The following is a 216,612-nucleotide window of genomic DNA, read 5'->3' as shown; positions in this document are numbered from 1 at the left end:
GGGGTGCCGGCCAGCACCTGGTTTACTGCATCACGTTTGAAGGATTCGGGGTAAGTACGTCTGGTCTTGGTCATGAACACAACTCCTGGGTGGGCATTATCCACCTTAAGTCAGTGTCCATCGAGGCCGGGCCAGACCATGGAGCCGGGTTCGACCCGTAGCTCTGCTGAGCGCATCTGATTTGCCTGCAATTTTCGTATTTGGCCCAAGGCGGACTTGGGCTAAATATGCGGGGACCGGCTATTCTTTACCAGGTTCGGGGCTCGGATGATTGATGTCGTTGTCGTCATTGCGGACCGAATCCATTGCGGCGCCGTGAATTGCGCTACTGCGTTGCAGTTTCCCGTTGTATGGAATGCCAAGACATTCTGGGCCGAGGAATACGAAATGACTGACGAGCAACTGATCCGGCATTTGTATGACCGTTTTAACCATCGTGATATCGACGCGGTGCTGTCTTCGCTGGCCGAGGATGTCATCTGGGCCAACGGGATGGAAGGCACTTATGTCCATGGCAGACAGGCCGTCAGGGAATACTGGACTTATCAGTGGTCGGTGATTGATCCATCCGTCTCGCCGATGAAGATATCTGCCACCGAGGACGGTGCGCTGGAAGTCGAAGTCCACCAGACGGTGCGGGATCTGCAGGGAGTAACGCTTCTAGATGAATTCATACGGCACGTTTTTCGGGTCGAAAACGAACGCGTCACGCGCTTTGATATCAAGGGCTCATCGCACCTGGCTGACATTGCGCACGGCTGAAGTCCCGCCTGCTTTATCCAGTCCGCCCTTCGCAATGTCGTGCTTGATCAATTCACCCACGCACTTCAGGAGCACTCATGTTTGATCACGTGGTATTTGGTGTCAGTGACTACGCAGCCAGCAAAGCATTCTTCCTGCAGTCGCTTGCGCCGCTCGGCATAGTTATTGTCCAGGAAGGGCCGCACGGTATCGAGCTTAGTTCGGACGACAAGACTTCGTTGTGCCTGTTCCAGACCGAAGAGAAACCAGCGCATCTACACCTGGCGTTCGTGGCTGAAAATCGCCAGCAAGTCGATGCTTTCCATAGCGCGGCGCTGGAAGCAGGCGGCAAAGACAATGGCGCGCCTGGCCTGCGCCCGCGCTACCACGCGAACTACTATGCGGCCTTCGTCATCGGCCCGGACGGACACAATGTTGAAGTGGTTTGCCATCAACCTGCGGCGTGACCTATTCCCCAAATGACGATCTTGTAGATATTCCGCTAACTGAATTGCGGCGTTATGTGGTGCTCGATTGTCTGTTGAAAACAACCGCACCGGTCCAGAATCTGCGCACTCTTGAGCATCCCGGCAACGGCTCGTGATCGGTCCGCTTGTCATGCCCTCCGTTCTCGGTGGTGGCAATCAGCGGCATACTGATGACCACTAGCAAGGACGATTTCCCCTCTCTCAATTCAGGAGAACCAGGATGGTCAGCAAGAATACGATTTGTCTTTGGTACAACGGAACGGCGCTGGAAGCCGCCGAGTTTTACGCCCGCACCTTTCCGGATAGCGCAGTTAGCGCGGTCCATCGGGCGCCGGGTGATTATCCCTCAGGTAAGGAGGGTGACGTCTTGACGGTGGAATTCACCGTGGCGGGTATTCCGTGCCTGGGCCTGAATGGCGGCGCGACGTTCAAGCACAGTGAGGCGTTCTCGTTTCAGATTGCCACCGATGATCAGGCTGAAACGGATCGCTTGTGGGACGCGATTATCGGCAATGGCGGCCAGGAAAGCGCATGTGGCTGGTGCAAGGACAAATGGGGTCTGTCGTGGCAGATTACGCCACGTGCTTTGGTCGCGGCGATTACCGATCCTGATCCCGCCGCAGCCAAACGCGCTTTCGAAGCCGTGATGACGATGGGCAAGATCGACATCGCGGCAATCGAAGCGGCCCGGCGCGGCTGAAGCGCACGGCGCGCCTTATTTGCAATTTTCGATCGCCACGTCCGCGACATCGCTATAGCGGCCATTGCTGGTTCTGATTTGCGCGCACTGGCCGGTCGACTGGTTGTACCAGTAATTGGTCAGCCCGGACGAGCGCGAGAGGGCGAAGCCGTTATTGGTGAGAAACTGTTCTCCGCCAGAGGCCCGTGAACCGGTCAGGGTGCTCAATTGAACCCGGCTGCCCGAGGTGTCGCTTGTCTGGTCGCTGTGCTGATCTTTTTTGTGCTGATTCAGCGCATACAAGCCAACGCCCAATGCCGCAGCCAGGGCCACACCCATGGCGACATTCTTGTTGCGCTCCGCTACCCGATGTTGTGAGCCATTGTCGTGATGGTCATCGTTCTTGTGAGTCACGTGATGTGAGTCCAGCCGACCATTGCGAAAATCCATGGCCACTTCTTCTTTGGCATCGTCGTTATAAAAAACTTCATGGAAAGTGTTGCCGGAATTGTATTCGCTGGTTTGATGGAAACCGTTGTTAAACATGGTGCGTTCAACGCGGCTCAGGCGTTGACCATCCAGACTGTCATAGTCAACCACATCCGCAATGGATTGCGATGCAATGAGGCATAAACCGGTAAAAAGCACGACTTGGCGCATCATTTCTCATTTCCTGAGGTGCCGTAATTTAAAGTTACGGATTAATTTTTGTCGAATATAAATGCGAGGTTTATTTATTTGAAACTGGCGCAAGTGATTGGTGGATTTGTTATTGGCTGGGCGCTATCAAATCCACTGCAGATATGTTTATTCGTTACCGGCAACTGTTCTGTGGAACCAACTCAACATCGGCATAGCGCCCGTTATTTGTTTTTACCTTCGCGCACTGGTGCGTTGCATTGTTGCGCCAGTAAGTAACCAGGCCAGATTGCCGTGCCAATACAAAACCATTGTTGGTGAGATATTGTTCGCCACCTGCCGCGCGGGCACCGGCCAACGTTGAAATATCAACCGCACGCGACATATCCGCAGCGACCGGCTGATCTCCATCGCTTTGACTCCAGTCGCTAATGTGATGATGCTTGCTCTGTTTGGGTAGTGCCGGTGTTATGTCGTGCGAGCGCAGCACGCCGTCATGGAAATTCATTGTTACTTCTTCACCGAATTGATCGTTCAGAAACGATTCGTAATAGTCCACCCCGGAACGATATTCCCGATTCTGATGAAAGCCATTTGAGAACATCACCCTTTCAACATAGCGGACGTGCTCGCCATTTAATGCATCGTAATTCATCAATTCGGCGCTGGCCTGAGTTGCTGTCAATCCCACTGCCAGGGTGGCCAAAGCAAATCTCATCATTCTCTCTTCTCATATTCTCGTAATTTTGAATGCTGATTATGAGGCCATTGCCGAAGTCAAATAAGTTCCTTATTTCACACGGTTCCCGTAATCATTTACGTCATTTATTTGATATAAAACAAAATTGCCCCAAATTGCCTAATGCTTGCCGATACAAGCAATTGCCGCGCAAATGGCCATGATCTGAGCGGGGATTGGCTTTGATGGATTAATTGCTGATACAAGCAATGTTGTTTTGGCGACATAAGCGTTAATAAATAATTAATTTCTAATGTGGTGAGCAAATAAAGAAATTCTGCCCGCTGTATTTGTACGAGCACCGCCTTGGCATCGCAGCGGACAAGAGCAAGTCGCTTTGGCCCGGATGAGCGAGCGTTAAAATCGTTTGTTGATGGCGAGTTGCTGGCCTTTGCGCTAAGTTGCTTATGCCTGTTGGCACAAACAAGTCGGCACCGCGTGCTGGGGGAGAGCCAATTGCCGGCAACTGGCGCTGATTCTTTGCACATGGCAAGACTTGCCAGCAGCACGCTTTATGCCGGTGCGACAGGTAGCACCCCGTATAACCACGGCGGCCCAGGTCGCATAAAACCTTGGCGTTTCAATTGATGAACGCAATGGCAGAAGGATGGCAAACGTGAATACATTCAAAACCAGCCGGGAATTGGCCGCGGACCCCGCAGCCGTTTTCGCGGTCATCAAAGACCCGGCCCGGCTTGCCAGGTGGTGGGGTCCAAACGGTTTTTCCAATCGCTTCGAGACATTCGAGTTTGTACCCGGCGGCCAATGGGTTTTCAGCATGATCGGGCCAGACGGAACCACGTACGCCAATGCGTCTACCTTTACCCGCATTGATGAGGATCGGCGAGTGGTGATCGAGCACATCTCGCCACCGCAATTTGTGCTTACCATCGCGCTCGAACCTTCTGCTGGCGGCACAATGGTGACTTGGGAACAGGTGTTTGCAGATGCGGCGGTAGCAAATGCCGTTCGCCCCATTGTCGAGCCGGCCAACGAGCAAAACCTGGATCGGCTGAACGTTGAAATCGGTCAGAAGTGATCGCCGTGTATCACCAGGGCGGCATTGATCTAGAACTACCAGGATGAACAGATGAGTAAAACCGATAGCGGTAACGGCCAGCCAGCCTCCGAACTTATCTCGCAGCGCATTGCGGACCTTGGCGACTGGCGGGGGGAAACCCTCAGCAAAATGCGCAAGTTGATCCACCAGGCCGTGCCGGATGTGCTGGAAGAATGGAAGTGGATGGGCACGCCGGTGTGGTCGCACAACGGCATTATCTGCACCGGCGAATCGTACAAAGACAAGGTGAAGCTCACCTTTGCCAAAGGTGCTTCTTTGCCTGATCCGCACAAGCTCTTCAATTCGAGCCTGGACGGCAACACCCGCCGCGCGATTGATATCTTTGAGGGTAAGCCAGTCGACGAATCTGCCTTCAAGACACTGGTTCAAGAGGCGATTACGCTCAATGCGGCCAGCAAATCGAAATCCGCGAAGAAAGCCAAAGCCTGAGATGGCGCTTTCGGGCCTGGCCGCTGCAACGGCCTGGGCTCGACTCGGTAGCAGTTTCGACTAAACCGGGAAATGCCAGGAGTATCCTGCAGCCGCATCCCCTGCCATCAAATGGCGGGGAACGCGGCTATCTATCAGACAAGTCCAGTCACTTGCACTCGCTCTGCATGCGCCAGTCTCGCGCCAGGGTGCGCACTGCGCCCGCCACGGTGACCACACCCCGCAACTGGATGTCGGCACTCGATGCGCCGATGCGGATATCGAAATCGCCGGGCTCGACAATGCGCGCGCCTGCGCTGCCGGTGAAATTGAGCATATCAACCGGAATACGCACAGATACCTGGCGGCGCTCGCCGGGCGCTAACGTAAAGCGGCCAAAGGCTTTCAGCTCTTGCACCGGGCGGACCAGGCTGGCTAATTGGTCACGGATATACACTTGCGGCACCGCCACGCCTGGCCGGGTGCCGGTGTTGGTGATGCTGAACGTGCAGGCCACATCACCGGTCTGGATATCCACGCTGCCCGGCGCGATGACCAGATCAGCGTATTCAAACGTGGTGTAGCTCTGGCCATAGCCAAACGGGTAAGCGCTGCCGAAGTGAAAGGCAATAGGCGTACCGGCGCTTTTGAGTTTGTGGTTGTAATAATACGGGACTGCACCCGCGCTCTTGGGAATAGACACGGTCATGCGGCCCGATGGTTCAACCAGCCCGGCCAGCACTTCGGCCAGCGCTACGCCGCCCTGTTCCCCACCGGTAAACGCCATCACATACGTCGCCACGTGTGATTCCAGCCCCTGCAGACTGTAGGGACGACCCCCCATCACGACGACAATCACCGGTTTGCCGGTATCAACCACTGCTTGCAGCAATTGCTGCTGCACGCCCGGCAGATTGAGCGAGTCCGTATCCGAGCCTTCGCCCACTGTGCCGGTCTGGAACAGGCCAGCCAGATCACCGACGCAGACGATGGCGATATCTGCCTCTTTTGCGGCAGTCACGGCGTCGGCAATCAGGTCAGTCTTGGTGGATACCGGCGACTGTCGTTGCAGATCGGTAGTGCTTTCCACATCTCCGGGAAACACCGGGCTACCGTATTCGCGCTGTTCCAGAATCTTGCAGCCAGGCGCGTAGCTGATGCGCGATTCACCAAATACCGTGCGCAACCCGGCCAGCGGGGTGATCACATGCTCGGCACCGCTACTGCTTTCGCTCAGAATCAAATGCACCGGAAAGCTGTAACCGCCCAGCAAAGCCAGCGGGTCATCTGCGGTGGGGCCGATGACGGCGATGTTTTGGGTACCATTCGCCGCCAGCGGCAGGATGCCGTTATTCTCCAGAATGACCACAGATTGCTGCGCCACGCTGCGCGCCAGTGCGAGCGCCTTGGGGCTGCGCAGATTGATGCCGCTTTCATCCACGTAGGGGCGTTCAAACAGACCCAGGCGGAATTTTTCGGTCAGTACGCGCCGCACAATTTCATCAATCTTGCCCTGGGAGATCAAGCCGCATTCCAGGGCCTCTTGCAGATGCGTGGCGCAATCGTCGCCGGGTAGTTCGACATCCAGCCCGGCATTAAACGATTGCGCGGCGGCTTCGGCCCGGTCTTGCGCGACACCGTGATGCTGGTACAACAGGCTGATACCGACATAATCCGCCACCACCAGACCATCAAACCCCCATTGCTCGCGCAGCACTTCAGTCAGCAGATGGTGCGAGGCGTGCACGGGCTCGTTATCGATATCGTGATACGCCGGCATCACCGAGCCCGCGTTGGCTTGTTTAACGGCCATTTCAAACGGCAGCATGAAAATGTCGTTCAGTTCTTTCCAGCCCAGATGCACCGGCGCATGGTTGCGTGCGCCTTCGCTGAACGAGTGCCCGACATAATGTTTGAGTGTGGCTAGCAGATCACGCTTGGGCCCTTGCAAGCCTTGCACGTAACGGGTTGCCAGCACGCCGATCAGGTACGGATCTTCGCCAAAGGTTTCTTCGGTACGCCCCCAACGTACGTCGCGGGAAACATCCAGTACTGGTGCCAGCCCCTGGTGGCAGCCGACGCTGCGCGCTTCTTCGCCGATGGCTTGCGCGGTTTGTTCGATCAGATCCGGGTTCCAGGTGGCGCTCATGGCCAGTGCTGATGGGTAAAGCGTGGCGCCCACAGCCATCAGCCCCAACAAACATTCTTCATGCGAAAGCGCAGGGACGCCCAGTCGCGTGGATTCCACCAGATGCCGTTGCAGGGCGTTCAGTGCCCGCACACCTTCGAGTGGATCAACCGGATGCGTGCCCAGCGGGCGGGTGATTTGGCCCAAACCATGCTGCAGCTGACGTTGCAAGGTTTCAACGTCACTGGCACCGGTGAAGGCATCGTTGCGTGGCCGGTGGTTGCCAGCGGCGTCCAGTACCAGCCAGAACGCATGCATCTGGGCGATTTTTTCGGCCAGGGTCATTTGCGCCAGCAGGTCTTCAACCCGCGCGGCAACAGGTTTGGATGGGTCTTTGTACAGAGTGGTCATTATTTTTATCCTGGAAAATCCTGGAAGCGCTCTGGCATAGGAGGAGTTTGACAGCGGTATGGCGAACAGTGGAACCCGGCGGTCATCATACCTTCAGCGATTTTTTGGCTAAAGGGATAGACCCCAACCAGCTTTATTGGATGCAGTCAGCCCACGCGGGAGATGGGGGCCGCGAGGGTGACTGGTTACTCAATAATCACCCGCATCCGCGGGCGTAGGTCCCGGTACCAAGGTTGTGGCCCCGGTTTCCAGGTTGCCTTGCAGCGTTGTGGTTTCATCTTTCAGCAACACGCCAGATAACTGCCGGGCTTGGGCCTCGCGCAGCAAATAGCACAAACGCCGTGCGGCTTCGTCGTAGCTCAGCCCTTCGAGCCGCACGTTGGAAATACAGTTGCGCGCGGCGTCGGTCAGTCCCCGTCGGGGAGCCCAGGTCAGATATAAACCCATGCTGTCGGGCGAACTCAGGCCGGGCCGCTCGCCGATCATGACCACCACAATGCGCGCGCCCAGCGCCTCGCCGATCTCGTCACCGATGGCAACGCGGCCTTGTTCGACTACGCAAACCGGCGCAATGCGGGATGACGCGGGCAGGGCCTGCCGCATCTTGTCCAGCAGCGGTGCCGCATGGCGCTCAATCGCCAATGACGAAAGACCATCTGCCACCACAAACGCGATGTCATAGCGGGCGGGATCAGGCGCGCTGTAGTTGGTGGCCAGCAAAGCGGCTGAAGCATCGTCCAGACGTCGCCCCAGATCAGGTCGTTGCAGGTAGACGTGCCGGTCGGCGGCAGCGCTGTGCAAGGCCAGCGTGTCAAAACCGAGCGCGGCGATGGCGGCGCGGACAGCTTCAACCGGTAACGGCGCATGCACCGCATCGCGGGCGCGGGCGTGGTCTAACTGAAACGCCAACTGCACGGCGGTGGGTTGGCTGATCCCCGCGCGGCCCAAGGCGATGCGAGCGGGCGTTAGCTGGCGTAGCGCTTGCCAAGGGTTGAGCGTCACCGCTTCTTCGGTGTCGGTGGCGAGTGGGTCTTTGGCCGTCATCGGGAATCGCCCGCCAAGGCCTGGGCAAATATCGGCGGGGTGGTGTTGGTCAGCAAAGCCGGTCCGCCCGGAGCAAAAATCTGCATGCGTTCCAGCCACGCTTCAAACTCCGGCGCGGGGCGCAGGCCCAATACCCGGCGCATGTAGAGGGCGTCGTGGAAGGAGGTGCTCTGATAATTGAGCATTACATCATCGGCACCGGGAACCCCCATGATGAAGTTGCAACCGGCCACACCCAACAGGGTTAACAGGGAATCCATATCGTCCTGATCGGCCTCGGCATGATTGGTGTAGCAGACGTCGCAGCCCATCGGCACGCCCAGCAACTTGCCGCAAAAGTGGTCTTCCAGCCCGGCGCGGATAATCTGTTTGCCGTTGTAGAGGTATTCCGGGCCGATAAAGCCGACCACGGTATTGACCAGAAACGGCTTGAACTCACGCGCCAAGGCATAAGCGCGAGCTTCGATGGTTTGCTGGTCACAGCCATGATGTGCGTTGGCCGAGAGCGCGCTGCCCTGGCCAGTTTCGAAATACATGATGTTGTCGCCGCGTACACCGTCAAAATCGGTTCCCCGGCGTAACGACAGCGCGGCATCGCGGGCTTCGGCTAACAGAGTAAAGTCCACGCCAAAGCTGCGATTGGTGGCTTCAGTCCCTCCAATGGACTGGAACACCAGGTCCACCGGTGCGCCGCGGTCCATGGCGTGCAGCGTATTGGTCACATGGGTGAGCACACATGACTGCGTGGGAATCTCGTAGCGGGTGATCACGGCATCGAGCATTTCGAGCAAATGCGCGACTTGCGCCACGTTGTCGGTCGCCGGGTTGATGCCGATCATGGCATCGCCGTTGCCGTACAACAGGCCGTCCAGAATACTGGCGGCGATACCGCCCGCATCATCGGTCGGGTGATTGGGTTGCAGCCGCGTCGACATACGCCCGGCCAGGCCCAACGTGCCACGCATGCGCGTTACTACGCGGCATTTGCGCGCCACCAGAATCAAGTCCTGATTGCGCATGATTTTGCAGACCGCTGCCACCATCTCTGGCGTCAAACCTGGCGCAAGCGCCGTCAAACTGAGTTCAGTCGCCAGATCAGAGAGCAACCAATCGCGCAATCCTCCGACCGTGAGATGGCTGACCGGCGCGAAGGCTTGGGCGTTGTGGCGATCAATGATCAGCCGGGTGATGGCGTCGTCTTCATAGGGAACCAGCGCCTCGTTCAGGAATACCTGCAAGGGCAAATCAGCCAGGCACATCTGCGCAGCGGCGCGTTCCTCCTCACTGCGCGCCGCTACCCCTGCCAACTCATCGCCCGAACGTTGCGGCGTAGCGCGGGCCATCAATGCGCGCAGGTCGTCGAAGGTATACGTATGCAGACCGAGATTGATCGTGTAACGCGCCATGCCGTGGGCTTCTCCGTTCGAGCGCGTTATCAAAACGTGCGTGAACCCACTTTATGCGTTTGCCATGAAAATCGCCAATTGTGGCAAGCACTCCGCCGACTGGCGAATCAGCCCCGCTATCAAGTTTGCTGGACGGCCAAGGTGGGTATCACCGGCTTTTCAAAATTGCCTGGCAAGTGCCGGTCACGCCAGCGCATTGCGGGTTGCTCAATCCAGTGATGAAGCAGCCATGTCGCCAGCAAACACGCCAGCGTCAACACAACCAGCAAGAGCGAGCCGGGCACACCCATTGGTTTAAGCAGTTGCTGCACGATATGCGCCACGGGTTTGTGGATCAAATAAAACGAGTACGACCAGATGGCCAAGGTATACGCACCCGGAATACGCACGCGGGCAAGCCAGCTAGACGGGCTCAGCGCCGCTATAACCAGCAAGCCAAAGGCCATTGCACCCAGCGAATAGCCAAAGGTGGTCATCCAGAAGCCGTAGCCATGATTCGCCACGTAGTACGACTGGTGCATGCCCCACATGACCAGGGTGATTGCGACTACGCCGGCAAACAAGTTGCGCTGGCCACGCTGGATCAGCTTTTGCCAGAACGCGGGATGCAGATGCTTGATCAGCGCGACTGCCACGCCGGGCAGGAATTCATCGGCGCGGCATAAGGTGGCGTAATAGATATTGGCGTAATAGAAATAGTCCGTGTGGTTCGCGCTACCTTGGCTATACGCCTGCCAGAGCAGAGTTCGGCTAACGATGCCGCTGATGATTAATCCCGCCAATACCAGCCACGCCTGGGTGCGGCTTGTGCCATACCTGGCGCCGGCCAGCAAAATCAGCGGCAACACCAGATAAAACTGTTCTTCAATACACAAAGACCAGGCATGCGAAAACGCCGTGCCAGGTTGCAATTGCCAATTCTGGGTAAAGCTGACAAAGCGCCAGAGCGCGGGCGGCGTATTGCCACCCATGATTGACGGAAAGGCAAAGTACAGCGCCAATACCACCCAGAAGACCGGGAGCGTACGCAAAGCACGGCGCACATAAAATGCTTTAAGTGATAATTTGCGCCGAGCGACCAAACCAGCCAATAGCTGATTGGCAATCAGATAACCGCTGAGCACAAAGAATAAATCCACCCCCATCCAGCCCAATTCGCTGCCCAGACCAAAGGTGTATTCACCACTCACGAACGCGGCGTAGTGATACATAAACACCAGCGTAATGGCTAAGGCACGTAACGTATCCAGGCCGTTATGGCGCCCAGGCTGGATTGAGGGATTGGCAGTCATGCAAAATTCCGGGCGCGGGGTGGGCGTCTTCAGTTTTTGTGCTCTTGATTCTCGCCTGGCTTTATCCGGGCTAGGGTTTGAGCTATTACTCCCGCAACCAATCCCGCAAATGCGATTGCACCAGCGTTAACGCATGCCCGGCGACGATTTCGATATCCTGCGCCATTGCCCGGTTGGCTTCGCGCAGCGTGGGCAGAGACAAGCTGGCGATCATGGCGTCGGCGTGCAAGCCGCCGAGGGTGGATACGCTATCGAGCTTGAACAACGTTGGCAGGCCGATGCCTTTGTCGGTCATACCGGCGTTGATGGTTTTGGCTTCGATCAGATACAGATGGTTATTGCTGAGGATCGCCACATCAAACTCGTTGGAAACATCATTAGGCAAACGCACCCGTACGCTGGCTGCGGCGTCCTGGATCGGCATGCCCGGGGTGAGGCTTTCTACCTGGTGCAGCAACCACCATTCAAACCAGCCGCCGCCCAGAAACTGGCGCGAATCAAACTGGGCCAGATTGAGTCGTAAATCCGGCAGGATGCGGCACAGGCCAGTGGCGCGCAGGGCCGACAACAACGCCGGATGGTTGGGGATGGGGTTGCGTGTTTCATGTTCGGCGGTCAGCAACGAGCACACGCCGTTGAGCTTGTTGATCAGTTCCGGGTGCTGCACGGCCAGGTGGGCGAGCACGTCGGCGGCGGCATCCATTTGCGGTTTGGGCCGATGCAAACGGCGGCTGCACGAGACAATCTCGATACCATATACCGCAAAGAAACTTTCCAGCGTCAGCCGGTCTTGCACGTTGCCATCATCGCTGGGCAAATCACCCGGCGCGTGGGCCAGCCAGTGGATCTGGTCGCTGGATGGGTTCACCACAAACGCCGGTACTTGATGGCCCAGTGCAACCTCGTGGGCAATGGCGCTGTGAATCGGGTTCGCGCCAGACAGATTGAACAAATACGGTAACTCGCCGCGCGCGATGATCTCTTTCAGCCGCACGCGGATGGGTTCCGGGTGCCAGCCATGCGGGATGGGCATCACCGAGGTATTGAGATTGGCATCGCGGCACACGCTGGCAATGTAGTTGGCGCGGCTGACATTGCCCGCATCGGCCAATAGCGTGACATTGCGCACCTTGAAGCGGGCATCCAGCGCGGGGGTGATCAAATCCGGCTCGGAGGCGTCGGCAAAGGCAATCAGGTGGCGATCCATCAGGTGTGTGTCCGTATAGCGTAAGAGGCGAGGGCAGGGCGTAGCATATATCGCAAATATCGCGCTTGTCCTGCCAGGCTTGCGCGTGTCGCCAAACGCTGCCAGAATCCGCCCCGTTGTCATTGGGGAGTAGCTATCTTCCGCGCGATTCGCGTTGAGAAGAGGTCACGTCAACAAACTTGAAGCGCACTGCTTCATGGCGTGATCAGCATCCGGTTCTGTACCGGACGCCCGGCGAGACCTTTGGCCACGATGTGCTTACCCGCGCCGGGCAAGCCGCATCGTTGCGCCATTGGTTATCTCTAGCTTGCCCGGCCTTGCGTGCTCCCATGATCCTGACGATCTTCCTGTTTTTTATTTCTGCGCTGGCCATTTACCTGGCCTGTGAATACTTCGTGAACGGCATCGAGTGGTGTGGTCGCCATATGAAGCTGGGCGCCACTGCCGTCGGCACTGTGCTGGCGGCGTTTGGCACCGCCTTGCCCGAAAGCGCCGTGACCTTCACCGCCGTGGTTTTCGGTAAAACCGACCAGGCGCGGGATATTGGCGTGGGCGCGGCCATGGGTGGCCCGCTGGTGCTGGCGACGGTGGCTTATGCCGTAGTCGGCGGCGCGCTGTGGCTCAATCGTCGCCGTCTGCAACGGGCGGATCGGCTGGTGCAAGTCGATCACAAACGGCTGGCGCACGACCAACTGGCGTTTCTCTCCATCTTTGTATTCAAGGTGGCGTTGGGGCTGGTGGCGTTTGCCATCAAACCGTGGCTGGGGGTGTTGTTCCTGGCGGCGTACGCGATCTACGTCTGGCGTGAAATTACCTCGGCGGAAACTGCGCCAGAAGAGGAAGAACTCGAACCACTAAAGTTGCGGCCCCAAAACGCCTCGATGGGCTGGGCAGCGTTGCAATCGTTGCTGGCGCTGGGCGTGATCGCCGTGGCCTCGCATACCTTTGTCGCGCAGCTGGAAAGTATCGGTGCCGCGCTGGGGATCGCTCCGCATATCGTGGCGCTGTTGCTGAGCCCGGTCGCCACTGAGTTGCCGGAAATCATGAACACGCTGATCTGGGTGCGCCAGGGCAAAGAGCGGCTGGCGCTGGCCAATATCTCTGGCGCCATGATGATTCAGGCCACCATCCCGAGCGCACTTGGCTTGTTCTTCACGCCGTGGCGCTTTGATGGCCCGTTGCTGGTATCGGGCATCATCACCGCCTGTGCCATCGTGGTGCTATGGAATCTGTTCCGCCGTGGCCAGGTAGACAGTCGCAAGCTAGTGGCGGTTGGTCTGTTGTATGCGGTGTTCGCGGTTTACGTGGGCGTGCATTTTTACGGGTAATTAGCCAGGACACACAGGGTGGATTTTCAGTCAGGCAATCCACCCTGCGCCGTAGTGCTATTTACGGTGCGACTTCCACCCAGCGCCCGTCGGCGGCGTGGCTTTTCAGCACGGCGTCAATGAACTGCATGCCAGCCACGCCGTCATCCACCGTCGTCAATAAACGGCTGGCGGGCGGGATAGCCAGGCCTTCATCCAGCGCCAGAATCTGCAAGGCGGCATCCCGATATAGCTGGGCGAACGCTTCCAGATAACCTTCCGGATGCCCTGGTGGTACGCGGGTCGCGTGAATGGCCTCTGCGCTTTGCACGCGGCCTCGGGTGAGCCGCTGGGTTTCGCCGCCCAAAGGCGTAAACAGCAATTCGTTAGGATTTTGCTGGTCGAAGGCGATCCCGGCTTTGGTGCCGTAGATGCGCAAATACAGCGCGTTTTCTTCGCCTGCGGCAACCTGGCTAGCCCACAACATGCCGCGCGCGCCATTGGCATAGCGCAACATGGCTTGCACGTGATCATCCAGCTGGCGACCTGGCACAAAGGTATGCAACTCGGCGGCAATGGAGTTCGGGTATTGCCCGCTGACATATCCGGCCAGGTGATACGCGTGGGTGCCGATATCGCCCAGGCATCCGGCGGGCCCGGCGCGTTTGGGGTCGGCTCGCCAACCGGCCTGTTTGTTGTCGGTCAGTTCCAGTGGCTCGGACAGCCAGTCTTGCGCGTATTCCACTTGCACCACGCGGATGTCACCCAGCGCGCCGTCACCGATCAATTGTTTGGCGTGGCGTACCAGCGGGTAACCGGAATAGGTGTGAGTCAGCGCAAACAGCTTGTTCTTGCTGCGCGCCAGTTGTTGTAACGCCAAGCCTTCTGCCAGCGAAATCGCCAACGGTTTATCGCAGATCACGTGGATGCCTGCTTCCAGAAAAGCCGTCGCGACCGGAGCATGCAAGTGGTTGGGCGTGACAATCGCGACCACATCAATGCCATCTTCGCGCGCGGCTTCGGCGCGAGCCATTTCGCGGTAATCGGTGTAACTGCGGGCGGGGTCGATACGAGTGTCTGCTGCGCTGGCAGCGGCACGTTGTGGGTCCGACGACAAGGCTCCCGCGACCAGTTCGTAACAGTCGTCAATCCGCGCAGCCAGCCGATGCACCGCGCCAATAAACGCGCCTTGCCCGCCGCCGACCATACCAAGACGTAAACGTCGATTCATTGTATGTCCTCGTTGCGTTACCAGGATGGCATCGCCCATCCAACCTGCGATCACAAGCCCATCAACTGCTTTAATTGCGCTTGATCCACACCGCTACCGGCAAAGTCATCAAACGCCCGCTCGGCGACGCGAATAATGTGTTCACGAATAAACGCAGCGCCTTCGCGTGCGCCGTCTTCTGGATGCTTGAGCGCGCATTCCCACTCCAGCACGGCCCAGCCGGGAAAGTCGTATTGCGCCATTTTCGAGAAGATGGCCTTGAAGTCGATCTGACCATCGCCCAATGATCTGAACCGCCCGGCACGGTTCACCCAGCCGTTGTAACCGCCATAAACACCTTGGCGGCCATCGGGGCGGAACTCGGCGTCTTTCACGTGAAACGCCTTGATGCGGGCGTGATAGATGTCGATAAACGCCAGGTAATCCATTTGTTGCAACACCATGTGACTGGGGTCGAACAGGATATTGGCGCGCGGATGTTGGCCGACCTCATCCAGAAAGCGCTCGAAAGTCACGCCATCGTGCAGGTCTTCGCCGGGATGCAGCTCGTAGCAGACGTCCACACCCGCCTCGTCAAACACCTGCAAAATGGGCAGCCAGCGTTTACCCACCTCAGCAAATGCCGCTTCCACCAGCCCAGCCGGGCGCTGCGGCCACGGGTAAAAATAAGGCCATGCCAGTGCGCCGCTGAATGTGACATGCGCGCTTAAACCCAAGCGTTGCGATGCTTGCGCAGCGAGCTTGAGTTGCTCAATCGCCCACGCGGTCCGCGCCGGTGGATTGCCACGCACGGCTGGCGCAGCAAAGCCATCAAACAGGCTGTCATAGGCCGGATGCACCGCAACCAGTTGCCCTTGCAGATGCGTAGATAACTCGGATATCTGAATGCCATATCCGGCCAACATGCCGCGCAGGTCATCGCAATAAGTCTGACTGGTGGCCGCCAGTTGCAAATCAAGCAAACGCGGGTCGGCCGGAATCTGGATCGCCTCATAACCCAGCCCAGCCGCCCATTGCGCCAGTCGCGGTAGCGTATCAAATGGCGCTGCGTCGCCCATGAACTGGGCAAGGAAAATAGCCGGGCCCTTGATGGTTTTCATGATGAAAATCCTCGTTCCGCTGTTCAAAGCACGTAGCCCGGAGCAATTGCGGCGCAATCCGGGCTACGCTTCTTCACGCCTCAGAACGGCGAATCCGGGAAGTAAAACTCCTTGGCGTTGTCCTTGGTGATCAGCACCGACGGAATGATGGTGGTGGCTGGCAGCTTGTCGCCTTTCAGCCGCGCTTCGGCCGTGAGTTTGACCGCGTCGTAGATAAACTTGGGCGAGTACGAGACGTCGGCCTTGATCAGCTTGTTGCTGCCATCAAGAATGGTTTTCACCATGCCTTTGGAGCCCGCGCCGCCAAACACGATCTTGATATCGGTGCGTTTGGCTTGGTCGATGGCTTTGAGCACGCCCACGGCCATGTCGTCATCCGCCGCCCAGACCGCGTCGATACTCTTGAAGCGGGTCAGGAAATCCTGGGTGACTTTGAAGGCATCGTCGCGATTCCAGTTGGCATATTTGGCATCCAGAATCTTCATATCTGGCGAGTTTTTGATCACGCCAGAAAACGCGTCATAGCGCTCGTTATCCAATGTGGTCGGAATGCCGCGCAGTGCCACAATGTTGCCTTTGCCGCCCAACTGTTTGACCAGATACTCCGCTGGCAATTTGCCGAAAGCGGTGTTGTCACCGGCCACATAGGCATCTTGTGCGCTGGTATCCGTCAGGCCGCGATCAACCACGGTTACATACACGCCCTTTTTCTTCACCTGCCCCACCGGTTGCGTGAGCGAGGCGGATTCATACGGGAAGATCACCAGCGCGTTGATCTTGTTGACCGTCACCAGATCCTGCAACTGGTTGGCTTGTTCCGGCGCGTTGGCGGCGGTTTTGACGATGACTTTCAGATCGGGATATTTCTTCTCCAGATCTTTTTTTGCCTCGTTCGCCCACCACACAATCCCGCCCGTAAAGCCGTGGTCAGCGGTGGGAATCGACACGCCCAACGTGACTTTTTCTGCTGCAAAAGCCGGGCTGATTGCCGTGGCTGCCAGCGCCAATACACCGGCGCTCAATACTTGAGTAAAGCCTTTCATGGTGTTCTCTCTCCTGTTTTCCCGGCTCGCCGCATAGGCAAAAACCGGATTGGGCTGGCGCGGTTGGCGCCCGGGTACTGCACAGAGTCGTTGTTATTGCGTATTACCCATCTACTGCCACTTCATTGCTCCTTAAACGGAGTCCTTCAGAAAACTGTTTCGATACGGCCTGGGCGGATAACACAGCCAGGGCAGTTTTCTGGAGGACCCCAGACTAGCGGCGCCCGCGCTGCAAAAACGCCACCACAATAATCACCGCGCCCTGAACGGCTGCGTTCAGGTACACGCTGATAATGCTGGTGAGATTAAGAATATTGCTGATCACCGATAGCAGAATCGCGCCGATTACCGTGCCCAGCATCCGGCCTTCGCCACCTTTAAGTGCAGTGCCGCCAACCACGACCGAAGCAATGGCTTCCAGCTCCCACAACAAGCCGGTAGTGGGCGTGGCCGAACCCAGCCGCGGCACGTACAGCACGGTGGCGACACCCACGCACAAACCGAGAAGTGCGTAGGTAATGATCTTGACCCGATCAACGCGGATGGCCGCGTAGCGCGCCACTTGTTCGTTGGAGCCAATGGCCTGTACGTGCCGCCCGAATGCCGTGCGGTTCAGGATGATCACGCCGCCTGCCGCCATCAGCAAAAACACCCAGATGGGCACCGGTACGCCCAGAAAACTGGCGTAATACACCGGGCCATACAGATCATTGAGCGTGTTATCCAGCGTCAGCGCGCCGCCGTCGGCCAGCCAGGTCAGCACGGCGCGAAAGATGCCCAGCGTACCCAGCGTGACAATGAACGGCTCGATCCGCCCCTTGGTAATCAGCAGCCCGTGCATCACGCCAAATAGCGCACCCAAGATCAGCGCCAGGGCAATGCCCAGCAACACAATGGTGATGCCCGCCAGCCCGCTGCTGGCCAGCTTGTTCATCAGCACAATCATGCTGCCGGCGATCAGCGCCGCCATCGAGCCGACGGACAAATCAATGCCGCCAGAAATGATCACAAAGGTCATGCCCACGGCGATGATGCCGATGAAAGCCGTGCGCGTGAGCACGTTCATCAGGTTATCCAGCGTGGCGAAATCGCGATTCAGCAAGGTGCCGCCAATGCACACGACGATGAGCCCCAGCAACGGGCCAACCGCATGCAGTTTTGACAGCCAGTGCGTAGAAGGACGCGCGGTTTCAGTGGGTGCCGGTTGCATGTGCGATCAAGGCCTCTTCGGTCAGTTGCTCGATGCCGAGCGTGGCTTGCAGGCGGCCCGCGCGCATCACGGCAACGCGATGACACAGGCCAATCAATTCAATCAATTCGCTGGAAATCACAATTACCGCGCGGCCACTGGCGGCCAGCGCGTGAATCTGGAAGTAAATATCGCGCTTTGCGCCCACGTCCACGCCGCGCGTGGGTTCATCCAGCACGATCACATTCGGGTCGGGATGCAGAAACTTGGCCAGCGCCAGCTTTTGCTGGTTGCCCCCCGAGAGCATGCGGGCCTTGCTGTCCAGATCGCCGGTGCGAATGCCGAACTCGCGCACCGCTCCGGCCAGCGCGGCAGTTTCCGCACCGACATTCAGGAAGGGCGCGGCATAACGCTCCAGCGTCATTAGCGTCAGGTTCTCGCGCAGGCCCATATTCACGTGCAGGCCTTTGCCTTTGCGGTCTTCACTCAGATAGGTGAGCCCTTGCTGCATGGCCTGACGCGGGTTGCGCATCGCCACGGCGCGGCCACCCAATTCAATCTGCCCCGCCGTGCGTTTGCGCAGCCCGACGATGGCCTCGAATGATTCCGTCCGGCCCGCGCCAACCAGCCCGGCGAATCCCAGAATCTCCCCGGCGCGCACTTCAAAGCTCAGGTCTTGCGCCCAACCGGGCACGCACAGATCAGTCACCCGCAACGCACGTGGCGCGTCGGCAGCGGGCGGGGTTTTGGTGGGGAACATATCTGACAACTCGCGCCCGACCATCAAATTGGCCATTTGCTGGCGGCTGACGTTGACGGTTTGTTCGCGCGCCACAAAGCGGCCATCCCGCATGACGATGATCTCGTCGGTAATGCGTTCAACTTCATCCAGCTTGTGCGAGATATACAAAATGGTGACGCCATCGGCCTTGAGCTTGTTGATCAGTCCGAACAAGCGCTCCGTCTCACTCGGGGTGAGCGTGGCGGTGGGTTCATCCATGATCAGCAAACGGGCGTGGCGCGAGAGCGCTTTGGCAATCTCCACCATCTGTTTTTCCGCCACGATCAGATTGCGCAGTGGCGTATCCGGCGCGGCATCCAGCCCGACTTGCTGCAGATGCTGGCGAGTGATGCTGGCCATGCTGGTTTCATCCAGCAACCAGCCGCGTTTAAGCTCGTGTCCGAGGAAAATATTCTGCGCAATTGTCAGGTGCTCGGCCAGATTCAGTTCCTGGTGGATCAGCACAATGCCGCTGGCTTCGGCCTGACGTGAACTGGCAAAGCTGAGCGGTTCGTCGTTGACGAATATCTCGCCGCCGCTGGCTGTCTCATAGCCCGCGAGGATTTTCATCAGCGTGGATTTGCCTGCGCCGTTTTCCCCCAACAAGCCGTAAACCTTGCCCGGTGCAATTTCAAAGCTCACCTCATGCAGCACTTCGACCGGACCGAAGCGTTTGCTGATGGCATCAAATCGCACTGAGAGGCTCATATCAGCTACTCGCTCTCACGATCAGTTGGTGGTTTAACAGCACGCCGGGCAATTGCGCTGTCGGGTTTGCCAGCCGTTCCAGCAACAAACGCGCGGCGGTTTCGCCCAGTTCACGCATGGGCTGGGCGATGGTGGTGAGCGGCGGGTCGCTTTGCGTGGCCAGCGCGATATCGTCAAAACCCACCACGGCCACGTCTTCCGGCACCCGTTTTCCTATGCTGCGCAAACCGGCCAGCACGCCAATCGCCAAGGTATCCGACACCGCAAACACGGCGGTCGGCGGCTTTGCTTGCGCCATAAGTTCACGAATCGCCGCGTTACCCGCCGCGTAATCCAGGCTTTGCACGTTCACGCTCAGGGCCGGATCAGCGGTGATTCCGGCTGCACTCAGCGCATCCAGCCAGCCTTGTTTGCGCTGCCGGGCATAGAGGTACGTTTCATCCGAGTTGATCAGCGCAATGCGCCGGTGCCCGCGTGCCAGCAAATGCTGCACGGCCTCGAATGCGGCGGCGCGGTTATCAATGCCGACGTACGGCACGGCCATATCCGGATCAAACTCGCAGCACGCTACCCACGGCAGCGTGGCCGCTTCTTGCGCCAGCGCGTGCTGCACGGTGTCCGGGTCAAGGCAGATGGCTCCGTCGGCGCGGCGGCGGCGGAGCAGATCAAAATAACTGCGTTCGCGCCCGACATCCGCGCCGGTATCGCACAGCAAAACAAAGTAACCCTGCTGCCGCGCCACGCTATCAATGCCGCGCACGATCTCGGCGTAAAACGGATTGCCGACATCCGGCACCATGGTCAGCAACAAGCGGCTTTCGGCGGTGCGCAGATTGCGCGCCAGTTCGTTGATGCGATAGCCCAGTGTTTCCACCGACGCCATCACCTTGTCGCGGGTATCGGCTTTGACCACTTCTTGCCCGTTCAGCACGCGCGACACCGTCGCCACCGAAACCCCGGCGTGACGGGCGACAGCGGCAATGGATACTGGACTGGCAGAGGTGGCTTGGCTGATTCGCGGCATCAAAATGTAGTCAAATGTAATCGATTACATTTTTAGGAGCATTCATTGCCAAGTGCAATAAATTTCGATGGTGCGGTGCGGGGTAAGGGAGGGTAGAAAGAGGCGGGAAGCCGCAGGGTGGATTGGCTGCGCCGAATCCACCCTATACGTGATTTTACTTTGGCGTCGCCACAGCCAGCGGTGCCTCTGCTGATTTGGCCATTTTTCGCTGGGCGTACTTTTGCGCCAGTACCGCGCAGGTCATCAACTGAATCTGGTGGAACAACATTAGCGGCAACACGATGGCACCTACCGCGTGACCAGCAAACAAGACATTGGCAATCGGCACGCCACTGGCCAGGCTCTTTTTGGAGCCGCAGAACACAATGGTGATCTCGTCTTCTTTGTTAAAGCCCAGCGCCCGGCTGCCATAAGTGGTTAGCGTCAGCACCAGGGCCAGCACGGCGATGTTAACCACCACAATGGCGCACAGTGCACTCACCGGCGTGTTGTGCCACAAACCTTGCACCACGGCCTCACTGAACGCGGCATATACCACCAGCAAGATAGAACCCTGATCCACATATTTGAGCACGCCCTTGTTGCGATCAACCCAGCCTCCTATCCATTTGCGGGCGATCTGGCCGGCAATGAACGGCAGTAGCAGTTGCTCGACAATGCTCAGGATCGAATCAAACGAGAATCCGCCTTTACCAGTGCCGCTGATCATCAGGCCGACAATCACCGGCGTCAGAAAAATGCCAAACAAATTGGATGCCGACGCGCTGCAAATGGCCGCAGGCACATTGCCACGCGCCATTGAGGTAAACGCAATCGACGATTGTACGGTGGAGGGCAGCGCACACAGGAATAGCACGCCCATGTACAGATCGGGCGTGACCAGCGGCGACAACAGTGGTTTGAGCATTACCCCGATCAACGGGAACATCACAAAGGTGGAAAGCATGACTACCGCGTGCAGCCGCCAGTGCGTGGCGCCCGCAATCACCGCCTCGCGTGACAACTTGGCGCCATGCAAAAAGAACAGCAGCCCGATCGCAAAGTTGGTTACCCAGCCGAAGGCCACGGCAGTGTGCCCTTGCACCGGCAAGAAGCTGGCGGTGATCACGGTGGCGATCAGCGCCAGGGTGAAGTTATCAGGCAGAAAGCGCGGGCGTTTCATGGTGAATCCAGTTCGGTGGCCGGGAGGTTATGCAATTTGCAACTCATTGAATCAAAACGAGGTATAAAATACAAATTCATTTATCTGATCTATTCATGATTTAAACGTATGAATGTCTCCCTGCGGCAATTGCGCGTTTTTCTGGCGGTGGCCGAACACCGCAGCTTTAGCCGGGCGGGCGATGTCATCGGCCTGACCCAACCGGCGGTGAGCCGTTGCATTCGTGAGCTGGAAAACGAAATCGGCATCAAGTTGCTGGATCGCACCACGCGTGAAGTGTTGCTCACTGCCGAAGGAACCGGGTTGGTGGGCGAAGTAGGGCGCTTGCTCGATGAGCTGGAAACCACATTGCAAGCCGCCCGCAATGTGGGCGAGCAACGCCGGGGCCGAGTGCGCGTGGCCAGCAGCCCGACTATTTCGGCCAATCTGATGCCCGCTTGTGTGGCGCGCTCGCTCAAGCACTATCCACAAATTTCGCTGGTGTTGCATGACCAGGTGCAGCGGCTGACCATCCAGAGCGTGCTGACCGGCGAGGTGGATTTTGGGGTAATTGTTGACCCGCAATCGGCCGATGAACTACACACCGAAACCATCATGGAAGACCCGTTCTGCCTGATCCTGCCGCAGACTCACCCGCTGGCGCGCAAAGTGAGCGTGCATTGGGCAGAACTGGATCGGCAAAAGCTGGTGCTGCTGGATTACGCCTCCGGCAGTCGCCCGCTCATTGACCAGGAACTGGCGCGCCATGGCGTGAGTTATACGGTGGTGCAGGAACTGGGTCACCCGACCACCGTGTTTCGCATGCTGCAAACCGGCATCGGCATTTCGGTGATGCCAAGACTGGCGCTGCCGTTGCCAGAGTCTTCAGGGTTGACCATGCGGCCGCTGGCGCCAGAGGTGAACCGGCAGATCATGCTGGCGCGTCGGCGCAACCGTTCGCTCTCGCCAGCGGCCGAGGTGGTGTGGGCGCTGGTGCGGCAAATGGCCAAAGAACTGTATCCCGGATAGCGCGGCGCAACGCAGCGGGATTGCTCGCCAAGTGGCGCTGCCGCTATACTCGTTTGACTTTGGGAGATGGCATGCCTCCCTGAACCGCCCGGCACTTCTTGCAGGGCTGATGATGCCTACGGTTTCCCGGACGGGAGCCGCAGGCGCGCCACTCGTCCGGGATGTTTGAGTACCCAAACCAGAACACCCGGATCGCCCCATGAAATATCCCTTTCTGACTGAATTACGAGGCCTGCTGGCCTACGTGGCTTGCTGGACGCCGCTGGCGCTGGTCGTCGGCGCGCTGTCGGGCTCCGCTTCGGCGCTGTTTTTATTTGCGCTGGATTGGGCGACCGGCACGCGGCTCACTCACCCTTGGTTGCTGGCTCTGCTGCCACTGGCCGGGTTTGTCGTGGCGTGGGTGTATCTCAAGTTCGGTACGCAGGTCGAGGCCGGCAACAACCTGCTGATCGACGAAATCCACGACCCCAAAAAAATGGTGCCCTTACGCATGGCACCACTGGTGTTGATCGGCACCGTGATCTCGCATCTGTTTGGCGCTTCGGTGGGCCGTGAAGGCACAGCAGTGCAGATGGGCGGGGCTCTCGCCGACCAACTCACCCGCATTTTCAAGCTCACCCCGGAAAACCGCCGCATTCTGCTTATGAGTGGGCTGAGCGCCGGGTTTGCTTCAATTTTTGGGGTGCCGCTGGCCGGGTCTTTGTTTGGGCTGGAAGTGCTGGCAATTGGTCGGCTGCGTTATGACGCGCTATTTCCGTGCCTGATTGCGGCCGTCGCGGCGGATCAAGTGTGTCTGCTTTGGGGCGCTCACCATACCCATTATGTGGTAGGCGCGATTCCGGCGGTTTCCGCTTGGGGCATGACTGCCACTTTGCTGGCGGGCGCCCTGTTTGGCATCACCGGCATGGTGTTTGCGCAAGGCACGCATCGGCTCACTGCCTTGCTGAAACGACTGCTGCCATATTCGCCGCTGCGCGCGCTGGTCGGCGGCGCGGTGTTCGCGTTGGTAGCCTGGCTGTGCCACGCCGAACGTTATCTTGGCTTGGGTGTGCCGGTGATTGTAGAGGCATTTCAGCACCCGGTTTTGCCGTGGGATTTTGCTGCCAAACTGGTCGCCACGGTAGCTTCGCTGGCCAGCGGCTTTAAAGGCGGTGAAGTGACGCCGCTGTTCTTTATCGGCGCAACCTTGGGCAACGTGCTGGCTCCGCTGCTGCATATGCCGATCGGTTTATTCGCTGGTTTGGGGCTGGTCGCAGTGTTTGCCGGTGCCGCGAATACACCGATTGCCTCAGCCGTCATGGCGGTTGAACTGTTTGGCGGCGAGATTGGCGTGTATGCCGCTGCAGCATGTGTGATGAGCTGGTTGTTCTCCGGCCATACCGGTATCTACAAGTCCCAGCGCGTGGGCGGTGGCAAGTGGCGGCGGTTTACCGAAGATGTGCGCGTCGGCGATTTGACCGAACGTAAATAAAACCATGAACGGATTCAATGGTTTGGCTGCCTGATGGGGCTCACGCCTGTCATATTGGATAACAGGCGCGTACAACGGGTCGTGTCTCCAGAAGGAATCTCATGAATATCAGCGTTCTCGCTACCCATACCGGCGCCGTCGCCTGCCTGCTGTTTGCCGCTCCAACCTTTGCCAGCTCCGCGCCAGCCGACTGCAATGCCAAACGCCAATCGATTGAGCAGCAGTTGAAATACGCCGAAGCCCATCACAACAGCCACCAGGCTGCTGGTTTGCGTAGCGCGCTGGCCAACGTTAACCAGTATTGCACCCCCGAACGCATGCAAGCCGAGCGCGACGCACATGAACGCAAGCTGGTGGCGGAAGTGGATGACGATCAGCGTGACGTGAACGAAGAACGCGAAAAACTCAGCCGTCATCAGGAAAACCTGCGCCAGGCACGCGATGATGGCGACCATCAGTTGATCGACAAACTGAACAAGAAAATCAGCAAAGCGCAGAAAGAACTGGACGACGACGAGCGCGATCTGGCCAGGTCACAACGGGAACTGGATGAGTTTCGGCGGGCGAAGCCATGAGGTTTTTCGTGAGGGGTTTGTAGGGCGGATGTAACCCGCCGCAACTTCGGACTCAACTTCAAAAGCTTGTTTTGTTAGTGCCCGCAGCACGGGTTTTAAAGGTATTTGATACCCGGTGGTGACCAGGAGCACGACCCCTTTCTTTGCGTCGCCAAAGAAAGGCGACCCCGCTGCCGCAAGGGGGCCAAGGTCAAAAGCCGTGCCCCTCGGGGGTACCCCCACAACGATGCGGAATGCTTTGTGTGCAGGTTGCAGGGGGAAGCAAAGCGTCTGTATGGCAGGATTGTTTGCGCGCCTCCGGCGTTCCCTCGGTCGGCCGGAGCCTAAGGTCTTCGGCTCTCTGTCGGCGTGTTCAGTCGCTTTGTTTGCTAGCCGCCCGTAGCCCGGATGAAGCGTCAGCGAGAATCCGGGAGCAATGCGCCAATATCCACTGACATTTGAAATTACCCACATCGCTCCCGGATTCCCGCTGCGCTCCATCCAGGCTACAAAAACTGGCCAACGGATGATGTGCTTTTCTCCCTTGAGCGCTGGATTGGGTACGACTTCTTCTGCGGCAGTTCTTTCCCGGCGAGGCAAGTTGCACGATAAGGCATTACAGCCCCGTAGCCCGGATGAAGCGTCAGCGAGAATCCGGGGGCAATGCGCCAGTACCCGCTGGCATTTGAAGTTGCCCACGTCACTCCCCGGATTCCCGCTCTGTTTCCGCCTCTCCTCCCCCATTCCCGCACTTTCCATATAACTGCTCAATTCTTTATCTCGTTTAAGAATAAAAAGAATATTCAAAAGTCTTTGTGGAAATAAAGGCATCGCTTTAAATTCCGTTTTCGACACATCAATCCTGACTGATAGTCCCAAAAGGAATTTAAATGCCCGTCGTCGTGACAATCTCTGGCAGTCCCAGTGTTCGCTCCCGCTCGCAAGGTTTGCTCAATCGTGCGGCGCAAGTGCTGGCGCAGCAGGGTATTGAGATCAAAACCTTTACGCTGGCCGATTTTCCGGCTGAGGCGCTGCTGCATGCGCAGTTCGATCACCCATCCATCAAATACCTGCAAGAGACAGTCGCTCATGCTGATGGCCTGATCGTCAGCACGCCGGTCTACAAAGCGGCGTATAGCGGCGCACTCAAGGTCATTCTGGATTTGTTGCCAGAGCGGGCGCTGGCGCATCACGCGGTATTGCCGCTGGCCACTGGCGGTAGCCCGGCCCACATGCTGGCGGTGGATTACTCGCTGCAGCCGGTGCTCACGGCACTTAAAGCGCGGCATGTGCTTGGCGGTATCTACGCCACCGACAAAGAGTTGACCTGGGGCGAGGGCGATGTGCTGCATTTGTCGCCAGAAATTGATGATCGCCTGCATGTAGCGCTGTCGCGGTTTATCACTCACCTGCCCAACCCGGGCCATGTTCAGCTGGACCCGAACACCCTGCACGCGCAATTGCGGCTTGGTCGCGTCAGTCTCTGATTGCACCTGCAGAACCACCAACAACAACTCAACATCACAAAAACAACACGCTGGAGAAACGCTCATGCTGCGCAAATTGCTTGCCCCCATCGCCACGTTGGCGCTCGGTTTGGCCTTAACTGCTCCGGCCCATGCCGCCGACCAGACCGTACGGATTGGCTATCAAAAATACGGTGTATTCACCCTGCTCAAAGCACGCGGCACGCTGGAGAAAAAACTCGAGGGCCAAGGCTGGAAAGTGAGCTGGACCGAGTTTCCCGGAGGTCCGCAATTGCTGGAAGCGCTGAACGTCGGCGCGGTGGATTTCGGCCTGACCGGCGAAGCCCCGCCCGTATTTGCCCAAGCCGCTGGCGCGCAACTGGTCTACGTGGCCAACGAGCCGCCAGCGCCGCAAGCCGAAGCGATCCTGGTGCCCAAAGATTCGCCGATCAAATCGGTGAAAGACCTCAAGGGCAAGAAAGTGGCGCTGAACAAGGGCTCCAACGTGCATTACCTGTTGGTCAAAGCGCTGGAAGAAGCGGGGTTGAAACTGAGCGATATCCAGCCGGTTTACCTGCCGCCCGCCGATGCTCGTGCCGCGTTTGCCAAAGGCGCGGTAGATGCGTGGGTGATCTGGGATCCATACCTGGCCGCAGCCGAAGCGCAACTGAGCGTACGTACGCTGCGTGACGGTAAAGGGCTGGTAAACAACTATCAGTTCATTCTGGCCAGCCGCAAATTTGCTACCAGCCAGACAGGCATTGTCAAAACAGTGCTGAACGAACTGCAAGTCACCGACCAATGGGCCAATGCCAATACCGCTGAAGCGGCCAAAGAGTTGTCGCAACAGATCGGTTTGCCGGTGGAGGTGGTTGCCAGCACCTTGCCGCGCAATACCTTGGGTCTGCAGTCAGTCAGCCCGCAAGTGGCAGCTCAACAGCAAAAGATCGCCGATACCTTCCACGATCTGGGTTTGATTCCGGTGGCCGTCAAAGTGCAAGACGCGCTGCTCAAATAAGGCGGGGAGAAAACGATGTTGCTGCGACAACTGACAGGACTGATGGCGGGGCTGGTCGTGGCAGTAGCCGCAGCACTTCCGGCTCATGCTGATGAACTACGCATTGGCTTCCAGAAAAGCTCGTTCAATCTGATTGTGCTGAAAAGCCGGGGCGTGCTGGAACAACGTCTGGGCGCGGGGACCTCCGTGAAGTGGGTGGAGTTTCCGGCTGGTCCACAAATGCTTGAAGCACTCAATGCCGGCTCGGTGGACTTTGGCATGACCGGCGACACGCCACCACTGTTTGCCCAGGCGGCTGGGACCAAGCTGGTTTATGTGGGTTATGAACCGGCCAAACCACAGGCAGCGGCAATCCTGGTGGCCAAAGACGCCAGCATCAAAAAACTGGCGGACCTGAAAGGCAAACGCATTGCTTTGCAAAAGGGTTCGAGTTCGCACGCTTTGCTGCTGCGCGCGCTGGATAAAGCCGGGCTGAAATGGGAAGACATCCAGCCCGCATATCTGGCTCCGGCCGATGCGCGTGCTGCTTTCGAGCGTGGCGCCGTGGATGCCTGGGTGATCTGGGACCCGTATTACGCTTCGGCTGAAAAAGCGCTCAACCCGCGCGTGCTGGCGACCGCCGAAGGTTTGACCAGTAACCAGACCTTCTACCTCGCCAGCCGCGAATACGCCCAGCGCAACAAAGCACTGCTGAACACGGTGTTTGAAGAACTGACCCGCAATAGCGAGTTTATGGAACAGCACCCAAGCGACACCGCGAAATTGCTGTCGGCTTATGTCGGGCTCGACCAGGCCACTTTTGAACAAGTACTGGCGCGCCATCCGAACTATCGCGTGGGCTGGCTGGATGACAAAACCGTGCTTGAGCAACAAAAGCTGGCCGATCGTTTTGCCACGCAAGGCTTGATTCCGCATCCGGTGAACGTGGCCGACATCGTGGTGCGTCATTGAACACGGTTCCGTCGATTCGCCCCATTCCATTTTGAGTTTTTGATTGATACGCCTGGCGTCAGGCCAGGCCACAAGGAATACATCATGAGTCTGAATATTTTCTGGTTTTTGCCGACCCACGGCGACGGCCGTTATCTGGGTACCGGCCACGGCGCGCGCAGCGTTAGTCATGCTTATCTGAAGCAGATCGCCCAGGCCGCCGATGAACTGGGTTACTACGGCGTACTGATCCCCACCGGCCGCTCGTGCGAAGACGCGTGGGTGGTGGCCAGTTCGCTGGCACCGCTGACCGAACGCCTGCGCTACCTGGTGGCGATTCGCCCCGGCATCATTTCGCCGACCGTCTCCGCTCGCATGGCCGCCACGCTGGATCGCATCTCTAACGGTCGCGTGCTGATCAACGTGGTCACTGGTGGTGATCCGGATGAACAGGCCGGTGACGGCATCTGGCTGGATCACAACGAACGTTATGAAGTGACGGATGAATTCCTCAAGGTCTGGCGCGGCGTGCTGGAAGGCGAGTCGGTGGATTTTGAAGGCAAGCACATCAGGGTCAAGGGCGCCAAAACGCTCTACCCGCCAGTGCAATCGCCGTATCCGCCGCTGTATTTTGGCGGCTCATCACCCGCTGCGGTCGATCTGGCCGCCGAACAAGTGGATGTCTATCTGACTTGGGGCGAGCCGCCTGCCGCTGTGGCCGAGAAAATCGCCGCCGTGCGCGAGAAAGCAGCCAAGCTGGGCCGAACCGTGAAATTTGGCATTCGCCTGCATGTGATCGTGCGTGAAACCAGTGAGGCCGCCTGGGCCGCCGCCGACGAGCTGATCAGCCACGTCACCGACGACACCATCGCCGCGGCGCAAAAAGCGTTCTCGCGCTTTGATTCGGTGGGCCAGCAACGCATGGCCGCCTTGCACGGTGGCCGTCGCGACAAACTCGAAGTCTCGCCTAACCTGTGGGCCGGCGTCGGTCTGGTGCGCGGCGGTGCGGGTACCGCGCTGGTCGGCAGCCCGGAAGAAGTCGCCGCCCGGATCAAGGAATACGCGGACATTGGTATTGAGAGCTTTATTTTCAGCGGTTATCCGCATCTCGAAGAAGCTTACCGTTTTGCCGAACTGGTGTTCCCGCTGCTGCCGTTATCTGAACAATCGCAAAGACCCGCCAAAGCAAATCTGACCGGACCATTTGGCGAGATCGTTGCCAATGATTTGCCACCTGCGGTGCTGAAGGTTGCGCAAAGCTGATCGCATGGCTTCCGTAGCCCGGATGGAGCGAAGCGGGAATCCGGGCTACGAAACCGATTCGTCATTCCCGCGCAGGCGGGAATCCAGCTGCGGCGCTGCTAAGAATGAGCGCGCGCGTGGGCAGCTTAGGTTTGCGCTGGGGGGCGGAGGTGAGAATGTGAGCGGAGGGCTGTCATGCAGGCACTGCCACTGGATTCCCACCAAGGGGACCGCCGAGGTTGGGGATGCCTCGCCAATCCGGCTGACATCGCAAGAGATGATTTGAAGACCAGCAGCTCTACGTTCTGGAGAAATTTTAAATGGCAAATAAATGGACATCCCACCTGGCCCGGCAAGCCACGCCGTGGCTGGTGCCGCTGCTGCTGATCGTGGCGTGGCAAGCGGCATCCAGTGCGGGTGAGATTGATAGCCGCGTCATGCCCGCGCCGCTGGGTGTGCTTAAGGCTGGTGAGCAACTCGCGGCTTCTGGCCAATTGTGGCTGCATCTGAAAATCAGTTTTGTCCGCGCCATGGCCGGTTTTGCCATTGGCGGCAGCATTGGTTTGCTGCTGGGACTGATCACTGGTTTATCGCGCCGGGGTGAGCTGGTGCTCGATAGCACGGTGCAGATGATCCGCACCATTCCGCCGCTGGCGCTGATTCCGCTGGTCATTTTGTGGTTTGGCATTGATGAGAGCGCCAAGCTGTTTCTGGTGGCGTTTGGCACGCTGTTTCCGGTGTATATCAACACGTATCACGGCATCAAATCGGTAGATAGCGGTCTGGTAGAAATGGCGCGCAATTACGGCCTTAAAGGCTGGCCGCTGTTTCGCGACGTGATTCTGCCCGGCGCGCTGCCGTCGATTCTGGTTGGGGTGCGCTTTGCGCTGGGCTTTGCGTGGATTTTGCTTATCGTGGCCGAAACCATCTCGGCCAGTTCCGGCATCGGTTACCTCGCCACCAACGCCCGCGAGTTTCTGCAGACAGATGTGGTGGTGTTGTCGATTCTGCTTTACGCCTTGCTGGGCAAATTCTCGGATGTGTTCGCCCGCTGGCTGGAACGGCGCTGGCTACGCTGGCATCCGGCATATCAAAAGGGATGAGATCTGCCATGAACGCACCTTTGCAAGACCATGTATTGGGCCAGACCGGCGCGGCGTTGCAACTAACCGGCGTGAGCAAACGCTTTGATGACAAAGCGGTGCTGCACCAACTGGATCTGCAACTGAATGCGGGCGAGTTTGTCGCGCTGGTCGGGCGCTCCGGTTGCGGCAAATCCACCTTGTTGCGCTTGATAGCCGGGCTGGACAAATTGTCGTCAGGGCAGATTCTGGCCAATGGCAAACCGCACGCTGCCTTCAAACAAGACACCCGTTTGATGTTTCAGGACGCGCGCTTGCTGCCCTGGAAAAGCGTGGTACAGAACGTGGGCCTGGGGCTGAAAGGCGATTGGCATGACGAAGCCATCTCCGCATTGGCGGAAGTGGGCCTGGCTGAACACGCCAACAAATGGCCCAGCCAGCTTTCTGGCGGGCAACGCCAACGTGTGGCACTGGCGCGGGCGCTCATCCATCAACCACGCTTGTTGTTGCTGGACGAACCACTAGGCGCGCTCGATGCGCTCACCCGTATAGAGATGCACCAATTAATAGAGCGCCTGTGGCAAAAACATGGCTTTACCGTGTTGCTGGTAACGCACGATGTGCAAGAAGCCGTGGCCCTGGCAGACCGGGTGATTTTGATTGAAGAAGGCCGTATCGGGCTGGATCAACCCATCAATCTACCCCGCAGCCGTTCACGCGGTACGGCGGCGTTTGCCGCGCTGGAAGAACGTATCCTGGCGCGCGTGCTGTCTTTGCCGGAACCCGCTGGCCAGCCGCATGAGCTAGTAGCGATAGAACCGATTGTGCCGTCGGCATTACGGTGGGCTCTTTAATTTCTAATGGTTATATAAAACAAAAATCAAATTACTTTGATGTATAAAAAGGGGCTGTTACGCTGGGTTTGTCACCACCCGCTTTGAACGCCGCCAGCAAAATGCTTCAGGCACCAAGCCGTCGGGCGGCGCAAAAAACATCACATCTATCTACTGGAGCAACACACCATGGCAATCCAATCCATCAACGTTCGCAATCAGTTCCGCGGCACCATCAAAGAAATCATTGAAGGCCCGGTTTTGTCAGAAGTGGACGTCACCACGCCTTCGGGCATTGTGACTTCGGTGATCACCACTCGCTCGGTAAAAGAGCTGGATTTGAAGCCTGGCACAGAGGTCATTGCGTTCGTGAAATCGACTGAGGTTTCGATCGCAACGTTGTGATTGGGCCTCTGACAGAGGCAATCGGATGAAGCTTCGGGTTCACCCGCAAGACCCAAACAGGGACGCAGACCGCGTCCTTGTGCGTTTTTGGGGGGCAAGCAATTGTAGGGTTTGCTCGCTGGCGAGCGAACGCGTTCAAGGGCTATCACCATGATCTTTCGGTGCGCATGAATGCACACCCTACAGCTAATCGGCGCGATCTGTTGGTTGATTCCCAGTCCTTCCGTCCCCTCCTTGAGGGGAAACCGACGAATCCGAAGGTTCAACCGCAAGACCCAAACAGGGACGCAGACCGCGTCCCTGTTCGCTTTTTAGTGGTTGGATATATACAAGTAGCGAATCAGCCTTTGTAGGAATATAAGAATCGGCGAGAATCGCTGCCAACCGCACATAAATGGAGTTTCCATGTCCCGCATCACCACCAAGCTGATCGCCGCTGTTCTGGCTGGCGCCATCGCTGTCCCTGCTTTCGCCGATGTCACCTTGCTGAACGTGTCCTACGACGTGATGCGCGACTTCTACAAGGATTACAACCCGGCCTTCGCCAAGTACTACCAGGACAAGTTCAAAGACAAAGTGACGATCCAGATGTCGCATGGCGCATCCAGCAAGCAGGCGCGGTCGGTGATTGATGGTCTGGAAGCCGACGTGGTGACCATGAACCAGCACAACGACATCGACGCCATTTCGGATAAAGCCAAGCTGCTGCCTACCGACTGGGCCAAGCGTCTGCCGGATAACTCGGCACCGTTTACCTCCATGCAAGTGCTGATCGTCAAAAAGGGTAATCCCAAGGGCATCAAGGACTGGAACGATCTGGCCAAGCCCGGTGTGCAGGTGATCTTCCCGAACCCGAAAACCTCCGGCAATGGCCGTTACACCTTCCTCGCCGCGTGGGGTTATGCGCTGCGCCAGCCGGGTGGCAACGAGCAAAAAGCCGCTGATTTTGAAGCCGCCATTCTGAAAAACGTGCCGGTGCTGGAAGCGGGTGGCCGTGGCGCCACCACCACCTTCATGCAGCGTGGCATTGGCGATGTGCTGGTGACATTTGAAAACGAAGCCGAAATGATCGCCCGCGAGTTTGGTCGCGGTAACTTTGATGTGGTGTACCCAAGCGTGTCGATTGAAGCCGAGCCGCCGGTAGCGCTGGTCGACAAAGTGGTCGACAAGAAAGGCACTCGCAAAGCTGCGCAGGAATATCTGAACTGGCTGTGGAGCCCGCAAGCGCAAGAGATCGCCGCTGAAAACTATCTGCGCCCGCGTGACAAAACCGTGTTTGCCAAGCACGCCAGCCAGTTCCCGAATGTGAAGCTGTTTGGTATTAACGACTTCGGTGGCTGGCAGGCAGCGCAGGCGAAGTATTTTGCGGATGGTGGGGTGTACGACAAGATTGCGGCGTCGGTGGCGAAGCGGTAAGGCCGTCGGATGTAGCCCGGATTCGCGCAGCATTCCGGGGCGCGATACTGGCAATGTTAGTGCCTTCGGCACGGGTGTTTAAAGGCATTTGATACCCCGGGGTGCCGGGGAGCACGTTTCTTTTCTTTGCGTCGCCAAAGAAAAGAAACCAAAAGTCCCGCAGAGCGGGGTAGCAAAAGGCGACCCGACAGCGCAAGCGCAAACGGGGCCCAAGGTCAAAAGCCGAAACGAACAGACTGTTTACCAGTGTTCTCTGCGCGCATCCTGCGTTCCCTCGGTCGGCCGGAGCCTGAGGGTCTCCGGCTCTCGGTCGGCGTGGTTTGCTGGGTGGCGTGCCAGGGGGAGTTGTAACAACAGCAACGGCATTGCGTAATTCTTTACTTCGACATTCCCGACCTGGGCGGTCCCCTTGGCGGGAATCCAATGGAACAGTGGTTGCTAGTAGCGACAACAAAAAAATAACGACAGCAGGCTAACAACCGCTGTGCCTTTTTGACCAACTGGCGTCACAGCCAGGTATGAAAACCAGTGCCGAAGGCGCCGCCAAACCCCGCAAGAACGTACTTCAAAACATAAGCAATAAAAACAAGGAACACTCTTTTGGCCTTCAAACAACACAGCGTGCTGCCAGGCTTTAACCTGGCGCTGGGCTACACGCTGCTTTATTTATCGGTGATCGTGCTGATCCCGCTGGCGGCGCTGATTTTAAAGAGTACCAGCCTGCCGTGGGCGCAGTTCTGGCATACCGTGTCCGACCCGCGCGTGGTCGCGTCGTATCAACTGACCTTTGGTGCCTCGCTGCTCGCGGCGGTGATCAATCTGTTTGGTGGGTTGCTGCTGGCCTGGGTACTGGTGCGTTACCAGTTCTTTGGCAAACGCTTTGTCGATGCGATGGTTGATCTGCCATTTGCGCTGCCCACTGCCGTAGCCGGTATCGCACTGGCGACCATCTACGCGCCCAACGGCTGGGTTGGTCAGTTGTTTGCACCGTGGGATATCAAGATTGCGTTTACCCGCATTGGCGTGGTGATTGCGCTGACGTTTGTGACGCTGCCGTTTGTGGTGCGCACGGTGCAGCCGGTGCTGGAAGACCTGGAAAAAGAACTGGAAGAAGCCGCCGCCAGCCTGGGTGCCAGTCGCTTGCAGATTTTCTGGAAAGTTATCCTGCCGACCTTGTTGCCCGCCTTGCTGACCGGTTTTGCGCTGGCGTTTGCGCGGGCGATTGGCGAGTACGGGTCGGTGATTTTTATTGCTGGCAACATGCCGTTTCTGTCGGAAATCACCCCGCTGATGATCATCTCCAAGCTTGAACAATATGATTACGTCGGTGCAACGTCGATTGCCGTGGTGATGCTGGCGGTGTCGTTCGTGTTGCTGCTGGTGATTAACGGCCTGCAGTGGTGGTCGGCCAAACGTCTGGGGAGGAGGAAATAATCATGGCCCAGACTCCTCGTTCAATTGTGACCACTGAATCGCGTCCGGTTCGATATCTGCTGATTACGCTGGCGCTGCTGTTCATTGCCGTGTTCCTGGTGCTGCCGCTGGTGTCGGTGTTTACCGAAGCGCTGCGTAAAGGCTTCGACCTGTATTTCGAGGCACTCAAAGAGCCCGACGCCTGGTCCGCCATCAAGCTCACCTTGATTGCCGCCGCCATTGCTGTGCCGCTGAATCTGTCGTTTGGTGTGGCTGCAGCGTGGGCGATCGCCAAGTTCGATTTCAAAGGCAAGAGCGTACTGATCACGCTGATCGACCTGCCGTTCTCGGTGTCGCCAGTGGTGGCGGGTTTGATCTACATGCTGTTGTTCGGAGCCCAAGGCTGGCTGGGGCCGTGGCTGTCTGATCACAACATCAAGATCGTGTTCGCCGTACCGGGCATTGTGCTGGCCACCGTGTTTGTCACCTTCCCGTTTGTAGCGCGTGAGCTGATTCCGCTGATGGAAGCGCAAGGCTCGGAAGAAGAACAGGCGGCGTTAAGCCTGGGCGCTTCGGGCTGGCAAACCTTCTGGCGCGTCACGCTGCCCAATATCAAATGGGGCTTGCTGTACGGCGTGATTCTGGCCAATGCGCGGGCGATGGGCGAGTTTGGCGCGGTGTCGGTGGTGTCGGGCCACATTCGTGGCATGACCAACACCATTCCGTTGCACGTCGAGATTTTGTACAACGAATACAACTTTGTCGGCGCGTTTGCCTGCGCCTCCATTCTGGCTTTGCTGGCGCTGGTGACACTGGGCGTGAAGAGCTGGGTGGAATGGCGGACTGAACAACAGGCCGCGCGGGATCGGGCCAACGCACTATGATGACACCGGAAAAACGCCACATGCCGCATTACGCTCACTTGATGTACGAGTGACGTAGGGTGCGCATTTATGCGCACCTGCATTGAACGCGTTCGCACGCGAGGCGTGCAAACCCTACGGTGTGGAAAGGCATTGAGATGACCTTGAACCTCTTGCCTTTCCGCTAAACCTCACAGGAACACCTATGAGTATCGAAATTCGCAATATCGCCAAACGCTTTGGCAACTTCACGGCGCTGGACAACATCAATCTGGAAGTGAAAACCGGTGAACTGCTGGCACTGCTGGGGCCGTCTGGCTGCGGTAAAACCACGCTGCTGCGCATCATCGCCGGCCTGGAGGTGCCGGACGAAGGGCAGATTCTGTTTCATGGCGAAGACACCACCGAAAAACACGTGCGTGAACGCAATGTCGGTTTTGTGTTCCAGCATTACGCGCTGTTCCGTCACATGACCGTGTTTGAAAACGTCGCTTTTGGCCTGCGCGTGCGCAAAAAAGACACGCGCCCATCCGACGCTGAAATCAAACGCAAAGTGCATGACTTGCTGCAACTGGTGCAGCTTGACTGGCTGGCGGATCGTTATCCGGCGCAGTTATCGGGCGGTCAACGCCAACGGATTGCCCTGGCGCGCGCGCTGGCGGTAGAGCCCAAAGTGTTACTGCTGGATGAGCCGTTTGGCGCGCTCGATACCAAAGTGCGCAAAGAATTGCGCCGCTGGTTGCGCCGCCTGCATGACGAAATGCATATCACCAGCGTGTTTGTGACCCACGACCAGGAAGAAGCGCTGGAAGTGGCCGACCGCGTGGTGGTGATGAATAAAGGCAAGATCGAACAACTCGGTTCGCCATCACAAGTCTATGACACACCCGCCTCGCCGTTCGTGTACCAGTTCCTCGGTGATGTGAACCTGTTCCACTCCCGCGTGCATGACGGCTGGACGCAAGTCGGTGAGGCCCGCTTTGCCGCACCGGATGCGCAAGGCGACAAAGCCGTGGTCTATGTGCGCCCGCACGAGATCGATCTCTCCCGCACCGGTGGCGAAGGCGCCATGCAAGGCGTGGTCCATCATATTCGCCTGCTGGGCGCGACGGTGCGGCTGGAAGTGGATGTGGCCAACCAGGAGTCGGTAGAAGTCGAACTGACCCGCGAGCGCCATCTGGCGGGCAACTGGCAAGTGGGCGAATCGGTCTACCTGCTGCCACGTGAAGCACGAGTGTACGTGCCAGAAAACAGCCGCACACCGGAACGTAATGGCGAGTGGAGCGCGGGCGGCGGTATTTGATCCGCAACTGACGTGGGGTGGATTCGCGCAGCAATCCACTCTACGCCCGCTCCACCAGCCCCGCAAAACAGCCATATTTCGCGTAGTGGGCATGTAGATAGCGTACCTGAGGGTCCTCAAAGAACCGCGCTATCAAAGCCGCCAGGTCACGACCTTCGACCACATCTGCCGTGGCAATCATATCGTTGCCGTCAAACGCCCTTAATGAGATCAACCGCTTGGCGAGTGACTGCGGGACTGTATCGACCACCGATGCGGCAGTTTCAGCCCCTTCGCTAATGAATATCGCGTGGCTGGAACGGTAGGGTGTGTTGGCGGGTTGATGCGTGTGATTGACCAGCAGCAGTGACTCACCCACATACGCATCGCGCAATTGCGTGCGTTCGGGAAAGCCCGATGGCGCGTTGGCGATGCGTCGCACGGCGCCGTGAATGGGGAGTTCGGCGTCAGACAATCCATAAAGATGGGTAAACGGGGTTGGGTCGACGCCTGTAATGCGAAATGACATGATGCAGTCCTCAACGAATTGATGACCGTATTCAAGCGCGACTGGCCGGGGAGAAATATCCGGTTCTTGCGATCCAATCAGGTAATAAACTACCAGCCACGGCTCGTGTTTGCAGCGCGCCCAGATGAGATGCGTCTTGGCTGGATACTACCCCCCCGAAATTTTTTCCCGCCATTTGTGGATTTTCCAGCGCCCGCCCACCAAATCTTTCTGTGTATTGACCCACATGTCTGAGCGCTTGATGTCCACCTCTTGTATCACTATCTGGATCAGTGTCAATGTCGCTTGCTTCGTCTTGGCGACACGATATGTATCTACCTGATGGTAACAACATCCGCTTTTGCCAAATACCGCGAATTGCCCTCGGCGCGCATCAAAACTGAATGTACCTTGCTCTGACATTAACTCACTCATCCGCGCCTGCGGCCAATAGCGATGGGCGCTTTTATCCATTATCCAGGCGTCGAAGGTGGGGCCACCATAGCCCGCGCAGTTACTGCAGGAGTTGATCAGCAAGTCTGGTGTGCCGTCAAAATTCAAATCAACAAAACTCAAACCGTAATCTGCCGGCTTGGCTGAGTGGACTAGATTGGTTCGACCGTAATCGAGTTTGTCGGGAATTGGCACACTCCCCAAAGTGGTTTCCCAATGCTGCACCGGATGACCTGGTGGCTGATATTCGATATGAGTGGCGTGGATTGAGGTTGTATCTGTATCTGTCTCACAGCCCGCCAATTTGAGTTCACAAAGTTGAATCGTTAATTTCAAGTGCTGGTGTGGCAAATTTACACGAAGCCAGGTGGGCTGATAGCGGACATAGCTACCGCTGTAGGTGGCGTCAGTCTCCGAGCCCAGCACGGCCAATACTCCCGTTTCATCCAGGCGTAGTTGGTAATGGCGAGATACATTCGCTGCCGGGGCCGAGCATTTCACTAGTAGCCCGCTTTCATCAAATTTTGCCGGACAATCAGTAAAGACAGGTTGTTTGGTTTGGGTGCCGTCGGCAGCAGTCGTGTAGATATAACTGCTGAATACCTCGCCGGTTGTGCCATGTTTGATCGAAAAGCCGCTGCGTGGATAACTGGTAGAAGGGGGAGTATTTGTGGACTGGAACGCCATTACACCATTGGGCATTGAGGGAAGCGTCTCCCATACCCCTTCAAATAACTGTGAATGGGAGATTTCAGGCGTACCGGCTTGAATGCTGATCGCAGCCAGGGCATAGATTGCGCCAAGCAAAGAGCGCAAAAATATCTGGGTCATATGCACAATACAAAATGAAAAATGCAAGCATATCCATCATTGTCGTTGCTTACCCCTGCATTTCCATCCCAATTGCTTTGTCGCAATGAGTGACTTGGTAATGCAAAATGGATAAAAGAAGGCCACCGCAGCGGGTGGCCTTTGTATTACGGCAAGCAACGACAACTATCAAGCGTAGCTATCCATGCTCGGGCAGCTGCAAACCAGGTTGCGGTCGCCAAACACATCGTCGATGCGCTTCACGGTTGGCCAGAACTTGTTGGTCGCCACGTACGGCAGCGGGAACACCGCAACCTCACGACTGTATGGGTGAGACCATTCGCCAACTACGTCCGCCTGGGTGTGCGGCGCGTTGTGCAGCGGATTGTCCTCGGCGGGCCATTCGCCGCTTTGCACTTTGGCGGCTTCAGCACGGATGCTGATCATGGCGTCGATGAAGCGATCGAGTTCGGCTTTGGATTCGGATTCGGTTGGCTCAATCATCAATGTGCCTGCAACCGGGAAGCTCATGGTCGGGGCGTGGAAGCCGTAATCCATCAGGCGCTTGGCGATATCGACTTCAGTCACGCCGGATGCTGCCTTGAGCGGGCGCAGATCAATAATGCACTCGTGCGCGACGCGGCCTTTGCTGCCGGTGTACAGCACCGGGTAATGCTCGGCCAGGCGGGTGGCGATGTAGTTGGCGTTCAGCAGCGCGGCTTCGGTGGCAAGGCGCAGACCTTCCGCGCCCATCATCGTCACGTACATCCAGCTGATCGGCAGAATACTGGCGCTACCAAAGGGCGCGGCGGATACCGCCGTCATGCCGCTCTGCGCGCCCGGTACCGGCGTGACCACATGGCTGGCCATGAACGGCGCCAGATGCGCTTTCAGGCCAATCGGGCCCATGCCCGGACCGCCGCCGCCGTGCGGAATGCAGAACGTTTTGTGCAGATTCATGTGCGATACGTCGGCACCGATATCAGCCGGGCGACACAGCCCGACCTGCGCGTTCAGGTTGGCGCCATCCATGTAAACCTGACCGCCGTGACTGTGCACCAGATCGCAAATCTCTTTCACGGCTTCTTCAAACACGCCATGGGTGGACGGATAAGTGAGCATCAGCGCGGCCAGATCAGCTGCGTGCTCTTCGGTCTTGGCTTTCAGATCGGGGATATCGATATTGCCGTTGTCATCACACGCCACCACCACCACGCGCATGCTCATCATCTGGGCGGTGGCGGGATTGGTGCCGTGGGCGGAACGTGGGATGAGGCACACATCACGCTTCTGGTCGCCACGGCTGTCGTGATAGCGGCGAATCGCCAGCAGACCGGCGTATTCGCCCTGCGCGCCGGAATTCGGCTGCATGGAGATCGCATCAAAACCGGTGATGGCTTTGAGTTGTTCGGCCAAGCCGTCGATCATTTCCAGATAACCCGTGGTTTGATCGACCGGCGCAAACGGATGCAGCTCGGCAAATTCCGGCCAGGTGACCGGGATCATTTCACTAGTGGCGTTCAGCTTCATGGTGCAAGAGCCGAGCGAAATCATCGAGTGATTCAGCGCCAGGTCTTTGTTTTCCAGCTTCTTCAAATAGCGCAGCATTTCGTGCTCGCTATGGTGGGTGTTGAAGACCGGATGCGTGAGGATGGCCGATTCACGTTTCAGCCCAGCCGGAATGAAGTCGGCACTGACGGCCTTATCCAGATCAGCCAGATCAAACACTTTGCCGGTGAACAGGCCAAGCAGCGTTTCCAGATCGCGCTCGGTGGCTTTTTCGTGGAACGCCACACCCAGCACGCCGTTGCCAGCGCGCCGCAGATTGATACCCGCGCCCAACGCCGCGTGGTAAACGGAATCGGCCTTGCTGCCCAGATCGACCTGCACGGTGTCATAGAATTTGTTGAACACCAACTTGCCGCCACTTTTCTGTACGCCAGTGGCAAACAGCGCGGCCAGGTGATGGATGCGCGCGGCGATGCGCTTGATACCCGCTGGGCCGTGGTACACCGCATACATGCCGGCGATATTGGCCAGCAGCACTTGCGAGGTACAGATATTGGAATTGGCTTTCTCGCGGCGGATATGTTGCTCGCGGGTTTGCAGCGCCATGCGCAGTGCCGGTTTGCCAGCGGCATCGACCGACACGCCAATGATGCGGCCTGGTGCCGAGCGTTTCATTTCATCTTTGAACGCAAAATACGCAGCGTGCGGGCCACCAAAGCCCATCGGTACGCCAAAGCGTTGCGTGTTGCCGATGGCGACATCCGCGCCCATTTCGCCCGGGGATTTGAGCAGTACCATCGCCATCATGTCGGCTGCAACAATCGCCACGGCCCCCTTGGCCTTGGCGGCGGCAATGTAACCAGTCAGATCAACCAGTTCACCGTTTTCGCCCGGGTACTGGAATAGCGCGCCAAAGTATTCGTTGGTACCGGCCGCTTCGGCATGACCCACCACCAGTTCAAAGCCGAAGTGATCGGCACGGGTTTTCAATACGTCCAGGGTTTGTGGCAGCACACGCTCATCCACAAAAAACTGGTTGGCTTTGGTCTTGGACACACGGCGTGCCATGGCCATGGCTTCAGCAGCAGCGGTGGCTTCATCCAGCAACGAAGCATTGGCCAATTCCAGGCCAGTCAGGTCGATGACCATTTGCTGGTAGTTCAGCAATGCTTCCAGTCGGCCCTGCGCGATTTCGGCCTGATACGGTGTATAGGCGGTGTACCAGCCGGGGTTTTCCAGTACGTTGCGCAAAATGACGTTAGGCAGGCGTGTGGGGTGATAACCCAGCCCGATATACGATTTGTTGACGCGGTTCTTGCCAGCAATTTCTTTCAGGCGGATCAGCGCCTCAGTTTCGGAAATTGCATCCTGCAAGGCCAGCTTCTGGTTGAAGCGGATACCGGCTGGCACGGTCTGGTCGACCAGTTCTGCGCTGGATTTCAGACCCAGCGTGGCGAGCATGGCGGTAGCGTCGGCCTCATCAATACCAATATGGCGGTTGATGAAATCGTCGTGATTAAACAATTCTGAGAGCGTCGTCATTTAGGGCAAATCCAGGCAAGCTGCGGCAAGTGGGCAAGGGCAAATCGGTGAAACATGTAGGGCGGGTGGCGGTGGGTTACACCCGCCCTACAGGTATTACGCGCCCAGTTCGCGGGCGTAGTCTTCGGCGGACAACATGCCGTCCAGATCGGCGGCATCGGCCGGCTTGAGACGGAAGAACCAGCCGCCGGTGTACGGCTCGGTATTGGCGATTTCCGGGCCGGCTTCCAGTTCGGTATTGATGGCGACCACTTCACCGGCAATTGGTGCGTACACGTCAGACGCGGCTTTTACGGATTCAACCACACCGGCTTGTTCTTCTTTAGCCAGCGTCGTGCCTACTTTTGGCAACTCCACAAACACCAGATCGCCCAGCAATTCTTGCGCGTGGTGGGTAATGCCCACAGTGACGGTCCCATCGGCTTCCAGGCGCATCCACTCGTGGCTGGCGGCGTATTTCAGTTCTGCAGGGATATCCAGCATGATGGTTCTCTCTCGATTCAAATGGGTTTAAATGCTTGTTACTGCTTCAGAAAAATTCAGAACCAGTAAATCCGGATTACAAGCGGGCGAGCCGTTGCCCACGGCTCGCCACGCAGATTGATTTAGTCAAAGACCTTCTTGCCCAGGCGCACAAATGGCAGCTTGACCACGCGCACAGGCGTCAGTGTGCCACGCAGATCCACCTCTGCGGTGCTGCCGGTTGCGGCAGGTACGCGGGCAATGGCAATTGAGTGTTTGAGCGTGGGCGAGAAGGTGCCGCTGGTGATGACGCCTTCGCCAGCGCCTGCAACCACCACTCGCATGCCTTCACGCAGCACGCCGCGGCCTTCCAGCACCAGGCCGACTTGTTTCATGGCAACCCCAGCGGCTTTTTCAGCCTCCAGCGCGGCGCGGCCGATAAAGTCGCGGCTGGCGGGTTCCCAGGCGATAGTCCAGCCCATACCGGCTTGCAGCGGGCTGATGGTTTCATCCATGTCGTGGCCGTACAGATTCATGCCTGCTTCCAGCCGCAGCGTGTCGCGTGCACCCAGACCACACGGCGCGACACCGGCAGCGATCAGTTGCGAGAAAAACGCAGGGGCCTCAGCCGCCGGAATCATGATTTCCAGGCCGTCTTCACCGGTATAGCCGGTACGGGCCACAAACCATTCGCCCATCGCTACACCCTGGAATACCTTGAGCGCGCGGATCGCATCTGCCCATTGCGGCTTGACGCTACAGACTTTGTCGATGGCGTTGGGGCCTTGCACCGCCAGCATTGCCAGATCATCACGCACGGTCAGGATGACCTCGCGACCTTCGCTGGTTTTACGCAACCATGCCAAGTCCTTTTCTCGCGTACCGGCATTGACTACCATGCGATAACCGTCTTCGGCCAGATAGACGATCAGATCGTCGATCACCGTGCCTTCAGGCGTCAGCAAGCCCGAATACAACGCCTTGCCCATGTAACCGAGCTTGGCCACATCGTTAGCCAGAATGCCTTGCAACCAGGACTTGGCATCGCCACCGGTGATATCGAGCACCACCATGTGCGAAACATCGAACATGCCTGCATCGGCGCGCACGATTTCGTGTTCTTTGAGTTGGGAGCCGTAATGAATCGGCATGGACCAGCCCGCGAAGTCGACAATCTTCGCGCCAGCGTCGAGGTGGGATTGGTACAGCGGTGTACCCCTCGGGGGTACCCCCACAGTGGCGCTGGATGTGCTTGAGTCGGGTTGCAGCGGGGTGCGTGGAGCGGTCATCGGGATTTCCTGGGCGTGTGGATTGCAAATACGTACACCGTATCTGCGGCTTACCACACCCCTCTGTCCCGGCACCTGAGATTTTCAGGCGATGGCGTATGCACGCACTGTCGCCCTTAGCCCCTTCGGTGTGCGCGCAACAACCGCGCCGCTCTCCAGAGTTTTTCCAGCCCGCCACTGAATAAAAAGGTGATGGCTGCGTTGCCCGGCCTTGCCGTACAGCAAAGTACTGTCTGCGGCCTGGCGTCTTGCCCTAACCCTTTTCTTCAGCGGCCTTTGCGGCCGATGTCATACAGTCCTTTTGCCTGAGCGATTGCGGGTGCGCTTGCGCCTTCGGCGGCTTCATCCATTGCGGACAAAACACTCTCCTGCATGACGGGCGGATTATGCGCAGCCCACGCCCGCTTGGCAACTGCCGTTCATGCGGGTCAAGGGGAATATGTCATGGAGGTGGCGGGTTGCACCCGCCCTACTAAGGCGCTGCGAATATGAAGTAGGGCGGGTGTAACCCGCCGGTTGATGAATGGCAATGGTTTTTTGCAATACACCAATCCGCAGAATAGACGCCTTGCTGCATATACTCTGTGAAACGAAGACCACGGCCAGTCTAAGATGCGGGTGATCAATCCATGCTTCATCGGGTTCCAGTGCAGGTAATCCAGATAGCTCTTGAATTCTTGTTCATTGGCGATCGCGTGTTCCCAGAAGCGATGCTGCCAAAGTGTGCTGTGGCCCTTTGTCCTTCGGCGTGGATTGAGTAAATCGGGTTGCAGATAGCTTTCTGCACACGCTACGCTAACATCACGTTTTATCTTCTTCCAGCGAGTGGAAAAGTCGGCATCCCCATCAGGTAACGTCCAGATGCAGTGCAGGTGATCTGGCAAAAGTACCCAGCCATCGATACGAAATGGCCGTGTTCTGCGTGTTTCAACAATGGCAACGTGCAATGCCTTGCGAACATCCGCGTTGGTCAAAATGGGCCGCCGCTGTTCTGTGACTACAGTAAAGAAGTAGGTGCCTCCGGGGATTTGAGTTCGCAGGTAGTTGGACATATCTGAACGGTCGGCCTATGTGAAGTGTCGAGCCTATGCGTGGATTTCTAATCTGGATTTGATGTAGTTCATGGAGCTAGCGTGGCAATCGGGGCGGGTTGCACCCGCCCTACGGTGATGTAGCCAGCTTGCGATTCCCGTTCAGCATGCTGTCGCATGCGCAACGAGTGACTTTTGCTATAATCCGCCCACTTCCGGGGAGCGCTGCGAGATGTGTTCTCATCCCAGGCCCGGAGTTTCAACGGCGCTCACCTGATGAACAACCGTGCCGGACACGGGCTCAAACTTGCCATGCAGGTTTTCAGGTGATGTTTCACCCCGCCCCGAACCGGCCACAACGTAAAGGACGTTCACATGAACGCTGTGGCTGATACCAAATTTACCGATTTCCACGTTGCCGATCTCTCGCTGGCGAGCTGGGGCCGCAAGGAAATCCGCATTGCCGAAACTGAAATGCCAGGCCTGATGGCCGTACGTGAACAAGGTGCCAGCACGCTGCCACTGAAGGGCGCGCGCATTGCCGGTTCGCTGCACATGACCATCCAGACCGCCGTGTTGATCGAAACCTTGCAAGCGCTGGGTGCTGAAGTGCGTTGGGCGTCGTGCAATATTTTCTCGACGCAAGACCACGCCGCTGCCGGTATCGCCGCCAATGGCCACAACGGCAAGGGCACGCCAGTGTTCGCGTTCAAGGGCGAATCGCTGGAAGAATACTGGCAGTTCACCCATCAAATTTTTGAATGGCCCAATGGCGAATTCGCCAACCTGATTCTGGATGATGGCGGCGATGCAACCCTGCTGCTGCATCTGGGCGCACGTGCTGAAACTGATTTGTCGGTCGTGGCTAACCCGACCAACGAAGAAGAAGAAGTGCTGTACGCCGCGATCAAGGCGCAAGTAGCTAAAGATCCGAAGTGGTATTCGACTCGCCTGAAGCACATTACCGGCGTGACCGAAGAAACCACCACCGGCGTGCATCGTTTGTATCAGATGCACGAACAAGGCAAGCTGGCTTTCCCGGCCATCAACGTCAATGACTCGGTCACCAAGTCCAAGTTCGACAATCTGTACGGCTGCCGCGAATCGCTGGTGGATGGCATCAAGCGCGCTACCGACGTGATGATCGCCGGTAAAGTGGCTGTGGTGCTGGGTTATGGCGATGTGGGCAAGGGTTGCGCGCAATCGTTGCGTGGCCTGGGCGCCACCGTTTGGGTTACCGAGATTGACCCGATCTGCGCACTGCAAGCGGCCATGGAAGGCTACCGCGTCGTGACCATGGATGATGTCGCATCGCAAGGCGATATCTTCGTGACCACCACCGGCAACGTGTCGGTGATTACGCATGAACACATGAAGGCCATGCGTAACAACGCGATCGTTTGCAATATCGGTCACTTTGACAGCGAAATCGAAGTTGCCAGCCTGCGTCAATACGAGTGGGAAAACATCAAGCCGCAAGTCGACCACATCATCTTCCCGGACGGCAAACGCATCATCTTGCTGGCTGAAGGTCGTCTGGTGAACCTGGGTTGCGCCACTGGCCACCCATCGTTTGTGATGTCCAATTCGTTTGCCAACCAGGTGCTGGCGCAAATCGAACTGTTCACCAAGCTGGATCAATACCCGGTGGGCGTGTACGTGTTGCCAAAACACCTGGACGAAATGGTCGCACGCCTGCATCTGCAGAAGATCGGCGTGAAGTTGACCACGCTGACCGACCAGCAAGCTGCGTACATCAGCGTGCCCAAGGATGGTCCGTACAAGGCTGCGCACTACCGGTATTGATTTGCCTTGAAGGCGTTTCGCCAAAGCGCACACCAACCGGCCTCCATCAGGGGGCCGGTTTTTTTGTCTGCCAAACAGGCGGCTAACTGGTGTGGCAGCGACAAAAACATGGGTAAAGGAGCAAGGTGCGGTAACGCTCTATCTGCAAGTGTTTGCGTTCAACGAAACCGCCATCCGCTTTTACAACAAGCACGGGTTTTCGACCCAATCGGTTTACATGAACACACCACTCTGATCGCGCTGACAGCAAATAGCTGGCTGGCGGCGCCAAAACAAGAAGCCCCATCAATTGGATGGGGCTTTTTACTGAACGCCGTGTTGATCAAGCGTTGTGGTGAGCTTCGTGGTGCTTGTGATGATGATGCTTGGCTTGGGCTTTTTGTGCAGCCGATGCCTTGGTGCTCTTGTGTGCTGCAGAAGAAGCGCCGCTGGCCTTGTGGTGTTTAGCCTGAGCATTTTGCGCTACGGAAGCCGCTGGTGCCTTGGCCTTGTGGGCGCTGGATGCGCTGCTGGCCTTGTGGTGTTTGGCTTGAGCCTTTTGGGCTACCGACGAAGCAGCAGAAGCTGTGGTCTTCTTGGTGCTGTGCTTTTTAGTCGAAGCTTTGTGATGGTGAGCGGTAGTGGAAGCCGCTGCCGGTGCAGTCTTGGCGGCAGGTGCGCTGGCATCCGCTGCGAAGACCGGGGTAGCAAACAGGAAACCAGCAGCAGTTGCGATAGCGATCAGGGCTTTCATGGTGTTTCTCCAAAGTAATCTTGTGTGGGGTTACTGGGCGGGTTGTTGTCTGGCCCGTCCACAACTGCAGGATTACATGCGCGGCACCGCTTGTATGTGAGTGTGTGTGTCGCAGGAGAAACAAATGGTACTAACGTCAACCGGATTGCAAACTGCCCGTTTGCTTAATTTTGAGAAGTAGTTTCGAGAACAACTTCCAGTAATACATCAAGCATGGCGGGCGGGTTTTGAGCGTGGGTGCAAAGCCGGTTTATCCGGCCAGCGCGCCACGGGCATTGGCGAGGATTTCCTGCACCAGCAGGGCCGATGTCTCGACGATGGCGTATTCATCCTGCCCTGGCGCACCCATCTTCACGTGCTCATTGCGATAACGCATGCCGCTGGGGAAGGGCGCCCGGCCTGAAGTGTGAAACTCGCTGCAGCCGGTAGCGCGCACCAGATCGGCAATATTGTTCACGCGCACACCCGCACCGGGCATGATCACCAGCTTGTTACCGGCGACTTCGCGCAATTGCCGGAGCATTTCAGCGCCTTCTGGCGCGCTGGGGGCCTGGCCGGAGGTGAGCAAGCGGTTGCAACCAGTGCTGATGATGTCCTGCAATGCCTTGAGCGGATCTTTGGCCACATCAAAAGCGCGGTGGAAGGTCACTTGCATCGGCATGGCCAATTCGACCAACTGCTTGGTGCGGGCCACATCGATATCTCCATCGGCGGTCAAAAGGCCAATCACCACGCCATCCACGCCCAGTTTTTTGCAGGCGAGAATATCGCGGCGCATCACTTCAAATTCGATATCCGAATACAGAAAGTCGCCACCACGCGGGCGAATGATCACGTTGAGCGTGATCCACAGGCGGTCTCGTGCGGCAGCAATGGCGCCATGCGAAGGCGTGGTGCCGCCCTCCAGCAGGTTGTCGCAAAACTCCACCCGGCTGGCGCCGCCTTCCTGGGCGGCCAGGCAAGAGGTCACAGAGCCGGCGCAGATTTCCAGCAGAATGTCTTGATTGGCCATGGTGATCACTCCTGTATTGGGTCGGGCAAGCGTAAACGAAACTGACACGCAGCGGGAGGGGAAAAAGCAAAAACGCCCACAAGGATGACCCTGCGGGCGTTGTTAGTCTAACTGCAAAATCCTGCAATATTGCTACGGCAGATTGGCAGCGGCTCAGGCTGCCAGGCGCACAAACTCGCTGTTCAACGCAGCCAGAATCTGGCGATGGCGTTGATCCAGGTCGCTCATCTGGTTGGTGAGCTGGCGATCCATATCTTCCAGTTCTTCAATGCGGCCTTCCAGCGTATCGGTGGCTTTATGGATGCGCTTGATGCTTTCCAGCCGGCGGCGCAATTGCAGTTGATGCTCGCGCACTTGCGTTTCCATCGGCGCCATCACCGCCTTGAGCCAGTTTTCGACATCACGGTTAGCCACTTCAAATACGTACACCACACGGCTGGCGACGGTTTCGAAGAACTTGCGGGTGATGCGGCCCTGACTGGTCGTCAGCAGCTTGCCCACAGTATTGAAATGCTCGCGGAACGATTTCTCCAGCCGGGCGATTTCCTTGTGGTACTTGAGCGTGGAGAACGGTGGTGGGGTGACTTGGCCCAAGCCGTGTTCTTCGCTGAATTTCTTGTACATGGCGGCCATCATCGCCTGGATTTCGGCAACCTGCTCGGCCGAACTGGCGATATTGGCGTTGGTGTCTTTGAAGAAGCGTTCCATCGTCGAACGCAAGCCACCTTCGCCAAACGAGAACCAGCTGCGTTCCATTTCATCGCGAATACGCGCGATCTCGGCCTTGAGTGCATCCATGCCCAGCAGCGACAGCAGCTGGTTGGTTTGCTGGCTGAAAATGCTGCGCAGCGCCTGGAAGCGCACCAGGCCTTGTTCGAAATGGCGCTTGTCGGTCTGCACTTTGTCCATCATCTGCATGACCACGTCCTGGTTCTTGCCGCGCAAACGGCCCAGTTCGTCCAGTTGCTCCAGCAAGCTGGTGCGACGGGTAGACAACAAACTGCGTGTCGCCAGCACGATGTCATCGACTTCGGTGATGGTGCTGTCGCGTACGATGTCTTGCTTGGCCGGCAACAGCTCGCCTGACAGCGCCGCTTCCAGTGCCATTAGTTGCGAGCGATCCAGCAGCGCTTCGTCATGCTGGACTTTACCGACCAAGGCTTTCTGCGCGGAAACCGGGAACACGTGATTGGCGTTTACGCCCAGCAAAGTGGCGGTGCCGGTGACCTGGCGGGCGATTTCGGCATCAATCTGCGCCTGGGTTTTCAGTTCGTCCCATAGGCCATCAATCTTGTTCAGCACCACCAGACGGCCACGCGAACCAGCTTGGCTCTTGCCGATATGGTTGCGCCAGACATCAATGTCACTCTTGGTCACGCCGGTGTCGGCAGACAAGATAAACAGAATGGCATGCGCGTTGGGCAGCAGGTTCAGCGTCAGTTCCGGCTCGGTACCAATCGCGTTCAGACCTGGCGTATCCAGAATCACCAGACCTTGTTCCAGCAGCGGATGCGGGAAGTTGATCACCGCATGACGCCAGGCCGGAATTTCTACCGTGCCGTCAGCGCCAACTGCGATCACTTGATCGAGATCATCTTCATCAAACAAGCCAAAGCTCTTGGCGACTTCAGTCGACACGCGCTTGGTCTGGCCGACCTGGCCAAATGCCGCCAGCATGGAGTCGGCATTGTTGATATCCAGCTCGGTGGTGGCCCATTCGTCGCTGTAACGGCGGTATTCGCTGGTGGTGACGTTCTGCGCGCGGGTTTCGATCGGCAACAGCTGGATCGAAGGCGGACGCGAAGCATCGTAAAGAATTTCGGTCGGGCACATGGTAGTGCGGCCCGCTGATGAAGGCAGCACCCGTTTGCCGTAATGGGCAAAGAAGATGGCGTTGATCAGCTCCGATTTGCCGCGTGAGAACTCGGCAACAAACGCAATATTCAGTTTGTCGTCTTTGAGTTTTTCCAGCAGCGACTGAATACGGATCTGCGTCTGGGCGTCTTCCAGGTCTTGCTCGGACAACCAGCGCGACAATTGCGCTACGCGTTGCGACAACTGGCCACGCCATGCGCTGTAGGCCTGGAAATCTCCGGCCAGACGGTCTGTGCTATCTACATCGTTCACGGCTATCTCATCGCGGTGGAGGTAGTCGGTGCTCATCTCAATCCTCATGCCCGGTGCGGGCTGGCTGTGCGGCGGTTTTGCGCGCGCAATACTATCGTTTTTTGATAACGTGATTAATACACTAAAGCGTGGCGAATGATAATGGAATCAGTCATTTCTGGCAGTTCGGGCAGAAGAATGTTGCGCGCTGGCCCTGGCGGATTTCCATAATTGGCGAATTGCAGACCCGGCAAGGCTCGCCAGCGCGGCCATAGGCGTAGGTTTGCAATTGAAAATAACCGGTATTGCCACTGCTATCGACATAATCGCGCAGGGTAGTGCCACCCGCCGCGATGGCATCTGCCAGTGTGGCTTTGACGGCGTCAACCAGCGCGGTAATTTCGCGTTTCTTCAGTGTGGCTGCCGGTTTTTGCGGGTCGATACGTGCGCGGAACAAAGCTTCGGAAGCGTAGATATTGCCCACGCCAACGACGACATGTTGATCCATGATGACCAGCTTGATTGCGGCTTGCCGACGGGCGAGCTGCAGCTTGAGATAGTCGGCATTGAAAGTGTCGGATAAAGGTTCCGGCCCCAGACTGGCCAGCAATGGATGCGTCGCCGTTGCTTGCTCGTGCCACAGGATGCAGCCAAAGCGGCGAGGATCCCGATATCGCAAGATGCGACCGTCTTCCAGGGCCAGATCCACATGATCATGCTTTTCCACTGCGCGGGCCGCGGTCACAACACGCAGGGTGCCGCTCATGCCCAGGTGCACGATCAACGTGCCGTGCTCAAAGCCAATCAACAGATATTTGGCGCGCCGCTCCACCGAGCGCACACGTTGGCCCTGCAATGTTTGTTGCAGGTGATCCGGCACCGGCCAGCGCAGGCGCGGGTCGCGCACGGTGACGGTTTCAATGGCTTGGCCAGTCAGAATGTCGGCAATGCCGCGGCGGGTTGTTTCTACTTCCGGCAGTTCAGGCATGAAGGCGGACCAGTGAACAGAAAATTGATAGTTAGATGGTTATTCAACAGGCATATCACAATGGGCAGCGAAAATCCTCAGTGCGCGTCACCTTGCAACTTGGACTTCCCGCCAGAATTTACCTTAATATGAAGTAGTCAAAGCAATCTGTCGCCTGCGCGCTCATCTTTGCAGACGACGCCCATTCCATTACCCGCCGGACTGTGCCATGCCCCTGCCGTTTTCACGGAAGCTGATCCTTACCCCCATTTGTCTGAGCCTGTTAGTGCTGTCCGGCTGCGCATCAATGGGGCGGCCGCCGGCAGAAACCGCCGCCGTTGCAAGTGCCCCCGCTGCGGCGGCTGCACCCGATGCCAATGCCGATGGTCCTTTGCCCAATATGGAGCTCAGCGACGAGCTGGTGATGCGCTTCCTGGTGGGTGACATCGCCCTGCAACGTGGCCAGCCTGGCCTGGCAGCGCAAACCTGGAACGATCTGGCCAGGCGCACTCATGATCCACGCGTGGCCAAACGTGCGACCGAAGTCGCCATTGGCGCGGGTCAGCTCAATCTGGCCATGGATTCCGCACGCCAGTGGATCGATGCCTCGCCCAACGCCGTCGGCCCGCAACAAGTCATGCTGAGTTTGCTGCTACGTGCCAACCGCTTGGACGAAGCCAAGCCGCATCTGGAGGCGCTGCTCAAAGCCAAGCCGCAAGATGTGCCGTCGTTCTTTATGCAGATGCACATGCTGTGGGACAAAAACACAGACCGCAAAGCTGCCGCCAAGCTCACCGAAGAAGTCACCACGCCTTATCTGAATTTGCCGGAAGCGCATTTTGCTCGCGCCGTGGCGTACGCCAATATCGAGCGTGTGCCGGATGCGATCAAGGAAGTCGACGCGGCTCAGGCCATCCGCCCGGGCTGGGAGCCAGCGGTGCTCTACCGGGTGCAGTTGATGTCAGATCAGCCTGCGCAAGTACGTGTTGATTATTTGCGCAGTGCGCTGCAAAAGAATCCGGATTCGCTGCCCATCCGCAATGCGCTGGCGCGCGAACTGGTGCTGAACCGGCAAATGAAAGAAGCGCTGCAGATGTATAACAGCGTCTTGCAGGTTCAGCCCGATAACCTGGAAGCGCTGGTTGGTTCTGGCCTGGTTTCGCTAGAGCAACATGACCTGCAGACTGCAGAAATCCGGCTGAATGCGGCAGTGAAGAAAAGCCCGCGTACAACCAATAACCTGCGTATCTATCTGGGCCAGATTGCCGAAGAACGTAATAGTTACGACGATGCCATTGCCTGGTATCAAAGCGTTGAAGGCGATATGCGCGATGCCGCCAACCAGCGCTTGATCCGTTTGTATGCGCGCACTGGCAAAACCGACGCCGCTTTGGCGCTGGTCCACGAAAACGTGGCGCTGACTACCGAGCAGCAAACCCAGCAGGCATTGCTTGAGTCGCAAATCTACCGCGAAGCCAAGAATTACGACAAAGCCTATGCCGTGCTGACGGCGGCCATTGCCAAGCAGCCCAAGAATGCTGATCTGCTGTACGAGCGCTCGCTGATTGCCGATCTGCAGCACAATGTACCGGGCGCCGAGGCCGACTTGCATAAATATCTGGAGCTGCAACCAGGTAGCGCACAAGGTCTGAACGCGTTGGGCTATACGCTGGCCAACCGCACGGATCGCTACGACGAAGCCAATGGTTATCTGGAAAAAGCCGTCGCGCTGGACCCGGAAAACCCGGTGATCCTCGATAGCCTGGGTTGGCTGCGCTACAAGCAGAATCGTTTGGCCGAGGCTCGCGATTTGCTGACCAAAGCCTACAAGGCCATGCCTGATCCGGAAGTGGGCGCGCATCTGGCGGCAACGCTCTTCAAACTGGGCAACAAGAGCGACGCCCACAAGGTGCTGGCTGAAGCGCAAAAGCTGGACCCGGATAACGAATCGGTTATCGCCATCGGCCAGGAAATCGGCAAACCGTGATGCGGCGGTTTTCCACAGGGCTGTTGATTGGTGCCGTGCTGCTGCTGGCGGGCTGTGCCACGCCGCCGGCAGCGCCCAAAGCGGGTGAATTGGTCGCGACCGGCCGGGTGGCGGTAAAAGTGCCCAACGATTCGCAAATGGCCAATTTCACCTGGCGTGATGATGGCCAGCAAGCCGCGCTCGACCTGGGTACACCGCTGGGTCAGACTGTCGCCCGGCTGACCTTCACCGCTGATAGCGCAAAGCTGCAAGATTCCAGCGGCAAAGAAACGGTCGCTCAAAGTGCCGAGGACCTGCTGCAACAGCGCACCGGCTGGAATCTGCCGGTGCAGGGTATGCGCTGGTGGTTGCGTGGCAAGCCGGACCCTGCGGTGCCCGCGCAGGTCACGGTTATTCCCGACGGTGGCGTGCATATTGTGCAAAGTGGCTGGCAGATTGACGCCACTGACCTGCGTGATGCGGGTGTGCAAGGCAAGCTGCCTTATCGAGTTCATGCAAGCCGTGACGGGCTTGATCTGCGTATTGTGGTATCTGATTGGCAATGGCAACCGTAACTTCTGTGTCTTCCTCCAATTCTTCTCATTCGATGCTCTTGTCGGCTTTTCCGGTATCGGCAGAGGGCTGGCGAGCCTTTCCTGCGCCGGCCAAGCTCAATCTGTTTTTGCACGTCATTGGACGGCGCGCAGATGGCTACCATCTGCTGCAATCGGTATTCCAGCTGATTGATCTGGCCGACACCATTCATTTGCGATTACGCGATGACGCGCAGGTGATTCATCACAATCCGCTGTCCGGTGTTCCGGCCGAAACCGATCTGACGGTGCGCGCGGCCCGTTTGCTGCAACAGGAAACGGGCTATACCAAAGGCGTGGATATCCGCGTCGACAAGCGCATTCCCATGGGCGGTGGTCTGGGCGGCGGCAGTTCAGATGCGGCGACGGTGTTGTTGGCGCTGAACCGGTTGTGGGGCGTGAATCTGTCACGGGCGCAGTTGATGCGGCTTGGCTTGGCGCTGGGTGCCGACGTGCCATTTTTCATCTTCGGACGCAACGCGTTTGTTGAAGGTATCGGCGAAATCATGCAGGAAATCACCACGCCTGAAGCTTGGTATGTCGTGCTGCATCCGCCTGTGCACGTGTCGACACCAGCAATTTTTAAAGATGAACGCTTGACAAGAAACACTCCCTCCCTCAAACTGCGCGACCTCAACACCACTGCAAGCAGGAACGATCTGCAGGCGGTGGCAGTGAGTCAGCATCCGCAGATTGCTGAATTTCTGGATTGGCTAAGCCAGTTTGGGGATGCGCGGATGACTGGATCAGGAAGCTGCGTTTTCACGAAATGCGCTTCACAAAGCGCCGCGGATCGTGTAATATCCCGGCTTCCTGACGAGATGACCGGTTTTACAGCGAGGTCACTCAAGCGGCACGAGTTAAGCGAATTTGCTGATGAGTAGGTAGATCAGCAGTTTCGATAGGGGAGTCGCCAAGTTGGTTAAGGCATCGGATTTTGATTCCGACATGCGAAGGTTCGAATCCTTCTTCCCCTGCCAGTTCGAAGATAGAAAAGCGTGTACACCAGTTACACGCTTTTCGTTTTTTCAAGGCACAAAAATGGCTTACGACAGCCTCATGGTATTTACCGGCAACGCTAATCCCAAGCTTGCCGAAAGCGTCGTCAATCACCTGGATATTTCGTTGGGGCGAGCCACTGTTGGCCGCTTCTCCGATGGTGAAGTGACAGTCGAGTTGCTGGAGAACGTTCGCGGTCGCGACGTTTTCGTCCTGCAGTCAACTTGCGTGCCTACCAACGACAATATTATGGAAGTGATGCTGATGGTCGATGCGCTCAAACGCGCTTCAGCCGGTCGCATCACTGCGGCGATACCGTATTTTGGTTACGCCCGGCAGGATCGCCGCCCTCGCTCCGCACGTGTCCCGATTTCTGCCAAAGTCATCGCCAACATGTTGCAAGTAGCTGGCGTTGATCGTGTGCTGACGGTAGATGTCCACGCCGACCAGATTCAAGGCTTCTTTGATATCCCGGTCGACAACATCTACTCCACACCGGTGCTGTTGGCCGATATCCGTGCCAAGAATCACGACCAGTTGATGGTTGTCAGTCCGGACGTCGGCGGCGTGCTGCGCGCGCGTGCCATGGCCAAGCAACTGACCACCGACATGGCCATTATCGACAAGCGTCGTCCGAAGGCTGGTGTGGCCGAGGTGATGCACATCATTGGTGATGTCACCGGTCGTACCTGCGTGATCATCGATGACATGATCGATACCGCCAACACGCTGGTGAAAGCCGCGCAAGCGTTGAAAGCCCATGGCGCCGCTCGCGTCATCGCTTATGCCACGCATGCGGTGTTCTCTGGTGCAGCGGTTGAGCGCATTGTGCAGTCCGAACTGGATGAAGTGGTGGTAACAGATACCATCCCGTTGTCTGAAGCGGCCAGCCAGTGTGAACGGATTCGTGTGGTGTCGATTGCCGGGTTACTGGCAGAGACCATGCGCCGGATCAACAACGAAGAGTCCGTTTCTTCGCTGTTTGTAGATTGATCCGGTAGTACAGATTTTTACAGCGGTGAGCGGGCTGGTGCCTACTCGCCGCTTCGTCATTTGAGGGGCTTTCCCTCAAGTCCTTTGCCAGTCTGGTCGCGGGTGGCAAAGTGTTAACATGAAATGGAGCAACAACCATGTCTTACGAAATTCAAGCCCAGGCCCGCGTGGCGCAGGGTACCGGTGCGAGCCGCCGCCTGCGTAACACCGGCAAGCTGCCTGGGATTGTTTACGGTGGCAGCAAAACCCCGGTTGCGATCGAACTCGATCACAACAGCATGTGGTACACCCTGAAAGAAGAAGCTTTCCACACCGCGCTGATCAAGCTGGTTGTGGACGGCGCTACCGAACAGGTTCTGGTTCGCTCGGTGCAATACCACCCGTTCAAGCAACTGATTCTGCACGTTGACTTCCAGCGTGTTGACGAATCCACCAGCGTTGAAATGAAGGTGCCTCTGCACTTTGCAAACGCTGAAATCGCTCCTGGCGTTAAGCTGGACGGTGGTTCGATCGGTTACATCCTGAACGAAGTGCTGGTTCGCTGCTCGGCAACCAAGCTGCCGGAATTCATTGAAGTCGACCTGGGCAACATGGGCGCTGGCAATGGTTCCATCCACTTGTCCGATCTGAAGCTGCCAGAAGGCGTCGAACTGATGTCCCTGGTTCGCGGCGAAGATCTGGCAGTGGCCAACTACAATGCACCGAAGGGCAGCGATTAATTCGCAGCTGTTCTGTACGTTGTTAAAAACCGGCTGGGTTATTCCAGCCGGTTTTTTTATGCCCATACTGCCCGGTTGATCGAGCGTGCCTACCTAGACCTGACACCGTCCTGCTATTGTTTGAAAACAACATCAACAAACAATACCGAGGATGACGATGTATCAGAGCGAACAGGAAAACGATAGCCGGACCGATATCTACCAGCGATATCGCAGCAGCCCGCTGGAATGGCTGGCCTCCATGCCGGTGCTGTCACCGCGACAACGCCCACTAGTTCGTGGTGCGATGGCGCTGCTTGCGTTGGTGTTGTTTACGTATTGGCTTGGCCCGCGCTGGGGACATTCGCCGTTTTATTCCCGCAACGTGGATTTCGACAGCAACTTCAGCTTGTTGCAAGAAGTGGCATTGCCAGACGTAGCCATTGAAACCGCCCCATTGAGCACCGTCACACTGAATCTGCTCGGCAGCTGGCCTGGCTGGCGAGTGGCGCAATATGCTGATGGTCGTCATTACCTGGTGACCTTGTCCGATCATCTGGGGCAAATGCAGTGGGCGCAGCGGGTAGATCAAAAGCCGACCTGGACGGGTGACTGGCGCCTGGTGCAGCAAGACAGTGGCTGGGCGTGGTTTGGCGGCTGGCGCGTGGCGATTGCGTCACCGCAGATTGCCCAAAACAGCGCGTTGTTTCTAAGCCCGGGCGGCGATGCGCGTGTGGTGCGTCATCTGACGCTAACCCCACCCAAGTGATCTGGCCATTGCGGGTTGGCGCGCAGTGCATTGAACCCTTATCATGGCTGCTTGCCTCAAATACCTGAGCACGCGGCATCGGGCCAAAGCCTGACGTCGCGCCTGCCCGCATTACGGTCAAATCAAATACTCCATGTCTTCAATCAAATTAATCGTCGGTCTGGGTAACCCCGGGGCCGAATATGCTGCCACCCGTCACAACGCCGGATTCTGGTGGGTGGATGAACTGGCGCGCGAAGGCGGTGTCAGTTTGCGTCATGACAGCAAATTTCACGGTCTGGCTGGCAAAGCCAGGCTGCATGGCGAGGAAGTCTGGCTGCTGCAGCCGCAAACTTTCATGAATCGCAGTGGTCTGTCGGTAGTGGCGCTCGCGCAGTTCTACAAAATCCTGCCCGATGAAATCCTCGTGGTGCACGATGAACTGGATATTCCGCCCGGTCAGGCCAAGCTTAAGCAAGGTGGCGGCAATGGCGGCCACAATGGTTTGAAGGATATTCAGGCACATTTATCGACGCCCAATTTCTGGCGTTTGCGTCTGGGCATCGGTCATCCGGGTGATCGCAATGAGGTGGTCAGCTTTGTGCTCAAACCGCCGCGGCGTGAAGAGCAGGAATTGATCGACGACGCCATGGTCCGCGCCCAGAATCTGCTGCCCCGCATGCTCAAGGGCGAGATGAATATCGCCATGCAGCAACTACATACCGATGAAGGTAAACAAAGGCCACATAAGCCCGCACCATGACCTGTCTATCCATATTGATCGCCAACCCCAAAGGCGGCAGCGGCAAATCCACGCTGTCTACCAACCTGGCCGGCTATTTTGCCTGGCAAAGTGAACGGGTCGTATTGGGCGATCTGGACCGACAGCACACGGCGCGTTACTGGCTGGGCCAACGCCCGCCACAGTATCCGTTGATTGGCGATTGGGATGTGGAGGCGGATGAGTTGCTGCGCCCATCCAAAGGCGTCACGGTGGCTATTCTGGACAGTCCCGCCGGTTTGCATGGCAAAAAGCTTGAATCGGCACTCAAGCTGGTCGACCGGGTGCTGGTGCCAGTGGTGCCGTCAGCTTTCGATATGTGGGCGCTGGAAGGTTTCTTCGCCCAGTTGGCCGAAGAAAAAGCGGTACGCAAAAAACAGGTCGAGATCGGCATCGTCGGCATGCGTGTTGATCCGCGCACTCACGCCGCGCGCCAGCTGGAAACCTTCCTCGCTGGTTACGGCTTTCCGGTACTCACTTATCTGCGCAACACCCAACTGTATGTGCAGCTTCAACCCAAGGGGCTCACGTTGTTCGATCTGCCAGCAAAGCGGTTCGAGCGTGACCTTGAACAATGGCAGGCAATTCCCAAGTGGCTTCGCAACCCCGCATCCCCGTCAATCTGATCACCGGTTTTCTTGGCGTCGGTAAAACGACGGCTATTTCCCGTTTGCTGGCCGACAAGCCCGCCAACGAATTCTGGGCCGTGGTGGTCAACGAATTCGGCGAGGTGGGTATTGATGGCGCCACTTTGTCTTCTGCGGGCGAAGGTTTGCAGGTTGCCGAAGTGCCGGGTGGTTGTATCTGCTGCACCACCAGCCCGATGTTGCGGGTCAACCTCAACAAGCTGGTGCAAGGCAAGCGCCCGGATCGCATCCTGATCGAGCCGTCGGGGCTCGGCCACCCGGCGGGCATTATCGATTTGCTGCGTGACCCGTTCATGAGCGCCACGTTTGAAGTGCGCGCCGTGTTGACGCTGATGGATGCCCGGCATCCGGAAGATGCCCGCTACGCCCGCAATGAAACCTGGCGTGACCAGATCGAATTGGCCGATGTGCTGGTGATCAACAAAACGGACCTGGCTGACGCGCCGCAACTGGAACGCGCCCGGGCGATGGCCAATGCGGCCTTTCCGCCCAAAATTGCCGTGGTCGAAACGAGCCAGGGACTGATTGATCCGGACTTGCTGGATGCGCCGTTACTGGCCGAGCGCTGGCAAGAGCCGCAAGCGCACGCCAGTAGTCACAACCCGCTGGCGCCGCGGCGCAGGGCTGAAGCGCCTGTTGCGGCTGAAGTGCCGCAGGGTAATGAACCGGTGCGTAAAACCCAATCCAGCCTGGGTTCACATGCCTGTGGCTGGATTTTTACCCCGGAAACCCTGTTTGATAGCGGTGCGCTGGCAGATTTGTTTCAGGCGCTTAACCAGGCCGATGCACTCGCGTTGCAGGGCTTGTCACGCGCCAAAGGCGTGTTTCATACCGAGCGTGACTGGTATCGCTTTGACTGGGTCGACCAGTACCCGTCGGCCAACGTCTCGGCATACCGCCGTGACAGTCGCTTTGAGGTGATCGTTGAGGCCGCCGCAGCACCAGACTGGTCGCAACTGGAAGCGCGCCTGCTGGCCGCACGGATACGGCCAGGCAGTGCTGAGGGTGAGAGTGGCGCTGGCGTGCCGGTTTAACGCAAAACGGTACGAATCTGCGCCAGGTAGGTTTGCGCGGCGCTTTCCATGCCGCGCTGCTTCATGACGGTCATGTAACGGCTGACGCGTTCTTCGATCTCGGCCACGGACGTGATGTTTTCCATGTTCTGGATCATGTCATCGAGTTCGCCCGACAGATGATTCTGGTTGGTCATGTGCAGAATCGAGCGGATGCGCGCTACCTGGCCCGCACTGATGCGTACTGCGGTGGTGCCCAGCGAGACAGTCACGGCCCCGGCAACCGGCGCAGACGCGGTAACCGCGGCCACGGGCGCAGCAGCGGTGGCGGCGGACTTGGAGGGCAAAGAGCCGGCGCGCTCGATCAGGCCATCCCATTCCAGTTCCAGCAATTTATGGACGAGATCTTTTTCCGGCATGGTCATCGGCAGACCATGCGCCGGGGTCTTGCCGTCGATCATGATCAACAGTTGCCGCTGCTTGAGCGAGAGGCCACTGGCGCGGGTTTGAATCTCCGCTTGTCCTAATTCGGTCTTGCGATAAATCACGTCCAGCATTGCACTCCCCCTGGTTCTTTCCATGCGATGGAATCCGGCGCTTCTTGGGCGAGGCCGTAATTCATAAAAAGCTGATGCTTGGCAAACAGGGTTTTTACTGCAATCGGGCGGTAACGGAAAGGTGATATGGGGATTTGTGATTTGAATGAGACAGACGACCGCCAATCGGCGGAGAGCGGCATCACAGTAGCGGATGTTTGCTGCGCGCAATAAAAAAGGCGGATTCGAAATCCGCCTTTTTTATTGATACTGAAACGACATGCAAACGGCCTACAGTCCGCCGTACGAATGCAGGCCAGACAAGAACATGTTCACACCGAGGAAAGCGAAGGTCGTGACGACCAGACCAATCACCGACCACCAGGCCAGCACGTTGCCGCGCCAGCCCTTGACCAGACGCACGTGCAACCACGCTGCGTAGTTCAGCCAGACGATCAACGCCCAGGTCTCTTTAGGGTCCCAGCTCCAGTAGCCGCCCCAAGCATCAGCCGCCCACGCCGCACCGAGGATGGTGGCAATGGTAAAGAACAGGAAGCCGACCGACACCGCCTTGTACATCACTTCGCCCAGCGTTTCGTAGCTCGGCAAACGGCTGGCCAGTACGCCTTTGGATACCAGCAGTTGCGCCACACCCAGCATCGCCGACAGGGCAAAAGCGCCGTAGCCGATAAAATTGGCGGGCACGTGTATCTTCATCCACCATGATTGCAGCGCCGGAATCAGCGGCTGGATTTCATGCGCGCCGCGATCCAGCGAATACCACAGGATGAAGCCGACGGCGGCGGTGATGACCAGCAACACAAAGGCACCCATCGCACGCGCTTTGAAGCGAGCTTCGTAATACAGGTACATCAGCGTGGTAATCAAACAGAACAGGATGAACACTTCGTATAGATTGGAAACCGGAATGTGCCCGACATCCGAACCAATCAGATAGCTTTCGTACCAGCGCACCAGCATGGCGGTCAGCGCGGCCAGCGCCGCGGTCCAGGTCAGGCCCGAGGCAATGGACAATGCCGTGCCGGAACGCGACAGCATCCCTACCCAGTACAGCACGGTGGCGATCACATAGAGCACGCACATCCACATCACGGCCGACTGGCTGGCGAGGAAATACTTCAGCAGGAACGAATGCTGCGCCGTCGCCAGATCACCGTGGTAACTGGCAGTGCCGATCAGCGCCAGCACCGCGGCGGCGGGCAAGAAATAACGCATGGCGGGCCAGAACCAGCCGAACCAGACAATGCCAATGGTCGCGCCGAGCAAAATGCCGTGCTCGTAGTAATCCATGTACTGGCCATAGCGGGCGTAGGCAATGCCGCCCGCTGCGATCATCAGGATCGCAAACACGAAATCCAGCGGCGAGCGCCGGGAAAGGGGGAGCGTCATCATGTCGCGGACTCTTCATTTTTGGGTGCAGGAAGCAACGCGGTGCGGTGCTGTTCAAACGTTTTGCTCAGGTCGCCCGAGCGACGGTTGCCAGTCAGTGCGAGCAAGGTGCTGTCTTTTGCGGCACGCAACCACACGCGTTCTTCGCGCAGATAGAACATGCAGAATATGCCAATGACAAGCAGGATGGAACCGAAGAACACAATCTGTTTGCCGGGCGAGCGGGTAAGCTGGAAACCGCTGGATTTCACCTCGGTAAAGCCAGTCATCTGGATATACACGGGCGAGCCATATTCAAAGAAACCGCTGGTGGCCACCAGGCTGTCCATCAAGAACCGGTACTGATTCTGGTCAACTGCCAGAGGCGGCAGACTGGCGCGTTCCTGGGCGATATCCATGGCATCGACCGTCGCACCTTGCAGAATCTTCAGATAGGTTTGTGCCACTGGCTGACGCTTGTCTTCCGGTACTTTCTGGCGAATGAACTGGTCAATGCGCGCGAAGCCACCCTGGGCAAACTGGTTCAGGATGGTTTGCGTTACCGCCTGGAATTCATCGCGCTTGGTGGCCGAGAAACCGCCATTCTGAAAAGCCTTGTCGGTGGTGCGCTTGGCGATCTCGGGCCACGCTTGCGGGTCCATCATTACATTGCGCAAGCGCATGTAGGTGTCGACCTTGGCATCGTTATCCAGCGGAATGCGCACGTACTGGAACGAGGCGCCAATTTCCTTGCGTACGCCGGTCAGCAGATACAGCGCGCCGTCATCCAGAAACGGCGCCATGTAATTCTGGAATTCCACAGCCTGGCCAGACGAATCGCGCAGCTTGAACTGGATGGTGGGGCCGAGATTGCGCACATTGTGGCTGGATTTCACCGATTGCGACGACGCCAGCGCTTGTTCCAGCTTGCTGACGGCCACTGCGGATGTATCCGCCCCGGCATCCTTGCCCATGTTCTCCACGTTGTTCACGCGCAGATCGCCGAACTCCAGCGTGTATTGCTTGTTGTCATCCAGCGTGATGTTCTGGGTGCTCTTGGAGCGGGCCTCAAATTTTTGCGACGCCGCCCGGTTCAGATGCCAGCCAGTCAGTTGCAGCGGCGAGCCACCATCGCCAAAGCTGGCCTGGTAAATGGCAATGCCGTCGTAAACCAGCGGTTTGTTGACCTCAACGGTGCCGCTTTTCACCACTTTGCCCGATTGCCGATCAAGTACATCGATATCCGACGCAAAGCGCTTGGGCATGCCGGTGCTGTAGTAATCAACCTGGAATTGCTTGAGGCGAATGGCAAACGGCAGGTCTTGAACAAAGTAACCTTCGCCCGAGTTCAGAAACACCACGTCGCCCACTGAGCCTTCCGGCAACGTGACATTGCCGCGGAAAGACAGGTTTCCCGCATCCAGCCGGCTTTGTGCGGGCACCTGGCTTTGCGGGATATCGCGCAGTTCGGCGGTTTTGTTGCCGACAATCTCGCGCAGTTTGAGCGGCAGATTGCCGTCGATCAAACCACCAATACAGATCACCACGATGGCGGCGTGCGCAAAGAAATAACCCAGGCGCTGGCCCACGCCTTTTTTGGCGGCCAGCATCCAGGTACCTTCGGTTTCCAGTATCCGCCAGCGATAACCAGCTTGTTTCAGATAACTCTGCGCGGCTTCGCGATCAACCGCGCCGGTGCTCTCGGCGTGGTGAGCCATCAAGCGCAAGGAATTGCGGGTGGCATGTTCACGATAGCTGCGAATGTCGCGCAGCATGCCTGGTGTATGGCGCCAGATGCACAGCGAGGTAGAAATGACCAGGAACGCCAGAATCAGCAAGAACCAGCCCGCATGGTAGACATCGAACAAACCCAGTGGCTTGAAGATGCCAAACCAGAACTCGCCGAACTCGATGCGGTAATCGATGTACTGCTCACCTTGCTTGAGCACGGTACCGATAATCGATGCGATCGCCAGTACCGTCAGCAGGCTGACGGCAAAACGCATGGATGAAAAGAGTTCGAACAGGGCGCGGCTGAACGAAACGTGGCGAGGATTGCGGGTGGCTGTCTGAGTCATAAAGCAAAAGAGGGGCGGTTGTCCGCCCCTCTAGAGTAGTGTGCCTGGGTTAAGATTGCATGGCACCGGGTAAATCAGTGCAGTGACTGGATGTATTCGGCCACGGATTTGATTTCCTGGTCGGACAGGCGTGCCGAAATATCGTTCATGGCCGGGCCATTGGTGCGATCCCCCGAGCGGAACAGGTTCAGCTCGGTAATGATATATGCCGAATGCTGACCAGCCATGCGCGGATATTGCACTGGCATGCCAGCGCCGCTTGGGCCGTGACAGGCCATACAGGCTGGCACATTCTTGGCTGCAATGCCGCCGCGATAGATTTTTTCGCCAGCTGCGATCAGTACTTTGTCCGATGCGCCACCGTCTTTCGGTTTTTGCGTGCTGAAGTAAGCAGCCACATTGTGCATGTCGTCATCCGACAATTGCGAGGCCATACCCAGCATGACCGGGTTCTTGCGCTTCTGCGTTTTGAATTCGGTCAGTTGCTTGTAGATGTATTCGGGATGCTGGCCAGCCAGTCTTGGATTGGCCGGGACGACACTGTTGCCATCCGCGCCGTGACAGGCGGCACATACCTTGTCGACGATTTCCTTGCCTTTTGCAGGATCGCCTTTGGCTGTTGTGGCGGCGAAAACGCCGGTGCTCATCATCGTCAGTGCAGCAAACAGGGCTGCGACGGGCGCAACGCGCATAACTAGCTCCCTTATGAATTTTGGTATGCCCGTCGGCGTTTAAGGCCGGGCGACGGATCAAATCCTGATATTCTATATCAAGACCAAATACCAGACTACACACCATGTCGCTGTTTCGCGGACTCCGCTTCCTGACCACTGTTAATGAACTTCGTATGTTGCCGGTTGATGGCATCGAAGTTGCCTTCGCCGGGCGCTCCAACGCCGGTAAATCCAGCGCGATCAATACGCTCGCCAATCACACCCGTCTTGCCTACGTATCCAAAACGCCGGGCCGGACACAGCATATCAACTATTTCGAGTTTGGGGATGGGCAACGCAGGCTGGTTGACTTGCCCGGCTACGGCTATGCCGCCGTGCCTGCCGCGGTGCGCAATCACTGGGAAGGGCTGCTTGGGCGTTATCTGAAAGAGCGCGAAAACCTGATCGGTCTGGTACTGATCATGGATTGCCGCCGCCCGCTCACCGAACTGGATCGACGCATGCTGGACTGGTTCTTGCCCTCGGGCAAACCGGTGCACTGTCTGTTGACCAAATCCGACAAGCTTTCCACCCAGGAAAAAACCAACGCCTTGCGTGGCGTGCTCAAGGAATTTGAAGGAAATCCGCAAGTTACCGCGCAGCTTTTCTCCAGCTCCAAGAAGCAAGGTGTCGAAAATGTCGAAAAAATCGTCGGTGCCTGGTTCGATGCTTTCACCATCCAAGTGACGGACGGTGAATAGCATTCCTTGAACTTTGCGCGAAGCTTTCTATTCTGATAGCTGGGTGCGCCCCTGCACCTCCCGCTTTTCCTCCCTGAGCGGGTGCCTTGGCTAAATGCCAAGGCGTATTACACCCCGGTCATTCTCCCCTTGGGCCGGGGTTTCTTTTTTTCTATGCCAACGTCATTAAGTTTGTGTGAAACGCGCCAGACGGCCTTGCATAAACGGGTGGCGACCTGGCGTCTTGGACCTGCAGATTGATTCATCCGGCTACTGATTCTGCATAATGGATCAGTCGGGTCGCTTGCCGGAGGGTGCTGTGTCCACTTTGCGTGCCATTCAGGCAGATATCACCACACTTGCTCTGGATTGCATCGTCAATGCCGCGAATGAATCACTACTTGGCGGTGGCGGCGTAGACGGCGCAATTCACAGTGCGGCTGGCCCGCAATTGCTGGCGCAGTGTCGTACGCTCCGTGGTTGCGCTACGGGAGAGGCGAAAATCACTGGTGGTTTTAGGCTGCCTGCACGCTATGTGATCCACACCGTTGGCCCGGTCTGGCACGGAGGCAATGCGGGCGAAGCAGAATTGCTGGCCGCCTGTTATCGCAATAGTCTGGCGCTGGCCGCGACGCACCATATACAGAGCATCGCCTTTCCCGCCATCAGCACCGGGGTTTATGGCTATCCGCTGGCCGCAGCCACTGATATCGCCGTGCGCAGTGTGCGCCAAGTGATGGGCCAGCCAGATATGCCACAAGAGATCGTGTTCTGCTGTTTTTCAGAGCGGGACTTGGCGGTTTACCAGGCGGCCTTGCTGCGCCAGGACTGAGTTGCCGGCGTTATCCTGCAGCGGCCTCAATCAGTGTCGGGAACGCCATAAGCGGTCAAAATGTAGTCGTATTGATCCGGTGCCAGCTGTTGCGCCACATAGGGCTGCAACAAGGCCACGCGCGCAGCGTCCAGCATGTACGACAACTTCATGTCCGGATCGGGTTTGTCTTGCTCATGAGCGAACAAACCGTAGAGAAAAGTTGTGGAGATCGACGCAGCAACGGGCACGTGGCCAATAAAGGCGCCTTCCATCCCTTTGCCCCAAACCTCAATAGTGCGAACAATCTTCATGGATTTGCGCCAGCGCGCTGCAGGTGAACTGGCACAAGCCAGCCGCAAATTATAAACCGACCGCCTTGCCGCCCGCGATCAATTGCAGTTCGGGCCGATTGCGTCGGGTGCGGTTGGCTACCAGATCGGCATCGGCGGCCAATAACAAGTCTTCCGCAGTGTCGGCCTCGCTGCGCAACTGCGCCAGGCCCCATTCCAGTTCGAAATCCACCACGCGGCCATCCGGCATTTTCACCACGTGTGCCGGTTTGCGTGCCAGCAACCGTTTCGCCACCACGTGCCCGCCGGAAAGCTCGCTATCCATCAGTACCAGTGCGACTTCGTTATCCGAGAAACGCCCGACCAGATCGAAATCGCGCACATTGGAGCGGCAGAGTGTGGCCAGTTGCTTGAGCGCCAGATCGCGCGCCAGCGGGCCATAGTTTTGTTCCAGCAATTCCATACGCTCAATGGCAATCAGCAGAATGCAGATCGCTGCATGGGTGCGATGAGCGCGGTTGATGGTGGCGGTGGTTTCGGTCAGAAAGCGGTCACGGGCACTCAGGCCGGTTTGCACATCCAGCCCCGCGCGGCTGGCCTGCTTGCTGATGAAACTGCGGTGCTCTATACGCACCAGATTCCAGCCGATCACGGCAGCAATGGCAATGGCCCAGCCGGCGGCGGCCAGAAACCAGACAAAAGAGACAGGAACACTTGGCATGGGTACAAACTCACTTTATCCAGACGGAATATCTGGATGGCATATCAAGTTAACAGTGTAGCGTGCCCGGAGCGATCCGCCAGTGCCGTTGGCCTGCTAGAATGCCGCCCATGCCGAATATTCTGATCGTTCGCCTTTCTTCTATGGGTGATGTCATCAACGCCATGCCTGCCGTGACTGACATGGCGCGGGCTCTGCCTGGCTTGCAACTGGACTGGGTAGTGGAAGAAAGTTTCCAGAGCCTGCCGCGTTTGCATCCAGCGGTAGCGCAGGTGATTCCGGTCGCGCTGCGGCGCTGGCGCAAAGCGCCATTCAGCGCGCAAACCTGGCGTGAGTTCAGTGCCGCCCGAGCGGCTTTGCAGGCCAAACCGTACGATTTGATTCTGGATGTCCAGGGCCTGCTCAAGAGCGTGTTCTTTGCCCGCATGGCCAATGGCCCGATCGCCGGCCCGGACCGCAGCAGCGCGCGTGAAGCGCTGGCCAGCTTTGCCTATCAATACAGCTATCCGGTGGTATGGCAGCAACATGCCATCCAGCGGGTACGCAAGCTCTCGGCGGCGGCGCTGGCTTATCCGCTGCCCGATAAAATCGATTACGGTTTGCCGCGCCCAAAAGTGGAGTTGCCGTGGCTTAAACCGCAGCCGTATGTGGTGCTACTCACCGCCACCAGCCGCCCCGAAAAAGAGTGGCCAGAACCGCACTGGATTGCTTTGGGCACGCGCTTTGCCGAGCGTGGTCTGGCCTGCGTGCTGCCTTGGGGCAGTGCGCCGGAGCGCGAGCGGGCAGAACGTCTTGCCGCTGTTATTCCCGGAGCGCAGGCCGCACCGAAGATGGCGCTTGATGCTGCTGCCGCCTTGTTGGCCGATGCGCGAGTGGTGGTGGGAGTCGATACCGGGTTGGCTCATCTGGCTGCGGCCATGGCCACGCCGGTAGTCGCGGTGTTCCTGGCATCAGACCCCGAACAGAACGGCGTGCTGGCATCTACCTACGCGGTGAATGTTGGCCACGATGGTGCTTCGCCTGATGTCGAGGCCGTCTGGCAAGCAGCCACGTCGGGCATGCGCTCATGATCCGCGCGTTGTATTCGCTGCTGCTGTGGCTGGTCACACCCATTGTCATGCTCTATTTATGGCGCCGGTCATTCAAACAACCGGCCTATCGCCAACATTGGCGAGAGCGCTGGGGTTTGTTTGGCGCGTGCAGTGCGAATACGCAGCCCGTGATCTGGTTGCATGCGGTATCGGTAGGTGAGGTCCGTGCCGCAGCGCCTCTTATCAAAGATGTGATGCAGGCGTGGCCGGATCATCGCGTTTTGCTCACCTGCATGACGCCGACCGGTCGCGAAACCGCACACGAACTATTGGGCGAAAGCGTGCAGATCGCCTATCTGCCTTATGACTACGCTGGCGCCACGCGTCGCTTTATCCGCCATTTCAAGCCGGTTTTTGGCTTGCTGATGGAAACCGAAATCTGGCCCAACCTGGTTCATGTATGCCGTGCGCGTGGCGTGCCGTTATTTTTGGTCAATGCCCGCCTTTCTGAAAAATCCGCTACCGGTTACCAACGTTGGCGCTGGCTGGCGGCACCCGCTTTTGCCGAGCTAACCGGGACCTTTGCCCAAAGCGCCGCCGATGCTGAGCGCTTGCGCGCACTGGGTGCACGCAATGTGGCCGTGACCGGCAACGTGAAATTCGACTTTGAACCGGCGCCAGCCAAGGTAGAGCACGGTCAAGCCTGGCGCGCAGCGCTGGGTCCGCGTTCGGTATTGCTGTTTGCTTCTAGCCGCGAAGGCGAAGAAACGCTGCTGCTGGATGCGCTGGAGCTGGCGCAATTGCCAGCCAATACCCTGTTGGTGATCGTGCCGCGCCATCCGCAACGCTTTGATGAAGTGGCCGCCATGCTGGCCATGCGTGGCGTGGCGTGTCTGCGCCGCAGTGAGTGGAATGAACACGATATTGGTGACGCCCAAGTGTTGCTCGGCGATAGCATGGGCGAGCTGACGGCCTGGTACGCCTTGGCTGATGTCGCCATTATTGGCGGCTCGATTTTGCCATTTGGTAGCCAGAATCTGATTGAAGCGTGCGCCGTGGGCACGCCCGTGGTGATTGGGCCGTCCACTTTCAATTTTGCTGAAACAGCGCGTATTGCTGTCGATGCCGGGGCGGCTCGCCAAGGCAAAGACGCTGTGGAAGTGGCCCGGCTGGCCGTCCAACTGCTGCAAGATGATGCGGCTCGCAGCGCCACCAGCCAGGCAGGGCTGGCGTTTGCCGCAGCGCATCGCGGTGCCACCGGGCGTGTGCTCAAACAACTGGCCGAACAACTGGCGGTGCCGACAGCCACTGGCAAGCCGTAATCCGACCATTAATTGCGCAGGCGGTCGGGCATACCATCACGTTTTACGCGCCGCCAGGATGCTTGCCATGCTTAACCGGTTCTCTGACCGTCACGCCGGATTCGATGATCCAGTTTCTCTGCTGCTGGCCTGCCATGAACGGGTACGCCATTATCTGGGCTTGCTGCAAAAGCTGTCCGCCCTTTTACCGGTAAATGGTTCGGATGCCCAGGCGCAAGACGCTGCCAAAGCCATCCTGCGTTACTTTGATGTTGCCGCGCCGCTGCATCACCAAGACGAAGACGACGATCTGTTCCCCCTGTTGCAGCAGCGCGGCGATCCGCAACTGCAAACAACCATCCTGACCTTGCAGAATGAGCATCCGCATTTGCACGCACAGTGGGCGGCGACGCGGAGCCTGCTGCTTGCCATTGCGGCTGGCGAGGCTGTGTTGCTTGATCAGGCCAGGGTGGATGCGTTTGCGCAGCAATATGTGACTCATGCCGGGCGCGAAGAAAATGAAGTCTATCCACAAGCCGCACACTTGCTGAGTGAAGCAGAGCGCGAAGCAATGGGTCGCAATATGGCTGCCCGGCGCTCAGTGGCACCCGTGGTGATTCGCTGATCTTTGTGATCTTGGGGTTGCGGTCACCCGAGCGGGCAATGGCCGGTTAGCCTTGGCCAGTCGGGCTGAACTGCCATGGGTGCAATGTCAGAAATTCCGCCGCCAGGCCGCTGGCGCCATCCCAGAAAATTTGCGCACCCAGACACAGCAAAATAAACGCCGACAGCCGCAGAAACACGACGGTGCCGGTTGAGCCAATCAGCTTGAGCAAGCGATCACCATAGCGGTAGCAGACATAGATGATGGCGGAAAGGACCGCTACACCGATGGCGCTGGCCAGTTGTATATCCCACTGATGGCGGTCCTGGCCGCGTATCCCCACCCCAAGAGTAATCGCGACGGTGATGGAGCCGGGGCCGACCGTAAACGGAAATGTCAGCGGATAAAACGCACGCTTCTGCAGCTCAGCGGAGCGGCGGGCATGATCACTGGCATTGCCAATGGGCTCACTTGCGCCGCCCGAGTCTTCCGGACTATTGAGCAGCTTCCAGCCCGCAGAAGCGACCAGCAAACCACCACATACCCGCACAATGGGGATTGAGACCCCGAAAAAATCCAGCACATACGAGCCGATAAACATGCTGAACAACAACAAGCAAAAACAGAAGAACGCAATCCGTCGCGCCAGAATCGCCCGCTCTTCTGAGGTATAGCGCTCGGTCAGTGACAAAAAGATCGGCATTGCCCCAAGCGGATTCAAAATGGGAATCAAGCCCACAATCACCAGGATGATCTTGCCAAGGAACATTGCGAAGAATTGCTGCATGGACTAACCCAACGTCATGAAGTGTGGATGACAATGCCCGGATTGTAGTTGTGTGGCGTCCGCTTTGTAGCGGACAAACTGCGGAACGCCCCAAAAAACCGGAGTATCCGGGGCGAATGCCAAAAAATACCCGCTGGCTGGCTGTTTTCGAATGACGACGAACGGCATGGATTGAGCATTTCCGCTGCATATTTTGCGTCGGGCAGATACAATTTAGCGCTGAAGCCACCTGAATGCAGGTGGCTCGATTTTTATGGAACCCCGGGAGCAATAGATGGCCATCACCGTCAACGGCGTCGAAATTACCGACGCCATGATTGAAGCGGAACTGCCGCACCACGAGGACGCACCGCGTCCGGTCGATGGCGCAGTGCAAGAACTGATTTTGCGCGAATTGCTGCTGCAGGCAGCCAAAGCCAAGGGTCTGGATGTCGCTGTGCCGGAAGAAGCCATCGGCACGCTGCTGCAAGGCGAAGTCAAATCTGAAGACGCCACCGACGCAGAATGCGAAGCCTTCTACGCCGAAAACCCGCAAGCGTTTGTGCGCGGCGAACAAGCCGAAGCCAGCCATATCCTGTTCACGCCAGAGAACGGCGTTGAGCCGTCGCTGTTGCGTGCCAAAGCCGAACGCATTCTGGCTGAAGTCAAAGCCCAGCCGTTTGCATTTGAAGCGCTGGCCAAAGAGCACTCGGCTTGCCCGTCGGGCAAACAAGGTGGTGCCTTGGGTCAATTTGGTCGTGGCCAGATGGTGCCGGAATTTGACGCTGCCGTATTCGGCCTGGGCGAAAACCAGCTGTACGACGGTCTGGTAGAAACCCAGTTCGGTCTGCACATCATTCGCACCGGCAAGAAAACCACTGGCGAGACAGTCTCCTACGACGAAGTGAAAGATCGTCTGGGCGAGTTCCTCACCGAAAGCAAATCCCGCCGCGCCATGCATGAATACCTGCAAACGCTGGTACAAGCTGCTGACATTCAAGGTTACGAACTCAAGCCGATGTCGGCCTGATTTTTCGCCTGACGGCAGCCAGACGCCGCACCCTGAGCAAGGGGCGGCGTTTTTTATTGCCGACTGGTGAGAAGTCATTCGTTCGAGCTATCAATCCCCGGTGGCTTTATCGGCCGACGCGGGTCAGTTCTAACAACAGCGCGACCCACAAATCTGGCTGCGCTGGCAATACCTCCAATGGCTGCCTTCTGCCCACTCGCGCTGACGCGTATCATCAACGGTATTCAAACGACATGACTGAGCTGCATGCAAACCGTCGATCAAGCGCTCTCGCAATTGCTGGCCACAGCCCGCCCTCTGACTGAGACCGAAACAGTCGCGCTCGCCGCCGCGCATGGCCGCGTACTGGCCGCAGAAGTGGTCTCACCCATTGCGGTGCCGGGGTTTGATAACAGCGCCATGGATGGTTACGCGCTGCACGTACCGGATTTTGCCGTGCCACCTGCCGTGTTCCAGCTCACCCAGCGTATCGCCGCTGGTGAAACCGGCAGCGCCCTGGGTGCGGGTGAGGCGGCGCGGATTTTTACCGGCGCACCCATTCCGGCCGGGACCAATGCGGTCGCCATGCAGGAAGATTGCACCGTGGTGGATGGCAAGGTGCAACTCAGCCAGCCGCCACAACAGAACCAAAACATTCGCCGCGCCGGTGATGACGTTCGCCAGAGCGGCATCGTGCTGGCCCGGGGCGCCTGTCTTGGCGCTGCCCAACTGGGTTTGCTGGCCTCTATCGGCGTGGCGCAAGTAACGGTTGTTCGCCCTTTACGGGTGGCACTGCTGAGCACCGGCAGTGAACTGGTCGAGCCAGGGCAGCCCTTAGGCGCGGGACAAATCTATAACAGCAATCGTTACCTGCTTGCAGCCATGTTGCGTGAAGCAGGGTGTGAGGTTACCGACTTTGGGATCGTCGCCGACACACTGATTGCAACGCAAAACACACTGCAACAGGCCGCAGCTGGGCACGATATCGTAATGACCAGTGGTGGGGTTTCGGTGGGAGAGGAAGATCACGTCAAGGCCGCCGTCGAAAGCCTGGGTCAACTTGACTTGTGGAAAATCGCCATCAAGCCGGGTAAACCGTTCGCGCAAGGACGCATTCGCGGTGCTGACGGTAGCGAGGCCGATTTTATCGGCTTGCCAGGCAATCCGGTCTCCAGCTTTGTCACTTTCTTCGTCCTGGTACGGCCTTTCCTGGCCAAGCGACAAGGGCGGATTGGTGCAAGTGAACCCGCTCAACTACAAGTGCCTGCCGGGTTTAGTCGGCCTGCTGGCGCGCGTCGTGAATACCTGCGAGTACGCATTGAAGCCGGAAAACTGGTGCCTTTCGGCAATCAAGGCTCGGGCGTGCTGACATCAGTTGCCGCATCAGATGGCCTGGCCGTAGTGCCAGAAAACATCCCCGTTGCGGCAGGGGACCTCCTGACCTTTTTGCACTACGACTTGCGCTTGTAAACATCATCGGAAGACATCGCCATGAAACACCTGGAACTACGCTACTTCGCCCGCCTGCGTGATGCGCTGGGCACGGAGGCAGAAACCGTAAGCGTGCCGCTGGATGTCGCCAGCGTGCGCGATCTGGTTGCCTGGTTACGCCTGCGTGGCGGTGCGTGGGATGAACAATTCAGCGGTGCCAGGCCGTTTCGTGCGGCGATTAACCAGGACATGGTGCAGCTGGATGAGCTGATCCCCGATCACGCCGAGGTCGCGTTGTTTCCACCGGTTACCGGAGGCTAAACGTGAACACCACGCCGCAGGTGTACATCCAGGTGGGCGAGGCCGATTTTGATCTGGCCAGCGAATATCAGGCCGCCCAAGCCATTCCGGGTTCCGGCGCCATTGTGGCTTTTGCCGGGCTGGTGCGGGACTGGCACGGCGGCCGCGCTTTACGGCTGGAGCATTATCCCGGCATGACGCAAAAGGCGCTGGCGCACATTGTCGACCAAGCCGCCACCCGCTGGCCGCTTAACGCCGTGCGCGTTATCCACCGCGTCGGCACCTTGCAGCCAGGTGAGCAGATTGTGTTGGTTATCACCGCCAGCGCGCATCGGGTTGCAGCGTACGAAGCAAATGCCTTTATCATGGATTACCTCAAAACCGAGGCCCCGTTCTGGAAGCAAGAGATTGGGGACGCCGGAGCCAATTGGGTAGAAGCACGGGCCAGCGATGACGCGGCGCGGCAACGATGGGAGCAAAACAGTGACGATTGATGCAGTGATTCTGGCCGGAGGCGAAGGCCGTCGCATGGGTGGGCAAGACAAAGGGCTTGCTATGCTCAACGGCCAGCCGCTGGTGGCATGGGCGGCTCACGCCTTGTCGCAGCAGACCCATCCCATCGGCCAGGTGCTGGTCAGTGCCAATCGCAACCTGGCGGATTACTCACGCTTTGGCTTTCCAGTACTGCATGACGTTTACACCGGCTTCTGCGGCCCGCTGGCAGGCATTCATGCCGCGATGCTCGCCTCGCCCGCGCCATGCCTGTTGGTGGTGCCATGTGATGTGCCGCAACTGCCGCATGATCTGTTGCAACAACTGGCCAGCGCGCTGAATGCGCATCCGCAAGCACAAGCCGCAGCCGTCAAAACCGCCGAGCGGACCCATCCGGCGCTGTGCCTGGTCAAGCGCAGCACCTTGCCCGGGCTGGTAGAGCGTTTGTCGCAGAATCAATTGAAACTGGGCGACTGGCTGGAAACACTCTCTCCGGTGTGGGTCGAGTTTCCCGATTCTGCCTTCCCCAACCTCAATTCGCTGGATGCGCTCAACGTCGCCGCCACCCAGTTGGCTTACGAACCCCCGCCAGTTGCCAACGGTGGTCTGACACACTTTGATGCCAGCGGCCAGGCGCACATGGTCGGCGTCGGCGCCAAACCCGAAACCACGCGTCTTGCCCGCGCCACCGGCGAAATCACCATGCAACCCGCCACGCTGGCGCTGATTGCAGGCGGTAACCACAAAAAGGGTGACGTGCTGGGCATCGCCCGCATCGCCGGCATTATGGCCGCCAAAAAAACACCGGAACTGATTCCGCTTTGTCATGCCATCGCGCTGACTAAAGTCACGGTCGACTTCCAGATCGACACCCCTCGCAATACCGTGATCTGTGAAACCACCGCCGAAACCGTCGGACGCACCGGCGTAGAAATCGAAGCCCTCACCGCCGCGCAAATTGCGCTGCTAACTATCTACGATATGTGCAAAGCGGTGGACCGGGGGATGGTCATTAACGGCGTGCGGCTGCTGGAGAAACAAGGCGGGAAATCGGGGCATTGGGTGGGGGAATGACTGGCGGCGTTTAGGCGTCCCTGGCTGGCACCATTGACGCCATAAATATGCACGAATTGCCGCAAATCTGCCCAACACCCTCAGACTTAAACCCGGCATTCCCGTTTGAGAAACGGGTTGGCTTGCTCGAATAGATTCTTTAGCGCCAGATTGAATGAATTGTTAATGGCCGACTCGCTGTTGGTCCAGTTCACGCTCACATCGACGCCTCGTAAAGTGGTGCTCGCCAAGAGGCCATCCTGTGCATCGACTACATCCAGTTTCATGACAATATTGCTGACGTGCGAAACCGACTGCGCATCAATATAGAATTTTTTCAAATGCAATTTTATGCTGGATTGCGCCCCGGCAGTATTTGAAACCTGATAGTAGGTTTTGGGCAATTTCAGAAAGCCATTGTGTATAAGCTGCGGGACGTTCTCTGCCACGATTTCTGTCCCATATGGCATCCCCAACGTTTCATCAGCTTTTCGTTCGTCTGCGATTCCGGCAAAGGTGATAGGGCAAACTCGCTGAACGGTTGTTTCTCGCGCGGAAGTAATATCGTTTGCCTGGTAATCAGAATTGAGGGTGGCTTTAGGCGGTGCAGCACAGCCAGCAAGGCTCGCGATCAAACATGGAATAAGCAGTTTTTTCATAGTATGAACCGGGCAGGTAGCATCAACATCCAGGCGCACCAAGGGCGCCTGCATGGTTTCGCCCAGCAATATTATTTAACGACGACCACCACCAGCGAGCCCAGCTTGTCGCGGGTGGCAGACATTTTCTGACCATCGATATCCGTCAAAAATGCGTCCGGCTGTTGGGAAATCGCACCCGCTACTACTGGCGTATTGGCAGCGATAAAATCGCGTGCCAGCAAACTGGCAACGACATCTACGCCATGATCAAGCGCCTTGCGTGCCAATTCGCCCCCGTTGGCTGACCACAGGGCAATGGCCGCCGATCGATCTTTGATATCGCCGGGCAATGTTTCATGAAAGACAACGCGATCACGATAAATGGAATTAACCATCAGCGTTTTCATGGCGCTGGGGTCATTTACTTTACTGGTTCCCTGGTACAAGCTCAATTGCAAGGCTTTCAGTTCATCGGTGTTGGGGAATGCATTGGCATGACCAATAACGGTTATGGTCTTCATGTCTGGCGACAATTCGTAGGCAAAAGCGATGGTGGTGAACACATCCTTTTTGGATTCGGCAATGGCTTTTTCTACATTTTGATTGGTGACCTTGGTCAGCAACATGACGTTCTTTTCGGCAATCCACGAGATGTTGCCGGTTTCACGTTTTACTGCTTCCATGGCTTGATCATTAAAACTGTAATCAAGTAATGCATTGCGCAAAGGCACAATCAAATGCTGCGCGTCATCTTCACGGCTGTTATTGACTGCTGTATCGATCAAGGCAAACAACAACCCACCACCGGCTGCAGCGGTCAGATTTGAATTGTTAATAGAGGCATTCAATTCTTTTTGCGAAATAAGTACTTCAATGTCTGAGTTTTTTACTTTCTGCACGGCGGCAGCAGGCATCGGTTTAAATGCCGGTTGCACGGCGCAACCGGACAACAACGCCACCGCTGTTGCGAAAGGAACGAGGAAAAACCGCATTTTTGGCTCCGGCACAATTGTTTATAATTGATTTCTAATCTAGTCAGATTTTAGATGACAAAACCCTTACATGCTGCGGATTTGCGCTGCCGTGTTGTTTGAAAGGCACAGATGACAATTCATCTGCCAAAATCGCAGTCATGGGCCGGCAAACTCCGCCCGTGGCCGGATCAACTGGCCGCTTTCACGCTGTTCCAGTACATGGGCAATCCAGCCCACGCAACGGCCCATGGCAAACAGTTTTAGCGCGCTGCCAGCGGGCAGTTTGCCGTAACGCTCCAGAGCCACCAGTGCCAGATCAAGTGTGGGATATCCGCCTTCGCTGCTTTGCGCGGACTGGATCAAATGGCTCAGTCTGGAGTCATGCGGCATCTTGTTAAGCAAATCGCGGGCGCGGGGGTCGCCATCGGGATATAGCGGGTGTCCAAACAATTCGGCCATGCGGCTAGCCTGGTCGATTTTGACTTCATCATCATCCGTTGAGTCGGCGCTATCGAGCAACGTTGCCAGTACTCGTGAAACCTTCTCTGTCATACCGCCGTGACGTGGGCCGCTGAGTGCGGCTAGCCCGGCTTGCAGGCAGGCAGCCAGGCTGGCGCCCGTGGACGCGGTGACGCGCACGGCAAAGGTTGAGGCATTCAGTTCATGATCGGCGCACAACACGAGCGCGCGCCGGATCAGCTCCGCCAGATGAGTTCGCCCCCAGCCTTGCGCTAACGCTTGGTGTACCGGCAAGCCGGGCGCGCCGCCCAAGGCCAGGCAAACCGTTCGCATCAGGGCGATACCTTCCATGGCTTGAGCCGCGACCGGAGCATCGATCGGCAGCGCCTTGTTGGCGGCGTGCAGGGCCAGTGCAACAGTCGCTCGTTGCAGTGCGGGCAACCGGCCAGGCAGGCGGGGTAAAGGCGCGTCTTCGGGCACCCAGTCCAGCGAAGGTTGTTCCCACAGAATGGCTGCGGCTTCTTCCAGCGACGCAAATTGCGCCAGGGCAATCGCGTCATGACCGCGATATTGCAGCTGCTGGTTCTCAATGCGCGTGATGCGCGTACGCAGCACTGGCAAGCCCCAGTCCAGCGCGGTTCTTGCTGCCTCTTTGGGGCGGCGCTGACGTTGTTTGCGGGCCAGATAGGCACTGATGTCACTCTCTACATACCAGCGCTGGCGCGGGTCAGCAGCTGGCCCGGCGGTGCGGATCAAACCCCGGCTGACATAGGCGTAGAGCGTATTCAGGCTAATGCCAAGGCGGGCGGTAGCAGTGCGAGCGTCGATCAAGCCACGCGGTGGTGAGGTATCCATAAGCTAAATATATTGATTTATGTATTCAATATTTTTATTAAATCAATGTATGGATAAGCTGTCCACGTCTGCATGTATTTGAAGGAGATGAATAATGGCAGCGGGACTGGATGGGATCATCGCCGCGCAAACGCGCTTGAGTCACGTTGACGGTGAGGCGGGACGTTTGATTTTGCGCGGCCACGAACTGGAAACGTTGGCCGGGCAGTGGCGTTTTGAGCAAGTCACTGCATTGCTGTGGCGCGAGTTGGTGCCGCATGCCGCGGATTTATCCGCCGATCTGGGTCGTGGTCGGATGCGGGCGTGGCAGCATTTTTCTCCGCTGCTGCCCACGCTGAATGGCATGTCGGCCATTGAAGGCATGCGTTTCTTGCTGGCGTTACTGCCGGATGAGCCCGCTGATGCCAGTCTGTTGCTGGCGGCAGCGGGTGTTGCCATGGCGACAAGCATCCGCAGCGCGCAAAACCTGCCCGCACTGGCTCCCGATGCCGCGCTCAGCCACGCTGCTGATTTGCTGCGCATGTTGCGGGGCAAAGCGGGAGATGCGGCCGAAGTTAAGGCATTTGAAACCTATCTGGTCGCGGCGGCGGATCACGGTTTGAACGCGTCGACTTTTACCGCGCGGGTAGTTGCATCAACTGGCGCTGGTTTGGTCTCGGCCGTGGTGGCCGCAATGGGCGCATTAAAAGGGCCATTGCACGGCGGCGCACCAGGGCCAGTGCTGGATATGCTCGATGCCGTCGGCCAGGCGGACAAAGCTCCGGCGTGGATTGATGCGGCTATTGCACGGGGTGAGCGGCTGATGGGATTCGGGCATCGCATCTATCGGGTGCGCGATCCGCGAGCCGATGTGTTGAAAACAGCCGTGAACGCGCTGCGTGGTCGCAATAACCGCATCGCCTTGGCTGAAGCGGTGGAACAAGCGGGTCTGGCGGCCTTGGCCAGACACAAACCCGGGCGGCGGCTGGATGTGAATACCGAGTTTTACACCGCGTTGTTGCTGGAAGCGCTGGATATCCCGCGAGCCGGATTCACGCCCGTATTTGCCGCTGCCCGTACTGCGGGCTGGATCGCGCATGCTTGTGAACAGCAACTGGATGGACGCTTGTTACGACCCGCTTCGGAATATATCGGGCCCATGCCGCAGGCCGTGGCAGCGAGTGAATGGTCAGAAGCTGGATAGATTCGGCATAGCCCGGCAGGGCAGTAACCATCTGTCATTGTGGCTCCAACATCTGCGAACTCAGGTGTGGCATTGGCCGTGGCATGGTGGATTGTCCCGGTTTCCTGGGCCGAATCCACCCTACGTCTCGGCATGTAATCGCGGGTGATGTCGCAGACCAAGGGACGCTCTTGGGCAGGTTCCACTCACCCTACGCAGCCGGAAGAGTGGAGGAAGACGGTGTTCAGACCATGTCGCAAGAATACCCTGATGCCTCATCATTCCCGCGCAGGCGGGAATCCAGAGGCTTCGCTAACCATCGTCGCTGGACCCCTGCCTGTGCGGGGATGACGAATTGGGATGCGTAGCCCTGCCCGGGGTTGCTCAAGTCCTAAGTACTGAGACAAGTCCCTGAAAACAACAAAGCCCCTTGCGGGGCTTTGTTGTTGGTTCAGCTGCACAAATCAGATCAATCAGATCAGGCCGGAATAAAGCTGCGGATATGCGCCATCAGCTCGTCTTCCTGATACGGCTTGCCCATGAACACGTTCACACCCAACTCGGCCGCGTAGTTGCGGTGTTTGTCGGCAGTACGTGAGGTGATCATGATGACCGGAATGTGGCGGGTGTCATCGTTGGCGCGCACGTTACGGGTCAGCTCAAAGCCATCCATCCGTGGCATTTCGATATCCACCAGCATCACCGCCGGTTTGATGTCCTGCAACTGCTGAAGGGCGTCTACGCCATCTTTGGCGGTCAGCACCTGGAAGCCTTCGCGGGTCAGCAAGCGGCTGGCGATCTTGCGCACGGTCAGCGAATCGTCCACCACCATGACCACCGGTGTGGTTTGCAGTTGTTCCGGCGCAATCGAGATCGCACCGGCTTGCTGAGTCGCCACTTCACCGCGTGCCAGCAGGGCCAGCGGATTCAGGATCAGCACGATATCGCCGTTACCCAGCACCGTGGAACCGGCCACGCCTGGAATCCGCGCCAGTTGCGGGCCGATGGATTTCACCACCACTTCCTGGTTCTTCACCAGTTCGTCCACGTGTAACGCCATGCGGTTGGCACCGGAGCGCAGCAACAGCACGGTAGAGAAGCGCTTGGTTTCCGGCATGCTCGCGCCATCACCCAGCAAACGCGGGAAGTACGAGAACGGATAGCGACCACCGAGCCAGTCTTGCGAACGGGTTTCGTACAAGCGAGCCAAGGCTTCTTGCTTCAGTTCCTGTACCTGTTCGATCATCACCGACGGAATCGCGTATTGATGATCACCAGATTTGATCAGCAGCACTTGCGTTACGGCCAGGGTCAGCGGCAGGTGAATGGTAAAGCTGGTGCCTTCGCCGGTGACGCTATCGACGTCGATACGGCCACCGAGGTTACCGATTTCGTTCTTCACCACGTCCATGCCGATGCCGCGACCGGAAATCTGCGTCACGGTAGAAGCGGTGGAGAAACCTGGCTCAAAGATCACCTGCATCAGATCGCGGTCAGCCACGGTGACACCGGCTTCGATCAGCCCGCGTTCCAGCGCCTTGGCGCGAATCCGCTCAATATTCAGGCCTTTGCCGTCATCCTTGAGCATCACTACCAGTTCGTTGCCTTCCTGGCGCACTTCAACCTGGACTTCACCAAACTCGCTCTTGCCAGCGGCAGCGCGTTCTTCCGGTGTTTCCAGACCATGGTCAATGGCGTTACGCAGCATGTGCTCGAATGGCGAAACCATTTTTTCCAGCACGCCACGGTCAATTTCCACGCGACCACCGCGCAATTCCAGGTTGACCTTCTTGCCCACCTCTTTACCGGTCTGGCGGGTCAGGCGATACAAACGGTCAGAGATGCTGGAGAACGGCACCATGCGCACGCGCATCAGGCTTTGTTGCAGTTCTTTGGTCATCCGGGCCTGCGCGGTCAGCGCGGCGGCGGATTCATCCACGTTTTTCAGCAAGTTATGCTGAATGGTTGCCACGTCGTTCACGCTTTCGGCGATGAAACGGGTGACTTCCTGCAGACGGGTAAAGCGGTCGAATTCCAGCGGGTCGAACGACTGGTTCGATTCCTGGAATTCACGCGTGCGCGCCTGCATTTGCGATTCGGCCTGGATTTCCAGTTCACGCATTTGCGTGCGCAGACGCGTCACGTTTTCGGTCAGATCCAGCAAGGAGCTCTTGAGCGCCAGCATTTCCGATTCGATGCGCGAACGGGCAATCGACACTTCACCGGCCTGGTTAACCAGATTGTCGACCAGTTCAGAGCGCACGCGAATGGTGGTCTTGCCTTCGGCATCCGGCGCGGCAGCCAGCAATGGTTGCTGCGCAGTGCGGTTTTGCGTAGCGGCAACCGCCTGCGCGCTTTGCCCAACCACATCAGACGGCTTGGGCGTACGGCCAGCCAGTTCGTCGAACAACAGGTTGATCAGGTCATAGTCGGCTTCGAGCTCATCGACCAGCGGGCCAGATACCGCCGCGCCGCTCGCCAGCAGGCGTGATTCCATGCGGTGAGTCGCCTCACCCATGCGCATCGCGCCCGACATCCGTGCGCTACCTTTGAGGGTATGCAGAATGCGTTTGAGCTTGTCGGCGTCTTCAGCCTCGCCTTCGCGCAGGCCGCGCAGAGCGCCGCCGATTTGCGGCAGCAGCTCATCGCCTTCTTCCACAAACACCGGCAGCAACTGATCGTCAATTTCATCGGTCAGTGTTTGATCCAGCTCGGCTTTGCGTTCGGTCAGCGAGTGACCCATGCCCAGCAGCACTTCGGGCAGCGAGTCATGCGCAATGGCCAGCGGGGTCAGCAGTTGTTCCAGTTCGGGCGAAGTGTGATCTTCGACGACCAGATCGCTTGCTGCAGGCTCTGCCAGCAATTCGCTGATCGCAGGTGTCACCTCATCAACCGTTACCGGTTCGATTTCGGCGGCAGGTTCTTCGACGACTTCTGGCTCGGCATCGGCGACCACGGCTTCCAGCGGCGCTTCTTCAGCAACCGCTTCTTCTTCCGCAGCCACCTCGGCAATTGCCGGCTCGACGTGTTCAGCAGTAACGGTGTCGGTAGCGTTCGTCGCGACCAGCTCAACGACGGTTGTGCCGTGAGTCGCCGGTGCGTCAGCTTCTGCCAACGTCTCTTCATGCAAAGCAACGTGATCAAGCTCGGCGGCGTGCTCTTCCAGTGCTTGCGGGAACGAAGTCAGCAACAGCTCGTCGGCAAACTCCGGTGTTTCAGTGGCATCGACAATTTCGTGTTCAGCCGCTTCAGCCGCTGAGTGATCTGCAAGCTCGGTGAACTCCGTGGCTTCAGGAACCACCAGCGCGTCTGCCGTAGCCACAGGCTCAACCGATTCAGGCGCGCTGAGTTCGTCCAGTTCGCCCAGATCATCCAGGTTCAGTTCGTCCAGCGACAGCTCGCCGATATCCAGTTCCAGCGATTCATCAGTGGCGGGCGCCGCGAAGTGCAGGGCGTGATCCAGTTCCACCGGAGCGCCGTCAGCATCCAGCTCAGCGCCATCCAGCAGCGCCAGAGCGGCCAGTTCGTCATGGTCAGGTTCGGTTAGCTCGAACTCATCCAGATTGATCTCGCCGAGCGACAAGGCATCGGCGCTGGCTACGCTGTGGCTGGCCTCGGCCTGCGCTGGCTCGACTTCATCCAGCGTGAGTTCGTCCAGATTCAGCTCGGCACCATCTTGCGGCAAAGCGCCGAAAGAAATTTCTTCATCCAGCGAAATCGACAGCGGTTCGTCGCTGGCGGCCAACGCGGCGATTTCTGCGGTGCCGGTGCCTGGGTCACGCTGCGCAAAAATCTCCTGCAGCATGGTTTCCAGGCGGTTCACGGCAGCAATTTGCGGTTCGGTAGCGTCTGGGTTGGATTTTTGCAGCGATTGTTCCAGCGCATATGCCAGATCGCCCAGACCGCTAAAACCGGCAGTGGCTCCAATGCCACCCAAGGTATGTGCGGCCAGCAAGAACGCGGGCGGCTGTGCGTCGCCTTGTTCCAGCGCGGTGCGACCTTGCGTGAGTGTCTGCAGATGGCGCGCCGCTTCGTCGCAGAAAATACCGAACAAGGTGCGGGACACCGCGACATCGCCAATCTGGATATCGTCGGCTTCGACTTCGACAACCGGCTCACCCGCCATATCGACGGTCAGTGTGTCTTCTTCTACGGACTCAACGACGGGTTCAGCTGCAATCTGCGGCTCAGTGGCGACAGGTTCAATTACCGGTGCATGGACCACAGGCGCAACGGACGGCGCAGCCAGCGCAGTACCGTGATCCAGTTGTTGCTTGAGCGCTTCGGCGCGGGCCGTCAGTACGCTTGGGTCTACTTGCGCGCCGCCGGTTTCGGACAACTGCGCCACCCAGCCACGGAAGGCATCGTGGGCGTCGCCGACCAGAGCCAGAACTTCCGGTGTGGCTGGCGTTTCGGCTTGCAGCCATTTGTTCATGACCTGTTCAATGGCCCAGGCTACTTCGCCCAGGTTGAACAGACCGACCATGCGACCGCTACCTTTGAGGGTGTGGAAACCACGGCGAATCACCGTGAGCGATTCGCGATCGTGCGGCGCGTGACGGCTGATATCGAGCTGGCTGGAAATGGTGGCCAGCACTTCGGCCGCTTCTTCCAGATAGACTTCCAGCAACTCGGCATCGACCGCTTCTTCGGATGCGGGCAGTGGCCGGCTTTCTACCGGTTCGCTGATCTCGATGTGTTCCGGCTCGGCGCTCGCGGCTTCGCCCATGGGCGGCTCGGCTTCCAGCGCAGCAGCCAGTTCAGCATGCTCAACGGGTGCCGGCGCAATGCCAGTCAGGCGGGTCAGCATCGGGCGCAACAGCGTGGCGCCATCGTCGCGGCCTTGTTCCAGCCCATCCACATAGAAGCCAATGGTGGAGAACGCTTCGGCCAGTTCTTCCAGCTCGGCGGCTTGCGGATCTTCGGTGGCGGCGGCCAACGCGTGAACGCGTTCGTGGCAGGCCAGCAGTAGCGAGACTGCATCCTGGCAATCGAGCATCATCAGGGCGCCTTGCACCTGATTGATGGTGCCATCCAGACCGGTCAGCGCGGCACGCTGGCTTGGGTCGCGGAAGAAGGCGTCCAGAGTGTCTTCAATATTGCGCAGGTTGCTGCGCATTTCTTGCGCCAATTGCGCGACCAGCAGTTTTTCTTGCGCTTCGCGGCTGACGGCATCCAGTTGCGGCAGATCGATTTCTGCGGCCATGGCCGGGTTAGCCAGGCGCTGCAACATGGCATCGACTTGCGGCGGGAAGTCTGACGATTGCTGCGGGTAAATGGCCAGGGCGCTGTCGGCCAGCAACAGAGCAGTGGCCAGTTCCAGCGCTTCGGGCTCGCTGATGCCGCGACCGGCACAACGTTCAAACACGCCCGATACGCCTTGCCACAGGTTTTGCAGGCCAGGGATATCCAGCTCTTCGCAATGCGCGGCCAGACGATTGATGTCGTTGGCCAGTTGCGGCAGGCGATCTTGCTGACCAGCGGCTACGCGGCTCCACAGGTCTTTGGCGTTGCTCAGTTCTTCACGCAGGGCACGGGCCGTTTGCGCGCGGGCCTGGGCTTGCGGCGACAAGGTGCTGGCACCAGCATCGGCCAGCATGCCTTCCAGTTCGAAAGCCTGTTTCAGGCGCAGTGCCAGATGGCTCTGGCTGCGGTCATGCGCCAAGAGATACAGCAAGTCGCGGAACAAGCGCTCGGCAACGCGGCTGGAACCGTCGGCCAGTCGTCGCAGTTGCAGATTCAGGCGCATCAGCAGCAGGCGCGGGTCCAGATCCGGCGTGTTGTCGTTGCTTGGCAATGCGTCGACCACCGCAGCAGCACTCCACCAGAAGGCGCGCGGCAGCATATTGTTTTGGGCGCTGGCCAGTTCGGTCAGGCTTTTGGCCATGGCGGTGGCACCCGCTGCATCGCGGGCACGCAGCCAGCGCAGCAGGCCGGATTCATAGCGGGTACGTTGCTGTTTCACCCAGGCCGGAACATCGGCTTCGGCTACGGTATGGTGCGGAAAGTCAGCCGGTACCACCAGTTGGCCCAACTGCGGAAAGAACAGTTCGGCGCCACTGATGGTGTGGCCACGCATGGCCGCTACTTTGGACAGTTGTTCGCGCAATACCAGCGGTACGTTCGGCGCACCGGCAGAAATCCGTTCCAGATAACTGATCGTATCGGCGGTAACGGCGATGGCGGTTTCCAGCGCGTGGTTGCCGGTTTCTTCACGGGCCACGCTGGCAACCAGCAGTTCGGCTTCTTCGCAATAACGCGCCAAGCCTTGTAGTTCGACCATTTGCAAGGCGCCTACCGCCTGGTGCAGATGGGTTTGCGCATGCTTGAGCAGAGCGGCGTCCTGGACGCTGCCAAACTGCTTGAGCGCCTCGGCCGCACGGCTCAAGGTTTGTTCAAGCTCTCCCTTGACCCAGATCAGGGAGCCTTGATCGAATTCGGTATGCACGCTCATGAGGATGACCCGGTTCGTTCAAGGGGCCGACATTCTCGCGCTGACCGTCGCGCGCTGACTGAACCTGCCAAAGTACAGCGCAGGGCAGGGCGAAATGGTCATTGCGGTTTGTCAGCCCCTCAAAATTAATGCTGTGGAGCCAGGCACCGCGCAACCCGACGCTGCATGGCAGCACCAAGGGGTTACGCGGGTGCAATACGCCCGATGTTTAGTTGAGTTTGAAGCCGGACACCGAGCTCTTCAGCCCTTCTGCCAGTCCGTTCAATTGACCGACCACGACCGCAGACTGTTTCACACCGGCGGAGGTTTGTTCGGTCACCGACAAAATGTCGCGCATGGAGGCATTCACGCGGGCGGCCAGTGCGGCTTGCCCTTCGGTTTCCTGCGCAATCGACTGAATCTGCACCGCCAGATCGCGGGTAACGCGTTCGATCTCGGTCAGTGCGCGACCGGCCGCATCAGACAGCTTGGCCCCTTCGACCACGCCCTGTGTGGACACTTCCATCGCCGCTACCGCGTCATGGGTATCGGTCTGAATGGTCTTCACAATCGCGCCGATCTGCTTGGTCGCTTCGCCGGAACGTTCCGCCAGACGCTGAACTTCTTCCGCAACCACCGAGAAGCCGCGACCGGCATCACCCGCCGCCGCCGCCTGAATCGCCGCGTTCAACGCCAACACGTTGGTCTGTTCGGTAATGTCGGAAATCAGTTCAACGATTTCACCAATTTCCTGTGACGATTCACCCAGACGTTTAATCCGTTTCGCGGTTTCCTGAATCTGTTCGCGAATTTCGTTCATGCCCTTGATCTGGTTGTTTACCGCAGAGGCGCCCTGTTCAGCAGCAGCCAGTGAGGACTGCGCAACCTCAGCCGACTGGTTGGCGGTGGCAGAAACGTCCTGGATCGAGCGCACCATCTGTTCAACGGTCTGGTTGGTGCTGACAATTTCGCGCGACTGGCGATCCGCCGCCGCGATCAGTTCGGTCGACACGCCTTGCGCTTCGCCGGTGGCCTGACCCACCTGATCGGTTGCCCGGTTAATACCGGTAATCAGCGAGCGCAGCTCTTCAATGGTGTAGTTGATCGAGTCGGCAATCGCGCCGGTCAAGTCTTCAGTCACCGAAGCGCGCACGGTCAAGTCACCGTCGGCCAGGTCGGACATTTCGTTCAGCAAGCGCAAAATCGCTTCCTGGTTCTTTTTGTTTTCGCCTTCGATCTGCAAGCGGCGACGTACCGAATCCTGGTTGTACACGCGTTGCAGGAAGTACAGCGCAGCCAGCGCAGTGCCGATGAACAAGAATTCGAGCACCGTCACCAGCACGCTACCGGCGGTGTTTTCGTACACGCTGGCCAGTTCGATGGAGTTCTTCAGCAGCGGTTCGGAATCACGCACGATGGTCTGGTTGGCCAGACGCGTGTTCACCATTGGCTGCATGTTGTGCGAGAAGGACGTCACCACCGTCTGGAAGCGGGTGAAGTAAGTGCGGATTTCCTGCAGCTTGCTCACCATGGCCGAGGTGTTGGCCGGGCGAATCTGCAACTCGTCGCTGCCATCAATAAAGCCGGTGATGATGTCGCCGAAGGTCGAGGTATCTTTACCCAACAAGAACACGGTTTCCGGGTTGATCAACTCACTGGCCAGCAGGGCGTTGGCGTTCTTGGCCATACGCTGCGACAACATGGCCAGCTGGTTGGCGTAGTCCAGTTCGTGCACTGTGCCACCGCCTTCCGACAACATGGCGGCAAATTGCTGAGTCAGTTCCAGCAAGCGCGCATCGTTCTCGTTAATACCGGCAACGCTCTTGCCCACGGTAATCAGCGGCTGCTTTTGCTTGATGATGGTGTCAACGGTCGGGCGGCTGGGGTTGGGGCGGAAAGACAGGGTCCAGACCTGATCCACCGCATCCAGCGTGCCGGACGGGTTACGCACAAACACGCCAAACAGACTGTGACCGGACAGGCTCATCAAATCCTTGTCGAAACGACCATAGGCGTCTTCCAGAATCTTGAAGGCCTCCGGGTCACCCCGTACTGCCAGCGTGGATGCCCGCGCGATCCGCTGCGACAACATCTGCATTTCCGTAGCGGTTGAACGACGTTCCGCGTTCACACCAGAAGCCTGGAAAGCGAAGAAGGCAATCAGCGCGGCGCCGACACCGGCTACACCCACGGTACCGAGCAACCACGCCACTTGCTGGCGCGCCGGCAAGTGGCCAATCAGTGGAACCGGACGCAGAACGGAATCTTCGTTGCCTTCTGGCAAACGCAGTTTTTCCAGAATCCACGTGGTTTTTGCTGAGTCCAGCTTGGCGCCAGACCCGTCAACCGACTTGTTCTTGCGGCCAAACAAACCCTTCAGGCCATCCGCTTTCAATGCCATTTGGTGCTTCTCCCTGATACTGCCCCTGTCCGCCTACGCGCTCTGTGGTGCGCGTTTCACGTCAGTCGCTTGCGCGAATTATGCAATTAGTGATGCGTGATAATCCGTTGTTCTTGCAGCGTTTGTCCACGCCACCCGGTGTGCCGGGCAGGCAGTGGGCGCTGTCAGTTCACACCGGCCTGTAGAAAATGTGGGTCGACCGCCAGACGGGCTACATCCAGGGTTTGCCATTGTCCGCCTGCAGCATCGCGGAACTGCGCTTGCGCCCACGGATGCAGGCTTTGCGTCGCCTCGCCCTGCATATCGGCCAAATGCTTCAGACCGAGCATGCGATCAACCAGCACTGCCGAGTGCAAAATGTGGCGCGGGTGCAACAAAATCAGGCGCGCCGCAGCACTGGTAGTGAGTGTCGGCCCGCCAAAAAATGCAGAAATGTCGGATACGCTGACCAGATTGCCCCGCACATTGGATACGCCGCGAAACCAGGGCTGCGCCAGCGGCACGCCAGATACCTGAGGCACCGGCATGACCTCGGCCACGTCGGCCAGATCCACCAGCCAGTTGGCATCGCCAATGCGCACGCCCAGATGGGCGTCGACATGCTCGGCGGATGCCGCCGTTTTCAGGCGCGCAACCACCCCTTCCTGGTACTCGCGCAAGCTGATGCGCTTGGCCATGTTCATTCCCCCCGGAATCTTGCTCTTAGCCTGCTTGTTTTAGTCTGGCCAAGTGAGTCGCCAATCTGCTTACAGTGCGGCGATCTTGTTGAACAGCTCTTGCGGATCGACCGGTTTGACGATGTATTCCACCGCGCCTTGTCGCTTGCCCCACACCATGTCGGTCTCCTGGTTCTTGGAGGTACACATGATGATCGGAATATGTTTCGTTACTTCATCACGCGAAATCTGGCGTGTTGCCTGGAAGCCATTCATGCCTGGCATCACGACGTCCATCAAGATCAGGTCGGGCATGATTTCTTTAACCTTGCCTACTGCTTCTTCGCCTGATTCGGCGGTCAACACCTGGTATCCGGCTTTGCTGAGCAGCTCGCCGAGGAAGTGACGCTCGGTTGGAGAATCATCAACAATCAGCACTTTTTTGATAGACATGAGACTGGGTTCCGTTTTTGAGGTGTTCCGGGTATTACATGCCAGCCGGGGTTTTGGGGCCGGCCAGGCAACAACTAAACAACGATTAACCTGGCTGCCGCGCCTTGGCGTGCTGGTCGACGGCAGTCAGCAAACTGTCTTTGGTAAATGGCTTGGTCAGATATTCATCCGAACCCACCATGCGCCCGCGGGCACGATCAAACAGGCCATCCTTGGATGACAGCATGATCACCGGCGTGGCTTTGAATCTCGGGTTTTTCTTGATCAGCGAACAGGTTTGATAGCCATCCAGCCGCGGCATCATCACATCCACAAAAATCACGTCGGGGTTGTGGTCGCTCACTTTGGACAGAGCGTCAAAACCGTCTTCTGCCAGGATGACTTCGCAACCGGCCTGCCCGAGAAAAATTTCTGCACTACGACGGATGGTGTTGCTGTCGTCAATCACCATCACTTTGACCCCGGTAAGACTGGGCATGGTGTTTCTCTCCTGATACTGCAACAACTTGGGTGCGGTCGTTCCGACGCTTTTGGGCCTTGCTTACAACGCGACTCAGCGCACTCTGAACATGCGATGGGCATGATGTGTCGAGGATCATACCGGCGCATTCTCGAATTAGACAAGGCTAATGCGCGCACGGTGTTGCGAGCGGCGCAGCCAGCGTGACATCCGGTATCCCGAACCCGAAAAGCCTGTGATTTTCAAGAGTTTCTGCGTTTTTTGCCTGACTGGGTGACACGCGGCAGTAACAAAGCGACGTCTGGCGGAAAAGCGCGCGGGGCGGGTTGAATTCTGATTATTGCTTTCCTTATATGATCGTATGAAAGCATTTGATCTGAATCAGTCTGGCGCCTGTTTTCGCGGTGATATTGCCCAAGTCGGGTAAAACCACTGCCCATCTGCCTTCTCCCCAATTCATACCTTTCGGGATTCAAAGGTTGTTCTTTCGCCCGTGCTGCCTGGCTCGAGAATCGGTAAAGGCCGGGTCAAGCGGCAACCATCACAATATTTCCAACGTAACGCAAGGAGTCATCATGTCTTTGATCGATCAAATTGGCAGCATGCTGGGCGGTTCAAGTGGCGATGAGGCCAATGCGGGCGCATTGAAAACGCTGCTGGATCAGAGCGGTGGTATCAGTGGCCTGATCAGCAAGTTCCAGCAAGGCGGCTTGGGTGAAGTGGCGCAGTCGTGGATCAGCTCCGGCCAGAATCTGCCTATTTCGGCAGATCAGCTGCACCAGGTACTGGGCAGCGATACCGTTGCCGCCGTGGCGCAAAAACTGGGCGTGGACCCGCAAGAAGCGGCCAGCCATCTTTCGCAATTGTTGCCTAAAGCGGTGGATACGCTCACACCGAATGGCGAATTGCCTAGCTCGGACAGCCTGTTGTCATCCGGACTGGATATCCTGAAGGGCAAGTTGTTCGGTTGATTGCGCAAAGACATCGGGCGCCGCGCAGGCACCCGATGTCTTTATGCCAGCAAACGGGCCGCCACTGCGCGGCCCGTTTTGCGTCCTTCGCGAATGGCGTAATTGGTGCCGCGATCTTCCGGGTAAATCTGCGCCATTGACGCCAGCGTCATGCCCGGCACCGGGCCTTGTTCGGGCGGAATCAACTGGCTGTAGTGTTTTTCAACTACTGGCTGCGACCAGCGCGCCTTCCATACGTGATGGCGCAGGATCCAGTCGCGGGTAAATTCCGGGAACATCTTTTGCAGATAAGGGATCGAGAAGTCCAGTACTTCGTCAGCGGTCATGCTGTAAAGCGCGTCGGTATGCGGCAGGTATTTGGAGAGATAAACAATGTGCCGACCGCCGTAAGTCTCGGCTTTCTCGAAGTTGGTGTGTTCGATCACGCCCACAAACGGGAAGGTCGGGTCATTCACGTTCAGCCAGTAGGTTTTGGACAAACTGCGGTCCAGTTCCAGCACCAGACATACGTTGGCCAGATAGTGAATGCGGTTCAGCTTGGCCAGGTAATCCGGTGCGGCCCAATGCTGGATCATCCCGGCAATCAGCGGCAACGCCGGCGTAGCGATAATCTCGTCGGCAATCAGCAAACCGGCCGGGGTTTCGATATGAAATTTGCCGTCGATGCGCTCAAAACGTTGCACTGGCGTATTGGTCAGCACGCGCCCGCCCAGACGCTTGAGTTGAATGGACAGTGATTCAGCCAGCGCCACAAAGCCGCCTTTGAAATACGCCAGCCGTTCTTCGCCACCTTTGCCCCGGCTACCGCCGCGCAACTTGAGCTTGTTCCAGAACCACACGGCGGAGATATCGTCGGCCACCGGACCGAATTTGCCCTTGAGCAACGGCTCCCACACCACCTTGTAAACCTGCTCGCCGCCCAGCTCCTTGAGCCACTCGGCGGCAGTTTTACCTTCCAGCTCCATCCAGTTTTTGACCTTGCGTGCCCGCAGGGCCAACAGGCCTAGCCGGATGCGGTCGGTAAAGCACAGTGGCGTAAAGCGCAGCAGATCGCCCGGCGTGGAGAGTTTGAAGAAGTGATTGGCGAACCACACGCCGGTATTGGTGGGGTTGATCGCTACGTGTTCGTTCAGATGCAGCTCATCAATCAGCTGCATCACTTCGCGGTCATTGGTAAACCAGTGGTGATAAAAGCGGTCGAGCTTTTCACCGGCCACATCAAACGCTCCGGCCAGACCGCCGATTTCGCTGTCCGCTTCCAGCACAGTGACGTCGATGCCCGCTTTGGCCAGTTCATAAGCGGCAGCAAGACCGGTAAAACCGCCGCCGATCACGGCAACGCGAGTGGTAGTGGGTAGCGCGGTCATTGTTCTTCTTCTCTTTCTTGTTCTTTTGCGGCGCGAATATCGCGGGCCAGCGGGTTAACGACGAGATAAAGGCCACCCAAAATGGTGGGCGGCAGCCACAACAACAGATGGACGACCAGGGCAAACGCAGTAGCGGCGACGGTGGAGTTAGCCAGTGCCGTCATCGCGTGCACGGTGAAGTAATCAAAGGTGCCCACATAACCGGGCGTGGAGGGGATCAGCGTGGCCAGCGTGCCCACCGGCAAGGCCAGCCAGCCTGCTTGCGGGGCGATCAGATCCGGCAGTGCCAGCCCGGCAAAATAGAACACAAAACCTTCAGCCAGCCATGCCGTCAGCGACCAGCCTACCAGCCGCAACATGCTGCCGCCTTTGGCCAGATGCGCCAGTGTGGCCAGACCTTTGTTGACCTCGGCGCGCAGCTTTTCGCCAATGCCTGGCGCGAAGTGGGCGATGAGCGCAGTGACGCCACGCGCCACTGGCGAGAACGCTTGCGGAAACACCAGTACGCCAAAAATCGCCAGCGCCAAAGCAAACAGAAAACCCGCGCCCACACCGGCAAAGCTGGCGGCGTTCAGACTGAAAGCAGTTAGCGCGGCACCCAGCAACACCAGCACCATCAACAGGTCCAGCAAGCGCTCGACAAATAACGTCGCCAGCACCGTGCCGGAGGTAGTCCCCAGACGGCTGTTAAAGGCGAACGCGCGCAACACATCCCCTGCCCGAAACGGCAATACGTTGTTGGCGGCAAAACTGGCCAGCAACGGACCGGCGCAAGTGAACCAGCTAATGCCGGGAACATCTTTGGCCAGCATGGAACGCCAGCGCGCAATGCGACACGAATACCCGACGCAGAACGCACCCAGTGCGGCCAGTACCCAGGCGTATTGCGTGGCGGCGAGGGCTGCGACCAAACCATGCCAGTCGATCTGGCGGACGATCAGCCACGTGAACAGCACTGCCAACAGCGCGCCCAGCAACAGCCGTACTAGCGATTTCGAATTCATTGACGGCTCATTATTTGCGATCCACTACCGGGCTGCGGCTGCTCTGCGGGCCATCGGTGCCGGCATAGCCGATATATTCGTCCACCACGTACAAAGGGCGGCGTTTGACTTCGCTGTAAATGCGGCCGACGTACTCGCCCAGAATGCCGACGCACACCAGTTGTACGCCACCAATAAACAGCACGGCGATCATCAAGGCGGTCCAGCCTTCGACCCAGATATCGGTAAACAGCCGTAAACCGATGGCATAGAGAATGCCCAGCAGCGCCAACGCGGCAGCGGTCATGCCTACGCCAATCGACAACTGCAAGGGTTTGCTGGAGAACGACAAAATGCCGTCGCTGGCAAAGCGGATCATCTTGCGCAGCGGGTATTTGCTTTCACCGGCAAAACGTTCGGCGCGAGCGTAGGGCAGCGAGACCTGTTTGAAGCCCGCCCAACTGACCATGCCGCGCACAAAGCGGTCGCGCTCCGGCATGGCGCGCAGCACGTCGACTACCTTGCGGCTCATCAGCCGGAAGTCTCCGGTATCCAGCGGGATAGGCACATCTGACAGCTTGTTCAGCAGGCGATAGAAAGTGCGGGCGGTGGAGAGCTTGAAAGCCGATTCGCCCGGTCGTTCGGTGCGGGTGCCATAAACCACGTCGTAGCCTTGACGCCAGCTGGCGATCATCTGGTGGATCAGCTCGGGCGGGTCTTGCAGATCGGCGTCGATCAACACCACGGCATCGCCGCGTGCGGCATCCAGCCCGGCCGAAACCGCAATCTGGTGGCCGAAATTGCGGGCGAAGGCCAGCAGGCGCACGTTTGGATTGGTGGCGGCGATCTCTTTGAGCAACACGCGAGTTTGATCGCGACTGCCGTCGTCGATGAACACCAGTTCGTAATCCAGATCAGTCAGCTCGCTGCAAAAGGAATTCAGACGGCGGATGGTTTCGCCGATGACTTCTTCCTCGTTGTAGCAAGGCACCACGATTGAAATGAGCGAGCGCGTCATGATTGAGGTCCGGTCACTTTTTGATCACTTTTTGATCCACAGGCCAACTTGCGAGCCGCCATCGGCATAGAACGGATGCCAGCTGTACTGGCTGCCAATGGCAGTATTGATGTTCTGCCACGCTGGTAAACCCATGCCCGCTTCGGCCCGCGTCCAGGCGATATAGCGCACGTGATTCAGTGCCAGCCAATCGAGCGCTTCCGGGAAAGTGCCATGGTAAAACGCCTTGGTTTTGTCCGACTGCATCCAGACATCACGCGGCGCGCCATGCCACAGACTGACGTGATTAGGCCAGCCTTGCATGGAAATCTGGTTGGAGAACAGCGCCACCAGTGTCTGGTTGGTATACGCGTCGCCATACCAGTTCTCCAGCAACACACCGCGTGGCGCGTTCTTGAGGTAGCCGACCATATCGCGCATCGGTGGGTCGTTCAGGAACGAGCGTGAGCCTTCCAGATGACCCGCGTCGGCTTTGCCGGTGCTCATCAGGTAATTAGCGGTGTCCCAGGCGTAAGTGCAGGTCAGTGCAAGCGATGCATAGGCAATCCAGCGCGTTACCTTGCGTTGACTGGCTAACGCCATGGTGCCCAGCGTGAGCAGCGCACCGCTGTACATCCAGCCCCACCATTTCATGGTGGTATTGGTGCGGATGAACTTGCCGCCGGAAGGGTCCTGCACGTAGATGAATTCGGAGATCACCAGCATGGCGCCAAAGGCAATAACCAGCATCAAAGCCAGCGGACGGGCGCGCTTTTCCAGCAGGGCCAGCACTAGCAACACCAGCATGGGCCACAGAAAAGCGATAAACCGCAACACCGGGGTGTGATCCATCCAGCGTACAGGGTAGATCGGCGTGTTGATGGCCTGATTGGCCAGCCCGCTCAGATACGGATAAACCAGCAATGCGCTCAGCAAGCCGCCACCGATGATTGCCGTCCAGTCTGGCGGATTTTTCTGCTGATAACGCCAGCCGATCCAGCTCAATAGCAATACGGCAGAGAACGGAAAAATCCACGTATTGGTGATCAGCATGACCGGCACTGTGCCAGCCAGCAAAGCTTGCCCCAGCCGCGGTGACAGGGCGACTGCGCCGGCAATGGCCGGTGCCTCCAGCCACGCGATCAGTGCCAGAGCCAGGAACAGCAAGAAGTAGCTACCCAGCGGCGGATGGAAATCGCCCAGATAGAACTGATAGCCAAAGTTCTCCATCGGGATTTCACGCGTTTCGAAATCCGGCGTGGGTTTGTTGGCCTCAGTCAGCGGCGGGAACAAAGCGCGACCCAGCGTGGTGCCTTGGTCCTTGATGCGCAATTCGTAGTTACCGATAAAGCGCGCGCTGCCCCACATGAAATCGTTGGCAACCCAATCCGGCGGCGTGGCCGGGTTGGGGTCGGCCACCAGATGCATGATCGGCGTGATGCCGGTGCCGCCCAGCGCCAAAGCCGCAATCAGCAGCAAGCGCGGGGCTTTGCGGGAGATGAAGCGGCTGGCGAAATCCCAGGCCAGCGACAGCGACAATGCCATGACCAGCACAAAGGCGATGTTGTAGGCAAAACCCGGCTGCCAATTGAACAAGCGGCCCATCAACGCCGCGCCATAGTGCTGGAAGGCGTAGTAAAAATCGAAATGATGCGGCGGATACCAGATATCCAGCGGCGGCAAGGTATCGCCTGGATAATAGTTCTGCATGAAGTACAGATCGGTCACGCGCTCGGAGGTCGGGTAAATGGAAGGCAGTACAAACTTCCAGGCCAGACCGTAGATAAACGCTGCTGCAAACACCCGCTCGGATGCCTTGAAGGCGGCGCTGCGGCATTCGATCTTTTGCAGCCACAGCGCGCCCAGTGCCAGCGCGCTGGTCAGTGGCCACGCCCAGCCAATCTGGCCCAGACCCACAAAGTGTTCCAGCGCGCACAACACCAATGTAACGCCCAGCACGCCCGCCGCGCGGGCGATGGGATACGGCAACCAGTGGCCCAGCGTGACCGTCAGCCCGGCCAGGTGCAGCCACAGTAAAATCAGGCTGCCCAACAAGAAAATCATCGTCATGGTGTTATTGGCCCCGCAATTCCCACAGCCCGAATTCAATGCCGTTGTTGTTGGATAAACCACGCCAGATATAGCGGCTGGCGAGCAAGCTTTGCATACGGGCAAAGGCGCCTGGGTCGCGCGTCTGGTCGTAGCTGCTCCAGACCACGTAGCGCACTTTGCGACTGGCCAGCCACTGTGCCGCATCGGGCAAACCGCCGTGGTACAACGCGCGGATATAGTCGGCGTCGCGGTTGATAAACCACGGATGATCGCGCCACAGGCCTTCATGATCTGGCCAGCCCAACGCCGACGGCTGGCCGCTGTGCAGCGCAAAGGCGCCATGCACCGTGTATGAACCGCCATCCAGCCCTTCCATCACCAGGCCCTTTGGCGCGCTGCGTAGATAACTGAGAATGGCGCGTTGGCCCGGATCGTCCGCCAGCCAGGCATCGCCCGCCAGTCGTCCCGCGTGATTCTTCGGGTGATTGATCCAGTACTGCGCTTGTGGAATAACATACAGGCAGGTCGCCAGCAGTGGCAGCCATGCCACGATGCGTATCCATTTGCGGCTGGATGCCAAGGTAAGAGTGCCCAGCAAGGCAATGCCCGCCGGGAACAACCACGACCACCATTTGAGCGTGGTATTGAAGCGGTTGTACTTGCCGCCCAAGGGGTCGTCGATAAAGAAAATCTCGGTGATGATCAGCAGGATCAAAACGCCCCAGGCTGCCCACCAGCTGCGCCGATCATCCCGACCGCTGGCCAAGCCCAGACCTGCCAGCACCAGCACCGGCCACCACACTGCAATGAACTGGCGGATCGGGGTGTGATCCAGACTGGTAACCAGGGCAAAGGCCGTCGGTACCGCGTTGGGGGCGAAATGCGCGAGGAATGGGTAAATCAGCACGCCTGCGGTAACCGCGCCACCCAGCAAGGCCCGCCAAAACACCGGCAAGCCGCCACGCCAGCGATAAGCGCACCAGCCCAGAATCAACAGCGCCTGCAATGGCAGCGTCCACGGGTTGAGCGCCAATAGCAGCGGCAGGCTCAGTCCCAGCAGAAACACGCCGGTTTCATCACGCCATCCGTAGGCGTCCGCTTGGGCCATTTCGCTGGTGTCGTCGGCGGGGCGAGGCTCAAGTGCGCCAATCAACGCCAGCACAAACAACAATAATGCAAAGCCACCGACTGGCGGGTGCAGGTCGCCCAAGTAGGTGTAATAAGAGATGGTTTCCAGCGGCAAATCCCGCGCTTCAAAGTCCGATGTGGGCTTTTGCTCGGGAGTCAGCGCCGGAAATAGCGCACGGCCCAGTTCGGTATTGACTTGCTGATCATACAAACCGGTAAAGCGGGTGTTGGACCACAGCAGCGTTACCGCGTTGCCATCAGCTTGCTGGGCGTTGGTGGAGGGCAGATCGTAGATCAGCGGCAGCAGCGGCGCGACGCCGGTACCGCCCACCGTCAGCGCGGCGACCACCAGCAAGCGTCCGGCGCGACGTTGCAAGAAGCGCCCGGTGAGGCTCCAGGCCAAGCTGGCGGTAAAGGCGAAGGTGGTGCAAAAGCCCAGGTTCATCGCCCGGCCTGCATCCAGATTCAGAAACCGTCCCTGCAACGCGGTGGCGTAATGCAGAAAGCCGTAATAGATATCGAAGCGATAACCCGGCAGCCATTGATCCGGCGGCGGCAAAGTAGAGCCGGGCAGATAGTTGGCTACAAAGTACAGGTCAGTCAGATGCTCGGATTGGGCATCCAGATCGGGAAAGACAAACCGCCAGGCCAGCGCAAACAGAAATGCGCAGGCAAAGGGCAGTTGTCCGCGCCACCAGGCGGCGTCCGCCAGCCGCTTGTTGAGCGTCAACACTGACAACGCGGTGCAGATGGGCCACAGCCAGGCCAGATGCCCCAGCCCGGCAAAGTGTTCAACAAAGAACAGCGCCAGGCACAGCAGCAGCACGCCGGTGGCGCGCGCCAGATCGATATCGCCCAGGCGACGTTCAAAACACTGCGCCAGTCCTGCCAGATTAATGAACAGAATCAATAGCGTCAGTGCGAGGGCAATCAGGCCCATGGTCTCCCTCCTCCGGGTACCGGATCGCTGTTGGGATCAACAACTGGAAGACCGGCTGGCGTTGGTATCCACGCAACACCCAGGCAGAGGCGGGTTAATCGAGGCGGGAGATGGCGGCAGCGGAATTCCGGTTGCGCCCGTGATTTTTGGGTGCGTCCGGCGTTTTATCATGCTTTGCGCGGTAGCGGAACATGCAACCGGCAAGCTTGTTTTAAGTTGCGCAGCTTACTATGCCAGAACTTGCCAATTGCAGGGCAAGTCACCGTAAAAGGACGGATGGCGCTTGCCACAAGGCTGAACGGCGGTTCCAATGCGGGCCATGACTTTATCTTGCCGTCCCGGCTGCGGTGCCTGTTGCATTGCGCCTTCAATCACCAGCCCCTTACCCGGCATGCCAAACGGCAAGCCCGCTGGAGTTCCGTGTGTAAATCTGCTGCCCGATTATCGCTGCGCGGTATTCGGCAAACCCGAACGCCCGGCCTTTTGCGGCGGGCTGCAGCCAGAAGCCCAGATGTGTGGCGACTCGCGTGATGGGGCGTTGATATGGCTGGCGCAGCTGGAAACCGCCACTGCGCCGTAACGCGGCGCTAACGAGCCGTGTCGTAGCTGAGTTTCGGATACCAATCCTTCCCGCGACCGGCAGGCGTCAGATCGAGGATGGTCCACAGCGGCATCAGGTCCGGCGCACCGCGTGGGTCCTGGCCGGGATCGGCGGTTTCAAAGCCCATTTCATCGCCATAAAAATGGCGAACCTGATCTCCCGAGCGGGTGAATACGTTCAAGCCGGGCACGTCGTCGCCAGCCGGGTCTTCGCCGATGTAATCGCGGTTAAAGCTGTTGCCGCCGGATGAATACAACCGTAGCTGTCGCCAGCCACGCTCTTGTTTGAATGCCTCCATGCGTTCAATCGGCGCGCGGGCGAAGACGGCAAAGCCGACGCGTTGCAAGATGTCGGGCATCTCGCCATCCCAAGCGCTGAGCAAACAGGTGCACATCGGGCAGGGACGTTCGCGCCGGGGGCCGAACATCCAGTTGTAGACGATCAGGGTGTCATGCTCGCCAAAAATCTGGCTGAGGGTGACTGGGCCATCGATACTTTCAAAGCGGTAATTTTCTGGTACCAAACCACCTGCTGGCAAAGCGCGGCGTTGCTCGGCGACGCGTTCGATCTGCCGTCGCAGTTCGATTTCTTCAGCCAGCAGGGCATTACGCGCCTGGCGGTATTCCGGGGTCTCGCCGGGAAAACGGCGGGGGGATTGTGCCAGTTCGGTGGCGGGGACGAGCTGAGGTTGATTCATGGAGGTCTCCATGAGGTGATCGCAGCTGTGATCCTGGCCTGGCCTTTGGGGGTTGTGGCTGGTAACGCCTGATTGCGCCCGCTGCACGGTCAGCGGGGTAGGCATGCGCTGGCAAATGACGTGTTTGCGGCCAACAAAAAGGCCGGATGGTGATCCGGCCTTTTTGGCGAGTCTGCTGCAAGAGAGCGGCTTACTGCGCGCCAGGCTCCGTAACAAAGCCCAGCTTCTCAATGCCTGATTGCTGAATTGCCGCCATGGTTTTGGCGACGTATTCATATTGAACTTTGCGATCACCACGCAGGCGGATTGTCGGTTGCGGGTCTTTGGCTGCTGCGGCGGCCAGATGTTCTTTGAACTCGGCTTCGCTCAATTTGGTTTCGTCCCAGAAAACCGAGCCATCTTCCGTCACCGAGATATTCACCGACGCCGGTTTGACCACCTCCGGCTGGTTGGCGGCGCGCGGCAGGTTCACTTTCACCGCGTGCGTCAGTACCGGTACGGTGAGCATGAAGATAATGAGCAGCACCAACATCACGTCCACCAGCGGAGTCATGTTGATCTCGCTCATGACTTCGCTGTTGTCGCCACCGATTGATTTGCTGAATGCCATCTGACCTTACTCCGCGTGTTTAGGCTGACCGTTCACCACCGCCAGTTGCGGGCGGGATTGATCGCGGGCCACGGGGGCGCCGGTCACAAAGTAGGCATGCAGGTCCTGGGCAAAACGGTTGAGCTTGCCGGTAATGGAACGATTGCCGCGTACCAGCGCGTTGTAGGCCAGCACAGCCGGGATCGCCACGGCCAGACCAAACGCGGTCATCACCAGCGCTTCGCCCACCGGGCCAGCAATTTTGTCGATGCTGGCCGCGCCGGCAGCAGAGATGCCGATCAGCGCGTGATAGATGCCCCAAACAGTGCCGAACAAGCCCACAAACGGCGCCGTGCTACCGACCGATGCCAGGATCGACAAGCCACGTTGCATGCGCTCGGTGCCTTCTTCAATCGCGCCGTTCAGGCTGCTGATCAACCAGTCAGACAGTGCCAGCTGACCGTGCAGATCAGCCTGGTTGTCACGGTGATGCGCCACGGCCGCCTGGCTTTCCAGTGCCAGCAGGCGGAACGGGTTGTCCTGGGTTTTGCCGGTCAGTTGCGCCAGACCTTCGTCAAAGCGGTGGGCATGCCAGAAGTCGTGCGCGGCGGCCGCGCGGCGGCGATTGGCTACAAGGCGGAAAGCATGCGTGACGATCACATACCAGCTGGCAATCGACATGATCAGCAAGATGGTGGCAATGGCATGAGTGACGAAATCGCCCTGAGCCCACAGGTGGGCAAGGCTGAACTGTTGCGGTTGCATGGATGAGGCTCCTGTCTATTTGAGTGTTTGATCTCGCTGTGGCGTGAGTCGGGTGCCACAGCGTGTTTTGTCTTTGGGGGGAAGTTTGTGGATCACGGCGCGTTAAGCGAGAACGTCACCGGCTGCACGTACCACATGGCAATCGGCTGGCCGCCTTGTCTGGCTGGCGTGAATTTCCATTTACGAACGGTTTCCAGCGCGGAGCTGTCCAGCCGGCCAAAACCGCTGCTTTGCTTGAGCTTGATATCGCCCACCGTGCCGTCGGCCTGGATATAGACCTCTAGCAACACGCGGCCTTCCTCGCCCAATTTGCGGGAAATGGTCGGATAGGGCGGCTTCATGTTGCCGGTGGCGGCGGCATCGACTCGCGGTTGCGAGATCGCCGCCGGTGCAGGCGCTGCTGGCGCTGGTTTGGGCTCGGCCGGTGGTGGCGCCTCGGGTGCTGGTTTGATTTCATGCACTGGCGGTTCAGTCGCAACCTGGTTCGGTTTGGCGACCGGAATCGGCGGCAGCGGCTTGGGCACTGGAGGCTGTTTCACCACAGGCTGCGGCTTGGGCTGAACTTGTTGTTTGGGCGTGGGTGGGGCGACCACAGGCAACGGTGCCGGGGTTTCCAGAGTCACCGTAATTTCTTTGGGAGGCTGCGGCGGTTGCGTTTGCACCGTATGCAGCAGCGCACCAATCAATAGCACGTGTGCTCCGGTTACCAGCCCCAGTCGTGTTGCCTGGTTGCGATTCATATCTAAATGAGAATTACTTGCATTTATTCGAAGAGGCATATGATAATGATAACCCTTCGCATTTGCAAAGAAATTGCAAGCGAAACGAAATTAAATCCGCTTGCCAGCTTCGGTGCTGGTCTTGATCTGCCTTAAAGCTGCAAAGACAGCGGGTGATCAGTCACTCGTTCAGATCGCAGTCTGGTTTGTTCAGGACTTCCGGGGTGACATGGCGGGCGGAAATAAAACAGGCGGTAAACGCCACAAAACAGCCAGATCATTCCCTCGGAGACACCCCTCATGCCTTTGGCCAAAAAGCCACTCGCTGCCTTGCTCGCGGCGGCATTCACTGCGTCTTTTGCCTATGCAGATGACATCACCTCGACCACCAAACCTGCTGCATCGGAACAAGCATTGCCATCGGTCAACGTTAACGCCACGGCGGACCGTGACGAGGCCCGCACCGATTACAACCCCGGCGTCAGCACTGTGGGCGGCAAGGTGCCAACTGCAATTCGCGATATTCCGCAAACGGTAACGGTGGTGAATCGCGCGGTAATGGACGCCCAGGGTGCTGCGTCGCTGACTGATGCGCTGCGCAATGTGCCCGGTATTACCATTGGCGGCGCGGAAGGCGGCCAGATTGGTAACAACATCAATCTGCGTGGTTTTTCGGCGCGTACGGATATTTATCTGGATGGCGTACGTGATCGCGGTCAGTACTATCGCGATACGTTCTATCTGGATTCGGTTGAGGTGCTCAAAGGCCCGTCGTCCATGCTGTTCGGCCGTGGTTCGACTGGCGGCGTGATCAACCAGGTCAGCAAGAAGCCGCAACTGGCACAGGTGGGCGAAGTCAACGTCACCGTGGGCACAGATGACCGCTATCGCACCACTTTTGATGTCGGCCACGCCATCAACGATACCGCGGCCTGGCGGATCGAAGGCATGGCGCAAGATCAGCATTCCAGCCGAGATGTCATCAACAACCAGGATATCGGCATTGCGCCGTCGGTGACGTTTGGCATTGGCGAGCCGACCACCATTACCCTGTCGGCGTTGCTGCAACATAACAACGATATGCCGGATTACGGTGTACCCACCGTCAACAAGCGCCCGGCCAATGTTGACCAAAGCAACTTCTACGGCCTGACCGATGACCGTACCGTGCAAGACGTGGCCACCGTCAGCGCCAACATCGAGCACAAGTTCAACGACAGTCTGACCCTGCGCAACAACACGCAGTACAGCCACTACACCACCGATGCGCGCGAAACCGCATTGAGCACCGTGGTGACACCTGCAGGCGTCGCGCTGGATCGCACCAAGGGCAACCCAACCACCTTGCCGCAAGATTTGCTGCGCGTGCAACTGGCCAGCCATGACCGCGACATTACGGACGAATCGATTTACAACCAGACCGATCTGATCTGGAAAACCAATACCGGCAGCATCAAACACACCGTATTGGCTGGCGCAGAAATCGGCTACGACAAATACGAGAACCAGACCTACTCGCGCAACAACCTGCCGATTGTCTCGTTGATGGACCCGGCGCATTTGTCGAGCCCGGCCAATTCGGTCAGCACCAAGGGCAACTTCGCTGAGTCGACCGCTAACACGCTGGCGTTTTATGCCAACGACACGGTTGAGATCACCAAAGAGTGGAAAGCCGTGGCTGGCCTGCGTTGGGATCGCTTTGATGGCGAGATCAAGAACAGCATCAGCTTGCCGCTGTCGGCCAGTAACGACACGACCTTCACCAGCGTGCGTGCCGGCTTGATTTACCAGCCGACCGACAACCAGTCGTACTACATCAGCTACGGCACCTCGTTTAATCCCTCGCTAGAGGCTTTGACGGTCACGAACGGCACCCAAAACCTGGACCCGGAAAAAAACCGCTCTTATGAAGTGGGCGGCAAGTGGGACTTCCTGGCTGGCGATTTGTCGGTGAACTCAGCCTTATTCCGCGTACAGAAAACCAATGCCCGCACCCAAGACGCTACCACCGGTTTGTACCAGCTGGATGGCGACGTGCAGGTGCAAGGTTTTGAAGTCGGCATTGCCGGCCGGATCACCAAACAGTGGCAAGTGTTCGCGGGCTACACCTACCTGGATGGCACGGTAGAAAGCGCGCTCGACGGCACCACCGGCAATACGCTGGCCAATACGCCGAAGAACACCGCCACGCTGTGGTCGACCTACAACATCACTCACGACTGGGAAGTGGGCGGCGGCTTTGTAACGATGTCCTCGCGTTATGCGGCCAATAACAACATCGTCTCGGTGCCTGGTTACACCCGCTGGGATGCCACCGCGGCGTATCACCAGAAGAACTACGACGTGCGCATAAACCTGCTGAATCTGACCGACAAGTACTACTACGACTCGGTGATTGCCTCAGACGGTGGCCGCGCTACACCGGGGATCTCCCGTACTGTGCTGGTGACGCTGGGTTATCACATCTAAAGGCCTGAAGATTGTTGCGCCGCCTTGATGCCTGGCCATCAGGGCGGCGCAATGCATCCAGAGACTGAACAAGGAACAACATGCTGGTCCGAATTCCTCAAGTGCTGAACGCTGAACAACTACGGCTGGCCCGAGCTGCACTGGAAAACGCTGGTGCCGCGTGGGTGGATGGCCGGGTGACGGCGGGTTATCAGGGCGCACCGGTTAAACAGAATCAGCAGATTGACGAGATGTCGCCGGTTGCACGCGAACTGGGTGATCTGATTTTGTCTGCGCTTGAGCGTAATCCACGCTTTATCAGCGCCTGTCTGCCCGACGTGATCTACCCACCCATGTTCAATCGTTACGGCGAAGGCATGACGTTTGGCAGTCACGTCGATGGCTCTATCCGCATTATCCCGGGTAGCGGTGGCCGCAAACTGCGTACGGATATCTCCGCCACGCTGTTTCTGGCGGAGCCGCATGAATACGACGGTGGCGAATTGCAGATTGAAGACAACTACGGTTCGCACTCCGTCAAGCTGGCTGCGGGCGACATGATTATCTACCCGGCAACCAGCCTGCATCGGGTCACACCGGTAACGCGCGGCACCCGGCTGGCCAGCTTTTTCTGGATACAAAGCATGGTTCGCGATGACGCCCAGCGCACCTTGCTGTTTGACCTGGACAATGCCATCCAGACGCTCAATCAAACCAACGCCGATCAAAGCGCCCGCACGACGCTAATTGGCAACTATCACAACCTGCTCAGAATGTGGGGAAACACATGATTAACAGTTTACTGGCCGAAAACCATAAAGGATTTCTGCCCGACCGCCTGCGTACCGGCAATTTTCTGAAATGGCTCAAGCGGGTGCATGCCTGGCTGGGCTTGTGGGGCGCCGCGCTGGGGCTGATGTTTGGTGTGTCGGGCTTTGTGCTTAACCACCGTGCGCAACTGAAGATCAACGCCGTCACCCCGGTGGAAAGCACAGTGCAGATCGCCATCCCCGATGACGCGCACGATGATCCCAAAGACTTTGCCAAGTGGTTCAGCGAATACACCGGCATCAAAGGGCATCCGCGCACCAAAGTCATACCAGCAAAAGAAGTGATCTGGAACGAGAAACCAGTGCAAAAACCGGCGGAGTGGTCGGTGACGCTGGCCAAGCCGAATTTCTCGGTGAGCGCTACCTATACCGAAGGCAACAAGCTGGTAGAGGTAAAACGCAGCGAGACCAATTTCTGGGGCGTGATTACCAATCTGCATAAAGGCGTTGGCGCGGGCGTGGGCTGGATTCTGCTGGTCGATACCCTGGCCGGTGCCTTGATCACCCTGTGCATCACCGGCTTTCTGTTGTGGAGCCGTTTGCACGGCCCGCGCCTGGCTGCGCTCGGATTGATTGGCGGTGCCGTTGCCTGGGGCTGCTGGTCGGTGCTGGCGTAAGGCTGGCACGAATGGCAATAACACCAGCAATTGACATGGGCGACATCGCCGACTGTTGATGCAATCGGAGTCAGGACCAAAGGGCGGCATTGCAAAATGGCCGCCCTTTGCGCATTCGCAAGCCATTTACTGACTTCCCAAGGATTGCACCATGTCTGCCACTCACGGCAACGACCATACCGCCAACCCCGCACCTCTTGGGTTGTTGGGTTTCGGCATGACCACCGTATTGCTCAACCTGCACAACGCGGGTTTGTTTGAATTCAACGCCATGATCCTGGCCATGGGCCTGTGCTATGGCGGCGTGGCGCAGATCATCGCCGGCATCATGGAGTGGAAGAAGGGCAATACCTTCGCCTGTACCGCATTCACCTCGTACGGTCTGTTCTGGTTATCGCTGGTGGCGTTGTTGCTGTTGCCGAAAATGGGTATGGGGACACCCGCTGCCACGGGCGCTATGGTTTCGTACTTTGTGATGTGGGGCTTGTTCACTGGCGTGATGTTCATTGGCACGCTGGCACTCAACCGTGCCCTGCAAGTGGTGTTCGGCTCGCTCACCATTCTGTTCGCGTTGCTGGCGCTGGGTGATGGCCTGGGTTCCGCAACCATCGGCCAGATCGCGGGTTGGGAAGGCATCTTCTGTGGCTTCTCCGCCATCTACGCCGCGCTGGCGCAGGTGCTGAACGAAACCCACGGGCGTGTGATGTTGCCGCTGGGCGAAAAGGCAGCCTGATTCGCCGAACGGCCAGGTTATTCCGTAGCCCGGATGAAGCCCGCAGGGCGGGAATCCGGGGGCAATGTTGGCAAGATCGAACGCAGGTTGTGGGTTGATGCATTCCTATCCCGGATTCCCGCTGCGCTCATCCGGGCTACGGAGCTGGGCAAGGCCCTTTGAGCGCGGGTTGCCCAATCAGTATGCCCTCAAGAGTGGTGACGGCCAGGTAACACATCTTTCCATCCTGATAGCTGCGGGTTTCGTAATCTTTGTTTGCTTCTGGCACGAAGGTCCAGTCTGTATTGCAAACAAAAGTATCAACGGCAGCGGTGGCTTGCTTGCCTGCGCCTTGCTGGGACATGAAACTCACGTCTATAGGTTGCCCAGCCGGAATATAAACTTCTGATACCGCTTGATATTTGGCGGTTGCATCACCGGACATGCCCAGTTTTTGGCCATTAAGATGACTATCAGACAAGCCGGTGAAAGCGTTGTTGGCCACGATACCTCCTCCAGCATATTCGTCATGGCATGCGCGGTTTGGTATAAGTCGCACGACGCCACCGGTTACCGTGCGTAAACGGGCGCGATCACCACTCTCAGGTTCTTTGTATGCGCTCACCAGAAAGCGGGGATTGGATATCTGGGCGCAGGCTCCCAGGGTCAACAAGGTGAGCAGCAAGAGAGGGGTAAGCGGTTTCATACGTCTTGAGTTCATGGGGTTTGGGAAAGTCCTATTTTATGCAGAACAGCGTTGGCAGAAATTGATGCTAACGGCAGTTGTTCTATGTAAGCTGCGCTCGCTTTTAATCAAGATGCAGAAAGTCTGAAAATAAAAAGACCCGCATAAAGCGGGTCTTTTTATTCAAGCTATTAAACAGTCTTAGTTCTTGGACTGATCAACCAGCTTGTTCTTGGCGATCCACGGCATCATGCCACGCAGTTGGGCACCAACCTTTTCGATTGGGTGTTCTGCGTTCAGACGACGGCGAGCGGTCATGCCTGGGTAGTTGGTCTTGCCTTCCAGGATGAACTGCTTGGCGTATTCGCCGGACTGGATGCGATACAGCGCTTTCTTCATCGCTTCTTTGGTAGCAGCGGTGATGACTTCCGGGCCGGTCAGGTATTCGCCGTATTCGGCGTTGTTGCTGATCGAGTAGTTCATGTTGGCGATGCCGCCTTCGTACATCAGATCAACGATCAGCTTCAGTTCGTGCAGGCATTCAAAGTAAGCCATTTCCGGAGCGTAGCCCGCTTCGGTCAGGGTTTCGAAGCCAGCCTTCACCAGTTCCACCGCGCCGCCACACAGCACCGCTTGTTCGCCGAACAAGTCGGTTTCAGTTTCTTCGCGGAAGTTGGTTTCGATCACGCCGCCCTTGGTGCCGCCGTTGGCTGCAGAGTACGACAGAGCGACATCACGGGCCTTGCCGGACTTGTCCTGGTACACAGCGATCAGGCTAGGTACGCCACCGCCCTTCAGGTACTCGGAACGCACGGTGTGGCCTGGGCCTTTCGGGGCGATCATGATGACGTCCAGGTCAGCGCGCGGCACGATCTGGTTGTAATGGATGTTGAAACCGTGAGCGAAAGCCAGCGCAGCGCCTTGCTTGATGTTCGGAGCGATATCTTTGTTGTACACGTCTGGCTGGTTTTCATCCGGCAGCAGAATCATGACAACATCCGCGCCCTTGACGGCTTCGGCAACTTCTTTAACCGGGAAGCCGGTGCTTTCTGCCTTGGACCACGAAGCGCCGCCTTTACGCAGGCCGATGGTCACGTTCACGCCGCTGTCTTTCAGGTTCAGCGCGTGGGCGTGGCCCTGCGAGCCGTAGCCAACGATGGTGACTTGTTTACCCTTGATCAGGGAGAGGTCAGCGTCTTTATCGTAATAAACTTTCATTTGGTATCACTCCTGTGAGGTGTAAGGAGTGAGGGGTAAGGGGCGGACATAATGCCGCACACCTCAAGCCTCACAAATCATCAGATTTTAAGAATACGTTCACCGCGACCGATGCCAGAAGCGCCGGTACGCACGGTTTCCAGAATCACGGCCGAATCCAGAGCCTTGATAAAAGCATCCAGCTTTTCACCAGGGCCGGTCAATTCAATCGTGTAGGTCTTTTCGGTCACATCGATGATACGGCCACGGAAAATATCCGCCATCCGTTTCATTTCTTCGCGATCTTTGCCGGTGGCACGGACCTTGATGAGCATCAGCTCGCGCTCAATGTGCTCGGACTCATTCAAGTCGATCACCTTGACCACTTCAATCAGCTTGTTCAGCTGCTTGGTGATCTGCTCGATCACTTCGTCCGAGCCATGCGTGACAATCGTCATGCGGCTCAGTGTCGGGTCTTCAGTGGTCTGAACGGTAAGCGAGTCGATGTTATAACCGCGGGCCGAAAACAAGCCCGTCACCCGGCTCAAAGCCCCGGCTTCGTTCTCGATGAGGGTGGACAGAATATGGCGCATGTTCACGTTCACTCCCTTAGCACAAGTTGCCGTAGTCACGGTTGTTTTCAAACGGCACTTGCTGCATGCCGGCCATGTGCGGGGGCAGATCCATCTGGTTCAGCCCGCGCCCGTTTTGCACCATCGGGAACACGTTTTCGGTTTGATCGGTACGGAAGTCGATAAACACCAGACGATCTTTCAGCTTGGCGCTGAACGCTTCCTTGAGTACCGGCTCAACATCGGCCGGGTTTTCAACCAGGAAGCCAACGTGACCGTAGGCCTCGGCGACCTTCACGAAGTCTGGCAGTGCATCCATGTACGACTCGGAATAACGCGTGCCGTAGAAGAACTCTTGCCACTGACGGACCATGCCCAGATAACGGTTGTTCAGGCTCAGTACCTTGACCGGCGTGTGGTACTGCTTGCAGGTCGAGAGTTCCTGAATGTTCATCTGGATCGAGCCTTCGCCGGTCACGCAAGCAACTTGCATGTCCGGATTGGCCAGTTGCGCGCCCATGGCGGCAGGCAAGCCAAAGCCCATCGTGCCCAGGCCGCCGGAGTTGATCCACTGCTTGGGGCGACGGAATTTGTAATACTGCGCCGCCCACATCTGATGCTGGCCGACGTCGGACGTCACAATCGCGTTGCCCTGGGTCACATCCCACAGGGTCTGGATGACGTGCTGTGGCTTGATGACCTCGGTCGACGGTGTGTACAGCAAGCTGTTGGGCTTGCGCCATTCATTGATCTGCTTCCACCAGTCTGCCAGCGGCTCGGCGGCCGGGCGGATGCCGGTTTCGCGCAGCAAGGCCAGCATGTCGGTGAGAACATGTTTGACATCACCAACGATAGGAATATCCACCTTCACGCGCTTGGCGATGGAGGAAGGGTCCACATCGATATGAATGATTTTCTTGGCGTTGGACAAGAACTGGTTCGGCACCGAGATGACGCGGTCATCAAAGCGCGCGCCAACGGCGATCAGCACGTCACAGTACTGCATGGCCAGATTGGCTTCATACGTACCGTGCATGCCCAGCATGCCAACAAAGTTGGGGTGAGTGCCGTCAATGGCGCCTAGACCCATCAGTGTGTTGGTCGTCGGCAGATTCAGCAGCGTGGCCAGTTCGGTGACTTCTTTGGCGGCACGGCCCTGAATGGCGCCACCGCCCACGTACAGGAACGGCCGCTTGGCTTCAGCAATCAACTGTGCCGCTTTCTTGATCTGACCCGGGTGACCCTTGGTCGGCGGGTTGTAGCTGCGGATCGTGACCGATTCCGGGTATTTGAACTCCGTCTTGAGCATCGACACATCTTTTGGGATGTCGATGACGACCGGGCCCGGTCGACCGGTTGCCGCAATGTGGAAGGCTTTTTTGATGGTTTCGGCCAGATCGCGCACATCCTTCACGAGGAAGTTGTGTTTCACGATAGGACGCGAACAACCCACCATGTCCACTTCCTGGAAGGCATCCAGGCCGATGGCATTGGTACCCACCTGGCCAGAAATGACCACCAGCGGGATCGAGTCCATATAAGCAGTGGCGATGCCGGTCAGCGCATTGGTTGCGCCTGGGCCGCTGGTAACCAGCGCTACGCCAACCTTGTCGCTGGAACGCGAGTAGGCATCAGCGGCGTGGACAGCAGCTTGCTCGTGCCGGACCAGCACATGCTTGAATGCGTCCTGGCGGAAGATGGCATCGTAAATTTCCAGAACAGCGCCGCCAGGATAGCCGAAGACGAATTCAACGCCTTCTTCCTGCAGACAGCGCACCATTATTTCAGCGCCCGAAATCTCCATGGGTCAACCTTTGTGCTAACGAGTTAACGGAATCGGGAACGCAATGAGTCGACTACTTGGGCATGGCAGCGGGATGCAGCAAGGCGCATGTTCAAAAACATGCACATGAGAGCGCGAATCGTCCGCCGGGCTTGAGGCCCATGCCATGTTCCAGGGAACACGCATTGCGATCCTGATTGATCTGTACCGGGCTTGCCGCCGTCAAAGAGCTTGCATAAACGGTAAAACCGGGTCGTATCGAAGAAGCTTTGCTCAAGCACACGAAAACGATTGCTATGGTGTGCAAACGTCTGTGCGTGCGGCGTGGCTCTCCTTCTCGACCAGGGGGGTGACCCGTTTGTGCAACCCTACATGCAAAGGCTTGTGGCCCGCAAAGTGACGACCAGATGATAAATGCGCTGGCGGTTGCCGTTCGGCGCGGGCAGGCTGAGTAGGCCTGAACGCTATTACTTGACTGGTGTAGAACGCAAAACCCTACCGGAATCCAAAACGCTTGGCAAGTTTTTCGGGTAGTAATTCCTGGCTGGTAATGCAATACGCGAAGCTTTTTACAGAATGTAAATCGCTAAAATAATCAGGGACATCCTTACTGCGCTTTGCTACCATTCGCGGCTACCTGACAAACCCCTCGATGGCTTTCCAAGAGCCCTGTACGGAGAAACTGACCTGGACGCAACGGAAAAGCTGGCGGCATTTCTTGCCGAAGTAGAGCGCCGCGCGTTCAAGCAGGCGCAATACGCCGTGCAAGACGAAGACACCGCCCTGGATATTGTGCAAGACGCCATGATGCGTCTGGCCGACCGCTATAATGCGCGCCCGCCGGAAGAGTGGCCGATGCTGTTTCAGCGCATACTGCAAAATGCCATCCGTGATCATTTCCGCCGCCAGAAGGTGCGTGGCTTCTGGGTTACGCTGTTTTCTGCCTTCGAAAGCAAAGACGACGATGGCGACGCCGGCGACCCGATGGAATGGCTCGGCGCTGACATGCAGGCACCCAGCCCGGAAGAAGAGCACGATCAGGCGCGCACCATGGCTCTGATCGAAGAAGGGGTGGCACAATTGCCTGCACGTCAACGTGAGGCCTTCATGCTGCGTTACTGGGAAGAGCTGGACGTTGCTGAAACCGCCGCCGCCATGGGATGTTCGGAGGGCAGTGTCAAAACGCACTGCTCACGCGCCACGCATGCACTGGCAATCTGGCTGCAGCGGCGAGGCATCGATTGGTATGGTACACGGGGAGGGACATAAGATGGATCGTCCGTCTATGCAAGAACGCGAATTCGGTTTGAAAGTAAAATCGGTGCTGGATCAGGCGCCGGTGAGTGCTAATGCCCAGGCTCGGCTGAACACGGCCCGACGCCAGGCGATTGCGCGCGCGGCCGAATTGCAGCGCCGCCCCTTGCTGGTTTCCCGCCTGGCTGGCATGTCGCACTGGTTATCCGAAAAATGGCATGAGCATCCAGCAGCGTGGGGGACCGGCGCCGCTTTTGTTTTGGCGATTGCCGTGGGTGGCTGGTGGCAGCTGCAAAACCAGGCGCTCGGTGATGCTGACCATGCGGTAGACGTACAACTGCTGGCAGACGAAGTACCGCTGGACACTTTTATTGACACCCGGTTTGAGCAATGGACCAATACGCCATCTACCGCCCGCGATTGATCATTGCCCATGTTTTGCTGCTAGTCGCTTTGTTGCTGCCTGGATTGGCGTTGGCTGACCCGGCTGAATGGCAAGGGCTGGACGCGGCTCAACGTCAGGTTCTGGCGCCCGTCGCCGGGCAGTGGGACCAGTTGCCGGAAGATTCCAAAACCATGCTGTTGCATGTGGCCAAGCGCTACGACACGCTTTCGCCAGAACAGCAGGATCGCGTGCGTGACCGCATTGGCCGTTGGGCGACCATGAGTCACGAAGAGCGCGAACGCGCTCGCGAAAACTACAAAAAATTCAAAGCCATGACACCGGAACAACGCCAGCAGATCATCCAGCAAACCTCTGTCGTTAAACAGCAGCAACCAGCCCCGGCCGCTGGCAAGAAGCGTTAATGACTGAGCTTGCACATCGCGCCGGCTGGTGGCGCCGCTTTTTCGCCTGGTGGTATGAACTGCTGTTGCTGATCCCGGTCTTGCTGCTCGCAGGGGCCTTGTTCCAGGGTGTATTCCAGTTGCTGACCCAAGTGCCGGTTGACCAGATATCCCAATTGCCGTGGGCTCGTAATCTTTCTTTCGCGTGGCTGCTGGTGGTGATGTTTGGTTATTTTGCCTGGTGCTGGAAGCGCGGCGGCCAGACGCTGGCCATGAAGACTTGGCGCCTCAAGCTGGTAGCGCTCGAAGATGGCGGGCCGCTCAGCTGGCGCGCGGTGTCGATCCGTTTTCTGGTGTGTTTGATCTGTTTTGCGCCGGTCGTGCCATTGTGGGTTGAAGTCCGGGTCGATCATTCATGGCTGCCATGGGCGCAAATGTCGCTGGCGTGGTGCGTAATCCCGTTTGCCTGGGCGTGGTTCGATGGCGACAAGCAGTTTCTGCATGATCGCCTCGCAGGTACGCGTTTAGTGTTTGCGCCGAAGAAACCGCGCCAGAACCAGCAAGAGCCCGCCCAAGCCTAAGGCCAGCCAGTCACTGAAGCGCGCATAGGGTGTCATCCCCACATAATTGCGCGCGCTGCCTTCCAGAATTCCGCGTTTTCCTTCTGCCAGTACCGACACCAGCTTGCCGTGGTTATCAATGATCGCTGTCATGCCGGTGTTGGTCGCACGCAGCATCATCCGGCCGGTTTCCAGAGCTCGCGCCTGCGACATCTGGGTTTGCTGCCACGCCGCCCAGGAGCCATCAAACCAGGCCAGGTTTGATACGTTCACCAGCAGTGTAGCTTCGGGCAGTGCATGGATGATTTCGCGGCCATACACGTCTTCGTAGCAGATGTTGGCAGCAAGGCGGGTGGTCGGGCCAATGGCAAACGCCGCTTGTTTGGTGCCGCCAGGCGTAAACCCCGACAACGGCATGTTCAGGTAGTGATACATCCAGCCAAACAGCCACGGCAGCGGCACAAACTCGCCAAACGGCACCAGATGGTGCTTGCTGTAGGTCGGCATTTTCGGGTCGGTCAGGAACATCACCGAATTGTAGTATTCCTCAACATGTTGCCCGGTGAGTGGCACGCCGGTGACCAGCGCCCGTGGAGCAACCGCAGCACGCAGGTAATACAGATACCAGTCGGGCGTGTCCGACAAGAACGACGGAATTGCCGTTTCCGGCAGAATGACAATCTCGCCCTTGGCCTGGCGCGTTAGCCGCAAATAGATGCGCAGGTTATCCAGATAATGCTCTTGCGCCCATTTCTCATCCTGCGGGATGGCGCCCTGCACCAGACTCACTGTCACTGGCTTGCCGATGGGTTGGGTCCATTCCACGTGCGTCAAACCCCAGCCAGCCAGCCAGGTGAATGCCACTGCACCCCACGCTTTGGGATTGCGCGGGAGTGCTGCGATCACGCCAAGCGACAAGGCCAGAATCAAGCTGATGCCATACACGCCCAGAATCGGCGCATAACCCGCCATCGGCGTCATCGGCAACTGTGACGTGCCGACGGTGGCCCAAGGAAAACCGGTAAACAACCAGCCACGCAGCCATTCGGTCAAAACAAATGCCGTGGGTAAGGTCAGTCCGACCCGAATGCAGCGAGTATTGCCCAGCTTGTGGCCTAGCCAGGCGCCCAAGGCCGGGAAGATGGCCAGATAAACTGCCAGCAAAAACACGCAACCAGCCGCCATCCACGCTGGCATGCCACCAAATGTATGCAGGCTGATGAAGATCCAGTAGATATTGGCGCAGAAATAGCCGAGCCCCCACACATAACCCAGCAGTGCCGCCTGCTTTGGATTTTCAGCTTTCCCGGCAACCAGGAACAGCGCTGCCAATGCCAGCCACATCAAGGCAAAAGCGTTAACCGGGGCATAGGCAAAGACGCTGATTGCGCCGCAAGCGGTCAGCAGGAGTGGTGAAGCGTAGCGGGCCGGGGTAAAGCGCATGTCGTTCTTTTAAATGAAGCGACGCGCTCAGGCGCGCGTCGTGGTGCTGTTTGATATGGCCAACTGCCAATGAGGCAGATTGCCGGTATTACTTGATCAGTCGTCGCCGGTAACGGGGATCAGTTCAGGCAGTTTCTCGATCAGCACGCTATGCACGCGACGGCTGTCGGCGCGCACGATCTGAAAGCGAAAGCCCTCAAAAGCAATGGTTTCGCCGCGCTTGGGTACGTGACCGAACTTGTTGGTCACCAGGCCCGCCACCGTATCGAACTCTTCATCCGAGAAATCCGCGCCCAGCGCTTCGTTCAGGTCTTCGATCTCGGTCAGACCTTTAACGCGCCAATGCCCTTTGCGGTCCAGTACGATATTGTCTTCAGATTCGTCGTAGTCGTATTCGTCTTCGATATCGCCAACGATCTGTTCCATGACGTCTTCAATGGTCACCAAGCCCGCCACGCCGCCGTATTCATCCACCACAATCGCCATGTGATTACGGTTATTGCGAAAGTCTTTCAGCAGCACGTTCAGGCGCTTGGATTCGGGGATAAACACCGCCGGACGCAACATGTCGCGCAGATCGAACTCTTCATCCAGCGCGTAATAACGCAGCAGATCTTTGGCCAGCAATACGCCCAGCACATTGTCTTTACCGCCATCAATGACCGGAAAGCGCGAGTGCGCGGTTTCGATCACAAACGGAACGAATTCATCCAGCGGGGTAGAGATGTCGATCACGTCCATCTGGCTGCGCGGCACCATGACGTCGCGCACTTGCATGTCGCCGACATTAAGCACGCCTTCAATCATGGCCAGCGCATCGGCATCAAGCAGATGACGCTCAAAAGCGGAATGGAGGATTTCTACGAGTTCGCCGCGGTCTTCAGGTTCACGCAGCAGGAAGTGGGTCAGTCGCTCAAGCCAGGACGACTTGTGCGACGAAGTAGGCTGTGAGGCCTCGTCCATAAGGTTTACTGCTCCATGTCCATGCGATACGGGTCATCATAACCCAAAGAAATGACAATCTGGGTCTCCAGAGCTTCCATCTCTTCGGCCTCTTCGTCTTCCAGGTGATCAAAACCCTGTAGATGAAGCAAGCCGTGTACCAGCAGGTGGCAGTAATGGGATTCGAGCGATTTGCCTTGTTCGGTGGCCTCGCGTTCAACCACCGGCGCGCACAAAACCAGGTCGCCCATCAGCGGCAGGCCGGGAATATCGGGCATGTCGCCGTCTTCATCGAAGGTAAAGGTGAGCACGTTGGTGGCGTAATCCTTGCCGCGATATTCGCGATTCAAGGTCTGGCCTTCTTCTGCATCGACCACGCGCACGGTGACTTCAGCTTGTTTGACATTGGGTCGCAGCGCGGCTTCGGCCCAAGTCTTCAAGAGTGATTTGGCCGGGATATTGGCCGCTTGCGATTCAATCTGCAGCGCCAGTTTCAGTTTCTTGCTCATTCGATTTCTTTGTGGGCGTGCTCGGCGCGTTTTTGCGCTTCACGTTCAGCTTTGCGTTGAGCCGCTTCAGCATCACGCAATTTGCCGGCGCGGTCATAGGCATCGACGATTTTCTGCACCAGCGGGTGGCGCACCACATCGGCCGAGGTGAAATAGTGCAGGGCAATGCCGCGCACGCTGGCCAGCACTTCCTGGGCGTCGGCCAGGCCAGACTTTTGATTCTTGGGCAAGTCGATCTGGGTTGGATCACCGGTGATGACCGCTTTGGAGCCAAACCCGATTCGCGTCAGGAACATCTTCATCTGTTCGGGCGAACTGTTTTGCGCTTCGTCCAGAATCACAAAGCTGTGATTGAGGGTGCGGCCGCGCATGAACGCCAGTGGGGCGATCTCGATGATGCCTTTCTCGAACAGCTTGGTGACTTTGTCAAAGCCCATCAGGTCATACAGCGCGTCATACAGCGGGCGCAAATAAGGGTCGACCTTTTGCACTAGATCGCCGGGCAGAAAGCCCAGCTTTTCGCCTGCCTCCACCGCTGGACGGACCAGCACCAGACGTTTGACGAGGTCACGCTCCAGCGCATCTACTGCACAAGCGACGGCCAGGTAGGTTTTGCCAGTCCCAGCCGGTCCGATACCAAAGGTGATGTCATGCTCTTGCACGGCGCGGATGTATTGCGTCTGGCGCGGAGTGCGGCCACGCAGATCGGCGCGGCGCGTACGCAATTGCGACACGCCTTCACTGGCTTCATCGTAAACCGATGGGTTGGTCAGCTCGATCAAACCTAGCTGGATGTCATCCAGCTCCAGCACATCGTCTGCTTCGTTGTAGAAGTGTTCCAGCGCGGTGATCGCCAGTTCTAGCTGCTTGGCGTGGCCGGAAACCTTGAAGTTTTCCTGGCGACGGGCAATGGTGACATCCAGCGCGGTTTCGATCTGCTTGAGATTTTCGTCCAGCGCACCACACAGATTGGCCAGGCGGCGATTGTCGACCGGCGTGAAGGAGACGGTTTGTGTATTCAAAATGAGGTATTCATCCTTGGGCAGTCATTTCCGGTTGCGACCTTGCGCAAGGTCGCCAAAACGATCAAACACGTTCTGACCATATGCTGGCCGTACCGCAAAAAACAAGAACAAGCAGCGACCCGATACGAGTCTGCTGCTTGTTCAGAACTGCAAATCGTACGCGCTTAGTGGTGTGTCGGGCGCTTGCCGCCGCGCGGCGTGATCGGTGCCGCCGCAGCTTCAGCGCGTTCCAGCCAGTATTCGCGAATGGTCGGGATCACTTCGGGCAGGGCAGCGGCCAGATCATGTTCGAACTGAGCCAGGTCTTCGCCATCGGCTTCCGCTTCGGCGCGGGCATCTTCGTCCGAGCAATCCAGAATCGGCGCGATCAGTTGCATGGCTTCTTCATCATCCATGAACGGTTTCCAGCCGCGCGGATTCAGCGACGTGCCCAGCATGAAGCCGTAACACCATTGCTGCGCGATATCCAGATTGCGTTCCTGATCCAGATACACCAGCGGCGTGAATGACGGCGGCTCAGCATTCAGTTCATCGGTCAGATGGTTGTACAGACGCAGGATCAGGCCTTCAATGCGTTCTTGCTGGGCGCGGCTTTCCCACTGCGGCTTTTCATTGTGCTCACCCCACACCAGACTAAACCAGGTGTCAGGCGGGAGTTCTTCCGGGCCGACCAATTGTGCGGTCAGAAAACCGTGCAGCATGGAAATATCCATGGCCTGGATCGGCGCGGCGTCAGATTCCAGAAACGTAGCCAGTTCTTCGACTTCCGCCTCGGTGAGCGTGGCAAGCAATTCGCTGTCTTTGGGCGAGGGCATGGATGTTTTTCCTTGATTACTCACAGCCCGAACAGGCTGCGATGAATTTTGACGACGACTTTGCGCACGGCTTCCGGTGCTTCTCCCGCCTGGCAGCAAGGCCGGTGGATATCGCTAGGGAAGAACACGGCAAACATGCCGGGCGCGAGGTCAAAAAAGGCTTCAGTCTGTGGCGGTGCAAAAAAGGCGATGTCGTGACGTTCCCAGCGGTCTTCCAGTACGTGTTCGCCGGTCTGACCGCGCTTGGCCACGCCGTAACGCTCGTTTCCCGACAACACCAGCTGGATGTCCACATGCTGCTGGTGCGCTTCCGGGCGCAAGGTATCTGCGGGCGCGGTAGTCGGCGTCTGGATCATGAAAAACGATCCTTCCGTTGGCAGCGGGTATTTCCCCGGCGTCATGGTGGAGAGATCGAGTCCAGCCAGCGCTTCCAGCGCAGTATTGACTGCTGGCGGGAAAGCGCCTTTTTCGGATTGCCAGTTTTGCAGATTGCTCAGAATCATGGTGTGTCTATCCGGTTCCGCTTTGGCGGGCCGGTCTTCAGGCGCTGACGCGTTCCACCGTCACAATCTCGCCTTTGAGACTGTGCGGCAGGGCGGCCGTGACGCGTACATTGACAAAGGTATTGAGCAAACGCGCGTTACCGTCGAAATTGACGATACGGTTGTTGTCGGTGCGTCCGGCCAGCTGGTTGGCATCCTTGCGGGAAATGCCTTCCACCAGCACGCGTTGCACCGTGCCCACCATATTGCGGTTCACTTCATCGGCCAGATCCTGGATGCGCGTCTGCAAGCGTTGCAGGCGTTTGGACTTCACATCATCTGGCACATCATCTTGCAGATCGGCGGCAGGCGTACCCGGGCGACGGCTGTAAATAAAGCTGAAGCTGGCATCAAAGCCGACATCGTCGATCAGCTTCATGGTCTTTTCAAAGTCTTCCTCGGTTTCACCCGGAAAGCCGACAATGAAGTCGGAACTCAGGCAAATGTCCGGACGCGCTTCTTTCAGTTTGCGTACCAGCGACTTGTATTCAAGCGTGGTGTACCCGCGCTTCATGTTCACCAGCACGCGATCTGAACCGGCTTGTACCGGCAGGTGCAAATGGCTGACCAGCTTGGGCAGCTTGCGATAGCAATCGACAATGCGCGCAGTCATTTCACGCGGATGGCTGGTGGTGTAACGAATGCGTTCTATGCCTGGCACTTCATGCACGTATTCCAGCAGCATGGCGAAATCGGCGATGTCATCTTCTTCGCCGTTCACACCACTATCGACCATGCGGCCGCGATATGCATTGACGTTCTGACCCAGCAGCGTCACTTCCTTCACGCCTTGCTGGGCCAGACCGGCGACTTCGGCCAGCACGTCTTCAAACGGACGGCTCACTTCCTGGCCGCGCGTGTACGGCACGATGCAGAACGAGCAGAACTTGGAACAGCCTTCCATGATCGACACAAACGCGGTGGCGCCTTCAACCCGCGCTGGTGGCAGGTGGTCGAATTTTTCGATTTCCGGGAAGGAGATATCCACCTGGCTTTTGCCGGAGCTGCGGCGCTCGGCAATCATGCCTGGCAAGCGATGTAGCGTTTGCGGCCCGAACACGACGTCAACATACGGGGCGCGTTTGATGATCTGCGCGCCTTCCTGGCTGGCCACGCAGCCACCCACGCCAATCACCAAATCAGGGTTGAGCGTTTTCAGATGCCGGACACGACCGAGATCGCTGAAGACTTTTTCCTGCGCTTTTTCGCGCACCGAACAGGTGTTGAAGAGGATCACATCCGCTTCTTCCACATTATCGGTTTTGGTCATGCCTTCGGTGGCACCCAGCAAATCTGCCATTTTGTCCGAGTCATACTCGTTCATCTGGCAACCGAAGGTCTTGATAAATACTTTTTTGGTCATTGCTGTAACTTCTTTTGTTCCTTGAGCCAGGCCTTTTGCTGCTTGAACTCGTCTTCGGTCAGTACCCAGATTTTCCAGACGTTACCGTTGGCTTCGGTGGTGTACCAGATGTCCACATCGGTGGGTACTTGCTGCGGTGGCAGCAGTAAATTATTGGTGCCGTATACGCGAATTGCCGCAGCCGGCATGCGATTTTCGTCGTCAATCGTGACAGATCCAATCTGATAGCTGTTCAGCGTACCCAACTGCCCATTCGGTGGCAGTACGCGATCGGCTAATGCCAGTGTCGAAACAAACAGTGCGACAACGGCCAGTACAACGGCAAAGGACTTACGCATAGGGTGTCTTATCCCGTTGAAAAACAGACAATTTTAGCAATTTGGCGCCAGCTTTGAAAGCCGCGTCGGCGGATGGGGTAATTTGCCGGACTGCAATCGCATGGCCCGGTTCCCGAAAAGTGACTTTAGCCGGTGTCCGGCCAGTTTTTGCGGCAAATCCGGTTTATCCAGACTGAAGGCCAATGCGGGCGGATCAGTGCCGGGATGAGGACTCAAGTCGTTGCACTTAAAGCAGAAATGACCGGAAAACCGATGATCTCGGCCTTTGCCAGCAGTAGTGCGCAAACGCAGCGAACGAATCCGTCAGCGCAGGATGCCCAGCCATTTCAGGATGGCAATCAGGATGACCGAACCGAGCACACCAAAGACAATCCCCGACAATGAAAATGCCCCGGCACGCCAGGCGGCACCAATGTGCAGCACTTCGCCAAACAGCCAGCGACCGACCGCTGAACCGATGATGCCGATCAGGATGTTGAGTATCCAGCCTTGTTGTTGTCCGGTTTCCATGACTTTTCCGGCAATCCAGCCGATAAATGCCCCGATGAGCAGCGTGATAATCCAGCCCACAATGGCTCCTTGCCAGTTATTGGTCTTTTTTATGCGAGAGGTATCAAGTATGGGCGCAGTGGCGATTAAACCAGAGCGCGCCCGGTCAGTCGTTCCAGCGTCGCCAGCGGCGCCTTGTCTGGGTCGACCATTTTCGCTGCGGGCAAGAAATAGGTCTGCTCCATCATGAACTGGCCTGACATCACCGCATGCGAGGTCTGGTCCGAAAAGCAGATCCACGCGCAACCAGGCGGAAACGGCATGGTTTCTTGCGGGCAGTCTTTTTGGTAGGCCAAGTCCGCTTTCATCGCATCGTGCAGATTGAGCATGATGTGGTCATAAGCACTGCGCGGGCGTTTGGTGATCTTGAGCGCGGCCAGCACTGCGGCCGAGCCCGGCCATTGGCGCGGTACCCGTGGCAACATGCGCTTTGCCATGTCGCCAAACGGTTCACCCACACGCCAAACGCGGGGCTGGCCTTGCGGGTTTACATTGGTGAACACACGCAAAATGCGCTCCCCGTAATTGGGGCGGGATGGAAAAGCGTCCACATGCAGGCGGCTATCATCTTTGCGCCAGGAGGTTTCTCGCGTTTCCACGCGATGCAGCCGCAAACTGGTGGGCGCGGTACGCAGTTTGCCGGTGTATTCCGGAAACAGCCGCGCAACCAGGTCATTGGCTTGCGTGTAGTAGCGCTCAATCAGTGCTCGCACGGCGGCTTCGTTTTCCGGGCCGCCGATCACACCATTGAGTTTGCCAGTCAGCGGATCAAGGCTGATGTTCTTGCGCTTGGGATCGGCAATGGCCGGGTCCAGCAAGCGCTTTTCGGCATCGGCAACCTGGAAATCAATCGTCGGAAAGAACAGAACTTGCCCGCCTTCAACCGCTGCCAGCAATTGCTCGCGTGGCGGAGAAAACGTGGGGCTGGACTGGCTGACGGTGATGATCTGACTGGTCATGGCTGCGAGGTATCCGGGATAGGCAGACCGACATGTTACAACAATGCCCGGCGCAGCTTTTCATCAGAACGCGCGACAGAATTGACGCTGCGCTTTTCCGGCCACTTTCTGCATGCTGTTGAATCATTGGATTTGCCGCTTTTTTGTGCAGCAAATCCGTAATCAACCGGGATTTCAATGACAGAAAGTGTTACTCTGCAAAGTTACGCCAGCTTGCGCAGGTGTACGCTAGCGCGTTGTTTTGCCGTGCGAACTGCGTGATGCACGATGCCAATGGGCTCGCCCGGGGCACGCAGCCAATCCGTTACCGGAACACGTTGTGTGCCTTCGCACCGTACGATCTGGTACCAGCCAGCAAGGCCGGCGCCAATGGAAACGGGGCGTACTTCAATATTTACGTCGTAAGAGTTTGTGTTTGCCACGATGGGCTCCTTCAATAGGTCTAATTGTTTTGGGCCACGAAAAAATGGCCAATTGGACTGAGTGACAGGAGCTGTAGAGGAGTGGAAGTCAGAACTTGCGGCTAGCGTTGAAGCTGGGAGGAAGTACAAACAGGGGACACTTTGGAACTGCACCTGAACTGAGTCAGACCGGCAACAATAATGAGAAATATGTGATCCGTCAAGTATTTATCTGTTGTGCCGGATGTTGAACCGTTTCGGGTGTCTCTCAAAATGACGAGTTTGTCTTACTTATAAGGGGTTATGCCATGAATGCAGAAGATATCCTTGAGAAAGAAGTTGCTCAATTGATGGGTGCCAAGGCTCAACCTAAACGGCGCGGACCAAGCGAAGAAGCGATTGCCAATGCCAATCGCACCAAGACCCAGCGCCGCCGCCAGCTTGAGGACATTATCGAAACCCGCCGTTCGACCGATACCAGCGATTTCTGAACTCGCATTGTTGGCGCGTCAACACTGACTTTTTGAGATATTCCGGCCAGGCCGGACCGAAAACCTCGCATTGCCGCGAGTCCATCCGTAAAACCGATGGCCATACGGTTTGCGGGGTTTTTTTATTGGCTGCGCATTGGTGACGGTGTGGCCGCCAGCTGTCGCCTTGGTATTTAGAAAGGCCAGAACGGCACTAGTGTGGCGAAGTGGCGCGCGGACGGTTGCGACGCCACGCTCTCCTGGATCAGCCGCCCAGTCGTTGATGTGTCAACCGGCGTTGGTCCAATGGCTGGCACTGCCACCATCGGTTTGTCGGCCGCATCGGTTTGCGACACGACCAGCGCGGTCTGGCCGTCTTCCAGTTTCACAAAGCTGCCGCTCGGGTAAATGCCAAACACTTTCACCAATTGCGCCGCATATTGCGGATCGAGTGGTTCTTTGGGGGCCGCATAGACTTGTGCCAGCGCTTGGCGGGCCGGCAAGCGGCTGCGATAACTACGTGGCATGAGCTTGGCGATGACGATGTCCAGCACATGCAGCAGATGTGCGAGTGGATCAATCTCATCTTCCCGCAGATGAAACGGGTAGCCGCGCCCGTCGCGTCGCTCGTGATGGGTTAAAACCAGCGTATGCAAGCGCTCATCTTCCAGCCCGGCTGCGCGCAGCAGCGCTGAGCTGATCAACGGGTGGGCGTTGATCAATTGGCGCTGACCGGTACTTAACGGGGCATTCTGGCTGGCCAGTTCATTCTGCAAAGCCACCGCTCCCAGATTCATGCCCAGGGCAGCCAAGACCAGCGCAGTTTGTTCTGGCTCCGGCAAGCCCAGCGCAATCGCCATGCGGCAGGCCAGCAGGGCGGTGTTGATGGCATGATGGGCGACATAATCCTGCCACGGGCACAACAAAATGGCGGCTATCGCGCCGTCCGGGCAACGGGTGGCCAAATCAATGACCCGCCCGGCGAGCAACTGCAGTGGCTCGGCGCTCAGCTGCCCCGGTGCCAGTTGGGTGTAGGGGGCGAAGTACTGCACTAGCGAAATCGCTTCAACCAGCGCGTGCGGGGCGACCGGCGGGATCACCGGCAATGGGGACTGCGGCGCAGTTGCGGCCAGTGACTCCTGAAAACGCGGGTCGAGCCGAAAATCCAGGTCGCCGTACTGCACCACGCGATTACGGATAAAAATAAAGTCGGGTAGTTCCAGTTTCACTGTTTAAGCCTTGCTGCAGGATGAGTTGAGGCAAGTAAGCAATGTACGATATTTCTGACAGTCTTATTTATCCTCGCACCAATTTTCACACCGGTAGAAAGTCCGGAATAACCAGGCGTACGGTCATTTGGGCGAGGTTTTGCTACAAATCCGATGCGCCGCTGCTGGCTTGAATGGGCGCGATTTGGCAGATGGTGGGCAGGGCGGGGCTGTTTCGCTACCAGTCGGCATATTTTTAAAAAGGTTGCCGGGTTTTGCGTAATGAAAAACCAGTCATTACGCTATGCTGGGGCCAGATCAAGTTCAACGTCGCGTGGGGGGAACCATGCAGCCACCCGTCAAACCCGAAGACGAAGGTGTTCGGGTGAACACGCTCAGAGCGCTGGATATTCTGGATACGCCGCCAGAGGAGCGCTTTGACCGGCTAACACGGCTGGCGCGCCGTGTTTTCAATGTGCCAATTGCCCTGGTCAGTCTGGTCGATACCGAGCGGCTGTGGGTCAAATCCCGCATGGGCGAGGCGATGACTGAAACCGCGCGCGAAATCTCGTTCTGCGGTCACGCCATTCTGGGGAACGAGCTTTTTCTGATCCCCGACACGCTCACTGATGTGCGTTTCTTCGATAACCCCTTGGTGCAAGACAATCCGCATATCAGGTTCTACGCGGGATATCCGCTGGCGGTACCCAACGGCAGCAAACTGGGCACACTTTGCCTGTTTGACATGCAACCGCGTGAGCTGGATGTGGAAGAGCGCGCGTTATTGCGGGACCTGGCGCAGATTGCCGAGCAGGAACTCGCGGCGGTGCAATTGGCTACGCTGGACGAAATGACCCGCTTGTCTAACCGGCGCGGTTTTGAAGCGCTGGCGGGACACGCCCTCAATATGGCGAGGCGGCAGCACAGGCCTGCCTCTTTGCTGTTTTTTGATCTGAATGACTTCAAGAAGATCAACGATACCTTCGGGCATGCTGAAGGTGATCGGGCGCTGATTGCCTTTGCCGAACTGTTGCGCACCGCCTTGCGTGAAAGCGATGTGATTGGCCGCCTGGGTGGCGACGAGTTTGTTGCTTTGCTTTCCGATGCCGACGCCACTCATACCGCAGAAATCATCGGCCGCATGCAAGACGCCTTGAACGAGCTTAATCGCGAACAGGCACGCGGTTACGACATCCGTTTCAGCGTGGGCATAACCGAATACGACGCGGCCAGGCATGCCAGCTTCGAGGCGTTGCTGGCTGAGGCAGACGTTGCAATGTATGCCAACAAAGAGCAAATCAAAGCCAGACCTGCGCAACGTTAGGCGCCACGTTTTCTGTGTGAACAAGCAAACGTACATCCGGACTAGAGACAAGGAGTTCCCAATGGCCCGATTACTTGCGTTCTTCCAGGTCAGTCTTGACGGTTATTTTGCGGATGCGGCTGGCGGACTTGACTGGGCGCGCCCGGACCCACACGACGCCGAGTGGAACGATTACGTCAGCGCCAATGCCACGGGCGGCGGCATGCTGTTGTTCGGGCGCGTTACTTATGAACTGATGGCCAGTTACTGGCCAACCGCGTATGCGTTAGAGAATGATCCAGTCATTGCGGGGCAAATGAACCGCCTGCCCAAATTGGTGTTTTCGCGCTCGTTAGAAAGTGTGGCGTGGGCAAACACCCGCCTGGCGCAAGGCGACCTGCTGAGCATCGTGCGCCAGCTCAAGGCCAACGCCGGTGAAGACATGGCGATTCTGGGTAGCGGCAGCATCGTGCTGCAACTGGCACAGGCCGGGTTAATCGACGAATTCCAGTTGGTGGTGAACCCTGTGCTGCTGGGGCAAGGGCGCGCCATTTTTGCGAGCCTGGCGCAACCGCTCAGATTGCGGCTGATCAGCACTCGCGCTTTTGGCAATGGCAATGTTGTGCTCAGTTATGCCCCTGCCACGTAAAAGCCCGATTGGGATGCCTGGGGCTAGAGATGGCTGGTTTCAGCGGGCGTCGCACCCCAGTCGTCGTGCCGGCCATTTACGTATCTCACCGGCGCCGCGGCTAATTCTTGTGCCGGCACATCGTCAAGACAGGCGATATTGATCGCGTAAATATCGCTGCCCAATTCGGGTTTATAGCGCGTGCCGAATGGTTTGATGCCGCACCGCAGACAGAAGCGATGGTGAATCTGCTGTGCGCCAAACTGGTAATCGGCCAGCAACTCATGGCCTGCCAGTAACTCAAATTGGGCCGCTGGCACAAATCCCAGCCAGAAGCGGCCCTTGCTGCAGACCGAACAATTGCAGCGCGTTGTACCTGCCGCCAGATCAAGCTCACACCTGAACTGCACCGCGCCACAATGGCAACTGCCGTGATAAGACTTTTGCATGGCACTTCTCCCGCAAATGAATTCAGACGGTTTGAGTGGCCAGATAGGTGGCTAGCCGGTCGACACATTGCGTCCAGCCTTGAATATGGCCATCGCGTTCAGCTACAGAAGGCAGCCCAATCTGCGTGAATGTCATTTGGGTCTGGCTGGGGCCGTGCGCAGCAAAGATCACAGTCACAAGCGTTTCCCAACCCATATCCGGCAGGTTGTCCCACGCAAAAGTGAAAACCAGCCGCTCGGGTGCAATGATCTCCAGATAGCGCCCGCGCTGCCATAATTCGCGGCCAGCCGGGGAGCGGATGCATATGCGGTAGCTGCCCCCGACCTGGAAGTCCATTTCGCACACCGGCGTGGTGAAATCCTCTCCTCGCTCACGTGGCCCCCACCAGCGAGCCACATGCGCCGGATCGCTCCACACCTGGAACGCCAGCGCCGGTGGTGCGTCCAGCAAGCGGGTAATGACCAATTCATGCTCGCCCGTAACGGCGGGCCACTCATTCTTGAGAATCATCATGTTGCTCCTCAGTCTGTAGTGCGTGGAGATACTGGTTCATCTGATCAAAATTCTGTTCCCAAAACTGGCGGTACTGTTCCGCCCACCCCGCCACTTCCTGCAATGGCGCGGCCTGCAAGCGTCGAGGCCGCCATTGCGCTTCCCGTCCTTGCACAATCAACCCGGCTTTTTCCAGTACCCGCAAATGTTTGGAAATACTGGGCAGCTTCATATCAAACGGCTGCGCCAGTTCTCCTACCGTGGCTTCGCCCAGCGCCAACCGTGCCAGAATCGCCCGGCGAGTCGGGTCAGCCAGGGCGGCAAAGGTGGCACTAAGGGAATCGGTGGACATGTTATTTAGCCAATTGGTTATGTAGCTAAAAGGCTAAATAAATGAGCCGATGATGTCAACGCTAGATGCCAATGGCGCCGACCAATGGATTGATTGAGGTTTGTTATCATGGCTGCGCAATGAAGTCAGCGCTCGAACGCGTGGCCGCTGCGAACCAGAAAAGTGGCGTGTTCTCAAGCGCAACCGCAAAACAAGAAACCCCCGCAAGCTAGGCTTTACGGGGGTTTCTTGTACTTCTTCGGTTGCCCTTGGAAGGTATCCTGGTGGCTATGGCGGGACTCGAACCTGCGACCCCAGCATTATGAGTGCTGTGCTCTAACCGACTGAGCTACATAGCCATGAGAGCCCGAGATTCTGACGGGCGAAGGGTGGGCTGTCAAGCAGCTTGTCGCAATTTATAGCTTGTACGAGTCGTCGCCGTGTTCAAATCCGGCCAGCATCGTTGATAACTCAAGGTTTTTCGAGAATGCAATGACTTTGAAGAGTTCACCCATTTCGGCGGGGCTGGTCAGTTTTTGTACGGCGGCGGCGACTGGGGCGTACTGCTTGATGTTATCCGGGCCTACTGCGGCAAGGCGGGCGGTGAGGCCAGCGTTGAGCAAATACTGCGCTTGCGAGACATAACCTTCCAGTTGCAGGCCATGATCAGCGCCTTGCTGGTACACCCCCGTGAAGTCGACATGGCAAGTCAGGTCTGCCAGTCCCGGCAGGTAGAACGGGTCGGTCATGCCGTGATGGCGGTAATGCGCCATCAGCGTGCCTTGCTTGCGTTGCGGGTGGTAATACTCGATGGCAGGAAAGCCGTAGTCGATGAACAACGCGGCACCCCGTTGTAGCAGGTGGGCGGTGCTGGCGATAAAACCGGGCAGTTCGGGCTGGATTTCGGTGAGATAGTCGCCGGGCAGTTCGAGTGCTTGAGCGGCGTCGCGCAACGGGCTATCGGCGAGTGGTCGATCGTCAAAAGCCAGCGCGTTGTCGCGCCAGACCACGCCACGTTCCAGCAATTCGCCATCTTCGGAGTTGTAAATCAGGGCGCAGGGGATAGCATCGAGCACTTCGTTGCCGACTACAAAACCGGTGAACTGTTGTGGTAAAGAATCCAGCCAGACCACCTTGTCGGCCAGATGCGGTACTAAAGCGTGCAAGGTGGCGCGCTGGCGTTCTTTTAACTCGGCGGACAGATCAACGATATAGTAGTGGCGCGGCAGGGTATCGAGCCGTTCCAGTTCGGTGAGGATCTGCGCGGCAAGCTTGCCGGTGCCCGCGCCAAATTCCAGTACGTCGCCAGTGCCGAGTGTTTGCAGCACTTGGGCCACGCTAGTGGCAATGCAGGCGCCAAACAATGGCGAGAGTTCTGGCGCGGTGACAAAGTCGCCGGCCTCGCCAAATTTGGTGGCGCCGCCGGAATAATAGCCAAGTCCCGGTTCGTACAGCGCCATGCGCATGTAGTCGCTGAAAGGCAGCCAGCCCTTGCGGGCCGCAATGGCGTTACGGATGCGCTCGACCAGTTCGTGACTGGCGGCAAGGGCTTCGGGCGTGGCGGCGGGCAGTTGCGAGGAGGTCATGTCGGCAGCAGAATCGCGCTATGGCTTTGAAATCATCAAGCCGACAATTCTAAATGATCTTGCCTGGGTCGGCTCATGCATGGGCACCCGGGTACAAGCGGAGAGACAAATATGGAAAAGGTGGCGCTGATCACCGGTGGCGCCCGCCGTGTTGGCGCGGGAATCGCCCGTTATTTGCACGCACGGGGCTGGCGCATTGCGCTGCATTACCGCAGTTCGGCCAAAGATGCCGAGCAACTGGCGAGTGAACTGAACACGATTCGCGCGAATTCGGTGCTGACGGTGCAGGCGGACTTGCTGGATATCAGCGCCTTGCCGGTGCTGGTCAACGCCGCAACACGCCATTTCGGGCGGCTGGATGCCGTGGTGAACAACGCGTCATCATTCTTTCCGACGCCGGTGGGCGAATTCACCGAAGCGGCCTGGCATGATTTGCTCGGTTCCAACCTCAAAGCGCCGATCTTTCTGGCGCAGGCCGCTGCCGAAGCATTGCGAGAAACGCGTGGCGTGATTGTGAGCATTGCCGATATCCATGCTGATCGGCCTTATCCGCAGCACACGCTGTACACGGTGGCCAAGGCCGGGCTGGTGGCAATGACGCGCTCGCTGGCGCGCGATCTGGCGCCGCACGTGCGGGTCAACGCGGTGGCGCCGGGCTCCAATCTCTGGCCCGATGGCGACAGCGTGTTTGACGCCGCGGAACGCGCCCGTATCGAAGCCAGCATTCCATTGGGTCGCACTGGCACCCCGGAAGACCTGGCGCAGGCAATCCACTTTTTGCTTGAAGCACCTTATGTAACGGGCGTGATTCTGCCGGTGGATGGCGGGCGCAGTATCGTCCTGTAATGCCTGCATCATGGTCTGAATGCAAACTGCATGGAACGTGCGGCGCATAACGGTCTCAAACCCGCTTCGATGCCCGATCCGCTTTCTTCAGTCTGGAGGTTCGCATGAAAAACGTGATGGTTGCCGCATTGTTGGCTGCAGGTCTGGCTGGTTTCGCCGGCGCCGCGACGCTGGATGTCCCGGTAAGAGCAGCTACAGCTGAAGGAACAGGCCCGGCTCTGGGGACGATCAACATCGCCGAAACGCCATATGGCTTGGTGTTTACCCCGCATCTACAGGGCTTGCCGCCAGGTGTGCATGGTTTTCACGTGCATGAAAATGGCAGCTGCGAGCCGGGAATGAAAGATGGTAAAGCCGTTGCTGCGCTGGCTGCCGGTGGGCATTTTGATCCGCAAAAAACCGGCAAGCATCTGGGGCCTTATGGCGATGGGCACCTGGGCGATTTGCCCGCGCTATACGTCACCGCTGACGGCATGGCTGATTACCCGGTACTGGCGCCTCGGCTGAAGAAAATCAGTGAAATCCAGGGCCACGCTTTGATGGTGCACGCCGGTGGTGATAATCACTCGGACATGCCGCAGCCGCTGGGCGGCGGCGGTGCACGCTTTGCTTGTGGCGTGATTGGCGGCTAAGCCAGCGTTTTATCGGTCTGTCGCAACCAGCAAAAAACGTAAAAACTTCGAATTGCCCGGCGCAGCGCGTGGTTGCTGAGTGCGCATTGCCGGGCGCGTGCGCCTGAGTGTCAATATTTCAGGTAAAATCGCCGTCAATTCAACCATCTATCAACGGGGCGCCTGGCGCCCCGTGAGCTTTTCATCATGAATGCAGCGACCGAAACTGCCGCTTTGTCCGAAGCGGAACAAAAGCAGAAATACAATCTGAACAAGCTGGCCAAACAGCTGCGCCACGCCGTGGGCGACGCCATCAACGATTTCAACATGATCGAGCAGGGCGATAAGGTCATGGTGTGTCTGTCCGGCGGCAAAGACAGTTACACCATGCTCGATATCCTGCTGAGCCTGCAAAAATCGGCACCGATTGATTTCTCGATCGTGGCGGTCAATCTGGACCAGAAACAGCCCGGCTTTCCCGAGCAAGTGCTGCCGGAATACCTGAAAGCGCTGGGCGTGGATTACCGCATTATTGAAGAAGACACGTATTCCATCGTGACTCGCGTGGTGCCGGAAGGCAAAACCACCTGTGGTCTGTGCTCGCGCCTGCGTCGTGGCATTCTGTATCGCGTGGCCGATGAACTGGGCGCAACCAAGATCGCGCTGGGCCATCATCGTGAAGACATCCTGGAAACGCTGTTCCTGAACATGTTCTACGGCGGCAAGATGAAATCCATGCCGCCCAAACTGGTCAGCGACGATGGCAAGCACGTGGTGATCCGTCCGCTGGCGTATTGCCGCGAGAAAGATATCGTGCGCTTCGCCCAGGCCAAGCAATATCCCATCATTCCGTGCAATTTGTGCGGCAGTCAGCCCAATCTGCAACGCGAAGTGGTGGGCGACATGCTCAAGGACTGGGACAAACGCTTCCCCGGCCGCATCGAGAGCATGTTCCGCGCCATGCGCAATGTGGTGCCGTCGCACATGGCCGACACCAAGCTATACGACTTTGCCAATGCCCGCGCCGATGGCGTAGCGCGGGAAGATGGCGACAAAGCGTTTGATCGCGAAAGTTTTAGTGATCCGGCGCGCATCTCGATTTTGGCCAGCCGCCCGGACGATGCGCCGTCAGCCTCGGCCTGCGGGGATTTCTGATGCTGTTTCGCTCCAAACGCATCAGCCCGGCGGCGCATGAAGAAATCCAGATTGATATCTCTGATTCTCTAGGCATTCGTAAACTGCATTTCGGCGGTGATGACACGCAAAGCGCCATGCGGGTGAATGACCCGATTGAACTGGTGCTGGCGTATACCCGCTGTTTGTTTGGTTTTTTGTTGTTCGCCGAGCCGCCAAAACAAGCGTTGTTGATCGGCTTGGGCGGAGGGTCCATTGCCAAGTGGATCCACGAAAAAATGCCGGAGACACATCTGACGGCGGTCGAACTGCATCCGCAAGTGGTCGCCGTTGCCCGCAGCATGTTCCAGACGCCTGCGGACGACGACCAGTTTCAGGTCATCGTGGGCGATGGCGCGGCGCATGTCTACGGCATGGCGGATGACAGCGCCGACCTGATTGTCATGGACGCCTACGGCCCCTCAGGCATTGCCGAACCATTGGCGACCTCCGATTTCTTCAGTGCCTGTCGCGATCGGCTGACTGCGGACGGGATTCTGGCCGTGAATCTGTGGGGTTCCGACCGACGGTTTGAGACCTATCGCGAACGCCTTTCGCAGGTTTTTGATGGCCGGGTGCTGCTGTTGCCCGCGCGCCAGAAGGGTAATGTCATGGCGTTTTGCTTTGCCCGTGGGTTAAACAACCCCACCTGGCAGGCGCTGGCAGCCAGGGCAGAAGTGCTCAAACCCCGCTACGGGCTCGAATTTGATGAATTTGTGAGCGACCTGGCGCGGTTGAATGCGCACAACGATCGCAAGCTATTCATTTGAAGTGATCTTTCGCTGAAGCGGCTTGCCAGCTATGACATTGGCAATATTTACCGCTTCGCCTGGCCCGGGAATGGCTTCTGATTTTGGTCAAGAATCATTTGCAGGTTTCCAAGCCTGGCCGGATGTGAAAAAATCAGGGTTAACCAAAGCTTAACAAGGTATTACCCCATGCTCGACCGAGACGGTTATCGTCCGAACGTCGGCATCATCATCATCAACCACAGGAATCAGGTCTTCTGGGGCAAACGCGTACGCGAGCATTCCTGGCAATTCCCGCAAGGCGGGATCAAACAGGGTGAAACACCGGAACAAGCCATGTTCCGCGAGCTGATGGAAGAAGTCGGCCTGTCACACCAACAGGTCGAGATCATCGGGCGCACGCGTGAGTGGTTGAAATATGATGTGCCGACTAACTGGGTTCGCCGCGAATGGCGCGGCACTTATAAAGGACAAAAGCAGATCTGGTTTTTACTGCGGCTCAAAGGGCATGACTCCGATGTCTGCCTGCGCCGTACCAACCACCCGGAATTCGACGCCTGGCGCTGGAATGACTGGTGGGCACCGCTGGAAGCCGTGATTGAATTCAAGCGCGGCGTCTATGAAGCGGCGTTGTCTGAACTGGCGCGCTTTCTTGAGCGTACGCCAGATCGACGGGCGCATCTTTAAGCACCTGCGCCGGTTCAACCTGGCCTGGTTTTATCCGGCAGTGTGTTTTTTTTGAAGCTGTAAAAAGTCGTAAAGCATTTCAGGATCGCCCCGGCAGAGCCCGTTTTCTGCCGGGGCGCCTGTTTATTTGTCGGGTTGGTTTACAAACCCGGACGGCCCGTTCCGGGCTGCGCAACAAGGCTCACCAGAAGGCCCGCGCCATGCCAGAAGCATCTGACCGCTCTCCCTCGGAAATGCACTGGCGCTCGCTCGCCGGGCTTAATCTGTTTCGTTTGCTGTGCGTGGTCGGCCTGATCATCAGCATCGTGTTGTTCTCCCGCCGACTGGTGCTTGATCCGGAGCTGCGCCAACCCTTTGTGTGGCTGATCAGTGGCGATCTGATCCTGATTGCGCTATTTGCCATCACCATCCGCAAACGCATTCCCAATTTTGAAATCCAGCTGAGTGCGCAAGTCGTCACGGACGTGATCTTTCTGGTCAGTCTGATGGATTTGTTTGGCGGGGTGAAAAGCGGCCTGGGCATTCTGTTATTGCCATATCTGGCCGCTGCCGGCTTGATCTCGCGTGGCCGCATGACGCTGTTTCACGCTGCAGTGGCCAGTATTGCGCTGCTGATTGAACAAGGCTGGCGGGTGCTCAATTACCAGTCCAGTTTTGACGAGAATTTCACCCCGGCTTTGTTGTGTATCGCTTGTTTCGCGGTGGCGTGGCTGGGACATCGCCTGTCGCGTCTGGCCGAAGCCAGCGAAAAACTGGCCGAGCAGCGCGGCGTGGATTTGCAGAATCTGGCACAGGTGAACCAACGCATTTTGCAAGATGTCTCGGATGGCGTGGTGGTGGTGGATGGTGCCGGGCATATCCGTCAGTTCAACGAGCGGGCGGAGCTATTGACCGGGCAACGTTTACAGATCGGCGAGCGGCTGGCCGCGTCCTTGCCGTTGCTGGGTAAGGCGGTAACCGGTTGGCAGGCGGACCGGCAACGCCCGCTGGAACTGGTGGCTGGCGTGTCACCACAAAACACCTTGCGCTTGCGCATGGTTGGCTTGTCTGCCGCCGAGCCGGGTGATGTGATGGTTTATCTGGAAGATATGGACCGGCTACGGCAGGAGTCGCAGCAACTCAAGCTGGCAGCGCTGGGACGGCTGACCGCCAATCTGGCCCATGAGATCCGCAATCCGCTGTCGGCAATTTCTCATGCAGCTCAATTGCTGGGCGAAGAAACACATTCCGATCCACTCTATACCCGGTTGACGCGCATTATTGACGACAACGCCAACCGGCTCGAACGCATGGTGCGGGATGTGCTCGAGTTGAATCGGCGTGACCGCCTGCAGATGACCGAAATCGACCTGGCTAACTGGTTGCAAGGCTTTTTGCTGGAGTTTCGTCAGGTAGAAAACATCGTTCCGCAGTTAACGCTGTCTTGTCCGGCCAATGCGGTGATACGGTTCGACCCCGGTCATTTGCATCAGGTGTTGTGGAATCTGGCGCGTAATGGCTGGCGTTATTGCAGCCAGGGCGAAAACAGCCTGACTTTTACCGTCGAGTTGCTTGACGGCCGCTGGCAACTGGACGTGTTTAATGACGGACCGCCCGTGCCGGCTGATGCGCAAGTGCAACTGTTCGAGCCTTTCTTTACTACCGAATCCAAAGGCACCGGGCTTGGCTTGTATATTGCACGGGAAATCTGCGCCGCGAACGCAGCGCAACTTGAATACGCGCCCCCGCCAGATGGTGGAGCGCGCTTTCGCATTACCTTCGGAATGAATGATGGCCAGAAAAACACGAACGGATAAGCGCGTATTGGTGGTCGACGATGAAGTTGATCTGGCCGAACTGCTGGAGCTGACGTTGCTCAAAATGGGCCTGTCGGTCGATACCGCCAACAGTGTGGCCGAGGCTCGGCATTGCCTGGATCGCCAGCGTTACGATTTCTGCCTGACCGACATGCGCATGACCGATGGTGACGGGCTGGAAGTCATTCAGTACATCCAGAGTAAAAAGCTCGATTTGCCGGTGGCCGTGATTACCGCTTATGGCAGCACCCAGAATGCCGTGGCCGCACTCAAGGCCGGCGCGTTTGATTATCTGGCCAAGCCGGTGTCGCTGGAGCAACTGCGCACGCTGATCAAATCCGCCCTCAGTCTGGATGACGAAACAGACGAAGCAACCACCTCCGGTCAACCGCCGCGCATGCTGTTGGGCGAATCGCCGGCCATGAAACAAGTGCTGGAATTGATCGACAAACTCGCCCGCAGTCAGGCGCCGGTCTATGTCAGTGGCGAATCGGGTTCGGGCAAGGAGCGTGCGGCGCGGCTGATTCACGCCCAGTCAGCGCGCGTCGAAAAGCCGTTTGTGGCCGTTAACTGCGGTGCTATCCCGGAAAACCTGATGGAAAGCGAGTTTTTCGGTTACCGCAAAGGGGCGTTTACCGGCGCCGATGCCGATCGCGACGGTTTTTTCCAGGCCGCACATGGCGGCACATTGTTTCTGGATGAAGTGGCCGATCTGCCGTTGCCCATGCAGGTCAAACTGCTGCGGGCCATTCAGGAACGCAAAGTACGCAAGGTTGGCGCCACGCAAGAAGAAGCCGTGGACGTGCGCATTATCTGCGCCACGCATCAAAACCTGGCACGCTGCGTCGAAAGCGGCCGGTTTCGCCAGGACTTGTACTACCGGCTTAATGTGATTGAACTGCACATGCCGCCATTGCGTGAAATGGGCGCAGATGTCGAGCTGATTGCCCGCAATCTGCTTGTCCGACTGGCACAGCAAAGCGGGCAAACTGTTCCGACTTTTGCGCCAGAAGCGCTCACCGCGCTACGCCACTACGCTTTTCCCGGCAACGTACGTGAGCTGGAAAACATGCTGGAACGGGCGCTGGCGCTGTGTGACGGCGCGTTGATTGTGGCCGATGATTTGCAGATCAACCCCGCCGCCGAATCAACGCGTGAAGGCGGAGCGCTGGATGTAACTGACTCGCTGCAGGACTATCTGGACCGGGTTGAGCGTGCGGCAATTCTGGATGCGCTGGAGAAAACCAGCGGCAACCGCACTCAGGCCGCCAAGGTGCTGGGGGTGACTTTCCGGTCGTTCCGCTACCGGATGGAGCGTTTGGGGATTTGATTTTTGCTGGGAGCGGCGGATTGGGTGTGCAGGGCGGCTGTAACTCGCTTGGCGTCGTTGGTTTCGTGTTGCGCCGATTTCAAAACTTGCTGCGTTAGTGCCTTCAGCACAGGTTTGCAAGGCGTTTGATACCCGGGGGTACCCGGGAGCACGCTTCTTTTCTTTGCGTCGCCAAAGAAAGGTGTCCCAAAGTCCCGCAGGGCAGGATAGCAAAAGGCGACCCCGCTGCCGCACGGGGGCCCGAAGTCAAAAGACGAAGCAAATTCGTTTGTTTACCAGGTTTTTGTAGCCCGGATGAAGCGTGGCGGGAATCCAGGGTAGCGATGCCGATCAATGCTGATGCAGCGACCTTTGTTGCCTGCCATGCACTCGTTGCCATGCTTTATTTACGCTGGCTCGCGCGCTGCGATTCAAATCCCGTCCACTTCCAGTTCGCCACCACCCAATTGCCACACGCGCCCGCCCACGGCGACCCGGCGCTGGGCATCGACATCCAGATACAGCACGGAAAGCGGCGAGATGCGGCGGTGAATGGTGTGGCCTTGTTCGATGCGGAAAGAGAATGGCGGCGTATTGCCATTGGCGATAAACCAGTGGCCGATGGCCGCCGCCGCGCTGCCCGCACCAAAATCTTCCTGCAGATGGAACGGGTCGGCGGTAAAGGCACGCAACGTCAGCACTTCGCCATCATTACTCCACAAAGCAATCTGCAATAAATGATGCGGATTGCCCAAGCTCTGCATCAACAGATCCAGTCGGGGCGCCACTTGCAGCACGTGCTGACGCGCACGCAGCGGGATGACCAACTGGGTGAAGTCGCTATCCACCCATAAAAGCGGGCCGGACAAATCGGCAGGGTTGAGTCCCAAGGCAGCTGCCAGCGCCAGGTTATCCACTTGGGCAGCGCGAGCGTGGGCTTGCGGCGTTTGCACCCACCACAAGTCGTTCTTTTTGTAGCCGATGGTGGGGGCGCCGATGGCAATTTGCGCGGCAATGCTCGAAGCACCGAGCGCCACCATCGTGGAATAAGGCAGCGCCAACTGCGGCGTGTAGGCCGACCAGGACTGGCTGCGCGTTTCCAGAAAACCGGTTTCCGGAGCACAAAACTGATAGGCCAGGCGCTGCGCAACCGCTGCATCCGGGCGTTTTGCGGTCTCACAAATGACCAGCGGACAGCCGCCCATGCGACGTTCGCCAAACACATTCAAAAGGTGAAACGGGATTTTTACCATTTTTGATAACCATTCATGCCGCATAGCGCCGAGGAGGGGGTGTTATTTGTTACAATGCTCGGGTTTGTCCCAACTGTCCGATCAACGTCTTTCTGATAGCGAATCCCATGTCTTCTGCACTTGAACTGATTGCCGAAAAAGACCTGCCACTGGCGCGTGACCTTGAAATCCTGGCCGATGTGCTCGAAAGCACCATTCGCGAACAAACCGGTAATGCCGCCGCGGACCAGATCGGTGCCATTCGGGATCTCGCAATTCGTTATGTGGAAGGCCGCGATCCGGAAGCCAGTGTGGCGCTTGCCCGCACATTGTCGACACTTGATCTGTCCAACGCGATGGCGCTGGTGCGAGCATTCAGTTATTTCTCGCATCTGTCCAATATAGCGGAGGACTTGCATCATAACCGTCGTCGCCGTATCCACAAAATGCATGGCTCGGAAGCGCAACGTGGCAGCATCGAAGCGGCTATCAATGCGCTGATCGCCCGCGATATCAAGCCATCTGAAATTCTGGCGATGCTGGGCGAAACGCTCATCGCGCCGGTGCTCACTGCCCACCCGACTGAAGTCAAACGTAAAACCATTCTGGAATGCCACGCTGCGATTTCCGAATTGCTGGTAGCGCGTGACCGCAATGCAATGACGCGCGAAGAAGAGCGCGCCAATCGCGAAGCACTGGAACGCGTGGTGCTGACGCTGTGGCAAACCCGCGAAATCCGTACCTTCAAGCTCAAGGTGCAGGACGAAGTCGAAAACGGTGCCACGTTCTTCCGCAGCACTTTCCTGCATGAAGTGCCACGTTTGTATATCGATCTGGAAGACAAACTGGCCGCGTTGTCCGGCGCCGATGTCGAGCTGCCCAATTTTGTGCACATCGGTTCGTGGATTGGGGGCGACCGCGACGGTAATCCGTTTGTGAATGGCGATGTGATGCGCTACGCCGTGTCGCGCCAATCGGGTATCGCGCTGGATTACTACTATCAACAGTGTTCCAAATTGGGCGCTGAACTTTCCATGTCGACGCGCCTGGTGCAAGTCGACCAGGCGCTGCAACGCCTGGCAGAACAAGCCGCAGAAGACGAACGCAAGACAGAAGAGCCGTATCGTCTGGCCGTGGGTCATATCACCGCGCGTATTTTTGCCACCGCCATCAAGATCGGCACTTTCCATCATCAACTGCATGATGTGGCGCGTGCGCCGGAATACGAAAGCGCCGCCGAGCTGGAACGCGATCTGCAAATTGTGTCGGATTCGCTCAAGTCGCATGGCGCCGCCAAACTGGCCAATGGCCGTCTGCGTCGCTTGCTGCGCGCCGTGTCGGTATTTGGTTTCTACCTGGCACCGGTGGACATGCGCCAGCATGCTGGCATGCATGAGAAGGTGATTTCGGAACTGTTCCAGAAAGCTGGTCTTGAGGATTATCCCAAGCTGGATGAAGCCTCACGCCGCGTGGTACTGCTGCGTGAACTGGCCAGCCCGCGCCCGCTGATCTGCCCGCATGTGGATTACACCGAAGATACCCAGAAAGAAGTGGATATCTATGCTGCCGCCGCTGAGTTGCAGGCGCGTTATGGCTCCGAAGTACTGCCCAATTACATCATTTCCAACTGCGAGTCGGTCTCCGACCTGCTGGAAGTGGCGGTATTGATGAATGAAGTCGGTCTGATTCAACTCACTCCGATCCCAAAAGCAAAGATCAACGTTATCCCGCTGTTTGAAACCACCGCCGACCTGCGTAACAGCGGCCAGATCATGGCTGAACTGTTTGCCTTGCCGCAGTGGCGCACCATCGTGGCCGGACGCGGTCAGGTGCAGGAAGTCATGCTGGGCTATTCGGATTCCAACAAGGACGGCGGTTACCTCACATCCAACTGGGAGCTGTACAAAGCCGAATTGAACCTGGTCAAGGTGTTTGAGGGCGTCGGGATCAAAATGCGCCTGTTCCATGGTCGCGGCGGTACGGTGGGTCGTGGCGGTGGTCCCGCATTTGATGCCATCGTGGCGCAGCCAGTGGGTTCGGTGAACGGCCAGATTCGTATTACCGAGCAGGGCGAAGTGATTGCCTCCAAGTTTGCTGACCGCGAAGTCGGTCGCCGCAATCTGGAAATCATGATCTCCGCCACGCTGGAAGCCAGCTTCCCGACGGATGAACAAGCCCGCGTTGATACGCCAGAGCGTCACAAGCTGGCCGAGCGCCTGTCGCTGCGTGCGTACCAGGCCTACCGTGATCTGGTTTACGCCACACCGGAATTCATCACTTATTTCCGTGAAGCAACGCCGATCAACGAGATCCCGAACCTGAACATCGGTTCGCGTCCAAGTGCGCGCAAGAACACCAATTCGATCGCCGATCTGCGGGCGATTCCTTGGGTGTTCTCGTGGTCGCAATGCCGTTTGATGCTGCCGGGCTGGTTTGGCTTTGGCACGGCGATTGCCGAATACCTGGCCGAGACCGACGAAGCGGGTCTGGCCGTCTTGCAAGAACTGTATCGCGAATGGCCGTTCTTCCAGGTCACCGTATCCAATATGGAAATGGTGCTGGCCAAGTCGGATATCGCCATTGCCGCGCGTTACTCCGAACTGGTGCAGGATCAGGACCTGGCTCGCCGTATCTTCGGTCGTATCCGTGATGAATGGCAACGCGCTGTAGACGCCGTGCTGGCCATCACTGGTCACAAAGAGCTGCTGGGTGATAACCCGATGCTGGCGCGCAGCCTGGATAATCGTCTGCCGTATCTGGACCCGCTCAACCACTTGCAAGTTGAATTGCTCAAGCGCCTGCGTGCGGGTGATGAAAGCGAAGACCTGCAACACGCGGTGCATTTGACGATTAACGGGATTGCGGCCGGTTTGCGTAACAGTGGTTAATACCGCTCAGCAATAAACGCCCGATCCGGCATATACTCGCCGCCATGATCCGTCGCTTTGTTTCTTTCGAGGCTACCGGGTTGATGGCGGCGATTTCTTTTGCCTGTGCCACTCACCTGGTCAACGCTGCTGGACTGCCTAGCCACTTTGGCGAGCAGATGGAGGCCGCGCTGTCTTGCCATTCCGAGTGGTCTACCAGCTGGTGGCGGGCGTATTTTCGCAATTACCTGGGAAAGCCGCTGCGCACCTGGGGCGATGCGGAGTGGTTCGACGCCAAAAATGCCCAGCTGGCGGGCAACACAGCCAGCGAAGTATTCGTCAATTTGCCAGAAAGTGGTGCCTTGATGGTCGGCGTACTGATTCCTTCCCCGGTGGATACGGTGCGCAAACAACTGGAAGCCACCCTCAACACCCAGTTCGTTCCTCTGGCCGGGCCTTACCCGCGCTATCTCTCCAAATTCGGCAGTGTGCTGGTGGGTTTGTCCAACAAACAAACCAAGTGGTATTGCGCGCGCTGGAGTCTGGGCAACCGTCCCTGAATTACCCGCTACCGCGATTTTGAGTTGTTCATGCAGACCTCTGTGATGCTTTTGGCATAACAGGTTGTTCATGTTTATAGATACCACTTTGTCATAATTCCACACCTCTGCCTTTTGCTTGCCACGTCAGCGTTGACCGATTTTTCTCGGACACAAGTTGTTGACAGTCCCTTAAAGAAAAAAGACTGGGTGGTGAAAATATTCATCACCAGGCCGATGCACAGGCACAACAAACACCCTGCATTTCGTCGGCGACAAACGTCATATGTATCCGCCCGGCGGGCGCTTCGGTTTGCGCAATTCTGGATAATTCTTTTCTTATGTTGCAACGCAATAGTAATAAATAGTCCTTTCCACACAGCAATTTGAGCAAATAATTTATTTATTGCTGCAGTGCAGCATCTGCGGTGAGTCCGCTGAAGCTTGCTGCCGGCAATAGACGGTACCGAACGTCTGTCCAGGGTAAAACCCGTACGTCGGTCGCAGGCTTGACGTCAGATTCCGGTTTGGCGGCTAATGGGCGCCGTGGAACCCGAAGGCTGCATAAGGGTGTCGGTTACCGTCAGCACAAAGCACTGCGAGCAAGGTGCAATAGAAAACATCATCTGACGACCAGACCACTGGATGCGCATGAATAGCGCCAATACAAGAAGGATGGAGACTTGCCTATTATGAAAATGAGACGTTTAAACCTTGCAGCGATTCCGGCCGCCCTCGTGGCGGCCCATTCTTTTGCTGCGTATCCGGCCTGGGTAGACGGCGGTACTTATACTGCTGGCACCATCGTTGTTTACAACGGCCATGATTATCAAGCGCTGGTCACTCAGACTGATTATGTGGGTGCCAACTGGAACCCGGCTGCGACGCCAAGTCTGTGGAAGGACTTGGGGGCGGATGCTGGCGGTTCGCCAACGCCTACTCCGACACCTGCGCCAACTCCGGCGCCGACGCCAGTCCCGACACCGGCTCCAACGCCAGCGCCGACTCCGGCACCAACGCCTGCTCCTACTCCCGCACCAACACCAGCGCCAACACCAAGTGGTAGCTGTGCGGCGGTCTGGAATGCAACCACTGCCTACAACACCGGCAACACCGTTAGCCTGAATGGCGTTAACTATGTGGCCAACTGGTGGACGCAAGGCCAGAGCCCGGCCACCAATTCGGGTGCCAGCGGTAGCGGCCAGCCATGGACGATCGTAGCGAACTGTTCGGGTGGCACGCCGACTCCGACACCTACTCCAACACCGGCGCCGACACCTACTCCGACGCCAACTCCTGCTCCGACGCCTACCCCAACGCCGGCTCCAACCCCGACACCGACACCGACGCCAACTCCCGCGCCGACACCTACCCCGACTCCAGCTCCAACTCCGTCGGGCAAGTATCAAGTGGGTTCGTACTTCGCTCAGTGGGGTATTTATTCGCTTGGCTATAACGTGAAGAACATCGACACCAGTGGTTCCGCTGCCAAGATGACCTTCCTGAACTACGCCTTCAACAACATCTACAAGCAAGCCGACGGTACCTATCAATGCCAGGGTCAAGTGACCGTGACTGAGCAAGGTGCTACCAATCCGAATGCTGCAGGTGCTGGTACCGGCGGCGATGCCTGGGCTGACATCCAGAAGGGCTTTGATGCTTCCACTTCGGTGAGCGGCGTTGCAGACACCTGGGATCAAACGGTGAAGGGCAACTTCAACCAGCTGAAAGAACTGAAGGCCAAGTATCCAAACCTGAAAGTGATCATGTCACTGGGCGGCTGGACGTGGTCCAAGTACTTCTCGGCAGCAGCAGCTACCGACGCAGGCCGCAAGGCGCTGGTTTCCAGCTGCGTCAACATGTACATCAAGGGTAACTATCCGGTTGATTCCGGTTCGGGTACCGGCGGTACTGGTGTGCTGGCAGGTATCTTCGACGGTATCGATATCGACTGGGAATACCCGGGTATCCAGGGCGTTGGCTACAACACGGTTGATCCGGTCAATGACAAGCACAACTACTCGCTGCTGATGCAGGAATTCCGTAGCGAACTGGATGCTTATGGCGCCACCACCGGCAAGCATTATCTGCTGACGGCGACCACCGGCGCGGGTTCAGACAAGATCGCTCAGGAAGAACCGGCCGCATTGGCTTCCTCGGTAGATTGGCTGAACCTGATGGCGTACGACTACCACGGTGGCTTTGAAACCACCGGTCCGACGGACTTCCAGGCCAATCTGTATGGCGACCCGGCAAGCCCGAATATCTCGAATGGCGGCACGGTAGCAACGTACTTTACCGATGATGCAGTCAAAGAGTTGGTCGCGGCAGGCTTCCCGATCGCCAAACTCAATCTGGGCATTCCGTTCTACGGACGTGGCTGGACTGGCGTGAAGAACGTGAACAACGGCATGTACCAGACTGCAACCGGCCCGGCAGCGGGTGCTTCTGAGGCAGGCATCAACAACTACAACGTGTTGAAATCTGCCGCAGGTAACATCTTCTACAACAATACCGTGGTTGGTCTGTACAAGTTCGATGGTACCAACTGGTGGAGCTACGATGATCCGTCGATCATCGCCACCAAGCTGAACTACACCAAGACCAAGGGTATGGGCGGTGTGTTCTCCTGGTCGCTGGATGGGGATGACACCTCCGCTACCCTGATGAACGCGATGGGCGCCATCAACCAGTAAGCTTCCAAAGTGTCGACCCGACGACGTATCAAGCAATACTGATACGCTTAGCCCTCCCGGATGTTCGGGAGGGCTTTTTTATGGGCGGAGTGGGTGTGTTCGAAGAGAGGAGGAGGGCGTGATCCGACTTGCGGCGTGGCGTTGATCGCTCGCTTGCCCATACCCGCAGCGGGGTACTAAAGCATGCGACCGCTCAAAAGCAGGAGCCTATCGCCTGCGGGTAAGTATTCCCTGCGCTGCTATGCCATTCTCTGGTCGGTTGGCTGGATAAGCGCGGTCGGGTCATTTAGTTGCTTTGAGAAACCCGGAGCCGAGAGCCACGTTGCCCGGATGAAATCAGGTAGCCCGGATGAAGCGTTAGCGAGAATCCGGGGCTGCTGTATTTACACATGCGGTGCGGTTTGTCGCTCAGAGGCGCGGCGTGAGCAGATCTCTCGCAACCCCTCAATACACGCCCGGCTTATGCTGCTTCGCCTGCCACGCTTCTATCTTGGGCAGCATTCTCAGGTAAAGCCCCGAACCCACAGCGCACAATGCGCAGGCCAGCACCGTATTTTCCACACGCGCCAAGGCGAAATGCATGGGCGAGGCAATCACCCGCTGCAGGCCGAAATCCAGCAAGACCATCACCAACGCGGTAATCGGGACCACCGCCACCCAGTAGTTACGCGCCTGCGCTGCCGGGGTCATTGCGGCCATAAGCGTGACCAGCAAGGCCAGCACCCATTCGTTGTTCACGTAATAGATCACTGCGGCGCCAGCGATTACGCCGATCATTGAGCCGACCAGCCGCTGAATCAGCCGATGCACGCTGTGGTGCGCGTCGTAAACGGTGACGATGGCAATGGTCAGCGGCACCCAGTAAAAACGCAGCAAGCCCAGCCATTGGCCCAATAAATAACCCGACAACACCAGCACAGCAAAGTACAGCGCAAAGGCGCCGTTATTGTGACGCCGCCGCATTAAATGCCGGGCCGCTTCGCGCAGCATGGGCGCCGTCTGGTATTCCGGTTCTTTGAACAGTTTCAGCGATAACAAGATCGACAAAATGCCGGAAATCCCGCCAAGAATCAGATAGGTGCCACATAACGGCGGCAGATCCGGCGCGCTATCGCCAAACAAAAAGGCCACCAGCCAGTACTTGCCAATGAACTCGACCGAGCCGCCAGCACCTTGCAGCCAGCCCGCAAACAAGGCAAAGCCCACCAGCAAAGCCAGCCCGGCGCCCGGCACATAATGGCCCGCAACACCGGCAATGCCCGCCAGCAACATCCCTAAGGTCATATAGATAATGGCGGCAATGCGCTCACTGGTTTCGCCGCCATAATCGACAAAAAGCGTATAAAAACCGGCAACGCCGCCGTAAACCGCCGGTAAAAACTCTCCCCGCGTCAGTGCAATCAGTAGCGGTAACCCCACGGCAACCGCGCCGCGAAACATTTTGCGGGTGTTGATCGGGGTAGTGGCCAGAATCAGTGAAGGATGCAGCGCCATAGGGACAAGGCAAGCCTGTAAGAGACGAGGGTCGAAATGTAGTCAGACTACATGAACTTGCCCAGGTAAATAAGCCCGCCAACGCGTATAAGCCGCATCTGGCAACAGAGCGGGATTTAGCCTTTGCCACAAGCGGGGCATGCGGGATAATCGCGTTTTCAGGAATCCACCATGCCTTTGCTGCAAAACACCGACCTGTCTGGCCTCAATACCTTGGGGCTGCCATCCCGCGCCCAATTCTTGTGTGAGCTGACCGATATCGGTGAGTTGGCGACATTACGTGCCGATATTGCTTTGGCGGGCTTGCCGTGGCATGTACTTGGCGGTGGTAGCAATCTGGTATTGCCAGATGTGGTGCCGGGCCTGGTGATCAAAGTCGCTATCGCTGGGCGTTCGTTGGCGGGCGAGGACGACACTGCCTGGTACGTCTCCGGCGGTGGCGGCGAAAACTGGCATGAGTTTGTACAGTGGACCCTGGCGCAGGGCTGGGGCGGGTTGGAAAATCTGTCGCTGATTCCCGGTACCGTCGGCGCTGCACCAATCCAGAATATTGGCGCTTATGGCGTAGAGGTAAAGGACGTGTTGTATGGCGTGCATGCCACGCATTTGCAGACCGGTGAACAACGCGTATTCAGCAAATGCGAGTGCCGCTTTGCCTATCGCGACAGTATCTTCAAACAAGAAGAAGCCGGGCGCTGGTTGATCAGCGAGGTCATCTTTCGCCTGCCCAAACAACCGGCGTTGCATACCGCTTATGGCGAGATCGAACGCGAATTGCAGCAGCTTGGCGTACCTACCTCGCCCCAAGCTGTAGCGCAGGCGGTCATCAATGTGCGTCAGCGCAAACTGCCTGATCCGGCTGTGATCGGCAACGCGGGCAGCTTCTTCAAGAACCCGATTGTGGATGTGGCGACGCGTGACCAGATTGCTGCAGAGTGGCCCGAGCTGGTGAGTTATCCGGTGACTGCGGGTTGGGTCAAACTGGCCGCAGGCTGGTTGATAGATAAGGCGGGCTGGAAAGGCAAAACGCTGGGGTCGGCAGGCATGTACGACAAACAGGCGCTGGTGCTGGTCAACCATGGCGGCGCAGGGCGTGCGGATGTCGAGCAGCTGTGCCGTGCAGTACAAGCGTCGGTCAAAGGCAAATTTGGCGTGCAGCTCGAGCCTGAGCCGGTGTTCTGGTAATACGAGTTTTCATCCGGGCGACAAGAATGCCGATTTGCCGCCCGGATGAAGTGGCCAGTTAACGCTGCAAAGCCGCCAACAGTTTGCCGTGAATGCCGCCAAAGCCGCCGTTACTCATGACCAGAATGTGATCGCCCGGTTGTGCTGCGCTGGCGACATCGGCAACCAGCGCTGTCAGGTCATCATGCGCATGCGCTTTCTCGCCCAGTCCGGTCAACGCTTCTGCCGGGTCCCAGCCCAGATTGGCGCCGTAGCAATACACGCGATCTGCATCGACCAGACTGGCTGGCAATTGCGCCTTCATGGTGCCCAGCTTCATGGTGTTGGAACGGGGCTCCAGCACTGCCAGAATGCGTGCTTTGCCTACTTTGCGGCGCAAGCCCGCTAGCGTGGTGGCAATGGCGGTGGGGTGATGGGCAAAGTCGTCGTACACGGTGATGCCGTTGACCACGCCCTTAATCTCCATCCGGCGTTTGACGTTGCGGAACTCGCCCAGCGCCTCAATGGCTTGCTCCACCGGCACACCCACATGCCGGGCCGCAGCGATGGCAGCAACCGCGTTCAAGCGATTGTGTTCGCCCAGCAAATCCCAAGTCACCCGGCCTTGCATCTGGCCATTGAGCAGCACATCAAAATGCTGGCCATCGTCGTTGGCCATCGCCCAACCCTGGTCGACCCCAAAGCGCTCGGTTTCGCTCCAGTTGCCGCGTTCCAGCACGCGATCCAGGCTCGTTTCCCGACCGTTGACGATCAGGCGACCATTGCCCGGCACCGTGCGCACCAAGTGGTGAAACTGGGTTTCGATGGCATGCAGATCGGCAAAAATATCGGCGTGGTCGAACTCCAGATTATTCAGGATTGCCGTGCGTGGCCGGTAATGAACAAATTTGGAACGTTTGTCGAAAAACGCGGTGTCATATTCATCGGCTTCGATTACAAAGAAGGGAGATTGACCGCCTTTTTCCTGGCGTGGTTCGCCGGGCAGGCGGGCGGAGATGCCAAAGTTCTCCGGGATGCCACCCACCAGAAAGCCAGGTGCCAATCCGGCGTATTCCAGAATCCAGGCCAGCATGGAGGTCGTCGTGGTTTTGCCATGCGTGCCGGCGACGGAGAGAACCCAGCGACCTTGCAGGATATGATCGCGCAGCCACTCCGGGCCTGAGGTATACGGCAGGCCACGATTGAGGATTTCTTCCATTAACGGATTGCCGCGGCTGACCACGTTGCCGATCACGTACAGATCCGCGTTCAGCTGCAACTGGTCAGGAGACCAGCCTTCGATCAGCTCGATACCCAGTGCTTCCAGCTGGTCGGACATGGGCGGGTAAACCCCGGCATCGCAGCCGGTCACCGTGTGGCCCGCCGCGCGTGCCAGGGCGGCGATGCCACCCATGAAAGTGCCGCAAATACCGAGAATGTGAATATGCATAATGGATTATTGAAATGTTATTAAAATTTAGAAAATTTAATGGCTTGGCGCGTCAAGTTTGGATTGCGTACAATCCGGTATTCCTTTTACGTTCCCATCTAGATCATGCCTAAAGTGCCGCCGGTAAATCCGGTGGAAATCGCCCGAATTGCCTTAAAACGGTTGGTCGAAAGCCGCTTGCCGCCGACCCCCGAAAACTATACGCAATTCTACAACGCGATTGCCACCATCAAGGCGCCGGAAGAAAAAACCACCGACGAGCTCCAGCAAGCGTGGAAGATTCTGTGCCGGCTGGACGATGCCGTTGGCGATGCTACCGATACCACCGAACAACTGATTGCCTCGCTGGCTGTGAATGGCGAGAGCATGGCCAGCAGTCTGGACCAGTTGCAAACCGCCCGTGAGCAGCATCTAGCCAAGGTTGTGCCGCCTGAAGAGACGCATGGTCGCCTTGAAGCTCTGCTGGATCAGATCATCGATTCCACCAGTACCATTCATTCCTCGGTGCAGACCACCCACGTTGATCTGGCCGCAATCCGCGAGTCCGTGCGCCACATTGAAGAAGACCTGGCGCACAACCGGATGATCCTTGGGCTGGACCCGCTGACCGGCGCACATAACCGTCAGGGCTTTGATCACCTGCTGGCCGCCGAAGTAAAGCGCGCTCGCCGCCACAGTGGCAAGCTGAGCGTGGTGATTCTTGATCTGGATGATTTCAAGCTGGTCAACGATCGGTTTGGCCATCTGGTTGGTGATCAGGTGTTGGTGCACATGGCCGATCTGGCCAAAGCGGTGTTGCGTGAAACTGACGCTTTGGTCCGCTACGGCGGTGAAGAGTTCCTGCTGATTTTGCCGGAAACCGACCAGAACGGCGCGCAATATGTGGTCGACCGTTTGCGGGTTGTGGCTGCGCGGACGCCGTTTATGCACAAGTCCGAACGTATTGATGTCACGTTCTCCTCCGGCGTGGCCATGCTCAAGGACGATGAAAACGGTCGTGCACTGGTATTGCGTGCTGATGAGGCGCTGTATCGGGCCAAACACAGTGGTCGCGGGCGGATCGAGCTGGCGCTGTAGTCTGGCGGCTTTCCTGGCAACCAAACAAAAACCCCATGTCATCTGGCATGGGGTTTTTGTTTGGTGCGCCGCACGCATGCGCCTGGATTAGTGGCGCCAGAACGCTGGCGTGAACAGGATCAGCACAGAGAAGATTTCCAGCCGTCCCAACAGCATGGCGAAGGTGCACACCCAGATTTGCAACGGCGCGAAGACTGAAAAATTAGCTGCCGGGCCAACCACGCCCAGACCTGGCCCGGTATTGTTCAGGCAGGCCACGATCGCAGTGAAGCTGCTGAGGAAATCCAGATCAGTCAGCAGCATGACAAACGTCAGCACCACCATGCTGGTTACATACAACGAGATAAACCCGAGCACCGCAAAAATCACACTCGGCGGTACGCTGCGGCCATTGACCTGCACCGGTTGCACGGCGTTCGGATGCAACAGGGTGGTGAACTGGCGGCCGGCTTCCTTGAGCAGCACCAGTGCCCGGAACATCTTGATGCCGCCACCGGTAGAGCCCGCGCAAGCGCTAAAGCAAGACAGGAACAACATCAGCAGCGGTACAAACAGTGGCCAAGTGCCGAAGTCCGCCGTGGCGTAACCCCCATCGGTGGCGATCGACACCAGGTTGAACGCTACATTGCGCAGTGATGTTTCATAGTCGGGATAGACATTCTGCCAATCCAGGTAGGCCGCCAACCCGATGCCGGCCAGCAAGATCACCGCCAACATCGACTTGAACTCGGTATCGCGCCAGTAGGCTAATAGCGAACGGCGGCTGAAGGCGACGTAATGCGTGGCGAAATTGGTGGCACCAGCAATCATGAACACAATCAGGATGGCTTCGATGGCGGGCGAATTGAAGTACGCCACACTGTCGGTATGGGTGGAAATGCCGCCCAGTGAAATGGCCGTCAGCGCGTGGCATACAGCGTCAAACCAGGTCATCCCGGCCAGCTTGAGCAACAGCAGGCAGAGGATGGTGAGCCCGATATAAACCAGCCATAAATTGCGCGCCGTCTCCCGGATTCGCGGTTTGAGCTTGGCGTCTTTGATTGGCCCTGGCATTTCGGCCTTGAACACCTGCATGCCGCCTACGCCCAGCATCGGCAAAATCGCCACCGCCAGCACGATCACCCCCAAGCCGCCCAGCCAGCTCAACATATGGCGCCAGAGGTTGAGCGACGCTGGCAGTGCATCAAGATCGGCGATTGTGGTGGAACCGGTGGTGGTCAGCCCGGCCATGCCCTCGAAATAGCCGTTGGTAAACGAGACGCTGGGGTCATAAAGCCAGAACGGCGCGGCCGCTGCCAGTGGCAGCAACAGCCAGATGCCGACTACCAGCAAGAAGCCGTCACGCACTTGCAATTCACGGCGAAAGGCATGCGTTGCCGCGACGATTACCAGCGCGCTGACAAACACAATTCCCAAGGCCTGTGCAAACGGCTGCAGGCCAGCATCTTGTCCGAACCAGGCCAGCCCCAGCGGAACCAGCAAGGTGAGTGAAAACAGCAGGGCTATCCGGGCGAGGATATTGAAGGTGGGCAACAAGCGCATCAGAAGAACCCCAGCTTCACGGCGAACAGATGCTCAACTTCGCGGGTACGCATTTTGTCGTGTACGAACAGGATGCAGCGGTCATCGGCTTCGATCACCGTGTCATGGTGCACCATGATGACCTTGCCAGCGCGCACGATGGCGGCCAGAAAAGCGTGCGATGGCATGCGAATTTCATCGACCCGGCGGCCAATTACCCGCGACACCGACTTGTTGCCATGAACGATCAGCTCAACCGCCTCGGCCGCGCCACGGCGCAGTGGTTTGACTGCGGCGATATCGCCTTGCCGGGCGAAGGCGAGCAGGGTGCCGATGGTGAGCTGGGCGGGGGAGAGCGCCACGTCAATGCGGCTGTCTTGCAGCAGGTCGACATAGCGCGAGCGGTTGATGATCGAGATCACCTTGCGTGCGCCCATCTGTTTGGCCAGCAAGGACGACATGATGTTGTCTTCGTCATCCGAAGTCAGCGCCAGATATAGATCGGTACGGTCAATCTGTTCCGATTCAAACATCGTCTCGCTGGTGGCATCACCGAGCAGTACCAGCGAGTCGGGCAACTGGTTGGCAATCCATTCGGCGCGAACTGGATCGCTTTCCACCAGCTTGACGCTGTAATCCTTCTGCAGGGCCTTGGCGAGGCGAAAGCCAACGTTGCCCCCGCCCGCCAGCAGCACGCGCTTGATGGGGCTTTCCACCACGTGCAACGCGGCGATGACTTTGCGCATTTGCCGTGCTTCGGCCAGCACAAATACTTCGTCTCCGGCCTGCAGCTCGGTGTCGCCATCCGGGCGGATGTAATGGTTATTGCGATAGACGCCGACGACGCGCCGGTCGATATTGGGCAGGATCTCGTTGAACTGGGTCAACGCCTTGCCTGCCATGGGCGCGCCTTCGGTAATCCGCGCCACCACTAGTTGCACCAGCCCGTTGGCAAAATCGAGCACCTGCAATGCTTCGGGCATTTTCACCAGCCGCACCAGGTAGTCGGTGACGACCTGGGCCGGTGTAATGGTGTGACTGATGGCAAAACCGTCTTCTTCCGAAAACAGCGCCTCGTGAGCCAATAGATCGGAATTGCGGATGCGGGCAATGCGCGTGGGCACGCGGAACATCTGGTAGGCAATCTTGCAGGCCACCATGTTCAGTTCATCCGTCGGGGTGACCGCCAACAGCAGTTCGGCGTCTTCAGCGCCAGCTTCGCGCAGCGTTTGCGGGCTGGAGGCAGAACCGGTAATGACGCGCAGATCCAGTCGGCTCATCAGGGGAGCTAGATTGGCCGGGTTGTCATCGACGATGGTGACGTTGTGTTGCTCGTAGACCAATTGCTCGGCCACGGTGGCGCCGACCCGGCCGGCACCAAGAATCAGAATATTGGACACGGTTGGCTGTGATCTCTGTTTTATCTGGAGCCAGGCGCACCCGGGGCGGGCAGCCAGGACTCCGTTTGGTTTTGGCTTGATTGCGATGCCATGGGGGCGATCCGTACAACAACCGGACCAAAGGGCAGGCCAGTGGCCCCCAAAACGCAAAAACGGGAAGCAACCTTGTCAGGTTTGCTTCCCGTTCAGACTAGCACAGCGCTACAGATATGCCGTGCGGGTTATGTCAGTCTTCTTCAACTGGCTTGTTTTTTTTGGGCATGTTGACACCCAACTGTTTGAGCTTGCGGTAAAGGTGCGTGCGTTCCAGCCCGATCCGTTCCGCCACCCGGCTCATATTGCCGCCAGACAACTCGATCTGCCGTTCCAGATAGAACTTCTCGAACTGGTCGCGTGCTTCGCGTAGCGGCAAGTTCATGTCCACTGCCGACAAAGCCGGAGCCGGTGCCGAAATTTGCGCTGCAGTAGCTTCAACGCTGGGCGAGAACTGCGACAAAATGCGCGAAACCGGATTGATGTCGATCTCGCCATCACGGCAGGACAGCGCCAGACTCTTCACCACATTGGTCAGCTCATCCAGATTGCCCGGCCAGTCTTGCTGGGCCAGCAACTGCAAAGCATTGTGGCTGAAGCGACGCGCGCCCAGCTTATGCTGCGCGACTGTATCGGTGAGGATGGTCTCCGCCATGCGCGGGATGTCTTCCTTGTGCTCACGCAGGGCGGGCACCGGCACAATCCATTGCGACAGCTGACGGAACAACTCGGGGTCGAGATCGCCACTGAGCTGGTCCAGCGGACGGCTGGAGGCCGACACCAGTCGCACCTTCATTTTGTCCAGCTTGCCCAGCACCGACTTCAGCCCGGCTTGCGCCCGCGCATCCAGATAAGCCAGATCACGCAGGAACAACGTGCCGCCGGTAGCCTTGTTCAGCAACTCTTGCGGCGCCAGCGCGAATTCTTCATTGGAGTGCGGCGCCACAAACGGCTTGCCGTCCGGGTTGACGTAGCGCGCGCAATATTCAAAACCGACACCAGGCGGGCCGATCAGCAGCACCGGCGCGGTTTGCGCTTGTGCGGCTTGCAGCATGCGGGTCAGTTCGCGAATGTGCTCGCTCTCTCCCAGACGATTGAGGGTGACGACCGGACGCGGTGCTTCTTGTTGCAAGGTCACGGCGCGTTTGACGGCGGCCAGCAACTTTTGCAAACCAATCGGCTTTTCCAGGAAGTCCATCGCACCGATCCGCGTTGCTTCCACAGCGGTATCGATGGTGGCATGACCTGACATCATGATCACCGGCATGGTGAGCTGGCCGTTACGTGCCCACTCCTTGAGCAACGTTACGCCATCGGTGTCCGGCATCCAGATATCCAGCAATACCAGGCGTGGTTGCGCCTGATTACGTAGCCGGCGCGCCGCTTCGGCGTTTTCTGCCACCGCTACGCTATAGCCTTCGTCTTGCAGAATTTCGGACAACAACTCGCGAATGCCGATCTCGTCATCTACTACCAGAATATCCTGACTATGCAACTTCATTCCTCCGCCAGCGGCAGATCAATACGAACCCAGGCTCCGCCAGTTTCGCGGTTTCCGGCCTGAATGCGGCCGTGATGTTCGTCGATAATTTTTTTAACTATCGCCAATCCCAAGCCCGTACCTTTTTGTTTTGTTGTGATGTACGGTTCAAACACCCGAGGGAGTATATCGGGTTGAAAGCCGTTTCCGCTGTCTTCTACGACGAGTCTGGCAAATTTATCGGTTTTTTCGGTCCGGACGCAAATTTGTGGTTTATTGAATACGCCATCAACCGCCTGTCCGCTTTCCTGGGAATGGATAGCATCTTGTGCATTCTGCAGCAAATTGTGGATCACCTGGCGTAAATGCGTGGCATCTCCGTCCACAATCAGCGCGCCGCCGGTCAGATCTTCGTATTTCACCGGGGCAGCTTCATACAGTACCAAGACTTCACTGAGCAACTGGCGCAGATCAAGCGGACGCTTCTTGCCCGTGGGTTTGCGGGCGTAATCGCGGAACGCATCTACCATTTGCTTGAGCGCCGCCACCTGTTTGACGATGGTTTGCGAATTGCGGGTCAGCAGGTCCTTACCGCTCTGGTCGAGTTTGTCGGCCAGTTTCAGTTCCATGCGCTCAGCGGCCAACTGGATCGGCGTGAGCGGGTTTTTGATTTCATGGGCCAGGCGACGAGCCACTTCACCCCAGGCCGCATCGCGCTGGGCGGAAATCAAATCGGTAATGTCGTCAAACACCACCAGATAGCCGCTACGACTTTCGCCCACCGCCAGCCTTGTGCCGCGAATTTGCAAAATGCGTTTTTCGTCGGCGACTTCGGCTTCTTTTTCCCAGTGTTCTTCTTTGCCGGCAAAGCCCATCAACACTTGGTCACACAAGGTGGTGAGCGCTGGATAAAGCTCACTCCAGCGCATAAGCGGGGTATCGCCTAGCCGGTTGGGATCAATGCCCAGAATGCGTAGCGCGCTCTGATTGGCAGAGGCCAGCGTCCAGCTATCGTCAAACGACATCACACCCGCGGTGAGCGAGCCGAGCATCGCCTCGAGATAGGCATTGGCGGCCTCTTGTTCGGCCTGATGCTGTTCCAGCGCGGTGCGCGCATCGCCCAACTGGCGGGTCATGCGGTTGAACGAATGCGTGAGAATGCCCAGCTCATCGCGGCTGATCACCGGCTGACGCTGTGAATAGTCGCCCGAAGCCACCGCGCGGGTGCCTTCGGCCAGCACTGAGAGCGGCGCGGCCAGTTTGTCCGACAGATAGATTGCCAGCGCCACTGCGCCCAGCAGGGCCATCAGCAACGCCAGCGTCAGAGTCAGGCTGTAGATGAGTTTGAGGCCCTGGCGCGATTGCGAGAGCTGTTTGTAATCGGCGCGGACTTGTTCGACCAGTTCGGCATCGGCGGCCAGTGAAGGGTCAATTGGCTGGCGTAGCTGCAAGATGCGCGTGCGCTCAGATAAACCGGTGTCATGCACTGGCATCATCACGCGCATGGTCAGACCCTTGTCGGTGTCTGTTTCCAGTTGTTTGACCGGTCCTTGCATGGCCATGCGTAGCTGATTGCGGTCGGGGATACTCGGGAATAACCCGGCGCTTTCGTTACCGATATGCGCAATGGTCTGCCCGGTTTCATCAAAAACGCTGATTTCCTGTACCCCAATCTGATCGCGCAAACGAGTCAGACGGGAAAGAAGCGAGGTGCCGTTTTCATCGTGGATATCCAGGGCGATGACCCGCGCTTTGCGCAATAGGTCGTTCTGCTGGAAATCAATGGCGTTGTGGCCTAGATTCAGGCCGCGATCCAGGGCGCCTTCCACCCGTACGTCAAACCAGGTTTCGATGGAACGGTTCAGAAACTGCACCGACAAGGTGTACACCAGCGCACCTGGCAACACCGCCACCAGCGAGAACATCAGCACCATGCGCAAAGTGAGCCGCGAGCCAAAGACCTTGGCTTTGACCTTTTGCACCAGCTGCATCAGGCGCACGCCCACCAGCACGATCATGCCCAGCAACATCAGACCGTTGATGGTCAGCAGCACGGTGTAATACTTGGCGAAGGCCGAGGTATTGCCGGAAGCGGTGGCCAGCAGGAACAACAGAATCGTGCCCAGCGAAGCCAGAATGATGAGCGCCCGCTTCATTTACTTGCCGTCCTCGTCACTGCGCAAGCCGACCTCCGACCAGGCCGATTCGAGTTGCCAGTCACTGTGACCAATAGCAGTCAATTGCCAGGTTTTGGGCAATTGCGAGACATCCAGCTTGAGCCGCATGCGGCCAGAGAAATCACTTTTGTCATGGGCGATCGAGGTGTCTTGCAGTACGCCCCAGCCACGCAGCACACCAAGTGCCGACAACGCTTCATCCAGAGTATTGAAGCTGCGGTAAAAACTGCCCAGATGCAGGCGATACTGGCGCGACAAAGCGTGGTAGCTCAAGCGATAGGTAAGCGTAGCGGTCGGGGAGAACCAGTCGGCCACCTGGCGATACCAGGAATACATGCGCGGGCGGGTGAGCTGGAATTCGTAGACAAATGGCAAGCTCAGGCCATTGGTCAAAGAGTCTTCCAGCGCCGGGGAAAGGGTGATCTTGTAACTGGCCGAGATTTCGACCTGGTTGTCACCCCAGCTGGACGCAGCCTGTTGGGCCTTGATGCCGCCACCATCTGCCCAGGCCACGGAAACGGCCAGCCACAAGGCAAGCAGGCCGCACCAACGGCGCCAGCTAGCCAGTGTGTTTCGCAAAAAGGGCGTAGTAAAAACCATCGTGCTCCGGGTTCGGCAATAGCTGCCCATCGGTGGCGGATTCCAGTGTCACCGGCAGGCGTAGCGCATCCGGCGTACGAGCCGCAAAGGCTGCTGCCTGGACTGCGTTTTCTGCCGGGAATACGGAGCACGTAGCATAGAGGAGTTTGCCGCCCGGAGCTACCAAAGCCCACAGCGCATCCAGCATTGCGGCCTGTTGTTGCGCAAACTGGACAATATCTGCCGATCGGCGCAGCCATTTGATATCTGGATGGCGGCGTGCAACACCGGTGGCAGAACAAGGCACGTCGGCCAGAATCCGGTCGAACAGTTTGCCATCCCACCAGTCGGCTGGCTTGCCTGCATCGCCGGTCAACAAAGTGGCATTGAGTCCCAGTCGTTTGAGATTGTCAGCAACGCGCGACAGGCGTTGTGCATCCGCATCGACCGCAGTGAGTTCCAGATCGGCCAGTTCCAGCAAATGGCCGGTTTTGCCGCCAGGCGCAGAACAGGCATCCAGTACGCGCATGCCCGGGGCGACATCGAGTAAGCGAGCGGCTTGCTGCGCACCCCAGTCTTGCACCGAAACCAGACCTTCAAAAAAACCGGGAATGCGATCTACGCCCACCGGATGGCGCAACTGGATGGCGGTGTCGTCCAGGGCGCGCGCTTCCAGTCCGGCCTCTTGCAAGGCGGCCATGCTTTGCGCAACGCTGCCGCGCCGCTGGTTGACGCGCAGCGTGAGCGGCGGGTGCGTGTTGTTGGCGGTGAGGATGTTTTCCCACTGTTGTGGCCACGCTTCGCGCATGGCATCAATCCACCATTGCTGGTGCGACCATTTGCCATAGGGCGTGGTGCGCGCCTGGTTCAGCAGATCATCACGCTGGCGCAAAAAGTTACGCAGGATGGCGTTGACCAGACCCTTGCCCATGCCGGTACCCGTGTGGGAGGCCACTTTCACCGCGTGATCGACCACGCTATAAGGCGCGGCGCGAGTGAACTGCAGTTGATACAGGCACACCAGCAACAGCGCTTTGAGCGCGGATTCGTGCAGCGGCTTGTTGAGCAGCTGTTTCAGCGTGCTGTCGAGCAGGCCGAAATGGCGCAGCGTGCCGTAGCACAAGTCCTGAATGGCGCCGCGCTGTTGTGGACGCAAGTCGGGCTCTGCGCGCCATATCCGGGTAAGGGCGTCAGTGAGGGTGTGGCCGCCAAGTACGGCCTCCAGCGCTTGTGACGCCAATTTTTGGGTTGCGAACAATTATCTGAAATCCGTCTGGTTATGACCGCGAGCAATGGCTTGCAAGCGGGCCACGCGCTCTTCAGTGCGTGGGTGAGTGCGGAACAAATCAGCCATGCCGCCGCCATGCAGCGGGTTCATGATCATCATTTGTGCAGTTTCGGGGTGAGCCTGCGCGGTGTGCATCGGAATGCCTTTCGCATAAGCTTCAATTTTTCTCAGCGCGTCAGCCAATGCCAGCGGGTCGCCGGAAATCTGTGCGCCACCGGCATCCGCGCCAAATTCACGCGAACGCGAAATGGCCATCTGGATCAGCGAAGCAGCAACGGGCGCCAGAATGGCAACGGCGATGCCGACCAGCGGATTAACCGCGCGGCCGTTTTCATCGCGTCCGCCAAAAAACATGGCGAAGTTGGCTAGCGCGGAAATGGCACCTGCCATGGTCGCGGAAATAGTCGAAATCAGGATGTCGCGATGCTGCACGTGAGCCAGCTCATGCGCCATTACGCCTCGCAGCTCGCGGTGGCTGAGCACGCGCATGATACCGGTAGTGCAGGCGACCGCGGCGTTTTCCGGATTGCGGCCAGTGGCAAAAGCGTTGGGCTGGTCTTCTTCAATGACATACACCTTGGGCATGGGCAAGCCAGCGCGGCCTGCCAGTTCACGCACCATGGCAACCAGTTCTGGTGCGGTCGTGTCGTCGACCAGATGGGCGTTGTACATCTTCAACACCATCTTGTCGGAGTTCCAGTAGGCGAACAAATTCATGCCGCCAGCAAATACCAGTGCCAGCAACATGCCTTTTTGCCCGCCTATCATGCCGCCAATGATGCCAAACAAGGCAACGATGGCAGCCATCAGCAAGGTGGTTTTAATCCAGTTGTTCATAGTTGTCCTCATAAAAGCGCTGGTTATCGAGCGCCGTGCCAAGCCTTCCAGGAATAGATTGTCACAGGCAGGGATAATTCAACGCACCAGCCATCTGCCTGAAGCTGATCCGGCCTGGCGCCGACCACCTACGGGTCATCAAGCGAATAACTGAATGACTGGTCTAGCCGAGGATGGTTCCGGGACTTGGTTGCACTCCGGCGAGGAAAGCCGCGGCATCCAGCCGCTTGCCGCCGGCTTTTTGCAGCTCGGTCAGGCGCAGCGCACCTTGGCCCGTCGCAACAAGCAATGCGTTGCGGTCTGCCTGCAGGATTTCACCAGGCCGACCTTGCCCTTCGGCTAGCTGGGCTCGCCAGATTTTCAGTGCTTCGCCCGCCAGCGTAGTCTGGGCCGAGGGGAAGGGGTTGAAGGCCCGGATCATCCGGTCCAGCTGAATGGCCGAGCGCGACCAGTCAATCAGCGACTCTTCTTTTTTCAGCTTTTCCGCATAAGTGACACCTTCACTCGGCTGCACCTGGCGGGCGGCTTGCAGCGCAGGTAACTGTTCCAGCGCTGCGACAATGGCTTGCGCGCCTGCTACGGCCAGTTTGTCGTGCAAGCTGGTGGCGTTGTCGTCAGCGGTGATGGCGACGGGATGAATGCTCAGCATGTCACCGGTATCAAGGCCCGCATCCATTTGCATGATGGTGATGCCGGTTTCGCTATCGCCCGCCAGAATGGCGCGCTGGATAGGCGCCGCGCCGCGCCAGCGTGGCAAGAGCGAGGCGTGGATATTCAGGCAACCCAAACGCGGCAAATCCAGCACGGCTTGCGGCAGAATCAAGCCGTAAGCCGCCACGATCATCAAATCTGCGCCGATCTCTTGCAGCGGCGCCTGTTGCTCTGCCGTACGCAAACGCTCTGGCTGGTACACCGGCAAGCCGTGTTGCAATGCCAGTTGTTTGACGGGCGAGGCGGTCAGCTTCATGCCGCGACCAGAAGGCCGGTCTGGCTGGGTAAGGACGAGGGTAATCTCGTGTCCGGCATCCAGCAGCGCTTGCAAAGCGGCGGCGGCAAAATCGGGAGTTCCGGCAAAAATCAGTTTCATGGCAGGGCACCAAAAAGCAAAACCGCCGGCGGGCGGCGGCTGGGAAAGCGGGATGCAGGTTGCCGGATATGCCATGCAGCGAGGCTCTGGCAATCCGGCGACGCAGGCAGATTACATGATCTTGCGTTCGTTCTTTTTCAGTTTCTGGATAATCCGCGTCAGCTTCAGTCTGGAAAGCTTTTCGACAAATATTTTGCCTTCCAGGTGATCCATTTCGTGCTGAATGCAAACGGCCAATAATCCGCTTGCATCAATGCTGATTTCTTTCCCGTTTCGGTCCTGGGCGGAAACCTTGATATGCTCGGCCCGATCCACTTCTTCGTAAATGCCAGGCACGGAAAGGCAGCCTTCCTCGGATTTGGTCTTGCCGTCCATCTCCAGAATCCGGGGGTTAATCAGCACGATTAAATCGTCTTTGCTTTCAGAAATATCAATGACGATAAGACGTTCGTGCTCATTCACCTGTGTTGCGGCCAGCCCGATGCCGGGTGCGGCATACATCGTTTCCGCCATATCATTGATAAGCTGTTGCAGCTTTGCATCAAAAACGGTGACTGGTTTTGCAATTGTGTGCAAACGTTCATCGGGATAATGCAGGATATTCAGAATTGCCATGTTTGCTTGCAGCTCAAAAAGTTTATATGCAGAATCTACGCGGCTTTAGCGCCAGGGTAGATATCGACGAAGAAACAGCAAAAGCAGCCGGTAGTTTGCTGGCTGTTTCCTGGTTTAAACAAATAGTTCAAGTTGGCGAGTCCCGGAAATTTTTATCCGGCCCCATCCGGATCGACCGGAGTAGATGAGTGTGACCACCACCATGCGTAAAACAATTATATCGCTACTTTTCGCCCTCAGTGGCACCACCGGACTGGCTTATGCCGACACGCTGGCTTTGCAGGACAGTGCGCCAGACCGCTACGTCGTGGTCAAGGGGGATACCCTGTGGGGTATTTCGGGTCACTTTCTCAAGCAGCCGTGGCGCTGGCCCGAGATCTGGAACATGAACCGGGAGCAGATCAAGAACCCGCACTGGATTTATCCAGGCGACGTCGTGGTACTGGATCGCTCCGGCGGTACGCCACGTCTGAAACTGCTCAAGAACGAACGCGTGGGCAGCAACGGCGAAGCCAAGCTGTCGCCGCATGTACGCAGCAGCGACATGGATAACGGCGCGGTACCAAGCATTCCGCTGACCTCGATCCGTCCGTTCCTCGACAAACCGCTGGTCGTTGAAGAAAACGAATTGCTGACGGCGCCGCGTGTTGCCGCAGGCCCGGATGACCGTGTTGTGTTCTCGGCCGGTGAGAAGGTTTACGCCGTAGATATGCCTGATGGCCAGATTGGCCAAGTCTGGCAAGCCTATCGCCCTAGCCAGCCGTTGTTCGACCCGGATGATCCTGAGCACAAGCGCGTGATCGGTCATGAGGTCACTTATCTGGGCGACCTGGTCGTGGAAAAAACCGGTGACGTCACCACCATGCGCGTGCAGACGGCCAAGGAAGAAATTGGCGTTGGCGCTCGTCTGGTCAAGGCCACCGAGAGCGAATTCCTGAACTATGCGCCGCACGCGCCGCAGGGTGATATCCACGGCAAAGTGGTGTCGACCTACGGTGGCGTGGCTGAAGCAGGCCCGTTGACCACGCTGGTGATTAACCGCGGTGCGCAGGATGGCATCGATGTTGGATCAGTACTGGTAACCTGGAAAGCCGGGCGTCCGATCAAGAAAGAGTCGAAAAGCGAGCCGGATCGGTTCACACCGGCCGAGCGTAGTGGCAATCTGTTCGTCTATCGCGTATTCCCCAAGTTTGCCTACGGTTTGCTGCTCGACAGCACAGAACCGGTCAACATCGCCGACGAGGTTACATCGCCTTGATGCAAGACGACGCGGACGCAGCCATCTGGCTGCGTTTCGCGCTAGTGCCCGGAATCGGGCCACGCCGCCAGCTAGGTCTGCTGCAAGCGTTCAAAACGCCGCAGACTGCGCTGGCGGCGTCGTTTTATGACATCAGCAATGTGTTGGGTAATGAAAAGCTGGCACGTAGCTGGTGCGATGCCGCTCAAGCTGCGGTCCATGACCGCGTCACTCAGGCACTAGCCTGGGCGAAGGAGCCTGGTTGCCGCATCCTCACCATGTCCGATGCGGATTACCCGCCCGCGCTGCTTGAATTGCCTGACGCGCCCTGCGTGCTGTTTTGTCTGGGTGACACGGACTTGCTGGCTCGCGATGCGCTGGCGATTGTCGGTAGCCGTAATGCCACGCCGCAAGGTCTGGAGAACGCCGAACGATTTGCAGAAACCTTGAGCCAGTCCGGCATGGGCATCGTGAGTGGCCTGGCGGCGGGGATTGATGCCGCCGCGCATCGCGGTGGGCTGACGGGATCGGGCGGCACTGTGGCTTTTGTCGGCACCGGGCTGGATCGCGTATATCCGGCGTCGAACCGGGCGCTAGCGCATCAGATTGCCGAACAAGGGCTGATTGTTTCCGAGTTTGCCTTGGGCACTGCGCCCAAGCCGGAGAACTTTCCCCGCCGCAACCGTTTAATTGCAGCACTGGCTAAAGGCTGCCTGGTAGTCGAAGCCACGATTGGCAGTGGCTCACTGATTACCGCTCGTCAGGCCAATGATCTGGGGCGAGAGGTATTTGCCATCCCCGGATCGATTCATTCTCCGCAGGCTAAAGGCTGCCATCAACTGATCAAACAAGGGGCAAAGCTGGTCGAGTGTGCTGAAGATATTCAGAGCGAATTGTGTTGGGATAGCAGCAGTCCGCAGCGTTCGCCCAGCCTGGCTGCGGCAACCTCACTATGGCAGGACGAACTGCAAGGCGAGGAGTGTCTGGTGGTCCCGCATATGGGGTTTGACGCGGTGACCATTGACGAACTTGTTGTAAGGTCCAGCTTGACGGCGGACCGTCTGTGCGCAATCCTGCTCGGTTTGGAATTGAAAGGCGCGGTATTTGCGCTGCCGGGAAACCGGTATCAACGGCGTGTTTGAGCGGTAATGAGACCGCTTTGCTTGAATTGCCGTTGCGCCGCCATCAGATTCCAGATACAGATTTAAAAAGACACGCACCGAGGTTGACCTAATTTTTATGCTGGAAGTTCTTGCTTATCTTTTTGAACAGTTCTACCACGCCGAGGGTGAGCCGGATGTATCTCTGCTCGCCACGCGACTGGCGAGCGCCGGTTTTGATCAGGACGATATCGCCCAGGCCGTTGGCTGGCTGGCAGAACTGAACCGTATCGACACCACGCGTTACGCAGCGCTGGGAGATATGGCTGGCCGGCATTTCCATCCGGATGAGCTGGCGCGGTTCGATGAAGAAGCACTGGACTACTGGCTGTATCTACAAAGTGCCCATGTACTGGGCGGCCCTGAGCGCGAAATGGCGCTTGATCTGGTCATGCATGCAGCGCCCGGCGAGATTTCGCAGGAACGTCTACAGTTGATCGTGCTGATGGTGGTTTGGCGAAAGCGCGATGAACTGTCTAATCTGCTGATCGAAGAGATCCTGTTCGGTCGTGAAGGTCTGACCCAGCATTGATGCGCACTGCGCGCAATCAACTCCCTACACCTTTGGATCATTACGGCAAACCATGCCCGCAAATCTGCTGATTGTTGAATCGCCGTCCAAGGCGAAAACGCTTAAGAAATACCTGGGGCCGGATTTTGAAATCCTGGCCTCCTACGGTCACGTCCGCGGCTTGGTGCGCAAAGATGGCTCGGTGGATACCGAGCACGACTTCAAAATGAAGTATCAGATCATCGACAAGAACAAAAAGCATGTCGATGCCATCTGTGCCGCCGTAAAAGACGCCCAACACGTGTTTCTGGCAACTGACCCGGACCGCGAAGGTGAAGCGATTTCCTGGCATATCATGGAAATTCTGAAAGATAAAAAGCTGACCGGCAAAGACCGCACCTTCAAACGCGTGGTGTTCCACGAGATTACCGAAGCTGCCGTGACCAACGCCGTGGCCAATCCGCGTGATATCGACAACGACATGGTCGATGCGCAGCAAGCCCGTAGCGCGCTGGATTACCTGGTGGGTTTCAACCTGTCGCCGTTGCTGTGGCGCAAGGTGCGTTCCGGCTTGTCCGCTGGCCGCGTGCAGAGCCCGGCATTGCGTTTGATTTGCGAACGCGAACTGGAAATCCGCGCCTTCACCGCCCAGGAATACTGGACGATCCATCTGGACAGCCACAAGGCCAAGACCAAGTTCGGCGCCCGACTGTCGCAATGGCAAGGTAAAAAGCTCGATCAGTTTGATATTCCCAACGAAGCGACCCAGGCCGACATCCTGAAAAGCCTGCAAGGCAAGGATGCCAAGGTCGCCAGCGTTGAGAAGAAAAAGAAATCACGCAGCCCGGCCGCGCCGTTCACCACGTCCACGCTGCAACAGGAAGCCGTGCGCAAGTTGGGCATGACGACCGACCGCGCCATGCGTACCGCGCAGCAATTGTATGAAGGTGTCGACGTCGGTCAGGGTACGGTCGGTTTGATCACCTATATGCGTACTGACTCGGTGAATCTGGCGAACGAAGCGCTGGACGAGATCCGTGCTTATATCGAATCCACCTTCGATAAAGACTATCTGCCCAACGCGCCGGTGACGTACAAGAACAAAGCCAAGAACGCGCAAGAGGCCCACGAAGCGGTGCGCCCGACCTCCATCCTGCGCACGCCGGATGCGGTCAAGCCGTACCTGTCGGCTGACCAGTTCAAGCTGTATCAGATGATCTGGAAGCGCACGCTGGCTTGTCAGATGACCCCGGCGCGTTTTGACACCGTGGGTATCGACATTCAGGTCGGCCCGGATGCCGTATTCCGCGCTTCTGGTCAGACGCTGGTATTCCCCGGCTTTATCGCCGTGTACCAGGAAGATCAGGACGACGTTGAAGACGACGCGGAAGACGAAGCCCGTCTGCCCGCGCTGGAAGAAGGCGAAGAACTGCCAGTCGACAAACTGGCTGGCGAGCAACACTTTACCCAACCGCCACCGCGCTATTCGGAAGCCAGTCTGGTCAAGTCGCTGGAAGAGTTCGGCATTGGTCGTCCGTCTACCTATGCCTCGATCATCAAGACGCTGAAAGACCGCGAATACGTTGATCTGGATAAAAAGCGTTTTATTCCGACTGACACTGGCGAAGTGGTGAACAAGTTCCTCACTGATCACTTCACCCAATATGTGGATTACAACTTCACCGCCAAGCTGGAAGACCAGCTGGATGAAATCTCCAACGGTACGCGTCAATGGGTGCCGGTGCTGGATGAATTCTGGAAGCGCTTCCACGAAACCGTGGTGGAAAAGCAATCGCTGTCGCGCAAGGAAGTCACCCAGGAAGAACTGGATGAAGCCTGCCCGAAATGCGGTAACAAGCTGGCGATTCGTCTGGGCAAACGTGGCCGTTTCATTGGCTGCACCACTTATCCGGAATGCGATTACACCCGCAATCTGAATGACGATGCCGACGCTGCGCCGGTTGAGCCGGAAGTGGTCGAAGGGCGCGTGTGTCCGGAAGATGGCGGTCAGTTGCTGATCAAGGTCGGCCGTTACGGCAAGTTCATTGGTTGCGCCAACTACCCGAAGTGCAAGCACATCGAGCCGCTGGAAAAGCCGAAAGACACCGGCGTGGAATGTCCGGAATGCCATAAAGGCACGTTGACCGAGAAAAAGAGCCGCTACGGCAAGCTGTTTTACTCATGCTCGACCTACCCGAAATGCACGTATGCAACGTGGAATCCGCCGATCGCCGAGGCTTGCCCCAAGTGCAACTGGCCGGTGCTGACGCTTAAGACCACCAAGCGTCGCGGTCTGGAAAAGGTCTGCCCGCAAAAAGAGTGTGGCTTTACCGAACAGATCACCCCGCCAGAGGCCATGCCCAAAGCGGAAGATTGACGGCCAGGCTGAACCACGCCAGACTCCCGAAAATATTGTTGATACTTACAAGAACCGGCCCCCGCTCTTTGCGGCGGCCGGTTTTCTCTTGAGATTGCATAGAGTTGATTGATGGTTAAACCGGAACAGCCGGATTGCGAAACATTGGCAGTCATCGCGCACAGCGATATCGGCTTGTATCAGACGTACTTTGCTGCCCTTGAGGGCGTGGTGGCGCAGCTGCAGGCGCCTGATCACTCCGCAGGTCTGGCAGGCGCGCTGCAACAACTCGGCCACGTTTCGCGGGCGAGTCTGGTCAGTCTGTACCTCAATCCGTCGACGCAAACTGATCTCGCCCGCCTGGTCTCGGTCTGGCGCGACAAGGTCTGTCGCATTGCACCGGTAACCCCGGACTATCTGCGCAGCATTGATTACGCGGCTTTTCCGTTTCTGACCAAGACCCTTGAAACGGGCAAATTACTGAATACTGCGTTGCCGGAACTGCCGCTGGCGGAGCAAATGTGGCTGGCGCAACTGGGCGCACGACGCCTGCTGAGTATTCCGCTACTCGATCACGGCATGCTGTTCGGGTTTCTGTGCTTTCTGGATGAAGACGAATCGCTGCAGCGCGGCAGCACCGAGCTACAGCTGCTCGCCATGCTCGGCACCCATATTGCCCAGGCATTGGTGCGGCGACAGCTGGAAGGGGCCTTGCAAGGCAGCCAGCAGCGTTTGCAAGCGCTGGTTGGGGCCACCGGCGACATGGTATTTGAATTATCGCCCGATGGCTTGATCGGCACCGCATGGGCCAGCCATCCCGCCTTGCCCGGTACGCACGCCCTGACTGGACGTTCGTTAGCCGAGGCGCTGCCCGCCAATCTGGCGAGCCAGTTGACCAAAGCGGTGCCCGTCGCACTGCTGACCCGACGCAGCCAGGCATTCAACTGTACCGTGCCAGCCAGCAATGGCCTCGCATGGCTACGGGTGCGAGTACAGCCGGTCAGCGTCGATGAGCCGGGCGTGGTGGTGCTGGTGCACGATATCTCCGGCCTGATGCAAGACACCGCCAAGCGCCAGACTCTGCTGGATACGCTCAATCTGCTGGAAGAAGCCATTGTCGATCTCGCTCCCGCTGGCGAATTGCTAGAAAGCAGCTCGGCGTGGGCCAGATTGCGGGGCGTTGATCTGCGCGAAGCCTTGCGTGACGTGGGCAAGAGTCTGTTTACCTGGATTTTCCCGGATGATGCGCCGCAAGTCGCCCAAACGCTGACACTGTTGCTGCAAACGCACGCTGAAACCGCGCATGTGCGTTTTCGGCTGATGCAACAGAGCGGCGACTTCCTGTGGGTTGAGGCCCGCTTGCTGGCCCGTTTTAACGAAGATAACCAGTTGCAAGCGATTCGCGCCGTTTTGCGCGACGTGACCGTGGCGCATGTCAGCGAAGAGCATCTGACGCAACTGGCCCTGTACGACGGCCTGACCAAGCTGCCCAACCGCTTGATGCTGGATGACCAACTGGCCAGCGCCATTGAACGTGCCCGCCGCAACAACACCAAAGTGGCGCTGGGCTTTCTGGATCTGGATCAGTTCAAACAGATCAACGACGCCTTTGGCCATCGCACTGGTGACCAATTGCTGGTGGGTTTGGCGCAGCAGCTGCAAAGCGTGTTGGGCGAACACGATGTCCTGGCGCGTTGGGGAGGCGACGAGTTTGTGGTGTTGATGCCGGATGTGGTGGACACCAACGAGTTGAAAGAACGTGCAGAAAGCCTGCGCAGCATTACCCGCCAAGGCCTGGCGCTGGATGGTCTGGACGCCCGGCCAACGGTGAGCGCAGGCTTTGCCATCTTCCCGGACAACGCCACGTGTGGCGAAGATCTGCTGTCCGCCGCTGACCACACCATGCATCACGCCAAGCATGTTGGTCGCAACACGGTCTGTTTCTACGGCGATTTGCTGCATGTGAAATCGCTGGGTCGCGAACACGTCGCGATTCAGGCACGGCTGGCCGATGCCATTCGCCAGAACAAGCTGCAAGTTTACTATCAGCCCATCGTGCGGGCTCGTGATGGCGAAGTGTTTGCCGTTGAAGCCCTGGCGCGCTGGCAAGATGAAAAGAACGGCTGGATCAGCCCGGAATTGTTTATCCCGATGGCCGAGAAAGTTGGCTTGATCCAGGAGTTGTCCGACCGTGTGGCCGGGCTGGCGTTTGCCAAGCTGCGCGAATGGCGTGACGCCGGTTTGGCCCAGCGACTGATGCTCAATATCTCGCGCAGCCAGTTGTTTGCACCGGAGTTTGTCTCCGGCATGCTCGACAAGCTCTCCCAATATCGTCTGCGCCCGGAAGACGTAATTCTGGAAATCACCGAATCGGTGGCGGTGACCGACTACTCGCGCCAGCTCAAGCATTTGCGGCAGCTGGCAGCGGCCGGTTTCCAGCTGGCCATCGATGATTTCGGCACCGGTTATTCATCGCTGTCGCAGTTGCACGAAATGCCCGCCACCATCATCAAGGTGGATGTGTCGTTCGCCCAGCGACTGAACACCGAGGAAGGCCGCCGGGTGATGCAGGCCATCGTCCAGCTGGCGCAGGGTTTGCAAATGCAGACCATCATCGAAGGCGTCGAATCAGTAGAAACCGCCCGTTTCCTGCAAGGCATGGGCGTGGATTATCTGCAGGGCTTTCACTTCAGCGAGCCGGTGCCGTGCGGCGTCGCCGAGTTGTGGATGCGACTGGGGCTGGGAAACAAGGCCTGACGTCCGGCCTGGCCTTGTTCTTCATGCCAGGATCACCCCGTAATCCATCGGCGCATCAGCTATACAACGCAGGCACCTTGCCACTGCGGATGCGCTCACTGATGTCGCGCAGTGTTGCGGGTGTAGAGCGACCGACAAGCATGTAACTGATATTGCCGGAGCGCCAGGTCACCACGCTCAGGTTCTCGTCCATTCTTTGTTGCATGGCCTTGTCTGGCCGAATGTCAGGCGCGGCGCAAAGCGCAACCGGATCACCACTCGCGGGCATATACACCATCTGCACCACCGGCTTGTCGCCGTAGCGCAGACGCTGCACGCGTTTGAATTCCAGATTCGCGCTCTGCAAATCAGGAATGACAATCGGCATGCGGTCCTGGGTTTGGATATCTGCAAGCGTGCGTGCCGACAGCGCCGCGTTGTCATGGACTTGCACCAGCGTGTCGCGCACGTACATTTCCTGATATTGCGTCACCGCCGTAATCCAGGGCGACTCGGCCTCTTCGGTGCTTTCCCAGAAGCGCATGCCGCCCAAAGTGCACCCCACGCCAGCGACGAACGCCATGGCAATCCATACACCCTGCCAACGCGAAGGCTGGCGACCGCCGAGCGGTGGCATGGGTGTGGCGCGGTCACGGCTGGCTTCAGTCAGCACGGCAATGCTGGCCGCCAGCCGGGCGGGGATTTCCGGTTGATGCTGGTGTTCGAATGCCTCGCGGTAGGGCAATTGCGAAACAGCCATCGCCGCGGCCTGGGCCTGGGCTTCGGGCGAACGCGCGACCAGATCAGCCACTTCGGCGGCCTCGTGTGATGAAAGCTCGCCATCGACCCACGCCATGAGCAGTGTTTCGTTCAAGATCATGGCCGTATCTCCCCCTTGGACTGGCGTTGTGGCCGGCTAATGGTAAACAACTCGCCCAGAGTGAGTCGGGCGCGGGCTAACCGGCTCATCACGGTACCGATGGGGATATCCAGAGCTTGTGCTGCCTCGCGGTAACTCAGGCCTTCTACGGCAACCAGCAGCATGACCACGCGCTGCGCGTCTGGCAGCGCGCTGACGGCGGCGATGATTTGCCGATGCAGCAATTCGTTTTCCGGATCGCTGGCTTTGGGGTCGGGCAGGTTATCGAAGAACTCGTCTTGGTAGTCGGCGGCATTGGCGGTGCGGACCTTGCGGGCGCGCACTTCGCTGATCCACACCGAATACATGATGGAAAACAACCAGCTCAACGGTGAGGTGCCGTCCTGCAACTGATGTGGTCGCTCCAGTGCCCGCACGCAGGCACGCTGGACCAGGTCCTCCGCATCATGGCGATTAGCGGTCAGCCGCAACGCAAACCGCCACAAACGTGGCAGCAGCGCGGGTATCAGCTTTGATAAATCCTCGTCGAGCATCGGCAGTGGCCCCAAGGCGATATTTAACAAGGTATACCCATTAAAACGCGTGAACGCCGCGCTTATTCCCGCCGCAATGAAAAATTTCAGGGAATAAACCGGCAACCCAAAACGTTTAACCAGACAACAGCTGCGGTTGGTCCGAACGGAACGACTGCGCGGTCAGTTTTGGTCGCCGGTAAATCGTTGAAGCTGCTGCAGTTTGCTTTGGAAAAGGAGAGCCAGCATGAAATTGAAAGCAAAATACGCAGTCGGGATCGCGGGATTATTGTGCTCACTATTGGTCATGGCATCTGGCGGGGGTGGCGGCAGTGGTGGAATGGGCGGTGGTAGCAGTAGCGGTCAGCATGGGAGAGTGGACTGGGATGCAGCCATGACAGCCAAAGTCAAAGTACAGCTGGATGCGCACGCCTGGGATGCGGCCCTTGAGTTGCTGGCCACAGCCAGAGCCAAAGAGCCCGATAACGCGGACTGGTGGAACTACACTGGCTATGCCCAGCGCAAGAGCGGGCATTTACCTGAAGCATTTACTGCCTATAAAGAGGCGCTGCGGCTGAATCCCAAGCACCTTGGTGCGCATGAATATCTGGGCGAAGCTTATCTGCAAAACAACCAGCCCGATCAGGCCCGTGAGCAACTGGCGCAATTGCAGGGCTTGTGTGGCAATTGCGAGCAATATCAGGACCTGAACGAGGCGGTACAAGACTACACGGCCAAACATCCGGGTTAAGTACTCATGCGCAGCTCCAGGCTCAAGCAGGGCGCCCGTAGGTGCCCTGTTCGGGCAGGCTCGTTTCAGGGCATCGCCAATTGCGGGCGGCCCGGATCGGGGCGCCGCCGTTGGCGCCACGCAAACGCAGCCATGCCAATGCCCAGCAATGCCCAGACCCCGGGCTCAGGCACAGGCTCAACTTGCAGATGATCCAGGAAAACCGGCGTTGTGCTGGCAAAAACATAAATATTGGCACCGTCTTCCGGGTACGGCAGCGACAAAAACACCCAAGGTGATCGTCCAGGCCTGACCGCTGGCACTACAACATTGGCATACCAGAACGAGGTGAGGCCGACGTTATCACCGGCGGTATCAAATGCATTGATATTGAGGATTGTGCCTCCCGGCGCGTCGGGCGCATAAACCCGGACATTGGCGAGCGCGAAGGGGGCGCCGCCGTTACCGGCAATCGCGTTCGACAGCGGAGAGAGAATGTCCATTTGGTAATTTGGGTCGATATAAAGGGCCGTGGTGCCGGACCAGGCAGGTGCCACCGGCGTGCCGTTGAATGATCCGAACGCCAGATCGGTATATTCATCGCTCTCCAGGTTGTAGCCGTCGATCAATAGATCGGTTGTGTCGTAATCCGTATGGGAAGGTGAACTGACCATGGCAGGCGTGATCGGGACTTGATCAAAGTCCAGTAACGTAGCCATACATGGGGTGGACAACCCCACCAGAACCAAAGCCAGCGCCGCAGAAGGCAACAGTGTCATCACGTACTCCTTGATTTGCAAGGGAGAACCGGTTGTTGCGGGTGGTATTTGATGGTGCACTGCGATTGTTGAACTAGTTTACTGAGTAGCGTCAATCCACGGAAACATGACAGACGCATGGTCGGCACCGCTGTCCCCACTCGACGGGCCCGGACAACGCAAAGCGCGGCAGTGCAGGCTGGCGCGAACGCATCCGTCTTGGCTTGGCCTGGGATACGTGGCCCAAGTCGGGCGCCCACAAAAACAAAGAGCCCGGCTAAGCCGGGCTCCTCATTTTGGCTAGCCTCATACAGAGGCCAATCAAGTTTCAGGCGATTAGAAATCCATACCGCCCATGCCACCCATGCCGCCGCCTGGCATTGCAGGAGCGTCATCCTTCGGCAGTTCGGCAACCATTGCATCGGTAGTCAACAGCAGACCAGCGATCGATGCAGCGTGTTGCAGAGCCGAACGAGTTACCTTGGCTGGGTCCAGCACGCCGATGGCAACCAGATCACCGTATTCGCCGGTAGCAGCGTTGTAACCGAAGTTACCAGTGCCTTCCACCACGCGATTCACAACTACAGATGGCTCGTCGCCAGCGTTGGCAACGATTTGACGCAGCGGTGCTTCGATGGCTTTCAGTACGATCTTGATACCAGCGTCTTGATCAGCGTTGGAGCCTTTCAGTTCGCCCAGGTTGGCACGAGCACGCAGCAGCGCAACGCCGCCGCCTGGCACAATGCCTTCTTCCACTGCAGCGCGGGTAGCGTGCAGGGCATCTTCAACGCGGGCTTTCTTTTCTTTCATTTCGACTTCGGTCGCAGCGCCAACCTTGATCACTGCCACGCCACCGGCCAGCTTGGCCACGCGTTCTTGCAGTTTTTCACGGTCGTAGTCGCTGGTCGCTTCTTCGATCTGGCTGCGGATCTGGCCAACACGTGCCTTGATGGATTCTTCCTGACCTGCGCCGTCGATGATGGTGGTGTTTTCTTTACCCACTTCGATGCGCTTGGCTTGGCCCAGTTCTGCCAGAGTGGCTTTTTCCAGGGTCAGGCCAACTTCTTCAGCGATAACAGTACCGCCAGTCAGGATCGCGATGTCTTCCAGCATGGCTTTACGACGATCGCCAAAGCCAGGAGCCTTCACGGCCACAGTCTTCAGAATGCCGCGGATGTTGTTCACAACCAGGGTAGCCAGCGCTTCGCCATCGACATCTTCAGCGATGATCAGCAGCGGACGGCCCGACTTGGCGACTTGTTCCAGTACCGGCAGCAGATCACGGATGTTGCTGATCTTCTTGTCGAACAGCAGAACATACGGGTTATCCAGCAGCGCGATTTGCTTTTCCGGATTGTTGATGAAGTACGGGGACAGATAGCCGCGGTCGAACTGCATGCCTTCAACTACGTCCAGTTCGTCTTCCAGGCCAGTACCATCTTCAATGGTGATCACGCCTTCTTTACCAACCTTGTCCATCGCTTCAGCGATCTTGGCGCCAACGATTTCATCGCTGTTAGCCGAAATCGAACCGACTTGGGCGATTTCTTTAGAGGTGGTGGTTGGCTTGGCAATCTTCTTCAGCTCGGCAACCAGGGCGATCACAGCCTTGTCGATACCGCGCTTCAGATCAGTCGGGTTGAAACCGGCTGCAACATACTTCAGGCCTTCGTTCACGATGCCTTGAGCCAGCACGGTAGCGGTAGTGGTACCGTCACCAGCGATATCGGAAGTCTTGGAGGCAACTTCTTTAACCAGTTGCGCGCCCATGTTTTCGAACTTGTCTTTCAGCTCGATTTCTTTGGCAACCGACACACCGTCTTTGGTGATGGTTGGCGCGCCAAAGCTGCGTTCCAGCACAACGTTGCGACCCTTAGGGCCCAGAGTCACCTTGACCGCATCGGCCAGGATGTTAACGCCAGCGACCATGCGCGAACGGGCGGAATCACCGAATTTGACTTCTTTTGCTGCCATTGTTCTTTACTCCTGAAATCTTGAATGAGTGTGACTGCACAAATTGCCGGGGCAATTACGCTTCGAGCACACCGAAGATGTCTTCTTCGCGGACAACCAGCAGTTCTTCGCCGTTTACTTTGACGGACTGGCCGCTGTACTTGCCCAGGATAACCTTATCGCCAACCTTGACCGACAGGGCGCGCACTTCGCCGTTGTCCAGCACTTTGCCAGTGCCGATTGCAACCACTTCACCCAGATCCGGCTTTTCAGCAGCGGCGCCTGGCAATACGATACCGGATGCGGTTTTTTCTTCGGCTTCAACACGCTTGATGACTACGCGGTCATGCAAGGGACGGATCTTCATCATTCTTTCTCCTGAGAAAACATGCCTGAATGTTCTGGGGCCATCGGACTGGCCGAGCCCGTTAGCACTCTGGGCTAACGAGTGCCAATAATAGGGACGCAAAGGCTGTTTTTCAAGGGGAACCGCGTTAATTTTGTGTGTCGTTGTAATCGTGACTGACGAAACTCAGGAGGTTGAACGTGCTGTCCGGACTAATGCGTGTTGAGACGCCAAAAGCAGCCGGAACGCCTACTGTCCGGCAACAGGTTGGCCAAGTAATTGCGGGCCTTTGCCCCTTTATAGGATTTATTGCCCGGCAGGAACGGCAGCAGTTATGTTGTAGTCGTTGGGCGCATCAGCGTGGTGTGCAGCTACGCCAAATACAGCCGGGCAAGCCGAACCAGAACGCGTACGTCGAATCATTCAATGGCCGGTTTCGTGATGAAGGTCTGAATGAACATTGGTTTACCAGTCTGGCGCATGCCCGGGTGCTGATTGAAACCTGGCGGCGGGAATACAACGAGGAAAGACCCAAGAAATCGCCGGGCGACCTGACGCCGTCCGCGCATGCCAGGCAACTGGCGGCAAAGTCGGTTAAATTAACCCCGGACTCTGAAGCTGTGTACTGCTGAAACCGGGCTGACGTCGGGCAAACCCCTCCCAATCAATCCAGTCAGGAAGAGGTTTGCGCCTGAAGTTTAAACCGAGCGTTCCGGTTAAGGCCTGGAACCAGATCAGAACTGGTAGCCTGCGCCCACAGAGGCACCCGAGTTACCACGTGAGGAAGAATTGCCAGTCGCCTTGATCACCCACTTGCCGTTGTCGGTAATGGTCGACAAGCCCACGGACAGCGCGCTCTCACCCTTCCAGGTGGCCCCGCCCAAGGCCATCATACTGGCGCCCGGGCGATATGCCTGCGGCAGACCCGCAGTGGCCATGGCTGCAGCAACACCGGCACTCATCTTGTGATCCAGGTTCACGATATCGCCCTGGATGCTCTTGATGTCGTTGCTCAGGGTAGTGACGTTGTTGTTCGTTGCGTTCAGTTGCGAACCATTCACCGCGTCAGTCGACGTTGCGCTGACTTCACCTGGGGCCACGTTGATGATCGTGCGCTCGTTACCGGCAGTACTCACAGACACCACATTGCTGCGGCCACCGTCGTTGGAGCCGCTACCCAGCGCCACAGAGTTATCCCCTGAACTCACTGCGTTGTTGCCAATTGCAGTGCTCTTATTGCCAGTTGCCTTGGCTTTGTTGCCCATGGCCGTGCTGTCAGAGCCCGTAGCTTGCGCGTTGTCACCCACGGCATTGGCGTTGTCACCTGACGCAATCGCGTTGGAACCACCTGCTACCGACTGCGCACCGGTCGCTTGCGCAGCCAATGTGTTGTAGTCATTGCTGACCTGGAACATGTTGTTGCCACCCACATCCGAACTTGGATTGGTGCCGTAGGAGATGTTCTGCAACGCCGCGTTCAATTGGGCTACGTTTACCGCGTCCGTCCCCGAGCTACCTGCGGCCACGTTAGTAATCTGGCGTTCCGCCCCCGCCGAGCCGACCGACACCTCGCCCACCGCATTCTGATTGGCAAGATTGCCAGTGCCATCGGTGTAGCCTGTCGTTGCCCCACGGCTAGCGCTCGAGCCCGCCCCCAGCGCAACGCTGTTGTCGGCAGAGGTCACTGCCCCCACACCGATGGCTACGGCATCCTGACCAATCGCCACGCTATCGGCACCCGTCGAATTGGCATGAAAATACCTGGAACTAACGCCGTTGGTGATGTTATTGACCGTATTGGCCAGGTTGGTCACGTTATTGTTGGTTTCGGTCAGTTGCGAGAAGTTGACTGCATCGCTGGGGGCCGAACCGTTTGCTACATTGGTGATCCTGGTGCCGCCGGTCTTGGTTACCGAGTTGTAGGTATCGCCACCCAAAGTGATGCTGTTGAAGTTAACAGTGCCATCTTCATTGGTGTCGTACTTCACCGAGCCCTGACCAAGGTTATCGATATTGGAGTTGATGCTTTCAACCGCCTGGTTGGTAGCAAACAACTGCGAACCGTTCACGGCATCGGTACTGTCCGGGTTCAGACGGCCAGCCGCCACGTTGGTAATGGTGCGTTCGTTGCCAACGGTTCCCACGCTGACGGTGCTGGTGGGCGACGTACCGGCAAATGAGTAGTTATGCCCGCGCAGAGTCACGCCGGTCGTCGCGACCGTTGTATCCGTCACGGAGCCGGCACCCAGCGCCACATCATTGGGATTGTACGCCAGGCTAAATGAACCCAGAGCGGCTGCGTTGTCTGCGAAGAAGGCTACAGTCGCCCCGGCACCGACACTTACGGCGCTATCAGCGTAAGCGCCACTGTCTCGACCGATGCTGGTCGCGCCAGCGAATGCGTTAGCGCGAGCCCCCACGGCGGTGGCGTTTGCGTCGTTCGCACGCGCCCAAACCCCAACCGCAGTCGATTCATCACCCGTCGCGTAGGTATTCGAACCAATAGCAACACTGGACATACCAGACCATGTTTCTTGACCAATACTAATGCCACCTCCCGCAGAATGTGCGTATTGACCAATCGCGATAGCGTCACTGTCTGAGGCAATGGAATTGCGACCTAACGCAATGCTATTTGCGCCGGATGCAGTCGCGTTTGTTCCCATTGCAATACTGTCGGAAGCCCCGGCCTGGGCACCCATACCTGCCGCCAAGGCGTTTTCTGCGCTGGCGTTCGCCTGAGCCCCAATCGCAGTTGAACCCACAGCAGTGGCTTGTGCGAGATCGCCGAGCGCTGTGGACATGCCATCTTCGTCCGTCGTGGTTTGCGCACCTGTGCCTATTGCAGTATTGGATTCAATGCCATTATCAGTCGCAGCAGTCTGCAGATAAGCAGTCCCGCCATTGCGCACGATGCCTGGATCGACAATCCAGGCTTCTGCCTCACCTGCCGAGATTGCGCCCATACCGGCCATCAAAAGCAAGGCCAGCATTTTTCTTGGGTTTGTACTCTTCCCACGATCACGGGCAATTTCTGCGGCAGCAGTCCAGGTTTGTGTCATTTCGTTCCAGACTAACCGGTAAATTTTATTCATGATGCGTGTCCATGTTAATTAATAAAAAAGAGAAATTTTTATTGGGAATTACGATCAAGTTTTAAATTAATTGAGCATTTAATGTAATAGCGCTTTGCAATTTGAGGTTTATTGTATTTGTCAAAACGAGGGGTGAGTATCGCTCTGGAATTAATGCGGAATGAGGCATTACTCACTTGTTCGTAAGTAAATACTTAAGGATTGATATGGGTAGTCAAGGTGGGGGACGAAAACACCCCTAACTGAAATTTCAGGCAAAGTACTAAAGAAGAAGGCACGCCGTTGCCAGTTGATAGGCCCGATATTTGCCGGGGACATGGCATCAAATAGTCGAACGACGGCCTGGGTGATTTTTATTGCTGCTAGTTGAGCGCAAGTCCGTCCGCTCGTACGTCGGGCCAATCATCGACCCGCTACACAACATGCTGGGCGGCCTCCCGGCCAAACCGGAAAATGTCCGCTATCGAAGTTGCCCAGTCCCTGTCCGTCACGTTTGCGCCTGAGACGATCAAGCCAAAGCGAACCTGGTCAGAATCAGCAAACGCACGCCGCTTCTTGTTTTACTCAGACTTGCTCAGATTCGTCTTTGAAATCATGAATACAATCCGGGAAAAGTAAAAGAATGACTCCGTAATTACATCGCAAGGCCCCATTCTTGCTCAGAAAAAGTAGGGGTCGACTGCAGGCAAATCAGTCGTCCGCACAAAAAAACGTACGTCACCCCACTGACTCAGGAAACTCGCGTGCGTTGGCACGGGGAGAGGAAATCTCATGTTTAACCGGCAACTCAAAGCGCAGTTGAAAGAGCAAAGTCAGCACATTATTCAGCAAGACGCCATTGTGGCGACGCTGGATCGCTCCATGGCAGTGATTGAATTCAATGTCGATGGAACCGTCATCACCGCCAATGACAATTTTCTGAAAACCACCGGCTATTCGCTCGCGCAACTGCAGGGCCAACACCACCGCATTTTGTGTGAAGACGCCTATGCGCGTTCATCCGAATACGTCAATTTTTGGCGGCGGCTTGGCCAGGGTGAATTTTCATCCGGCCGCTTCCCGCGTGTGGCTCGCGATGGCCATATTATCTGGCTGGAAGCCACCTACAACCCGGTGTTCAATGAACACCGCCAGGTCACCAAAATAATCAAGTTCGCCCAGGACATTAGCGCGCAGATCAACCTGGAACAAATGCAGCGCAATATGCTGACTGCACTTGATCGCTCGATGGCCACCATTGAGTTCGGCCTGGATGGCGTGATCCTGGCCGCCAATGAGAACTTCCTTAAAGCCACTGGGTACCGGCTCGACGAAATCAAGGGCCAGCACCATCGCATATTCTGTGAGCCGGAATATCGCGGTAGCGTGGAGTACGCCGAATTCTGGCGCACGCTCAATCAAGGGCAATTCAAGTCCGGCCAATTCAAACGCGTAGCACGCGATGGCTCGGCAATCTGGATGGAAGCCACCTACAACCCGATCTTTGATGCCAATAACAAACCCTGCAAAGTCATCAAATTTGCCAATAACATTACCGAACGCATGCTGCACCAGGAAGCTGACGCACAAAACGCCCGCAAGGCATACGCAATCTCGGAAGAAACCGATGCCGTTGCCGAGCAGGGCAAGCAGGTGATCCAGAACGCGGCGCAGGAAATGCACAGTATCGCCGGCAACGTGCAAAATGCCTCGCGCATGATTGAAGATCTTGGCGAAAAATCTTTGCTGATCAGCAAAATTGTCAACACAATCAAGGAAATTGCTGATCAGACCAACCTGCTGGCACTGAACGCCGCCATTGAGGCTGCACGAGCGGGAGAGCAAGGACGCGGGTTTGCTGTGGTGGCCGACGAGGTACGCAAGCTGGCCGAGCGCACTGGACTATCGACCACCGAGATTTCAGGTATGACCAGCAAGATCCAGGAAGGCACGCGCATTGCAATCGAAAGCATGGAAGTGTGTGTCGACCAGGCCCGGGATGGCGTGACACTAGCCAATCAGGCTGGCGATGTGATCATCAAAATCAGCGAAAGCTCCAAACAGGTAGTCCATGTCATCGGGGCATTTTCTGCGGTCAAGTCAGCCGCGCTTTAGCCCAGGCCCGCGCAGACGCATTGTTAGCCGCGGGCAGATATGGCTCAGCGGAACTTCTTGGTCGCAACCGTGTTTGTGCAGCTGCCTTGTGTTTTAAGATTCAGACCTGTTCAATTTTTTCCAAAGCTGCGGCGATTCCCGAAAACCTCGTCATGCAATAACAAAAAAGATTGCGCCCTTTCTTGCCGCCTGCAGACATACCCGGTGGTCAAGCGGCATTCGCCGGCAGCCTTCGTCTATTCGCCTGTCACTGACCGGTGCGCTCATTGCCCGGTCCATATTCTCAAGATGGTTTTATGCGCTTTTTCCCTGCACGTTTTCGGCCTTTCATGAATTGGGCATTCTCCAGCAACGCCGCCAGACGCGGGTTTCTGGTCATGATTTTGCTTATTGAGGGTGCTTGTGCGGCTGGCTACCTGATTCTGGAGCGCAGCTGGATTGAAGCGGGGGTGGCACGGAACCTCCAAAACGTGTCAGCGATGCATCGGCGCAGCTTTGAACAGCTTGAATCGACGCTGGAATATCAGCTGGCAGCGGTCGGCGAAGCGGTAAGAGGTATGGGTGACAGCACACGGGACCACCTGGAAAAGCATGTCCGGCTGCAAAAGGAGCTGACACATCGCTGGCTCGATACGATTGCCATCCTGGACCCGGATGGCAAGATCGTTGCCGTTGACTCCAATGTGCCACTGGCATCGGTCCTGCCTCCCGAAGTGCTGGCAGCCTATTCCTTCAAGGATTTGCCCCGTTTTCGGGCTCTCCAGGATAGCGGAATAGAGACGGCCAGCTTTTTTATTCCCATTCCCCAAGTACCTGAACTGGGTGGCGGCGTCATGGTGACGTACCGGCGGATCACCGCCCTGGATGGATATCCAATGGGCAGTGTGATCGGCTATACCAGCCTGCAAAGCCTTTCGGCCTTGCTCAATACCGATGCAACGCACGGATTTGATCTGGGTAAAGATGGTCTCCTGTCCCTTCTTGATCTACATACGCGCCAGCTTTTGTTCCGCTATGTATATGCAGGTAATCCGGCCGGGGGCCATTTAATGGGCACGGTGCCCCTGCGCACCACGTCTGTTCGGGATACCAGCTATGGTCCGGATGTGAAATATATTCGCTCCCCTATCGACGGTGTGGAACGGCTTGCCGTGCTGACCCCCCTGCACAATGGCCAGTGGGAGCAACTGGTGGGTGCAAGCAAGGATGTGTACCTGTTCAACTGGCGCATCCAGGTGGCCTTCTCCGTGCTGGCGTTTGCGTGCCTGGCGGTCCTGCAGTGGTTGCTGCTGGGGTTTTTCCAGCGCAGCCGTGAACAGCGCGCACTGCTGGATCTGGTGCTCGATAGCGTGGACGCAGTTGCATATATCAAGACCAGTGACCGGCGCTTTGTGTATGTCAACGCCAATACCGCTGCCCTGATTGGCTTGCCGGCTGATCAGATTGTCGGTCGTCTGGACAGCGAGGTCGTGCCGCAGGCTGCAGCCGATGAATATTATGCCAAGGACCTCGAGGTGTTTGACTCAGGCCGCAAGCACAGCGGCATGGACGTCTTCACCCCAGCTGGGGATAAAACCAGGTACTACATGGCGGTCCGGGTGCCAGTGCACCTGCCGGGTCAGCCACCGGCACTGATCGGTTTTTCCACCGATGTGACCGAATTGCATGAACAAACCCTCGCGCGCGAAGCCGCCGAGAAAGAACTGGCGACGCACAACCACGCCCTGTGGCTGAACAATCAGGTGCTAGAGAAACTGGGACAGAATGCCCCGCTGTCTGAAGTGCTGGACACCATGCTGCGCATCACCGATAGCTATCGTCCCGGGATGTTGGGGGCCGTGTATCTGGTCGCTGACGATGGCCAGGCGCTGACTGTCTGTGCCGCCCCTAATTTATCTGAGGCGTGGAAGCAGGTCGCAGTGCGGATCCCTATCGATGAATTGAACGGGGCTTCAACGTTGGCGGTTCGCAGTGGCGAAACGGTCATTGTGGAGGATGTAGCCACTGATCCGTGTTGGGTCGCAACGCGTGACAACGCTCTTGCAGCTGGTCTGCGTGCAGCGTGGTCCCAGCCAATAAAAAACAGTGAGGGCCAGATTCTCGGCGTCTTCGTGATTTACAAGCAAGAACCGGCCACACCGGACGCTCACGATCTCGCCCTGCTGGCGGCTTACGCCCGGCTCGCGCAGATGGTCATCGAACGCTCGCGACTGGCCGAAGCCTTGCAGGAAAGCCAGGACCGGTATCGCCTGATCGCAGAGAACAGCAAGGACATGATCTGGGTGATGGACTACCCCTTTTTGACCTGCAGCTATGTCAGCCCCTCTGCTGAACGGCTACGCGGCTGGACGGCAGAAGAAATGCTTGAACAGCGGCTCGAAGCGTTTGTGTCAGCGGGGTCGGTAAGCCGGGTGAGAGAGGCCTTGCAGGAAAGCCTGCAGCGTATTGCTCAGGGAGATTCGACGGGGCGGTTCATTGCGATGGAACTGGAGTATTTGCATAAGGACGGTCGTAGCATACCGTGCGAGATCGTGGCCAATATCATGCTGGACAGCACCGGCACACCGACCCACATCGTGGGCAGTACCCGCGACATCACCCGGCGCAAGGCTGCCGAGGCACTGGAACACCGCAATCAGGAACTGCTGGCACAGGCCGTCGTGCAAGAACTACAGCAGCAGGAACTGCGTGCCACGCAGGCCTGGTTCAGCAACATTGTGGAATCTGCGCCGGATGGCATGCTGGTGGTCGATAGCCAAGGGCTGATTACGCTGGCTAACGGTCGGCTGGAAACCAAGTTCGGTTACGAGCGCGGGGAGCTGGTCGGGATGCCGGTAGACATGCTGGTGCCTTCGGGCTTTCGTCATTCGCATGGCGCTCACCGTGAAGAGTTCAGACTCGAACGTGACACGACGCGCAGCATGGGCACGGGCCGCAGAATTTTCGGCCAGCGCAAGGACGGCAGCGAATTTCCGCTCGAAATCCGTCTGTCACGCATGCCTGGGCGCAATGGTGGAGAAGCTCTGGTTTGCGCATCCGTGCGGGACATCACCCAGCGCTTGCAGGAAGAAGCCACCCATCGGGCACTGGAAGAACGCCACAGCCTGATTCTTGCCACCGTCAGCAGCGGTGTTCTCGGGATTGATCAACAAGGCAACATCACCTTCGCCAACCCGGCTGCGGCCACTTTACTGGGCCATGACGAACTGGAACTGGTGGGGATGTCTTTACCGCGACTGGCCCGCTATGCGGCGGAAGATGGCAGTGAACTGCTGGCGCGTGAATCCTGGCATCTGCTGCCAGCAGATATGACCAAGCCCTCGCGCGGTACCGACGCATATTTGTGGCACAAAAACGGGACTGGTTTCATCACGGAATATGCCATTACCCCCACGCTGCAACCGGCAGATCAGACTTGCATGGTCATCACGTTCCGGGACGTGACGGCGCGGGTCGAGGCCGAATGGTTCCGTGCCTCCGAGCAGGAGCGCCTGCAACGCATCATGGAAAGCAGTCCGGTCTGCATTGCCTTTTCCTCAAGGGAGCAACTGCATTTTGCCAATCCGGAGTTTGTGGACACGTTCGGTATCGGTGCAGGCGACCAGTCTGTGGCGCTTTATGTCCGCCCGGAAGAACGCCTTGAGCTGTTTACGGCCATTGATAAGCACGAAAATACCCGCAATCGCGAGATTCAGTATTACGACCGCGACCACCGTGTACGGGACATGCTGGTCACTGCTGTGTCAACAAAACTGAATGGTGTGCAGGGGGTACTGGCCTGGCTTGTCGACATCACAGAGGTCAAGGCGACGGAGCGGGCCAGACAGATTGAGCTGCAATATCAGGGGCAGCTGGAATCCCTGGTCGAGGAGCGCACCGCCGAATTGACGGCCGCCAAGGAAGTGGCCGAGGACGCCACTCGCGCCAAAAGCGATTTTCTCGCCAACATGAGCCATGAAATCCGCACCCCGATGAATGCGATCATCGGCATGTCGCACCTGGCGCTGAAAACCGAACTCAATCCACGACAGCAGGATTACCTGGGCAAGATTCAGCAATCGGCCCGTCTTTTGCTGGGCATCCTCAACGACGTGCTCGATTTTTCAAAAATCGAGGCCAGAAAACTGACTATCGAAAGAGTGGACTTTCGGTTGACGGAGTTGCTGGCACGGATTGTTGCGGTGGAGGGTGATAAAGCGAGGAGCAAGTCCCTGGCACTGACGGTTGAGGTGGCCTGCAATGTGCCGGACAAGCTGGCGGGCGACCCCACTCGCCTGAGTCAGATTTTGCTTAATTATGTCAGCAATGCACTGAAATTTACCGAGCAGGGACCTATCCGCATCGAGGTCAGCCTGGATGATCGCCACGCCGACGAGGTGTTGTTGCGCTTCGCTGTCAGCGACACCGGGATCGGCTTGACTCCGGCGCAGTGTGATCAACTGTTCCAGGCCTTTCAGCAGGCGGATACGTCGACCACGCGGCGCTATGGCGGGACTGGTCTTGGCCTGGCCATCGTCAAAATGCTGGCAGAACTCATGCAGGGCGAGGTTGGTGTCGAAAGCGAATACGGCCGTGGCAGCACTTTCTGGTTCACTGCGTGGATGGGGCTGAGCTCTATTGCTGACGAAAGCCAGACCGATGCCTCGGCACACCTTCTCGCAGGGCCTCCCCAACTGGACGGCAAGCGCATCCTGCTGGTCGAGGACAACGAACTGAACCAGCTGGTCGCGGTGGAACTGTTAAAAGAGAGCGGCGTGGCGGTCGATATCGCGGACAACGGCGCGATCGCCGTAGAGCTGGCTGCAAAAAACGGCTATGACCTGATCCTCATGGACATGCAGATGCCGGTCCTGGATGGTCTCCAGGCTACGCGACAGATCCGCGAACGTGGCCGGTGCATGCATGTGCCGATTGTGGCGATGACCGCCAACACCCAGGAGCAGGATCGCAACCGTTGCCGGGAAATCGGGATGAACGATTACCTGGCCAAACCATTCGAGCCCGAAGCGCTGCAGGAGATTTTGCTCAAGTGGGCGTCCGGTGCGGCGAGTCACGACTGACTGATTCCTGTTTGCTTCGGAGGTTGGCGATCGGCAAGGGAGCGGGGCTAACCGATGGCCACCGGCTCACGACGGAGAGCCCCCGCCACTACCATCTGGGGGTACGCCACCCCGAGGTTCGATCAGGCTGCGGCGCAAAACTGGCAGCTCTCTACAGAATCAGAGGCAGACGAGATCAGTGGACGGATTGCCTGGATTACTCAGCTCCGCCTTTTAGCGCAGATTTGTTTTCTCAAAAAAGCGTAAAACGTCCAAACGTGTTGCCTGAGTTCATCAATGCCACTTTTGCGGTGAAGAAAAAGCATCCCATATTCTGCGCACTGCCCCACATGACTCCATTCTTCCCAATCAGTTAAGGCCGGGACGGCATTGAACCTACAAAAATGCTTCAGCTGCTGGTGCTATTCAATAGCCCGTTACTGCTGGCCGATGCACTTCATTCTGTTCTTAACAATAAATAAATTTGAGTGTTTTTAATTGTGCACCCGACGGCACCCACTGACTCGGTCTGGGGCAGCCTGACGACGTACTCATCCCCGCGCTGATCGCAATTTCTGGCCCATGTCATTGATATGGCTAGCCAAAATTCACATTCTTCATCCGTTTTTCTGTTTTGCTCAGACCTGCTCAGTTTCGTTGCGCGAAAAGTGTTTAAAAGACATTTGTATGCCATGCGGGGAGTTGGGCGTTCTATTGCGTTTCCCTACCAATGCACGGCCACGTGTTTTGCAACGCATAAGCCCAAATACAGAGGTCAGGGATGTGATGGAAATCAGGTGGAAATCAAATTTGGCGGGGTCTGCGGGCGGGGCCAAATCAAGTCAGCGCTTTGCGCTTTCAGAAATGGCGTTTGCGCTCATGGCTGTTTTTTCGCCTGCGTACGCCGTAGCTGCAAACCCGCTATCTGCTGCCGGTATCACTGTTATTTGGGGCCAGACCGATGGTGCCATTCAAAATACCGCGGCCTCAGGCTCGGCGATAAGCGCAACGGCTGGCGGCCTGATAACGGTCTCGAATACCCAAGTCTCCGAGACCAATTCAGGGGCCCTGACGCGGGGTCTGCTTGCGACGGGTAAAAACGCGAACGGCAGTGGGTCCTCCATCCAGGCAACCAATACGAATATATCCGTCGCTGGCGCGGGTAGCGGAACGAACGGTGCATCTGCTGCGGTTGGCGTGCAGAGCGGCTCGGGCGGTGAAATATTTTTGAGTGGCGGTACGGTCAAAATGACCGGTGCCAATCTCGCCATCGCAATACGGTCCCTGGACGGTGGTTCGACCAACACTACCGGAATCGCCATTTCTACTGTCGGTGTCAGCTCTCACGGCGTTCAGGCATTTGAGACCAATAGCGCATTGACCGCACTGGTCACCGTCAATGGCGGCAGCGTAACCACGGCGGGGCCCAACTCCTACGGATTGTTTGCCCAGAACACCGGCGCGACCGTAAACGACAATGGCGCCCGGATCACGACCATGGGCGATGTCGGGCGTGGCATCTACGCGAATGCCGGCGGCGTGGTAAACGTGGCGGGCGGCATCATCACCACAAACGGCAGCTATGCGGTGGGCATGTTGGCATCGGGTGTCGACCCGAACAACCTCAACAGCCTAGGGACAATTATCGCGTCAGACGTGACCGTTGTTGCGAACGGTTCATTGACTGCGGGCATTGCCGTAGGCTCTTCTGATGGCAACCCTGCTGACAACGAGATTGGCGGCAGCATCAACTTCACGGGCGGCAGCATCACCACCACGGGAAGCCAGGACGTGGGTGTGCTCGCTCAATTGGGCGGCTCCATTGGCCTGCGCAATACATCAGTCACGAATACAAATACCGCTGACACGGAGGCAATGGGACTGTATGCGACCGGCGCCGGGTCGTCGATCACTGCAGCCAACACGCAAATCTCCGTGGCAGGCATCGGAAATGTCAGCGGCCCCGGTATACCCATCGGTGTAGAGTCCGGGGCGGCAGGCGTCATATCCTTAACGGATAGTACGGTCGCAATGATCGGCAATGGCCCGTACGAGGAGGGTTTGTATGCAACCGGTACCGGTTCGTCAATCATCGCAACCAACACGAATATTGCTGTGGCGGGGACTGGAACGGCTAGCGCCGCCCCTGTTGGCGTGGATGTAGATGAGAAGGGCAACATATCCTTGACGGGAGGTTCGGTGGCGATGACCGGCACCAACCGCAGCAACGCGCTACGGTCCTCTACCGGCGGTACCATCACGACGAACAGCACTGCCATTTCCACCAGCGGCACCAATTCTCACGCGGTCCTGGTGGTCGGCAGCGCACCTTCCTCGCAAGTCACCATCAATAGCGGCAGTGTGGCGACGTCCGGCACGAATTCCTACGGCCTGTTTGCAGATAACACTGGCGCGATCGTTAACGACAACGCGGCCCGGATTACCACCACCGGCAGCGTTGGGTTTGGCATCTACGCGTACGGGGGCGGCATTGCAAACGTGACTGGCGGCAGCATCGTAACCAGCGGCAGCAATGCTGATGGGATGCTTTCGTCAGGTACCGATGCAAATAATAACGCCGGGAGAATTATCGCTGCAGGCGTGACTGTCGTTACGCATGGCACGCAGTCCGTGGGCATTGCCGCTGGTAACCCTGGTGACTCCGAGATTGCGGGCAACATCGACTTCACCGGTGGCAGCATCACCACCGCCGGTAGCCAGTCTGCGGGCGTGTCGGCGCAACTGGGTGCTTCTGCCTCTCTTCACAACACAACGGTTTCTGCCAGCGGACCGGGCTCCGCGGCGGTGTCAGTTGGCAGCGGAGCGAGGCTGAACGTTGGGGGTAGCACGCTCACCTCGGCCCAATCAGCAGGGATAGCAATTACTGACGATGCCACCGTGAACTTGACCGGGACGACCGTTAAGGCCGGGCCATCCAGTGCGTCCATTGTCTCGACGCTGGATACAGCAGGTCAGACGCAGTCCATCACAGTAGGGACCGGCTCTACGCTGACGCAAAACAATGGCACACTTTTGCAGGTGAACCGCACTGGTGGTGGCATCGATGGCATCGTAAATCTGACACTGCAGGCCGGGTCGGTTGCCACAGGCAACATCGTGGATACGGTAACGAGTGGTGGTACTGGAAAGACGAACTTTGATGTTCAGGCGGGTGCCCTCTGGTCCGGTAATACGCAGGGTGTAAATAACACGAGCGTGGGTGAAGGTGGAAGTCTGACCTATGGTGCGGTTGGCGCTAATGCTGGTCATGCAACGGCTATCGCAGGCGATGTCAGCGCAACCAACTACACCGCCGTGACATTCAATACAGCGGCGACGGTGGGCGGAAGTGTGGCCTCCGGCAACAATTCAACTGTGGCCTTCAACCAGACAGCAACAATCGGTGGGGGGGTGACTTCGGGTCAAAGCTCTGCCGTCGCGTTTAACGACGCTGTAACGGTGAATGGAACAGTCCAGTCCGGCGACAATTCGACCGTCGCGTTCAAAGGTGCGGCAACGGTAGGCGGAAACGTTACCTCTGGCGGCAATTCGAAAGTCGCTTTCGAACAGATTGCGACCATTGGCGGCAATGTAACCTCCGGCCCGAACGCCACCGTTGCGTTCAATAACACCGCAGCAGTTGCTGGCAATGTGCAGGGTACGGGGACGACCATCGTTTTTGCACAGGGCGTGAGCATCGGCCAGAACCTGGCGACGACCGGCGGCAGCGTAACATTCGACGGTGCTGCGACGATTGGCAAAGACATTTCGGCCAATAATTCCACCATCGTATTCAGCAAGTCCAATCCAGTAACGGTAAATGGGAACCTTGTTCTCGATAATGGTGCAGTCACAAGTGGTGGCGCGACAGGCGGCAACAGCCAGTTAGTGGTGGCCGGTGATGTTTCTGTCAATGGCGGATCAAAGCTCGGCGGTAACCTTAGCGTTATTGGTAAAGTGAGCGGCAACGGCATCATTGTGCCGAGTATGGCAAGCGCTCCTGCTCCCGTTCACCCCTCTGTTAACACTACCGCTGTTATCGCGCCGCTGGCTGCCGGCAAAGGGGCGCCGTTTGCATCCGCCAGGGCAGTGCTAAGGGATGCCGTCCCCCCCGCATCTGTGTCGCCGGGCAATTCGGTTGCTACGCAGACCTATGGCAGCCTGTCCGGATTCACCGGCACTTATATGGCCGGCGTGAATGCCGCAGCTCAGTCGGATCTGGTTGTTGTCCGCAGCAACGTCGATCTGTCGCAGATCAAGCTCGTAGTGGGCCAGGAAAACGGTACCGATGGCTACCGTATCAACACGCCATACGCTGTTCTTCAAACAACGAACGGCGGCACAGTGCAAAACAAGTTCGCAAGTGCCGACCTTGACGCATCGTTCGACAACACGCTCCTCATGCTCAGTCCGGTCAAGTACGATGCGACGGCGGCAATAGTCAGTCTTATGGTTGATCCGGCCAAGGTGGCTGTGGTCCGTCAGTCCATGACGCAGAATGAGAATGCGGCGCTCACTGGCGCGATGTCGGCAGCGGGCCCGAGCTTGATGGTAGACGCGCTGTTTACCACTGCGATCAAAGGATCGAACTTCGATCAGGTATCGGGTGAAAGTTATGCATCTATCAAGACCGCTCTGATTCAGGACAGTCACTACCTGCGCGATATGGAGATCAATCGCCTGCGTTCAGTGTTCGCACCTGCGGTGGTAGACAATGCGGATGGCAGGTATGTAGCGGGCTCAGCCGGCAATGGCTCCGATCTCTGGGCGACCGGGTTCGGCGCACGGAACCATGGGAAAGCTACTGACGGAGCCGCAGAGCTGTCTGCTTCGACCAATGGCACCGTGGTGGGTGTGGATAAACTCCTCGACAAGAACTGGCGTATTGGCGGCCTCGTGGGGTACAGCCAATCGAACTACCATGTCGATGGCCTTTCATCTTTGGCCAGTACCGATAACTACCATGTGGGGATGTACGGCGGTACGCAAGCGAGCGGCTTTGGGGTGAGACTTGGCGCTGCTTATACCTGGAACAGCATCAAGGCACAGCGCGCTATCAACTTCGCGGATTTTGTTGATCATACGAGCAGCCATTACGATAGTGGCGTCGCCCAGGCATTTGGCGAGATTGGCTACCCGTTGCAATTGCGTCATGTTGCGTTCGAGCCGTTCGCCAATATGGCGGCGGTTCGCCTGCGCACTACGTCATTCAGCGAAACAGGTGGTGGGGCTGCGCTGGGCAGCCAGGGCGATGAAGAGAGCATTGCATTTTCCGCGCTGGGTCTGCATGCCTCGTCGAACTTTGACGTTGGCACATCACAACTTGCGGTGCAGGGCAAACTGGGTTGGCAGCACGCCTTTGGTGCCGTCAACCCAATGGCTGCGCTCTCTTTTGCGGGCGGTCAGCCATTCAATGTCGCTGGCATCCCCCTTATGCGAGACGCCGCGCTGGTAGAGGTTGGGCTAAACGCGCGTTTGACCAAGTCCTCTCGGGTGGGCTTTTCCTATTCGGGACAATTGAATGGGCGGGCAAAAGAACATGGCTTTACTGCGAACCTTGACTACCAGTTCTAACTTTTTGTGGCGCCGAGAGACCGGCTCCTCCCGATGAAAAGTCAACTGCCCTGACGTTCGGGGTCCTGAAAGCAGCTGCTGTTACACATGCAATAACGGACATTTCAACCATGAGTCTGAAATGTCTGGTATGGCCGAGAATGAGTTAATGGTGGTAAGACATCAAAATTGGGTTGGTGTAGGCCTGCAAGCGGATCTCGCATTCTGCCTTTTCGGGCTTGGGATTTGCGTAAACCGAATTCTATCGACAGGGGGGCGGCCCCTAACGTGGCCAACTTGTTTGCCGTTCACGTCATTGCGCGCGAAAACGCCCCCGCAGCCAGCCAATCGGGGCGCCTATCAAGGGCAGTTTTTGCCAAAGTTCTTCGGCCACATCCCAGTAATCACGATGGTCGATCACCTTGCCAGTGTCATCGAACAAAAAGCGGGTAGCGCCATGCACCTGGTAGCGGGTGCCTTTCAGGCCAAAGTCGAAATCCCACGTGACAAAGCCGCGATCAGCATCGGCCAGCACTTCGCGAATCACAAAGTGCGGCGTCTGTGTGGTTTCAAACATATGCGCAAATACCCGGCTGATCGCGGCCAAGCCCGCTACATCGTTGAATGGGTCTTTAAAGCGGGCGTCTGCGCGGTAATACAAACCAATCTGCGCCAGGCTCTGCGGCGTCAGTGTGCAATACCAGTCGAGTAGTCCATCAAACGGCTTCATCACAATCCCAGTGCACGGTTAAGCAAGGCAAAACGCCAGCGATAAGGTAGCAAGCTGGCCAGTTGTACCAGCAGGGTAAAGCGGCGCGGAAAATCAATCTGGAATTGACCGCGGGCCAACCCGGCCAGGATACGGTCAGCGGCTTGTTCCGGGGTCAGCAAGGCGGGCATGGTAAAGGTGTTTCTGGCGGTGAGCGGGGTTTTGACAAAGCCCGGGTTGATCAGAAAAACTCCCAGCCCCTTGGGATGCAGATCGGCATATAACAGCTCGGCCAGGTTGATCAGCGCCGCCTTGGTGGGGCCGTAAACCGTGGCGTTGGGCAAGCCCATGTAACCGGCCACGCTGGCGATAATGGCAATATTGCCCGCGTGGCGCGCCAACATGGTGGGCAAGATGGTTTCCAGACCGAAGTAAACGCCCGTCAGGTTGACCTCAATGGTGCGGCGGGCCCGGGCGGCCTCAATCTCCCATGCGCGCAGGGGTTGGTAGTCCGCAGCGCAGAACACCACCAGATCAACACCGCCCCACAGTGCGCGCAATGCGGCGTGGCCCGCCTCCCAGGCTTCGGGCTCGGTGACATCCATGGGCAGAACCAGCGCGTTAGGGCGATTGGCAGCGACCAGTTCCAGTTTTTCAAAATGCCGCGCCGATAACGCAACCTTGGCGCCTTGCCCGATCAGCTTTTGCGCCACTGCGGCGCCGATTCCGCTGGAGGCACCCACCACCCAGGCACGCGTGCCAGACCAGTTTTTCAAGCGAGGATTAAGCGGAGATGGCCACATTCGCGTTTACTCCTGCTTGCGGAAAAACAGCGTGACCTGGCCCACTTCGATGCCGAACTTGCTGACGCTGGCGCGATTGATCATGGCGTGGGAGTCCATCAGGTACATCCAGTCATCAAACTGGACGTCATAGGTGGTGTCATCTACCGGCAGCCGCAAGGTGTAGCGCCAGTTGAGCGCATTGCCAGCAACCCGACCTACCGCTTCGCCAATCACGTCGCTGGCGGTGCCGTGCCAGCTGCCGTCAGCGGCGTGAGTGAGTGTCCAGACGCGCTGTTGGGTTTTGCCATCGCTGTACACAAAGTGTTCATCCAGGATGAGTTTGCCGTCATTGATGCGGCCATCAATCTGCACGTGAAAGCGTTTGACCACTTCGCCATTGCGCTTCTGGAACATGCCCCAAGCCTCATTGTGGCCGGTGAAATACTGGGCCAGATCCAGTTGGGGGCGCTCGTTGGCGTAGTGGCTGACATCCGGTCCGGCACACGCAGCCAATACCATGGTAAACAGGGCGATCAGGGTGCGCTTCATGCGGGTTGCTCCTCTTTGGCAATGACCTGGAAATACAGAATTGCGAATGCCAGCAACTTGAGTACGCCTGGCAAGGCGCCATAGACCAGTCCCAACGCCGAGCCGCCCGATCCGGCCACGCCGGGCCGGTAACCCAGCCACGCCAGCAAAGGCAACGCCAGGCCGGATATCGCGGTGGCCAGCTTGGCCAGCAAACTCCAGACACCGTAGTGAGCGGCAGGGTCTGCGTCGGGCGGGATCGCGCGGGCCAGCAATACCGGCGGCAAGGCCAGATCAGCGCCCAGTGCCAGCCCGGCCAGCAGACAGACCGCGCCGTAGGCCAAGACATCACCCGCACCCAGAAAGATCGTCCAGACGAAAGTGGAAGTGGCCAGGACCATGCTGCAACCCCAAGCCCGCGCCGGACCAATGCGTTGCGCGAGGCGCGTCCACACGGGCAAACCTGCTGCGCCAGACAAGAAATAAACCGCCAGAAACAGGCCCGCCCACTGCGGCTTGAGAATGCGGTCGGCAATGAAGAACAGTGCCAGGGTGGCGGGAATGGCGATCGACAATGCGTTCACCAGATACGGTAACCACAGGCGGCGAACCGCCGGGCTGGCCCGTACCCGCGCCGGTGGTACACCCGCGCGAATCGGCCATAGCGGCGCAAAATGCAGCAACAGGATCAGGCCCATGATCAATAGCAGCGCAAAGCCACCGGCAAATACCGCCATCGATTGCGCGGGTGGCCAGGGGGCTGCGGTCATCAGCCACACCGGCAATACGCTGGCCAGAACGACGCCAGCCAGACCAGATGCTTCACGCCAGGCCGCCGCACGAGTGAGAGTGGGCAGATCGGGGGTCATGCGTGCTCCCCACGCCAGCAGCGTGATATTGAGTACGCTATGCGCGCTGTAGATCAGGGCCAGCATCAGCGCCAGCCATCCGGCCAGAGCGGGGGTTGAACCGGCTATTGGTGGCAACCACAGGCCGGTGAAAGCCAGTGCCAGCACGATTGCGGCGAGCCACAGCGCCAGGCCCAGCGCGGTTTTGCGCGCCATGACGTCAATCATCCGGCCCAGCCACGGGTCTTGCACGGTGTCGAAAATACGCGCTGCAAACAGTACAAAACCGGTGACCGGCAAGGCTAGTCCCAGATGTCCGGCATACCAGGCAGGCGCTTGCACGTAGACCGGCAACGCAACCATGGCCAATGGCATGCCCAGAAAACCATACGCTGCCAGTGGCAAGGTTTTCATGGCTTGCCACCGAGCAACCGGGTACGCAGCGCGGGGTCGCGGGTGGCCGGGTCAAGCCAGATCGAGAAAAATGCCCGCGCGAACACCGGGTCATCAATCTGGGCATTGAGCGCATCGCCATGATAAAACCGTACGCCGAGGCCCGGCAGATAGACGCCGGTGAGCTGATCGCCAATCTGCACGTCCACAAATGCCCGCAACATCTGTTTGCGCCAGTTTTCCAGCTGCGTGTCTGACAAGATGGCGCCGTAGATGCGTTTGAGTTCATCCACGCTGGCATCGGCGATCTTTTCACGGGTCAGGGCGCGGTTGTAGACCAGTTGCAGCGCAAATGGCTGGTTCTCATCGAACGGCTCGTGACGGCTGAACAGCCGGGCGCTGTAGATTTTGAATCCCAAGTAGCGAAAGTCGCCTTCACCAATCAATTGCGCATTGCCCAAATCACTACGCCAGCCAGCGGATGCCGTGGCGGCTGTGAGCATGAGCATCAGCAGCAACGCATTAGTCGCGGCGTTCCAGCAAAAACTGGACGACATCGGTGCGGCCCTCGTCGAAACCGGCTTCGCAATAAGCCAGATAAAGTTGCCAGGTACGGATAAATGCATCATCAAAGCCTTGGGCGAGCACGGCAGGGTGACTGGCGTCGAAGGCCGCGCGCCAACGGCGCAGGGTTTCGGCATAGTCTTTGCCAAAGGCGAACACGTTGTTGGTGAAGAAACCCGCCTGGGTTGCTCCGCTCACAAAGCGTTCTAATGAAGGCAGCATGCCGCCCGGAAAAATGTACTGGCGGATAAAATCGCTGCTGGTGCGATAGCGTTCAAAGCGGCTTTCTTCAATGGTGATCGATTGCACCAAGGCCTTGCCGCCCGGTGCCAAGCGCTCGCGAACCACCTGAAACCATTGCTCCCAGAACTGCACGCCAACGGCTTCAAACATCTCGATGGAAACCACGGCATCGTATTGCCCGGTAACGTCGCGGTAGTCGCGCAGTTCCAGTTGCGCCAGCGCGGTAAGGCCCGCATTGGCGATGCGTTGCTGCGCGATTTCCAGTTGCGCGGGGGAGATCGTTACGCCATGCACGGCAATCCCGCGTTGCGCTGCGTAGTGAGCAAAACCACCCCAGCCACAACCGATTTCCAGTACGCGCATGCCGGGTTTGAGCTTGAGCATATCCAGCACCTGCTGGTATTTGGCGGATTGGGCATCGGGCAAGGACAAACTGAAATCCCCGGCAAACAAAGCGCTGGAGTAAGTCCAGCTTTCGTCCAGCCACAAGCGGTAGAAATCGTTGCCCAGATCATAGTGGGCGTGGATGTTCTGGCGGCTGCCAGCACGGGTGTTGGGGCGCAGCCAGTGGCGTAATGCGTACCAGGCGCGGGAGACCCAGTTGCCCCAAACCGTGGCGGTCATGGCGGATTCATTGCGAATCGCCAATTGCATCAAGGCGGTCAGATCCGGCGATTCAACCCAGCCATGGCGCAGGGCGTGCGCAAAGCCGATATCGCCGCCGGTCATGATGCGCTGGCAGGCGCTCCAGTCGTGCACGAACAACTCCGCGCCGGGCAAGGTATGAGAATTGCCAAATAGCAATCTGGCCCCACCCGGAGTTACCAGGGTGAGGTGGCCCGTGTGTAGTTTGCGCAGGGTTTTCAGAAACAGCCGCGCGGCGGCAGGAGCGCTGGACGGCGCCAGCGTTAGCGATTGGGTTTGAATCACGACTTGATCTCCTCGTGATGGGCCAGCGTCAAGCTGTGTTGTGGCGGCGCGGGTTTTTGATGAAATGGCACTTTGCCCAGCCATAATTTGAGCGCCTGCCAGTGAATACGGACCCCCACGCCGACCGTGAGCAGCGGGTGAGTCAGCAACGCGCGGCCTAAATTGCGCACGCTAAAAGGAACGGCATGCCCACCGATCGCCGTACGGATCAGCAAGCCTTGCGCATCGTGGTAATCAATCGCGGTAAACACGGTGTTTTCACACTCACGCAGGCGGAATTCGTAGTGGCCTTGTACCTGGCAAAACGGCGACACATGTAGCTGTTTGCGGCAAGTGAGCGTGGTCTGGGGAGTGATTGGGGCGTTATCCGGGGCGGTGAGCAGATAACGGTGATGCTCGCCAAAGGTGTTGTTCACCTCGGCCAGTACAGCGCGCAATCCCCCGGCGGCATCGTGGCAGTACCAGAAGCTCACCGGGTTAAACACATAGCCAAACATGCGCGGAAAGGTCTGCAACCAGATACGGCCATCGGCAGGCAGCCCTTCTGTGGTTAGTAGTTGGCGTATCCATGAGCTCAGCGGTGTGTCGTCCCGCGCCCCGTAGTCGCGGGTATTGATCCCCAGCACGCGCCAGCGATTCACGCCAAACAAGGCATTGTTCAGGGAATCGAGCTGGTCTATATCCAGCCGCAAGCAGAACACGCGGTAGACAAACCGGCGCGGTGCGGGGCGCAAGCGCTGGTGCATGACCTGGCCGAAGACGAGTTTGGCGCCGTTCATGTCACACCTGCGCCCATGCCGGTTGCGCGGCAAAGTCGGCCGCCACGCGCAGGGCGGATTTAAGCCCGTCCTCGTGAAAGCCGTATCCAGTCCAGGCCCCGGCAAACCAGGTGCGGTTTTCACCTTGCAACTGTGGCAGTAGCGTTTGCGCGGTAACCGCGTTTTGATCCAGCAAGGGGTGTTCGTACTCAAAACGGGCGAGCAGCTTGTCCGGTGCTGGTTCACTGATCGGGTTCAAGGTGACGATCACCGGATCAGTAAACGGCAACGGTTGCAGTTGGTTAAGCAAATAGCTCACGCAGACCGGGCGGTGCCCATTCACGCTGGCGCCGCCCAGGTAATTCCAGGCGGACCATACCTTCTGGCGTTTCGGCAGCAATGATGTATCGGTATGCAGCAGCGCCACATTGGGTTGATAACGCACCGCACTGAGCAGCGCCCGTTCGCCGGCGCTGGCGCCATCGCTCAGCAGTTGCAGCGTGGTGGGGGCATGGGTGGCAAAGACCACCGCATCAAAGAATTCATCGCCATGGCGAAAGCGCACCTTGACTGAATCTGCCGAGCGCACGACTTCAAGCACCGGGGTACGTAAGCGCAAATCCGCCAAGGCTTCACAGAGCTTGCGCACATATTCTCGCCCGCCGCCCATCACCGAACGCCATTGCGGGCGGTTTTCGATTTGCAGCAAGCCGTGGTTGATGCAGAACTGCAAGAAGGTGGCGGCAGGAAACTTGAGGATGTCATCGGTGGCGCTAGACCAGATCGCCGCCGCCATCGGCAATAGGTAGTCATCCCGAAACGCCGTACCGTAGCCACCCTGTACCAGCAGTTGCTCCAGCGAAATACCGTTAGCGCGAGTGACTTCCAGATTGCGCGCGCTCTCGCGGTTGAAACGCAGAATGTCGCGCAGCATGCCCAGAAAACGTGGCGAAACCAGGTTCTTGCGCTGGGCGAATACCGTATCCAGATTGCTACCGGCCCATTCCAGCCGCCCACCATCCAGCGATACCCCGAAAGACATATCGCTGGGCTGCGAGCGCACGCCCAACTGTTCGAACAGCGCAATCAGGTTCGGATAGGTGCGGTCGTTGAACACCAGGAATCCGGTATCGACCGGGTGGGTGACGCCATTGAGGGTGACGTCTACCGTGTTGGTATGGCCCCCCGCATAATGGCCAGCTTCAAATACCGTTACCGCATGGTCGCGCGCTAGCAGCCAGGCGCTGGCAAGGCCGGATATCCCGGCGCCAATGACCGCAATGCGCTGTCGCGCCGGGTTGCCGGGTTTACGAATGTTTCCCACCGTGTTTCCTTTTTTGTGTTGTCTTGTCTAACCACATACGGGCCGCACGATGGTCTGGATGCAGTGCCATGCAGTTGATCCCCCCAAATGCAACAACGCTGCGCCGGTTTGGCGCTTTATGGCACCATCCCGAGAAATCATCGCCCTTGCTGGAAAAGCTGTTTCAACTGGCTAGGGCGGTGCTAAGATGGGTTTGTGACCCTTCTGTAAAAAAATCTACCATACAGTAAACGAAATTACCAATGAGTATTTTAGCCAAACTCAGTTTCAAGGATCAGGCGTTCAAATTGCGTGAAGACGCAATTCTGGATGCGACCACGCGCACCTTGGCCAGCAAGGGGTTTGATCTGATGACCATGGACGACATCGCCGCAGAGGTGGGAATTTCCAAACCCAGCCTCTACAAGCACTTCAAGTCCAAGGATGATCTGGTCGGCGAGGCGATGATTCGGCTGCTGGATGCTGCGTTGGTGTGGTTTGCAGCGCTACCGCCCGATTTGACACCCGCAGAGAAATTGCGGGGATTGCTGGCTTGGGCGTTGCAGATCCGCCTTGAAGGCGGGTTGCCGCTGATGCCATCAACCAGCCCGCAAGTACGGGACATGCTCACCCGCAATATGCGGTACGTAACCCGCGTGCTCAAACTCAATGGCGTGCTGGAAAAAACCGTACAAAAAGCCAAGGCCAAAGGCGAACTGCGCAGTAATCTGCCTGACCAGGTCATCCTGTTCAGTTATTACTCACGCACCTGCGACCCTGCTGTCGATTACCTGCGCCTGTACGCCAAAATGGACGATGACAAAATCATCGCGCACATGATCGACGTGTTTTTTGAAGGGGTGAGCCAGAGCAGTTAAACGCTAGATCAGTCGTGCGAGTACCTGAGGATAACTATCCTGGGGTTACGGGATACGCATAGGTGGTCTCTACCTCATGGCGGAGCAAACCGCCCGACAGGCGTCAGGGACTGATTCCGATCAAGCGTAAAGACGGTTTCCTACCCGACCATCGCCTGAATAGATGCCTTGTCGTTCAACCAGGTGTCATCGAAGAAGGTGACTTCACCCGTGGCCAGGTCGTGTTTGGCGCCAATGATGCCAATCTTGCCGGCGGCGACCATGTGCTCGAGGATGTAGCTGCGATTGATGATCGAGCGCACCGAATGGCGTACGTTCAGGTCGGCAACATTCTCGACGAACGCAGGGTTCTTCGAATTGCGCTTGGTCGGTTCCAGCGTCTGGCCCTCCTGGTACACTGCTGGCTGGATTTTCGACAGCAGTTCGGTCAGGTTCCCAAGTTCCACGTGATCGCAGGCGCCTTTGATGGCGCCGCATGAGGAGTGTCCGAGCACCACGATGAGTCTGGACCCGGCTACGTTGCAGGCAAACTCCAGGCTACCAAGGATGTCGGTGTTGATCACATTACCGGCGATACGCACGGAGAAGATATCCCCGAGGCCCTGATCGAAGATGAGCTCGGCCGATGTACGGCTGTCGATGCAGCTGACGATGGTGGCGAATGGCCATTGACCATCGCGAGTTTCATTGGCTTGCTGCAGCAGGTCGCGGCTCTCGCGCAGATTGTTGACGAAGCGCGCGTTGCCTTCCTTGAGAAATTGCAGGGCGAGTGCCGGGGTGACGGTGGCTTGGGTTTCAGAGGTATGCGTTTTCATAGTGAGTCGTATCCAGCCTTCCAGCGATTGCGCTGGGTCGCAATGTTACCAATGGCAGAAAATAAGCAATAATCGATATTTATGATGATATTTATCGATAAATCTCTATGAATGCCACCTTTCGTCAATTGCGGCTCTTTCTGGCGCTGGCCGAGCGCGGTAGCATCACCGCCGCCGCGGAGGCCTGCCATGTCACACAGCCGACGGTGTCGATGCAACTGCGCGAACTTGCCGAGGCCGCCGGTCTGCCGCTTTACGAGCAGATCGGCAAACGTCTTTTCCTGACCGCTGCTGGCGAAGCGCTGGCCGGAACGGCACGGACCATGCTGGACGAGTGGCTCACGTTTGAGCAGACCCTTGATGCCATGAAGGGGCTGGAACAGGGACGCTTGCGCGTCGCGATGGTGAGTACCGCGAAGTACTTTGTACCACGCCTGTTGGGCAACTTTTGTACGGAACACCCGAACATCGAGATTGCACTCGAGATACTGAATCGCGACGGGGTGGTCGCACGTCTGCGCGAAAACCGTGATGATCTATACATCATGTCGATGCCGCCCGAGAACCTCGACCTCGAACAGCACGCGTTCCTGCCTAATCCGCTGGTCCTGATTGCCTCCGACGGGCACCCACTGAAGGGGCGCCATCTGGAACTTGCTGACCTCTCGGCCGAACGCTTCATCCTGCGCGAGCGTGGTTCAGGCACACGCCTGGCATGCGACGCGTTTTTCTCGGGCGCTGCCTTCGTGCCGCAAGTCAGGCTTGAGTTAGGCAGCAATGAGGCGATCAAGCAGGCTGTTGCCGGAGGCCTCGGTCTTGCAGTGGTTTCGCGTCATGCTCTTCCTGCGCGCCCCGCGGACGATCAACTGACCATTCTCAATGTGGACGGTTTTCCACTCCAATCCCGGTGGTTCACGCTTTATCCACGCGGCAAAAGGCTTTCTCCGGTTGCTGCGGTTTTTCTCGAACATCTCGAACGAACAGCGATGGAATGGAGTGAGCGGCGCGAGTCAGGCTTTTAGGCGGCAAGGATAAATGAAAGGCCGCTTGAATCTACTACTTGTCGTTGCTCCGGTGAGAGGGTGACCGGCAGGTGAGGTTCGAAAGCCGCTATTGAAGTTCGCTACACTGACCGTGGGCAATCCAACTGTGCGTGTGCATCAACCGCAGTGGTTCATCAGCTTTGGCGTAGGTGTATTCCTTCGCCGGCATGGCACCCAGAATCTGCGCGGGGTCGGTTTCTATCAGCCCCAGGTTATCCGCAGAATTATTTGTCATTGGTCAGCTGGATAACTTCATCCCTTTTCTGAAGTTCCACGGCCTCAACCCTTTGGTCAGGATCGAGCGCTATATCAATAGTGGTTCTCCTGAAGCGATTTCTCTCGTTTTCTTTAGGCAACCCACGAAGTTCGTAATTGACCACGCCATGATAAGTACATATCTGCGTTTTTTTACAATCAAATCCCATCGCTTCCAGTTTTGACGGTGACAAGACGCCCTGAGGAAACTCTGCAGTGACCATATTGATTACGGCCCTTTTGAGGCCGTTTTCTCCGTTCATCCAGATGGGGCGAATCATGTCACTGAGCTGTGAAATGCCGAGGCCAGAAGAGTCAACAATTACGCTGGGCCATTCGCCCGCATGGCACGAAATGCCAATACTCAACATCAAACCCATATAAAACGATTTCACTCACAGGTTCCTCGGTAACGTCTACGGGCTTAAAAGCTGCCAATATTTCTGGCAGAAAAAATGCCTCCTCGGAGGCATAGACCCAAATTGATTGGAAGGACTTGTGCCGATCAAATATTGCAAATTTGAGTGACACGAAAATTACAAACACCACAGGATGGTCAATGATCTACTCCTGCCCGGCCGAGCGACTAGAACTGGAGATTTCCGGCTTTAATGTACGCGAGCTGGAACTCGCTCGCGGTCGGGTTTCGGCCAAGGTTTCACAGACGGTTGATGGCCGTTTTCCAGAGCGAAGCGGTTTAGGTCCGCTCCACGCTGAAAACGACCACTAACTATCTGAGATAACAGGCTCACCCATTCCATTTGAAACGGTCGCAGGAATCTTCGTTCCCAGGCTCGCGGATTACCAGCCCGGAAAACAGATGCTCGTTCCAATCTCCCTCACTCTTAAATAAACAAAAGCCCCGCATTAACAATTAATACAGGGCGTTTATTGGCGCAAATTAAACTCGAATGGGGCGATGGTTTGCATGGCCCGCCATGCAGTCCTTATGTTTGCCAGAATGTCACGCAGGCCTAACAATGTTAGGCCGACTGCCCCGATATCGCCGTGCCACGCGGGCACTCAGCCCAAGCCCTACCAGCAGCAGTAGGTCCGTGCCGGGTTCGGGCACTGGGGTAATGGTTGCCGTCATATTGATGGTATCCAGCCCGGTAACCCCGAACTCGTTGGGTTGCTCACCGTTGGGCATGTACATATAGAACGCGAAATCCTGGCCGGCGCCGATGAAGGCGCTCGAAGCGCCCGTGGTGACGGCCGGATCGGCAAGCGTATGGTAGAGCGGTGTCGCTACGCCGTTCAACATGTAGCCAAACCAGACATCTTCCAGTCGCAGGGTATTACCATTGACGTAAGACCAACTGAAATCGATCCGTTCGGGATCAGAAAATACCTGATCCAGCGTGACATAACCTGGGAATAGCTCACCGGTTGTCATCATGTAACCATTGGCTGTCGGCTGAGGCGGCGACAAACTGTCATCACTAAAGAAAAAGCCCGTACCGTAAATAAGTGGATGCCAGGACGTGTCGTAACCGTTTGCCTCCCAACTATCCCAGTCCCAAGCCAGGACGTTCGGTGAGGCCAGCGCGATGATCATGGCGGCGTGGGCTGGCAAACTTCTAATCGAAGAAAAGCGCATAAGACCCTCCAGATATTGCCTGTAAGGCTCCCTGAACAACATATTTTAATTAAGCCTTCACCAAACTCCGGTCCATTGTGCGCTTGCAGCTGTGGCACACGCAGATAGATGACGGAAGGACGATTCACACAGGCTGGCCCGCTCTCTCCTCGGTGGATGCTCGGTTAAGGGCATTGGCTATTGCCGTGCAACAGATCCGTTTTGGGTAGGTAGCAGCCGTTTACAGTGTTGTCTGCCAACTTCCGCTTCGGCCAATATCCCTCCGGCGTTTTTGCCGCCCCAGCTGCACTTCGTTCAAAGCAGAGGCTCGCGTTCACCACTGCCAATGGCCGCAGCCGTTCCAGAGTCTCCGCTCCTGCTGATTGAACTCAATACCGGCGGGTTATGAATCCGGGGAATCGAAGTGAGCTACCACTCCACCGCTGTCGCTGCCGACCGTCTTCCGAAATACGCGAACCCCGACTGAATGATGAGTATGTCCTATGCTTTCATCTATCCATCCTGTCGCACAACTTTCAGTGGAGAGATGAATGGACAAGGCTTCGGGGGCATATGAGTCCGGCGAAAGTTGGGCCGCGTCTCCGCCCGGTTCATTTGTGCTGGCCGCCTTCCGGGTAGGAGTGATGCTTCTCTGCGCCCCCGCCACTCCCGCTGCTATTGGGGGATGTGGCGCTGACTCTGGGGACCTGGTCAGCGTGTCTTGCGCGCCGGCTGCGACTGGTACGGCTGCGACGGTGACGACTGCTACAGGTACCACGGTCGCCACGCCATCAGGCAGCAGTATCCGCGCGGCGGCAAAAGGCGCTGATGCCAGTGTTTCTCTGGCAGGGACCACGGTGACCAACAGCGGCGCTGCGGGCGCTGTTGGGGTGCAGGCTCAGGTGACGGCGGGTGTAGGCAACGCGTCTGTTGTCTTCGATGCGGGCGTTAATACCATCACCATGCAAGGCAGCAGCCAGGATGGTGTGGGCCTTTCAAACGTGTCCACTGGCACATCAAGCATTGTGGTCAAGGCGGGTGCCACGCTGAATATCAACAACGCCGTGACGGGCAGCGAGCGCGACGGGCTGGATATCAACGGCAGCGGCGGCGGTGATCTATCCGTAGTGCACAACGGCAGTGGCACGATCTCGGTAGCGGGCGGCAATGCGGTATGGCTCAAAGCCGTGAATGCGGGAAGCGTCGCCGTGACGATCGGCAACCAGGTCGACTTGCAGGTCAATAAGACGGATCCCGCTTCAGCTGGTGGCAATTTTGCTGGCATCCATACCCGAACCACTGGTTCTGGCAATACCGCCATTAACAATGCAGCGTCCATTCAGGCGCATGGCCCCAACGCCTTCGGCATCTATTCAGAAGGTGGGACGGGTGCCACTCAGATTGTGAACACAGGGGCGATTACCACCGATGGCCTGAACGGCTTCGGCATCCGGTCGAGCGCCAGCGGCAGCCTGATTGATATCAGCAACGCCGGCGCTATTACAACCATCGGCCCGACCGCACATGGCATTTATGCTAACGCCGCCACCAACTCCAGCACCAGCATCCAGGTGGACAATCAAGGGTCTCTGATCGTCGGCAGCAGCACAGAAACAAGCGGGTCACGGGCTATTTATCTCACTGCGCGTGGGACGGGCGGCGTGCAGGTTACCGGTCGTGGTGACATCTCGGTATTGGGCGATTCAGGTTCACTGCGGGGGCAGGGCATTATTGTCAGCGCAGAAAATGGCAATGTCGGTGTTGATTACAGCGGCCGCCTGACTATTCACGGCTCAGGGGCTGGCGGCATCCGGGCGGATTCCAGCGGCGGCAACGTACAGCTTAACTACACCGGTGCGGGGATTGAAACCTTTAACACCAACGGCAACGCCATTTATGCCACGACCACCTCCGCGACCGGAGCGATCAACATTACAGCGCAGGGCACGCTGGTAACGCATTCAGATGCGGGCACGGGCGATGGCACCGGCATTGCCTCTTTTGGCCTCCAGGGATATAGCCAAGGCGGCAATGTGAGCGTCGTATATACCGGCCCGCTCATCGATGTGAATGGGTCTGGTGCGGCCATTCTGGCCAGCAATGACTACACCGGCACGGGATTGGGCACGCTCACCGTGGCCAATAGCGGAAACCTGATTGCCCGGGGAGACCGCCAGCAGGGTATTCACACGCGGTCGGGCCTGGGGAGTCAGACCATCACCAACCAGGGCGCAATCCAGACTTTGGGTGCCAGCAATAGCTCGGGCATCCTGGCAGAGGCCACGGATGCTGCCGCTATTTCGGTAGACAACGCGGGAACCATCACCGCGACGGGTGCCAATTCATCGGGCATTGAGGGACGTACGCAAGGGGGCTCCATATCCATCCGGAATAGCCAGCCCGTCAGCGCAGGATGGGGCTCAAGTGCGGGCGTCATGCTAGGCGGAACACACCAGTCGCTCGATAACTCCTCCAGTATTGAAGCGCTAAGCGATGTCGCCGTGCGGGCCGATGTTACGGGACTGGGCGGTAGCGACCCGGTAGTACTGCAGCCGGTGGATGATTCCATCCCAGTGCCCCCGGTGGCGCACGTTGGGGCTAGCACCCCGACAATTGGACAACCGCTGTTTACGCTGACCAACTCCGGCCAGATTACCGGGGTGGTGAATGCCATGGGTTCTGCGGTGACCTTTAATAACAGTGGCCTGTGGAACCTCCGCAGCTTTGTCGATACCACTGGCGCCGGTAGCCGCGATACATGGAACGTGGCGGTCAGCAACCTGGGTATCAGCGGTAACAACGCTGTTAACAATACCGGCACGCTAACCCTGTCGGCACAACCCACATCCGGCATTCAGACCTTTGATGCCACGGGCGCTTATCTGCCCGCCGGGCAAAGCACCAATGCACCCATCCCCCACGGCGCGGTACAAGGCCAGATTCTCGGTGCCACCACTTTTAGCAACAGCGGCCTGATCGACCTCACCGGGGGTGGTCATGCGGTGGGTAATGTACTGGTCATCACGGGGGGCCAGACAGCGGGCCAGGCTGGAGACGGTGCCTTTATCTCGAATGGTGGCGCCCTGCGGCTGAACACGGTGCTGAACGAAGGGGCCGCGCATAGTCAGTCCGACATGCTGGTCGTCGATTCAACACGCGAGGGCCCAGTCGGCCCCACCCGAGTCCAGATCAAAAACGTTGGCGGGGCTGGCGCGTTAACCCAGGCCAACGGTATCGAGATTGTAGAAATACTGAACAAGACCCCTGAAGCCAGCGCATCCAATGCCTTTGCCCTGCAAGGCAGGGCGGTGGCGGGCGCGTATGAATACCATCTGTTTCGCGGTGGGGACGATGGAACGGATACGGATGCATGGTATCTGAGGTCTGAACGGCCGGGGCCACCGCCCCCAGCTCCGCCAAACCCGCCTGCGCCACCCTCGCCACCTCAGCCGCTATACCGGCCCGAAGTGGCGGCCTATCTGGCCAATCAACGCTTGGCGGCCATGATGTTTGTGCACAGTTTGCATGACCGGCTGGGCGAGCCCCAATACATTGAGGGCCAAGGGTTTGATCCGGATGCAGACACGCCAAAGTCTGGGTGGCTGCGCATGGTGGGCAGCAAAGAAGGAACAGAAAGCCGCGACGGCATATTTGGTACGCGTACCCGGTCGTTTCTGCTGCATGGCGGTGTCGAGATGGCCGACTGGAAAGGCAACGGCGACACCGATCGAATCCACGTGGGCGCGATGGCCAGCTATGGTAACGCCAATGGTGACGCCGATGCGCTGGACAACAGTGCGCACGCCAGAAGCAGCGTGGATGGCTGGGCTATTGGCGCCTATGGCACCTGGTATCAGAATGACGACAACAAACTGGGCGCTTATGTCGATACCTGGTTGCAATACGGCTGGTTTGCCAACAATGTCGAAGGCGACCAACTGCCCACCGTGAAATACCACGCGCAAGGGCTCGCGCTCTCCGGGGAGGCCGGATACGCGGTCCCGTTGCGTAACGACTGGGTCGTGGAGCCGCAGGCCCAGCTGATCTATATCGATTACACCGAAGGCGACATTACCGAGCCCAATGGCACCAGCATAAGCGGTGCCGATTCTCGCGGCCTTGTTGCCCGGCTGGGCGTGCGCACCAGCCGCACCTGGATTCGTGACGACGGAAAGAAAACGCAGCCCTATCTGACGTTGAACTGGTGGTATTCCGATCTGACCAGTTCCATCAACTTTAACCAGCTGCCGCTAGGCACGCTGTATCCGCACAACCGGTTTGAAGTGAAGCTGGGCATGAACGCCGATTTAGGCGACCGGTGGACGGCCTGGACCAATATTGCAGGGGCTTGGGGTCAGCAGGATTTTTATCAATACACGTTACGGGTTGGCGCTAAATACACGTGGTAAAAATGATTGCCGGCAGGCAAAACTCTCGTTCCTGAGACAGGGATGTCCCTATTCGTGCCCTCATGCTTCGGTCTCGTAAAACAGTCCGTATTTCCCCTTTGTTTGCTTGATTCGCCCGAAACCGGCCTCTCCCAAATGCATGCCGGCAATCAAAAGCCCCTCGGAACTGACCATGTCCAGCAGCCGCGATCGGGTGGAAGCGGCTTGGGACGGGTCTTGATCGAATGCAATCGACACGTCCGGGCGTTGTATCTGGATGTGCGGAAAATGCACGATATCGCCCCAGACAAGCAGGCTTTGGTCGCGGGATTCGACGATATATCCGGTGTGCCCGTCGGTATGCCCTGGTAGCGGCATCGCGCTGATCCCCGGAAGCACTTCCCCTTCGTCGAAAGTACGCAGCTTATTGCTGTAGCCGTCGAATACCTGACGCGCGATCAGGAAATTACCGCGCGCCCGTTCGCTGGCACGGGCCAGATTTGCATCGTCCCGCCAGAATTTGATCTCGCGCTGATGCACAACCAGTTCCGCATTCGGAAAAGTCACTTGTCCGGTTGCATCCACCAGCCCGCCGACATGGTCGGGGTGGGCGTGCGTGAGCAGGATGGTATCGATTGAGGTTGGTTCGATGCCGGCCAGCAGCAAATTCGCCTGCAGTTGCCCGCCCCATTGCTTGATGCCGCCAGCGCCGCCATCGACAAGAATGGTGTGCCCGGCGCGGCGTATCACGTAGCAGTTGATATGTATCGCAGAGGGTTCATTCTGACCCGCATCGCGCTGGATTCTGGACGCTTCGGCGGCGTCGATATTCGAGAGAAAATCGAGGCTGGCATTGAGGTAACCATCGCTGATTGCGGTAACGGTGAAATCCCCAACCTGCTGTCCGGGAAAGGCAAGAATGGACACAATACTTCTCCAGAGCGGCTAGTTTCGGGCGTGAATGTTCGACGTGGCATAACCAAAACAACGAATGCGCGCGGTAAGACCCGTGTGATGAGCAATGGCATTGTCCAAAGCCGCCATGAACTGGTTCATGACCGCAGGCGTGCGAAACGCCTCAAGGCGATACTGGATTTCCGCGAAAACGGGATGCCCGTGCCCATGTCGCACCTCGACATAAACGATATGAACGTTTTTGAGTTGTGCCTCAAGGACATCGGTACACAGTTTGACGCAGTCGCTGGAAAGGCCGGCAAGGCGCTCGTCGGACGGCATCTGGCCCGCATCAATATAGAAAGTCAGGTTTGGCATCTTGGGCCTACTTGTTCTGCACGTGCGAAGGGGAGCTGGTCAATTGCTCCGTCATCGGCTCGTACAGGTCAACGCCCTCTGGGAGCGTCTCGACAAGCCCGGGCTTGCTCCGGGGCAGGACTGCGAGCCAACGACTTTCCGGATACTTCTCCAGCGCAACAGCCTGCATGGCCAGCGGTTTGAGCCCCATCGCAATCAGCGGTTCGGGGCCATTTGAACACAGCGCGAGCAGTTCGTCGGCATGGACTGCAGGCGCCAGCCCAATGTCGCTGTAGAGATTGCGGTGCCAGTCGGTGATGTGCTGCTGCCACCGAGCGAAATTGCCGCCGCCTTTGTGGCGATATTCCTCCCCGGTCAGCACATCAAGGTCGTCCACCGTATGAATGGCCAGGTAGACGGGGCAACCTTTGCTGATCGCTTTGAAGCGCTGCGAGGTATGAAAGCCGGTCACCGAGATAAGCGCTGGCAGCTTTTCAAGGCTGTAGAAGTCATTCCATTCAGTTTCGCTGGCGGGATCGGCGAAGCTGCATTCCACGGTATAGATCATCAGATTTCCTTCGTTATGGTTAAGCATTCTTCTGCGAGTGCTTACTGCTCGTTGCAGTAACGTCATGGTAGTCTGATGTTTTTGGTCTATATAACGAAATAAAGTCAGCCTTCAGTGATATTTAATCAAGCTGGCTTTGAATCCATTTTGATCGGCGAGACTTCAATGCGACGTAAAATTCCCAGCAGTTCCGCGCTCCAGGCATTTGAGGCTGCAGCCAGGCACGGCAGCTTTGCCCGCGCTGCCGAGGAACTGGCACGAACTGAGGGCGCGGTCAGCCGCCAGATTGCCCGGCTTGAGGAATTCCTGGGAGCGGTACTGTTCGAGCGGGTGGGAAACCGTGTGCGGCTTGCCCCCAATGGCGCGCGCTATGCGGCGCAGGTGCGTGAGACGCTCGAGCGACTGGAGCGGGACAGCCTGTATTTGATGGGGCAGCCCAGTGAGGGCGCGAGTATTGAGATCTCCGCGATTCCGACTTTCGCCACTCGCTGGCTTATCCCCCGGCTGAAACGCTTTCAGGACAAGCATCCAAATATTACGGTGCATATCGCAGAACGGATGGAGCCCTTCTTGCTGGCGGGCAGTGGGTTCGATGCAGCCATTCATTTTGAACATCCTGCATGGGCAGGCATGCATCTGCATCATCTGCTGGAAGAGGTGCTTGTGCCCGTCTGCAGTCCACAGCTTCTTGAAGACGCCGGTGCCAATGCGTCACTGGATGATTTGCCACGCCTTCACCGGCGGCAAAACCCGGATGCCTGGCAGATTTATGCACAAGAGACAGGCATAACGCTGACCAATTCGGCGATTGGCGCACGGTACGATCTTCATTCCATGCTGATCGAAGCGGCGCTAGCTGGCTTGGGTGTGGCATTGGTGCCCCGACTTTACATCGGGGCCGAACTTGAACAAGGCCGCCTGGTTACGCCCTGGCCAGATGGTAAAGCGATTACCAAAAATTTCTGCCTGGTTCTACCTGAGCAGATCGAATTGAGTGAAGCACCATTACAGGCATTTGCGACATGGATTCTTGACGAAGCCCGGGCCTGACGAGCATCACAAAAAGCCATGCTGCGGAGCTGTCATCTCCAGTCGCGCACTTCGCTGCACACTGATCGTCCGCGGGTCGCGGACGACATACTTGAAAACCACCAAGAGGTCGTACCAAGCCGAACAGCCGCAACAGGCCGGTAGCCGCCGTATCCTTAGAGAGGCTTGGCCGTCCGCTTCGGCCGAAAACGAACCGATCTCTTGGATGCCGTGAGTGGCCGCCAGGCACCACACCTATCCCCAATACTGAACCTACATGCGACTCCAGATTACTGCCTGCGTATAAACCCTCAAAACACTCAATTCTGAATGTTATCCAGGGCTATGAATTTAAAGAGAAAATATATCCTGATTTAAATAACCAACGACAGTAGTACTTGCCCGGGCGCAGTCGGGTATCAGGGCTGACAATTGCAAAAATATACGCAATCAACGATGCGTCCAGCCCAGGAGCGGTCCAGGTTTGCATCGAGCGCAGCAGTGCCAGGATGCGGATTGCTGCTCAGAATGCTCAACAACGAAGACGTGTAGCGAGGTTTGGTTACCTGCACCTGCAAAGGTGCGTGGCATGGTCTTTAAGCTGAATCGTACATGTGACTCCAGCCCAATCAGCTGAGAATGCTCCGCCTCCAGGTCGCCGGGCTGACGCCCACGAAGGATTTGAATACCCTCGTGAAATGACTTTGATCGGCAAATCCGCAGCTTATTGAAATCTCGGCCAGGGTGGCTTGCGTGCCACTCAACAGCGCTTTGGCGCGCTCAATGCGATGGCGCAACATCCAGCGATGCGGCGGGTCACCCGTGCTGGCCTTGAAGGTGCGAATAAAATAACTGACGGATAACCCGCTGGCGGCCGCGAGCATTTTGAGTGAGACATCCTCGTCAATCTGCGAGGCCATGGCTTCGGTAGCCCGCTTGAGCTGCCAGGGCGCCAGCATGCCGGGCCGCTCTTTGGGCGGGCGCATACCGCCAAATTTCTGCGCAAAATAGGTATATGCACCCAGCATGATGTGTTCGGCATACATGGCGCTCACTTCGTGTGGCCGCTGCAGGGCGGGCAGGAGCGCATTGCCAAGATGCCAGACGGTTTCATCGATTACGCCACCCGGCAGGCAATAAAGATGATTCACCCGCGCGACGCCCGATTCGTCGGCGATTTCGTTCAACGCCGTTTGCGAAACGGTAAACATCAGATTGTCGAACGGGCTGATCAGATTGGCGCAGGGCAATTCCAGATGATTGACCACACTGGTCGTGCGCTCAGCATAAGAACCGCGATGGATGCAACGACCATCCAGAAACAATTCCCTTTGTTTTTGCTCCCGCAATTGCAACATTACGGAAAAAACCGCATCGACCCGCGGTGGCGTCACGATGCCATGTCCGGGTGTGTCCCGGCGCAGGCGCGACACCAGCAGGCGTGATGTTTTGGGGCCTTTGGTGATGAGTTGCGACACCGAGTCAGCCTGGAACTTCTCTACAAATTTGCTTCCGTAATCAAGATCGGATTGCACGTTTTGCTCCTCATGGAGAAGTCTGCCTCCAGCTCCCAACCGGGCTCACCAGCTTACCGTGATCTGTCCATTAGCAAACAAATAATTGACGAAAGCATAAATCAACCCGAGCCGGGCGGGTCTTGAATGTTATTGCTCTTTTTAGACTGAAATTGCAGCAATACCGATGCAGAGCGCTTGATTGCGTCGAAAAATGGCGAAAAAAAGGCATATTTTCGCCAAGAAAAACGTTAATCAAGCAAGATTCGTAGCTTTCACGGTGCTTTGATGCGATCACCTAACGCAAGGAGGATCGCAATGAAACGAGCACTAGTGATTCTGGGCGCCCTGCTGGCACTGTCTGAAGCAGCATGGGCAGACTCCACAACGTTCCCAAGCGGTTTTCGCACGCAAGAGATTGCGTCCAATGGCACCACCATTCACGTTCGCGTGGGTGGCCGCGGCCCGGCAGTGCTGCTACTGCACGGCTATGGCGACACTGGCGATATGTGGGCCCCGCTGGCGGCAGAGTTGATGCGTGACCACACAGTGATCGCGCCAGACCTGCGGGGCATGGGTTTGTCTGCGGTCGCCACCGACGGCTTTAGCAAGAAAAATGAAGCCGAAGATGTTGCAGGTGTGCTGGACGCGCTCAAGGTGCAACAGGCTGTCGTCGTCGGACACGACATTGGCAATATGGTCGCGTTTGCCTTTGCCGAATCCCACCCTGACCGCACCACTCGCCTGATCATGATGGACGCTCCCGTACCCGGCGTTGGCCCGTGGGACGACATCCTCAAAAGCCCGCTGCTGTGGCATTTCCGTTTTGGCGGGCCGGATATGGAACGCCTTGTCGCCGGGCGTGAGCGCATATATCTGGACCGGTTCTGGAATGATTTCTCCGCCGACCCGGCGCATTTTCCGGAAGACTCACGCCGTCACTATGCCGCGCTGTATGCCCAGCCCGGGCGCATGCACGCCGGTTTCCTGCAATTTGCCGCATTTGACCAGGATGTGATCGACAACCGGCAGTCTGTCTCGCGCGGACGTCTGCAAATGCCGGTCCTGGCCATCGGTGGCGGGCATTCACTGGGCGCAACCATGGCCTACATCATGCGTTTTGCTGCGGACAACGTACAGCAAGTGGTGATCGCCGATTCCGGCCATTGGTTGATGGAAGAACAACCCGCGCAAACTGTTGGGGCCATTCGCAGCTTTATCGACCGGCCCGCTGCCCAGTGTCGCTGATGGCCTTGCACGCCTTGAGGAGAGCATGATGACTTCATATTCGAAACCGCGTGACGCCACAGACGACCATCTGATCACACCGCATAACGCCGCGATCCTGATCATCGATTTCCAGCCCGTTCAGGTGTCGTCGATTGCCTCGCGCCCCAAGCGCGAACTGGTCGCCAACATTACCGCCCTGGCACGGATCGCCAAACTGTATGAAATGCCGGTGGTGCTGACTTCGGTCAATGTCAAAACCGGTCGTAACCAGCCCACCATCCACCAGATCACCGACGTTCTTTCCGGCGTAGAGGTGATTGATCGCACCTCCATCAATGCGTGGGAAGATGAGGACTTCAATCGCGCGGTCAAGGCGACCGGGCGCAAGAAGCTGGTGATGGCCGCGCTGTGGACCGAAGTCTGCCTGGTACACCCGGCCCTGGACGCACTGCAGGAAGGTTTTGAGGTTTACCCGGTGGTCGATTGCGTCGGTGGGACGTCGCTGGAAGCGCATCAGGCCGGCTTGCAACGACTGATTCAGGCTGGTGGCAGGCCGACTTCCTGGGTGCAATTGATTTGTGAGTTGCAGCGGGACTGGAACCGCGAAGAAACGGTGCCAGGCTTTGCCGACATTCTCTTTGCCATTGAAGGCCATTAAACATGGCGGGAATGCGGGAAGAACCTATCCGTGGAGGCGCCGGTGCGTTGTTTGTCCGCACCTGGCTGCCCGACCAACGGCCACGCGCCTTGATCGCCATCTGTCATGGCTTCAACGCCCACAGCGGGTACTACCAGTGGGTGGGCGAACAGTGCGCTGCAGCGGGCTACGCCGCCTGCGCAGTGGATCTGCGCGGGCGCGGAAAGTCTGGCGGCGTGCGTTATTACGTCGAGAGTTTTGACGACTATGTCAGCGATCTGGCCGTGCTGGTGGACCACGCCCGGTCAATGGTGCCCGATGTACCGCTGTTTGTGCTTGGCCACAGCGCTGGCGGCGTGGTCGCCTGCCTTTTTACGCTGGTGCACGGCTCAGCGGTGGCAGGGTTGATTTGCGAGGACTTCGCCTTTGAAGTCCCGGCACCCGATTTTGCTTTGCAAGTGCTCAAAGGGATCAGTCATATCGCCCCCCGTGCGCGGGCATTGCGGTTGAAGAATGCCGACTTCTCGCGAGATCCGCACGTAGTGCAAGCCATGAACGACGACCCGTTGATCGAAGGCGAAGCACAGCCTTTCGCCACCGTGGCCGCGCTGGTGCGGGCCAATGAGCGCCTCAGGCAGTCGTTTTCCTCGCTGGTTACGCCAGTGCTGATTCTGCATGGTACGGATGATAAGGCCGCCCGACCTGGCGGCAGCGAGTACTTTTTTGAGCATGCTGGCGCGCAAGACAAAACCCTCAAGCTGTACGAGGGGCGATTGCACGATCTGCTAAACGATATCGGCAAAGCGGATGTGATGGCGGATGTGCTGAGATGGATCGCTGCGCGGGCGTCCCAAAGCTAGGCTGAATTATGCGGCCAACGGTCCAGGCTGGCGTTGTCAGCGCAGCAGCCTCTGGCTTTTCAGTCTTGCGTTTCAACGATGAACATTCGTGCTTGCTGAGCCAACCGGCGTTCAGCCTTGATAGGCGCATACTTCTCCGAGTTGTAGAACGCCTGTGCCAGAGCCAGCGTTGCAAACTCAAATACGCCCGCCATTGGCAATGGCGCTTCATCTCCTTCCAGGACCTGAGCCACGGGTCCGAAATGCAGAATCTTCCCGCCTGCCTCTTCCAGCGCCGACAGAAATCGTGGCGCGAGCTCGGTTTGTCTGGCGGTATCAATGACTCGCAGATTTACGTGAACATAGGCAGGCATTTCTTTCTCCTCATCCATAAATAATGCATATACACTATTGGTTGGTACTCAGCGCTGTCAAGGAGTGAGACGTGGATGGTTTTGATCCAGAGTCTTTGAAGAATGTTGCCGCAGCGTGTCCAGGCTTCCAGGCCCGCGCGACGGCGCGTGCGCTCACGCGTTATTACAATGCCTGCTTCAAGCCATTGGGCCTGACGGCGGAGCAGTTCAGCCTGCTGGTCGGGATCGGGACAGGTGAGGAAGCGACGGTTGTCGGGCTCGCCGAGCAGGCAGGGGTTGATCCGACGACCCTCAGCCGCAATGTCCTGAATCTGGAAAACCGGAAGCTGGTTTGTGCGGCAGGCGGGCGCGGGCGGGCAGGCAAACAATTGGCTTTGACATCGTCCGGACACCAGCTTTTGACTGATGCTTTTCCGGTATGGAATGCAGCCAGGGCGGAACTTGCCGAGCAGATCGGTGAAGATAAGCTTTGTACGGCGCTGCAGGCTATGGCCGAGCTAACAGAGGCCGCAGACTTTCCGGCTACATGACGGATTCAGGTCGGTATTTTTCGCCTTGGGTAGGGTCGACGTTTGTTCAGGCCATCGTGATGAACCGTGGCCTGCCAACGTTATGCCAGGGCGAGTTCAACCGCGTCGCCTAGAATTTCGGACCGGCAGCTTGATCAACCAGCACGCAGTTTGCGTTGAAATCCGCAAACGAACTGGTTAGCAATAATTGGCCAGTCATGCGGTCGATTTTTACTTTGGGCTTGTTGAACATATTGAATTTAAGGCCTCCGGTAATTTCTTTGTCACCGATAAAAGCATCATTAAGCGTATACCAGGCCTCCTTGCCGTCACTCAATGGCGGCACCAGCGCCGGGGGTAATTTCAGCCGGACCGTGGAAGCGGACATTTCAACCGTCGCCGTGCCGGAAAATGGTTTGCGGACAGTCGTTGAACTGGTGGTGCTTTTATCAAACTCATGCGTTTTGTAGTTGTAATCCTGGCCGTTGGTCATCTGTACATCACTGACTGTGCCGGAGCCATTGCAGGCTAATGTCATATCTTGCGCATGGGTTAACCCAATCAGACTTGATAACGCCAGCGCTGTTAATGCTACTTTCATTGTCTGTCCTTTATTGGTTCCGGCGAGCTAGCCGCAACACGCCACAGAATCGGGCATGTAAACCGACATCGTCAACGCAAATGTCGATTCCAGTAATACGGCCCTGTGACTTGCGGAAATCGATCAAGTGCCCGAGTGCCAGGTTCTGCTTCGAGATTTAACGCCCTCTGCCATCTTTCCCTTTCAGCTCAAAGATAGCCTCACCACTGTGTGATGCCTCCGGGAAGGCGTCCCCCCTTGTTCGGCCATCGCTGTTTGCGATGTAACCGGATTGTCACGGCAGTTACATATGCCACTGTCACAATCCGCTGCACTCTACTCATGGCACATGCGTCTTCTCAGACATCCTGGAAGTCGCGTTACTTACCCACGAGGAAGTAACCACTCTGATCCGCCAACGAATCTCGATCGGACGCCAAAGACAAAGAGCACGAAGCCGATCAACTCGCGCCTGCTTATAAAAAAATCCTGTTCCCCCTGGAGCATCGTGAAAAAAACACTCAATTTCCTAATCCCTGCGATTCTTGCCGCCAGCCTGAGTGCATGCGGCGGTGGCGATGATGGCAGCAGCAGCAACAGCTCTCCCACTAACAACAGCACGCCCACACCTACACCAACTCCCGCGCCCACTGGCAACATCCCCGTAGACAGCAAAATCCCGGCGCTGGCCTTTACCGACCCGCAAAGCACCTGGGATCTGAACAACTATACGCAGACCGGCAGTTTTGCCTTGCAGGTGGGGACGGGCACCAACCTGTTGAACGCCGAGGCCTCTGGCGTGGCCTACGACAAGGACACCGATTCGCTGTTTGTGATTGGCGATGGTGCGACCTCCGTCGTGCAGGTGGCCAAGAGCGACGGGCACGTCATCGATTCGATGACGCTCAATGCAAATGACTTCCAGGACACCGAAGGCATCACTTATGTCGGTGGCGGCAAGTTTGTGCTGGTAGAAGAGCGCCTGCGCCAGGTCGATCTGTTTACCTATGTTCCGGGTGGCACCTTGCACCGGGCGGATGTGCAAGCGGTCAAGCTGGGCACAACGGTGGGCAACGTCGGTATTGAAGGTGTGACTTTCGATACCAAGACCGGCGGTTATGTCGCTGTGCGCCAGTCGCAGCCAACCAGCATTTTCCAGGCAGCGATCAATTTTGCAGCGGGTACGGCGACGGCATCAGACGGTACGCCGATCCTGTCGACAACAGACAATCCGCCAGTGTTGTTTGATGAGGCCAAAGCGGGTCTCTCGGCATTCAACGACGTGTTCTCGATCTCGAATATCGTCCCGGCCACCGCGCCGGATTACGATAACCTCATCATCATAGGCGCGCCGGATGGCCGGATCGTCAAGATGGATCGTGCCGGTAACATGCTGAGCAGCTTGTACATGAGCGCCACCGCCCAGAACGAAGGCGTGACGATGGGGCCGGATGGCACCATTTATGCGGTTGGGGAACAGGCCGCAGGGCCGAGCCTGCCAGGGCTGACCATCTTCAAGCCAACCACCGGCAAAACCAACGTCGGCATCGGCAGTAATCTGTACCTGACGTTTGATCAAGCCGTGAAAGCGGGCGCCGGTAATCTGGTCTTGAGTAATGGCACCGATACACGCACCATTGCCGTGACTGACACCACGCAAGTGACCTTCAATGGCAGCGTGATGAAGATTCATCCGAAGTTCTACATGGTGGCCGGTACAACCTACAACGTCACGTATCCAACGGGTGTGATCAATACTGTCGCGGGTGCCAATACCGTTGCAGTGTCTGATCCATCGACGTTCTCGTTCACCACGATTGGTACCGTTGACCAGACTGCGCCAACATTGACCAGCACTGCGCCGGTTGATGGCGCGACTGGCATCGCGGGCAGCCACTTTGCCATGTCGTTCAATGAAATCGTGCAGGCCGGTGCGGGCAATATTGTGATCAGCAACGGTGCTGATACCCGCAATGTGTCAATTACCGATACGACCCAGGTCAAGTTCAGCGGTGCCCGAATGACCGTTACCCTGACCACGCCATTGCAGGATAGCTCCCGCTATACCGTACAACTGGCCAGCGGCGTGATCACTGACCTGTACGGCAACGCCTATGCCGGTTCAAACCAAAGCTTCACCACCGCAGCCGCTGGTGCACCCGCACCAACCGTGCTGATCTCGGAAGTGAACTCCAACGCTGTGGGTGGCGATTTCTTTGAACTCTATAACTACGGCAGCTCGGCCATTGATCTGACCGGCTGGAAGTGGGGCGACAACCATGCCGACGTCAACGATGCCAACAACAGTGCGGCATTTGTGGCGGGTACAGTTCTGGCTCCGGGCGAGCATCTGGTCGTTGTTTCTGCTGCGCCAAGCGCGGTTAGCGCGTTCCGCACAACTTGGGGTCTTGCTGGTACGGTGCCGGTGGTTGCGATGCTAAACGTGAATAACGATCCGTTGAACGCCATTGGTTTGGGTAAGGGCGATGCGGTGATCGTTTATGACGCGAACGGCAACGTTGCAGCGGCAATGAACTACGGGACGCCGATAAGCGCAACGCAAGGCGATGGCTCGCTGAAGGCGATTCCGACGGCCACGGGTGCAAACGCAACTCTGGTTACCGCAGGCAATCACGCCGGTGCGATCTTCACCGGTGGCAGTGCCACTGCGTCGGCCGTGTGGGATACCGTTTCGACCACGACGCCAAACTATGTCAAGGCAGTGGTTGGAACCTTGAGTGGCTTTGCTGAACCGCTCCAATCTTCATCGATTGGTTCGCCTGGTCTCTAGTTTCCAGCTATTTAAACCGCAGACGTGTTTCAAAAAGCCGTCCGACTATGTCGGGCGGCTTTTTTTTGTGGTTAACCCGCCCCCTTTGGAGTCTGGAACCAGCCATCGCGCCTGAGCTTGAAAAAAAGATCGAAGGGGAGTTTGATTGGCTTCTCGCAAACTATCCGGCCTGACACTACAGTTGAGGGGAATAACCACGAGCTGCGCTTGTGGTTCGCAGCGCTTCGCTCCAGTCGCCTCTGACTTGCACGTCAGGCATCAATTGAAAGGAAGGTATGAACATGACACGCGTCCGGGTTAACGGTTTTACCATTTCGCTTGATGGCTACGGCGCGGGTCCAGATCAGGACCTGAATAATCCGCTCGGCGTGGGCGGGACAGATTTGCATCAGTGGTTAGTTTCGACCCGCACTTTCCAGAAGAGCCTGTTTGGCCGCGACGGAGGCACAACGGGCGTTGATGACGACTTCGCTGTGCGCAGTTTCAAGAATGTGGGCGCCTGGATTCTGGGGCGAAACATGTTCGGACCGATTCGCGGCGAGTGGCCCGACATGAACTGGAAAGGCTGGTGGGGAGACAATCCGCCCTACCACGTGCCCACTTTCATCCTGACTCATCATCCGCGCGCGCCCATCGAGATGGAAGGCGGAACGACATTCCACTTTGTCACCGGCGGCATTCACGAAGCGCTTGAGCGGGCACGCGACGCAGCCAACGGCATGGATGTGCGCATTGGCGGCGGCGTTGCCACGATCCAGCAATATCTTCGGGCTGGCCTCATCGACGAGCTCCACCTTGCTATCTCGCCAGTCCTGCTGGGCCGTGGAGAGCGACTGTTCGATGGCGTTGACATGCGCGCGCTGGGATACGAATGCGTTCAGTCTGTTGCGTCCGAGAAAGCCACCCATGTGGTACTCCAGCGGCAGGGGAGCAAGGGCGTCTGACCTGATCTGTGCGACGGGACACCTCGTCCGAAGCCCGCCTGTCTGGCTTCGGACCGGCTCGTGCGTCTGGCCGCTGGTATCAGCCGCCCAAAGCCATGATCGCGGCCATGAGGGCGACGCCGGTAATCAACATGGTCACGCCGCCGCGCCATGAGCTGCCGCCGGCATAGCGCATCAGCACGCTGCCAGCGACAAACAACATCGCCAACGCGACCAGGTTGGATACCCTTACGGCCAGATGTGCACTGTCCAGCAGCATGAACGGCACCACCACTGGAAATGTCGCCAGAACGACCAGCAAGAAGACACCCAGCGCACCTTTGAAGTCTTCTGCACCCAAGCGGGCATGCTGCTTTTGAACGGGCAACTCGATCAGGCGCAAGCGCATCATTTCCAGCACCTCGGGGCTCGCCGCCGCTGCCAGTCGTGGGGGGAGCGCATCGGAGATCAACGCTTGTGCATGCGTTGCGTCAGGGTCGGCGGCAAGGTGGTTAAGCAGGTTTACGCCTCGGGTGCGTTCAACGCGGATGCGCAGAAGGTACATCACTGCATCCACAATGCCCCACGCCAGATTGCACCCCAGCGCGGTCACCATCATGGTGCGGACCTCTTCGTGGCCGGCCTTGGCGACACTCAGTGATCCCACAAAACTCATCGCCATGAGCAAGCCGAACACCACTTCACTTGTGCGGTCTACAGGATCAAGAACACGAGCCTGTTCGTCGAATTCCGTTGCTTGCATGACCCTTCCCCCTCAGATCCAGCCGATATGTTGTTGAACAATCAGCCCCCAACACTTGAGTGCATCTTTGTAGGTCTAGACTATTGGCCGCGAACTATGAAAGAAATGCGTATTGCGAGTCCGCGTATGGGGGATTCAATTCCGATGTGGTC

192 protein-coding genes, 2 tRNA genes, 2 pseudogenes and 5 riboswitches are annotated in these 216,612 nt (G+C 57.7%); of the genes and pseudogenes, 90 read left to right on the top strand and 106 right to left on the bottom strand.

Translation table 11 applies throughout. From position 1 onward, the window contains the following. Positions 1–387 precede the first annotated feature (387 nt). The 3 genes from P4L78_RS09710 (at position 388) to P4L78_RS09700 (ending at position 1,929) form a co-directional block, all read left to right on the top strand. Complete coding sequence (locus tag P4L78_RS09710; RefSeq protein WP_309327809.1) at positions 388–762, top strand: nuclear transport factor 2 family protein; 375 nt, start codon at positions 388–390, stop codon at positions 760–762. A 77-nt stretch (positions 763–839) separates the two neighbouring features. Further along, positions 840–1,208, top strand: coding sequence for a VOC family protein (locus P4L78_RS09705; RefSeq protein ID WP_309327808.1), 369 nt, complete (start codon positions 840–842; stop codon positions 1,206–1,208). Positions 1,209–1,449: 241 nt separating this feature from the next. Then, the gene (locus P4L78_RS09700; protein WP_309327807.1) at positions 1,450–1,929 is read left to right on the top strand and encodes a VOC family protein; all 480 of its coding nucleotides are present in this window, start codon (positions 1,450–1,452) and stop codon (positions 1,927–1,929) included. 15 nt (positions 1,930–1,944) lie between these two features. Here P4L78_RS09700 and P4L78_RS09695 read toward each other — a convergent pair whose 3' ends face one another. Continuing rightward, positions 1,945–2,571 carry a hypothetical protein gene (locus P4L78_RS09695; RefSeq protein WP_309327806.1) on the bottom strand — a complete coding sequence of 209 codons (627 nt, stop codon included), beginning with the start codon at positions 2,569–2,571 and terminating at the stop codon, positions 1,945–1,947. A 151-nt stretch (positions 2,572–2,722) separates the two neighbouring features. Further along, a complete protein-coding gene (locus tag P4L78_RS09690) occupies positions 2,723–3,268 on the bottom strand; it encodes a hypothetical protein (protein ID WP_309327805.1) in 546 nt (181 codons plus the stop codon). A 634-nt stretch (positions 3,269–3,902) separates the two neighbouring features. Here P4L78_RS09690 and P4L78_RS09685 point away from each other — a divergent pair. Further along, on the top strand, positions 3,903–4,325 hold the full coding sequence (locus tag P4L78_RS09685) for an SRPBCC domain-containing protein (protein WP_309327804.1): 423 nt from the start codon (positions 3,903–3,905) through the stop codon (positions 4,323–4,325). A gap of 51 nt (positions 4,326–4,376) precedes the next feature. Further along, complete coding sequence (locus tag P4L78_RS09680; protein ID WP_283147661.1) at positions 4,377–4,796, top strand: DUF1801 domain-containing protein; 420 nt, start codon at positions 4,377–4,379, stop codon at positions 4,794–4,796. A 148-nt stretch (positions 4,797–4,944) separates the two neighbouring features. Here the strand turns inward: P4L78_RS09680 and P4L78_RS09675 are convergent, their stop codons facing one another. The 5 genes from P4L78_RS09675 to P4L78_RS09655 all read right to left on the bottom strand — a co-directional run bounded on the left by P4L78_RS09675 (position 4,945) and on the right by P4L78_RS09655 (position 12,263). After that, entirely contained in the window at positions 4,945–7,314 is a 2,370-nt protein-coding gene (locus P4L78_RS09675; protein WP_309327803.1) for a glycoside hydrolase family 3 N-terminal domain-containing protein, read from the bottom strand. Positions 7,315–7,503: 189 nt separating this feature from the next. Continuing rightward, on the bottom strand, positions 7,504–8,358 hold the full coding sequence (gene eutC, locus P4L78_RS09670; RefSeq protein ID WP_309327802.1) for an ethanolamine ammonia-lyase subunit EutC: 855 nt from the start codon (positions 8,356–8,358) through the stop codon (positions 7,504–7,506). Further along, positions 8,355–9,764 carry an ethanolamine ammonia-lyase subunit EutB gene (locus P4L78_RS09665; protein ID WP_309327801.1) on the bottom strand — a complete coding sequence of 470 codons (1,410 nt, stop codon included), beginning with the start codon at positions 9,762–9,764 and terminating at the stop codon, positions 8,355–8,357. The genes eutC and P4L78_RS09665 overlap by 4 nt, the downstream gene beginning before the upstream one ends. A 119-nt stretch (positions 9,765–9,883) precedes the next feature. Then, positions 9,884–11,056, bottom strand: coding sequence for an acyltransferase (locus P4L78_RS09660; protein ID WP_309327800.1), 1,173 nt, complete (start codon positions 11,054–11,056; stop codon positions 9,884–9,886). A gap of 85 nt (positions 11,057–11,141) precedes the next feature. Beyond that, a complete protein-coding gene (locus tag P4L78_RS09655; RefSeq protein WP_309327799.1) occupies positions 11,142–12,263 on the bottom strand; it encodes a Card1-like endonuclease domain-containing protein in 1,122 nt (373 codons plus the stop codon). A gap of 112 nt (positions 12,264–12,375) precedes the next feature. After that, positions 12,376–12,600: riboswitch (yybP-ykoY riboswitch) on the top strand. Between P4L78_RS09655 and P4L78_RS09650 the strand changes: the two genes are divergently transcribed. Further along, positions 12,593–13,591, top strand: coding sequence for a sodium:calcium antiporter (locus tag P4L78_RS09650; protein ID WP_309327798.1), 999 nt, complete (start codon positions 12,593–12,595; stop codon positions 13,589–13,591). (Overlaps the previous riboswitch by 8 nt.) A gap of 61 nt (positions 13,592–13,652) precedes the next feature. Here the strand turns inward: P4L78_RS09650 and P4L78_RS09645 are convergent, their stop codons facing one another. The 7 genes from P4L78_RS09645 to P4L78_RS09615 form a co-directional block, all read right to left on the bottom strand. Further along, on the bottom strand, positions 13,653–14,801 hold the full coding sequence (locus P4L78_RS09645) for a Gfo/Idh/MocA family oxidoreductase (protein ID WP_309327797.1): 1,149 nt from the start codon (positions 14,799–14,801) through the stop codon (positions 13,653–13,655). Positions 14,802–14,851: 50 nt separating this feature from the next. Continuing rightward, positions 14,852–15,901, bottom strand: a complete 1,050-nt coding sequence (locus P4L78_RS09640) for a sugar phosphate isomerase/epimerase family protein (RefSeq protein WP_309327795.1) — start codon at positions 15,899–15,901, stop codon at positions 14,852–14,854. Positions 15,902–15,981: 80 nt separating this feature from the next. Beyond that, positions 15,982–16,944 (bottom strand): substrate-binding domain-containing protein, encoded by a 963-nt coding sequence (locus P4L78_RS09635; protein WP_283147670.1) that lies wholly within the window; start codon positions 16,942–16,944, stop codon positions 15,982–15,984. 214 nt (positions 16,945–17,158) lie between these two features. Further along, on the bottom strand, positions 17,159–18,154 hold the full coding sequence (locus tag P4L78_RS09630) for an ABC transporter permease (protein WP_309327794.1): 996 nt from the start codon (positions 18,152–18,154) through the stop codon (positions 17,159–17,161). After that, complete coding sequence (locus P4L78_RS09625; protein WP_309327793.1) at positions 18,135–19,622, bottom strand: sugar ABC transporter ATP-binding protein; 1,488 nt, start codon at positions 19,620–19,622, stop codon at positions 18,135–18,137. Before P4L78_RS09625 ends, P4L78_RS09630 begins: the two co-directional genes overlap by 20 nt. A 1-nt stretch (position 19,623) precedes the next feature. Then, complete coding sequence (locus P4L78_RS09620) at positions 19,624–20,646, bottom strand: LacI family DNA-binding transcriptional regulator (protein WP_283147673.1); 1,023 nt, start codon at positions 20,644–20,646, stop codon at positions 19,624–19,626. A 154-nt stretch (positions 20,647–20,800) separates the two neighbouring features. Next, a complete protein-coding gene (locus P4L78_RS09615) occupies positions 20,801–21,808 on the bottom strand; it encodes a bile acid:sodium symporter family protein (protein WP_309327792.1) in 1,008 nt (335 codons plus the stop codon). Between the two features lie 108 nt (positions 21,809–21,916). On the opposite strand from P4L78_RS09615, the gene P4L78_RS09610 reads away from it, so the two are divergent. The 3 genes from P4L78_RS09610 to P4L78_RS09600 all read left to right on the top strand — a co-directional run bounded on the left by P4L78_RS09610 (position 21,917) and on the right by P4L78_RS09600 (position 24,862). Next, positions 21,917–22,816, top strand: a complete 900-nt coding sequence (locus P4L78_RS09610; protein WP_309327791.1) for a LysR family transcriptional regulator — start codon at positions 21,917–21,919, stop codon at positions 22,814–22,816. A gap of 53 nt (positions 22,817–22,869) precedes the next feature. Then, positions 22,870–22,942: riboswitch (Fluoride riboswitch) on the top strand. Between the two features lie 73 nt (positions 22,943–23,015). Further along, entirely contained in the window at positions 23,016–24,287 is a 1,272-nt protein-coding gene (locus tag P4L78_RS09605) for a voltage-gated chloride channel family protein (RefSeq protein WP_309327790.1), read from the top strand. Between the two features lie 101 nt (positions 24,288–24,388). Further along, positions 24,389–24,862: a DUF1090 domain-containing protein gene (locus tag P4L78_RS09600; protein WP_283147677.1), complete on the top strand. Its 474-nt coding sequence runs from the start codon at positions 24,389–24,391 to the stop codon at positions 24,860–24,862. Here the strand turns inward: P4L78_RS09600 and P4L78_RS09595 are convergent. Beyond that, positions 24,821–25,696, bottom strand: a complete 876-nt coding sequence (locus P4L78_RS09595; RefSeq protein ID WP_309327789.1) for a hypothetical protein — start codon at positions 25,694–25,696, stop codon at positions 24,821–24,823. The genes P4L78_RS09600 and P4L78_RS09595 overlap by 42 nt on opposite strands. Positions 25,697–25,731: 35 nt before the next feature. Here P4L78_RS09595 and ssuE point away from each other — a divergent pair, with 35 nt between their 5' ends. The 11 genes from ssuE to P4L78_RS09540 all read left to right on the top strand — a co-directional run bounded on the left by ssuE (position 25,732) and on the right by P4L78_RS09540 (position 36,812). Then, the gene (gene ssuE / locus P4L78_RS09590) at positions 25,732–26,328 is read left to right on the top strand and encodes an NADPH-dependent FMN reductase (RefSeq protein ID WP_283147679.1); all 597 of its coding nucleotides are present in this window, start codon (positions 25,732–25,734) and stop codon (positions 26,326–26,328) included. A gap of 64 nt (positions 26,329–26,392) precedes the next feature. Beyond that, positions 26,393–27,325, top strand: coding sequence for a sulfonate ABC transporter substrate-binding protein (locus tag P4L78_RS09585; protein WP_283147680.1), 933 nt, complete (start codon positions 26,393–26,395; stop codon positions 27,323–27,325). Positions 27,326–27,340: 15 nt separating this feature from the next. Then, a complete protein-coding gene (locus tag P4L78_RS09580; RefSeq protein ID WP_309327788.1) occupies positions 27,341–28,276 on the top strand; it encodes a sulfonate ABC transporter substrate-binding protein in 936 nt (311 codons plus the stop codon). 90 nt (positions 28,277–28,366) lie between these two features. Then, positions 28,367–29,518: an FMNH2-dependent alkanesulfonate monooxygenase gene (gene ssuD / locus P4L78_RS09575; RefSeq protein WP_405051528.1), complete on the top strand. Its 1,152-nt coding sequence runs from the start codon at positions 28,367–28,369 to the stop codon at positions 29,516–29,518. A 299-nt stretch (positions 29,519–29,817) separates the two neighbouring features. After that, the gene (gene ssuC / locus P4L78_RS09570) at positions 29,818–30,600 is read left to right on the top strand and encodes an aliphatic sulfonate ABC transporter permease SsuC (RefSeq protein ID WP_309327785.1); all 783 of its coding nucleotides are present in this window, start codon (positions 29,818–29,820) and stop codon (positions 30,598–30,600) included. A gap of 8 nt (positions 30,601–30,608) precedes the next feature. Then, positions 30,609–31,433: an ATP-binding cassette domain-containing protein gene (locus tag P4L78_RS09565; protein ID WP_309327784.1), complete on the top strand. Its 825-nt coding sequence runs from the start codon at positions 30,609–30,611 to the stop codon at positions 31,431–31,433. Between the two features lie 168 nt (positions 31,434–31,601). Next, positions 31,602–31,817 (top strand): molybdopterin-binding protein, encoded by a 216-nt coding sequence (locus P4L78_RS09560; RefSeq protein WP_283147685.1) that lies wholly within the window; start codon positions 31,602–31,604, stop codon positions 31,815–31,817. Between the two features lie 405 nt (positions 31,818–32,222). Next, positions 32,223–33,233: a sulfate ABC transporter substrate-binding protein gene (locus P4L78_RS09555; protein WP_309327783.1), complete on the top strand. Its 1,011-nt coding sequence runs from the start codon at positions 32,223–32,225 to the stop codon at positions 33,231–33,233. Between the two features lie 600 nt (positions 33,234–33,833). Continuing rightward, positions 33,834–34,667, top strand: a complete 834-nt coding sequence (cysT, locus tag P4L78_RS09550) for a sulfate ABC transporter permease subunit CysT (protein ID WP_283147687.1) — start codon at positions 33,834–33,836, stop codon at positions 34,665–34,667. Between the two features lie 2 nt (positions 34,668–34,669). After that, positions 34,670–35,530 (top strand): sulfate ABC transporter permease subunit CysW, encoded by an 861-nt coding sequence (gene cysW, locus P4L78_RS09545; protein WP_283147688.1) that lies wholly within the window; start codon positions 34,670–34,672, stop codon positions 35,528–35,530. 184 nt (positions 35,531–35,714) lie between these two features. Then, positions 35,715–36,812, top strand: a complete 1,098-nt coding sequence (locus tag P4L78_RS09540) for a sulfate/molybdate ABC transporter ATP-binding protein (RefSeq protein ID WP_283147689.1) — start codon at positions 35,715–35,717, stop codon at positions 36,810–36,812. 40 nt (positions 36,813–36,852) lie between these two features. On the opposite strand, the gene P4L78_RS09535 is transcribed toward P4L78_RS09540, so the two are convergent. The 6 genes from P4L78_RS09535 to P4L78_RS09510 form a co-directional block, all read right to left on the bottom strand. After that, positions 36,853–37,320: a DUF1203 domain-containing protein gene (locus P4L78_RS09535; RefSeq protein ID WP_309327782.1), complete on the bottom strand. Its 468-nt coding sequence runs from the start codon at positions 37,318–37,320 to the stop codon at positions 36,853–36,855. Positions 37,321–37,467: 147 nt separating this feature from the next. Continuing rightward, entirely contained in the window at positions 37,468–38,610 is a 1,143-nt protein-coding gene (locus tag P4L78_RS09530; RefSeq protein WP_309327781.1) for an XAC2610-related protein, read from the bottom strand. Between the two features lie 141 nt (positions 38,611–38,751). Further along, positions 38,752–41,613: an aminomethyl-transferring glycine dehydrogenase gene (gcvP, locus tag P4L78_RS09525; protein ID WP_309327780.1), complete on the bottom strand. Its 2,862-nt coding sequence runs from the start codon at positions 41,611–41,613 to the stop codon at positions 38,752–38,754. Positions 41,614–41,709: 96 nt separating this feature from the next. After that, positions 41,710–42,096, bottom strand: a complete 387-nt coding sequence (gcvH, locus tag P4L78_RS09520) for a glycine cleavage system protein GcvH (protein WP_405051524.1) — start codon at positions 42,094–42,096, stop codon at positions 41,710–41,712. A 122-nt stretch (positions 42,097–42,218) separates the two neighbouring features. Further along, entirely contained in the window at positions 42,219–43,364 is a 1,146-nt protein-coding gene (gcvT, locus tag P4L78_RS09515) for a glycine cleavage system aminomethyltransferase GcvT (RefSeq protein ID WP_309327779.1), read from the bottom strand. A 53-nt stretch (positions 43,365–43,417) separates the two neighbouring features. After that, positions 43,418–43,533, bottom strand: a riboswitch (glycine riboswitch). Positions 43,534–43,647: 114 nt separating this feature from the next. Beyond that, positions 43,648–43,745, bottom strand: a riboswitch (glycine riboswitch). A gap of 47 nt (positions 43,746–43,792) precedes the next feature. After that, positions 43,793–44,416, bottom strand: coding sequence for an REP-associated tyrosine transposase (locus P4L78_RS09510; protein WP_405051523.1), 624 nt, complete (start codon positions 44,414–44,416; stop codon positions 43,793–43,795). A 191-nt stretch (positions 44,417–44,607) separates the two neighbouring features. After that, positions 44,608–44,673: riboswitch (S-adenosyl-L-homocysteine riboswitch) on the top strand. A 97-nt stretch (positions 44,674–44,770) separates the two neighbouring features. On the opposite strand from P4L78_RS09510, the gene ahcY reads away from it, so the two are divergent. Together ahcY and P4L78_RS09500 are read left to right on the top strand one after the other, a co-directional pair. Then, positions 44,771–46,201 (top strand): adenosylhomocysteinase, encoded by a 1,431-nt coding sequence (gene ahcY, locus P4L78_RS09505; RefSeq protein WP_283147694.1) that lies wholly within the window; start codon positions 44,771–44,773, stop codon positions 46,199–46,201. A gap of 91 nt (positions 46,202–46,292) precedes the next feature. Continuing rightward, positions 46,293–46,436, top strand: coding sequence for a GNAT family N-acetyltransferase (locus P4L78_RS09500; RefSeq protein ID WP_309327777.1), 144 nt, complete (start codon positions 46,293–46,295; stop codon positions 46,434–46,436). Positions 46,437–46,523: 87 nt separating this feature from the next. Here P4L78_RS09500 and P4L78_RS09495 read toward each other — a convergent pair whose 3' ends face one another. The 4 genes from P4L78_RS09495 to mutM all read right to left on the bottom strand — a co-directional run bounded on the left by P4L78_RS09495 (position 46,524) and on the right by mutM (position 51,040). After that, entirely contained in the window at positions 46,524–46,934 is a 411-nt protein-coding gene (locus P4L78_RS09495; protein WP_309327776.1) for a hypothetical protein, read from the bottom strand. 250 nt (positions 46,935–47,184) lie between these two features. Next, positions 47,185–47,946, bottom strand: coding sequence for a copper homeostasis protein CutC (locus P4L78_RS09490; RefSeq protein WP_283147696.1), 762 nt, complete (start codon positions 47,944–47,946; stop codon positions 47,185–47,187). Between the two features lie 153 nt (positions 47,947–48,099). After that, complete coding sequence (locus P4L78_RS09485) at positions 48,100–50,109, bottom strand: dynamin family protein (RefSeq protein WP_283147697.1); 2,010 nt, start codon at positions 50,107–50,109, stop codon at positions 48,100–48,102. A gap of 115 nt (positions 50,110–50,224) precedes the next feature. Continuing rightward, complete coding sequence (mutM, locus tag P4L78_RS09480; RefSeq protein WP_283147698.1) at positions 50,225–51,040, bottom strand: bifunctional DNA-formamidopyrimidine glycosylase/DNA-(apurinic or apyrimidinic site) lyase; 816 nt, start codon at positions 51,038–51,040, stop codon at positions 50,225–50,227. Positions 51,041–51,326: 286 nt separating this feature from the next. Between mutM and P4L78_RS09475 the strand changes: the two genes are divergently transcribed. The 10 genes from P4L78_RS09475 to P4L78_RS09430 all read left to right on the top strand — a co-directional run bounded on the left by P4L78_RS09475 (position 51,327) and on the right by P4L78_RS09430 (position 59,478). Beyond that, complete coding sequence (locus P4L78_RS09475; RefSeq protein WP_309327775.1) at positions 51,327–53,006, top strand: tetratricopeptide repeat protein; 1,680 nt, start codon at positions 51,327–51,329, stop codon at positions 53,004–53,006. Then, positions 53,006–53,560 carry a lipoprotein insertase outer membrane protein LolB gene (gene lolB / locus P4L78_RS09470; protein ID WP_283151434.1) on the top strand — a complete coding sequence of 185 codons (555 nt, stop codon included), beginning with the start codon at positions 53,006–53,008 and terminating at the stop codon, positions 53,558–53,560. The genes P4L78_RS09475 and lolB overlap by 1 nt, the downstream gene beginning before the upstream one ends. Positions 53,561–53,592: 32 nt before the next feature. Continuing rightward, the gene (gene ispE, locus P4L78_RS09465; protein ID WP_309327817.1) at positions 53,593–54,462 is read left to right on the top strand and encodes a 4-(cytidine 5'-diphospho)-2-C-methyl-D-erythritol kinase; all 870 of its coding nucleotides are present in this window, start codon (positions 53,593–53,595) and stop codon (positions 54,460–54,462) included. 19 nt (positions 54,463–54,481) lie between these two features. Continuing rightward, positions 54,482–54,558: transfer RNA gene (locus P4L78_RS09460), tRNA-Gln, on the top strand. A 61-nt stretch (positions 54,559–54,619) separates the two neighbouring features. Next, a complete protein-coding gene (locus P4L78_RS09455; RefSeq protein WP_283147700.1) occupies positions 54,620–55,570 on the top strand; it encodes a ribose-phosphate pyrophosphokinase in 951 nt (316 codons plus the stop codon). Between the two features lie 137 nt (positions 55,571–55,707). Further along, the gene (locus P4L78_RS09450) at positions 55,708–56,289 is read left to right on the top strand and encodes a 50S ribosomal protein L25/general stress protein Ctc (RefSeq protein ID WP_283147701.1); all 582 of its coding nucleotides are present in this window, start codon (positions 55,708–55,710) and stop codon (positions 56,287–56,289) included. A gap of 157 nt (positions 56,290–56,446) precedes the next feature. After that, the gene (locus tag P4L78_RS09445) at positions 56,447–57,037 is read left to right on the top strand and encodes a hypothetical protein (RefSeq protein WP_283147702.1); all 591 of its coding nucleotides are present in this window, start codon (positions 56,447–56,449) and stop codon (positions 57,035–57,037) included. Between the two features lie 133 nt (positions 57,038–57,170). Further along, a complete protein-coding gene (pth, locus tag P4L78_RS09440; RefSeq protein WP_309327773.1) occupies positions 57,171–57,779 on the top strand; it encodes an aminoacyl-tRNA hydrolase in 609 nt (202 codons plus the stop codon). Beyond that, on the top strand, positions 57,776–58,423 hold the full coding sequence (locus P4L78_RS09435; RefSeq protein WP_283147704.1) for a ParA family protein: 648 nt from the start codon (positions 57,776–57,778) through the stop codon (positions 58,421–58,423). Before pth ends, P4L78_RS09435 begins: the two co-directional genes overlap by 4 nt. Continuing rightward, a complete protein-coding gene (locus P4L78_RS09430; protein ID WP_309327771.1) occupies positions 58,390–59,478 on the top strand; it encodes a CobW family GTP-binding protein in 1,089 nt (362 codons plus the stop codon). The genes P4L78_RS09435 and P4L78_RS09430 overlap by 34 nt, the downstream gene beginning before the upstream one ends. On the opposite strand, the gene P4L78_RS09425 is transcribed toward P4L78_RS09430, so the two are convergent. From P4L78_RS09425 to P4L78_RS09410, 4 genes are all read right to left on the bottom strand, one after another. Next, positions 59,475–60,038 carry a hypothetical protein gene (locus tag P4L78_RS09425; RefSeq protein WP_283147706.1) on the bottom strand — a complete coding sequence of 188 codons (564 nt, stop codon included), beginning with the start codon at positions 60,036–60,038 and terminating at the stop codon, positions 59,475–59,477. The two genes, P4L78_RS09430 and P4L78_RS09425, sit on opposite strands and share 4 nt — an antisense overlap. Before the next feature lie 246 nt (positions 60,039–60,284). Next, positions 60,285–61,406, bottom strand: coding sequence for a c-type cytochrome biogenesis protein CcsB (ccsB, locus tag P4L78_RS09420; RefSeq protein ID WP_390901491.1), 1,122 nt, complete (start codon positions 61,404–61,406; stop codon positions 60,285–60,287). Continuing rightward, a complete protein-coding gene (locus P4L78_RS09415; RefSeq protein ID WP_309327769.1) occupies positions 61,403–63,460 on the bottom strand; it encodes a cytochrome c biogenesis protein ResB in 2,058 nt (685 codons plus the stop codon). Before P4L78_RS09415 ends, ccsB begins: the two co-directional genes overlap by 4 nt. Positions 63,461–63,534: 74 nt before the next feature. Further along, positions 63,535–64,152, bottom strand: a complete 618-nt coding sequence (locus tag P4L78_RS09410; RefSeq protein WP_309327767.1) for a c-type cytochrome — start codon at positions 64,150–64,152, stop codon at positions 63,535–63,537. A gap of 104 nt (positions 64,153–64,256) precedes the next feature. Here P4L78_RS09410 and yihA point away from each other — a divergent pair, with 104 nt between their 5' ends. Beyond that, positions 64,257–64,874 (top strand): ribosome biogenesis GTP-binding protein YihA/YsxC, encoded by a 618-nt coding sequence (gene yihA / locus P4L78_RS09405; RefSeq protein WP_283147709.1) that lies wholly within the window; start codon positions 64,257–64,259, stop codon positions 64,872–64,874. 298 nt (positions 64,875–65,172) lie between these two features. After that, complete coding sequence (locus P4L78_RS09400; protein WP_309327765.1) at positions 65,173–65,685, top strand: O-acetyl-ADP-ribose deacetylase; 513 nt, start codon at positions 65,173–65,175, stop codon at positions 65,683–65,685. A 26-nt stretch (positions 65,686–65,711) separates the two neighbouring features. Here the strand turns inward: P4L78_RS09400 and P4L78_RS09395 are convergent, their stop codons facing one another. Both P4L78_RS09395 and P4L78_RS09390 read right to left on the bottom strand, forming a co-directional pair. Then, the gene (locus P4L78_RS09395) at positions 65,712–65,978 is read right to left on the bottom strand and encodes a hypothetical protein (protein ID WP_283147711.1); all 267 of its coding nucleotides are present in this window, start codon (positions 65,976–65,978) and stop codon (positions 65,712–65,714) included. 49 nt (positions 65,979–66,027) lie between these two features. Beyond that, the gene (locus tag P4L78_RS09390; RefSeq protein WP_283147712.1) at positions 66,028–66,678 is read right to left on the bottom strand and encodes a diguanylate cyclase domain-containing protein; all 651 of its coding nucleotides are present in this window, start codon (positions 66,676–66,678) and stop codon (positions 66,028–66,030) included. A 110-nt stretch (positions 66,679–66,788) separates the two neighbouring features. Here P4L78_RS09390 and waaC point away from each other — a divergent pair, with 110 nt between their 5' ends. The 3 genes from waaC to P4L78_RS09375 all read left to right on the top strand — a co-directional run bounded on the left by waaC (position 66,789) and on the right by P4L78_RS09375 (position 69,635). Then, positions 66,789–67,748: a lipopolysaccharide heptosyltransferase I gene (gene waaC, locus P4L78_RS09385; RefSeq protein WP_309327763.1), complete on the top strand. Its 960-nt coding sequence runs from the start codon at positions 66,789–66,791 to the stop codon at positions 67,746–67,748. Then, a complete protein-coding gene (gene waaA / locus P4L78_RS09380) occupies positions 67,745–69,031 on the top strand; it encodes a lipid IV(A) 3-deoxy-D-manno-octulosonic acid transferase (protein WP_309327761.1) in 1,287 nt (428 codons plus the stop codon). The genes waaC and waaA overlap by 4 nt, the downstream gene beginning before the upstream one ends. A 67-nt stretch (positions 69,032–69,098) precedes the next feature. After that, a complete protein-coding gene (locus P4L78_RS09375; RefSeq protein WP_283147715.1) occupies positions 69,099–69,635 on the top strand; it encodes a hemerythrin domain-containing protein in 537 nt (178 codons plus the stop codon). 46 nt (positions 69,636–69,681) lie between these two features. On the opposite strand, the gene P4L78_RS09370 is transcribed toward P4L78_RS09375, so the two are convergent. Continuing rightward, entirely contained in the window at positions 69,682–70,401 is a 720-nt protein-coding gene (locus tag P4L78_RS09370; protein WP_283147716.1) for a MarC family protein, read from the bottom strand. A gap of 274 nt (positions 70,402–70,675) precedes the next feature. Between P4L78_RS09370 and P4L78_RS09365 the strand changes: the two genes are divergently transcribed. From P4L78_RS09365 to moaC, 6 genes and pseudogenes are all read left to right on the top strand, one after another. Beyond that, the gene (locus tag P4L78_RS09365; protein ID WP_283147717.1) at positions 70,676–71,410 is read left to right on the top strand and encodes a peptidylprolyl isomerase; all 735 of its coding nucleotides are present in this window, start codon (positions 70,676–70,678) and stop codon (positions 71,408–71,410) included. 246 nt (positions 71,411–71,656) lie between these two features. Beyond that, entirely contained in the window at positions 71,657–72,859 is a 1,203-nt protein-coding gene (gene glp / locus P4L78_RS09360; protein ID WP_309327758.1) for a gephyrin-like molybdotransferase Glp, read from the top strand. A gap of 21 nt (positions 72,860–72,880) precedes the next feature. Further along, the gene (locus P4L78_RS09355) at positions 72,881–73,141 is read left to right on the top strand and encodes a MoaD/ThiS family protein (RefSeq protein ID WP_309327756.1); all 261 of its coding nucleotides are present in this window, start codon (positions 72,881–72,883) and stop codon (positions 73,139–73,141) included. Between the two features lie 2 nt (positions 73,142–73,143). After that, on the top strand, positions 73,144–73,614 hold the full coding sequence (gene moaE, locus P4L78_RS09350; RefSeq protein WP_405051521.1) for a molybdopterin synthase catalytic subunit MoaE: 471 nt from the start codon (positions 73,144–73,146) through the stop codon (positions 73,612–73,614). Next, positions 73,571–74,104 (top strand): annotated as a pseudogene (gene mobA / locus P4L78_RS09345) (molybdenum cofactor guanylyltransferase MobA); the annotation flags it as partial. The gene moaE and the pseudogene mobA, both read left to right, overlap by 44 nt. Before the next feature lie 114 nt (positions 74,105–74,218). Then, complete coding sequence (gene moaC / locus P4L78_RS09340; RefSeq protein ID WP_283151438.1) at positions 74,219–74,686, top strand: cyclic pyranopterin monophosphate synthase MoaC; 468 nt, start codon at positions 74,219–74,221, stop codon at positions 74,684–74,686. A gap of 86 nt (positions 74,687–74,772) precedes the next feature. Here moaC and P4L78_RS09335 read toward each other — a convergent pair whose 3' ends face one another. From P4L78_RS09335 to P4L78_RS09325, 3 genes are all read right to left on the bottom strand, one after another. Further along, positions 74,773–75,324, bottom strand: a complete 552-nt coding sequence (locus tag P4L78_RS09335) for a hypothetical protein (RefSeq protein ID WP_309327754.1) — start codon at positions 75,322–75,324, stop codon at positions 74,773–74,775. Between the two features lie 71 nt (positions 75,325–75,395). Beyond that, the gene (locus tag P4L78_RS09330) at positions 75,396–76,298 is read right to left on the bottom strand and encodes a hypothetical protein (protein ID WP_309327753.1); all 903 of its coding nucleotides are present in this window, start codon (positions 76,296–76,298) and stop codon (positions 75,396–75,398) included. Between the two features lie 138 nt (positions 76,299–76,436). Continuing rightward, positions 76,437–77,594 carry a citrate synthase family protein gene (locus P4L78_RS09325; RefSeq protein ID WP_309327751.1) on the bottom strand — a complete coding sequence of 386 codons (1,158 nt, stop codon included), beginning with the start codon at positions 77,592–77,594 and terminating at the stop codon, positions 76,437–76,439. Between the two features lie 94 nt (positions 77,595–77,688). Here P4L78_RS09325 and P4L78_RS09320 point away from each other — a divergent pair, with 94 nt between their 5' ends. Continuing rightward, complete coding sequence (locus P4L78_RS09320; protein ID WP_309327749.1) at positions 77,689–78,777, top strand: citrate synthase; 1,089 nt, start codon at positions 77,689–77,691, stop codon at positions 78,775–78,777. 457 nt (positions 78,778–79,234) lie between these two features. Here P4L78_RS09320 and P4L78_RS09315 read toward each other — a convergent pair whose 3' ends face one another. The 5 genes from P4L78_RS09315 to P4L78_RS09295 form a co-directional block, all read right to left on the bottom strand. After that, complete coding sequence (locus P4L78_RS09315) at positions 79,235–85,210, bottom strand: Hpt domain-containing protein (RefSeq protein WP_309327747.1); 5,976 nt, start codon at positions 85,208–85,210, stop codon at positions 79,235–79,237. A gap of 208 nt (positions 85,211–85,418) precedes the next feature. Beyond that, complete coding sequence (locus tag P4L78_RS09310) at positions 85,419–87,590, bottom strand: methyl-accepting chemotaxis protein (RefSeq protein WP_309327745.1); 2,172 nt, start codon at positions 87,588–87,590, stop codon at positions 85,419–85,421. A 164-nt stretch (positions 87,591–87,754) separates the two neighbouring features. Next, on the bottom strand, positions 87,755–88,267 hold the full coding sequence (locus P4L78_RS09305; protein WP_283147726.1) for a chemotaxis protein CheW: 513 nt from the start codon (positions 88,265–88,267) through the stop codon (positions 87,755–87,757). Positions 88,268–88,336: 69 nt separating this feature from the next. Then, the gene (locus P4L78_RS09300) at positions 88,337–88,693 is read right to left on the bottom strand and encodes a response regulator (RefSeq protein ID WP_390901582.1); all 357 of its coding nucleotides are present in this window, start codon (positions 88,691–88,693) and stop codon (positions 88,337–88,339) included. 91 nt (positions 88,694–88,784) lie between these two features. Beyond that, positions 88,785–89,177: a PleD family two-component system response regulator gene (locus P4L78_RS09295; protein WP_283147728.1), complete on the bottom strand. Its 393-nt coding sequence runs from the start codon at positions 89,175–89,177 to the stop codon at positions 88,785–88,787. 386 nt (positions 89,178–89,563) lie between these two features. Here P4L78_RS09295 and P4L78_RS09290 point away from each other — a divergent pair, with 386 nt between their 5' ends. Further along, positions 89,564–90,130: a YidB family protein gene (locus P4L78_RS09290; protein ID WP_405051520.1), complete on the top strand. Its 567-nt coding sequence runs from the start codon at positions 89,564–89,566 to the stop codon at positions 90,128–90,130. Between the two features lie 41 nt (positions 90,131–90,171). Here P4L78_RS09290 and P4L78_RS09285 read toward each other — a convergent pair whose 3' ends face one another. The 5 genes from P4L78_RS09285 to P4L78_RS09265 are packed head-to-tail and all read right to left on the bottom strand — an operon-like array spanning position 90,172 to position 97,597. Continuing rightward, the gene (locus P4L78_RS09285) at positions 90,172–91,497 is read right to left on the bottom strand and encodes an NAD(P)/FAD-dependent oxidoreductase (protein WP_309327743.1); all 1,326 of its coding nucleotides are present in this window, start codon (positions 91,495–91,497) and stop codon (positions 90,172–90,174) included. Further along, positions 91,494–92,501 (bottom strand): lysylphosphatidylglycerol synthase transmembrane domain-containing protein, encoded by a 1,008-nt coding sequence (locus P4L78_RS09280; protein ID WP_309327742.1) that lies wholly within the window; start codon positions 92,499–92,501, stop codon positions 91,494–91,496. The genes P4L78_RS09285 and P4L78_RS09280 overlap by 4 nt, the downstream gene beginning before the upstream one ends. A 10-nt stretch (positions 92,502–92,511) precedes the next feature. Further along, a complete protein-coding gene (locus P4L78_RS09275) occupies positions 92,512–93,498 on the bottom strand; it encodes a glycosyltransferase family 2 protein (protein WP_283147732.1) in 987 nt (328 codons plus the stop codon). 24 nt (positions 93,499–93,522) lie between these two features. Next, on the bottom strand, positions 93,523–95,547 hold the full coding sequence (locus tag P4L78_RS09270; protein ID WP_309327740.1) for a DUF2298 domain-containing protein: 2,025 nt from the start codon (positions 95,545–95,547) through the stop codon (positions 93,523–93,525). Between the two features lie 4 nt (positions 95,548–95,551). After that, the gene (locus P4L78_RS09265; protein WP_309327738.1) at positions 95,552–97,597 is read right to left on the bottom strand and encodes a DUF2298 domain-containing protein; all 2,046 of its coding nucleotides are present in this window, start codon (positions 97,595–97,597) and stop codon (positions 95,552–95,554) included. A gap of 319 nt (positions 97,598–97,916) precedes the next feature. On the opposite strand from P4L78_RS09265, the gene P4L78_RS09260 reads away from it, so the two are divergent. After that, a complete protein-coding gene (locus tag P4L78_RS09260) occupies positions 97,917–98,177 on the top strand; it encodes a YkgJ family cysteine cluster protein (protein WP_309327735.1) in 261 nt (86 codons plus the stop codon). Positions 98,178–98,184: 7 nt separating this feature from the next. On the opposite strand, the gene P4L78_RS09255 is transcribed toward P4L78_RS09260, so the two are convergent. From P4L78_RS09255 to P4L78_RS09240, 4 genes are all read right to left on the bottom strand, one after another. Then, positions 98,185–98,895, bottom strand: coding sequence for a DUF899 family protein (locus tag P4L78_RS09255; RefSeq protein WP_309327733.1), 711 nt, complete (start codon positions 98,893–98,895; stop codon positions 98,185–98,187). Between the two features lie 190 nt (positions 98,896–99,085). Continuing rightward, complete coding sequence (locus P4L78_RS09250; RefSeq protein ID WP_283147736.1) at positions 99,086–99,505, bottom strand: biopolymer transporter ExbD; 420 nt, start codon at positions 99,503–99,505, stop codon at positions 99,086–99,088. Between the two features lie 6 nt (positions 99,506–99,511). Beyond that, the gene (locus P4L78_RS09245) at positions 99,512–100,249 is read right to left on the bottom strand and encodes a MotA/TolQ/ExbB proton channel family protein (protein ID WP_309327731.1); all 738 of its coding nucleotides are present in this window, start codon (positions 100,247–100,249) and stop codon (positions 99,512–99,514) included. Between the two features lie 92 nt (positions 100,250–100,341). Next, positions 100,342–100,989, bottom strand: a complete 648-nt coding sequence (locus P4L78_RS09240) for an energy transducer TonB (RefSeq protein WP_283147738.1) — start codon at positions 100,987–100,989, stop codon at positions 100,342–100,344. A 279-nt stretch (positions 100,990–101,268) separates the two neighbouring features. Here P4L78_RS09240 and P4L78_RS09235 point away from each other — a divergent pair, with 279 nt between their 5' ends. The 4 genes from P4L78_RS09235 to P4L78_RS09220 all read left to right on the top strand — a co-directional run bounded on the left by P4L78_RS09235 (position 101,269) and on the right by P4L78_RS09220 (position 105,596). After that, complete coding sequence (locus P4L78_RS09235) at positions 101,269–103,437, top strand: TonB-dependent siderophore receptor (protein ID WP_309327729.1); 2,169 nt, start codon at positions 101,269–101,271, stop codon at positions 103,435–103,437. An 80-nt stretch (positions 103,438–103,517) separates the two neighbouring features. Continuing rightward, positions 103,518–104,207: a Fe2+-dependent dioxygenase gene (locus tag P4L78_RS09230; protein WP_283147740.1), complete on the top strand. Its 690-nt coding sequence runs from the start codon at positions 103,518–103,520 to the stop codon at positions 104,205–104,207. Further along, a complete protein-coding gene (locus tag P4L78_RS09225; RefSeq protein ID WP_309327725.1) occupies positions 104,204–104,863 on the top strand; it encodes a PepSY-associated TM helix domain-containing protein in 660 nt (219 codons plus the stop codon). The genes P4L78_RS09230 and P4L78_RS09225 overlap by 4 nt, the downstream gene beginning before the upstream one ends. A gap of 151 nt (positions 104,864–105,014) precedes the next feature. Further along, positions 105,015–105,596 carry an acetate uptake transporter gene (locus P4L78_RS09220; protein ID WP_283147742.1) on the top strand — a complete coding sequence of 194 codons (582 nt, stop codon included), beginning with the start codon at positions 105,015–105,017 and terminating at the stop codon, positions 105,594–105,596. A 136-nt stretch (positions 105,597–105,732) separates the two neighbouring features. Here the strand turns inward: P4L78_RS09220 and P4L78_RS09215 are convergent, their stop codons facing one another. From P4L78_RS09215 to ilvB, 4 genes are all read right to left on the bottom strand, one after another. After that, positions 105,733–106,281 carry a hypothetical protein gene (locus tag P4L78_RS09215; protein ID WP_283147743.1) on the bottom strand — a complete coding sequence of 183 codons (549 nt, stop codon included), beginning with the start codon at positions 106,279–106,281 and terminating at the stop codon, positions 105,733–105,735. Between the two features lie 180 nt (positions 106,282–106,461). Then, entirely contained in the window at positions 106,462–107,478 is a 1,017-nt protein-coding gene (gene ilvC, locus P4L78_RS09210; RefSeq protein WP_283147744.1) for a ketol-acid reductoisomerase, read from the bottom strand. A gap of 80 nt (positions 107,479–107,558) precedes the next feature. After that, positions 107,559–108,050, bottom strand: coding sequence for an acetolactate synthase small subunit (ilvN, locus tag P4L78_RS09205; RefSeq protein ID WP_283147745.1), 492 nt, complete (start codon positions 108,048–108,050; stop codon positions 107,559–107,561). 16 nt (positions 108,051–108,066) lie between these two features. Then, a complete protein-coding gene (gene ilvB / locus P4L78_RS09200) occupies positions 108,067–109,833 on the bottom strand; it encodes a biosynthetic-type acetolactate synthase large subunit (protein ID WP_283147746.1) in 1,767 nt (588 codons plus the stop codon). Positions 109,834–110,394: 561 nt separating this feature from the next. Here ilvB and P4L78_RS09195 point away from each other — a divergent pair. Genes P4L78_RS09195 through P4L78_RS09180 form a run of 4 tightly spaced genes read left to right on the top strand, consistent with a single transcriptional unit; the run spans position 110,395 to position 112,433 of the window. Continuing rightward, positions 110,395–111,081 carry an RNA polymerase sigma factor gene (locus P4L78_RS09195; protein WP_309327814.1) on the top strand — a complete coding sequence of 229 codons (687 nt, stop codon included), beginning with the start codon at positions 110,395–110,397 and terminating at the stop codon, positions 111,079–111,081. A gap of 1 nt (position 111,082) precedes the next feature. After that, positions 111,083–111,490 carry a DUF3619 family protein gene (locus P4L78_RS09190; RefSeq protein WP_309327722.1) on the top strand — a complete coding sequence of 136 codons (408 nt, stop codon included), beginning with the start codon at positions 111,083–111,085 and terminating at the stop codon, positions 111,488–111,490. Beyond that, positions 111,457–111,873, top strand: coding sequence for a DUF3106 domain-containing protein (locus tag P4L78_RS09185; protein WP_309327720.1), 417 nt, complete (start codon positions 111,457–111,459; stop codon positions 111,871–111,873). Before P4L78_RS09190 ends, P4L78_RS09185 begins: the two co-directional genes overlap by 34 nt. After that, on the top strand, positions 111,873–112,433 hold the full coding sequence (locus tag P4L78_RS09180; protein ID WP_309327718.1) for an RDD family protein: 561 nt from the start codon (positions 111,873–111,875) through the stop codon (positions 112,431–112,433). The genes P4L78_RS09185 and P4L78_RS09180 overlap by 1 nt, the downstream gene beginning before the upstream one ends. On the opposite strand, the gene lnt is transcribed toward P4L78_RS09180, so the two are convergent. From lnt to P4L78_RS09125, 11 genes are all read right to left on the bottom strand, one after another. Then, a complete protein-coding gene (gene lnt, locus P4L78_RS09175; RefSeq protein WP_309327717.1) occupies positions 112,377–113,855 on the bottom strand; it encodes an apolipoprotein N-acyltransferase in 1,479 nt (492 codons plus the stop codon). The two genes, P4L78_RS09180 and lnt, sit on opposite strands and share 57 nt — an antisense overlap. Positions 113,856–113,951: 96 nt before the next feature. Beyond that, the gene (locus P4L78_RS09170; protein WP_283147751.1) at positions 113,952–114,818 is read right to left on the bottom strand and encodes an HlyC/CorC family transporter; all 867 of its coding nucleotides are present in this window, start codon (positions 114,816–114,818) and stop codon (positions 113,952–113,954) included. Between the two features lie 5 nt (positions 114,819–114,823). Further along, positions 114,824–115,306, bottom strand: a complete 483-nt coding sequence (gene ybeY / locus P4L78_RS09165; RefSeq protein ID WP_283147752.1) for an rRNA maturation RNase YbeY — start codon at positions 115,304–115,306, stop codon at positions 114,824–114,826. Further along, positions 115,303–116,331: a PhoH family protein gene (locus tag P4L78_RS09160; RefSeq protein WP_390901583.1), complete on the bottom strand. Its 1,029-nt coding sequence runs from the start codon at positions 116,329–116,331 to the stop codon at positions 115,303–115,305. The genes ybeY and P4L78_RS09160 overlap by 4 nt, the downstream gene beginning before the upstream one ends. A gap of 164 nt (positions 116,332–116,495) precedes the next feature. Beyond that, the gene (locus P4L78_RS09155) at positions 116,496–117,146 is read right to left on the bottom strand and encodes a UPF0149 family protein (RefSeq protein WP_283147754.1); all 651 of its coding nucleotides are present in this window, start codon (positions 117,144–117,146) and stop codon (positions 116,496–116,498) included. Positions 117,147–117,166: 20 nt separating this feature from the next. Next, entirely contained in the window at positions 117,167–117,649 is a 483-nt protein-coding gene (locus P4L78_RS09150; protein ID WP_283147755.1) for a YhcH/YjgK/YiaL family protein, read from the bottom strand. Between the two features lie 37 nt (positions 117,650–117,686). Next, the gene (miaB, locus tag P4L78_RS09145; RefSeq protein ID WP_283147756.1) at positions 117,687–119,051 is read right to left on the bottom strand and encodes a tRNA (N6-isopentenyl adenosine(37)-C2)-methylthiotransferase MiaB; all 1,365 of its coding nucleotides are present in this window, start codon (positions 119,049–119,051) and stop codon (positions 117,687–117,689) included. Continuing rightward, positions 119,048–119,389, bottom strand: coding sequence for a hypothetical protein (locus P4L78_RS09140; protein ID WP_283147757.1), 342 nt, complete (start codon positions 119,387–119,389; stop codon positions 119,048–119,050). The genes miaB and P4L78_RS09140 overlap by 4 nt, the downstream gene beginning before the upstream one ends. Before the next feature lie 303 nt (positions 119,390–119,692). After that, positions 119,693–119,959: a GlsB/YeaQ/YmgE family stress response membrane protein gene (locus tag P4L78_RS09135; protein ID WP_283147758.1), complete on the bottom strand. Its 267-nt coding sequence runs from the start codon at positions 119,957–119,959 to the stop codon at positions 119,693–119,695. A gap of 65 nt (positions 119,960–120,024) precedes the next feature. Further along, positions 120,025–120,897: a Kdo hydroxylase family protein gene (locus P4L78_RS09130; RefSeq protein ID WP_309327713.1), complete on the bottom strand. Its 873-nt coding sequence runs from the start codon at positions 120,895–120,897 to the stop codon at positions 120,025–120,027. Between the two features lie 203 nt (positions 120,898–121,100). Beyond that, on the bottom strand, positions 121,101–121,319 hold the full coding sequence (locus tag P4L78_RS09125) for a hypothetical protein (RefSeq protein WP_283147760.1): 219 nt from the start codon (positions 121,317–121,319) through the stop codon (positions 121,101–121,103). Between the two features lie 287 nt (positions 121,320–121,606). On the opposite strand from P4L78_RS09125, the gene P4L78_RS09120 reads away from it, so the two are divergent. Next, a complete protein-coding gene (locus P4L78_RS09120; protein WP_283147761.1) occupies positions 121,607–121,789 on the top strand; it encodes a hypothetical protein in 183 nt (60 codons plus the stop codon). A 173-nt stretch (positions 121,790–121,962) separates the two neighbouring features. Here the strand turns inward: P4L78_RS09120 and P4L78_RS09115 are convergent, their stop codons facing one another. Then, positions 121,963–122,997, bottom strand: coding sequence for an HD domain-containing phosphohydrolase (locus P4L78_RS09115; RefSeq protein WP_309327712.1), 1,035 nt, complete (start codon positions 122,995–122,997; stop codon positions 121,963–121,965). 325 nt (positions 122,998–123,322) lie between these two features. On the opposite strand from P4L78_RS09115, the gene P4L78_RS09110 reads away from it, so the two are divergent. Both P4L78_RS09110 and P4L78_RS09105 read left to right on the top strand, forming a co-directional pair. After that, a complete protein-coding gene (locus P4L78_RS09110) occupies positions 123,323–124,300 on the top strand; it encodes a sensor domain-containing diguanylate cyclase (protein ID WP_309327711.1) in 978 nt (325 codons plus the stop codon). A 61-nt stretch (positions 124,301–124,361) separates the two neighbouring features. Then, positions 124,362–124,928: a dihydrofolate reductase family protein gene (locus P4L78_RS09105; protein WP_309327710.1), complete on the top strand. Its 567-nt coding sequence runs from the start codon at positions 124,362–124,364 to the stop codon at positions 124,926–124,928. Positions 124,929–124,951: 23 nt separating this feature from the next. Here the strand turns inward: P4L78_RS09105 and P4L78_RS09100 are convergent, their stop codons facing one another. From P4L78_RS09100 to P4L78_RS09080, 5 genes are all read right to left on the bottom strand, one after another. Further along, positions 124,952–125,356: a GFA family protein gene (locus tag P4L78_RS09100; protein ID WP_283147765.1), complete on the bottom strand. Its 405-nt coding sequence runs from the start codon at positions 125,354–125,356 to the stop codon at positions 124,952–124,954. A 22-nt stretch (positions 125,357–125,378) separates the two neighbouring features. Continuing rightward, complete coding sequence (locus tag P4L78_RS09095) at positions 125,379–125,870, bottom strand: SRPBCC domain-containing protein (protein ID WP_309327709.1); 492 nt, start codon at positions 125,868–125,870, stop codon at positions 125,379–125,381. Then, the gene (locus tag P4L78_RS09090) at positions 125,851–126,201 is read right to left on the bottom strand and encodes a metalloregulator ArsR/SmtB family transcription factor (protein ID WP_309327708.1); all 351 of its coding nucleotides are present in this window, start codon (positions 126,199–126,201) and stop codon (positions 125,851–125,853) included. The genes P4L78_RS09095 and P4L78_RS09090 overlap by 20 nt, the downstream gene beginning before the upstream one ends. 261 nt (positions 126,202–126,462) lie before the next feature. Beyond that, positions 126,463–126,539: transfer RNA gene (locus P4L78_RS09085), tRNA-Met, on the bottom strand. Between the two features lie 57 nt (positions 126,540–126,596). Beyond that, the gene (locus tag P4L78_RS09080; RefSeq protein ID WP_309327707.1) at positions 126,597–127,766 is read right to left on the bottom strand and encodes an SAM-dependent methyltransferase; all 1,170 of its coding nucleotides are present in this window, start codon (positions 127,764–127,766) and stop codon (positions 126,597–126,599) included. Positions 127,767–127,877: 111 nt separating this feature from the next. On the opposite strand from P4L78_RS09080, the gene P4L78_RS09075 reads away from it, so the two are divergent. The 7 genes from P4L78_RS09075 to P4L78_RS09045 all read left to right on the top strand — a co-directional run bounded on the left by P4L78_RS09075 (position 127,878) and on the right by P4L78_RS09045 (position 134,958). Then, a complete protein-coding gene (locus tag P4L78_RS09075; RefSeq protein WP_283147769.1) occupies positions 127,878–128,612 on the top strand; it encodes a pteridine reductase in 735 nt (244 codons plus the stop codon). Between the two features lie 104 nt (positions 128,613–128,716). Then, complete coding sequence (gene sodC / locus P4L78_RS09070) at positions 128,717–129,244, top strand: superoxide dismutase [Cu-Zn] SodC (RefSeq protein ID WP_309327705.1); 528 nt, start codon at positions 128,717–128,719, stop codon at positions 129,242–129,244. Between the two features lie 186 nt (positions 129,245–129,430). Continuing rightward, positions 129,431–130,378 (top strand): tRNA 2-thiocytidine(32) synthetase TtcA, encoded by a 948-nt coding sequence (gene ttcA / locus P4L78_RS09065; protein ID WP_309327704.1) that lies wholly within the window; start codon positions 129,431–129,433, stop codon positions 130,376–130,378. Then, on the top strand, positions 130,378–131,166 hold the full coding sequence (locus P4L78_RS09060) for a fused MFS/spermidine synthase (RefSeq protein ID WP_309327703.1): 789 nt from the start codon (positions 130,378–130,380) through the stop codon (positions 131,164–131,166). The genes ttcA and P4L78_RS09060 overlap by 1 nt, the downstream gene beginning before the upstream one ends. A gap of 168 nt (positions 131,167–131,334) precedes the next feature. After that, positions 131,335–131,832 carry an RNA pyrophosphohydrolase gene (locus P4L78_RS09055; RefSeq protein ID WP_283147773.1) on the top strand — a complete coding sequence of 166 codons (498 nt, stop codon included), beginning with the start codon at positions 131,335–131,337 and terminating at the stop codon, positions 131,830–131,832. Positions 131,833–132,032: 200 nt separating this feature from the next. Beyond that, a complete protein-coding gene (locus tag P4L78_RS09050) occupies positions 132,033–133,628 on the top strand; it encodes a PAS domain-containing sensor histidine kinase (RefSeq protein WP_283147774.1) in 1,596 nt (531 codons plus the stop codon). After that, positions 133,600–134,958, top strand: coding sequence for a sigma-54 dependent transcriptional regulator (locus P4L78_RS09045; RefSeq protein WP_309327702.1), 1,359 nt, complete (start codon positions 133,600–133,602; stop codon positions 134,956–134,958). Before P4L78_RS09050 ends, P4L78_RS09045 begins: the two co-directional genes overlap by 29 nt. A 410-nt stretch (positions 134,959–135,368) precedes the next feature. On the opposite strand, the gene P4L78_RS09040 is transcribed toward P4L78_RS09045, so the two are convergent. After that, positions 135,369–136,190 (bottom strand): PhzF family phenazine biosynthesis protein, encoded by an 822-nt coding sequence (locus tag P4L78_RS09040; RefSeq protein WP_309327701.1) that lies wholly within the window; start codon positions 136,188–136,190, stop codon positions 135,369–135,371. Positions 136,191–136,297: 107 nt separating this feature from the next. Between P4L78_RS09040 and ppc the strand changes: the two genes are divergently transcribed. From ppc to P4L78_RS09025, 3 genes are all read left to right on the top strand, one after another. Then, complete coding sequence (ppc, locus tag P4L78_RS09035) at positions 136,298–139,057, top strand: phosphoenolpyruvate carboxylase (protein WP_309327700.1); 2,760 nt, start codon at positions 136,298–136,300, stop codon at positions 139,055–139,057. A 44-nt stretch (positions 139,058–139,101) separates the two neighbouring features. Further along, positions 139,102–139,596 carry a hypothetical protein gene (locus P4L78_RS09030; protein ID WP_309327699.1) on the top strand — a complete coding sequence of 165 codons (495 nt, stop codon included), beginning with the start codon at positions 139,102–139,104 and terminating at the stop codon, positions 139,594–139,596. 671 nt (positions 139,597–140,267) lie between these two features. Next, positions 140,268–142,271, top strand: coding sequence for a glycosyl hydrolase family 18 protein (locus P4L78_RS09025; RefSeq protein WP_309327698.1), 2,004 nt, complete (start codon positions 140,268–140,270; stop codon positions 142,269–142,271). Between the two features lie 444 nt (positions 142,272–142,715). Here P4L78_RS09025 and P4L78_RS09020 read toward each other — a convergent pair whose 3' ends face one another. Further along, a complete protein-coding gene (locus tag P4L78_RS09020) occupies positions 142,716–143,765 on the bottom strand; it encodes an FUSC family protein (protein ID WP_309327697.1) in 1,050 nt (349 codons plus the stop codon). A 171-nt stretch (positions 143,766–143,936) separates the two neighbouring features. Here P4L78_RS09020 and murB point away from each other — a divergent pair, with 171 nt between their 5' ends. After that, positions 143,937–144,950 (top strand): UDP-N-acetylmuramate dehydrogenase, encoded by a 1,014-nt coding sequence (murB, locus tag P4L78_RS09015; RefSeq protein WP_283147780.1) that lies wholly within the window; start codon positions 143,937–143,939, stop codon positions 144,948–144,950. Positions 144,951–145,008: 58 nt separating this feature from the next. Here the strand turns inward: murB and mpl are convergent, their stop codons facing one another. After that, positions 145,009–146,382 (bottom strand): UDP-N-acetylmuramate:L-alanyl-gamma-D-glutamyl-meso-diaminopimelate ligase, encoded by a 1,374-nt coding sequence (mpl, locus tag P4L78_RS09010; protein ID WP_309327813.1) that lies wholly within the window; start codon positions 146,380–146,382, stop codon positions 145,009–145,011. Between the two features lie 102 nt (positions 146,383–146,484). Here mpl and P4L78_RS09005 point away from each other — a divergent pair, with 102 nt between their 5' ends. Continuing rightward, on the top strand, positions 146,485–147,456 hold the full coding sequence (locus P4L78_RS09005) for a GGDEF domain-containing protein (protein WP_309327695.1): 972 nt from the start codon (positions 146,485–146,487) through the stop codon (positions 147,454–147,456). Positions 147,457–147,543: 87 nt separating this feature from the next. Here the strand turns inward: P4L78_RS09005 and P4L78_RS09000 are convergent, their stop codons facing one another. The 9 genes from P4L78_RS09000 to def all read right to left on the bottom strand — a co-directional run bounded on the left by P4L78_RS09000 (position 147,544) and on the right by def (position 158,473). Continuing rightward, positions 147,544–148,998, bottom strand: a complete 1,455-nt coding sequence (locus P4L78_RS09000; protein WP_283147782.1) for a potassium transporter TrkG — start codon at positions 148,996–148,998, stop codon at positions 147,544–147,546. After that, positions 148,998–150,377, bottom strand: a complete 1,380-nt coding sequence (gene trkA, locus P4L78_RS08995) for a Trk system potassium transporter TrkA (protein WP_309327694.1) — start codon at positions 150,375–150,377, stop codon at positions 148,998–149,000. The genes P4L78_RS09000 and trkA overlap by 1 nt, the downstream gene beginning before the upstream one ends. 226 nt (positions 150,378–150,603) lie before the next feature. After that, positions 150,604–151,911 (bottom strand): response regulator, encoded by a 1,308-nt coding sequence (locus P4L78_RS08990; RefSeq protein WP_390901495.1) that lies wholly within the window; start codon positions 151,909–151,911, stop codon positions 150,604–150,606. Then, positions 151,908–154,046 carry an ATP-binding protein gene (locus P4L78_RS08985; RefSeq protein WP_309327693.1) on the bottom strand — a complete coding sequence of 713 codons (2,139 nt, stop codon included), beginning with the start codon at positions 154,044–154,046 and terminating at the stop codon, positions 151,908–151,910. Before P4L78_RS08985 ends, P4L78_RS08990 begins: the two co-directional genes overlap by 4 nt. Further along, a complete protein-coding gene (locus P4L78_RS08980) occupies positions 154,047–154,667 on the bottom strand; it encodes a DUF4390 domain-containing protein (protein WP_283147785.1) in 621 nt (206 codons plus the stop codon). After that, entirely contained in the window at positions 154,627–155,904 is a 1,278-nt protein-coding gene (gene rsmB, locus P4L78_RS08975; protein ID WP_309327692.1) for a 16S rRNA (cytosine(967)-C(5))-methyltransferase RsmB, read from the bottom strand. The genes P4L78_RS08980 and rsmB overlap by 41 nt, the downstream gene beginning before the upstream one ends. Beyond that, on the bottom strand, positions 155,905–156,771 hold the full coding sequence (htpX, locus tag P4L78_RS08970) for a zinc metalloprotease HtpX (RefSeq protein ID WP_283147787.1): 867 nt from the start codon (positions 156,769–156,771) through the stop codon (positions 155,905–155,907). Positions 156,772–156,934: 163 nt separating this feature from the next. Next, positions 156,935–157,858: a methionyl-tRNA formyltransferase gene (gene fmt / locus P4L78_RS08965; protein WP_283147788.1), complete on the bottom strand. Its 924-nt coding sequence runs from the start codon at positions 157,856–157,858 to the stop codon at positions 156,935–156,937. A gap of 111 nt (positions 157,859–157,969) precedes the next feature. Continuing rightward, the gene (gene def / locus P4L78_RS08960; RefSeq protein ID WP_309327691.1) at positions 157,970–158,473 is read right to left on the bottom strand and encodes a peptide deformylase; all 504 of its coding nucleotides are present in this window, start codon (positions 158,471–158,473) and stop codon (positions 157,970–157,972) included. Positions 158,474–158,657: 184 nt separating this feature from the next. On the opposite strand from def, the gene P4L78_RS08955 reads away from it, so the two are divergent. From P4L78_RS08955 to P4L78_RS08935, 5 genes are all read left to right on the top strand, one after another. Continuing rightward, entirely contained in the window at positions 158,658–159,731 is a 1,074-nt protein-coding gene (locus tag P4L78_RS08955; RefSeq protein WP_309327690.1) for a LysM peptidoglycan-binding domain-containing protein, read from the top strand. Continuing rightward, positions 159,731–160,852 (top strand): DNA-processing protein DprA, encoded by a 1,122-nt coding sequence (dprA, locus tag P4L78_RS08950; protein ID WP_309327689.1) that lies wholly within the window; start codon positions 159,731–159,733, stop codon positions 160,850–160,852. Before P4L78_RS08955 ends, dprA begins: the two co-directional genes overlap by 1 nt. Before the next feature lie 97 nt (positions 160,853–160,949). Beyond that, positions 160,950–161,402, top strand: a complete 453-nt coding sequence (locus P4L78_RS08945; RefSeq protein ID WP_283147792.1) for a DUF494 domain-containing protein — start codon at positions 160,950–160,952, stop codon at positions 161,400–161,402. 52 nt (positions 161,403–161,454) lie between these two features. After that, entirely contained in the window at positions 161,455–163,758 is a 2,304-nt protein-coding gene (topA, locus tag P4L78_RS08940) for a type I DNA topoisomerase (RefSeq protein WP_283147793.1), read from the top strand. A gap of 111 nt (positions 163,759–163,869) precedes the next feature. After that, the gene (locus P4L78_RS08935) at positions 163,870–166,494 is read left to right on the top strand and encodes an EAL domain-containing protein (RefSeq protein WP_309327688.1); all 2,625 of its coding nucleotides are present in this window, start codon (positions 163,870–163,872) and stop codon (positions 166,492–166,494) included. A gap of 55 nt (positions 166,495–166,549) precedes the next feature. On the opposite strand, the gene P4L78_RS08930 is transcribed toward P4L78_RS08935, so the two are convergent. Next, on the bottom strand, positions 166,550–167,353 hold the full coding sequence (locus P4L78_RS08930; RefSeq protein ID WP_309327687.1) for a hypothetical protein: 804 nt from the start codon (positions 167,351–167,353) through the stop codon (positions 166,550–166,552). After that, positions 167,350–167,916, bottom strand: a complete 567-nt coding sequence (locus P4L78_RS08925; RefSeq protein WP_309327686.1) for an RNA polymerase sigma factor — start codon at positions 167,914–167,916, stop codon at positions 167,350–167,352. Before P4L78_RS08925 ends, P4L78_RS08930 begins: the two co-directional genes overlap by 4 nt. Before the next feature lie 196 nt (positions 167,917–168,112). On the opposite strand from P4L78_RS08925, the gene P4L78_RS08920 reads away from it, so the two are divergent. Then, the gene (locus P4L78_RS08920; RefSeq protein WP_283147797.1) at positions 168,113–168,616 is read left to right on the top strand and encodes a tetratricopeptide repeat protein; all 504 of its coding nucleotides are present in this window, start codon (positions 168,113–168,115) and stop codon (positions 168,614–168,616) included. A 65-nt stretch (positions 168,617–168,681) separates the two neighbouring features. Here P4L78_RS08920 and P4L78_RS08915 read toward each other — a convergent pair whose 3' ends face one another. The 3 genes from P4L78_RS08915 to P4L78_RS08905 form a co-directional block, all read right to left on the bottom strand. Continuing rightward, positions 168,682–169,374, bottom strand: a complete 693-nt coding sequence (locus P4L78_RS08915; RefSeq protein WP_309327685.1) for a PEP-CTERM sorting domain-containing protein — start codon at positions 169,372–169,374, stop codon at positions 168,682–168,684. 315 nt (positions 169,375–169,689) lie between these two features. After that, positions 169,690–171,327: a chaperonin GroEL gene (gene groL, locus P4L78_RS08910; RefSeq protein WP_283147799.1), complete on the bottom strand. Its 1,638-nt coding sequence runs from the start codon at positions 171,325–171,327 to the stop codon at positions 169,690–169,692. 55 nt (positions 171,328–171,382) lie between these two features. After that, complete coding sequence (locus P4L78_RS08905; RefSeq protein ID WP_283151443.1) at positions 171,383–171,673, bottom strand: co-chaperone GroES; 291 nt, start codon at positions 171,671–171,673, stop codon at positions 171,383–171,385. A 326-nt stretch (positions 171,674–171,999) separates the two neighbouring features. Here P4L78_RS08905 and P4L78_RS08900 point away from each other — a divergent pair. Beyond that, a pseudogene (locus tag P4L78_RS08900) lies at positions 172,000–172,268 on the top strand (transposase); the annotation flags it as partial. A gap of 118 nt (positions 172,269–172,386) precedes the next feature. On the opposite strand, the gene P4L78_RS08895 reads toward P4L78_RS08900, so the two are convergent. Beyond that, positions 172,387–174,747 (bottom strand): YadA-like family protein, encoded by a 2,361-nt coding sequence (locus P4L78_RS08895; protein WP_309327684.1) that lies wholly within the window; start codon positions 174,745–174,747, stop codon positions 172,387–172,389. A 771-nt stretch (positions 174,748–175,518) separates the two neighbouring features. Here P4L78_RS08895 and P4L78_RS08890 point away from each other — a divergent pair. The 3 genes from P4L78_RS08890 (at position 175,519) to P4L78_RS08880 (ending at position 187,454) form a co-directional block, all read left to right on the top strand. Then, positions 175,519–176,841 carry a PAS domain-containing methyl-accepting chemotaxis protein gene (locus P4L78_RS08890; RefSeq protein WP_309327683.1) on the top strand — a complete coding sequence of 441 codons (1,323 nt, stop codon included), beginning with the start codon at positions 175,519–175,521 and terminating at the stop codon, positions 176,839–176,841. Positions 176,842–177,218: 377 nt separating this feature from the next. Next, positions 177,219–181,901 carry a PAS domain S-box protein gene (locus tag P4L78_RS08885; RefSeq protein WP_309327682.1) on the top strand — a complete coding sequence of 1,561 codons (4,683 nt, stop codon included), beginning with the start codon at positions 177,219–177,221 and terminating at the stop codon, positions 181,899–181,901. Between the two features lie 858 nt (positions 181,902–182,759). Beyond that, positions 182,760–187,454, top strand: a complete 4,695-nt coding sequence (locus P4L78_RS08880; RefSeq protein ID WP_309327681.1) for an autotransporter domain-containing protein — start codon at positions 182,760–182,762, stop codon at positions 187,452–187,454. Between the two features lie 292 nt (positions 187,455–187,746). On the opposite strand, the gene P4L78_RS08875 is transcribed toward P4L78_RS08880, so the two are convergent. Genes P4L78_RS08875 through P4L78_RS08840 form a run of 8 tightly spaced genes read right to left on the bottom strand, consistent with a single transcriptional unit; the run spans position 187,747 to position 194,515 of the window. Next, positions 187,747–188,163 carry a nuclear transport factor 2 family protein gene (locus P4L78_RS08875; protein ID WP_283147821.1) on the bottom strand — a complete coding sequence of 139 codons (417 nt, stop codon included), beginning with the start codon at positions 188,161–188,163 and terminating at the stop codon, positions 187,747–187,749. Further along, positions 188,163–188,945: an SDR family NAD(P)-dependent oxidoreductase gene (locus P4L78_RS08870; protein ID WP_309327679.1), complete on the bottom strand. Its 783-nt coding sequence runs from the start codon at positions 188,943–188,945 to the stop codon at positions 188,163–188,165. Before P4L78_RS08870 ends, P4L78_RS08875 begins: the two co-directional genes overlap by 1 nt. A gap of 6 nt (positions 188,946–188,951) precedes the next feature. Further along, the gene (locus P4L78_RS08865) at positions 188,952–189,476 is read right to left on the bottom strand and encodes a DUF3833 domain-containing protein (RefSeq protein WP_283147823.1); all 525 of its coding nucleotides are present in this window, start codon (positions 189,474–189,476) and stop codon (positions 188,952–188,954) included. Then, positions 189,473–190,717: an MFS transporter gene (locus P4L78_RS08860; RefSeq protein ID WP_309327678.1), complete on the bottom strand. Its 1,245-nt coding sequence runs from the start codon at positions 190,715–190,717 to the stop codon at positions 189,473–189,475. Before P4L78_RS08860 ends, P4L78_RS08865 begins: the two co-directional genes overlap by 4 nt. After that, the gene (locus P4L78_RS08855; RefSeq protein ID WP_309327677.1) at positions 190,714–191,253 is read right to left on the bottom strand and encodes a chalcone isomerase family protein; all 540 of its coding nucleotides are present in this window, start codon (positions 191,251–191,253) and stop codon (positions 190,714–190,716) included. The genes P4L78_RS08860 and P4L78_RS08855 overlap by 4 nt, the downstream gene beginning before the upstream one ends. Further along, positions 191,219–192,433 carry a cyclopropane-fatty-acyl-phospholipid synthase family protein gene (locus tag P4L78_RS08850; protein ID WP_309327676.1) on the bottom strand — a complete coding sequence of 405 codons (1,215 nt, stop codon included), beginning with the start codon at positions 192,431–192,433 and terminating at the stop codon, positions 191,219–191,221. Before P4L78_RS08850 ends, P4L78_RS08855 begins: the two co-directional genes overlap by 35 nt. Continuing rightward, positions 192,430–193,212 (bottom strand): DUF1365 domain-containing protein, encoded by a 783-nt coding sequence (locus P4L78_RS08845; protein WP_309327675.1) that lies wholly within the window; start codon positions 193,210–193,212, stop codon positions 192,430–192,432. Before P4L78_RS08845 ends, P4L78_RS08850 begins: the two co-directional genes overlap by 4 nt. A 1-nt stretch (position 193,213) precedes the next feature. Further along, positions 193,214–194,515, bottom strand: coding sequence for an NAD(P)/FAD-dependent oxidoreductase (locus P4L78_RS08840; protein WP_405051516.1), 1,302 nt, complete (start codon positions 194,513–194,515; stop codon positions 193,214–193,216). Positions 194,516–194,757: 242 nt separating this feature from the next. Here P4L78_RS08840 and P4L78_RS08835 point away from each other — a divergent pair, with 242 nt between their 5' ends. Then, positions 194,758–195,372, top strand: coding sequence for a TetR/AcrR family transcriptional regulator (locus P4L78_RS08835; RefSeq protein WP_283147829.1), 615 nt, complete (start codon positions 194,758–194,760; stop codon positions 195,370–195,372). 140 nt (positions 195,373–195,512) lie between these two features. On the opposite strand, the gene P4L78_RS08830 is transcribed toward P4L78_RS08835, so the two are convergent. Then, a complete protein-coding gene (locus P4L78_RS08830) occupies positions 195,513–196,187 on the bottom strand; it encodes a carbonic anhydrase family protein (RefSeq protein ID WP_283147830.1) in 675 nt (224 codons plus the stop codon). A 107-nt stretch (positions 196,188–196,294) separates the two neighbouring features. Between P4L78_RS08830 and P4L78_RS08825 the strand changes: the two genes are divergently transcribed. Continuing rightward, entirely contained in the window at positions 196,295–197,209 is a 915-nt protein-coding gene (locus P4L78_RS08825; RefSeq protein ID WP_309327674.1) for a LysR family transcriptional regulator, read from the top strand. A gap of 245 nt (positions 197,210–197,454) precedes the next feature. Here P4L78_RS08825 and P4L78_RS08820 read toward each other — a convergent pair whose 3' ends face one another. Next, the gene (locus P4L78_RS08820; protein WP_309327673.1) at positions 197,455–197,880 is read right to left on the bottom strand and encodes a hypothetical protein; all 426 of its coding nucleotides are present in this window, start codon (positions 197,878–197,880) and stop codon (positions 197,455–197,457) included. Positions 197,881–198,044: 164 nt separating this feature from the next. On the opposite strand from P4L78_RS08820, the gene P4L78_RS08815 reads away from it, so the two are divergent. Next, a complete protein-coding gene (locus P4L78_RS08815; protein WP_309327672.1) occupies positions 198,045–198,215 on the top strand; it encodes a hypothetical protein in 171 nt (56 codons plus the stop codon). Between the two features lie 234 nt (positions 198,216–198,449). On the opposite strand, the gene P4L78_RS08810 is transcribed toward P4L78_RS08815, so the two are convergent. Next, positions 198,450–199,085 (bottom strand): PEP-CTERM sorting domain-containing protein, encoded by a 636-nt coding sequence (locus tag P4L78_RS08810; protein ID WP_283147833.1) that lies wholly within the window; start codon positions 199,083–199,085, stop codon positions 198,450–198,452. 734 nt (positions 199,086–199,819) lie between these two features. Here P4L78_RS08810 and P4L78_RS08805 point away from each other — a divergent pair. Beyond that, positions 199,820–203,473: an autotransporter outer membrane beta-barrel domain-containing protein gene (locus tag P4L78_RS08805; RefSeq protein WP_309327671.1), complete on the top strand. Its 3,654-nt coding sequence runs from the start codon at positions 199,820–199,822 to the stop codon at positions 203,471–203,473. Positions 203,474–203,533: 60 nt separating this feature from the next. Here the strand turns inward: P4L78_RS08805 and P4L78_RS08800 are convergent, their stop codons facing one another. Genes P4L78_RS08800 through P4L78_RS08790 form a run of 3 tightly spaced genes read right to left on the bottom strand, consistent with a single transcriptional unit; the run spans position 203,534 to position 205,271 of the window. Then, on the bottom strand, positions 203,534–204,379 hold the full coding sequence (locus tag P4L78_RS08800) for an MBL fold metallo-hydrolase (protein ID WP_309327670.1): 846 nt from the start codon (positions 204,377–204,379) through the stop codon (positions 203,534–203,536). Positions 204,380–204,397: 18 nt separating this feature from the next. Continuing rightward, positions 204,398–204,724 carry a hypothetical protein gene (locus tag P4L78_RS08795; RefSeq protein ID WP_283147836.1) on the bottom strand — a complete coding sequence of 109 codons (327 nt, stop codon included), beginning with the start codon at positions 204,722–204,724 and terminating at the stop codon, positions 204,398–204,400. 7 nt (positions 204,725–204,731) lie between these two features. Next, positions 204,732–205,271 (bottom strand): hypothetical protein, encoded by a 540-nt coding sequence (locus tag P4L78_RS08790; protein ID WP_283147837.1) that lies wholly within the window; start codon positions 205,269–205,271, stop codon positions 204,732–204,734. Between the two features lie 165 nt (positions 205,272–205,436). Here P4L78_RS08790 and P4L78_RS08785 point away from each other — a divergent pair, with 165 nt between their 5' ends. Then, complete coding sequence (locus tag P4L78_RS08785; RefSeq protein ID WP_309327668.1) at positions 205,437–206,321, top strand: LysR substrate-binding domain-containing protein; 885 nt, start codon at positions 205,437–205,439, stop codon at positions 206,319–206,321. Between the two features lie 608 nt (positions 206,322–206,929). Here P4L78_RS08785 and P4L78_RS08780 read toward each other — a convergent pair. Beyond that, positions 206,930–207,835: an AraC family transcriptional regulator gene (locus P4L78_RS08780; RefSeq protein ID WP_309327667.1), complete on the bottom strand. Its 906-nt coding sequence runs from the start codon at positions 207,833–207,835 to the stop codon at positions 206,930–206,932. 297 nt (positions 207,836–208,132) lie between these two features. Between P4L78_RS08780 and P4L78_RS08775 the strand changes: the two genes are divergently transcribed. The 3 genes from P4L78_RS08775 to P4L78_RS08765 are packed head-to-tail and all read left to right on the top strand — an operon-like array spanning position 208,133 to position 210,541. After that, positions 208,133–209,062 (top strand): alpha/beta hydrolase, encoded by a 930-nt coding sequence (locus P4L78_RS08775; RefSeq protein ID WP_309327666.1) that lies wholly within the window; start codon positions 208,133–208,135, stop codon positions 209,060–209,062. Between the two features lie 25 nt (positions 209,063–209,087). Further along, positions 209,088–209,702 (top strand): hydrolase, encoded by a 615-nt coding sequence (locus P4L78_RS08770; protein WP_309327665.1) that lies wholly within the window; start codon positions 209,088–209,090, stop codon positions 209,700–209,702. A gap of 2 nt (positions 209,703–209,704) precedes the next feature. Further along, a complete protein-coding gene (locus P4L78_RS08765; protein ID WP_309327664.1) occupies positions 209,705–210,541 on the top strand; it encodes an alpha/beta hydrolase in 837 nt (278 codons plus the stop codon). A gap of 59 nt (positions 210,542–210,600) precedes the next feature. On the opposite strand, the gene P4L78_RS08760 is transcribed toward P4L78_RS08765, so the two are convergent. Next, entirely contained in the window at positions 210,601–210,894 is a 294-nt protein-coding gene (locus P4L78_RS08760; RefSeq protein WP_309327662.1) for a DUF1330 domain-containing protein, read from the bottom strand. A gap of 71 nt (positions 210,895–210,965) precedes the next feature. Between P4L78_RS08760 and P4L78_RS08755 the strand changes: the two genes are divergently transcribed. After that, complete coding sequence (locus P4L78_RS08755) at positions 210,966–211,424, top strand: MarR family winged helix-turn-helix transcriptional regulator (protein ID WP_309327661.1); 459 nt, start codon at positions 210,966–210,968, stop codon at positions 211,422–211,424. A 109-nt stretch (positions 211,425–211,533) separates the two neighbouring features. On the opposite strand, the gene P4L78_RS08750 is transcribed toward P4L78_RS08755, so the two are convergent. Next, positions 211,534–212,004 carry a hypothetical protein gene (locus P4L78_RS08750; RefSeq protein ID WP_283147845.1) on the bottom strand — a complete coding sequence of 157 codons (471 nt, stop codon included), beginning with the start codon at positions 212,002–212,004 and terminating at the stop codon, positions 211,534–211,536. A 487-nt stretch (positions 212,005–212,491) separates the two neighbouring features. Here P4L78_RS08750 and P4L78_RS08745 point away from each other — a divergent pair, with 487 nt between their 5' ends. Continuing rightward, positions 212,492–214,774 carry an SdiA-regulated domain-containing protein gene (locus P4L78_RS08745; protein WP_309327660.1) on the top strand — a complete coding sequence of 761 codons (2,283 nt, stop codon included), beginning with the start codon at positions 212,492–212,494 and terminating at the stop codon, positions 214,772–214,774. A gap of 281 nt (positions 214,775–215,055) precedes the next feature. Beyond that, positions 215,056–215,718, top strand: a complete 663-nt coding sequence (locus tag P4L78_RS08740) for a dihydrofolate reductase family protein (RefSeq protein ID WP_309327659.1) — start codon at positions 215,056–215,058, stop codon at positions 215,716–215,718. A 79-nt stretch (positions 215,719–215,797) separates the two neighbouring features. Here P4L78_RS08740 and P4L78_RS08735 read toward each other — a convergent pair whose 3' ends face one another. After that, the gene (locus P4L78_RS08735; protein WP_309327658.1) at positions 215,798–216,460 is read right to left on the bottom strand and encodes a VIT1/CCC1 transporter family protein; all 663 of its coding nucleotides are present in this window, start codon (positions 216,458–216,460) and stop codon (positions 215,798–215,800) included. Positions 216,461–216,612: the final 152 nt, after the last annotated feature.

The organism is Silvimonas sp., assembly GCF_031291215.1.
Lineage (GTDB): Bacteria > Pseudomonadota > Gammaproteobacteria > Burkholderiales > Chitinibacteraceae > Silvimonas > Silvimonas soli.
Note: the sequence above shows the minus strand (reverse complement) of the source record. Positions and strands in the feature narration are given on the sequence as shown.

Coding starts and splice junctions, on each gene's coding strand:
- P4L78_RS08920 (WP_283147797.1), top strand. CDS start 168,113: ATGAAATTGAAAGCAAAATACGCAGTCGGGATCGCGGGATTATTGTGC.
- P4L78_RS08835 (WP_283147829.1), top strand. CDS start 194,758: ATGAGTATTTTAGCCAAACTCAGTTTCAAGGATCAGGCGTTCAAATTG.
- pth (WP_309327773.1), top strand. CDS start 57,171: ATGTCTTCAATCAAATTAATCGTCGGTCTGGGTAACCCCGGGGCCGAA.
- P4L78_RS08760 (WP_309327662.1), bottom strand. CDS start 210,894: ATGCCTGCCTATGTTCACGTAAATCTGCGAGTCATTGATACCGCCAGA.
- P4L78_RS09445 (WP_283147702.1), top strand. CDS start 56,447: ATGTATCAGAGCGAACAGGAAAACGATAGCCGGACCGATATCTACCAG.
- sodC (WP_309327705.1), top strand. CDS start 128,717: ATGAAAAACGTGATGGTTGCCGCATTGTTGGCTGCAGGTCTGGCTGGT.
- P4L78_RS09155 (WP_283147754.1), bottom strand. CDS start 117,146: ATGCCCTCGCCCAAAGACAGCGAATTGCTTGCCACGCTCACCGAGGCG.
- P4L78_RS09705 (WP_309327808.1), top strand. CDS start 840: ATGTTTGATCACGTGGTATTTGGTGTCAGTGACTACGCAGCCAGCAAA.
- P4L78_RS08740 (WP_309327659.1), top strand. CDS start 215,056: ATGACACGCGTCCGGGTTAACGGTTTTACCATTTCGCTTGATGGCTAC.
- P4L78_RS08935 (WP_309327688.1), top strand. CDS start 163,870: ATGGTTAAACCGGAACAGCCGGATTGCGAAACATTGGCAGTCATCGCG.
- P4L78_RS09075 (WP_283147769.1), top strand. CDS start 127,878: ATGGAAAAGGTGGCGCTGATCACCGGTGGCGCCCGCCGTGTTGGCGCG.
- P4L78_RS09320 (WP_309327749.1), top strand. CDS start 77,689: ATGGCAGCGGGACTGGATGGGATCATCGCCGCGCAAACGCGCTTGAGT.
- P4L78_RS09645 (WP_309327797.1), bottom strand. CDS start 14,801: ATGAATCGACGTTTACGTCTTGGTATGGTCGGCGGCGGGCAAGGCGCG.
- waaC (WP_309327763.1), top strand. CDS start 66,789: ATGCCGAATATTCTGATCGTTCGCCTTTCTTCTATGGGTGATGTCATC.
- P4L78_RS09280 (WP_309327742.1), bottom strand. CDS start 92,501: ATGAATTCGAAATCGCTAGTACGGCTGTTGCTGGGCGCGCTGTTGGCA.
- P4L78_RS08825 (WP_309327674.1), top strand. CDS start 196,295: ATGAATGCCACCTTTCGTCAATTGCGGCTCTTTCTGGCGCTGGCCGAG.
- P4L78_RS09245 (WP_309327731.1), bottom strand. CDS start 100,249: ATGCAACCGCAACAGTTCAGCCTTGCCCACCTGTGGGCTCAGGGCGAT.
- P4L78_RS09605 (WP_309327790.1), top strand. CDS start 23,016: ATGAAATATCCCTTTCTGACTGAATTACGAGGCCTGCTGGCCTACGTG.
- P4L78_RS09265 (WP_309327738.1), bottom strand. CDS start 97,597: ATGGGCCTGATTGCCCTCGCACTGACGCTATTGATTCTGTTCATTAAT.
- P4L78_RS09620 (WP_283147673.1), bottom strand. CDS start 20,646: ATGCCGCGAATCAGCCAAGCCACCTCTGCCAGTCCAGTATCCATTGCC.
- P4L78_RS09700 (WP_309327807.1), top strand. CDS start 1,450: ATGGTCAGCAAGAATACGATTTGTCTTTGGTACAACGGAACGGCGCTG.
- P4L78_RS09105 (WP_309327710.1), top strand. CDS start 124,362: ATGGCCCGATTACTTGCGTTCTTCCAGGTCAGTCTTGACGGTTATTTT.
- P4L78_RS08845 (WP_309327675.1), bottom strand. CDS start 193,212: ATGAACGGCGCCAAACTCGTCTTCGGCCAGGTCATGCACCAGCGCTTG.
- P4L78_RS09140 (WP_283147757.1), bottom strand. CDS start 119,389: ATGCGTAAGTCCTTTGCCGTTGTACTGGCCGTTGTCGCACTGTTTGTT.
- P4L78_RS08815 (WP_309327672.1), top strand. CDS start 198,045: ATGATCTACTCCTGCCCGGCCGAGCGACTAGAACTGGAGATTTCCGGC.
- P4L78_RS08770 (WP_309327665.1), top strand. CDS start 209,088: ATGATGACTTCATATTCGAAACCGCGTGACGCCACAGACGACCATCTG.
- lolB (WP_283151434.1), top strand. CDS start 53,006: ATGCGGCGGTTTTCCACAGGGCTGTTGATTGGTGCCGTGCTGCTGCTG.
- P4L78_RS09365 (WP_283147717.1), top strand. CDS start 70,676: ATGGCCATCACCGTCAACGGCGTCGAAATTACCGACGCCATGATTGAA.
- P4L78_RS09080 (WP_309327707.1), bottom strand. CDS start 127,766: ATGACCTCCTCGCAACTGCCCGCCGCCACGCCCGAAGCCCTTGCCGCC.
- P4L78_RS08765 (WP_309327664.1), top strand. CDS start 209,705: ATGGCGGGAATGCGGGAAGAACCTATCCGTGGAGGCGCCGGTGCGTTG.
- ilvC (WP_283147744.1), bottom strand. CDS start 107,478: ATGAAAGTTTATTACGATAAAGACGCTGACCTCTCCCTGATCAAGGGT.
- ppc (WP_309327700.1), top strand. CDS start 136,298: ATGTCTTCTGCACTTGAACTGATTGCCGAAAAAGACCTGCCACTGGCG.
- P4L78_RS09675 (WP_309327803.1), bottom strand. CDS start 7,314: ATGACCACTCTGTACAAAGACCCATCCAAACCTGTTGCCGCGCGGGTT.
- P4L78_RS09415 (WP_309327769.1), bottom strand. CDS start 63,460: ATGACTCAGACAGCCACCCGCAATCCTCGCCACGTTTCGTTCAGCCGC.
- P4L78_RS09485 (WP_283147697.1), bottom strand. CDS start 50,109: ATGAGCACCGACTACCTCCACCGCGATGAGATAGCCGTGAACGATGTA.
- P4L78_RS09610 (WP_309327791.1), top strand. CDS start 21,917: ATGAATGTCTCCCTGCGGCAATTGCGCGTTTTTCTGGCGGTGGCCGAA.
- groL (WP_283147799.1), bottom strand. CDS start 171,327: ATGGCAGCAAAAGAAGTCAAATTCGGTGATTCCGCCCGTTCGCGCATG.
- P4L78_RS08880 (WP_309327681.1), top strand. CDS start 182,760: ATGGCTGTTTTTTCGCCTGCGTACGCCGTAGCTGCAAACCCGCTATCT.
- P4L78_RS09215 (WP_283147743.1), bottom strand. CDS start 106,281: ATGAAACCGCTTACCCCTCTCTTGCTGCTCACCTTGTTGACCCTGGGA.
- gcvH (WP_405051524.1), bottom strand. CDS start 42,096: ATGCTGGATATCCCTGCAGAACTGAAATACGCCGCCAGCCACGAGTGG.
- P4L78_RS08830 (WP_283147830.1), bottom strand. CDS start 196,187: ATGAAAACGCATACCTCTGAAACCCAAGCCACCGTCACCCCGGCACTC.
- ssuE (WP_283147679.1), top strand. CDS start 25,732: ATGCCCGTCGTCGTGACAATCTCTGGCAGTCCCAGTGTTCGCTCCCGC.
- P4L78_RS09540 (WP_283147689.1), top strand. CDS start 35,715: ATGAGTATCGAAATTCGCAATATCGCCAAACGCTTTGGCAACTTCACG.
- dprA (WP_309327689.1), top strand. CDS start 159,731: ATGCAAGACGACGCGGACGCAGCCATCTGGCTGCGTTTCGCGCTAGTG.
- P4L78_RS09370 (WP_283147716.1), bottom strand. CDS start 70,401: ATGCAGCAATTCTTCGCAATGTTCCTTGGCAAGATCATCCTGGTGATT.
- P4L78_RS09655 (WP_309327799.1), bottom strand. CDS start 12,263: ATGGATCGCCACCTGATTGCCTTTGCCGACGCCTCCGAGCCGGATTTG.
- P4L78_RS09045 (WP_309327702.1), top strand. CDS start 133,600: ATGATGGCCAGAAAAACACGAACGGATAAGCGCGTATTGGTGGTCGAC.
- ilvB (WP_283147746.1), bottom strand. CDS start 109,833: ATGGAGATTTCGGGCGCTGAAATAATGGTGCGCTGTCTGCAGGAAGAA.
- P4L78_RS09615 (WP_309327792.1), bottom strand. CDS start 21,808: ATGAAACGCCCGCGCTTTCTGCCTGATAACTTCACCCTGGCGCTGATC.
- P4L78_RS09390 (WP_283147712.1), bottom strand. CDS start 66,678: ATGCCAAGTGTTCCTGTCTCTTTTGTCTGGTTTCTGGCCGCCGCCGGC.
- P4L78_RS09220 (WP_283147742.1), top strand. CDS start 105,015: ATGTCTGCCACTCACGGCAACGACCATACCGCCAACCCCGCACCTCTT.
- P4L78_RS09060 (WP_309327703.1), top strand. CDS start 130,378: ATGCTGTTTCGCTCCAAACGCATCAGCCCGGCGGCGCATGAAGAAATC.
- P4L78_RS09190 (WP_309327722.1), top strand. CDS start 111,083: ATGGATCGTCCGTCTATGCAAGAACGCGAATTCGGTTTGAAAGTAAAA.
- P4L78_RS09170 (WP_283147751.1), bottom strand. CDS start 114,818: ATGGACGAGGCCTCACAGCCTACTTCGTCGCACAAGTCGTCCTGGCTT.
- P4L78_RS09535 (WP_309327782.1), bottom strand. CDS start 37,320: ATGTCATTTCGCATTACAGGCGTCGACCCAACCCCGTTTACCCATCTT.
- P4L78_RS09250 (WP_283147736.1), bottom strand. CDS start 99,505: ATGGCATTCAGCAAATCAATCGGTGGCGACAACAGCGAAGTCATGAGC.
- P4L78_RS09455 (WP_283147700.1), top strand. CDS start 54,620: ATGGCTTACGACAGCCTCATGGTATTTACCGGCAACGCTAATCCCAAG.
- P4L78_RS09095 (WP_309327709.1), bottom strand. CDS start 125,870: ATGATGATTCTCAAGAATGAGTGGCCCGCCGTTACGGGCGAGCATGAA.
- P4L78_RS09600 (WP_283147677.1), top strand. CDS start 24,389: ATGAATATCAGCGTTCTCGCTACCCATACCGGCGCCGTCGCCTGCCTG.
- P4L78_RS08895 (WP_309327684.1), bottom strand. CDS start 174,747: ATGAATAAAATTTACCGGTTAGTCTGGAACGAAATGACACAAACCTGG.
- P4L78_RS09225 (WP_309327725.1), top strand. CDS start 104,204: ATGATTAACAGTTTACTGGCCGAAAACCATAAAGGATTTCTGCCCGAC.
- P4L78_RS09630 (WP_309327794.1), bottom strand. CDS start 18,154: ATGCAACCGGCACCCACTGAAACCGCGCGTCCTTCTACGCACTGGCTG.
- ttcA (WP_309327704.1), top strand. CDS start 129,431: ATGAATGCAGCGACCGAAACTGCCGCTTTGTCCGAAGCGGAACAAAAG.
- P4L78_RS09090 (WP_309327708.1), bottom strand. CDS start 126,201: ATGTCCACCGATTCCCTTAGTGCCACCTTTGCCGCCCTGGCTGACCCG.
- P4L78_RS09585 (WP_283147680.1), top strand. CDS start 26,393: ATGCTGCGCAAATTGCTTGCCCCCATCGCCACGTTGGCGCTCGGTTTG.
- P4L78_RS09625 (WP_309327793.1), bottom strand. CDS start 19,622: ATGAGCCTCTCAGTGCGATTTGATGCCATCAGCAAACGCTTCGGTCCG.
- P4L78_RS09110 (WP_309327711.1), top strand. CDS start 123,323: ATGCAGCCACCCGTCAAACCCGAAGACGAAGGTGTTCGGGTGAACACG.
- P4L78_RS09425 (WP_283147706.1), bottom strand. CDS start 60,038: ATGGAAAGAACCAGGGGGAGTGCAATGCTGGACGTGATTTATCGCAAG.
- P4L78_RS09235 (WP_309327729.1), top strand. CDS start 101,269: ATGCCTTTGGCCAAAAAGCCACTCGCTGCCTTGCTCGCGGCGGCATTC.
- P4L78_RS08855 (WP_309327677.1), bottom strand. CDS start 191,253: ATGTCGTCCAGTTTTTGCTGGAACGCCGCGACTAATGCGTTGCTGCTG.
- P4L78_RS08945 (WP_283147792.1), top strand. CDS start 160,950: ATGCTGGAAGTTCTTGCTTATCTTTTTGAACAGTTCTACCACGCCGAG.
- P4L78_RS08955 (WP_309327690.1), top strand. CDS start 158,658: ATGAGTGTGACCACCACCATGCGTAAAACAATTATATCGCTACTTTTC.
- P4L78_RS09040 (WP_309327701.1), bottom strand. CDS start 136,190: ATGGTAAAAATCCCGTTTCACCTTTTGAATGTGTTTGGCGAACGTCGC.
- P4L78_RS09435 (WP_283147704.1), top strand. CDS start 57,776: ATGACCTGTCTATCCATATTGATCGCCAACCCCAAAGGCGGCAGCGGC.
- murB (WP_283147780.1), top strand. CDS start 143,937: ATGCCTTTGCTGCAAAACACCGACCTGTCTGGCCTCAATACCTTGGGG.
- P4L78_RS09335 (WP_309327754.1), bottom strand. CDS start 75,324: ATGAAAAAACTGCTTATTCCATGTTTGATCGCGAGCCTTGCTGGCTGT.
- cysW (WP_283147688.1), top strand. CDS start 34,670: ATGGCCCAGACTCCTCGTTCAATTGTGACCACTGAATCGCGTCCGGTT.
- P4L78_RS08985 (WP_309327693.1), bottom strand. CDS start 154,046: ATGAAGCGGGCGCTCATCATTCTGGCTTCGCTGGGCACGATTCTGTTG.
- gcvT (WP_309327779.1), bottom strand. CDS start 43,364: ATGACCGCTCCACGCACCCCGCTGCAACCCGACTCAAGCACATCCAGC.
- P4L78_RS09050 (WP_283147774.1), top strand. CDS start 132,033: ATGCCAGAAGCATCTGACCGCTCTCCCTCGGAAATGCACTGGCGCTCG.
- P4L78_RS09640 (WP_309327795.1), bottom strand. CDS start 15,901: ATGAAAACCATCAAGGGCCCGGCTATTTTCCTTGCCCAGTTCATGGGC.
- P4L78_RS09180 (WP_309327718.1), top strand. CDS start 111,873: ATGACTGAGCTTGCACATCGCGCCGGCTGGTGGCGCCGCTTTTTCGCC.
- P4L78_RS09255 (WP_309327733.1), bottom strand. CDS start 98,895: ATGAATCAACCTCAGCTCGTCCCCGCCACCGAACTGGCACAATCCCCC.
- P4L78_RS09230 (WP_283147740.1), top strand. CDS start 103,518: ATGCTGGTCCGAATTCCTCAAGTGCTGAACGCTGAACAACTACGGCTG.
- P4L78_RS09055 (WP_283147773.1), top strand. CDS start 131,335: ATGCTCGACCGAGACGGTTATCGTCCGAACGTCGGCATCATCATCATC.
- P4L78_RS09000 (WP_283147782.1), bottom strand. CDS start 148,998: ATGCGCTTGTTGCCCACCTTCAATATCCTCGCCCGGATAGCCCTGCTG.
- P4L78_RS09495 (WP_309327776.1), bottom strand. CDS start 46,934: ATGAAAGCCCTGATCGCTATCGCAACTGCTGCTGGTTTCCTGTTTGCT.
- P4L78_RS09355 (WP_309327756.1), top strand. CDS start 72,881: ATGAAACACCTGGAACTACGCTACTTCGCCCGCCTGCGTGATGCGCTG.
- P4L78_RS09555 (WP_309327783.1), top strand. CDS start 32,223: ATGTCCCGCATCACCACCAAGCTGATCGCCGCTGTTCTGGCTGGCGCC.
- P4L78_RS08885 (WP_309327682.1), top strand. CDS start 177,219: ATGATTTTGCTTATTGAGGGTGCTTGTGCGGCTGGCTACCTGATTCTG.
- P4L78_RS08875 (WP_283147821.1), bottom strand. CDS start 188,163: ATGAAGCCGTTTGATGGACTACTCGACTGGTATTGCACACTGACGCCG.
- P4L78_RS09475 (WP_309327775.1), top strand. CDS start 51,327: ATGGGGCGGCCGCCGGCAGAAACCGCCGCCGTTGCAAGTGCCCCCGCT.
- P4L78_RS09270 (WP_309327740.1), bottom strand. CDS start 95,547: ATGACGATGATTTTCTTGTTGGGCAGCCTGATTTTACTGTGGCTGCAC.
- topA (WP_283147793.1), top strand. CDS start 161,455: ATGCCCGCAAATCTGCTGATTGTTGAATCGCCGTCCAAGGCGAAAACG.
- P4L78_RS09330 (WP_309327753.1), bottom strand. CDS start 76,298: ATGCGGTTTTTCCTCGTTCCTTTCGCAACAGCGGTGGCGTTGTTGTCC.
- fmt (WP_283147788.1), bottom strand. CDS start 157,858: ATGAAACTGATTTTTGCCGGAACTCCCGATTTTGCCGCCGCCGCTTTG.
- P4L78_RS09150 (WP_283147755.1), bottom strand. CDS start 117,649: ATGATTCTGAGCAATCTGCAAAACTGGCAATCCGAAAAAGGCGCTTTC.
- waaA (WP_309327761.1), top strand. CDS start 67,745: ATGATCCGCGCGTTGTATTCGCTGCTGCTGTGGCTGGTCACACCCATT.
- ybeY (WP_283147752.1), bottom strand. CDS start 115,306: ATGAGCAAGAAACTGAAACTGGCGCTGCAGATTGAATCGCAAGCGGCC.
- P4L78_RS08890 (WP_309327683.1), top strand. CDS start 175,519: ATGTTTAACCGGCAACTCAAAGCGCAGTTGAAAGAGCAAAGTCAGCAC.
- P4L78_RS08860 (WP_309327678.1), bottom strand. CDS start 190,717: ATGAAAACCTTGCCACTGGCAGCGTATGGTTTTCTGGGCATGCCATTG.
- P4L78_RS09100 (WP_283147765.1), bottom strand. CDS start 125,356: ATGCAAAAGTCTTATCACGGCAGTTGCCATTGTGGCGCGGTGCAGTTC.
- ccsB (WP_390901491.1), bottom strand. CDS start 61,406: ATGATGACGCTCCCCCTTTCCCGGCGCTCGCCGCTGGATTTCGTGTTT.
- gcvP (WP_309327780.1), bottom strand. CDS start 41,613: ATGACGACGCTCTCAGAATTGTTTAATCACGACGATTTCATCAACCGC.
- P4L78_RS08750 (WP_283147845.1), bottom strand. CDS start 212,004: ATGAAAGTAGCATTAACAGCGCTGGCGTTATCAAGTCTGATTGGGTTA.
- P4L78_RS09325 (WP_309327751.1), bottom strand. CDS start 77,594: ATGGATACCTCACCACCGCGTGGCTTGATCGACGCTCGCACTGCTACC.
- P4L78_RS09490 (WP_283147696.1), bottom strand. CDS start 47,946: ATGGCCAATCAAGACATTCTGCTGGAAATCTGCGCCGGCTCTGTGACC.
- P4L78_RS09395 (WP_283147711.1), bottom strand. CDS start 65,978: ATGAAGATTGTTCGCACTATTGAGGTTTGGGGCAAAGGGATGGAAGGC.
- glp (WP_309327758.1), top strand. CDS start 71,657: ATGCAAACCGTCGATCAAGCGCTCTCGCAATTGCTGGCCACAGCCCGC.
- yihA (WP_283147709.1), top strand. CDS start 64,257: ATGTCGCTGTTTCGCGGACTCCGCTTCCTGACCACTGTTAATGAACTT.
- P4L78_RS09275 (WP_283147732.1), bottom strand. CDS start 93,498: ATGACGCGCTCGCTCATTTCAATCGTGGTGCCTTGCTACAACGAGGAA.
- P4L78_RS09660 (WP_309327800.1), bottom strand. CDS start 11,056: ATGACTGCCAATCCCTCAATCCAGCCTGGGCGCCATAACGGCCTGGAT.
- P4L78_RS09315 (WP_309327747.1), bottom strand. CDS start 85,210: ATGAGCGTGCATACCGAATTCGATCAAGGCTCCCTGATCTGGGTCAAG.
- P4L78_RS08915 (WP_309327685.1), bottom strand. CDS start 169,374: ATGACACTGTTGCCTTCTGCGGCGCTGGCTTTGGTTCTGGTGGGGTTG.
- P4L78_RS09650 (WP_309327798.1), top strand. CDS start 12,593: ATGATCCTGACGATCTTCCTGTTTTTTATTTCTGCGCTGGCCATTTAC.
- def (WP_309327691.1), bottom strand. CDS start 158,473: ATGGCAATTCTGAATATCCTGCATTATCCCGATGAACGTTTGCACACA.
- P4L78_RS09450 (WP_283147701.1), top strand. CDS start 55,708: ATGTCTTACGAAATTCAAGCCCAGGCCCGCGTGGCGCAGGGTACCGGT.
- P4L78_RS09695 (WP_309327806.1), bottom strand. CDS start 2,571: ATGATGCGCCAAGTCGTGCTTTTTACCGGTTTATGCCTCATTGCATCG.
- P4L78_RS09120 (WP_283147761.1), top strand. CDS start 121,607: ATGAATGCAGAAGATATCCTTGAGAAAGAAGTTGCTCAATTGATGGGT.
- P4L78_RS09665 (WP_309327801.1), bottom strand. CDS start 9,764: ATGGCGCGTTACACGATCAATCTCGGTCTGCATACGTATACCTTCGAC.
- P4L78_RS09285 (WP_309327743.1), bottom strand. CDS start 91,497: ATGACCGCGCTACCCACTACCACTCGCGTTGCCGTGATCGGCGGCGGT.
- miaB (WP_283147756.1), bottom strand. CDS start 119,051: ATGACCAAAAAAGTATTTATCAAGACCTTCGGTTGCCAGATGAACGAG.
- P4L78_RS08870 (WP_309327679.1), bottom strand. CDS start 188,945: ATGTGGCCATCTCCGCTTAATCCTCGCTTGAAAAACTGGTCTGGCACG.
- P4L78_RS08930 (WP_309327687.1), bottom strand. CDS start 167,353: ATGATCTTGAACGAAACACTGCTCATGGCGTGGGTCGATGGCGAGCTT.
- ilvN (WP_283147745.1), bottom strand. CDS start 108,050: ATGCGCCATATTCTGTCCACCCTCATCGAGAACGAAGCCGGGGCTTTG.
- P4L78_RS09185 (WP_309327720.1), top strand. CDS start 111,457: ATGGACCAATACGCCATCTACCGCCCGCGATTGATCATTGCCCATGTT.
- P4L78_RS09710 (WP_309327809.1), top strand. CDS start 388: ATGACTGACGAGCAACTGATCCGGCATTTGTATGACCGTTTTAACCAT.
- P4L78_RS09690 (WP_309327805.1), bottom strand. CDS start 3,268: ATGATGAGATTTGCTTTGGCCACCCTGGCAGTGGGATTGACAGCAACT.
- P4L78_RS09310 (WP_309327745.1), bottom strand. CDS start 87,590: ATGGCATTGAAAGCGGATGGCCTGAAGGGTTTGTTTGGCCGCAAGAAC.
- P4L78_RS08735 (WP_309327658.1), bottom strand. CDS start 216,460: ATGCAAGCAACGGAATTCGACGAACAGGCTCGTGTTCTTGATCCTGTA.
- P4L78_RS08795 (WP_283147836.1), bottom strand. CDS start 204,724: ATGCCAAACCTGACTTTCTATATTGATGCGGGCCAGATGCCGTCCGAC.
- P4L78_RS09130 (WP_309327713.1), bottom strand. CDS start 120,897: ATGACCAGTCAGATCATCACCGTCAGCCAGTCCAGCCCCACGTTTTCT.
- P4L78_RS09680 (WP_283147661.1), top strand. CDS start 4,377: ATGAGTAAAACCGATAGCGGTAACGGCCAGCCAGCCTCCGAACTTATC.
- ssuC (WP_309327785.1), top strand. CDS start 29,818: ATGGCAAATAAATGGACATCCCACCTGGCCCGGCAAGCCACGCCGTGG.
- P4L78_RS09295 (WP_283147728.1), bottom strand. CDS start 89,177: ATGCCCAGTCTTACCGGGGTCAAAGTGATGGTGATTGACGACAGCAAC.
- P4L78_RS09560 (WP_283147685.1), top strand. CDS start 31,602: ATGGCAATCCAATCCATCAACGTTCGCAATCAGTTCCGCGGCACCATC.
- P4L78_RS08980 (WP_283147785.1), bottom strand. CDS start 154,667: ATGGTTTTTACTACGCCCTTTTTGCGAAACACACTGGCTAGCTGGCGC.
- htpX (WP_283147787.1), bottom strand. CDS start 156,771: ATGAACAACTGGATTAAAACCACCTTGCTGATGGCTGCCATCGTTGCC.
- P4L78_RS08810 (WP_283147833.1), bottom strand. CDS start 199,085: ATGCGCTTTTCTTCGATTAGAAGTTTGCCAGCCCACGCCGCCATGATC.
- P4L78_RS09005 (WP_309327695.1), top strand. CDS start 146,485: ATGCCTAAAGTGCCGCCGGTAAATCCGGTGGAAATCGCCCGAATTGCC.
- P4L78_RS09410 (WP_309327767.1), bottom strand. CDS start 64,152: ATGCGCGTTGCGCCCGTCGCAGCCCTGTTTGCTGCACTGACGATGATG.
- P4L78_RS09030 (WP_309327699.1), top strand. CDS start 139,102: ATGATCCGTCGCTTTGTTTCTTTCGAGGCTACCGGGTTGATGGCGGCG.
- P4L78_RS08775 (WP_309327666.1), top strand. CDS start 208,133: ATGAAACGAGCACTAGTGATTCTGGGCGCCCTGCTGGCACTGTCTGAA.
- P4L78_RS08865 (WP_283147823.1), bottom strand. CDS start 189,476: ATGAAGCGCACCCTGATCGCCCTGTTTACCATGGTATTGGCTGCGTGT.
- ispE (WP_309327817.1), top strand. CDS start 53,593: ATGCTCTTGTCGGCTTTTCCGGTATCGGCAGAGGGCTGGCGAGCCTTT.
- P4L78_RS09510 (WP_405051523.1), bottom strand. CDS start 44,416: ATGTCCAACTACCTGCGAACTCAAATCCCCGGAGGCACCTACTTCTTT.
- P4L78_RS09580 (WP_309327788.1), top strand. CDS start 27,341: ATGTTGCTGCGACAACTGACAGGACTGATGGCGGGGCTGGTCGTGGCA.
- P4L78_RS08785 (WP_309327668.1), top strand. CDS start 205,437: ATGCGACGTAAAATTCCCAGCAGTTCCGCGCTCCAGGCATTTGAGGCT.
- mutM (WP_283147698.1), bottom strand. CDS start 51,040: ATGCCTGAACTGCCGGAAGTAGAAACAACCCGCCGCGGCATTGCCGAC.
- P4L78_RS09375 (WP_283147715.1), top strand. CDS start 69,099: ATGCTTAACCGGTTCTCTGACCGTCACGCCGGATTCGATGATCCAGTT.
- P4L78_RS08790 (WP_283147837.1), bottom strand. CDS start 205,271: ATGATCTATACCGTGGAATGCAGCTTCGCCGATCCCGCCAGCGAAACT.
- P4L78_RS09565 (WP_309327784.1), top strand. CDS start 30,609: ATGAACGCACCTTTGCAAGACCATGTATTGGGCCAGACCGGCGCGGCG.
- P4L78_RS08990 (WP_390901495.1), bottom strand. CDS start 151,911: ATGAAGTTGCATAGTCAGGATATTCTGGTAGTAGATGACGAGATCGGC.
- lnt (WP_309327717.1), bottom strand. CDS start 113,855: ATGCGCTTTACCCCGGCCCGCTACGCTTCACCACTCCTGCTGACCGCT.
- P4L78_RS09240 (WP_283147738.1), bottom strand. CDS start 100,989: ATGAATCGCAACCAGGCAACACGACTGGGGCTGGTAACCGGAGCACAC.
- P4L78_RS09305 (WP_283147726.1), bottom strand. CDS start 88,267: ATGGCCAAGCGCATCAGCTTGCGCGAGTACCAGGAAGGGGTGGTTGCG.
- eutC (WP_309327802.1), bottom strand. CDS start 8,358: ATGACGGCCAAAGACCCACTCGCCACCGACACCGAAGAAGCGGTGACG.
- P4L78_RS09635 (WP_283147670.1), bottom strand. CDS start 16,944: ATGAAAGGCTTTACTCAAGTATTGAGCGCCGGTGTATTGGCGCTGGCA.
- P4L78_RS09260 (WP_309327735.1), top strand. CDS start 97,917: ATGACTTTATCTTGCCGTCCCGGCTGCGGTGCCTGTTGCATTGCGCCT.
- P4L78_RS08905 (WP_283151443.1), bottom strand. CDS start 171,673: ATGAAGATCCGTCCCTTGCATGACCGCGTAGTCATCAAGCGTGTTGAA.
- ahcY (WP_283147694.1), top strand. CDS start 44,771: ATGAACGCTGTGGCTGATACCAAATTTACCGATTTCCACGTTGCCGAT.
- P4L78_RS09020 (WP_309327697.1), bottom strand. CDS start 143,765: ATGGCGCTGCATCCTTCACTGATTCTGGCCACTACCCCGATCAACACC.
- P4L78_RS09025 (WP_309327698.1), top strand. CDS start 140,268: ATGAAAATGAGACGTTTAAACCTTGCAGCGATTCCGGCCGCCCTCGTG.